This is a genomic window from Microbacterium sp. I2 (genome assembly GCF_051364985.1).
GTDB lineage: Bacteria > Actinomycetota > Actinomycetes > Actinomycetales > Microbacteriaceae > Microbacterium.
In genome coordinates, this window is sequence record NZ_JBLWIH010000019.1 from 115,344 (window position 1) to 342,089 (window position 226,746).

Sequence of the window (226,746 nt, forward strand, 5' to 3'; positions counted from 1 at the left end):
CAGGTCGTGGGCGACGGCGGCTGATCGACAGGATCGGATGCCGCGGGCGAGGGCGTCTGCTCGGCGGGATCGGATGCTGCGGGCGGAGGAGTCTGCGGGGCCGGCGGCTGCGGCGCGGGCGCCTGGCGTGCGGGTGCCTGCGGACCGGCGTACTGCGCCGGCGCCTGCTGCGCGTAGGGCGGCTGCGCGGCGTGGGCCGGCTGCGCCGGCCGTCCCGCGTATGCACCCTGCGCGGCATAGGCGCCCTGGGCCGGATACGCCGGCTGCCCCGGGTAGCCCTGCGGGCCGGGGAGTCCGCCGGGGTATCCCTGCTGCGACGGGTAGGCGCCTTGGGTGGGGTACGGCTGGCCGGGATATGCAGCGGGACCGGGGTACGCGCCGGCGGGCCATCCGCGGGGCGCCATGACCCGGCCGACGTGCTCGCGGTACGGGTCGTCGAGCGGGCCGGTTCCGGCATCCCGCTTCTCCACGTACGCGAGCAGATCGAGGTCGAGCCCCTCACGGCGCATGCGGCAGTCGATGTAGATGATGGCCGTCGCCGTGGATTGAACGACGATCGCGACCGACTGCAGCAGCAGCGTGAGCACCTGCGTGAGCAGACCCGTCGCGAGGATCGCGATGATGGCACTGGGCTCGGGATCGCCGGTCGGCGCGATCACGGTGGTCAGCCCCATCGAGAGGAACCCGAGCGGAATGCTGACGACCTGCGCGACCGCGCCGAAGATCACCGAGATCACCAGGATGATGCCGAGAGCGGGCCAGAACCGGCCACGCGTGAGCGCCCACGAGCGCTTGAGGGCCTGGAGGATCGTGGCGTGCTCGACGATGATCGTGGCCGGGGCGAGCAGCAGCTTGATCATGAGCCACCACGTCAGTGGGATGGCCGCGAGGATCAGCAGGATCGTGAGGACGATCGCCGCCGGCGGTGCGACGATCGCGATGCCGATCATGCCGAGGACGACGAGCACGATGACGGCGATGACCGCCAGGATCACGAGCACCGAGTAGCCGATGAGCCGCCATACGATCGGCTTGATCTGGCGCCACAGCTGACCGAGCGTGAGCTTCTCGGCGACGGCGGCGTGCGTCACCTCGACCACCACGATGCCCTGCACGATCACGCTGAGCGCACCGGCGGCCAGGCCCAGGACGATGCCGGTCACCGCGGTGAGGGCGATCGAGCCGGCGAGCACCGTCTCGTACTCGTCGGTCCCGGCTTGCAGGGTGTCCAGCCGCGAGAACGACGCGAACGACACGCCCAGGACGGCCGCGAGGACGACGAGATAGGCGAGGGTCTGCACGATCAGTGCGAACCCGAGCAGCACGCGCGGATTCTGGCGGAGCGCCGCGAACGAGCGGCCGAGGATCGTGCCGAACGTCAGCGGGTGAAGCGGGATGATGCCGGGGCGGGATGCCGGCGTCCAGGCCGGGTACGCGGTCACGGTCTTCCCCTCTCCGTCAGGCCCTCGTACGTCCGCGAAGCGGAGTCCAGGGCGGGCCGGACCCCTATCGTTTCACATCGGATGGATGCCCCGCCCCGGCTGTTCGGCCCGATCACGGCCTGTGCTCGGCCTGCGCTCAGGCGCCGTCGACTACTCTGTGGGGAGCGCATGGGGACGGCGCGTGCCGTGGCCCCGTGCCAGGACGTAAAGGAACGAACGCGCGCGATGACATCACGCATTCTGGTGGTCGACGACGACACCGCCCTCGCCGAGATGATCGGCATCGTGCTGCGCACCGAGGGATTCGAGCCCGTGTTCTGCTCGGACGGTATGCAGGCCGTCGACGCGTGGCGCGACGAGAAGCCCGATCTGATCCTGCTCGACCTCATGCTGCCCGGCATGGACGGCATCGAGATCTGCACGCGCATCCGCGCCGAGTCCGGCATCCCGATCATCATGCTCACTGCCCGAACCGACACCGCCGACGTGGTGAAGGGTCTGGAGTCCGGTGCCGACGACTACATCGTCAAGCCGTTCAACCCGAAGGAACTGGTGGCGCGCATCCGGACGCGGCTGCGGCCGTCGACGCCGCAGGGCAACGACACGCTGCGCATCGGCGACCTCACCGTGGACGTCGCCGCGCACGAGGTGCGTCGCGACGATTCCCCGATCGCGCTGACCCCGCTCGAGTTCGAGCTGCTCGTCGCCCTCGCCTCCAAGCCGCAGCAGGTGTTCTCGCGCGAGATGCTGCTCGAGCAGGTGTGGGGCTACCACTACAAGGCCGACACCCGCCTGGTGAACGTGCACGTGCAGCGGCTGCGGGCCAAGGTCGAGCAGGATCCGGACAATCCCCGGATCGTGACGACGGTGCGCGGCGTCGGGTACCGCGCCGGCGCCGTGGTGTGAGGATCCCGTGACAGCCCCGATCACGGGGGTCACGGCGACCCGGACGCCGCTGAAGGGCTGGCGGCTGTGGCGCGCATGGCCGGGCAACATCGCCACCCTGTGGCGGCGATCGCTGCGCTTCCGCACGCTGCTGGTGACCCTGGGATTGACGGCGCTCGCCGTCGCCGTCGCGTGCGTGTGGATGGCGCTGGCGATCCAGAACGACCTGTTCGGCTCGCGGCGGGATCAAGTGCTGGTCGATGCGGCCCAGGCGCGGTCATCGGCACAGGAGAGGCTGAACGCTGCAGTTCAGACCGACGGCGTGCAGCTGCAGAACGTCATGACGCTGGCATACTCCACCCTCAACAACGAGTCATCCAGCAGCCTCCTCGCGGCGTTGCGCATCGGCCCGCCGGTGCCCAACGCGCCCCAGGACTTCACGAGCTACGAGCCGATCGACGACGTCGTGAGCGATGCCTTGCGCGAGGCCGTGCGAGACAACCCGGACCGGCAGATCTGGCAGTCGGTGGCGCTGCCGACGGCAGCAGGCGGGACCACTCCCGGGATCATGGTCGGCCAGCAACTGTCGGTGCCCGGGGTCGCGTCGTACGAGCTGTACCTCGGCTACGACCTCGCCAACGCGCCGCAGACGCTCGGCTTCGTGCAGGGCACGCTGTGGGTGGTGGGAATCGGGCTGGTGCTGCTGATCGGCGGCGTCGCCTGGTTCGTGCTGCGCTCGCTGACGCTGCCGATCAGCGAGGCCGCCGACACCAGTGCCCAGCTCGCCGCCGGCGAGCTCGGCGTGCGTCTTCCCGTGCGCGGCGAGGATGAGCTCGCGACGCTCGGGCGCTCGTTCAACGCCATGGCCGACAGCATCGAGTCGCAGATCAAGGAACTCGCCGAGCTGTCGCTCGTGCAGCAGCGCTTCGTCTCGGACGTCTCCCACGAGCTGCGCACTCCCCTGACCACGATCCGGCTGGCGGCCGACATGATCAACGATCAGCGCGACGAGTTCGACCCCGCCACCGCGCGCGCGGCCGAACTGCTGAACAACCAGGTGCAGCGGTTCGAGCTGCTGCTCACCGACCTGCTCGAGATCAGCCGGTACGACGCGGGATCCGTGCAGCTCGACCGCGAGCCGACGAGCCTCGCCCACCTCGCGGAGGACGTCATCGGGTCGATGCAGCAGCTCGCCGACCAGCACGGCAGCGACGTGCGCCTGGTCGCGCCGGGGGGCTATTCGCCGGTCGACATGGACCCCCGCCGCGTCCGCCGGGTCGTTCGCAATCTGCTCGGAAACGCGATCGAGCACGGGGAGGGGCGCCCCATCGTCGTGACCGTCGACAGCAATCAGCAGGCGGTCGCGATCGGCGTGCGCGACTACGGTCTCGGCATGAAGCCCGAAGACGTGGAGCGCGTCTTCGATCGCTTCTGGCGTGCCGACCCGTCCCGCACGCGCACGATCGGCGGCACCGGCCTCGGGCTGTCGATCGCGCTCGGCGACGCCAAGCTCCACGGCGGCGAGCTGGCTGTATGGTCCGAGCCCGGGCGCGGCACGCACTTCGTGCTCACACTGCCCCGGCGCGGGGAGTCCGTGGCCGGAGCATCGCCGATCCCGGTGGACCCCGGTGACGACTCGATCGCGGCCGTGGAGGAACTGGGGCTGACCCAGCCGATCGAGCTGCCGCACGGAGGTGCGTCGTGAGCGCCGTGACGGCACGGCGCCGCGGCCTGGCGCTTCTTCTCGCGGTGTGCGCCGCGGCGCTGACCGCCTGCGCCGGCTTTCCCACGAGCGGCCCCATCCAGCCCGGAGTGGACCCCGACGACTTCGCGGACGAATCGCGGAACGTGGCGTTCCTTCCCAACCGGCCGCAGCCGGGGGCAACCCCCGCGCAGATCGTGGAAGGGTTCATCGACGCCGGCACGGGTCCCGGCGTCGGCGGAGACTGGGCGCGTGCGAGGGAGTTCCTCGCCCCCGAACTGCAGCACACGTGGCAGCCCGAGGCGAGTGTGACGGTCGACGTCTTCGCCGAGCGCACCTACACCGAGGACGAGGAGGGCGGGGTCACCTTCAGCCTGGACGCGGTCGCATCGGTCGATGACCGCGGAGAGTACGAGCGGGCTGAGGTCGCGGAGCGGACAATGCAGTTCAGTCTCGCCAAGCAGCCGGACGGCGAGTGGCGCATCACCGCCGCACCCGACGGCGTCGTTCTCGACCGCGAGCGGTTCCCGCGCGTGTTCCAGCGCTTCTCGGTGATGTACTTCGACCCGACGGGGGAGTACCTCGTGCCCGACGTGCGGTGGTTCCCCACCACCAATGCGCCCGCGAGAATCACGCTCGCACTGGTCAACCAGCCGCCGAGCGAGTGGCTGGTGGATTCCGTCACCTCCGCGTTCCCCGAGGATGTCACGGCTGTGCCGGCGGTCCCCGTCGAGGAGGGGGTGGCGCAGGTCGAGCTGTCGGAGCAGGCGCTCGGCGCCGACCAGCGGCAGCTCAACCGGATGCTCACCCAGCTCGAGGCGAGCCTCGCGCCCGCGGGCGTGCTCGACGTCGTGATGAGCGTCGGGGCGACCCCGATCCCGGCCGAGGCCGTGGTGACGCACTCGACGCGCGTGCCCGGTGCGCCGCTCGTGCTGACCGAGGCCGGCTTCGGCTTTCTCACCGGCGGTGAGGTCGACCCGGTCCCCGGGCTGTCTGAGGCCGTCGCGGCGGCGACGCCGGTGTCGGTGCAAGTGGCCCCCAACCGCGACTTCGCGGCGGCACGGCTGCAGAACGGCACGGTCGCCCGCCTCAGCGCCGAGGGCGCGGACTTCGTGGAGGTCGATCCACGGGCGGGCCTCATCGACCCCACGATCGACCCGTTCGACATCGTGTGGAGCGTGCCGCGCGAGCAGCCGGCGGCGCTGCGCGCCTACCTGCCTTCGGGCGACGCCGTCGACGTCGCCGATGCGTGGCCCGACGCCACCGCCATCAGCGCGATGTCGCTCTCACGGGACGGCACGCGCATCGCGGCGACGGTGACGGCCGGCGGACGCACCGCGCTGTGGGTCGCGGGCATCGTCCGAGACGACGGCATCCCCGTCCGTCTCGGTGCCCCGGTCGCGCTCGCGATCGTCGGCGGCCCCGCGCTCGGCGTGACATGGCTCGACGACCAGACCATCGGGGTACTGGCCATGGGCGAAGAGGACTCGATCGTGCTTGAGCAGGTGGTCGGCGGTCCGACGACCACGACGAACGCGCCCGCCGGGATGACGTCGATCGCCGGCGGCAGCGGCGTCTCGAGCCTGCGCCTGCGTGCGGCCGACGGCACACTGTACGTGCGGCGAGGCACCACGTGGCAGCCCACCGCGACCGGCGTCGTGGTGCTCGCCACGCAGCAGGGCGCTCCGCAGTAGGCCCGGGCCGCTTCCTCCCCAGTGGCGGTGGTGTCGCGGCTGTCCACCGAACCGGCGCCGCGGGTCCTGCGCGACGCGGGGCCGGGCCAGGGTGGCGTCATGATCGCCGACCTCTCCGATACGTTCCGCCGGGCGTGCGCCGAGGCGCTCGCCTTGCTTCTCCCCGTCGCGTGCGCGGGCTGTGACGAACCCGACGTCGCCCTGTGCGAGCGATGTGTCGTCGCACTCTCGCCCGAGCCGCACCGCCGCCTGATCGGCGCGGGCGAGGCCGCCTTCCCTGCGTGGAGCGGGCTGCGGTTCGAGGCGGTTCCGGCGCGCGTCATCCGGGCGCTCAAAGAAGACGGACGCACCGGACTGGCACGCGCGCTGGCTCCCGCTCTCCGCGCAGCGCTGGACGCGGCCGGCGGCGCCGGCGGGGCGACGCTGGTCGTCGTGCCGACGTCGCGGGCATCGTTCCGTCGACGCGGCTACCGCGTGCCCGATCTGATCGCGCGGCGGGCGGGCTTGCGGGTTCATCCGCTGCTCCGACAGACCCGCCGGGTGCACGATCAGCGGCTACTCGGCCGCGACGGACGGCGACGCAACGTCGAGGGAAGCATGCGGGCGATAGATGCCGCGGGCCGGCGTGTCATCGTCGTCGACGACGTCGTGACGACGGGCGCGAGCCTGGCCGAAGCCGTCCGCGCACTGCGCAACGGCGGTGCCGAGGTCGTCGCCGCGGTGACCGTCGCGGCGACCCCGCGCCGCGCAGCATAGACCGGTGAACCGCGATCTGCCGCATTCCAAACTCACAGGTGACAGAGTCCGAACGCGAGGCTACGGTGGGGCACACAAGGCGACTGATGGTCCGCCGTCCGCTTTCTCCCGATTGGGCCCGGTGGACCGGAACTAGGAGGTCAGGGATGGAAACCAGCATCGTCGGCGTGGGAGTAGGGATCACGGATCGCTTCCGCACTGTCGTCGAAGAGAAGGCCACCCGCATCGAGCACCTCGCGCCTCGAGCGCAACGCGTGGACGTGAAAGTCACGCATCGCGCGTATCACAACGGGCGCATGGAGGATGAGACGGTCGAGCTGACCGTCAACGGCCGAGGGCCGGTCGTCCGCGCGGAGGCGACGGACGGCGACAAGTTCACGGCTCTCGATCTCGCCGTCGACAAGCTGTGCGAACAGCTGCGTCGTGCGAAGGACAAGCGCGTCGACGCGCGCAACCACCCCCGAGGAGCGAAGTACGAGAAGGAGCGCGGCACGATCCAGGGCATCGAACTGCAGCCGGCTTCGGTCGAGATGCTCCACGCCGTCGCGACGGGCGAGATCCCGATCGTGAGCGGCAACGAAGCAGAAGAGGGCTACACGCCCGTCGTCATCCGGACCAAGGAGTTCGAGCCGGAATGGATGTCGGTCGAGGAGGCCGTCGACCGCATGGAGCTGGTCGGGCACGACTTCTTCCTGTTCATCGACGCGGCCACCGATCACCCGAGCGTCGTGTACCGGCGCAAGGGATGGGACTACGGCGTGATCTCGCTGGCGACGCAGGCTCAGCCCCAGGAGCTCGCCTCCTGAGCAGGCACTGACACACCTCGGGCGCGGCCGGTTCCGGCCGCGCCCGACGTGTGTGCGGCCGGCGTGAGGTCTCACGCCCGACGCGTAGCATCGGGGAGGCCGCCGCGCCGGGTCGCGGCATCCGCCCCTCTGCGCTCTCGGAAGGACCGCACGTGATCATCCGCAATGCCCGCCCCTGGGGCGCCGACGCCGTCGACATCGTCGTGGAAGGCGACCGCATCGCGGGTCTGCAGCCGCACGACGAGTCCGCCCCGCCGTGGCCGGGCGACGTCGAGGGGCGCGGGCGACTGCTGCTGCCCGCGTTCAGCGATGTGCACGTGCACCTGGACTCGTCGCGCATCGGCCTGCCGTTCCGCCCTCACAGTGCCATCGGCAAGGACGGTGGTGCGCCGGGGGTGTGGGGCATGATGCTCAACGACCGCGACAACTGGCGGGACACCGACGTGCCGCATGCCGAGATCGTGGCGGGCACCCTCGAGCGGATGATCGCGAACGGCACGACCCGGGTGCGCACCTACGCGCAGGTCGACGTGGACTGCCGGCTCGAGAAGTACGAGTCGGTCGTGGCGGCCAAGGAGCGCTTCGCGAACCAGGCCGATGTGCAGGTCATGATCTTTCCGCAGGCCGGCATCCTGCGCGAGCCGGGCACCGTCGACGTGCTCGAGGCCGCGCTGCGTGAGGGAGCCGACGTCATGGGGGGCATCGACCCCTGCCAGCTCGACCGCGATCCCGCGAAGCACCTCGATATCGTGTTCGGCCTCGCCGAGAAGTATCAGGTCGAGGTCGACATCCACCTGCACGAGCCCGGCGAGCTCGGCGTGTTCAGCACCGACCTCGTGCTCGAGCGCACCCGCGCGCTCGGCATGCAGGGCAGGGTCACGATCTCGCACGGATACGGGCTGGGCTCGGTGTCGGAGGCAGTGACGCGCCGGCTCATCGACGAGTTCGCCGAGCTCGACATCGCCATGGCGACGATCGCTCCCTCCACGAGCGGCCATCTGCCCCTCGTCGCGCTCGCCGAGGCCGGCGTGCGCGTCGGCCTCGGCGAAGACGGTCAGCGCGACTACTGGAGCCCGTACGGCAACTGCGACATGCTCGACCGCACGTGGCAGCTGGCCTTCGTCAACGGATTCCGCCGCGACGACCACATCGAGCTCGCGCTCGCCGTGGCCACGATGGGCGGCGCCTCGATCATGAGCCACTCGTCACCGCCGGTTGCGGGCGTCGGCGACCGGCCCGGCGTGGCGGTCGGCGACCGCGCCGACCTCGTCCTCGTGGACGGCGAGACCCCGACCAGCGCCGTCATGGACCGGGGCAGCGACCGCACGGTGCTCCACGACGGCCGCGTCGTCGCGGACAGGCTGCGCCTCGTGGGCCGCTGACCGGGGGCCGCTGACAGAGGCGAGCGAAGACGACGGATGCCGCGGACCTGCAGGTCCGCGGCATCCGTCGTTCTGCGGGTCAGTCCATGAAGCCGTCGAGCAGGCTGCCGATCACGAGGCCGCCCAGGATGCCGCCCATGAGATCGCCCCCGCCGCCGCGGCGGCCTCCGCCCCAGCCGGCCTGCTGCCCGTACCCGGGCCCGCCCCACTGGTCGGGCTGCGGACGGGCGGCATCGATGTCGCGCTGTGCCAGCTGCAGGCCTTCGCTCGCCAGGAACGCCGACCGGCGCGCCATCGCGAACGCCTGCTCACGGTGATCCTCGTCGATGATCGTCGCTGCAGCGGCCGAGGTGCCGAGGTAGCGGTCGAGGTCGGCGCGGACCCGCTCCGACTCGGCCAGGCGCGTGCGCGCGTCGGCGCCGATCCAGCCACGGTGGCCGGCGATCACATCGCGGGCCACGGCCAGCTGCCGGTCGGCGTCGTCGATCGCGTGACGCACGTGCTCCAACGGCGGGATGGGTCGCGCGGCGCGCTCACGCGCGGCGGCGATCGCGGCATCCAGCCCGGCATTCGCCTCGCGCAGGCGGGTGAGCTGCTCGAACGGGTCGGTGTTCACGCCCGCGGCGGGCAGCGCCGCGAGCGCGGCCTGCAGCTCGCCGATCGCCGTGCTCACGGCCGGGGTCTGCGGCTCGCGCAGGGCGACCACGAGATCGTCGCGCGAGTCCTCGACGATGGCGGCCAGCGTGGATTCGGCGCGCAGCGCCTCGACCTCGAACGTCTCGACGGCATCCAGCAGCGTCTCGGCCCGGCGCACCGACTCGGTCGCCGCCTCGAGCGCCATGTTCGCCTGCTCGCGCTGCCCGGCCTCGCGCCGGCGCTCGGCGACGCCGGCGCTGTGCTCGGCGAAACCCAGCAGCTGCTCGGCCTCGGACGGGTTCTGCACGACCTGCGACAGCGCGTGCGACGAATAGCGCGCGCTCAGGCGCTCGACGGTGGAGCGGGCATCGGGCACGCGCAGACGCAGACGCCCGGCATCCGCCCGCACTCTCGCGATGATCTCGGGAGCCCTGCGTGCGCGCTCGATCGGCTCCGCCAGGGCCGTCGTGCGGTCATCGAGCAGTTGCTCGGCCCATTCGCACAGCTGGGCGATGCGCGCGTTGCGCGTGCGCAGCTCTTCGGGGGTGTCGGGGATCTCGTCGTGATTCAGTTGGTGAAGGTGGAAGGCCTCCTGCAAATGCGTGCGCACTGCCTCGAGCGCCTCGCGCAGGTCCCTCGTCGCGTTCGGGCCGAGCTCGGCCTCGGCGAACGCGAGCTCGTCGGTGGTGAGCCGGATGCGCTCGTCGGCCGCGACGAGCGACTTCTGCGCCTGACGCGCGAGGTCCGCGTCCTGTGCGGTCAGCTCTTCCTGCTCACGTTTGCGCTTGCCCCAGAATCCGGCCATGGATCGATCCTACGGGCGTCGCTGGGAGCGAGCTGTCGGCTGTGGGTTCCGGTGCCCGACGTTCGCGCACAGCGTCCTGCCGTGGTGGTCGCGGCACGGTCCGGGGGTCAGTTGCTGCCGGTTCCTGGCCTCGTGCAGGCGCAGCCAGTTCCCGGCCCCGTCTGGGCGCAGCCGATTCCCGGCCCCGTCCGGGCGCAGAATCGGATCCGCAGGAGCGGATGGCGTGGATGACACGCCGCAATCCTTCAGTCGTTGCCGGCGTGTCGGCCTGGCGATCCGCAGGTGCGGATCCGATTCTGTGCGCGTGCGGGCGGCGCACCGCTCCCTGCGCGTTGGTGCGGATTGGCTCGTCTCGACGCCGGCGCCGGCGACGGATGCCTCAGCCGTCGTTGCGCTTGTGCCGGGGCTTGCGGGTGTCGCGGTCGCCGAAGCTGCGGTCTTCGTGCGGCGGCCGGCCACCGGCATCCGTTCGCCGCTGCGGGCGTCCGGTGTCGGGACGGATGTCGATCAGGCGACCCGAGATGCGCGTGTCGGACAGGCGCGCGATGGTGTCGCTCGAGAGGTTCGCGGGCAGTTCGACCAGCGAGAACTCGGGCTTGATGTCGATCGCGCCGAAGTCGTCGCGGCGCAGGCCGCCCTCGTTGGCGAGAGCTCCGACGATCTGGCGCGGCTCGACGCGGTGGCGGCGGCCCACCGCGATGCGGTACATCGCGAAGCCTTCGCGCGCCTGGCGGTCGCGTCGCTCGCCTCGCGGTGCGCCGGGTCCGCGGTCGTCGCGGCCGGCGCGATCGTCGCGCTCGCGAACCGGGCGCTCGCGGCGCTGCGGCTCGGGGTCGGGCTCGAGGAGGAGGGGCGTCTCGCCCTGCGCGACGATCGCGAGGGCGGCGGCGACGTCGACCTCGGGCACGTCGTGATTGCGGACATAGTGGGCGACGATGTCGCGGAACACCTCGATCTGCCCGGATTCGCCCAGGGCCGCCGAGATCCGATCGTCGAACCGTGCGAGGCGGGTCTCGTTGACCTCGTCGACGCTCGGCAGCTGCATCTGCGTCAGCTCCTGACGAGTGGCGCGCTCGATGGCGTTGACGAGGCCGCGCTCGCGGGGAGTCACGAAGCTGATCGCGTCGCCCGAGCGCCCGGCGCGGCCGGTGCGTCCGATGCGGTGCACGTACGACTCGGTGTCGGTCGGGATGTCGAAGTTCACCACGTGCGAGATGCGCTCGACGTCGAGGCCTCGAGCGGCGACATCCGTCGCCACGAGGATGTCGAGCTTGCCGGACTTCAGCTGGTTGACGGTCTTCTCGCGCTGCGGCTGCGCGATGTCGCCGTTGATCGCGGCGGCCGAGTACCCGCGGGCGCGCAGCTTCTCGGCGATCTCCTCGGTGACGATCTTGGTGCGGCCGAACACGATCATGCCGTCGAAGTTCTCGACCTCGAGGATGCGCGTGAGGGCGTCCATCTTCTGCTGCCACTGCACGATGAGGTAGCGCTGCGTGATCGTCGCCGACGTCGTCGTCTTGGTCTTGACAGTGATCTCTGCGGGGTCGTTGAGGTACTGCTGCGACATCCGGCGGATCGTCGCGGGCATCGTCGCCGAGAACAGGGCCACCTGCTTGGTGCTGGGCGTGTCGGCGAGGATCGTCTCGACGTCCTCGGCGAAGCCCATCTTGAGCATCTCGTCCGCCTCGTCGAGGACGAGGTACTTCAGCTCCGACAGGTCGAGCGTGCGCTTCTCGAGGTGGTCGATGATGCGGCCCGGCGTTCCCACGACGATGTGCACGCCGCGGCGGAGGGCCGAAAGCTGCACGCCGTAGCCCTGCCCGCCATAGACGGGGAGGACGTGGACGCCATTCAGATGCCCGGCGTACTTCTCGAACGCCTCGCACACCTGCAATGCGAGCTCGCGCGTGGGCGCGAGGATGAGCGCCTGCGGGGTCTTCTGCGACAGGTCGAGGCGGTCGATGATCGGCAGCGCGAACGCCGCGGTCTTGCCGGTGCCGGTCTGCGCGAGGCCGACGACATCGCGGCCGGCCAGCAGCGGCGGAATTGTCGCCGCCTGAATCGCGGAGGGGGTTTCGTACCCGATCTCACGCAGCGCCTTGAGGACCGGTTCGCCGAGGGCCAGGTCTGAGAATGTCATCGCCGCGGGCTCGACAGGAGCCTCTGCGTCGACGGAAGTATCCGTGGAAGTCACGCTTAAGGGTAGTGCGTACCGCCTGTGAGGCGACAGGATGCCTCGGGTCGCGCCATCCCATCGTTCCCGTGGCGCGGCCGCTCCTCGTTCACGCTGCTGGAACCGGCGGTCGCGCCCGATCTGGCGCACGCCCTCGTTCGCGCTGCCTGAACCGGCATCCGCTGCCGAACACTTCGATCGCGCATGCCGGTTCGGGCAGCGCGGCCGAGAGCGCCGTGGTCAGCGGGGGATGACGCTCTGCGCGGCGAGCTCGGTGATGTCGACCGGCTGCGTCGGCGGCAGGTGGATCGCGGCGGGATCGACAACGACCGGATCTACGGCGCGGATGCTGGGGCTCATGGCTCGTCCTCTCGAGGGGTGCATAGTGAAGGGCATTCACTATGTAGTGTCCGGCGGCGGGTGGGTCGTCTCACGTGATCGCGGTGCGGCGGGTGAGATCCGGATGCCGCGGCGGGACGAGCCACGACACCGCGGCGATCGCGAGGGGAAGGCCGACGGCGAGGCTCGCGATGAGCCACCACGGGATGTCCTCGACTCGCAGGTCGGTCTGGGACTGGATCGCGAATCCGATCGGCGGCAGGATGCCGGCCGCCGTCCCCGCGATCGTGCCGAACCCGGCGATGACGAGGCCCTGCCAGAATCCGATGCGGCGCCGCAGCCCCCGCGTGCCGCCGACTGCCGTCAGGGTGGCATCGTCCGGTCGTCGCTCGAACCGTGCCAGGCCGAGGGCGACGGCGCTCGCGCCGAGCACCAGCACGGCGACTGTGACGAGCACCGGAATCACCCACGCCGCATCGCTCGGCGGACCGGACTCGTACCGCGGCGCGAGCGCCCAGTCGGCGGTGCCCGCCATAGAGGCCTGCTCCATGAGCCTGTCGAGTTCAACGGTCTGCGGCGGCACCGCGAATGACGCGATGACGGACTCGGGCTGCGCCACGATTCCCAAGCCGGCCGCGGTCGCAGGCGAGATCGCGATCGAGATGGGCTGGCGGGGCAGGTCGACGACGACCGCTTCGATATCCGTCGTCCACAGCGGCTCGCTGACCTCAGGCATTCCCCAGTCGGCCGGACGTTTCGCAGGGTCCCAGATGTTGTCGGGGGCGCGGCCCTCGCTCGCGTCGCTGACCGGCCACGCGGCGACCTGGACGGCGCCGTCGGTGACGTAGCGGGGATCGGCGGCGAGAGCGGCGCCGTCGCGGTAGGCCGCGAGATCCGACGGCGACAGCGATATACCCAGGGCGGTCTCGAGGTCCCGAGGATCCACCACCGAAAGGGGATTCTGCGGACTCTGCCCCATGGTCGAGAAGCTGTTCTCGACCGACGGATCCAGGAGGTACCGGTCGGGCATCAGAGCCATCGCGAACTCCGCGTCGGCGCCGTTCTGCGAGTTGGCGGTGAACCACGCATTCGATTGCCGGCTGATCACGGCCGCGTCGCGTGCCCCGATGCCCTCTGCGAGCTCCACGGCGGCACGAGTGGCGAGCTCGGCATCGGCGGGCGGCACCGCGTCCATTCCGGGCGGCATCACGTCGATGGCGAGGCTTCCGAGCGGTGCCTGGTAGAACCACGTCCGCGCTGTGTCGGCCGTCTGCATCGAGGATTGACCGAGGGCGAAAACCCCGATGAACACCGTCGCCGCGATCGCCGCGAAGGCGGGAACGGGCCGCGAGGCGTTGGCCGCGGCATCCCGCGAGGCGATCCGCGCGGCGAGGCCGATCTTCGACAGCCCGCGTGATGTCCACCACAGCAGCCAGCCGCCCGAAACCAGCACGCCGATCTGCACCAGGATCGGCCCGATCACGATCCCGAACGGCGGGATCGCGCGCAGCGGGGAGTCAAGCGGGACATCCGGCATGGTGTGCAGCGCCGCAGCGGCCAGCCCCGAGCCCAGCGCGATCGCGGTGCCGGCCACGAGGAGCACCGAACCCCAGACGGGGCGGCTGGCGCGCGGGGCCTGCGGCCGCCGGGCGCCGCGCAGTGCGCTGATCGTGTCGGTGCGAGTCACCGTCCTGGCCGGCAGGAGAGCGGATGCCGTCCCCACCAGTACGGCGAAGACGAAGACTCCAGCCAGCACCGGCCACGGCACATGGAAACCCCAGTACTGTGTCGCACTGCCCGTGGTCGTGAGCCCCATGACGACGGCCCCGACGCCGATGCCGGCGGCGACGCCGAGCACGCCGCCGATCACACCGAGGGTCGTGCCCTGCAGCGCGATGGTGCGCGCCAGGTCGCGGGGTCTCGCCCCGACGCTCGCGGCGACCGCGAGCGAGCGCTGCTGTCGCCGGGCCGAGACCGCGAAGGCGGCTCCCGCGAGCATCACGGCCACGTAGGCGGCGAAGACGCCGGCGACGGCGAGCACCGTGAGCGTCATCCAGATCGAGCTCAGCCACACCTGGTGAGCGTTCGCGGCCTCAACGGTCGTCACGGTCGGCGGGTCGAGCACGACCTCGCGCGAATAGGCGACGATGCCCTCCTCATTGAGTTCTGCAACGTCGCTCCAGGCCAGGGAGAGCGTGGGCAGGTACCACCGCTGCTCGCCGGCGACGAGGGCCGCGTCGGCGAGGAACACCGCGGCAGCGGAGTCGGGGAGGGTCGCAGCATCCAGCGTGCCGACGACGGTGAACGTCTCCGGCCGTTCCGCGTCGGCGAGCGACAACTCGCCGCCGATCGCGATGCCGAGGCGCTCGAGGGCGGCCTCGGTCACCATCGCCTCGCCAGGTGCTGTAGCCCGGACGCCCTCCGCCAGGTCGAATCGGCCCTCGAATCGGGGATCCCAGGCAGGGCCACCCCACGCCTCGAGCCGGGCGGTGCCGCCGACCGTCTCGACGGTCGCTTCGCCGTGAGTCAGCTCGATCGCTTCCGTCCCGCGCGGGAGCGACCCCAGCGGATCTTCGAGCGGCGCGCCTTCCGGCATCTCCCAGGCGCCGTCCTCGCTGGCCGGGTAGCCGTTCCAGTCGGGCTGCGTGGGTGCTTGCCAGAATCCGGCATCGGGCACGCCCACGGGAGCGACCCAGGCCTGCATCGCGCCGAGCTCGACGGCGATCTGCTCGTCCGGTGTGCCGACGGAGCTCATCGCGTACACCGAGTACGCGCTCATCGCCGCGATCGGCAGGGCGATCAGCGCCACGACCAGGACGCTCGACCACTTCGCCCGCCACACCTGCCGGCGCGCCAGCCGCGCTGCGACGCGCCACCGGGACCATCCGCCGCCGCGCCGGCGTGCGGCATCCGTCGCCCTGTCGTCGGTTCCGGATGCCTCGACCGGCGCCTCCAAGACCTCGGTCACCGCGCAGCCCCGGGGATGTGCTCGCGCCCTGCCGTACCGTTCTCCTGACCGCCGGTGCGCGCGCCGCCACGCGTCCGCGGAATCTCGCGGGTCTTCTTGCCGACGAAACAAGACGTTCCGGAGAACGGTACGTGCAGCCGTGCCGAACGCGCGGTCATCGCGCGGCCAGCAGCGTGTCGGCGCCGTCGCGTCGCGATTCGTCGACGATCCGGCCGTCGCGCAGGAACACGATGCGGTCGGCGAAAGCCGCGTGGCGAGCCTCGTGCGTGACGAGGATGCCGGCGGCTCCGGCATCCACTCTCGCCCGCAGCATCTTCAGCACCATCTCGCCGGTCACCGAGTCAAGCGCGCCGGTCGGCTCGTCGGCGAGGATCAGCCTCCTGCCACCGACAACGGCGCGCGCAATCGCGACGCGCTGCTGCTGTCCGCCGGAGAGATCGTCGGGGTACGCCGCGGCCTTGTCGGCCAGCCCCACGGAGGCCAGAGCATCCCGGCCGGCCCGGCGGGCGACGCGGGCGCGGAACCCGTCGAGCTCGAGCGGGAGAGTGACGTTCTCGAGCGCGGTGAGCGTCGGGATCAGGTTGAAGTCCTGGAACACGAAGCCGAGCGAACGTCGCCGCAACCGGGCGAGCTGCTTGGCGTTCTGCTCACTGAGAAAGGAACCCTCGATCACGACCTCGCCCGTGGTCGGCGTCGCCAGGCCGCCCGCGATCGTGAGCAGAGTCGACTTGCCCGACCCGGACGGCCCCATGACGGCGACCAGCTCGCCCTGCCGCACGTCGAAGTCGACACCCGAGAGCGCCGAGACGGCGGTCTCGCCGTGACCGTACTGCTGCGTCACGCCGATGAGCCGCAGCACCGTGTCGGTCATGCGGATGCCTCGGCCTTCGCCGGGCGGCCGCGCTTGGGCTTGTCAGTCGAGAGCTCGAGGGCCATCGCGTGGTCGGGATGCAGCGCCAGCCGCTGCTCGGTGTGGTCGAGCCAGCGCACCTCGGCCTCGGCCGCGAAGATCATCGAATCGACGACCAGCGACCACGCGAGCTCCTCAGGACCGTCGGGGTTCGAGCCGGCGTACTTCGCGCGGTTGAGTTCCTGCAGTTGCGCGAGCGACGATCGGCGCTGGGTCTGGATGATCGCCGCGACATCCACGCCCGGCAGGGTCATCGCGATCGCGAGCTTGATCGCGAGTTCGTCTCGCGTGCCCTGCCCGCGCCGCACGGGGGAGTCCAGCCACGAGCGCATCTCGGCGGTGCCGGCATCCGTGATCTGCCAGTAGACGTGCCCGTGCTCGTCGACGTCGCGCTTCTCGACGAGACCGTCGCGCTCCAGGCGATCCAGGGTGTTGTAGATCTGGCCCACGTTCAGCGGCCAGGTCGACCCGGTGCGGCGATCGAACTCCGCGCGCAGCTGGTAGCCGTAGCACGGCCCCTGATCGAGGATCGCGAGCAGGCTCTGACGTACCGACATCCGGAACTCCTTCGGTGCATACCGAGTATGTAATTGCCGAGTATATACATACCGGGAAATCACCGGATGCCGCGCCGCGCCGCGGCGGGCCGGTTCAGTCGACCGGGGTCAATTCGTCGAGCGCGTCGGTCACGCCGGGCTTCGGGATGTTGCATCCATCGACCGGGTACGCGGGCCGGATCGCCCGGCCATCGGCGTCGACGAGCCAGACGTCGGGCACGATCACGCCGATCGCCGAGCACGGTCCTGGCCACTTCGGGTCGCTCGGCACCGCGAGCGCCGCCAGGAGCGGCGCGAGATCGCCTTCGAGTCGACGCGGCTCGACCGGCTCGGGCGACGGAGCCGGATCCGGCGCGGGCGGGGGAGCCTCCGCGAACTGCTCCGGGGTGATCAACTCCAGCGGCGGGTCGGGCGTGGGCGCGAGTTCGAGCACGGGGTCGCATACATAGACCGCGGCCGGCTCGAAGTCGGCCGGCACAGCACCCCAGCCGACATCCCACTCGGCGGAGCAATCCACCGCCGCAACCGCCTGCGACGGCGGCGTCACCGGCACGGCCTCCGGGTGCGAGGCGCAGGCCGTCACGCTGAGCGCGAACGCTGCGACCGACGCGACGCGCCAGGGCACCGGCATCCGGAGCTGCCGCCGTCCTGTCACCACTCCATGCTGTCCCCATCCAGCGCACGCCAAGGTCACGGGTGGATAACATAGGCACGTATGCCTGGGGCCATGCGTCCCGGCGGCACCGGCGCCGATCGCGCCACCCGACAGATGGAGACACTCCGTGGCCAACCCCCTCGAGAAACTGCTTCGCGCCGGTGAGGGTCGCATCCTCCGGCGGCTCCAGCAGGTCGTGAAGGCCGTGAACGCCCTCGAAGAGGACTACGAGCACCTGAGCGACGAAGAGCTCCGGGGCGAGACCGCCGAGCTGCGTGCCCGCTTCGAAGCGGGAGAGACGCTCGACCAGCTCATGCCGGAGGCGTTCGCCGCCGTGCGCGAGGCCGCCAAGCGGACGCTGGGCCAGCGCGCCTACGACGTGCAGCTCATGGGTGGCGCCGCCCTCCACCTCGGCAACATCGCCGAGATGAAGACCGGTGAAGGAAAGACGCTCACCGCCGCGTTCCCGGTCTACCTCAACGCCATCGCCGGCCAGGGTGTGCACGTCATCACGGTCAACGACTACCTGGCGTCGTATCAGTCCGAGCTCATGGGGCGCATCTACCGCGCGGTCGGCATGACGACCGGCACCATCGTCGCGGGCCAGACGCCCGAGGTGCGCCGCGAGCAGTACAACGCCGACATCACGTACGGCACGAACAACGAGTTCGGCTTCGACTACCTGCGCGACAACATGGCCTGGCGCAAGGAAGACCTCGTGCAGCGCGGGCACTACTTCGCCATCGTCGACGAGGTCGACTCGATCCTCATCGACGAGGCCCGCACACCGCTCATCATCTCGGGTCCGTCCTCCGGCGAGGCGAATCGCTGGTTCGTCGAGTTCGCCAAGATCGCCAAGACCCTCGAGGTGGGCGTCGACTACGAGGTCGACGAGAAGAAGCGCACCATCGGCGTGCTCGAGCCCGGCATCGAGAAGGTCGAGGACTACCTCGGCATCGACAACCTGTACGAGTCGGCGAACACCCCCCTCATCTCGTTCCTCAACAACTCGATCAAGGCGCTGGCGCTGTTCAAGCGCGACAGCGACTACGTCGTCATGAACGACGAGGTGATGATCGTCGACGAGCACACCGGCCGCATCCTGGTCGGACGCCGCTACAACGAGGGCATCCACCAGGCCATCGAGGCCAAGGAGGCCGTGCCGGTCAAGGCCGAGAACCAGACTCTGGCCACCGTCACGCTGCAGAACTACTTCCGCCTCTACGAGAAGCTCGCCGGTATGACCGGTACCGCCGAGACCGAGGCGGCAGAGTTCATGTCGACGTACAAGCTCGGTGTCGTGCCGATCCCGACGAACAAGCCGATGATCCGCAAGGACATGCCCGACCTCGTCTACAAGAACGAGCAGGCCAAGTTCGAACAGGTCGTCGAAGACATCGCCCGGCGGCACGAGTCGGGCCAGCCGGTGCTGGTGGGTACCGTCAGCGTCGAGAAGAGCGAATACCTCTCGCGGCTGCTGGCCAAGAAGGGCATCAAGCACGAGGTCCTCAATGCGAAGAACCACGCGCGTGAGGCCGAGATCGTCGCCCGCGCCGGGCGTCTGGGCGCGGTGACCGTCGCGACGAACATGGCCGGACGAGGCACCGACATCATGCTCGGCGGCAACGCCGAGTTCCTCGCGGTGCAGGAGATGAAGGCGAAGGGCCTCGACCCCGTCGAGACTCCCGAAGAGTACGAGGCCGCGTGGGACGCCGTCTACGAGGGCACGCGCGACAAGGTCGCCGAGGAGGCGACGAAGGTGGTCGAAGCCGGCGGTCTCTACGTACTCGGCACCGAGCGCCACGAGTCCCGCCGAATCGACAACCAGCTGCGCGGTCGCTCGGGCCGCCAGGGCGACCCCGGTGAGAGCCGTTTCTACCTGTCGCTGACCGACGACCTGATGAGGCTGTTCCAGTCGGGCGCCGCCGAGGCGATCCTGGCGCGGACGAACTTCCCCGACGACGTCGCGATCGAGTCCGGCATGGTCTCTCGTGCGATCAAGTCGGCCCAGAGCCAGGTCGAGGCGCGCAACGCCGAGATCCGCAAGAACGTCCTCAAGTACGATGACGTCCTCAACCGTCAGCGCGAGGCGATCTACTCGGATCGCCGGCACATCCTGCAGGGCGACGACATCGCCGGCCGCGTGCAGCACTTCATCGAGGACGCGATCAACGCCGTCATCGACGATCACACCGGCTCGGGTCACAGTGAGAACTGGGACTTCGACGCTCTGTGGACCGAGCTGAAGACCCTGTATCCGGTGGGTGTGACCATCGACGAGGTCGTGGCCGAGGCATCCGGCCGTCGCGGGGGCATCACGTCGGAGGGCCTCAAGCGCGAGATCCTGTCGGACGCCCGCATCGCATACGACAAGCGCGAAGAGACGCTCGGCACCGCCGCCACCCGTGAGCTCGAGCGCCGCGTCGTGCTGCAGGTGCTCGACCGTCGCTGGCGCGATCACCTCTACGAGATGGACTACCTCAAGGACGGCATCGGCCTGCGTGCCATGGCCCAGCGCGACCCGCTGATCGAGTACCAGCGCGAGGGCTACCAGATGTTCCAGGCGATGATGGGCCAGATCAAGGAGGAGTCGGTCGGCTACCTCTACAACCTCGAGGTCGAGGTGCGTCGCGCCGGCGAAGGCGAGGCCGCCCATGTCGAGGCGAAGGGTCTCGGGGTCGAGCAGGTCGAGGGTCAGCGTCTGCAGTACTCGGCGTCGAACGACGCCGGCGAGGTCGAGGTGCGCAACGACCGCGGCCAGGTGCAGCAGGCGGCGACCACGCGTCTGCGCCAGGCGGCTGCGGCCGCTGCGGCGACGCCCGCTCAGGCGCCGGCCCAGGCTGCTCCGGCGGCCGAGGCGCAGCGGGGGGCCTTCGGACAGCGGACGGATGCCGCGGCTCAGCCGCCGCAGCAGGCTCCGCAGAACCGGGCACAGCGTCGCGCCGCCGAGCAGCGCAAGAAGTAGCGCCGCGTCCGGCCACACCGAGATCAGGTGATTTCGCCGAGGTAGGACGATCTCGCGCGGAACGTCCTGCGCTGGCGAGATCACCTGATCTCGCGATAGACCGCCCGGGCCACGGGCGGTCGATTGGACCCGCTGCGGCGCGGATATCCTGAGGCGATGAGTCCACTCCGCTCTCTCGACCAGTCCAGCAAGCTCAAGAACGTTCTCTACGAGATCCGTGGGCAGGCACTGGCCGAGGCCGACAGGCTGGAGAACGAGGGGCACTCGATCCTCAAGCTGAACACCGGCAACCCAGCGGTGTTCGGGTTCGAGGCGCCGTTCCAGATCGTGCGTGACATGATCGAGGCGGTGCCGCACGCGCACGGCTACAGCGACAGCAAGGGAATCATGTCTGCGCGTCGCGCGGTCGTCTCCCGCTACGAGCAGGAGCCCGGGTTCCCGCAGTTCGATCCGGACGACGTCTATCTCGGCAACGGCGTGTCGGAGCTCATCACCATGACGATGCAGGCTCTCCTCGACGAGGGCGACGAGGTGCTGATCCCGGCACCGGACTACCCGCTGTGGACGGCGATGACGAGCCTCGCCGACGGCACGCCGGTGCACTATCGGTGCGACAGCGAGAACGGCTGGCAGCCCGACCTCGAAGACATCCGCGCCAAGATCACGCCGCGCACCAAGGCGATCGTCGTCATCAACCCCAACAACCCCACCGGCGCGGTGTACACGCGCGAGGTGCTGCAGGGCATCGTCGAGATCGCTCGTGAGCACTCGCTGCTGCTGCTCTCGGATGAGATCTACGACCGGATCCTGTACGACGACGCGCAGCACATTCCCCTGGCGACGCTCGCGCCGGATCTGCTGTGCCTGACGTTCAACGGCCTGTCGAAGACGTACCGGGTGGCCGGGTTCCGCTCGGGCTGGCTCGTGATCACCGGACCGAAGAAGCACGCCGCGGGGTTCCTCGAGGGCATCCAGCTCCTCGCGTCCACGCGGCTGTGCCCCAACGTCCCCGCGCAGCACGCTGTGCAGGCGGCGCTCTCGGGTGTGCAGTCGATCGAGGCGCTGGTGGCTCCGACCGGGCGACTTCACGAACAGCGGGATGCCGCGTGGGAGGGTCTCGAGCGGATCCCCGGCGTCACGTGCGTCAAGCCGCAGGGTGCGCTCTACGCGTTCCCGCGCCTGGATCCCGAGGTCTACGAGATCCGCGATGACGCCAAGCTCGTCTACGACTTCCTCGTGGCCGAGCACGTGCTGCTGGTGCAGGGGACCGGCTTCAACTGGCCGACGCCCGACCACCTCCGGATCGTCACCCTGCCCGAGGCGCGCGTGCTCTCGGAGGCCGTCGAACGGCTCGGGAACTTCCTGTCGTCGTACAGGCAGTGACGGCGCGAGTGCGGTCCAGGGGCGTTCGTCAACCCCTTCCGTGACAGCGGGGCTCGTTCATAGCCTCGCGGCATGGCCATTCAACTGAATCAGCCTGCGCTGCGCCACGCGCGGGCACTCATCCGCCAAGGCAAGGTCGTCCGCGACGAGCGTGACGACTGGTCGGAGGCCGCGCCGACGGCCGATGACGAGAACGCCTTCATCGACCGCGAGGGCTGGACGGAGTTCTCGCATTGGCATCTCGGCATCGATCGCCGCGAGAACCCCGAGACCAAGCAGGCGTACTCGTTTCCGATCGGGGATTTCCGGCGCGTGCATCGCGCGGGGGTCATCTCGGCCGAGAGCCGCGCGGGTCAATACGACCACTACGAGATCCGCGACGCGCTGAAGGCGCTCCTGCGCCTGATCGACGAAGACGACCAGAAGTGACGATCGGGCCGGCCACGACGCTGGGGTCGGCCCGTTCGCCTGCCTGCGCTCACGTCCCGCTCTAGAGCAGGGCGAGGGATGTCGCGCGCCAGCGCCCGTCCATGCCCTCCAGTCGCAGCGCCACCGCGCGGGTGCGCGCGGGCCCCTGCACGATGACGACGGCCTCGACCACGCCGTCGGCGGGCGAGGATTCGTGCACCGAGAGGATCGCGTGGGCGGGCCGCTTCGCCGGCATGCCACGCGCACTGCGCGCCCGGGTGGCGAGGTTGGAACGCGTCACGAGCTTGCGGTACGGATCCTCGGTGAGCCACCGCGCGAGCTGATCGACCTCACGCACGCCTGCCAGGACTTCGAGGACGCCCCTGGTGAGGTTGCGCAGGAAGGGCTCCGCATCGGGGAGCGCTGTGGACGGTGTGCGCTGCGGAGCGAAGAACTCGGAGAGTTCCGCGCCGCGCGGCGCAGGGGAGACGCGGACCGAGCCCGCGGGCGTCGTTGCCATGGGTGCCTATCTCGACAGTGGGGGATGTCTTGGAGACAGTAGAACATACGGCGAACTCCCAGGAAAACCCGCATCCCCGTTCCTGTGGATAACTCGGCGGCCGATCGGCGGGATTGCCCTAGCCTCGCTGAGTGCGCTGGGACCGGTTCTTCGACGACCTCGAGGATCAGCTCGCCTCCGAATGGGAGGCCGAGCGGGCTGCGCTCGACACCGAGGCAGAGCGACTGCGCCTCTCCCGGGTGGCGCTCACGGAGCGGCTGGCCCTGCTCGCCGGCGGCGGCGACGACGCAGCCGCGCCGGGCACCGTGTTCGAGTTCGCGGACGGCACGACGCTGCGCGCCGGGGTGACAGGGGTGGGCGCGGACTGGGCCGCGCTCGCGCCCGCCGAGGGGCGTGCCGGCGCCGTCCTCGTGCCGCTCGAGGCGATCGTTGCGATCGGGATGCCCCATGCCGACCTGCTGCGGACGGCCAGGCCGGCACCTGCCCGGCCGGCGCTCGCCGAGCGCCTCACGTTCGGATTCGTGCTGCGTGACCTCGTGCGACGACGCGCGGGCGTCGCTGTGCACCTCTCCTCGGGCAGGTCCTTCACCGGGACGATCGATCGTGCCGGCGTGGACCACTTCGACCTCGCGCTGCACGACCCCGGCGCCGCGCGTCGTGCCGAGGCGGTGTCGGGCTACCGGATCGTGCCGTTCGCTGCGGTCGCGTGGATCCGGGCCGATGAGGCGCCTGCTCTGCCCTGACGATCACGTCGGGGAGCTCTGTCGCGCGTCGTGGCGCGCCGCTCCGTTCGTCTGGCCGGGCGCGCTCAGTCCGGATTGCGGACCCGGCCGGTGCCCCACAGCTCGGGGAAGCTGGCGTTCTGCGACTGCCGCCACAGCGCCATGCGGCGTGCCTCCTCGGCCTGCTCGTCGAGGTACTCTGACACGCTCGCCCGGTCGATCCGCCAGCGGGCCGGTGCCCCGACGCGCATGCCGCGCAGACGCCCATCGTGGACCAGCGTCATCACCTCGTCGACCGACACGCCGAGCACCTCGCCCACCTGTGCGGGCGCGAGCAGACGCACGTCGGACGTCGGGTCTTCGGGCATGCCCCCATTATGGCGCGGTGCCCGTGGGCGGGGCCGGGTGCGCGAGGTGCTGTGGATAACGCCCGACGCTGTTCGGGCCGTTGGGCGACGATGGGAGGCATGACCGTGAGCGACCCCGTCCGCACTCCGCGCCGCGCCTTCTGGGGAGACGCGCGCTTCTTCCTCGGCATCCTGCTCATCGTCGCCTCCGTGGCCGGTGTCTGGCTGGTGGTCGCGGCGGCGCGCAACACGGTTCCGGTGTACGCGGCGACGCACACGATCGTGCCGGGCGAGCCCATCTCGGCTGACGACGTCCGGGTCGTCGATGTCGCGCTGGGACCGCTCGCCGACAACTACCTCACGCCCGACGACATCGGCGAGGCCGCGGTCGCGACGCGCACGATCGACGAAGGCGAACTCGTGCCGACGGCATCCGTCGGCGCCGCCGATTCCGCGCGCACCACCAGCGTGGTCGTGCGCAGCGCCGTCGATGTGCCGGCGTCGGTCGCCGCCGGAACCGTCGTGGAGGTGTGGTCGGCGCCACTCCTCGAGCAGGGCAGGTACGACGCCCCGCGCATCCTGGTCGCCGACGCGACGGTGGTCTCGGTCACGCGCGACGAGTCGATGATCGGCGGCGGATCGGCGGCGCTCGAGCTGGTGATCCCGCGGGCCGAAGTCGCGAGCACCCTCGCCGCGATGGCAGACGAGTCGGCTCTGTCGGTCGTGCCGACGGCGGGCGCCGGCTCGTGAAGGTCATCGTCGCGGTCGACGGCGACGCCGCCGGCACGATCTCCTCGGGGCTTCGCCGTGAGGGGGTCGACGTGATCGCGGAGTGCCCGGCTTCCGCCCTCGCGATGGCGGCGGAGGAACGGATGCTGGGCGCCGAGGCCGAGACGGTGCTGCGGGCGATCGCCGAGGCGGACGCGGTGGTCGTCGAGGTGTCTCGTGCCACCATGTCGCCCACCGTCGTGGCGATGTGCGACCGCGCCGGCACGCGGATCGTGCCGCTATGCGACGACGAGGCCGATCGCCGGCTGGCGGAGGCCTGCGGGCTCGAGGCTCCGCTCGCGCGCGATGCCGACCCGTGGCGTATCGCCGATGCCCTGGTGGCGGCACCGCGGCGCGAACCGGAGGCATCTGTCGCACGCCCGCAGCCCCGTGTGATCGTGGTGTGGGGGCCGGCGGGAGCGCCCGGTCGTTCGACCGTCGCAACCGAGCTCGCGGTCGAGCTCGCCCGGGGCGGCCGCCGTGTCGGACTGGTCGACGCCGACACGCATGCCCCTTCGATCGCGCTCACGCTGGGTCTGGCCGATGAGGGACCGGGGTTCGCCGCGGCATGCCGGCAGGCCGAGCTCGGAGGTCTCGACGCGCGGGAACTGACACGCATCGCGCTGCCGCTGGGCCGCACCGGCGTCGACGTGCTGACCGGGCTCAATCGGCCCTCGCGGTGGCCCGAGCTCAGTGAGCGCCGCGTGACGGCCGCCCTCGCCGCCTGCCGCGAGTGGGCCGACTACACGGTCGTCGACGTCGCTGCGCCGCTCGAGCGCGACGAGGAGATCATGAGCGACCTCGACGGACCGCGCCGCAACGCCGCGACCCTGGCAGCGCTGCGCGTCGCCGACCTCGTAGTCGCGGTGGCCGGAGCCGATCCGCTCGGCGTGGCGCGGTTCCTGCGCGCCCACGCCGATCTGCGGGCGACGGTGGGCGCGACGCCCGTCGCAGTCGTCGCCAACGGGCTGCGGCCGGGCGCGCTCGGAATCGACGCCCGCGGCCAGGTGCGCCGGACCCTCGACCGCTTCGGCGGCGTGGGGGAGGTGTGGTTCGTTCCGCAGGATCCGCGGTCGGCCGACGCCGCCCTGCTGGCTGCGCGACCGATCGCCGAGGTGGCGCCGCGGTCACCGCTGACCCTCGCCGTCCGCAGGTTCGCCGGAGAGGCCGTCGTCGCGCCGCCTGAGGCGTCGCCCGCAGCGCGCGGCGGCACGGCTCGCAGCATCCGCCCGGCGAAGCGCGCCGCGAGGCGGCGACCGTGGTCACGGCGTGGTGGCGGCGAACATGCGGACCACCACTCGGACTCCGACCCCACGCCCGTCGAGCGGTCGCGCGATGCGCGCGCCCTAGGCTAGGAACGTGTCGACCCTCAGCGATCTCGTCTACGCCCAGGGCCGTTCGAGCGAGGAAGACGTCGAATGGCTGCACCGACTCGCCGGTGACGGCCAGCTCCTGGCCGATCTGGCCTTCGCCGACATCGTGCTCTGGGTCCCGACCTCCGACGACGCCTTCGTCGCGGTCGCACACACGCGCCCGAGCGGAGCCGCAACGCTGTTCTACCGCGACATCGTGGGCGACCGCGTGCGCCCGCAGTGGCGCACGCAGGTGCGGGACGCGTTCCTGACCGCGAAGATCGTGGACTCGGCCTCGCCCGACTGGTTCGAAGAGACCCCGACGCGGGTGCGCGCCGTACCCGTGGTGCGAGGCCGCGGCGCGCAGGCCCAGACGATCGGCGTGCTGACCCGCCACACCAATCTGGGTGAGGCGCGCACGCCGTCGCGTCAGCAGATCACCTTCAACGACTGCGCCGACGACATCTTCGGGATGGTCGCCTCGGGCGAGTTCCCCGACCTGGCCGCTCCCACCTCTCCGCGTCGCGGCGCGCCACGCGCGTCGGACGGGCTGATCCGGCTGGACGTCGACGGCATCACGACCTTCGCGAGCCCCAACGCCCTCTCGGCGTTCAACCGGCTCGGCTTCGAGGACGAGCTCGAGGGAGAGTCGCTGGTCGAGGTCGTCACCCAGATCCTGCCGGCCAAGCGGCAGTTCGACGAATCGCTCCCGGTCGTCGTGACGGGGCGCGCGCCGTGGCGCACCGACCTGGAATCGCGCGGCGTCACGGTGTCGCTGCGCACGATCCCGCTGCGCGACAACGGCAGCCGGATCGGCGCGATCGTGCTGTGCCGCGACGTGACCGAGATCCGTCATCAGGAGCAGGAGCTCATCACCAAGGACGCGACGATCCGCGAGATCCACCACCGCGTGAAGAACAACCTGCAGACCGTCGCCTCGCTGCTGCGCATCCAGGCGCGCCGTTCGCACACCGAAGAGGCGCGCGAAGCGCTGACGCAGGCCATGCGACGCGTGTCGGCGATCGCCGTCGTGCACGACACGCTCTCGGAGGGGCTCGCGCAGAACGTGGACTTCGACGAGGTCTTCGCACGCGTCCTGAAGCTCGTCGCAGAGGTCGCGGCCGCCCCGAACACCCGGGCGCGCACGCACTCGACCGGCACCTTCGGCACTCTGCCCAGCGAGTACGCCACACCGCTCGCGCTCGCATTGACCGAACTGGTCACCAACGCCGTCGAGCACGGCCTGGCCGGTCAGGAGGGCGACGTCGAGATCATCGCGGACCGCTCCGACGATCGCCTCGAAGTGCGCGTGCGCGACACCGGCTCGGGCTTGCCCGAGGGTCAGGTCGGCCGCGGGCTGGGCACGCAGATCGTCCGCACGCTCATCCAGGGCGAGCTCGGCGGCACGATCGACTGGCACACGATCATGGGCAGCGGCACCGAGGTCACGATCGACATTCCGCTGCGCTACATCGAGCGAGCCAAGCAATGAAAGAAGCGGATGCCGGGAGCCCCGGCATCCGCTACTTTCTATGTCGTCGTTATGAAGCCCGTCGGGCCCGCGCGGCGCGGCGCTTGAGAGCGCGGCGCTCGTCCTCGGACAGACCACCCCACACGCCGGAGTCCTGTCCGGACTCGAGCGCGTACTGGAGGCAGATCTCGGTCACCGTGCAGCGCGCGCACACCGACTTGGCCTTCTCGATCTGGTCGACCGCCGGACCTGTGTTCCCTACGGGGAAGAACAGTTCGGGGTCGACGGTAAGGCAGGCGGCTTTGTCGCGCCAGTCCATGGTGATGCTCCTTGATGCAGTGGTGGGAGATGAGGGCCGGTTCGGGTCCGATACCCTGTGGGAAGTGCGAGACTTGCTCGCCCCACGTCGCTGTGGGAGCACACGGCTTCACCAATCGTCCCATAGCGGTTTACCTGAATCAAGGGTTGGCCGGCGGGTTCCTGTGGTACTTGCTGAGTGTTCTCTCCGTGGTATGGAGGATTCACACAAACCACCCCGCCGGGTGGGAAGGAGTCGACGGAGAATGCGGACAAACGTGTCCGGAAGGGTCGCCGCGGTCCTGGTCACCCTCGAGGGACTGGGCGTCCTCGCGCTCGCCGTCTGGCAGCTCGTCGCCCTCTTCTCGGGCGACACCGGGTCGATCGAGAGCGCGATCGCGCTGGTGGTCCTCACCGTCGTCGGGGCCGCGGCCGTGCTCGCCTTCGGCGTCGCGACATGGCGCGACCAGTCATGGGGCCGCTCCGGCGCGATCGTCACCCAGCTGCTGATCCTCGCCGTCGCACTCGGCGCGGCCACCGGCGCCTACGCCGACCCGGCGATCGCACTCGTGCTCGCCGTGCCGGCTGTCGTGGTGCTCGTCCTGCTGGTGCTCGCGGTCCGCGCGGCGGGCCGCGCCGCGCGCGGCGGCGGGTCGGTCTAGACGCCGACGAGCGTGCGGACGCGGGCGACGTGCCCCGTCGCCTTCACGTTGTACAGCGCCTGGTCGATGGTGCCGTCCTCGTCGATCACGAAGGTCGAGCGGATGACGCCCATCACAGTCTTGCCGTAGTTCATCTTCTCGCCCCACACGCCGTAGGCCTCGTGCACGGAGTGATCGGGGTCGCTCAGCAGGTCGTAGGTCAGCCCGTCGCGCTCGCGGAAGCGGCGGAGCTTCTCAGGCTCGTCGCGCGAGATCCCCAGCACGGTGTACCCCGCGGCCTGCAGCGGTGCGAGGCTGTCGCGGAAGTCGCACGCCTCGGTGGTGCAGCCGGGCGTCATTGCCTCGGGGTAGAAGAAGAGGATCACGCGTCGGCCGCGCAGGTCGCGCAGGCTCACGGACCGCTCGTCCTGATCGACGAGGGTGAAATCGGGGGCGGGGGAACCGGGTTCGAGGCGCGTCGTGGTCACCGGTCCAGCCTAGGCCGGTGACGGCCAGACGGCACGGCTCAGTGGCGGTCGGTGAAGGTCTCGAGCAGGCGCTGCAGCGACTCGAGACGCGCGGGGCCGCCCGGACCCAGCCGGCCCGCTTCGACCGCCTCGGTGATGGCGCAGTCCGGTGCATCGGCCCGATGGGTGCAACCACGCGGACAGTCTTCGGCGACCTCGGCGAGATCGGTGAAGGCGCGCAGGATGTTGGCGACGTCGACGTGCCCGAGGCCGAACGAGCGCACGCCCGGGGTGTCGATCACCCAGCCCTTGCCGTGCTCGCCGCTGTAGCGCAGCGAGACGGTGGAGCTCGATGTGTGCCGTCCGCGGCCCGTGACGACGTTGACGTGTCCGGTCGCGCGGTGCGCGTCGGGCACGAGCGCGTTCACGAGCGTCGACTTGCCGACACCGGAATGGCCGACGAACACGGTCGAATGGCCGGCGAGGGTCGCGCCGATGCGGTCGAGGGGCATCTCTTCGCGGCCGCTGGTGAACACCTCGAGATCCAGCCCCTCGAAGTGCGCCAGGAACTCGGAAGGATCGGCCAGATCCGTCTTGGTCACCACGAGCATGGGACGGATGCCGGCATCCAGCGCCGCGACCAGGTAGCGGTCGACGAGCCTCGGCCGGGGCTCGGGATCGGCAGCCGCCACGACGACCAGCATCTGGTCGGCGTTGGCCACCACCACCCGCTCGACCTGGTCGGTGTCGTCGGCGCTGCGCCGCAGCAGCGATGTGCGCTCCTCGATGCCGACGATGCGTGCCAGCGTCCCCTCCGCCGCGGAGGTGTCGCCCACCACGCGCGCACGGTCGCCCGTCACGATGGGCATCTTGCGCAGCTCGCGGGCCCGCGTGGCCAGCACGGTGCGTTCGGTCGGCAGGTCTTCGTCGACGAGGACGGTGTACCGGCCGCGGTCCACGCCGAGCACTCGAGCGATCTGGGCATCGGCGTGCGCCGGGCGGCGCTTGGTGCGAGGTTTGTTCGCCTTCGGGTTCGGCCGGACCCGCACATCCGCCTCGTCGAACTCGGGCTCGTCGTCGTCTTCGAGATCGTCGAGCCAGCTCACAGCATCCTCAAGACATCACCGGACGAGCCTCGTCACGAGGCGCGCATCGACTCCTCGGTCATCGCCCCGGGGGTGCCCTCGCCGGCCAGCATGCGCTGCCACATGTGCGGGAACTCGGGCATCGTCTTGGCCGTAGTGCCGATGTCGTCGACTTCGACGCCGGGCACGGCGAGGCCGATCAGTGCGCCGGTGGTGGCCATGCGGTGATCGTGGTGGGCGTGCCAGGTGCCGCCGTGGAGCGGCCGCGGAACGATCCGGATGCCGTCGGCGAGTTCGTCCGCCTCGCCGCCCAGGCCGCGCAGCTCGGCCACGAGTGCCGCGATGCGGTCGGTCTCGTGCCCGCGGATGTGTCCGATGCCGTGCAGCGTCGACGGGGCGTCGGCGAATGCCGCCAGCGCGAAGATCGTCGGGACAAGCTCGCCGGCGGCCGACAGGTCGAGGTCGATCCCCTGGATGCCGGCGCCCGCGGTGATCGTGAGCGAACCGCCGCGACGCACGGCGCGGGCACCCATCAGCGTGAGGATCTCGGTGAGCATCGCGCCCGGCTGGGTCGAGTGGGCAGGCCATCCCGGCACCGACACCGACCCGCCGGCGATCATGGCGGCGGCCAGGAACGGCGCCGCGTTGGAGAGGTCGGGCTCGATCGCGACATCCTTGCCGCGCACCGGGCCGGCGGGCACGATCCATTCGCCGGGGGCCGGTCGTTCGACGTGGACGCCGCGATGTGCGAGCGTCTCGACGGTCATGTCGATGTGCGGGATGCTCGGAAGCCGTGCGCCTTCGTGCACGAGGTGCAGTCCCACGTCGAAGCGGGGGGCTGCCAGCAGCAGACCCGAGACGAATTGGCTCGACGCGCTGGCGTCGATGGTCACCTCGCCGCCGCGGACGTGACCGTGCCCGCGCACGATGAAGGGCAGCGCCCAGTGGCCGCCGTCGTCGATGTCGACGCCGACGTCGCGCAGCGCCGTGATCATGGCGCCCATCGGGCGGTGCAGAGCGCTCTCGTGCGCGGTGAGGGTGACATCGCCGCGAGAGAACCCGCCCAGTCCCGCGACGAATCGCATGACGGTGCCCGCCTGCCCGCAGTCCACCTCGGTGTCGCCACGCAGGGGCCACACCGGGGTCACCTCGATATCGTCGCCGTACGCGCCCGATCCCGGCACCAGCTCGATGCCGACACCCAGGGCACGAAGGGCGTCGATCATGCGAGCGGAATCGTCCGAGTGCAGCGGCGCCGTCAGGCGGCTGGGTGTGTCGGCGAGCGACGCCAGGACGAGCTCACGGTTCGTCAGCGACTTCGACCCCGGCACGGTCACCGTGGCATGGATCGGCCCGTCTGCGACGGGGGCACGCCAGGGCTCGCGCCCGATCGGCGCGGAAGTGGGGGAATACCCGTCGGCTCTCATCGGGTTCTACCCTACTGAACCCGACCCACAGCGGCCGGGAAGCACCACACCGAACCATCACACGAGCGGAGCCGGATGTTCGCCACTCTCGATCGCCTCGACCTCGAAGGATCCCTGCGTCAGGTCACAGGGGTCCTGGAAGACGCCACCGTAGACTGGCGCGTGATGAGCGACTCGATCGACCACGCCCACGAGAGCGACCAGGCACTGGATCCGCGCACCCAGTTCGAAGAGCAGGCGCTGCCCTTCATGGATCAGCTCTACGCCGCGGCCATGCGCATGACGCGCAACCCCGCCGATGCGGCGGATCTCGTCCAGGAGACGTTCGTCAAGGCGTTCGCGTCGTGGAAGACGTTCACGCAGGGAACGAACCTCAAGGCGTGGCTCTACCGGATCCTCACGAACACCTACATCAACACCTACCGCAAGAAGCAGCGCGAGCCCTATCAGGGCACGATCGACGAGCTCGAAGACTGGCAGCTCGGCGGCGCGGAATCCACGACGGCCACGAGCACGCGCTCGGCCGAGGCTGAGGCGATCGACCACATGCCGGCTTCGGTCGTCAAGGACGCGCTCCAGTCCATCCCGGAGGACTTCCGGCTGGCGGTGTACCTCGCCGACGTCGAGGGCTTCGCCTACCAGGAGATCGCCGACATCATGAAGACCCCCATCGGCACGGTCATGAGCCGTCTGCACCGTGGCAGGCGAATGCTTCGTGAACTGCTGGCCGACTACGCAAGAGAGCGCGGCATCACCCCCGCCGCCACGAGGAGCACGAAATGAGTGATTGCGGCTGCGAGAAGGCGCGGCGCGACCTGGAGGAGTACCTGCGCCACGAGGTCTGCAAGACCGAGCACTCCGACATCGCGGAGCACTTGGAGAACTGCGCGGGTTGCCGCGACGAGGCGCTGGTGGCGCGTACCCTCACCGAGGTCGTCGCGCGTGCCTGCAAGGAGTCGGCCCCCGAAGAGCTGCGCGACCAGGTTCTCGCGAAGCTCCGGGCGGTGCAGGCCGCGCACTGAGCGGCCTCACAGCTGCGGGCTGAAGACGGTCAGCGCGCCTCGCGCGACATCGATCGTCAATGGCAGCGCGCCGATGGGATCTCCGTCGGCGTAAGCCGTCACGCCGGACGCCGACAGACGCGCCGATCGGGCTTTCCGCATCGTGACCTCGGGCACGCTCGCGTGCGTGCCGCGGTAGACCCGCGGCAGCAGGCGCAGCAGCCGCAGCCGTCCGGCCGGCCGCACCGTCACGACATCCAGCAAGCCGTCGGCCGGGTCGGCATCAGGGCAGATCGGGATGCCGCCGCCGTAGGTGCGACCGTTGCCGACCGTCGCCATCACGAGGTCGCCCGCGAACCGCTCGCTTGTGCCGTCCGCGAGCTCGAGGTCGAGCTCGTAGGGGATTCCGCGCAGAGTCACGAACTCGCGCAGGATCGCGATGTTGTACCGCGACCCGCCCCGCGGCCACCGCATCGCGTTCGCCCGGTCGTTGACCTTCGAGTCGAATCCGCTCGCGAGCACCGACCCGAAGAATGCGACCGAGCCGTCGGCACCGGTGACGCGTGCGAGGTCGACCCGGCGCGTCGCCCCGGCGGCGATGGCGTCGGCGGCCGCGACGACGTCGAGCTCGCGCAGGCCCAGCGTCGCGGCGAAGTCGTTGCCGGTCCCCACGGGGATGATGCCGAGCGGGATGCCGGTGCCCGCCAGCTGCTGGAGGGCGAGGTGGACGGTGCCATCGCCGCCCGCGACGGCCACCGCGTCGACGCCGACGTCGATGGCGGTGCGCAGCAGTGACGAGGACTCGGCCGCGCTGCCGCCGCTGACGATCGCGGTCTGAACGCCTCGCTCGCGCAGCCGCGCGGCGGCGCGCATGGCCGCGCCCGTGTGCGCGCCGGCGCGCGCAGCCGGGTTGGCCAGGAGAGCGACCTTCATGCGCTCGGCGGTGGCGGATCGCTCGACGTCCGGGCGGGCGCCGTGCCCCCGTCGGTGGGCACGCCGGAGCCTGGCGGCACCAGTGCCCCGGGGTTCATGATCCCGTGAGGATCCAGGGTGGCTTTCACCGCGCGGAGGATCTCGACGCCGAGGTCGCCGATCTCGGCTGCCAGGTACGGCCGGTGATCCCGGCCGACGGCGTGGTGGTGCGTGATCGTGGCCCGGGCGTCGCCGATGGCACGGGACGCGGCATCCTTCGCCCTTCTCCACTGGGTCTGCGGATCCTCGGCCAGCGCGGCGACCACCGTGAAGTAGAGCGATGCGCCCGCCGGGTACACGTGCGAGATGTGGCACAGCACGATCGGCTTGGTGCCGGCGGCGGTCAGGCTCTCGGTGAGCGCCGAGGTCACGGCATCCTTCACGTGGGGCAGGTTCGCCCACGTTGTCGCGGTCTCGAGCGTCTCGGCGAGTACGCCGATGTCCATGAGGGTGTCGCGCAGCGCCGGCGACGAGAACCGGCCGCGCTCCCACGACCGCGCGGGATCCTCGCCCCGCGGCTTCGCGCCGTGCGCGCGGAAGATCGCGTCGAGCGCGGTGCACACGGCTTCGGCCTCCGCAGCGCTCGAGCCGTCGACACTGGCGACGGCGAGGCATCCGCTCATGCGCGTGAGATGCCCGCCCATCACTGCGTTCACGCGCGTCTCGGTCTCATCGCTCAGGCGGAGGACGGAGGGGCGGCCCCCACGCTGCGTGGCCTCACGCAGAGCCGAGGCACCCGCGGTGAAGTCGGGGAAAGTCCATGCGCGGTACGCGGTGGCGACGGGAACAGGTCGGATGCGGACCGTGACCTCGGTCAGGACGCCGAGCGCCCCCTCCGAGCCGAGGAAGAGCTGGCGCAGATCCGGCCCGGCCGCACTCGCGGGGGAGCGGCCGAGCCTGAGCTCGCCCGCCGGTGCGGCGATGCGCAGGGCGTGGACGAGGTCGTCGAACCGGCCGTAGCCGCGCGAAGCCTGGCCGCTCGAACGGGTCGCAGCGTAACCGCCGAGCGAGGCGTACTCGAAGCTCTGCGGAAAGTGGCCGAGGGTGTAGCCGTGCACGGCGAGCAGCTCCTCGGCCTGCGGCCCTGTGGTGCCCGCGCCGAAGGTCGCGAGCAACGACGTCTCGTCGAGGTCCAGCAGGGCAGCCGTGCGCACGAGATCCAGCGCGACGACCGCGCGATGCGCGCCGCGTTCGGGTTCGACCCCGCCGACGACCGACGTGCCTCCGCCGAACGGCACGATGGCGATCCCGCGGTCGTCGCAGACTGCCAGGACGGCGGCGATCTCGTCGTGCCCGGCGGGCGAGACGATGCCATCGGGCGCGGATTGAGGATCGTCCAGGCGCCGGCGCAGCAGATCCGGCGTGCTCTTGCCACCGAGGTGGAGGGTGCGCTCCGCATCGTCGCGTGTCGCGTTCGCGGATCCGACCACTGCGGCGAAGGCGGCGAGGTCTTCGTCGGTGAGCCGCGAGGCCGTGAGCACCGGACGCGGGCGACGCGGGACCGGATGCGCCTTGCCGGGGATGAGCGTCGCGATCAGTGCCTTCGCGCCGGCGGGCAGGCGGGCGGGCTTCGTACCCCACGCATCCCACGCCGACCGCGGTCGCGGAGCCGGGACGGCGAGCGGGCGAGGCGGCGTCGCATCGGGTGGCGTCGTCGGCATCCGGCCAGTATCGCACCGCGCCGACCTGCGTCGCGCGGCTCGGCGGCGGCCTCGCGCGGTCGGAATCGGCGCCCGCGGTCGCTCCGGCGCGCGCAGGTGTCTCGCGCTGTCGGAATCTGCGTCCGCGGTCGCTCCGGCGCGCGCAGGTGTCTCGCGCGGTCGGAATCGGTGTGCACTGTCGTGGCGTTCGGGCGCGCACGCGGGTTTCGGCAGCGCGGATTCCGGGCAGGGCGTGCCGGCGTCGGTTGCCGCAGCCCCGGGGCGCGGCCCAGGCGCGCGCGTTGAGGCGTCGCAGGCGGCGGCTGCGCCATAGTGTGAGGGTGCAGACCCACATCATCGGCCGCACGCCGTTCTCGTCGGCGCTGACGGCCGCACGACGCGCGCGCGAGCTCGACGCACTCGCCGACGGCCCCGAAATCGACGTCCTCGTGATCGGCGGCGGCATCACCGGGGTGGGGATCGCGCTGGATGCTGCGAGCCGCGGCCTGCGTACGGTGCTGGTCGAACGGCATGATCTGGCCCAAGGCACGAGCCGCTTCAGCTCGAAGCTCGTCCATGGCGGGCTGCGCTATCTGGCCACGGGACAGTTCGGCATCGCCCACGAGAGCGCGAGTGAACGTCATGTGCTCATGACGCGGACGGCGCCCCACCTCACACGCCCGCTCGCGCAGGTCGTGCCGCTGTACGAGCCCGGCGGGGTCGGTCGCGGCGCGTACATCGGCCTCGGCTACGGGCTGGGCGACGGCCTGCGGCGGGTCGTCGGCACACCGGGCGCGATCCTTCACGGGCCGTCGGCGGTGGGGCGTGCCGAGACGCTGCGCCTCGTGCCGGCGGTGCGCGCCGACGGGTTGCGCGGCGCCGTGCGCGGCTGGGACGGCCAGCTCATCGACGACGCTCGACTGGTCGTCGCCGTCGCACGGACGGCGGTCGGATACGGGGCATCCGTCCTCACACGCGTCGAGGCGGTATCGGCGACCGGCGATGGAGCGCAGCTGCGTGACGGGGTGAGCGGACACACCCTCGCCGTGCGGGCACGCGCTGTGGTGAGCGCGACCGGGGTGTGGGCGGGGGAGCTCGCGCCCGATGTCGGCCTCCGCCCCAGCCGAGGCACGCACCTCGTCGTCGAGACCACTCGCCTGGGCGGCGCGGACGCGTCATTAGCCGTGCCCGTCGCCGGGTCGTCGAGCCGCTTCGTGTTCACGCTGCCCGCCGTGCACGGGCGCACCTACATCGGGCTGACCGACGTCCCCGCTGAGGGACCGGTGCCCGAGGTCGCTCAGGCCACGGATGCCGAGATCGACACCCTCCTCGACACCGTCAACGCGGTGCTCGCCGATCCGCTCGGCCGTGACGATGTGGTCGCGACGTTCGCCGGGCTGCGGCCGCTTCTGGCGGGCGTGGGCGACGACGCGACCAGCGACCTGTCACGCCGGCATGCCGTGATCGAGTCGGCATCCGGGCTGCTGAACGTCGTGGGCGGCAAGCTCACGACCTACCGGCGCATGGCCGAGGACGCCGTCGACGAGGTCATCCGCCGAGATCCCGGATTCCCCGCCCGGTCGTCGCGCACGCGCACGACGCCGCTGGTGGGTGCCTGGCCACGGAGCCGGCTCGCCGAGATCGCCGCGCCGGCGCGGTTCGTGCGCCGCTTCGGCGCCGAGGCGACGTTCGCGAGCGGCCTCCCGGAGGGTCCCGCTGCTGCCCGGGGCGTCACCGCGCAGGAGCTGCAGTGGGGGATCGAGGTGGAAGGCGCGCTGAGCATCGACGACCTGCTCGACCGGCGAACCCGCCTGGGCCTGGTCGAGGCAGACAGGACGGTGTCGACGGATGCCGCTGCCGCCGCCTTCGCCCGTGCCGGCGTGGAGCCGCTCGACGCCGGCTGACGCGGGGCGAGCCGCCCGGAATGGCAGGAATCCGCGCGAGGACGACGCCGCACGCGAGGCCGGCTGTCGCCGCCTCCCACGACACTGGGAGCATGGCCTCGCACACGGACGCACCCCGCGGCACCCTCGGCGTCGTCCAGGGCACCGCGCTGTACATCGCGTCCGTGCTGGGCACCGGGCTGCTCGTGCTGCCGGGGCTCGCGGCCGAGGTCGCCGGACCCGCCTCGATCGTCGCGGTGCTCGCCGTCATCGGCCTGTCGATCCCGCTCGCCGGCACGTTCGCGGTGCTCGCGGCGCGGTATCCCGATCCTGGCGGCGTCGCGAGCTACGTGCGTCGCGCGCTCGGCGGCACAGCGGCGCGGATGACGGGGTACTGGTTCCTGTTCGGAGTGTGCGCCGGCGCGCCCGTGGTGGCCGTGCTCGGCGGCGAGTATGTGGTCGCGGTGCTGGGCGTCGATCGCGCCCTGGTGCCGGTGCTCGCGCTCGCCATCCTGGTGCCGCCCTTCGCGATCAACGCGTTCGGCGTGCGCGTCGCCGGCTGGGTCCAGTTCGTGCTCACCGCGCTCCTGCTCACTGTCGTGGTGGGCGTCGTCGCGCTCGCGGCACCGGCGGTCGAGCCGCAGAACTTCACGCCGTTCCTGCCGAACGGCTGGATGGGCGTCGGCACCGCCATCAGCCTCTTCGTCTGGGCATTCGCCGGCTGGGAGGTCGGCACGCACATCTCGGGCGAGTTCCGTGATCCGCGTCGTGCCATCCCCATCGGCACCGCGATCGCGCTGGTCGTCACCGGCGTCTGCTATCTCGTGCTGCAGGTCGTGACCGTCGGTGCGCTCGGCGACGAAGCGGGCGGCGGCGCGGTGCCGCTGCTCGAGCTCGCCCGGCTCGGATCCCCCGGCTTCGGAGCCGCTGCGGTCGGCGCGATCGCCGCGATCGTGGCGCTCGGCGTGATGAACGCGTATCTGGCGGCGTTCGCGAAGCTCGGGGCATCCCTCGCCGCGAACCGAGATCTGCCGCGCTGGTTCGCCGCCGGCGCGGAGTCTGGTGGCGTACCGCGTCGAGCGCTGAGTCTCACCGGGGCGGTCGTCGTGGTGTACTTCGCACTCATGCTGTGGGCGGGCCTGGATCTGACGCCGTTCATCCTGGTGCACACCAGCAGCATGGTCGCGATCTACGCCGTCGGCATGGTGGCGGCGCTGCGACTGCTGCGCCGGGGTACGGCCGGCTGGTGGATGGCACTCGTCGCGACCGTTCTGTGCGCGGGCATGCTCGCCCTCGCGATCGGGTCGCTGCTGCCGGCCGCGATCCTCGCCGCCGCCGCCGTGACCGTGACGCTCGTGCGTCGCCGTCGCCGTGCGCGCACGGCCGCCGCGCTCTCCGCTGAGGTGAAGGCAGCGGAAGAAAGCACATCGTCCCTGGGCGCGACGCGCTCAGGGACGATGTGACGGCCGGCGTCGGCGCCGTTAGAGCGTCAGCGCCTTCTGGATGATCCCGGCCTGCTCGACCGCGTGGACCTTCGGAGACCCGGTGGCCGTCGAGGCGGCGGCCGGACGCGACACGCGCCGGATCGTGCGCCCGTTCAGGTGCTGCATGAGATCCAGCGCGATGAACGGCCAGGCGCCCTGGTTCTCGGGCTCGTCCTGCACCCACACCAGCTCGGCGTTCGGGTAGGCGTCGATGACGGCGTTGAGCTCTGCGACCGGCGCCGGGTAGAACTGCTCGAGGCGCACGAGGGCGATCTCGGGGTTCGGGTTCTTGTCGAGCTCGGCGCGCAGATCCCAGTGGATCTTGCCCGAGTGCAGGAGCACGCGCTTCACGCCCGACTTGTCGAGTCCGCGGTTGTCGTCGAGCACCGGCTCGAACTTGCCCGTCAGGAAGTCCTCGACCGGACTCGTCGCGCCGCGCAGACGCAGCATCGCCTTGGGCGTGAAGACCACGAGCGGGCGACGCGGGCGGGCGTAGGCCTGTCGGCGCAGCAAGTGGAAGTACGACGCGGGCGTCGATGGCCGGGCCACGGTCATGTTGTCCTGCGCGCACATCTGCAGGTATCGCTCGATGCGACCCGATGAGTGGTCGGGGCCCTGGCCCTCATAGCCGTGGGGGAGCAGCAGCACGACGCTCGACTGCTGGCCCCACTTCTGATCGGCCGACGAGATGAATTCGTCGATGACCGACTGGGCGCCATTGGCGAAGTCGCCGAACTGCGCCTCCCACAACACGAGGGCGTCAGCGCGCTCGACCGAGTAGCCGTACTCGAACGCCATCGCCGCGTACTCGCTCAGCAGCGAGTCGTAGACCCAGAAGCGCCCCTGGTCGTCGCTGAGGTTCGCCAGCGGGATCCACTCCTGGCCGTTCGCACGATCATGGAGCACCGAGTGGCGCTGCACGAACGTGCCGCGCCGGGAGTCCTGGCCGGCGAGACGCACATTGGTCTTCTCCAGCAGCAGCGAGCCGAACGCGAGCAGCTCGCCGAAGCCCCAGTCGATCGAGCCGTTGCGGCTCATGTCGAGGCGCTTCTCGAGCAGCTGCTGCAGCTTGTTGTGGACGGTGAAGCCGTCGGGCTTGTTCACGAACGTGTCGCCGATGAGGTTCACCACCTCACGCGAGACCCCGGTGCTCTCGGGCTCTCCGGCGGCGGGCTCTGCCGGGGCATCCGGCACCACCACGGGCGAGGAGCCGGTCTCGGCCGCGTGGGTCTCGGCGAACGCGATCTCGAGGCGGTACTGGAAGTCCTGCTTGGCCTTCTCGTACTCCTCCTCGGTGATGTCGCCGCGTCCCACCAGGGCCTCGGTGTAGAGGCGGCGGACCGAGCGCTTCGCCTCGATGAGGTTGGTCATGAGCGGCTGCGTCATCGACGGGTCGTCGCCCTCGTTGTGACCGCGGCGGCGGTAGCACACCAGGTCGATCACGACGTCGCGGTGGAACCGCTCGCGATACGCGAACGCGAGCTGAGCGACGCGGGTCACGGCCTCGGGGTCGTCGCCGTTCACGTGGAAGATGGGCGCCTGGATCGTCTTGGCGACATCGGTCGCGTACACCGAGGTGCGCGCGTCGACCGGCGTGGTGGTGAAGCCGACCTGGTTGTTGACGACGACGTGGATCGTGCCGCCGGTGCGGTAGCCGCGCAGCTGCGACATCTGCAGCGTCTCGACGACCACGCCCTGACCCGCGAACGCGGCGTCGCCGTGGACCAGGATGGGCAGCCACGAGAAGGTGCCGATCGGCTTGCGGTCCTGCTTGGCCCGCACGATGCCCTCGAGCACGCCGTCGACGGTCTCGAGGTGCGACGGGTTCGCGGCGAGGTAGACCGGCAGCTCCTGGCCGCCGTCGCCGTCGGCGACGAACGTGCCTTCGGTGCCCAGGTGGTACTTGACGTCGCCCGACCCGCTCTTGGAGCCGATCGCGACCGATCCCTCGAACTCGCGGAAGACCTGGCCGTAGGTCTTGCCGGCGATGTTGGTGAGCACGTTCAGGCGGCCGCGGTGCGCCATGCCGATCGCGGCACCGTCCAGGCCCGCCTCGGCCGCGCCCTGCAGGATCTCGTCGAGGAGGGGGATGAGCGACTCGCCGCCCTCGAGGCTGAAGCGCTTCTGCCCGACGTACTTCGTCTGCAGGAAGGTCTCGAACGCCTCGGCCTGGTTCAGCTTGTCGAGGATCCGCAGCTGCTCGTCGTGGCCGGGCTTCTGGTACTTGACCTCGACGTTCTGCTGGAACCATGCGCGCTGGCCCGGGTCCTGGATGTGCATGTACTCGATGCCGATGGTGCGGCAGTACGAGTCTCGGAGCACCCCGAGGATGTCGCGCAGCTTCATCTGACGCTTGCCGCCGAAGCCGTTCGTGACGAACTCGCGGTCGAGGTCCCAGAACGTCAGCCCGTGGCTCTCGATCTCGAGGTCGGGGTGCGTGCGCTGCATGTACTCGAGCGGGTCGGTGTCGGCCATCAGGTGGCCGCGCACGCGGAACGAGTTGATGAGCTCCTGCACGCGCGCCGTCTTGTCGACGCGCTCGGCGGTGTCGACGTTGATGTCGGCCGCCCAGTGGATGGGAGCGTACGGGATGCGCAGGGCGGAGAAGATGCTCTCGTAGAAGCCGCGCTGCCCGATGAGCAGCTCGTGCACCTTCTTGAGGAACTCGCCCGAGCCGGCGCCCTGGATCACGCGGTGGTCGTAGGTGCTCGTGAGCGTGATCGTCTTGCCGATCGCCAGCTCGTTGAGCGTCTTGTCGCTCGCGCCCTGGAACTCGGCCGGGTACTCGAGGGCACCGGCGCCGACGATGCAGCCCTGGCCCTTCATGAGGCGGGGCACCGAATGCACGGTGCCGATGCCGCCGGGGTTGGTCAGCGAGATCGTGGTGCCCTGGAAGTCAGCGGCCGTCAGCTTGTTGTTGCGCGCGCGGCTGATGAGGTCCTCGTACGTGGTGAGGTACTCGCCGAACGTCAGCTGGTCGGCCCGCTTGATACTCGGCACGAGCAGCGCGCGGGTGCCGTCGGGGCGGGGAAGATCGATCGCGATGCCCAGGTTCACGTGCGACGGCGCGACGACCGACGGCTTGCCGTCGACCTCGGCGTAGAAGACGTTCTGGCTCGGGAACTCCTTGAGCGCCTGGATGATCGCCCAGCCGATGAGGTGCGTGAAGCTCACCTTGCCGCCGCGCGTGCGGGACATGTGGTTGTTGATCACGATCCGGTTGTCGATCATGAGCTTCGCCGGGACGGTGCGCACGCTCGTGGCGGTCGGCACCGTGAGCGACTCGTCCATGTTCGCCGCCAGGGTCTTGGGCATGCCCTTGAGCACGGTGACCTTGTCTTCGGCGGCGCCCTCGGGGGACGAGGGCTGCGACTTGGGCGCCTGCGCCGGAATGGGCTGCGGAGACGCGGGGCGAGCCGTCGTCCGGGCGACCGGCTGCGTGCCGATCACGGGGATCGGCGCGGTGACGGGGCGGGGCTCGGCGGCCGCCGGCTGCGACGGCGGCGGTGCGGCCGTCGCGGGTGCCGGTGCGGTGGTCGCCGCAGGCGCCGCCGCTCCTTCTCCGTCGACCGGGTGGTAGGCCTCGAGCACCGGCCACCACGCCTTGTCGACGGAGTTCCGGTCGATCTTGAACTGTTCGTACAGCTCGTCGACGAGCCACTCGTTGGCTCCGAACTCTCCCTCGTTCGAAACCCCGACGCCCGTCACCTGGCTCGACACGCTGAATCGCCTGCTTTCATCGGTGAAGTTCTGGGTGTGCGCGGCGGGCTCCGAAGCCCGCGCACGCGCCTCTTAAGCGTAGCCCAGTCTGGGAGCACGATCCCGGCGGACGGGGGCCGGCGGCCTGAAAGAACGCTCATCGTTATCCGTACAGGAACTGTCACTACCCTTGGCAGTCATGGAGTTCTACGGCGCAGCGCCCGATGTCGACCTGACGTACTCGGACGTCTTCCTGGTTCCGCGCAGGTCGGCGGTCACCAGCCGCCTGGACGTCGACCTGTCTCCGGGGGACGGCACTGCCGCCACGATTCCTCTCGTCTCGGCGAACATGAACTCGGTCACCGGTGCGCGGCTGGCCGCGACGCTCGCGCGGCGCGGCGGGCTCGGCGTGCTTCCCCAGGACATGCCGCTGCAAGAGCTCGACGCCGCGATCCGGTGGGTCAAGGACCAGCCGGTCGCGTGGGACACGCCGCTCGTGCTGCCGCCCGAGGCGACGGTGGCCGACGCGGCACGCCTGCTTCCCGCATCCGACGGCCACGGCATCGTCGTCGCGGACGCGACCTCGGGCAGGGTAGACGCCGAGGGCATCCTCGGGGTCATCCCGGCGACGCGGCTGGCGACGGCCCTGCCCGATGCCCGGCTCGGCGATCTGGCCCGCGGGCGTTCGGCATCGGTCGACGCCGACGACATCGAGAGCGCGCGCCACGCGTTCGACGTGATCGTCGCCGCCGGGGCCGAGACGGTGTGCGTGCTGCAGCACGGGCACCTCGTCGGCACCCTGTCGCGCCGCAGCGCGCTGCGCTCCACGCTCTACACGCCCGCCGTCGACGCCTCCGGGCGACTCATCGTCGCCGCTGCGGTCGGGATCAACGGCGATGCCGCCGCGAAGGCCAAGGCGCTCGCCGCCGCCGGCGTGGACGTCCTCGTCGTCGACACCGCCCACGGTCATCAGGAGGGCATGCTGCGCGCGCTGCGGGAAGTGGCCGACCTCGATCTGGGCATCCCGATCGCGGCGGGCAACGTCGTCACCGCCGAGGGCGTGCACGACCTCGTGACCGCGGGCGCGACGATCCTCAAGGTCGGTGTCGGGCCGGGCGCGATGTGCACCACCCGCATGATGACCGCCGTCGGTCGCCCGCAGTTCTCCGCCGTGCTCGAGACCTCCGAGGCGGCCCGCATCATGGGTGCGCACGTGTGGGCCGACGGGGGCGTGCGCTACCCGCGCGACGTCGCCCTCGCGCTCGCGGCGGGAGCGGCATCCGTCATGGTCGGCTCCTGGTTCGCCGGCACGATCGAGGCGCCCGGCGAACTGCAGACCGACGAGGCCGGGCGCGTGTACAAGGAGTCGTGGGGCATGGCCTCGACCAAGGCCGTCCACGAGCGCTTCGGCCGCCTGGATCCGTACGAGCTGGCCCGCAAGGAGCTGTTCGCCGAGGGCATCTCGTCGTCGCGCATCTACCTCGACCCGCTGCGTCCGGGCCTCGAGGACCTGCTCGACATGATCACGTCGGGCGTGCGCTCGTCGTTCACCTACGCCGGTGCCGCGACCGTGGCCGAGTTCCACGACCGTGCCCGCGTGGGCCTGCAGTCCGCCGCCGGCTACGAAGAGGGCAAGGCGCTCCCCGTCAGCTGGTAGACGATCCCGGATGCCGCGGCCCGCGGCATCCGTCTGCGCTGGGCTTTCTCGCACCGCCGCTTCGTGCGTCGCTCGCAGATTCCCGCGCTGTTGCCGCCGCGCGTGGTTGCGGCCGCAGTTTCCTGTGGGGGCGCACCGGATCTGGTGCGCCCCCACAGAGGCGTGGAGCCCGAGCAGCACGACGGTGCAGTGTTCGGGCGCCGCGGCAGGGAAGTGGCGCCGCGGCAGGGAACGGTCGCCGCCATGGGGCAGGTGCAGCCGCGGCGGTGAATGGGCGGCACAGCCTCGTCCGGGCGACGGATGCCGGCTCCTCCACAGAGCGCGGGGCTGACGTCTTATCCACCGAACGACGTGATCCCGGGGCGGCACCGGCGCCGATGCGCGACCGTGAACGGGTGCAGCCCAGGAACGAGCCCGTCATCACCATTCATCGACGGCGAGACCGTGACGGTCGACCCACGAACGACCGCCGACTCGCGCGCGAGCTCGCGGCGGGCACATACGTGCGCGTGGCTCCGGGCTCGTTCGTCCCCGGCCCCGAGTGGCGTGCGCTCAGTCCGATCGACCGGCACTATGTGCGGGTGATCGAAGCGCTGGATCGCGCGCGCGGGCCGCTCGTGGTCGCGCATTTCGCGGCCGCGGCGGTGTGGGGCATCGACCTCATCGGTCGATGGCCGGACGAAGTCGACATCCTTGTGCCGCGGACCACTGGCGGCCGTTCGTCGGGTGCGTTCCGCCGTCGGACGACGACATTCGCCGATGCCGCTGTCGTCGACTGGCGCGGCCACGCCCTAACCACTCCTGCGCAGACCGCGCTCGACCTGGCGCGCGTCGGGACCTTCACCTCCGGCGTCATCGCGCTCGATCAGGCGCGGTGGGTCCGGCGAGAGGGCGGCCCGCTCGTGACGCTCGCCGAGCTGGAAGAGACCTTCGCGGGCGATCCGCGACGTGGGGCGACGCGCGTGCGCACGGCGCTCGACTTCTCGACCGACTTGTCGGACTCCGTGCGCGAGAGCGAGGGTCGGGTACTCATCGATCGGCTGGGCTTTCCGAAGCCCGTGCTCCAGCGGCGGTTCGAACTCCCGAGCGGCCGGGTGGCCGTCGTCGACTACTACTTCGAGGATGCCGACCATGCGGCCGAGTTCGACGGTACGGGAAAGTACCTCGATCCGGCGCTGCAGAAGGGACGAACACCCGAGGAGGTGCTCATCGCCGAGAAGGACCGCGGCGACGAACTCCGGCGCACGGTTCGAGCCTTCTCGCGATGGCGGACACCGGCGCACCGGGATCCGCGCAAGCTGTACGACATCCTCAGCGGTGCGGGGTTGCCGTCTCGCTTTGCGAGGCCGCCGGCCGGTCTGGTGTGGCGCTGACGTCAGACCCTGCGTGCGGGGCACCGGGGGTGGGTTCCGGATGCCTCGGCCGTGGCATCCGGAACGCCCGTCGTCTGTGGTGGTCCTGGCGTTGCGGCTGCAGATTCCTGCTGTGGCGCCTCAGCTCTGGCGCGCCGCAGCAGAGAACAGCAGCCGCAGGGGAACCACAGCGCCGCGTTGGTGGGCCATGACAGCGAACGCCCGCCGCAGCAGAAAGGCGCAGCCGCGAGGCGAGCCGCCGGGGACAGGGCGGGGCGTCGGGGAGCGCCGGGCCGCCGCAGCGGAGGGCGCCGGTCGAAGCGGACGCGCCGGTGGACGGAGGCCGGGGGCGAGGCGCAGGGTCCGGACCGGCCCGCGGATCGCCGCCTGGCCTGTCGTAGACTGTTCGGCACGATGGACGACCCTCCCAGTTGTAGACGCTCGCCCCACCGACCCGCCTCCCGATTGAACGGGGGTGATGCGTGATGGATTACGTCATGCTGGGCGTGGGGCTCCTGCTCACCATCGGCACCGGTCTGTTCGTCGCGAGCGAGTTCGCGCTCGTCAATCTGGACCGTGCTGACCTCGAGGCCCGCCAGGCGGCGGGCGAGACCCGGCTGGCGCTGACCATCAGCGCGCTGCGGATCACCTCGACCCATCTCTCGAGCGCGCAGCTCGGCATCACGCTGACGACGCTGCTCACCGGTTACACGATGGAGCCGGCGATCTCGAACCTGCTCGCGCCGGTGTTCGACGCATGGGGCATCCCGGAAGGCGTCTCGCGTCCGCTCGCCGCGGTGATCGGCGTGTCGATCGCGACGATCTTCTCGATGATCCTCGGCGAGCTCGTGCCCAAGAACTTCGCGCTCGCGATCCCACGGCAGACCGCCAAGCTGGTGATGCCGTTCCAGGTCGGGTTCACCACCGTTTTCCGGCCCGCGATCGTCGTGCTCAACGGGAGCGCGAACGGCGTGCTCCGTGCCATCGGCATCGAGCCGAAGGAGGAGCTGTCGGGCGCCCGCACGGCCGAGGAGCTCTCGAGCCTGGTGCGACGCTCGGCCAGCGCCGGCCTGCTCGAGGAGGACACGGCGTCGCTGCTCGATCGCAGCCTCACCTTCTCGCGTCTGACCGCGGCCGATGTCATGACGCCACGACCGAGCGTGCATGCGATCGCCGCCGACGACTCGGCCGAGGACGTCATCCAGCTCGCCCGGCGCACCGGCCACAGCCGCTTCCCCGTGTACGACGAATCGATGGACGACATCACCGGAGTCGTGCACCTGAAGGCCGCCGTGGGCGTGCCGCGCGACCGGCGCCGGGACGTGCCGGCCGCGGCGCTCGCCAACGAGCCGGTGCGCTTTCCCGAGGCGGTCCACCTGGACGTGCTCGTGTCGGAGCTGCGCGCACGCGGATATCAGATGGCCATCGTCGTCGACGAGTACGGCGGCACGGCGGGTGTCGTCACCCTCGAGGATCTCGTGGAAGAGATCGTCGGTGAGGTGCTCGACGAACACGACCGGCGCCGCGCGGGCATCGTGCGCGTCGAGGACACCGTCATCTTCCCCGGCGAACTTCGCCCGGACGAGCTGCTCGACCGCACCGGCATCCGCATTCCCGAAGGAGACGTGTACGACACCGTGGGCGGGTTCATCATGAGCGTGCTCGAGCGCATTCCCACGGCCGGCGACACGATCGAACTCGAAGACGGCTCGATCGAGGTGCAGCGCATGGACGGGCGCCGCGTGGAGCGGGTGCGTTTCGCCCCGAAGCCGATGCCGCACGCCGATCCCACGACGGAAGGCGGTGAGCGCCGATGAACGACTGGGCCGGAATCGCCTGGCTGGTGGTGCTGCTCATCGCCAACGCCTTCTTCGTCGGCGCCGAGTTCGCCGTCATCTCGGCCCGGCGCTCGCAGATCGAGCCGCTCGCCGAGCGTGGGTCGCGCTCGGCCAAGACCGCCCTGTACGCGATGGAGCACGCGACGCTGATGCTGGCCACCAGTCAGCTGGGCATCACGATCTGCTCGCTGCTGATCCTGAACGTGTCGGAGCCGGCGATCCACCACCTGCTCGCCGAGCCCCTTCACCTGACGGGACTCAGCGAGGGCGCCGTCGACACGATCGCGTTCCTCGTGGCGCTGCTGGTGGTGTCGTACCTGCACGTCGTGTTCGGCGAGATGGTTCCGAAGAACCTGGCGTTCTCGGTGCCGGACCGGGCCGTGCTGATGCTCGCGACGCCGCTGGTGTGGGTCTCGAAGCTCTTCCACCCGGTGATCGTGACCCTCAACTGGATCGCGAACCACGTCGTGCGGCTGTTCCGCGTCGAGCCGAAGGACGAGGCCTCCTCGACCTTCACTCTCGAGGAGGTCGCCACGATCGTGAATCAGTCCCGCATCGAAGGCGTGCTCACCGACACCGCCGGCACCGTCCGCGCGGCGGTCGAGTTCACCGACAAGAAGGCGAAGGACATCGCGGTGCCCCTCGCCCACCTGGTGACGCTGCCCGAGACGACCACGCCCGACGAGATCGAGCGCGCTGTGGCCAAGCACGGGTTCTCGCGGTACGTGATCGTCGACGACGCCGGCCTGCCCCTCGGGTACGTGCACCTCAAGGACATCCTGCGGGCGGCAGAGGGACCGGATGCTGCGACCGACGTCGCCCGTCAGATCCCGCCGAAGCGCATCCACCACATGGTTCCGGTGCTCGAGTCCACCGACCTCGAGGATGCACTCGCGCTGATGCGGCGGGCCGGACGCCATCTCGCGCAGGTGCGCGACGACTCCGGCGACATCACCGCGGTGCTGTTCCTCGAGGACATCATCGAGGAGCTGATCGGAGAGGTGCAGGACGCGACCCGCCGCCGCGGTTACTGATCCCGCCGGCGGCGTGCCGGCCGGGATTCGCGCTCGCGCTGCAGTCCGAAATCCGGCTCCGTGACATGACACGCGGGGCGGCGGCATCCGTCACCGGCGTGTCGTCGTGACCGAGCCGGATTTCGGGCAGTACCCGGGGCGGAATCGGGGTACGACGTGCGCCCGGGGCCTGGACCCGGGGCGTGGCCGGCGGCGCTCAGCGGCGACGGGCGCGGAGGTACTGCGGCGGCCAGTAGTCGATGTCGGCGCCGAGCTGGCCGGCGGCGCGGAGGCCGTAGTGCGGGTCGCGCAGCCATTCGCGCCCGGCCATCACGGCGTCGGCGTGGCCGTCGGCCAGCACGCGCTCGGCGTGCGCCGCGTCGTCGATCATGCCGACGGCGCTGACGGGAACGCCGGCTTCGGCGCGGATGCGCGCGGCAAGCTCGACCTGGTACCCGGGGCCGGTCGTCAGCCGCTGGTGCGCGACCAGGCCACCGCTGGAGATGTCGAAGAAGTCGACTCCGTGATCCGCGGACCAGCGCCCGACGGTCGCGGTCTGCTCGGCGTCCCAGCCGCCGTCGGCCCAGTCGGTGGCCGAGAAGCGTGTCAGGAGGGGCACGCCGGGCGCAGCATCCCGCACCGCGTCGATGACCCGCAGCAGCAGCCGCGCGCGGTTCTCGAGCGAACCGCCGTACTCGTCATCGCGCAGGTTCGACAGCGGCGACAGGAACTGATGCAGCAGGTAGCCGTGGGCCGCATGGATCTCGAGCACCTCGAAGCCGGCGTCGACCGCGCGGCGCGCGGCCGCGGCGAACGCCGCCACCACGCGGTCGATGCCCGCGAGATCGAGCGCGACGGGTTCGGCGTAGCCGTCGAACGCGATCGCCGACGGTGCGACCGTCGCCCAGCCTCCGTCGTCGGCCGGAACGGATCCGCGGGGTCCGGACAGCGGTGACCACGTCGAGGCCTTGCGGCCCGCGTGCGCCAGCTGGACCGCGGGCACCGCGCCGCGGCGGCGGATGCCGTCGACGATGGGCGTCCACGCATTCCGCTGGGCATCGTTCCACAGCCCGGTGTCATCCGGCGAGATGCGGCCCTCGGGCAGGACCGCCGTCGCCTCGGCGACGACCAGGCCCGCGCCGCCCGAGGCGAACTGCGTGAGGTGGGTGTGATGCCACTCCTGCGGGACGCCGTCCACAGCGCTGTACTGGCACATCGGCGAGACCCACAGACGATTGCGCACCGTGATGTCGCGCAGGGTCATGGGGGTGAAGAGTCGGCTCACGCGTGCGGCCTCCGCGGTTCGGGTCGGGATGCGGCGGTGTTCGCCACCAGTACTGTGAGGGCATGACGGGGTCCTGGACGATCCACGACGCGGCACGTGCCCTGCGGAGGCCAACGGCCGCCGACGACAAGTATTCCCGAGGGGTGCTGGGCATGCGCACCGGCTCAGAGGAGTACCCCGGCGCTGCCGTGCTCGGCGTCGAGGCCGCGTGGCGCACGGGCCTGGGGATGGTGCGCTACGTCGGCCCGCCGCGGCCGACCGCGCTCGTGCTCGCCCGGCGCCCCGAGACGGTGACGGCCGACGGCCGGGTACAGGCGTGGACCATTGGATCCGGCACCGCCCCCACGTCCCGCGACGGCGCCGAGTCCGACGCGCTGCGGGCCCTGCTGTCCGACACCGACCCGGTCGTGGTCGACGCCGGGGCGCTCGACCTCGCCGCCGGCGCGTCGGCTCCCCGCATCCTGACGCCTCACGGGCGCGAGCATGCCCGGCTTCGCTCGATGCTCGGGCTGCCACCCGCCGGGCACGACCGCGTCGCGGCGGCCCGCGACACCGCAGCGGCGACGGGCGCCGTCGTGCTGCTCAAGGGCGCATCCACGGTGGTGGCCGCACCGGACGGCTGGGCCACGGTCGTCGAGGTCGGCACGCCATGGCTGGCGTCCGCGGGAACGGGCGACGTCCTGGCCGGCGTCATCGGCGCACTCGTGGCAGGTGCGGTCGCCGACGGCCGCGCGGGCGATACCGCGTCGCTGGGGCGGGTCGCAGCATCGGGGGCCTTCCTGCACGCGCGCGCAGCCGCTCTCGCGTCAGAGAGGTTCGGGCCGGCCGGTGGCCCGATCACGGCGCTGGATGTCGCCGAGGCGCTGCCCCACGCCGCCGGCGAGCTGCTCGCACTGCCGGGCGACGCGGGCGGCGCGGCCTAGGATCGATAGCGTGTCGAGGCGAGGCTGGTTGTGGATCGCCTTCGTGGTCGTTCACGTCATCGTCGCGGCGCTGGGATTCGTCCTCCCGAACATCCCGATGGGGGACGTCTACCTCGTCTACGAACCGTGGGCCCGCGATGCGCTCGAGGGCCGCGGCATCCCCGGCATCTCGTACGAGTGGATCTACCCGCAGCTCGCCATCGTGCCGATGGTGCTCGCTCTCGGGCTGGAGTGGATCGCGGGATATGAGATCGCGTGGGCACTGGTCGTCACGCTGGCCGATGCGCTCGCGTTCGCGATGCTCGTCGGACGGGGCCGTTCGAACGGCCGCACGGTCGCCGCGGGCTTCTGGCTCGCCTTCATGCTGCTCCTCGGTCCGGTCGGGATGTACCGGCTCGACGGCGTCACCGTGCCGCTCGCGCTCGCCGGATGCCTGTGGCTGGCGGGGCGCCCGCTGGTCGCGTCGATCCTGCTGGCCGTCGCGACGTGGATGAAGGTGTGGCCGGCGGCGCTGCTGGCGGCCGCCGTCATCGCACTGCGTCGCCGGCTGGTCGTCGTCGGCGGAGCGCTCATCGTGACGGCGATGACGGCGGTCGCGGTGGTGGCCGCTGGAGGCGGCGGCCACCTGCTGGGCTTCGTCGCGGGTCAGACCGGACGCGGACTGCAGCTGGAGGCGCCGGTTTCGGCGATCTACTTGTGGCAGGCGGTCGCCGGGGTGCCCGGCGCGTTCGTGTACTACGACCGCGACATCCTGACCTTCCAGGTGACGGGATTCGCCGTCGATGCCGTGATCGCGGTGATGACACCGGTGCTGGCCGTCGTGGTGGTGGGCCTCGCTGCGCTCGGTGTCTTCCTGGCGTGGCGTGGCGCACGGTTCGCGACGCTGTTTCCGCCGCTCGCGCTGAGCCTCGTACTGGCCTTCATCGTGTTCAACAAGGTGGGATCCCCGCAGTTCCTGACGTGGCTCATCGCCCCCGTCGCGATCGGGCTCGTGCTCGACCGGCGCGGCTGGCTGCTCCCGGCGGCGGTGGCGCTCGTCGCCGCCTTTCTCACGCAGCTCGTCTATCCCGTGCTCTATGACCGGATCATCGTCGCCGACGCCCTCGGCGCGACGGTTCTGACCCTGCGCAACCTCGTCATGCTCGCGCTGTTCGCGTGGGCCGTCGTGCGGCTGGCTCGCGTCCCGCGCGGGACCCGCCTGCGTCCGAGCCCTCGCGGGGCGCAGCATCCGATCGTCCCCTGACCACACTCACAACCCGGAGGTTCTCATGCTCGTCGCCTTCTCCGTCGCTCCGAGCGGCACCGGAAACGCCGATGGATCCGTGCACGATGCCGTCGCTGCCGCCGTCCGGGTGGTGCGCGACAGCGGCCTGCCGCACCGCACCACCTCGATGTTCACCGAGATCGAGGGGGAGTGGGACGAGGTGTTCGACGTCGTCCGGCGCGCGACCGAGGCGGTGCAGCCGTACGGGTCCCGCGTCGGGCTCGTCCTCAAGGCCGACATCCGACCCGGCTACTCGGGCGAGCTCGACGGCAAGATCGACCGGCTCGAGGCCGCGATCGAGCGCCAGGACGACACCGACTGACAACTCGGCTTGTGCCCGGAGGGGCGGCTCGAATCGATTCGACAGGATGCCGCGCCTCCGGCTAGCATGACGCGGTGACCTCCTCGAACCTGACGAGGGGTGCGGCGACGTGGGCGCTCCTCTCCCTCGCCGTCGGAAGCTTCGGCATCGGCATGACCGAGTTCGTGGTGATGGGCCTGCTGCCGAACATCGCCGAGGACCTGACCCCGTCGCTGTGGGCGTCGAGCTCCGAGGATGCGATCGCCCAGGCAGGATGGCTGATCTCGCTCTACGCCCTCGGCGTCGTGGTGGGCGCGCCGACGATCGCGGGTTCGGTGGCCAAGTACCCGCGCCATCGCGTCATGATCGGACTGGCGCTCGCGCTCACGGTGTTCAACGCGCTGACCTTCCTCGCGCCGACGTTCGAGATGGTCGCGGCGTCCCGGTTCCTCGCCGGTCTGCCGCATGGCGCGTACTTCGGCATCGGCGCGCTGGTCGCGGCGGACGTGCTCGGGCCCGGCATGCGGGCGAAGGGCGTCGCCTTCGTGCTCACCGGCCTCACCGTCGCGAACGTGGTCGGCGTGCCGCTGGGCACCTACCTCGGCCAGCAGGTGGGCTGGCGTGCGGCCTTCATGGTGGTCGCGGCGATCTTCGCCGCCGCGACGATCCTGATCGCGATCTTCGTTCCCGAGCATCCGGGGGATCCGGGCCGCACGCTGCGCGCCGAGCTCAAGGTCTTCGGCATCCGGCAGGTGTGGCTCGCTCTCGGCGTGGGAGCGATCGGGTTCGGCGGCTTCTTCGCGGTGTACAGCTATGTCGCACCGATCGTCACCGAGGTCGCCGGCTCGCCGGAATGGGTCGTGCCCGTCGTGCTGGTGCTGATGGGCCTCGGCATGACGGCCGGCAACCTGGTCGGCGGTCATCTCGCCGACGTGAACCTCAAGCGCACGCTCATCGGGGGCCTCATCGGACTGGCGGTCGTGCTGGTACTGCTCGCTGTGACGGCGCAATGGATCTGGGCGCTCGGGTTCTTCGTCTTCGCGACCGGATTCGTCGCCTCGGTGCTGAGTCCCACCATCCAGACCCGCCTCATGGACGTCGCGGCAGACAACCAGTCCATCGCCGCGGCCCTCAACCACTCCGCGCTCAACATCGGCAACAGCCTGGGAGCCTTCCTCGGTGGACTCGTGATCGCTGCCGGCTGGGGCTTCGTCGCCCCGGCGTGGGTCGGTGTCGCCCTGGCACTCGGCGGTCTCGCCCTGGCGCTCACGAGCCTCGCGCTCGAGCGGCGCCGAGTTTCCGTTCCGGTGTAGCCGCGGCATCCGTCGCCTGCCCACCGGCCGAGCGGCCGACGCCGTGGTTAGAGTGGGCGGATGCTCCCCACCGACGCTCCGCGCGGTGTTCCCGCGGCCCCTCCACTCGCCGCCGGCGCGTCGAGCGAAGCCTCCGGCGGCGTGGGCCCACAGCCCACCCGCCCCGATCGTGCCGTGCGCGCGCTCGCCGACGTCGTCGGGGACTCGCGGCCACGTGTCGCCTCAGACGCGTCCGATCCGGCGATCCCCGTCGCCGCGACGGTCGTGCTGGTCCGTGACGGCGTGGACGGGATCGAGGTGCTGCTGATCGAGCGTCCCGATCGGGGCTCGTTCGCGGGCGCGTGGGTGTTCCCGGGCGGCAAGCTCGAGGGGGTCGATCGGCGCAACGCCGAGGAGGCGGAGGAAGACGCCGCTCGCCGGGCAGGCGTGCGCGAGACGTTCGAAGAGACCGGGCTCGTCGTCGACCACGCGGCACTCGTGACGCTGTCGTGCTGGGATCCGCCGCCCGGGCTCCCGCTGCGGATCCGCACGTGGTTCTTCCTCGCCGCGGCTCCGGGTGGGTCGCTCGCACTCTCGGCGGACGAAGCCGTCGCGGCCGAATGGATCCGTCCGGCCGAGGCGATCGCGCGGCATGGCCGCGGTGAGCTCACCCTCTACCCGCCGACATGGGTCACGCTGTACGAGCTGAGCGAGCACTCCGACGCCGCCTCGCTCGCGGATGCGGTGCGTCTCGCCGGCGTCCAGCGCTTCGAGACGGTCGCGCGCCGCGGTGGCGAGGGGCCGCTGCTGCTGTGGCAGGACGACGCCGAGTACGAACCGGATGCCGCGGCCGTGGCATCCGGTTCCCGCCATCGCCTCGAGATCGGTGCGCTGCCCTGGCGCTACGAGCGGCGCAGCTGAGGTCGGGACGGGGCCGATCCCGGCTTCCTAGGCCGCGCCGAGGTCGTTCAGCCGCTGACTCACGACCCACTCCACGAACTCATCCGGAAGCAGACGGGCCAGGGTGAACCGGATCGCCCCACCGGACGCGTCGTACGCGCTGAGCCGCTCGGCGTGCGTCCGGGTGAAGTCGGTGTCCATGACGTAGAGGCTCAGATGCTTCGCCGCGACGCCGAGCGACACGAGCGGCTTGCCGTTCACGCGGTAGGTGGGGATCCCGTATCCGAGCACTTCGGCCGCCTGCGGGGCGGTTCGGCTGATGATCGCGCGCAGTCGCTCGAACTCGACTCTCGTGTCGTCGGGCAGCGCCGCGAAGAATTCGTCCGGCGTCGACGCCTTCGCGGCGGTCATGCTGCCGCCTCCTCATGGGAGCGCGCGGAGGCGGCAGGTATGCCGCCGCGGACCTCGCGAATGAGATCCCATGCGATGACGGCCGGCCAGACCCAGATGATCGCACCACCCGCCAGCACCCAGCTGAAGTCCCCGAGAGGAAACGCGACGAAGCCCAGAAGGAGGTAGACGACGGGCGTGGCGATGCAGTACGCCATCCACCCCCAGCGCTTCATGCCGGCGAAGCGTCGGGCGAGCACGATGCACGCCGCGACGAGACTGACCGCGATCAAGGTAGGCGAGAGATTGTGCAGGGTGCCGATGACAGTCGGCTCGGGCATGCCGGCGGGCGCGCCGTCGGGGAATCCGAGCCCCGCGTCGGTCGGAAACAGCCCGCCCCAGATCAGTCCGGCCCCGAAGAGGCCGATGAGGACCGGCCCCCAGATTCGTCCGCGTCCCGGGAACAGCGCGCGACGGAATCCGGTGACGGAAGCCAGGATCAGCGCTCCGCTGAGGACGAAGGTGAGCGTCTGGATCCAGCCGAGGTCGCCCAGTGCCAGCATGCTCAGCGCATGGACGCGGGGATCGAAGCCGGCTCTCGTGAACGATTGCACGAGGACGGCCACGACGAACAGGGAGGACCCTGCGATGGCGCAGGCGAGCAGCCTGACGGTCGCGGCGGACCGGTGATCGATCGGGAGGGTGCTCATGAGGAGGCCCCTTCCTCGGCGAGCCAGATGGGCTGCCAGTCGGTCAGTTCGTGGAACCGCCGCAGCTCTGCGATCCCGCTGAGGACTCCCATCCACGATGCGTAGGGCGGCTCGCCCGGGTCGAACCCGCTCTGGGCGATCGTCAGACGCGTGTGCCCGCCGGAGCCCTCGAGCGTCCAGGTGGCGACCCCGGTGCCGGGGAAGTCGACCGACATGCTGCGGTCGGGATCCCACTCGACGATGCGGCCGGAGCCGAATCGGCCGCCTTGTCTCGGCTCGATCTCGATCGGGAAGCCGAACCATGCGCTCACCTTCTCGGAGGCGACGAGCGAGTCGAAGACGGCATCCGGGGGTGCGGCGATATCGACTTGTGCCCGGAGTTCAGCGTCGGTCAGGTCGGCGCGCGGAGTCGTGCTCCGCTCCTCCACGAGATCGACGAGATTGGCCAGAGCCAGCGCCCAGAAGGTCTGCAGCTGGCCGAGCGGTCGGACGTCGGCGGAATCGAAGCCTGCTTGGGCCACCGTGATCGCCGTCGCGAGGTCGTCGATCGGCCGAAGACTGATGGTGGTCACGCTCGGCACCTCCCCGAGGAGCCACTCGAAGCGCAGCGACGTGTCAGTGGCGCCGATGAGCGTCTGACGGGGTGCTTCGCCGCCGGGAACGTAGCGCCCCCAGAAGCGGTAGTGGTAGGGGAGTTCCACGTCGGCGTACTCCGAGAGCCATTCCACCATCGCGGCGGGCTGCGTCATGGCGTCGTAGACGTCGCCGAGAGGGGCCCCGGCACGGACGCTCATCGTGATGGGATCGCTCACGATCGACCTCCATTCATCGGATAGCAGGCGATCGCGACTTTGAACGCATCGCCGTCCTGGCCGCCGTAGCGGGTGAAGAGCTCTTTGAGCGAAGCCTCGAGCGCGGCGAGGAACTCCTCGCGCTGCTCGGGAAGCACCCGGATGTCACCCGAGATGCCGATGGAGGGCAGGCGTGCGGCCTCCGCGTCGAGAGTGGCGATGTCTCGCTGCACCTGCTCGGACAGGTCGAGCAGCCGAGCGAGATTCTGATCGTCGCCATGACGCGCGGAGTCCTCGAGGGTTCCGACCAGCGCGGGCGAGAGCCAGTACTTCCTGGCTTCGGCCTGGTAGACGCCCTCGGTCAGACCCCTGACCTTGCGTTCGGACACCAGGCGCACGAGTCCCGCGGCCTGCAGGCGCTTGACGTGGTAGTAGATGCGCTGCGGGGACTGGTCCAGACGCGCGGCCAGCTCGGTGCACGTGCTCGGCGTCGCCAGTTCTTTCAGCACGGTGAGACGGTGAGGCTTGAGCAGGGCCTCGGCCTGCTCGATGCGTTCGAGGTAGGCAACTTCTTTCATACAAGAGAGTTTTTATGTAAAGGAACATTTTGTCAATAGGCACCGAGGACACGCGTCACCGACGCCGTGGTCAGCGAAGCCGGACTCGCGTTGCTCGGCGGTTCAGCTCTCGAGCAGGCGCCGCACGTGTGCGCCCACGGCGTGCGTCTCGATGAGGAACCCGTCGTGACCGAAGTCGCTGGTCAGGACGACGGAGCGGTCCCCGTCGAGGGTGTCGCGGATGCCGCGCGCGATGCGGTGCTGTCCGTCGATGGGGAACAGCCGATCGCTGTCGATCCCCAACACCAACGCAGTGGCGGTCACCCGCGCGAGGGCGTCCTCGATGCCGCCGCGATCCCGGCCGACGTCGTGCGAGTTCATCGCCTCGACCAGCGTGATGTAGGAGTTGGCGTCGAAGCGTCGCGTGAACTTGTTGCCGTGGAAGTCCAGGTAGGACTCCACCGCGAACCGTCCGCCGTGGCCGAGCGGGCTCACCCCGGACTGCCACGTGCGCTGGAACCGCTGATTCAGTTCGGTCGGGGAGCGGTAGTTCAGCAGCGCCATGCGGCGCGCGAGAGCGAGGCCGCGCGTGGGGCCGTCGCCATCGGGCGCGTCGTAGTACTCGCCAGACAGGAAGCGCGGGTCGATGCGGATCGCCTCGATCTGCACCGAGTTCAGCGCGATCTGGTCGGCGGTGTTGACCGGGGGTGCCGAGAGGATGCCGACGCGTGCCACGCGCTCAGGCAGACCCACTGCCCACTCCAGCGCGTGCATCCCGCCCATGGAGCCGCCGACGACGGCCGCCCACACGTCGATGCCGAGCGCATCGGCCAGGCGCACCTGCGCGGAGACCTGATCGCGGATCGTGAGGTACGGGAACCGTGCGGCCCACTCGTAGCCGTCGGGAGCGATGGATGCCGGACCCGTGGACCCCTGGCATCCGCCGAGCATGTTCGGCGCGATCACGAACCACCGGTCGGTGTCGATCGGAGCGCCCGGTCCGACGATGTCGTCCCACCACCCGGAGGTCGGATGCCCCGGCCCCGCCGGGCCGCGCACGTGACTGTCGCCGGTCAGGGCGTGAAGAACCAGGACGGCGTTGTCGCGCGCGGCATTGAGCTCACCCCACGTCTCGTACGCCAGTCGGTAGCCCGGCAGCTCGCCGCCGCCCTCGGTGCGGAACGACCCGAACGCCGCGAACCTGCGATCGCCCGGCGGGTCGCCGTCCCGCCATGCGCCGGTGGCCGGCGGACGGCCCAGCAGCTGGCGGGCATCAGCCTCCGTGACCGGTGCGCTGGGCACGGTGTCTTCGGAGGTCTGCCAGTCCATCCGCCCATTCTCTCGTCTTCCCTCTGGAGAAAGGGGTCTGTTACGCGCAGCGGCGCGTCATGCGCGGAATGGCGCGGTCTCGTACACCGCGCCGTGCTGCCCCGCCAGCGCGATCGGCACGCCGTTGCGCGTCTGGACGAACCGCTGCGCGGAGTCGAGGTTCTCCGGCAGCTGTGCGTCGACGGCGGGGAGCGTGTGCACCGTCTCGTTCGACAGCCAGATCACGGCGCGTCCGATGGCGTCCCCGAGGCCGCGCATGATCGCGGCGAACCGCTCGCGCCCCGCGGCGTCGAGGTAGAGCAGCACCGCGCTGTGGAACACCACGAGCGTGGCGTCCGCCGGGGCGGTGGCCGCGGCATCCGTCACCGTCTCGAGGAGGTCGCCGCGGATGATCTCCGGAGGATCGGATGCCGCGACCGCCGCGGCCGCCCGCAGCCGGGCGACCCGGGCGTCGTGGTCGGGGCCGGGCCAGATCAGCGTCGCGAGCCAGTCGACGGCCTCGGAGTCCCGCACGTCGATGGGGGACAGATCGATCCCGCGGCGCCACGCCACATGCGGCATGCGCGAGGGCACTGATCCGTCGTCATCGACGCGGCAGTGCAGCCGGACCGGTGACACGCCCGCGACGGGCTCGATGCCGTGAACGCCGCTCGGCGCGTCGTAGGTGTAGCCGTAGCGATCGGGGTACAGGCAGAGCCCGGCGGCCGTGCCGACCTCGAGCAGGGCGACCGGTCCCTCGATGCGCGAGAGCTGCGGCAGGAACGTCGCGCAGCGGTTGGGCTCGTTCGTCTGCGTCGCCCGGGACGCGCCGATCTCGACGACCTCGTCCCAGTGGGCGTCGAGCCACTCCCGCCACTCCGCGAACGAGGCGAGCGGCGCGCCCGCCCACCGCGCGGCGGCGAACAGCAGATTCGGCTGCTGCTGGCGTCGCGGCAGCGTCGCGAGGAGCGCCGGCAGCTCGGGGTCGGCGCCGACGCCGATGGACCACTCCTCGTACAGCGGCGAGGTGCCGTGCGCCCAGCGGCGTCCGAAGTCGTCGTAGATCGCCGCGATGCGCGCGGCGTCGTCGTGTCCGGCCACGGCTTCACCCTATGCGCCGCCGCCGTGCGTGTCGTCGAGCCGGTCTATCATGCGTGGCATGGACGCCGTCGTCGAGTACCTGCTCACCGGAGACCCCGCGATCCGCTGGCAAGTGCTCCGGGCTCTCACCGATGCGTCGCCCGACGAGGTCGCGGCCGAAAGGGCGCGCGTGGCCACCGAGGGCTGGGGCGCGCGCCTGCTCGCCGAGCAAGCTGCCGACGGCCGGTGGGACGGCGGCACGTACCGTCCGGGGTGGGTGGACGAGTCGCGGCCGTTCTTCGACGCATGGACCGCGACGCACTTCTGCCTGCAGTCGCTCGCCGAGTTCGGCCTCGATCCCGCGTCCCCCGAGGCCCAGCGCGCGGTCGCGCTGGTGCGCGACAACGTGCGCTGGGAGAACAACGACGAGCTCTATTTCCAGGGCGAAACTGAGCCGTGCATCAACGGGATCGCGCTGACCACCGGCGCGTACTTCGGGCAGGACGCCGCCGCCATCGCGGCCACGATCCTCGCGACGCAGCACGACGACGGGGGCTGGAACTGCTGGGCAGAGGATGCCGCGGCGCCCGGCTCCTTCCACTCCACGATCTGCGCGATCGAAGGGCTGTGGGGGTGGGAGCGGCAGATCGGTAAGCAGGCCGAGTTGACCGCGGCCCGACTGCGGGGGGAGGAGTTCCTGCTCGAGCGTGGCCTGTTCCGGCGCAAGTCGACCGGCGTGATCCCCGACCTGCGGATCACGCTGACGTCGTCACCGGTGCGGTGGTTCTACGACATCCTGCGGGCGCTCGACTACTTCCGCCTGGCCCGCCCCGAGCGCGATGACCGGTGTGCCGAGGCCGTCGAGCTGCTGCGCTCGAAGCGCCTCGAGAATGGCCTGTTCCGCCTCGAGAACGATCACGCAGGCCCGACGCTGTTCTCGATGGACGGCGAGCACGAGGGCTATCCGAGCCGCTGGGTGACCTTGCGCGCGCTTCGCGTGCTGCGGTGGTGGGACGTCTGATCCGCAGCAGCGCCACGCAAGACCACGGATGCCGCAACCCTTTCGGGCTGCGGCATCCGTCGTGGAACGGTGCGGGATCAGGCGCGCGCGGCCTCCGAGACGCGTCGGGCGACTTCGAGCGCCTGCTCGAGGTCGGCCTTGAGGTCATCGATGTTCTCCAGGCCCACCGACAGGCGAACCAGACCGGGGGTCACGCCCGTGGTCAGCTGCTGCTCGGGGGTGAGCTGCGAGTGCGTCGTCGACGCGGGGTGGATGACGAGCGAGCGCACGTCGCCGATGTTAGCCAGGTGGCTGAACAGGTTGAGCGAGTTGACGAACTCGCGCCCGGCCTGGACGCCGCCCTTGAGCTCGAACGAGAGCACCGCGCCGACGCCCTTCGGGGCGTAGTTGTTGGCGGCGGCGTACCACGGCGACGTGGGCAGGCCGGAGTAGTTCACCGAAGCCACGTCGGGCTGGTTCTCGAGCCACTCCGCGATCTCCTGGGCGTTCTGCACGTGACGCTCGACGCGCAGCGACAGCGTCTCGATGCCCTGGATGAGCAGCCAGGCGCTGTTGGGCGAGATCGCCGCACCGAGGTCACGCAGCAGCTGCACGCGGGCCTTGATGATGTAGGCGAGGCCGTCGCCGACCGCGGCGGTGTACGACGCGCCGTGGTAGGACGGGTCGGGCTCGGTCAGGCCCGGGAACTTCTCGACGTTCTTCGACCACTCGAACTTGCCGCCGTCGACGATGACGCCGCCGATGGTGGTGCCGTGGCCGCCGAGGAACTTCGTCGCGGAGTGGATGACGATGTCTGCGCCGTGCTCGAACGGACGGATCAGGTACGGCGTCGCGATCGTGTTGTCGACGATGAGCGGCACGCCGTTCTCGTGTGCCACGTCGGCGATGCCGCGGATGTCGAGCACGTTGATCTTCGGGTTGCCGATGGTCTCGGCGAAGAAGAGCTTGGTGTTCGGGCGCACCGCGGCGCGCCACTCGTCGGCGTCGTCCTGGTTCTCGACGAAAGTGACCTCGATGCCGAGCTTCGCGAGCGTGTACTTGAACAGGTTGTACGTGCCGCCGTAGATCGAGCTGGACGCCACGAAGTGGTCGCCGGCCTCGGCGATGTTGAGGATCGCGAACGTGGACGCCGCCTGGCCGCTGGCCAGCAGGAGGGCGCCGGTGCCCCCCTCGAGCGCCGCGAGACGCTCTTCGACGACCGCCTGCGTCGGGTTCTGGATGCGCGTGTAGATGTTGCCGAACTCGGCCAGCGCGAACAGGTTCGCGGCGTGGTCGGCGTTGTCGAAGACGTACGACGTGGTCTGGTAGATCGGCGTCGCGCGAGCCTTCGTCACCGGATCGGGCTGGGCTCCCGAGTGGATCTGCTTGGTCTCGAAACGCCAGTTCTCGGGTGCGGACATGGCTTTCTCCTGCGGTCTCGGATGCCGGAGGCACCTGCCCCCAGCCGTGTTCGAGGTTACGGAGACCTCCGGGACCGTGCCAAGGGCGTGGACACGCGGCGTAACGTCGCAGTGGACGGGCTACCGTGGAGGCATGGCGACCAGACGTGCAGTGGTGACGGGAGCGAGCTCGGGAATCGGCGAATCCGTCGCCCGGGCACTGCGAACCTCGGGATGGGACGTCGTGGCCGTGGCGCGCCGCGCCGAGCGGCTCGCCGCACTTCAGGAAGAGACCGGGGCCGTGGCCTTCGCCGCCGACCTGACCTCGGATGCCGACATCCAGGCGCTCACCGCCTTCCTCGATGAGACCGGTCCGGTCCACGCGCTCGTTCACGTCGCCGGCGGCGCCCGCGGCGCGGACCGCGTGGAGGACGGCCGTGTCGAGGACTGGCAGTGGATGTTCGACGTGAACGTCCTCTCGGCGCAGCGCCTGGTGGCGGCCCTGCTGCCGCAGCTGCGCCAGGCGGCGGCATCCGACGGCCACGCCGACACGCTCTTCGTCACCTCGACGGCGGCACAGACCGCGTACGCCGGCGGCGCCGGGTACAACGCGGCCAAGGCGGGCGAGTCGATGCTCGCGCACGCGCTGCGTCTCGAGCTCAACGGCGAGCCCATCCGGGTCGTCGAGGTCGCGCCCGGCATGGTGCACACGCCCGAGTTCACCGTCAACCGGCTCGGCGGCGACACCGTCGCGGCCGAGCGCGTGTACGAAGGTGTTCAGGCGCCGCTGACCGCCGATGACGTGGCCGACGTCATCGCCTACGCCCTGAACGCCCCCGGGCACGTCAACCTCGACCTGATCACCATGCGCCCGGTGGCCCAGTCCGCCCAGCACCTGCTGGCGCGCGGTCCGCTGCGTCCTCGCGGCGTCGAGAGCCAGTGAGCCGAGAGACGCCCGACACGATGGCGAAGACGCTTCCGGAGCTGGCAGACGCGGGGCTGATCGATGCGGGCTGGGCCGCCGCGCTGGCACCCGTCGCGCCCGACATCGCCGCTCTCGGCGCCCGGCTCCGTGCCGAGGTCGCCGCCGGGCGGCGCTACCTTCCGGCCGGCGACCGCGTGCTGCGGGCGTTCCAGCGGCCGCTGGCCGACGTCAAGGTGCTGATCGTCGGGCAGGATCCGTACCCGACTCCCGGGCATCCGATCGGCCTCTCCTTCGCCGTGGACGCGCACGTGCGCCCGCTGCCGCGCAGCCTCGCCAATATCTACCAGGAGCTCGAAGCCGACCTCGGGATCGCGCGAGCACCGCACGGTGACCTGTCGGCGTGGAGCGATCAGGGCGTCATGCTGCTCAACCGCGTGCTGACCGTCGCGCCCGGCGCTCCGGCCTCCCATCGCGGCTGGGGCTGGGAGAAGGTCACCGAGCACGCGATCCGCACGCTGGTGGCGCGCGATCGGCCGCTCGTCGCGATCCTGTGGGGGAGGGATGCCGCGGGCCTGCGTCCGCTCCTGGGCTCGACACCGATCATCGAGTCGGCGCATCCGTCGCCGCTGTCGGCCAGTCGGGGGTTCTTCGGATCCCGGCCGTTCTCCCGTGCCAATGCGCTGCTCGCCGAGCAGGGCGCGGGGCCCGTCGCGTGGGAGCTGCCGAGTGTCGCGCCCGGACCGGATGGTCCCGCGATCGCTCCCGTCGGGCGGGTGCAGCCCGCGTAGGCTGACGGCATGCTCGAGGAGGAATACGACCGCGACCGGCGCTCGCTGCCCCGGCACCTGCGGCGGCAGCCAGAACCCGAGAAGCCGTTCGCCTTCTCGATCCGGCCGGTTCAAGACTCGGACATCCCCGACGTCCGCGAGATCTACAACCACTACGTCACCAACTCGGTCGTGACCTTCGACGAAGACACGTGGACGATCGCGCAGTGGCGCGAGAAGCGCGATCAGCTGCAGCGCCTGGGCCTGCCGTTCCTCGTGGCGCACTCGCCCGCCGGTCAGGTGCTCGGTTATGCGCTCGTGCAGCCGATGTCGAGCAAGTCGGCGTATCGGTACTCCGTCGAGAATTCCATCTACCTCGGCCAGGCGGCGACGGGGAAGGGGCTCGGCCGCGCACTGCTCGAAGCGCTCATCACGGCGTGCGAAGAGGCGGGCATCCGTCAGATCGTGGCCGTGATCAGCGACAAGGGCGCCGAAGGGTCGATCGCACTGCACGAGAAGCTCGGCTTCGTCGAGGTCGGCCGCATGGGACGGGTCGGATTCAAGTTCGGCCGCTGGCTCGGCACCATCTATCTGCAGAAGTCGCTCAAGCCGGCGAAGAAGTCCGGCCGATCGGGTCGCTGATCAGCGGTCGCGCGGTCGTGGGCCGTCGGCTTCGCGGTTCCACTCGCGCACCGCGTCGACGAGTTCGCGCCACGCGCCGGTGATGGCGTCGTCGGGCAGTTCAGCCTCCTTCGTGAAGGTGCCGGACCAGCTCGCGCGGATCCACCAGACGAAGCCGTCCGGCACCGGGTCGCGGTCGGCGACGACGGGCGACGGCGCCGCCGTGCGCCCGCTCGGGGTAGGGGTCGGCGCCTCGTCCCACGGGCAGCGGTCGATGAGAGAGATCCACTCGGATGCCTCGTCCGGCGGTGGCTGCGCCGTCCAGCGTCTCGTGATGCCCGCGAATCCGCCCGTGCGTGAGACGTCGACCTCGATCGGCGCGACCGGCTTCGGCTCGGGGGTCGCGCCTTCGCCTGCGTCGCCGCCGGGCGCACCGGCATCCGGTGCGCCGCCCTCAGCGGGGATCCTCTGATCGCTCCTCATCGCGCATCACGCCGACGCCCGTCCACCCGGCGCGGACGGCATCGACCTCCTCCGACTCCTCACCGTACTCCGACGCGGCCGCCGCCAGGGTGGCCTGTGCGAACGCGGTGAAGTCGGCCGTGGGCGACAGCGTGCCTGACGTCATCGTGCGGTACCAGATCAGTCCGGCACGCTCCCACGCGCGACCGCCGAGCGCGGTGGCGGTCAGGTAGAACGCGTGATTCGGGATGCCGGAGTTGATGTGCACGCCGCCGTTGTCGTCACGCGTCTCGACGTACGCGTCCATGTGGGCCGGCTGCGGGTCCTTGCCGAGAACGTCGTCATCGTAGGCCGTGCCCGGCGCCGAGAGTGAGCGCAGCGCCGAGCCCTGCACGGCATCGGTGAAGATCCCCTCGCCGATGAGCCACGACGCGTCGGACGTCGTCTGGCCGAGGTGATGCTGCTCGGCCAGGGCGCCGAAGACGTCGGCGATCGACTCGTTGACCGCGCCCGACTGCCCCTGATACTGCAGGCCGCCCTCGTCTTCGATGACCCCATGGGCGAGCTCGTGCGCGATCACGGTCAGCGACCCGGTGAAGCCGGAGAAGACCTCACCGTCGCCGTCGCCGAACACCATCCGCTCGCCGTTCCAGAACGCGTTGTCGTACTCGCGGCCGTAGTGCACCGTGGCCAGCAGCGTGCCGCCGACGCCGTCGAGGCTGTTGCGGCCGAAGGCATCCCACAAGAAGTCGAACGTCGCGCCCAGCCCGTCGAACGCCTCGTCGGCGGCCGCGTCACCCGTCGGCGGGTCGTCCTCGCCGCGCACGCGGACGCCCGGCAGCACCTCCAGCCGCTGCGCGTCGGACACCTCGCGATCGGGGGCAGGCGTTGCCTCGGCCACGAGGGTGCCGGGCTCTTCGATCGACAGCCGAAGCCGCGACCGTGTGGGCCGGTACTCACGCGGGGTCGCGAGGGTGGATCGCGCCGCCTCGGCTGCGCGCTGCCATCCCGGCTCCTGCACGGCGGCGATGCGGGCGAGGAGGTAAGGAGGGACGATCGCGGGGGCCATGCTCCGAACCTAGCGCCGGCTCCCGACGCGCAGGTTACGCGCCGGGGTCGATCACGGGGATCGAGGCGAGCAGCCGCCGAGTGTAGGAGACCTGGGGCTGCAGCAGCACCTTCTCGGTGGGACCCTCCTCGAGGATGCGGCCGTCCTTCATCACGACGACCTCGTCGCACAGGTTCTGCACGACGCCGATGTCGTGCGACACCATGAGCAGCGTGAGGCCGTCCCGGGCCCGCAGCCCGCCGAGCAGCTCGAGGATCTGCGCGCGCACCGTCACGTCGAGCGCCGACAGCGGCTCGTCGCCCACGAGCAGCCGCGGCCGGTGCACGATCGCCCGCGCGAGCGCGATCCGCTGCCGCTGCCCACCCGAGAACTCATGCGGGAACCGCTCGGTCATGCCGGCCTCGAGCCCGACGTCCTCGAGCACCTCTCGCACCCGCTCGCGCCGCCCGTCGCCACCTGGTTCGCCGTCGCCGCCGAGGCCCAGCGCCCACAGCGGCTCGCCGATGATGCGGCCGACGCTCATGCGAGGGTCGAGCGACGCGTAGGGGTCCTGGAACACGATGCCGGTCTGCCGTCGCAGCCAGTGCAGCGAACGCGCCGGCGCCGCCGCGTCCACCGCCCGCCCGTCGAACTCCACGGTGCCCTCGGTCGGCGAGTCGAGCGCGAGGAGCAGCCGGATCAGCGTCGACTTGCCCGACCCCGACTCGCCGATGACGCCGACGGCCGAGCCCTCGCGCACGTCGATGTCGGCATCCTCCAGCGCCGTCGTGTGGCTGCGGGGCTCGAAGAGCCGCGTCTTCGGCGCGGGATAGCGGCGGGTCAGCCCGCGCGCCCGCAGCAGGGGCGGCCGGCCCTCGGGGCTCACGACGCTCACGCTGCACCTCCGGGGCGCCAGAGCGTGGCGGTGGCATCGCGCAGCAGGCCTTGTGTGACGACGGATGCCGGAGCCGAGAGCAGCTGCGAGACGGGGGCGTCCTCGACCACGCGGCCGTGCTCGAGCACGACGCCGTGCGTGGCGATCTGCGACAGCACGGCCAGGTCGTGGGTGATGAACACGAGCGACATGCCGTCGTCCTCGACGAGGGAGAGCAGCAGCTCGAGGATCTCGGCCTGGATCGTCACGTCCAGCGCGGTGGTGGGCTCGTCGGCGATGAGCAGCCGCGGCCGGCACGCGAGAGCCATCGCGATCGCGACCCGCTGGCGCTGACCCCCTGAGAGCTGGTGCGGGTAGCGCCCGACGATGTGCTCGGGGTCGGGGAGGGCGACGCGGGTGGCCTCGGCGACGGCGCGGGCCGCGGCATCCCGTTTCGACAGTCCCTCGTGGATGCGGACCGACTCGGCGATCTGCCGGCCGACGGTGCGGATCGGGTTGAGTGCTGTTCGCGGCTCCTGGAACACGATGCCGATCTCATCTCCGCGCAGCTCGGCCAGCTCGCCGTCGGGCAGCCCGAGGATCTCGCGACCGTTCCAGCGGACGCTGCCCGTCGCCTCGGCGCCATCGGGCAGGAGCCCCAGGATCGCCAGAGCCGTCACCGACTTCCCCGAGCCCGACTCGCCGATGAGCCCCACGCGGGCGCCGTCGGGCACCGCGAACGAGATGCCGTCCACGACGCGCCGGCCGCCGATGTCGATGGTGAGGTCCTGCACCTCGAGGCTCACGAGACCACCTCCGGGATGTGCAGGCGAGCTCGCCGCGTCGCGAACGGGCTGCGCGAGAGCGTGGGGTCGGTGGCCTCGCGCAGGGCATCGCCGAGGAGGTTGAGCCCCAGCACCGTGAGGGTGATGGCCAGTCCCGGCCAGACCACCGAGAGCGGATGCACGGTGATGAACTGCTGCAGCTCGGCCAGCAGCAGCCCCCACGAAGGCTCCGTGACGGGGGCTCCGAAGCCGAGGTACGAGAGCCCTGCCTCGGCGAGCACCGCCACGGCCATGCTCCACGACAGCTGCACGATGAAGACCGGCGCGACGTTGGGAAGCAGATGGCGCACGAGGTTCTGCGCCGGCGTGAGACCCGAGGCGCGACCGGCCAGGACGAAGTCGCTGTGCAGCACGCGGCGCAGCTCGGGTCGCGTCACCCGCGCGATGTTGACGCCGAAGCCGATGCCGACCGACCAGATCACGACGCCGAGCGACCCGCCCCACACCGCCGAGATCATCATCGCGATGACGAGCACGGGGAAGGCGATGAGGATGTCGACGAGCACCGCGACCGATTCGCGCAGCCACCGCGCGGTGAGCGCGCCCAGGGCGGCGAGGGCAACGCCGAGGATCGTCGCGACGACACCCGAGCCCACCGCGACGAGCACCGTCGTGCGTGCTCCGGCCATGAGCAGGCTCAGGATGTCGCGCCCCGACGCGTCGGTGCCGAGAAGGTGCGGCCAGCCCGGCGGCGCCCAGCGGTTCGAGATCTCGACCTGCTGCGGATCGAACGGCGTCCACACGAGCGAGACGGCAGCGGTCGCGACCACGACGGCCACGACGATCAGCCCGAACCGCCCGGTGGACATGCCCCACAGTCGCCGCATCCACGCCCCGCGCGTGCGTCGGCGCGCGCCGGCGGCATCCGTCCCCACCGTCTGTGCCGATCCCTCCGGGCCGGTCATGCCGCTTCCCGCTGCCGGGGGTCGATGACGCGATGCACCAGGTCGACGACGAAGCCGACGATCAGCACGAACGCCGTCAGCGCGAGCAGTTCGCCCTGCACCTTCGGCAGGTCGCGCGCGCTCACGTCGGCGACGAGCATGCGGCCGATGCCGGGCAGCGAGAAGAGCTGCTCGATCACGACGGCACCGACGATGATGCCCGCGACCTGCAGGCCGAGCACCGTGATGATCGACAGTCCGACGACCGGCAGACCGTGCCGGATGAGAGCCGAGTCGCGCGTGAGGCCCTTCGCCGCGGCCGTGCGGACGAAGTCCTGCCCGACGGCCTGCAGCGTCGCACTGCGCACGAAGCGCAGCAGCATCGCGCCCTCGACGATCCCGATCGTCAGTGCCGGCAGCAGCAGCGATCGCAGCGCGGCCCACGGCTCCTGCCAGCCTGCGCGGGGGAACCCCTGGGCCGGCAGCCATCCGAGCCACACCGCGAACACGACGACGAGCATCATGCCCGCCCACACGACGGGCACTGCGGCGAGGGTCTGCGCCCCCACGCTCAGGGCCGTGCCGTCGGCGCGGCCGCGGCGCAGCGCCGAGAGCACCCCGAGCGGCACGCTGATCAGCACCGCGATGAGGAGGGAGAGGATGCCGAGGGGCACGGTCACCTCGGCCTTCTCGGCGAGCTCGTCCACCACGCGCGACCCGGTCAGCAGGGAGGTGCCGAGGTCTCCGCGCAGCACGCCGCCGATCCACTCGAAGTACTGCTCGGGAAGCGGACGATCCAGGCCGAGCCGCTCCCGGACCGCGGCGAGCTGTTCCGGCGTGCTGTTGACCCCGGCGATCAACTGGGCGATGTCGCCGGGGAGGACCCGGAGAGTCAGGAAGATCACCACGCTGGCGACGAACAGCCCGAGCAGAAGCAGGGCGAATCGGGTCAGCGTGTACCGGATCACCCGTTGCTCTTGGCGATCTCGGCGAGGTTCAGGCGCTCGTTCACGTTGATCGAGGGCATACCCGAGATGTTAGTGCCGACCGCGACGACCGAGGCGCCGTTGTACAGCCAGTCGGCCGCGGCGTCCTCCGACACCAGCTGCGCGGCCTCGGCGAGGAGGTCGGCGGCTTCGGACTCGTCGGTCGCTGCCAGTGACTGCGCGTACAGGTCCTGCACCTCGGGGTTGTCGTAGGTGAAGTAGTACTCCGGGTTCGCCCAGTTCTCGAAGTCGCGTGCTTCGGTGTGCAGCACGAAGCTCAGGTCGTAGTCCCGGTTGGTGTAGACGTCGTTGAGCCACGTCGGGAAGTCGACGGACTCGACCTCGAGTGTGATCCCGACCTCGTTGAGATCCGAGACGAGGATCTGCGGAATCGTCGTGGGGTAGAAGTTGGGGATCGTGAGGGTGAGCTCCAGATCCTCTTCGCCGGCCTCTTCGAGGAGCGCGCGTGCCGCCTCGGGGTCGTACGGGGCGACGTCGGCGAGATCCTCGTAACCCGGGTCGAGCTCGGGGATGGGCCCGTACTGGGTCTGCCCGGCGCCGAGCGCCTCGACGAACGCGTCGTGGTCGATGGCCTGGCGGATCGCCTGACGCACCCGCTGATCGGCGAGGGGGCCGGAGGTCTGGTTGAAGGCGAGGGTGCCCTTGTCGGTGGACTGGCCGAGCACGAGCGCGAAATCGCCGGTCTCTTCGACCTGCTCCTTCAGGGTCGCATCGAAGCCGGTCACCACGTCGATCTCGCCGGCCAGCGCCGCGTTGAGGGCTGCCTGGTTGTCGGGGATGTAGTCGAAGACCACCTCGGCCACGCCGGCGGTGTCGCCCCAATAGGCCTCGTTGCGGACGAAGACGATGCTGTCGCCCTCGCGCCAGTCGTCGAGCACGAACGGTCCGGTGCCGTTCGCGGCCGTCTGGTAGTCGACGGTGTCGCCCTCTTTCAGGATGATCCCGGCACGGCCGGTCAGGTTCCACAGCAGGCTCGAGTCGGGCTCCGCGAGGGTGAGGACGACGTCCTGGCCGTCGGCGGCGATCGTGGCGACGTTCGCCAGACGTGCGGAATCACGCCACTCCGGCGTGTTCTTCCGGGTGGTGAGCGACCACACCACGTCCTGCGGCGTCAGTGGCTGCCCGTCATGGAAGGTGACGCCCTCACGCACCGTGAACGTGTACGTCAGGCCGTCGGGGGAGACGGTCCAGTCGCTCGCGAGAGCCGGCACGATGTCCTGCTCGGGGGTGCGCGCGACGAGGCCCTGGTAGATGTTGTCGACCAGGATCTGGTCCAGCGCGGCACCGGCGGTCTGCCGGATGTCGAGGTTGCTGGGCTCGAGCACCAGCCGGATCGCGACCGACGCGTCGGGGTCCGGCTCGCCCGTCGCAGCGGGCGCACTCGGCTCGCTCCCGCCGCTGCAGGCGGTCAGGGCGAGGACGCCGGCGGCGAGCAGAGAGGTCGCGGCGAGAACGGTGCGACGGAGCATGGAGGTCCTTTCGAACGGATCCGGTGGACTGCGCAGGAACGGGCGCACACGATGGGGAATCGCCGTGGCCGGTGCGATAGTCCAGCCTAGGGATATCGCGACGGGGTGCGGGCCCGCGCTACGCAGAACGCAATAGAAGCGTTAGTCCGTGCTTGCGCGTGGGTCGGCGCGTTCCTGTCATGACCGGCCCCGCGCGGTCGCCAGGGTGCGCAGACGCTCGCCGAGCTCGAGGGGGATCTCCTCCTGCACGTTGTGTCCGGCCGGGACGGCGACGATGGACGCACCCGGCACACGTCGCGCGAACTCCTCGGCGTCGTCGTCCGTGACGTAGCCGCGCTCGCCGCGGATCAGGGTCGTGGGCGCGGTCACGGCGGCGAGGTCCTCCCAGCCCGTCTCGCCCAGGACGGCCGAGACCGCGTCGGACGGCGCGGGCGGTCCGGTCGGGGCGTGGGCACCGGCATCCGCCATCGCATTGGCCAGGCGAGCGAAGTGATGCTTCCATTCGACCCGGCCGTCGGGACGGATCCGGGAGTTGAAGAACACACCCCGTTCGGCCTTGCGTCGCGTGCCGCCGCCGAGGCCGAATGCGAGGGCGCGGTCGACGAGCTCGTCGCGGGACGCCCAGTCGACCGGACCGGCGAAGAAGTCGCGGATCTGCGACGGCCCGGCGTTGGAGTCGAGGCCGGGCGTGATGTCGATGACGACGAGCTCATGCACGAGATCCGGGCGCGACGCCGCCACCGCCGCGGCGGTCAGTCCGCCGAGCGACTGCCCGACGAGCACCTGCGGCGCCGAGGTCCAGGCATCCATCCCGGCGGCGATGTCGGGCGCCATCACGCGGCCGACATACGCGGCGTCGTCCCGCCACGACGAGTCGCCGTGGCCGGGCAGGTCGATCGCCAGCGCCGGCAGTCCGAGACCGAGGATCGTGGTGTCCCACGTGTGGGCGTTGAGGCCCGCGCCGTGCAGGAACGTCACCACAGGAGCCGCTTCCGGCGCATCAGCGGGCGTGTAGCGCAGAGCGCTCAGGGTCCGTCCGTCGGGGAGGTGCAGCGCCAGTCGCTCACCGTGCGGCACGGACCGGTCGATGCCGGCTTCGGATGCCTGATCGGGGAGGAAGGAGAACTCGTCGATGGGTTCGCTCACCCGCTCATTGTGCCGCACCTCCCGCACGACCCGGACCGGCGTCACCGTGGGTAGTCTGGCGCCATGACGGAAGAACACCGCGTGCATCTGTCGCGATCGGCGCCCCCGGCGTACAAGGCACTCGCGGCCGTGTCGAAGACCGTGGGCGAGCTCGCCGCTGCGAACGGCGTCGATGACCGGCTCAAAGAGATCGTGCAGATCCACACCTCGCAGCTCAACGGCTGCGCGTACTGCGTCCGTGTGCACGTCGAGCGGGCCACCGCGGCCGGCGTCACGCCGGACGTCCTCGCGCAGATCCCGGTCTGGCGCGATTCCGGCGTCTTCTCCGACCGCGAACGTGCGGGCCTGGAGCTTGCCGAGGCGTACGTCTACATCCACGACGAAGGGGTGTCCGACGAGGTGTACGACCACGTCGGCGGAGTGCTGAGCGAGCAGGAGTACGTCGCGCTCAGCTGGATCCTCGTCGCCATCAACTCGTTCAACCGCATCGCGATCGCCGGTCGGTACAGCGTGCCGCCGCGCGACGATCTCGCCGGCGAGGACCGCGACGCGGCATCGGGCGCCGCCTGGTGACCGACCTCTCCGGGCCGGGCGGTCCGCCGGGCGACCCGGTGGTCTCGGGCGCGGTCAACTTGCGCGACGTGGGCGGGCTGCCCGCGGGCCCAGCGGTCACGCGCCACGGTGTGCTGTACCGGTCGGGCAACCTCGCGCGGCTCGACGCCGACGGGACCCGCGCGCTCGCCGACTTGCGGCTTCGGCGCATCATCGACCTGCGCGCCGACGACGAGGTGCGGTACGAACCGAGCCGGATCGACGGCATCGAGGTCGTGACGCAGCGCGTGCCGCTCTTCCTCGGCTCGGTCGAATCGTTCTTCCGCGACGACATCAGCCTGGACGAGATGTATCGCCGGCTCATCGAGGACTCGTCGGCGGGCGTCGTCGAGGTCGTGCGGGGCATCCTCGCCGACCAGCCGGTCCTGGTCCACTGCACGGTGGGCAAGGACCGCACGGGCGTCACCGTCGCCCTCACCCTCGCTGCGGCCGGAGTCGACCCCGAAGCCGTCGTGGCGGACTATGCGCGCACCGAAGGGCTCCTGCCGCAGGCGCGGAATCGTCGCATCGTCGAGCTGCTCCGATCGATGCATCCGGAGGCGGTGCATCTCGAAGATCTCGCGACGAGGTCGCCGGCGCCGGTGATGCGCGCGCTCCTGGACGGCGTGGCCGACCGGTACGGATCGGCAGCGGACTATCTGCGCGCGCACGGTCTCGCCGACGACGAGCTTGTCGAGCTGCGACGCGTGCTGCTGCGCGAGCTGTGAACCGCGTCGGTCGTTCCGTTCTGTGACGCTGAGGTAAGGCAACCCTTCATTGCGGGTATAGTGGAACCGTCATGGCCCACATCACCGAGCACCAGAAGGTCGAGCACAGCGCATCCGCCTGTCGTTCGTCGCGTCACACGCGCGTGCAGCAGTTGATCACCGCCGACGAGACCTCGCTGGCCGAGCTCGAGGCGATGCTGGCGACGCTGCCCATCTGCTCGACGGGCCGGGTGTTCATCGAGATTCCGGATGCCTCGTGGCAGGGCGAGATCACCGCCCCCAGTCGCATGGTGGTGACGTGGCTCGACCGCTCGCTGCGCAGCGGTGCTCCCGGCACCGGCCGCGGCTGCGCGTCGGGTGAGGCGCTCTCGCGCGCAGTGACGGCGTGGGCCGACGAGATGCTGTGCACCGAGGACGATGAGACGCGGATCCACCTGCTGGGTGGTTTCCTCGGCACCGCCGACATCTTCGATCACCTCGTCGAGATGGGCATCCGACGGGACGCGATCCACGCACCCGAGCAGTACGGACTGACTGTCACGCACTGAGCCTCTGCGGCCCGCACGCCGGACCCGAGTCGATCCGCGGCTTCGACCGCCGCGATCGGTACAGTCATGCCCATGACGCAGTCCGCTGCCCTCTCGCCGAAGTCCGTCGTCGATCCCCGCGACCTGCGCATGCCGACGTGGGTCATCGTGTGGCTCACGATCTCGGCCGTCATCCAGACCTACGACGCCTGCTACGTCCTGCTCGGTCCGCTCTCGCACGCAGGCGGCCCGCTCGAGGCGCTGTGGCCAGGTCACGTGTTCTACGGCACCTTCGACCACCGGTACGGACAGTTCGACGCCTTCGGCAGCGCCCAGAGCTGGGCGAACCTCGTGGAGGTCGTCGTGATCGTGTGGGCGCTGCTGCACGCGAGGCGCTGGTCGGGCGTCGTGGTCGGCCTGATCGTGACCGTTGCGACGTTCTGGAAGACCGTCATCTACTTCCTCGTCGAGGCCTCCAGCGGCCTGGAGATGACCCGTCAGTCGCTGGAGCGCGGCGACATCACGGGGTTCCTCATGGTCGCGGTGCTGCCGAACCTGTTCTGGATCGTCTTCCCGCTCGCCGTCGTGATCGCTCTCGGCCGCCAGGTCCTGCGGGTGGGGCGCGCAATGCAGGATCAGACGGTGCCGCGAGGCACGTAATTGCCGTCCTCGAGGCCGGCCTCGATCTCGAAGCGATTGCGCAGGGGGTTGCGTCCCGCAAGCAGATAGAGCAGCGGCATGAGGAATCCGTAGCGCTGCCACTGCCGCTTGTGGACGGCTTCATGGCGCAGCAGCGCGCGTGAGATCCGCGCGTCGCCGGTGAGGAAGCATCCGCCGACGCAGACGCCGCCGCGTGGGAAGGTCCATTCCGGCATCCCTCGGAAGACCCACAGCCCTTCGCGCTTCTCGACGCGTCCGGTGCTCCACAGCGAACCCCACACCCACCCCACGGTGCAGCCGTACCAGTACCCGACGCGGCTGATCGGCGAGTCCAGGAAGAACGACGGGATCAGCCGGTCGAGTCGCCGGCCGCGGTCGACCCGCTGCTCGGCGACCGCGCGCCAGCCCGTCGGTGGCGCCGGGCGCGGACTCACGCCAGCGCCCCGACGACGCGCAGGATCGCACCGAGGTCGTCCGTGGCCGATGCTGAGGAGGCAGGGGAGTAGCCGGCCAGTGACGCGCCCGCGAGAGGCAGGACCGCCCGCAGCCGCCCGATCGCGGCCGTGAGTTCCGACACGGTGATGCCGAAGGGCTCGGGGTGCGCGTTGCCGGCGATCTCGGCGGGGTCCAGCGCGTCGATGTCGATGTGGATGTACACCGCGTCGGCACCGGTGGCGACCACGGCGGCGGCGAGGGCATCCGGGTCACGCAGCGCCTCGACGGTGAGCGCCGCGATGCCGAGGTTCGCGACCGCCTCGAGTTCGGCCTCGTCGTACGACCGCGCCGCGCCGATCACGACGCGGTCGGATGCCACGGTGCCCGTCTCGAGCAGCAGTCCGGAGTCGCCTTCACCGAGCACGGCGCGCAGCACCATGCCCGCGAACGCTCCGGAGGGGGAGGACTCGGGCGAGTTGAGGTCGGGGTGGGCGTCGATCCACACCACGGCGAGGCCTGGTGTGCGGCGCGCGGCGTGAGCGATCGGCGCGAGTGCGATGCCGCAGTCGCCGCCGATCGTGAGCACCGGCTCGTCGTGACCGTCCAGAGCGTCGGCGACGAGAGAGCGCACGCGCTGCAGCGCGCTGAGGCGGTGGATGCCGCTGCCGAGCCCTTCGCCGGCCTCCATCGGCACGTCGAGGATCGTCGTGGCCGACCGGGGCAGATCGCCGGCGATCGCCTGTGCCCCGTCGATCAGCTGCATCGCGCGCGACGAGGGACTGCCCTGCCACTGCGGCACCACCAGGTATCGCGTCATTCCCTCATCCTCCCGTACGCCGACCCGCCGCGGAACGCGTCGGGGCGCCGCGTCCGAAGACGCGACGCCCCGACGCTGTTCGCGCCCGGCTCAGTTGCCGATCGCCGCCTGCGGCGTGCCGCCGGTCTTCAGCGCGGCCAGCCGCGCCTCGACCTCGGTGAGCTCGCCCACGTCCTCGAGCTGGTTGAACTGCGCGTCCAGAGACGACGCCGCCAGCTCCTGCTTGCCGGTGGCCAGTGCCTCCTGCCGGCGAACCTTGTCCTCGAAGCGCCCGAGCTCGCTGGTCGGATCGAGTACGTCGATCGACCGGACGGCGTCGTGCACCTTGGTCTGCGCCTCGGCGACCTTGGAACGCGCGAGCAGCTCTGTCCGCTTGGACTTGAGCTGTTCGAGCTTCTGCTTCATGCCGTTGAGGCCGTCCTTGAGCTTGTCGACGACCTCGTTCTGCGCGGCGATGGTCGGCGCGATCGCCTTGGCCTCGTTCTCCTCGCTGATCTGGCGCTGCAGCGCGATCTTCGCGAGATTGTCGAACTTGTCGGCGTCGGTCGTGTTGCCGGCTGTCCGCAGCTCGTCGGCCTTGCGGCTGGCGGCGAGAGCCTTGCTGCCCCACTCGCTCGCCGCCTGGATGTCTTCCTGGTGGTCGCGCTCGAGCAGGCGCAGGTTGCCGATCGTCTCGGCGATCGCCGACTCGGCGTCGGCGATCGAGTTGGTGTAGTCGCGGACCAGCTGGTCGAGCATCTTCTGCGGGTCCTCGGCAGAGTCGAGGAGCGCATTGATGTTCGCCTTCATGAGGGTCGAGATGCGACCGAAGATGGACTGCTTCGCCATCGTATTTCCTTCCTTGTCGGACAGAGTCGTGGTGTTCGGGTTCAGGATGCCGCGGCCTGCGCGGCGGGATGGTCCGGGGCGTGTGCGCCTCGTCGTGCACGCAGGCTCAGAAGCGACCACCTCCACGTCGGGCGCGTGTGCCGCCGCCGCCGAAGCTGCCGGGACGGAAGCCGCCGCCACCGGACGAACCGCCGCCGAACATGCCGCCGAGGCCGCCCGATCCGCCGGACGAGCGTCCGCCGCCGAGCATGGAGTTCAAGACGATTCCGCCGAGCACGGCACCCAGCATGCCACCGCCGCCCGACGACTGGCCCCCGCCGAACATGCCGCCGCCCCCGGCGCCGCCGAACGCGCCGACATCGCCCTGGGCGAGCTGGATCGCGAGCCCGGCGAGCTGGTCGGCACGCTGCGCGTGCTGCATCGCCTGCTCGGGGTCGCCCTGCTGCATCGCCTGCGCGCGGGCCAGCGAGGCGCCGGCCTCGGCGAGCCGGGTCCGCGCCTCGGCGCCGACCGCGCCGCGCCGCGCCGTGATGTAGTCCTCCGCCGTCGACACCTGCGCCTGCGCCTGGAGGATGACCTGGCCGACCATCTGGCGTGCGCGCTGTGCTTTGGCCTCGGCATCCCGCACGCCCTGCGTGAGCGCGTCGATCTGCGTGTTCGCCGCCTCGAGGTTCTGCAGTGCGACGAGGGGTCGCTTCGCCGCGCCGGTGAGGTGCGCGCGAGCGGCTTCGAGCTGCTGCCGGGTCGCGGCGATGACGCCGGCGACGCGACCGTCGGGATCGGGGAGCGCGGATGCCGCGGCGATGTCGCTCTCGAGCTCGGCGACCAGCGCGGTAGCGCTGCGCTCGCCTTCGGCCAGGTCGGTCGCGAGCTTGTCGATCGCCTTCTCGAGCAGCTCGGCCTGGCCGACGGCCTCCTCGGCGGCGCGGATGCCGACGGCCGCCTGTCCTCCGTTGCCCGCGCCGATGGCGGTCTGCGCGGCAGCGAGTTGCTCGTCGGCGAAGGCGAGCCGCTGGCGAGCCTGTTCGGGGTTGTCGGCGACCGTGGCCAGTGCTTCGACTGCGTACGACGACTGCAGAGCCTGCAGGCGCCGCGCCGCCTCGTCGAGCGCCTCGCCCGCCTTGGCGCGCTCCTCGTGGACGCGTGCGAGCGCTTCGGGGGCGTTCTGCTCGAGCTTGCGCAGCTCGTCGAACGCGGCAGCCTTCTCATCGAGCAGGGCGTTGGCCGCCTCGCAGAGCGCGATGATCCGCTCGTTCCATGCGCGGGTGTCGGCTTCGGCATCCGGGGTCGCGTCGTCGAGCTGCTGCTTGAGCGAGAAGGCCTCGTCGAGGCTCTGCCGCGCGGTCGCGAGGGCGGTCTCGAACTCGGCGGTCGCCGCGTCGCCGAACTGCGCTCGGGCGAACCCCAGCTCCTGGGCGCTCGTCTTGAGAGCATCGTCGGTCTCGACCAGCAGCGAGGCTGCGCGCCGCTCCAGCTCTTCGATGCTCAGCAGCGGAGCGCCGGCAGGGCCGGCCGCGACGGACCCGGTCTTGCGCCGGCGCCGCAGGAACATCACGAGCAGCACGATGCCCACGATCACCACGACGACGACGAGCAGCCAGGTCAGCCACGAAGCACCGCCCGCGGCGCCGGGCTCATTCCCGCCCGACGCGCCACCTTCGGCGGCGGTGATGCCGTCCGCGGCCGCCGTCGCGGCGCCCAGCCAGTCGTCCTGCATGAGTGCCGGCTGGATCCGCTCCTGTTCGATGGCGCCGAGCTGCTCTTCGGTGAGCGGCCCGGCGGAGTCGCCGGAGAGGTAGTACTGCCGGCCCTCGGTGGCCACCGCGAGGAGATACTGCGTGACACCCAGGCCGTTGTCCTGGGCTGTCTGGTTCGCCCAGTCGGCGGAGCTCGCCGGATCGGTGAACTGGTCGACGTAGACGACCCACAGGTCCAGGCCGGTCTCGCTCTTCAGTCGTTCCAGGCGTCCCTGCGCCGCGGATTCCTCACCGGACGAGAGCACGCCCGCCTCATCGAGCACATAGCCGGATCCGAGCGCCACCGGGGGAGTCGCCACCGCGGCCGAACCGCCGAAGATCGTCGCCGCGACCGCCGCGACCGCCATCCACGCTGCAGCCCGTCGCCGTCGCATCGATCACCCCTCTGGGAAGCGGGTTCCCCTCCCGCGAGTCTATTCAGACGCGGTGATACGACGGTAGCCTGCGCGAGCCCCCGGGGATGTGTGTTCGCCGAGAACGTAGCTCCGCGCCCGGGTCTTGCGGTGAGGCGGGTCGCTGCGGGCATCTGTCGAACCGGGCCGGTAGGGTTTCCGATCCGGAGGACGACGATGAACGACCGCTATGGTGCCGATGTGCTCGCGACCGGATGGCAGGGCCATGGCCGGCGCGAACTGCGGCGGGTCGCGGCATCCCGCGATCTCGTCGTCGAGGTCGCCGACGACGGGTACTGCGGCGCCGTCGTAGGGGTGTCGTCGGGACTGGTCGAGCTCGAAGACCGTCATGGCCGGCGGCGCATGTTTCCGCTCGGTCCGGGCTTCCTGGTCGACGGCGGCGACGTCGTCCTCGTGGCACCGACCGCCGCGCCCGCGCAGACCGGACCGCGGCGCACGGCGTCAGGATCGTTCGCCGCCGCCGACACCCGTGCCCGCATCGCGCGGGCCAGTCGCATCCTCGTGGAAGGTCGGCACGACGCCGAGCTGGTCGAGCGCGTGTGGGGCGACGACCTGCGCGCCGAAGGCGTCGTCGTGGAGTACCTGCAGGGCATCGACCTGCTGGATATCGCGCTCGACGAGGAGCCGCCCTCGCGGCAGCGCCGGTACGGCGTGCTCGTCGATCACCTCGTGCCCAACTCCAAGGAATCCCGCATCGCCGACGCCGTCGCACGGGGCCCGCACGGCGCTCATGTGCTCATCGTCGGCCACCCGTGGATCGACGTCTGGCAGTGCGTCACGCCGCGCGCGGTCGGCATCGAGCGCTGGCCCGAGGTGCCTCGTGGCATCGAGTTCAAGGTCGGCGTGTGCCGCGCGCTCGGCTGGCCGGCGCGCGATCAGGCCGATCTCGCCCGCGCGTGGCAGCGCATCCTCGCATCGGTCAAGTCGTACCGCGACCTCGAGCCTGCCTTCCTCGGCCGCGTCGAGGAGCTCATCGACTTCGTGACCGAGCCCGTCTGACCCGCCGCGTAGCCTGGTGAGGTGACCGACCCCGCCCCGACCTCGCCCCAGCCTGGCCGCTTCCGCGAGCGGCCGGTGTCGTTCGTACGCAGGAGCGGACGGATGTCGGAGGCACAGGAGCGCGCGTGGGTCGAGCTCGCCCCGCGATACGTCATCGAGGCGCCGCGCGACTCCGCCGCCACCAGCATCCGGCCCGGCGCGATGATCGACCCCGCCGCGGTGTGGGGCCGTGAGGCACCGCTCGTCGTCGAGATCGGCTCGGGCCAGGGCCACGCCATCGTCCACGCGGCGACGTCGAATCCCGGGACGGACTTCCTCGCGATCGAGGTGTTCCGGGCGGGCCTCGCCCGTACCATGCTCGATGCCGAGCGGGCCGGAGCCGAGAACCTGCGCCTGGTCGAGGCGAACGCACCCGAGGTGCTGCAGCACCTGCTGCCCGAGGCATCCGTCGACGAGCTCTGGGTCTTCTTCCCCGATCCGTGGCACAAGAAGAAGCACACCAAGCGGCGCCTCGTGACGCCGGAGTTCGCCGCGATCGCGGCGAGAGCCCTCAAGGACGGCGGGATGCTGCGCCTGGCCACCGACTGGGAGGACTACGCGCTGCAGATGCGGGCCGTCATGGGCAGCGCGCCCGACTACGCTGAGGCTTTCGGCGGCGACTGGGCGCCGCGTTTCGACGGGCGGGTGCTCACCGCGTTCGAGCGCAAGGGCGCCCGTGTGGGTCGCGACATCCGCGACCTGTCGTATCGGCGCGCGGACCGCACATGAGCGGAGTCCCGGGGCCGGTGACGGGACCGGTGCCGATGCCGGAGCCCGCCGCGCCGCGGGACCGCTGGCGGTTCGTACGACCGCTCGCGCACCGCGACTTCCGCATGCTGTTCGGCGCGGTCGTGCTGTCGATCTTCGGCGCCGGCATGTGGGCCGTGGTGATGGTCTACACGGTGATCGACGCCGGTGGCGGCCCGGTCGAGCTGTCGGCCGTCGCCGCGGCGAACGCGGTGGGTCTGCTGCTGTGCGCGATTCCCGGCGGCATCGCGGCCGACCGTGTGCCGCGCCGCCTGCTGCTGCGGCTCGTCGAACTCGTGAACCTCCTCGCCATCACGTCCGTCGCCGTCGCGGGCGTGGTCGGGGCCGCGACGATTCCGCACCTCGTGATCGTCGCCTTCGTGCTGGGCGCCGGCGCCGGGTTCTTCTTCCCCGCTTACAGCGCGATCCTGCCGCGGATCCTGCCCCCCGCCCAGCTGCTGGCCGCCAACGGACTCGAGGGAGCGATCCGGCCCGCTTTGCAGCAGGCGGCCGGGCCGGCTGCGGCCGGCATGGTCGTGGCGGCAGTGTTGGCTCCGGCGCATGCGGCGTGGGGTGTCGTCGCCGCGCACGCCGTGGCGCTCGTCCTGCTGCTGTTCGTCCGTCCCGAGCCGCCGGTCGGTGCCGATGAGACGCATGCCGATGAGAAGCGTGCCGATGAGACGCATGCCGATGAGGCGCATGAGCCGCCCGAAGGAGTGCGGGGCGTGTTCCACGACCTGCGCGAAGCGGTCATCTTCACCGTCCGAACCCCGTGGCTGCTGTGGACGCTGCTGTTCGCGACCGGCTGGGTGCTCGTCTTCCTCGGGCCCGAGGAGGTGCTGCTGCCGTTCATCACCCGGGACCGGATCGGCGAAGACCCGCGCTGGTTCGGATTCCTGCTGGCGATCTACGGGATCGGGGGAGTGATCGGGTCGATCGTCGTGTCGTCCATGAGACTGCCCCGCCGCTACCTCACCGTCATGATCGGCGTGTGGGGCGTCAGCACGCTGCCGTTCGCCGTCGTCGGCATCACGCACGAGTACTGGCTGATGGCGCTGTGCCTGTTCCTCGTCGGCTTCGGCTTCAGCTACGGGAACGTGATCTGGGGAACCCTGCTCCAGCGCCGCGTGCCACGGCACATGCTGGGCCGCATCTCGAGCCTCGACTTCTTCGTCTCGCTCGCCCTCATGCCGCTGTCGATGGCTCTCGCGGGACCGCTCGCGGAGGTCGTGCCGATCGAGACGATCTTCATCGCCGCCGGAGTCATCCCGCTCTTCCTCGGCGCGATCGCCTATGTGGTCGCGCGAATGGCCAAGGATGAGATCGCACACCCGCTAGACCACTGATCCGAACGCCCACTGACCGAAAGCAGCGACACGCATGCCCGCACACCCCGCAGCCGCCCCGGTCCTGGCTCGCCCCGCATGGTCCTGGCGTCTGGCACCGGCCCTGCTCGTGTGCCTGGCCGCGCCCGCCTTCTTCGTGGCGCGCATCCCGTGGCTGGGCTGGTCGCTGCTGGCGGCAGGGTTGCTGGTCGCCCTGCTCCTCGAGCGCGGTGGCAGTGCCGGCGCCGAAGGCGTGGAGATTCCGGATGCCGCGGCCACCGGCATCCGCCATCCCTCGCTGGTGCGGGACCTGTCGCTGATCGCGATCGGCCTGCTCATCGTGAGCGCGATCCCGCTGGAGGCGCAGCTCGACAATCTCGCGTTCCTGCGGTTCGCCGTCGCCCTCGGGGGAGCGGTCGCGGTCCCCTACGTCATCTCTCGCTGGGTCTACCGCGACCACGCCATCCGGTTCCCGTGGCGCGGTGGCGGGCGCTGGACGACGTTCCAGTGGACGTGGCTGGTCGCCGTGCTCGTCCTCGGATGGCTGATCCTGCCGTTCTACTTCATCACGTCGGGCGTCTACCAGAACTGGCCGGTCGTCGACACTCCCGACCTCATCGCGCGGCTGTTCGTGGGGGTGGGCGCGGTCGGCATCTGGGATGAGCTGTTCTTCATCTGCACGTGCTTCGCGCTGCTGCGGCGGCACTTCCCGGACTGGCAGGCCAACGGCCTGCAGGCGATCGTGTTCGTGTCATTCCTGTGGGAGCTGGGGTACCGCGAGTGGGGGCCCCTGCTGACGATCCCGTTCGCACTGCTGCAGGGCTTCATCTTCTTCAAGACCCGCTCACTCGCCTACGTCGTCACGGTGCACCTGCTCTTCGACGCCGTCGTCTTCCTCGTGCTCGTCCACGCACACAACCCCGGGCTGCTCGACGGACTGTTCCTGGTGTGACCGCTGCCCAGGCCCTGCCCAGGGCACTCGGTTAGCCTGAAGAGCGGATCCCGACCGGATCCCCGGACGAGGGTTCAGTACCCGGTGAGCGACAAGACTGGCCAGGAGGCACAGTCATGTCGTGGATCATCCTCATCGTCTCGGGCGTCCTCGAGGCCGTCTGGGCGACCGCGCTCGGCAAGTCCGAGGGCTTCACCAAGCTCTGGCCGAGCGTCGTCTTCGGCGTCGCTCTGGTCGCCAGCATGGGCGGGCTCGCGTGGGCCATGCGCGACATCTCGACCGGCACCGCGTACGCGGTCTGGGTGGGCATCGGTGCGTCGCTCACGGTCGTCTACGCGATGATCAGCGGCGACGAGGATTTCTCGATCATCAAGACGCTGCTCATCCTCGGCCTCGTCGGCTGCATCGTGGGTCTCAAGCTCGTCAGCCACGACTGACAGAGGGGCGGATGCCGCACGGCATCCGCGCCGCTGTCCGCGTTCGCCACATGAGGCTTGCATGACGTTCGCGCCCGGGGTCTGGTGCTCGGGCGTGGGCTGTGGAAGCATCCCGCCCAGAGCCGACGCCAGAGGGGTCGTCGGCGGAGAGGGCACAACCATGCCGATCAGGAACAGGCGCACCCTGGCCATCGCTACCGCGGTGGCACTCGGTGCGAGCGTCGTACTCGCGACACCCGCCTACGCCGGACCGAACAACAACTCGGTCGACAAGATCACGAAGGCGGTGACGCTCGACGGGGTGATGGAGCACCTCGAGGCGTTCCAGGCCATCGCCGACGAGCACGGCGACCGTGCCTCGGGAAGGCCCGGGTATGCGGCATCCGTCGACTACGTCGTCGAGCAGCTCGAGGAGGCCGGGTACACGCCGGAGGTGCAGGAGTTCGAGTTCGAGTACTTCGACGAGAACAACGCGCTCATCCGCGTCTCGCCGAACCCGCGGACCTTCGTGGACGGTGAGGACTTCGTGCGCAACGAGTTCGACACCGGCAGCCCCGAGGGGACGGCGACCGCGCCGCTCGTGCCGGTCGACCTGCCCTCGCCCGACAACACCGGCGGCTGCACGGCCGCCGACTTCGCCGGATTCCCCGCAGGCTCGATCGCACTGATCCAGCGCGGCGGCTGCGGCTTCGCCGTCAAGGCTGTCAACGCCCAGGCGGCGGGTGCGGCCGGCGTCATCATCATGAACAACACCGGCGACGACAGCCTCGTGGGCATGATCGGCGACGCGACGGGCCTCACCATCCCCGCCGTCTTCGCGACCTACTCCGCCGGTGCCGACCTTGCCACCACGCCGGGGGCCACCGTCACGGTCACCGTCGACTACGACGCCGACATCCGCACGACGTACAACGTGTTCGCCGAGACAGCGGCCGGCGACGATTCCAACACCGTCATGGCCGGTGCGCACCTCGACAGCGTGCAGGACGGCGCCGGGATCAACGACAACGGCACCGGCAGCGCCGGTCTGCTCGAGACCGCGATCCAGATGCAGAAGGTCAAGCCGAACAACACCGTGCGCTTCGCGTGGTGGGGCGCCGAAGAGAGCGGCCTGCTCGGCTCGGAGCACTACGTGGCGAACCTGTCGGAAGAGCAGATCGCCGACCTCGCGCTGTACCTCAACTTCGACATGATCGGCTCGCCGAACTACATGTTCGGGATCTACGACGGCGACAACTCCGGTGGCACCGCCGAAGAGGGCTTCATCCCGGAGGGGTCGGCCCAGATCGAGGACGTCTTCGAGCAGTTCTACACGGGCCGCGGCGAGCCGTTCCAGGACAGTGAGTTCTCGGGTCGCAGCGACTACGGCCCCTTCATCGCCGTGGGCGTCCCCGCCGGCGGCCTGTTCACCGGCGCGGAGGTCAAGAAGTCCGTCGCCGAGGCCGAGCTGTACGGCGGCGTTGCCGGGGCGTCCTACGACCCGTGCTACCACGCTGCGTGCGACAACCTCACCGGCGAAGGGCAGGACGAGGCGCTGTACGCGCAGCTCGCCGAGGACTACGACCTGGTCGGCAACGTCAACACGTATGCGCTGGATGTGAATTCGGATGCCGTCGCCGCCGCGGTGCTGACGTTCGCGTTCGACACGTCCACGGTCAACGGGGTGTCGTCGCCGGGCAAGTCGCACGGCAACGCCAATGCGAACGCGATGAAGAACCGCTTCGCGGAGTGATGCGCGCCTCACGCTGATCGCCCGACGATCGCCCCGGTGTGACTGACCGGGGCGATCGTCGCGTGCGGTCAGATACCGGCGGCCGGATCGAGTGTCAACCCCGTCGCGGGTCGCGCGCCGAGGGCGCAGGCTGTAGGGACGGGGCCTCCGCACGCTTCGCGATGGCTCCTCGGCGGATGCCACGGACGCGAGGAGAAACGCATGGAATCGCTCTGGACGCAGACGGCGCCACGCGTCCCCGATGACCGGTCCGCGCCGCCGGCGCGCACCGAGACGCTCGTCGTCGGAGCGGGACTCACCGGTCTCGCGCTCGCGTGGATGCTGCACCGCGCGGGGCGGCGCGTCGCGGTCATCGAGGCGCGGTCGGTGGGGGCCGTCACGACGGGGAACACGACCGGCAAGCTCAGCCTGCTGCAGGGGCAGGTTCTCTCGGGCATCCGCGCGCACGCCGGCGATGACACGCTGCGGGCTTATGTCGAGTCCAATCGGGCCGCACAGAAGTGGGTGACCACCGAGTTCGAGGGCGTTCCCGGGGTGGTCGCGAACGAGACCGCGATCACCTACGCGGCGACGGAGCAGGGCGTCCAGACCCTGCGCCGTGAAGGTGACGCGTCGGTCGCAGCGGGGCTCGATGTGCAGTGGGTCGAGAACCCGTCGCCGGACGAGCTGGGCGTGCCGTTCGCGGTACGGGCAGCGCTGCGACTCGAGGGGCAGTATAAGCTGCATCCGCTCCTCCTGCTGGGCGCGTTGGCGAAGCGCCTGCGTGACGGTGGGGTGCCGATCATCACCGGATGCCGCATGACCGCCGTGGACGTCGAAGACCACGGCGTCGTCGCGCACACACGCCGGGGCGATGTTCGCTGCACGACGCTCGTGCTCGCCACCGGGGCATCCGTTCTCGATCGAGGGCTGCTGTTCGCCAAGCTCGTGCCTTCGCGATCGTTCGCCGCCGCCTACCGGCTGCCGACCGGGACGAAGGCTCCGTCGGGCATGCTCCTGTCGGTGGACGATCCGTCGCGCTCGCTGCGATGCGACACCGTTGACGGGGCGCCGATCCTCATCGCGGGCGGCGGCGCACACCCGACCGGGCGTGCCGAGAGCACCGGAACGCTGCTGGCCGAGCTCGACCACTGGGTCACGGGCAACTGGGTGGGGGCGATCCGACGCACGTGGTGGGCGGCGCAGGACTATCGCAGCGTCACCCATCTGCCGTTTGCGGGCGTGCTGCCACGCAGCGGGGGCCGCGTGTTCGCCGCGACCGGCTACGACAAGTGGGGGATGACCAACGCGGTGGCCTCGGCGCTGCGCATCGCCGGCCGGCTGCAGGGCGACCCGCCGGCCTGGGGCGTGGCACTGGATGAGCACCACGCGAGCCTGCTGGATGTCGGTGAGACCGTGCAGGCGAACGCCTCCGTCGGCGGGCATCTGGTCGCCGACTGGGTGCGCAGCGGCATCGGTGCCGCGCCGCCGGAACCGCCCGCCGAGGGGGCCGGACGCGTGGTGCGGCGTGGCATGTCGCCCGTTGCGGAGTCCACAGTGGGCGGGGTCACGCGTCGCCGATCCGCTGTGTGCACGCACCTCGGCGGCATCCTCACCTGGAACGATGCGGAGTGCAGCTGGGACTGTCCCCTGCACGGCTCGCGGTTCACTCCCGACGGAGAAGTGCTGGAGGGGCCCGCGGTCGACCGGCTCGCGGCCGCCGAGGAGTGATCCCGATGCGTTCGCAACGGCGAAGCGTCATGGCGGCGACCGTGCTCGCGCTGGCCGCACTCACGGGATGCGGCGTCACCGTGCCCGCCGACCCTGACGGCACGCTGGATCGCGTTCGGGGCGGCGAGCTGCGGGCCGGCGCTTCAGCGTCAGGGCAGCTGGTGACCGTGGATCAGGATCACGTCGACGGCTCGCTGGCGGAGCTGATCGAGGGTCTTGCGGATTCACTCGACGCGCGCGTGGAGTGGGTCGTCGGCAGTGAGGAGGAGCTGGTAGAGGGGCTCGAGAACGGCGAGCTCGACATCGCCGTGGGCGGCATGACGGACCGCTCGCCGTGGGTGGAGCGGGTCGGCGTCACGCGGGCGTACGCGTCGATACCTGGGGCTGGGGACCGTTCTGTGGTCATGCTCGTGCCGATGGGCGAGAACGCGTGGCTGGCGACGGTCGAGGGGTATCTGGACGACGAGGTCGGCCGATGAAGACGATGGGGCGCACCGACCTCCCGCACGAGCAGCAGCAGGCCCTGCGCCGCGCGGTCCATTGGGAGTGGTTCACGATCGCCTACACGGTCGTGACGATCGTGATCGTCGCGTTCGTGCTGGGCGGCTCGCAGGCGATGAAGACGGCGTGGGTCGAAGACATCCTGTCGCTCATCCCGCAGATCGCGTTCCTGACCGCGCTCCTGTTCATCCGGCGTCGGCCGTCCCGCGCGTTCCCGTTCGGACTGCACCGCGTCATGGGCGTCGGGCACCTCGTCGCGGGGGTCGCCCTCCTCGCCGTCGGAGGCAACCTGGCCTACGAGGCGATCAGCGGGCTCATCAGCGCCGACCACCCGTCGATCGGGACGGTCGTGCTGTTCGGGCAGACGGTGTGGCTCGGCTGGATCATGGTCGCGGTGATGAGCGTGATCGTGATCGGTCCGTTCTTCTACGGGCATGCCAAGGCCAAGCTCGCGCCGGTGCTGCACAACAAGCTGCTCTACGCGGATGCCGACATGGCGAAGGCCGACTGGCAGACCAATGCCGCCTCGATCGTCGGTGTGCTCGGGATCGGCGTCGGCTGGTGGTGGCTGGACGGTGCTGCGGCGCTGTTCATCTCGCTGGGCATCGTGTGGGACGGCTGGCGCAACGCGCGGACAGCGGTGCGCGACCTGATCGATCAGCGGGCGCGCACCGAGGACGACGCCGAACCGCACCCGCTCATCGATCGCATCGCGGACTGCGTGGACGGGATGCCGTGGGTCGGCGATTGCGCGGTGCGCATGCGCGATATGGGCCAGGTGTTCCACATCGAGGTGTTCGTGGTGCCGCGCCGGGACCGCGTGCGCGTGAGCGAGCTCGAAGACGCGCGGACCGCGATCGCGGCGCTGGACTGGAAGGTGCAGGACGTCGTGGTGATCCCGGTCGCGTCCCTGCCTGCCGAGGCGCAGACGCCCGCGGCCAGCGCGCGTTCGCAGGAGGCCTGAGTCGCGGCATCCGCTCTCTGCTCATCTCACGCGAGGAGATCGCGTTCGGGCACCCGCTCCTCGTGGTTCGTGGGCGCGGCAGGCTCGGGCACGACGTACAGGCCAGCGGGCGAGTTCGCGGTGTGGGCGAGCGCGTCGATCCATGCCGGATTGAGCCGCGGCATCCTGCTCCCGTAGTACTTGTACACGAGCGAGCAGCGAGGGTGCACCCATACCGTGGTGCGTCCGTCGCCGATGCTGGCATCGTCGCGCCAGGTGAAGTGGAACGGCTCTCCGCGGCGCAGTTTCGTTCCGATGACGAGCTGCAGGTGGGCGAGTGTCCGGTCGTCGAAGTCGACCTTCACCGTGGTGTCGTAGATCAGTTTGCCCATCCCGCGCCTCCCCGAGGCCGCCGGACGCCGGAAGCCGGGACCGCTAGAAAAGGGATCGCCCGGTGGGTCTCGTTCCTCATCATCCTCCCGTGCGTCCTTCGTCGCCAGGCCATCTCATTTCGCTTCCTCTGCAGTCACGTGGTGCGGGGTGCCGACGGGCTTGGACTCACTCGAGCCCCGCTGGCGCAGGAAGATCGAGAGCGCGATCATCGCCCCGACCGCCAGGAACTCCGACTGCCAGTTCTGCAGCGTCCGGTTCCAGAAGTCGGGGGTGCCGATGTACTCGATCCAGCCGATGGGCGGCTGGCCGTGATCGGCGTTCTCGGCGTTCATCACGACCGTGCCGGCGAGCGACTGTGCCAGCCACGACAGCACGAAGACCGTGCCCATGACCAGCAGCAGCGAGTTGGAGTAGACCAGCTGACGCATGCCACCCACCCGTGCCCACTCGGGGGAGTCCGGTTGCGCGTGCGCGCCCACGAACTGCTCCTGGTCGCTGCCCGGCCCCTCGTCACCCGGCTTCTTCGACTCCGGCGATCCACGCTGGACGAGCCAGATGGTCGCGGCGATGAAGAGGAAGAACTGCAGGAACTCGGACTGCCAGTTCTCGGCGACGTCGACGACGAACTCGGAGGACGTCACGAACGACCCGAAACCCTCGGCCGGCCGGCCGTGCTGCTGCAGCTTCTCGTTGTTCTCCAGCCAGCCCGCCACCGACTGCCCGCACAGGGCGATCACGAAGAGCGCGCCGAAGAGGATGCTGAGCGCATTGTCGCGAAGCGCACGCACGGCTCACCTCCCGCCCAGCGGAATCAGGATCATGTACGCGAGCCCGATCGCCAGCACTGCGATCCACGACCAGAAGACGACGGCCTCGCCACGGCGGCCGCCCTCTTCCTCCGGGGTGAAGTGCGTCATGATGATCTCCTCTCGGCGCGGCGAGGTCGCGCCACGCCTCATCTTCTGACGTCGGCCCACTTCTCGGCACGCCCTTGACACCGGCCGGACGGGCAGGCAAGTGGTGCCCGGTGGGCGGCGGGATCGGGCCCCTGGCGCAGGCTCAGCGACAGGTCGCGGCGAGGTCGGTCATCGCCTGCGACGGGTACCCGTACGCCTGCACGCCGTTCCCCTCTGCGGTGTGGCCCATGCTGATCGCCCACGCCGTCGCCCACTCCTCGTTCGCGTCGGGGTCCTGCGAGTCGAACAGCGCATGGCACTTCGAGGTGATGGAGTGCCCGACCTCGTGGGTGACCAGCGCCCGGGCATCGGCCGAGGGCCACCACTGCGCGACGGAGTGCGACAGGGTGATGGTCGACGATCCGCCTCGCGCGGAATCCCACGTCGCGGTGCCGCCGATCCCGGCGTCGCCTCCTGTGCCGGCGACGAACGGAGCCCAGTCGAAGTCCAGCAGCACGCCGCCCGAGATCGAGCGTGCGTATGCCTCGATCTCGAGCCGGGTGGCCAGCAACGGACCGGCCTTCTCGGCCAGTTCCTGCTGTGCGGACTCCTTCAGCGTGCCCGCTCGCGCGGCGTACACCGAGAACGCCACGGCGGCGTCGGAGTCGGCACGGGTCTGCTGCGCGACGTCGGCCGCAGCATCCCGGAAGTCCTGCACCGCACCGGTGCGGGCGGAGACGTTGGCTGCCTCCAACGCGGCAGATGCGGGTGGCGTCGACGCGAACAGAGTGGCGGCGGCTTCCGACACCGCATCGAGCGAGTCCTCGAGGGTGGATTCCGCTCCGGTCAGTTCGGCCGCGTCAGCGGCGGCGACGGTTGCGCGTCGGTCGAGATCGGATGCTCCGGCGAAGAGCTCCCACGTCCAGAACGGCTTGAGGGCGAAAGCGTCGTCGACCTCGTTCTCGAGGGCCGTGGACGCCCCGTGGCGCGCTTCCGAGGCCGTCGCGCCGATCTCGGCCAGCGCAGAGCGGGCCGCGGGATCGACCAGATCGTCGGCGGCCGATGCGACGATCTGCTCGGACGCGGTCAGCGTGGCATCGGCGATGCTCTCGGTGCCCTCCAGCGACCGCTGCGCCTGCCACTCGGCCTCGGCCGCGTCCGCCAGTTCGTTCGCCGCCGCGTCGAACCCGCGGTGTGCCGAGGTGTGCACGAAGGCGATTCCGACGGCGACGAGAACGACCAAGCCGATCCCGACGATCCAGCCGACAACAGCTGCCCGCCGCGGCCGCCGGGGCACAGCGTGCTCGTGGGCGATCGGCTGCGACAGGGGAGGGGTGGCCTCCTCGCCGGGGCGCGGCTCGGTCACAGCGGCACCCGACTGCTCCATGCCAGAACTCTAATTCTTAGAGACGGCGCCGAAGCACGAGATCTCACAGTCCCTAGGCTGAGAGCATGAAGGAACAGGCGGCAGATCCACGGGCCTGCCCGACGTGCAGTGACCCGCTGGTGTTCGAGATCCTCGACGACGAGCGGTTCCTGGTCGTCTGGTCGTGCGTGAACTGCGGCGTGATCCGCACCACCGAACCGGCGTAGCCCGAGTCTCTCCACGCTGAGGGATCAACGACCGCGAAACGGCCCCGAAGCCGGCCGTGGGTGGTGGATCCGTCCTCGTCGCCTATACTCCATCGGGTATCCCCCCGAACGTACGATGGCGTATTTCCCCCGATACGGCGTCGTATCCCCCCAAGCGCGGGCACCACCCGCCGTCCATCGGAGTGCTTGTGACTCGAGTGCAGCCGAACACGCCCACCAGCGGCGACGCCCCGACTCGCGCAGCCGCGAGAGCCGCGCAGCGGCGGAGGCGTTCGCTGATCCTCCTGGGTGTCATCGTGATGCTGGCCGTCGCGATCGCCGTCGTGCTCGTCGTCTTCTTCCTGCGCGGAGCCGCTGGTGAGCCGGAGTCGGAGTCCGCGCCGACGGGTGACTGTCTGCCATCCAGCCTTCGCATCACTGCCGACCCGGCGGTCGCGGGTGCGCTCGAGGCGATCGTCGCCGACCTGGCAGGATCTCGTTCCGACTGCCCCGACGTGACGATCCGGGCCGAGGACAGCTCGGTCACGGCTGCGGCGCTGGCTGCGGGGTCGGCGCCGGATTTCGACGTCTGGGTTCCCGACTCCGCGATGTGGCCCGCGCGGGCGACCAGTCAGGCTGAGCTTGCGGGCGTGCACACGGCGGATCTGGTCATCGGCGACGCGGTGGCCAGCACGCCTGTCGTCTTCGCGGCGACGGAGCCGACCGTGGCTGTCGTCGAGGCGGCGGGCTCGGGGTTCGCGAGCCTGGCGGGACGCGCGGTCGCGGCCGTGCTGCCCGACCCGGCGACAGTCGCCGCGAGCTCTGCCGCCCTGCTCGCGCTGCAGACGGCGGTCGCCGGAGATGCGCGTACGTTCACCGCGCTCGTACTGGGCCTTGACGCGGGCGTCGTCCCCACCACGGCCGACGCGCTCGCCGCGGCATCCGCTGCTCCGGCTCCCACGATCGCGGTGACGACCGAGCAGGCTGTCCTGGAGTTCGGCGCCGATGCGCAGACCCCGCTCGTGCCGATCCATCCCACCGACGTGAAGCCCGCGGTGAGTATGCCTTTCGTGACGCTCGCGGATGCCTCGGGCGAGACACTCGAGGCGGTCCAAGCCCTCACCACCGCCGTGGCAAGAGGGAGCGCCCACCTCGCCGAGTACGGACTCCGCGACGCGGCCGGCAACATGGCGGGCTCGACCGAGCTGGACACCGAGGGTGCGAGTGCGGCGCCTGACCCCGCCGACGGCGCCAACCAGGCCGAAGTGCTGCGCACGTGGCAGGTGCTCACCGCGCCGTCACGGATGCTGTCGCTCAACGACGTCTCAGGCTCCATGCTTCAGCCGGCGACAGCCGACATGCGGCGCATCGACCTCTTCGAACAGGCCGCTGTCCGCGCGGTCAACTCGCTGTCGGCCGACTCGTCCCTCGCCACGTGGGTGTTCTCGAGCCGGCGGATCGGCGGGCAGGACTGGCAGGAGATCGTCCCGTTCGGCCCGTTGAGCGACGCGGCCCACAAACAGCACACGATCGACACAGCGAACGGACTCGACAGCTTCGTCGGCGGCGGGACGGGACTCTACGACAGCGTGCTCGCCGCCGTGCAGTACATGCGCGACACCTACGTCCCGGGTCAGATCAATCTGGTCCTGCTCAACACCGATGGATACAACGAGGACGACGAGGGTCTGGACCTGCCGGGGCTGCTCGCGCAGCTGGAGACGCTGCGGGACCCGGCGAAACCCGTCGCCGTCATCGCGATCGGCTACGGGCCCGACACCGATCAGGCGGCTCTGGAGCAGATCGCCGCCGCCACCGACGGCGCCGCATACCAGGCGCTCCAGCCGACCGACATCGGCACGGTGCTGATCGACGCCGTCACGCAGCGCGGCTGCCGACCGAACTGCGGCTAGACAACGGATTGGTATCAGCGCGAAGCAGGACACCACACGCGAGCCAAGCGTTCAGGGGGCTAGCGCGCTGCACGCACAGCCGTATCCTGACGGCATGGGCGTCGTAGAGTTCGAATTGACACGCACGGTTCATGCTGACATCCAGGATGTCTTCGCCCGGTTGGCTGACATCGACGGGCACAACCAGTGGATGCCCAAGAGGGGAAGCATGCTTCGACGCACGCGGCAGACCTCCGCGGGGGCGCCGACGGTCGGAACCACTTACCTCGACGAGACGTCCGCTGGGCCCACCCCGGGAGAGATCGCAGAGTTCCAGCCGCCGCACAGGCTCGTCTACCACTGGTGGGACAAGTCCAAAGCAGGCAAGCTCAAGCTCGAGGGTTGGCCCGCCTATCGACTCGAGACGACCGACGGCGGTTCCACGCTGGTGCGTCACACGGCCACACTGCACACGCACGGGATGTACCGGCTGGCGACTCCCGTCCTTCGCCGGATCGCGATGAAGGAACGGGCGGTCACGCTCGATGCCCTTGCCGCGTCCTTCGAAGCGAGCGGCCCGTATACGCGCTGAGCGCAGGCTGGTGGCGGCTGTATCGGCACCCCTACGGCGAGACCTCCGTGATTCGCGCCGGCGCTGCCGCTTCACCGTGGGCGACGAGCGGAACGGCTCGAATTGGCCCGTCGCTCGCCAGCATCCGGCATGCTGGAGCCACTCGGCCGACCTGCCTACCAGATGGTGCCGCCACCGATCGAGATGCCGCCCCACGTGAGCGCGATGAAGATCGCGGCGAACACGACGGGGGCGATGCCCTTGCCGTTGCGCGCGAGTCCCTTGAGGAGGGCGATCACGGCGAGGACTGCGGCGACGATGGAGAGGCCGCCGCCGAGGATCAGCCCGATGAACAGGGGGATCGGCATGAGCACGAGGCCGGCGAGGGCGAACCAGAATGCGGCCCAGGCGGTCGGGTTGGAGCGGCGTTCGACAGAGGAAGACATGCGTCCAGTATCTCGTGTCGGCGGTCCCAGCTCGCGAAACGCTGCGGCGGCCGCCCGTCAACGTTCGGGCGTCCGATGCTCGGGCCGGGGGTTGAGCAGGCCGGGTTCACCCGGCGTACTGGTCGGTCGCGCGCGCGTTTCGGCGCGCTTGGCGACGTAGCGCCGCATCTTCTCCTCGGTCCCGCAGTCCTCCATCGAGCACCACCGACGGCTGCCGTTCCTGGTGGCATCGAGGAACACGAACCCGCAACCCGGGCACTCCTTGAGGCGACCGGCAGGGTGATCGCGAAGGAGGTCGACCGCGGAGGCGACCAGCTCGGACAGTGCGGCCCGAGGTGACCCGGGTTCCCAGGCCCACGAGAGATGGTCGCCGTCGAGGCCAGGGGTGGCCTGGCCGATCGCGTCGGCGTAGGCCGATCGGAGGGTGTGCAGGACGGTCGGGTCGATGTCGAGGTGCCGGGCGACGGTCACCAGGGCGATCCGGATCGCGGCTCGCACGTGGGTGGCCGTGCGGAGGAGGGTTCGCTCGTCGTTGGCAGACGTGCCGGCGGGAACGGAGGATGCCGCCGCCACGCCGGCATACCTGCACCAGGCGAGGAACTCTTCAACCGATCGCAGCACGTCGGTCGAGCGGTCGCCGCCGGAGACGATGTCGGTGTTGGCGAAGTCGAGCGCCACGTCGCCACCCACGGATCTCGGCCACCGCTCCGACATACTCGCCCCGTTCTGTTACCGGCAAGACCAGTTTAGGATGTCACAGGCCCCTGTTACCGTCTATCGAAAGATAGATAGAAACAGGAGGCGAGTGATGGATATCGGATTCGTCGCAGCGACGATGGCGAGGGCGAGAGCGGACGATGCGGGTCGGTACGACGGCTGTGTGATGTTCAGCGCACTGCCGGACGCTCCGGTCGTGGAGCATCGGCGGGGTGTCGTGCGATGGCTGCGCGATGGCACCGCCGCGTTGAGGGCACGAGGCCGCACGGATGAGGCGGATTGCCCACCTGATGCTGCCTGGGGTGCACCGGATACGAACGTTGTCGCAGTGTCGTCACGAGAAAGGGGCCGCAAGGGCTGAATGCCCCGCGACCCCTCTTCCCGACTGGTGCCCCCGACAGGAATCGAACCTGCGACCTTTGGTACCGGAAACCAACGCTCTATCCCCTGAGCTACGGAGGCGTGCCGATCGAGATTACCACCCCGAGCCGGGACGGATCGCCAGCTCAGGGCGCGATGAGCTCGTCGTCGAGAGGGGCGTCGGCCACGACATCCGCCGCCTGGGTCATGCCCCGCACGGCGTCGGCCACTCGGGTCGCGAGGTAGGCGTGACCCGCTGTGGAGGGATGGTCGCGGCCGATCGGACCGCTGTCGATGACAGCGGCGTAGTTGGCCGTCGTGATCCACTCCTCCTGGATGGGGGAGATGTACCACCAGCCGCGTCCGGTCGCCAGATCGCGCAGCTCGGCGTCGATCTGGCGTGTGGGCCCTTCGACCGGCAGCACCTGCGGGGCTGGCCCCAGCACCACGATGTCGGCATCGGGGAAGCGGGCCACGAGCTGGTCCCAGGCCGCGGTCACGGCATCCCGGTAACCATCCGGGTACAGGCGACGGTCGTTGATCGATCCCTCGATGACGATCAGGTCGGGGTCGAGTGCCGGGTCGAGCTGCGCGATGCGCTCGCCGTAGGCCGGACCGTCCAGGCCTGGCTTGAGGTAGCCGCTGCCGCGCACCCCGTCGACGAGGGTCTCGACGCCGAGCTCGTCGGCCAGGCGATACGCGAAGCCCAGCGTGGGCGAGAGCGCCGCTGACCCGTAGACCCATGAGTCGCCGAACACCAGCACGCGAGCCTCGTCGGGCAGGACGAGGGCGGCCGGCGCCGTGGCGGCGATGGGCGCCTCGACGCCACCGGCCGCGACCGGATCCGCCGTCGTTCCGGGGCGCAGGACCGCCACCACGCACACGGCGGCGACGGCGAGCGCGGCGCCCAGCAGGGGAAGCCACAGTCGCCGTCCGCGGAGGCGACCGGGCGCGTGCATGCATAGAGGGTAAGTCACGCCGGGCCGCCGCTCGGACACCGGGGGAGAAGGTGGGGAAACCGCCGGGCGATCCTGAGGGTTCGGCGTGCGAGGATACTTCGGTGCAACGCGTCGTGACCGCTGAGATGGACCTCGAATTGGGGGCATCCGTCGACCTCATCGTGCAGGTCGCGGCGGCCCAGGCGGTGCCGCTGTCGGGGGAGCAGCTCACGTTCACGCAGGGTGATCGCGTCTTCACGCCGACCGAGATCGTCGACCAGTCCGGCACGCGGCTGCACCGCCTGACCGGCGAGCCCGGACGTCTCGAGATCCGGTACGAAGCGACCGTCGACGGCCACGCCTCGGCCGGCCGCACGAGCGATCTCGAGGCGATCACCTACCTGCGTCCGAGCCGTTACTGCCAGTCCGACGAGGTGTTCTCGCAGGCGCGTCGCCAGTTCAAGGGACTGTCGGGCCACGAATTGATCGCGGCGGTGTCGGAGTTCGTGGCCACCAGCACCACCTATACCCCGGGTCTGAGTCAGGGGACCGACAGTGCGGTGACGACTCTGATGACGGGTCAGGGTGTCTGTCGCGACTACGCGCACGTCGTCATCGCGCTCCTGCGCGCGATGGACATGCCGGCCCGCTACACCGCCTGCTACGCGCCGGGCCTGCGCCCGATGGACTTCCACGCCGTCGCCGAGGCGTATCTGGACGGCGCCTGGTACGTCATCGACGCGACGCGGCTTTCGAACCGCCGGTCGCTCGTGCGCATCTCGACGGGGCGCGATGCCGCGGACTGCGCCTTCCTCAGCTACCACGGCGGCTACGTGGGGCTCGAGCGTCTGCGGGTGGACGCGTGGGTGGTTCCGGATGCCGCCTCCCCTGACGGTCTCGAGGCGTTCCCGTCCGCAGCGCTCGAGGTGTCGGATCCTGCTCTCGACGACGTGGAGACGCTGGTCCAGATTGCCTGATGCCCGATCGCATATCAGCGCTTGTTTATATCAGTGGATGCTGATATCAATGAAGCATGCACGCGCTCGACATCCTCGGCGATCCGGTCCGGCGGCGTCTCATCGAACTCCTGGCCCGCGGCGACCGCGCCTCGGGTGAGCTGACCGACGTCATCCGGGGCGAGTTCGGCATCAGCCAGCCGGCCGTCTCGAACCACCTGCGGGTGCTGCGCGACGCCGGGTTCGCCCATAGCAGGGCGGAGGGTTCCCGTCGGATCTACTCGCTCGCCGGCGAGCGGATGGCCGAGGCGCACGCGTGGCTCGACACCCAGCTGGGCTTCTGGACCAACCGTCTCGACGCACTCGACACCGAACTGCGCCGCGGCTTCAAGGAGGAACGATGAACACGGCAGACCCCTTCGTCCGCGCGCTGACCGGAGACGAGACCGAGCAGACCATCACGGTCTCGCGCGTGTACAGCGCGCCGGTCGCCGAGGTATGGCACGCCATGACCACGCCCGAGCGGATCGCCCGGTGGTACGGCACCATCGTCGGCGAGCCGCCGCGTCGCGCCGGCGACCGCTTCGAGGTCGATCTCGGCGGCGGAGTCGTGCGCCGTGCGGTGCTCGAGGACTGCGAAGCGCCCACGGCGATCGTGTACACGTGGTGGTCGGGTGACGACGATCCCGGCCTGGTCCGGATCCGGCTCGACGCGCTCCGGGACGCGGAAACCCGGGTCACGGTGCAGCACGACCGGCTCCGGCCGCACCGGATGCTGCAGTACGGCGCCGGCTGGGAGTCCAACCTCGTCTCGCTCGCGGCAGCGGTGGGTGCACCCGACGAAACGGACGTGCCCGGCGAACTGCGCGCCCAACGCTGGGATCTGCTGCGGTCGCATGCGCTTCGGATGCAGCTGCCGATCGCCGCACCGGTGGACGAGGTGTGGGCCGCATGGGCCGACGGCGACGCGCTCGCCTCCTGGTGGTGGACGCACTGGGACGACGTGTCGGTCGAGGCGGATGTGCGGGCGGGTGGACGCTACCGCATCGCGGCACCGAGTCACGGCATCTCGGTCGCGGGGGAGTACCTGCTCGTGGAACCGGGTTCGCGGCTCGCGTTCACCTGGGTCTGGACCGACGACGACGGGTCGACGCAGGACGAGGCGGTCGAGGTCCGGTTCCAGGCGACGGATGCCGGAACCACGCTCGAACTGCGCCACACCGGGCCATGGGGCGATGCGGCGCCCGCCGACTCGTACCGGCAGGGCTGGGACTTCGTCCTCGGGGTCCTCGCGCGCCGCCTGAGCGGAGAAAGCGTCGGCGGCCGCGAGAACTAGACTGGCGAGGTTATGAATCCCGATGCCCTCTCCGCCGCTCTGCTCGCCGTCGTCGCCCCGCTCGCCGAGGCGCGACGAGCCGGTTCGTCGGAAGGACTGACGGCCGCCGACCTGCCGCTCGAGCGCCCGAAGAACCGGGACCACGGCGACTGGGCCTCCAATGCCGCGCTCAAGCTCGCCAAGGCGGTCGGTGCCAACCCCCGGGAGTTCGCCGCGGAGATCGCCGACGGTCTGGCGAAGGTCGACGGCGTCGCCGAGGTCGAGGTGGCCGGGCCCGGCTTCATCAACATCCGCCTGGACGCCGCGGCGGCAGGGTCGCTGGCGAAGACGATCGTCGACGCGGGCGCCGCGTTCGGCACGAACGACTCCCAGCGCGGCAACACGATCAACCTGGAGTTCGTCAGCGCGAACCCCACCGGTCCGATGCACATCGGGCACACGCGGTGGGCGGCGCTCGGTGATTCGATGGCGCGCCTGCTGCAGGCCAGCGGTGCGACGCTCGTGCGCGAGTTCTACATCAACGACGCCGGGGCCCAGATGGAGCGGTTCGGTCGCTCCGTGCTGGCGGCCGCGAAGGGGGAGCCCACCCCCGACGACGGCTACGCGGGCGCCTACATCGAGGAGCTGGCCCGTCGCGTTCTCGCGTCGCGGCCCGATCTGCTCGAGCTCGCCGAGGCGGATCAGCTGACGACCGCTCGCGACCTCGCGTACGAGTTCCAGCTCGGGGAACTGCAGCACTCGCTGGAGAAGTTCAACGTCCACTTCGACGTGTGGTTCTCGGAGCGCACACTTCACGCCAAGCCGGCGGACGGCGGGCCGAGTCTCGTCGACGAGGCGGTCGACCGGCTCCGCGCCCAGGGTCACGTGTTCGACGAGGACGGCGCCGTCTGGGTGCGCACCACCGATTTCGGCGACGACCGTGACCGCGTCATCCGCCGCTCCAACGGCGAGTACACGTACTTCGCCGCCGATGCCGCGTACTACCTCAGCAAGAGCGACCGCGGCTTCGCGCACAAGATCTACCTGCTCGGCGCCGACCACCACGGCTACGTCCACCGGCTGAAGGCCCTCGCGGGCGCCGCCGGCGACGACCCCTCCAAGGACATCGAGGTGCTGATCGGCCAGCTGGTGTCGATCAACGGCGCACGGCTGAGCAAGCGGGCCGGCAACATCATCGAGCTCGACGACCTGCGCGAGTGGATCGGCACCGACGCTCTGCGGTACTCGCTCGCGCGGTATCCCGCCGACTCGCCGCTGACGCTCGACCCCGAGATCCTGCGCAAGCGCACCAACGACAATCCGGTCTTCTACGTACAGTACGCGCACGCACGTACCCACAACGTCTCGCGAAATGCCGAGGCATCCGGTGTCGACCGCTCCGGCTTCGCCCCCGAGCTGCTCACGCACGAGACCGAGTCGGCGCTGCTGGGCGCCCTCCAGGAGTTCCCGCGGATCGTCGCCTTCGCCGCCGAGATGCGCGAGCCGCACCGCGTGGCCCGCTACCTCGAAGAGCTCGCCGGCCTCTACCACCGGTGGTACGACAACTGCCGTGTGATCCCGCTGGGCGATGAGCCGGTCGAGCCGGTGCACCACACGCGCCGCTGGCTCAACGACGCCACCGGTCAGGTGCTGCGCAACGGTCTGACCCTGCTGGGCGTCGGCGCCCCCGAGCGGATGTGACCTGGTGAGCGCCGGCGACACGGAGCCGACCCTGCCGCTTCCGGACTGGGAGCACGCCGAGGCTCCCCGACGCCGCCGCTGGCCGTGGCTGGTCGCGCTCGGTGTCGTGATCGTGCTCCTCGTGGTCGCGTGGTTCGCGGCCGATGCCATCGCCCGACAGCTGGTCGTGAGCGTCGTCCGGGATCAGGTGCAGAGGCAGCTGGGCCTTCCTGCCGATCAGCAGATCGATGTCGAAATACCCGGCGCCGTCATCCCGCAGCTCATCGGCGGCACGCTGGGCGAGATCACGATCGCGTCGGACGACGTCGAGGTCGGCGGGCTCGCCGGCGACGTGACGGTGACGGCGCAGGGCGTGCCGATCCGCGGCGGCAGCATGAGCGGTGCGACCGCCACCGTCACACTCGATGAGGAACAGCTGCGCGGGCTGCTGTCCACGATCGAGGGCTTCCCCTCCGGAACCGTCGAGATCGAGCCGCCCGGCGTCTCGATGACGACGGATCTGCAGCTGTTCGGCGTCAGCATCCCGGTGGGCGCGTCACTCACCCCGACCGCCGTCGACGGCGACATCGTGCTCACGCCGACTTCGCTCCGCCTCGGCGGCGCCGAGGTCGACGCGGATGCCCTGCGGGACCAGTTCGGCGCCGTCGCCGACTCGGTGCTGCGGGACTGGACGGTGTGCATCGCGCAGTACCTGCCGGCGGGCGCGACGCTCGCCGACGTCGCCGTCGAGGGCGACACGCTCGTGGCCCGATTCGACATCGACGGGAACATCACCACCGATGCGGCACTGCGCGCCGAAGGCAGCTGCGACTGAGCCGGTCCGTGATGCGTCGGCGGCGGTCGGACGGTCTCGTGGCGTCACACGGACGGGGGCACGGATGCGGTGTGCCCTAGACTTCAAGCACTGCCCGGCGCGTGACCCTTCCGGCCGCGGCATCGCGCCGCACCCGGTATCCGGACGGCGACAGCGTCGAAGCTCCCATCGATTGGTCCCCCGTGTCCGCTGACCCGCATACCCGCTCCGTCGCTCCTGCGTGGCTGAGGCGCCCCGACGACGCGAACGAGCTCGTCTCAGCCGTCTGGCCGACCACTGCCGCCCGAGACGACGCCGGCGTCCTGCTTCTCGGCGGAATCCCCGCGACCGCGCTGCGCGAGCGATTCGGCACGCCGCTCTACGTCGTGGACGAGGACGAAGTGCGCGCAACCGCCCGCCGCACGCTCGATGCGTTCCGCGCCGCTGCAGCCCTTCACGGCGCGCAGGCGCGCGTGTACTACGCCGGCAAGGCGTTCCTGACGACCGAGGTCGTGCGATGGGTGACCGAGGAGGGCCTCGCCGTCGACGTGTGCACGGGTGGTGAGCTCGCGGTCGCGCTTGCCGCGGGCGCCGATCCGTCACGTCTCGGCTTCCACGGCAACAACAAGTCCGTCGCCGAGCTCGAGCGCGCGGTCGAGGTGGGCATCGGCTCGATCGTGATCGACAGCCCCATCGAGATCGAGCGGCTGGCCGCGATCGTCGAGCGGCGCGGCGCGAAGCAGTCGGTGCTCATCCGCGTCAACAGCGGCGTGCACGCCGAGACGCACGACTTCCTCGCGACGGCACACGAAGATCAGAAGTTCGGTTTCACCCTGACGGATGCCCCGGCCGCGGCCGCCCGCATCCGTGAACTGCCGGGACTCGAGCTCGTGGGCCTCCACTGCCACATCGGGTCGCAGATCTTCGGCACCGCCGGGTTCGAAGAGTCCGCCGCCCGCATCGTCGAGCTGCACGCCGAGCTGCTGCAGGGCGGCGAGCTGCCGGTGCTGAACCTCGGTGGCGGGTTCGGGATCGCGTACACGTCCGTCGATGACCCCACGCCGGTCGAGCAGCTGGCGGTGGGCATCGCCGACGCGGTCGCTCGCCAGTGCGAAGTGCGCGGCATCCCGATGCCGAATCTCGCCTTCGAACCAGGTCGCGCCATCGTCGGCCGCGCCGGCGTCACCCTCTACGAGGTGGGCACCACCAAGCCCGTCGCGCTCGACGGCGGCCTGACCCGCCTGTACGTGAGCGTCGACGGCGGCATGAGCGACAACGCGCGGCCCGCCCTGTACGGGGCGCAGTTCTCGGCGCGCATCGCCTCGCGTGCCGGCGAAGGCGACCCGGTGCTCGCGCGCGTGGTCGGCAAGCACTGCGAATCGGGCGACATCGTGGTGGATGCCGAGTACCTGCCGGGCGACGTCGCCCCGGGTGACCTGCTCGCGGTACCTGCGACCGGCGCCTACTGCTTCTCGCTCGCGAGCAACTACAACTTCGTCCCCCGCCCGCCCGTCGTGGCGCTGCGCGGGGGAGAGGCGCGCGTCATCGTGCGCGGCGAGACGGTCGACGACCTGCTCGCGCGTGACGCCGGACTCACCAGGACCCCCACGGAAGGGATCGACATGCCTGTACAGAGCGAGCGGAGCGAGCCGAAGTGACCGACTACCGACGTCTTCGCGTCGCACTGCTGGGAGCCGGCTCGGTCGGCTCGCAGGTCGCGGGGCTGCTGCGCCAGCACGCCGATGAACTCGCCGATCGTGCGGGCGCCCGTCTCGAGCTCGTGGGCATCGCGGTGCGCGACCTGGATGCCCCGCGCGATGTCGAGCTGCCGCGCGAGCTGCTGACGACGGATGCCGAGACGCTCATCGTCGGCGCCGACATCGTCATCGAGCTGATGGGTGGCATCGAGCCTGCTCGCACCTACGTGCTGCAGGCGATCAACTCCGGCGCCGACGTCGTCACGGGCAACAAGGCCCTGCTCGCGACCCACGGTCCCGAGATCTTCGACGCCGCCGATCAGGTGGGCGCCGAGGTCTACTACGAAGCGGCTGCGGCGGGAGCCATCCCGATCATCCGGCCGCTGCGCGACTCGCTCGCGGGCGACCGTGTGCAGCGCATCATGGCGATCGTCAACGGGACGACCAACTACATCCTCGACCGCATGGACACCGAAGGCGCCCAGTTCGCGGACGTCCTGGCCGACGCCCAGCGTCTCGGCTATGCCGAGGCCGACCCCACCGCCGACGTCGAAGGCTTCGACGCGGCGCAGAAGGCTGCCATCCTGGCGAGCCTCGCCTTCCACACGGCGGTGCCGCTGGATGCGGTCCACCGTGAGGGCATCACGTCGATCGACAAGTCCATGATGGACTCGGCACGGCACGCCGGGTACGTCATCAAGCTCCTCGCCGTGTGCGAGCGTCTCACCGGCCCCGAGGGCGAGTCCATCTCGGTGCGCGTGTACCCCACGCTCATCGATCGTGCGCACCCACTGGCGAGCGTCCACGGCGCGAACAACGCGGTCTTCGTGCAGGCAGAGGCAGCAGGCAACCTCATGTTCTACGGCGCCGGAGCCGGCGGCGTGCAGACCGCGTCGGCCGTGCTCGGAGACGTCGTCTCGGCCGCTCGCCGCCACATCGCGGGCGGCGTCGGCGTGGGCGAGTCCACGCTGGCGAACCTGCCGGTGGTGCCGGTCGGGCACGTCACGACGAGGTACCACATCACTCTCGAGGTCGACGACCAGCCGGGCGTGCTGGCGACGGTCGCCGGCATCCTCAGCGAGGGACGCGTCTCGATCGCGACGGTCGAGCAGACCGTCGTCGGCGACGGCGAGGCGGGCAGCGGCATCGCACGGCTCGTCATCGGAACACACAAGGCTTTGGAGCAGGACCTCAGCGAGACGGTCGACCGTCTCGCCGCGAGCGGCGTCGTCGAGCGCGTCGTCTCGGTCCTGCGTGTGGAAGGAGACTGACCGACATGGCAGCACACGTCTGGCGCGGAGTTCTGCGCGAATACGCCGACCGGCTGGGTGTCACCGACACCTCGACGGTGGTCACCCTCGGCGAGGGCGGCACGCCCCTGCTTCCCGCTCCCGCCCTTTCGCGGCGCACCGGCGCCGACGTCTGGGTGAAGTTCGAGGGGATGAACCCCACCGGCTCGTTCAAGGACCGCGGCATGACCGTCGCGGTCTCGCGCGCCATCGAACACGGCGCGAAGGCGGTCATCTGCGCGTCGACGGGCAACACCTCGGCCTCCGCGGCGGCATACGCCGCCCACGCCGGCATCACCGCGGCTGTGCTGGTGCCCGAGGGCAAGATCGCGATGGGCAAGCTCAGCCAGGCCGTCGCGCACAACGGGCGGCTCATCCAGATCCGCGGCAACTTCGACGACTGCCTCGAGATCGCGCGCGAGCTCGCCGACAACTACCCGGTGCACCTGGTCAATTCGGTCAACCCCGACCGCATCGACGGGCAGAAGACCGCGGCGTACGAGGTCGTCGAGCAGCTCGGCGACGCCCCCGACTTCCACTTCATCCCCGTCGGCAACGCGGGCAATTACACCGCGTACACGCGTGGATACCGCGAAGAGGCCGAGTCCGGCGTCTCGACCCGCGTCCCGCGCATGTTCGGCTTCCAGGCCGAGGGCTCCGCACCACTCGTGCGCGGCGAGATCGTGAAGAACCCCGAGACGGTCGCCAGCGCGATCCGCATCGGCAACCCCGCGTCGTGGGAGCTCGCTCTCGAAGCGCGCGAGGCCACTGACGGCTGGTTCGGCGCGATCGACGACGACCGGATCCTCGCCGCCCAGAAGCTTCTCTCGGGCGAGGTGGGCATCTTCGTCGAGCCCGCGTCGGCGATCAGCGTGGCCGGACTGCTCGATCGCGTGGAGCAGGGCGTGGTCCCCGCGGGCGCGCGCGTCGTGCTCACGGTCACCGGCCACGGCCTGAAGGACCCGCAGTGGGCCCTCCGCAACGCCGACGGCACCCAGGTCGCGCCCACCGTGGTCGACGCGTCGACGTCGGACGTGGCATCCGTTCTCGATCTCGCACCCGTCCAGGCCACCACGTGAACGCAGCCGTCTCTCCGGAGCCCGGGCGACGGGTCGTCGTCCGGGTCCCGGCGACGAGCGCGAATCTCGGCCCGGGCTTCGACACCCTGGGTCTGGCCCTGAGCGTCTACGACGAGCTGGACGTGACGGCGCTGCCCGAGGGCGAGCTCGAGATCACCGTGGAGGGCGAGGGCACCGAGGACGTGCCCCGCGACGCGTCCCACCTCGTGGTGCGCGCGATCGCGTTCGCCTACGAATCCGTGGGACGACGGATGCCGGGCCTCCGGCTCGTCGCCAGGAACGTCATCCCGCACGGCCGCGGCCTCGGCTCGTCGGGAGCGGCCGTCGTCTCGGGCCTCCTCGCGGCCAGGGGCCTGCTCGAGGGCGACGTCGAGTTCGGTCCCGATGCGCTGCTGCGCCTGGCCACCGAACTCGAGGGCCACCCCGACAACGTCGCTCCGGCGCTGTTCGGCGGCCTGACGATCGCGTGGGTCGACGACGGCGTGCCGCAGCACAAGAAGCTGCTGGTGCACCGCGGCGTGTCGCCGCTGGTGTTCGTGCCCGAGTTCACGATGTCGACAAAGCTCGCGCGCAGCCTTCAACCGCTGCACGTGCCTCGTGAGGACGCGGTGTTCAACGTCTCGCGCTCGGCCCTGCTCATCGCGGCGCTGACTCAGAGCCCGGAGCTTCTCCAGGCTGCGACTGAGGACAAGCTGCACCAGAACTACCGTGCGAGCGCCATGCCCGAGACCGATGCGCTGGTGCGCGCGCTGCGCGCCGACGGTTTCGCGGCCGTCGTCTCCGGCGCCGGCCCGAGCGTCCTCGTGCTGGCCGACGGACCCGGACGCCGCCTCGAGGCCGCAGCCCTCGCGAAGACCGTCACCGACACCCCGTGGGAGGGCCTCATGCTCGCCGTCGACTTCAAGGGTGGTACAGTGAGGGAGTACGCGGAGGGTTCCACGTAACACGTGAATCTGGCCTCCGTCGCAATTCTGCGAATCCACTGCACGACCCCCGAACCTGCCGAAGGTCTCTGAGCACCATCTCGGTCTCTCATGCCGTCGACAGGTATTCGACGGGCTGATCAGCCCGCCGATCACCGGGGAGAAGCTGCCGAGCAGCATGCGCCGTGCGATCGTGCACCATCGTTCGTTTCACAAGGGAGAACTCGTGGAGTCCATCTCCGAGATCCACACTGACGCCCAGGCCGACGAGCGCGCGGACGCGCCTGACGCCCAGACCGTCGAGACAACCGTCGCGTCGGAAGACGCCGGCGCCACTGCCGAGCAGGCCGCTCCGGCGGCCGAGGCCGAGGCGGCGCCTGCCGAAGACGCCGCGCCGGCCGAGGAGGCCGCGCCCGAGGCTCCGGCCGAGGAGGCCGCGCCCGCTGAGGACGCCGCTCCGGCCGCCGAGGCTCCGGCCGAGCCTGAGGCTCCGGCCGCCGAGGCCGCGCCGGTCGAGGCGCCCGCCCCGGTGAAGGCGCCGCGCAAGCGCGCCCCGCGCCGCGCCAAGAGCACGGATGCCGCGGCTGCCGCCGCACCCGCCGAGACGCCTGCCGAGGCACCTGCTGAGCCGGCCGCGGAGGTGGCCACGCCGGCCGCCGAGACCGCCGACGCGGCTCCCGCCGAGGCTGAGGCATCCGTCGACTCCATCGTCGAGGCGCCCGCCGAGACGGCGGAGAAGGCCGAGACCACCGAAGCGCCCGCTGAAGCCGCCGAAGCGCCCGCCGAGACGGGCGAGCAGCCCGCCGAGGGCGACGGCGCCGAGACGACCGGTCGCGGTCGTGGCCGCAGCCGCAGCCGCAGCCGCAACCGCGGACAGAACGGGGCCGCCCAGGGCGGTCAGGCCGGTCAGGGCGCTCAGAACCAGCAGTCGCAGGCGCCCGCGGTCGATGCGGCCAAGGCCGACGCCGCCGACGACGAGCAGCCGCAGGCCGGCGGCCGCAACCGTCAGCGCAACAAGCGTCGCGGCACCCAGACCGGTGACGAGTTCGACACCGAGATCGGCGAGGACGACGTCCTCATCCCGATCGCCGGCATCCTGGACGTGCTCGACAACTACGCGTTCGTGCGCACGACCGGCTACCTGCCCGGCCCCAGCGACGTCTACGTCTCGCTCGGCCAGGTCAAGAAGTACAACCTGCGCAAGGGCGACGCCGTCGTCGGTGCGATCAAGCAGCCGCGCGAGGGCGAGCAGTCCAGCCGCCAGAAGTACAACGCCCTGGTCAAGGTCGACGCGGTCAACGGCCTGTCGGTCGACGACGCCGCGACGCGTGTCGAGTTCGGCAAGCTGACGCCGCTCTACCCGCAGGAGCGCCTGCGCCTCGAGACCGCGCCCGAGAAGCTGACGCAGCGCATCATCGACCTCGTCGCCCCGATCGGCAAGGGCCAGCGCGGCCTCATCGTCGCGCCGCCCAAGGCCGGTAAGACGATCGTGCTGCAGCAGATCGCCAACGCGATCGCGACGAACAACCCCGAGGTGCACCTCATGGTCGTGCTCGTCGACGAGCGGCCCGAAGAGGTCACCGACATGCAGCGCACGGTCAAGGGCGAGGTCATCGCCTCGACGTTCGACCGTCCTGCCGAAGACCACACCACGGTCGCCGAGCTCGCCATCGAGCGCGCCAAGCGCCTGGTCGAGCTCGGCCGCGACGTCGTCGTGCTGCTCGACTCGATCACCCGCCTGGGCCGCGCCTACAACATCTCGGCTCCGACGTCGGGCCGCGTGCTGACCGGCGGTGTCGACGCCTCGGCGCTGTACCCGCCCAAGCGCTTCTTCGGCGCCGCGCGCAACATCGAGAACGGCGGATCGCTCACGATCCTCGCGACCGCGCTCGTCGAGACCGGCTCCAAGATGGACGACGTCATCTTCGAGGAGTTCAAGGGCACCGGCAACAGCGAGCTGCGGCTGAACCGCCAGCTCGCCGACAAGCGCATCTTCCCGGCGGTCGACGTCAACGCGTCCTCCACCCGCCGCGAAGAGATGCTGCTCTCGGCCGACGAGGTCAAGATCACCTGGAAGCTGCGCCGCGCGCTGGCCGGACTCGACCCCCAGCAGGCGCTCGAGGTCGTGCTCGGCAAGCTCAAGGAGACGCAGTCCAACGTCGAGTTCCTCGTGCAGATGCAGAAGTCGATCCCGGCTCCGACACGCGACGCTCACAGCGGCGGGCACAGCCACGCGCACGACAACAGCATCCGCTGAGCCGCGAGGCCAGTGAGCAGGGGAGCACCGTGTTCGACTCCGTGAAGGGGCTGATCGACGAGCACGCCGCGGTCCAGGCCGAGCTGTCCGACCCGGCGGTCCACGCCGACGCGGCGCGGGCCAAGAGGGTGAACCGGCGCTACGCCGAGCTGTCGCGCATCGTGAAGGCGCACGAGGACTGGGTCGCGGCATCCGCTGATCTCGATGCCGCGCGCGAGCTCGCCCGTGAAGACGACGCCTTCGCCGACGAGGTTCCCGTGCTGGAGCAGAAGCTCGCGGACGCTCAGGAGCGGCTGCGGCGTCTGCTGATCCCGCGCGACCCCGACGATGCCCGCGACGTGATCATGGAGATCAAGCAGGGCGAGGGCGGCGCCGAATCGGCGCTGTTCGCCGCCGACCTGCTTCGCATGTACCTGCAGTACGCCGCCTCGAAGGGGTGGAAGACCGAGCTGCTCGAGCGCAGCGAGTCCGACCTGGGCGGCTACAAAGAGGTCCAGGTGGCGATCAAGGGGTCCTCGTCCGACCCCGCACAGGGGGTGTGGGCGCACCTGAAGTACGAGGGCGGCGTGCACCGCGTGCAGCGCGTGCCCGCGACCGAGTCGCAGGGCCGCATCCACACCTCGACGACCGGCGTGCTGGTCTTCCCCGAGGTCGACGAGCCGGACGAGATCGAGATCAATCCCAGCGACCTCAAGATCGACGTGTTCCGCTCGTCGGGCCCGGGTGGGCAGTCGGTCAACACGACCGACTCGGCCGTGCGCATCACCCATCTCCCGACCGGCATCGTCGTGTCGATGCAGAACGAGAAGTCGCAGCTGCAGAACCGCGAGGCGGGGATGCGGGTGCTCCGCGCCCGGCTGCTCGCGCGCCAGCAGGAGGAGCGTGAGGCGGCGGCATCCGATGCCCGCCGGTCGCAGATCCGCGGCATGGACCGCTCCGAGCGCATCCGCACGTACAACTTCCCCGAGAACCGCATCGCCGACCATCGCACCGGCTACAAGGCGTACAACCTCGACCAGGTCATGGACGGCGCGCTCGGCCCCGTCGTCGACGCGGCGATCCAGGCCGACGAAGAGGCGCGCCTCGCCGCCCTCGGCACCGACGACTGACCCGTCTTCGGCCGGATCTGCACAGAATCGGAGATTCCGGCCGACGCGCCGGGATCGGATGCTGCGACGCGGTGTGTCGCGAGAACTCTCCGATTCTGTACACCGACCACTGACCGCGCGTCGGGGGAACGGGGCGCTAAAGTCGGCACGTGTTCGCGTTTCTGATCCGCGCCCTGACGTTCATCGTCTCGGCCGCGCTCGGCCTCATCCTCGCCGACCTCCTGCTCGAGGGCTTCCACATCGACTGGAGCGATTGGTGGGGCTTCGTGCTCGCGGTGCTGATCTTCGCGCTCATCCAGAGCGTCCTCGCGCCGCTCGTGTCGCGGTTCACGCGCCGCCACGCGCCGGCGCTGCTCGGCGGGATCGGCATCCTCTCGACGTTCGTCTCGATCGTGATCGTGGTGCTCATCCCGGGTGCCGGCATCAGCATCTCGCAGCCGCTGGCATGGATCGTCGCACCGCTCATCGTTTGGCTCGTCACGGCGGTGGCGACGTGGCTCGTGCCGCCGCTGTTCATCAAGGACGACCGGCGCGAAGAGCGCAGGGCATAGCCCAGCGGATGCCGCAGCACCCTCGTCGCATCCGCGTCGTCGGCATCTCGGGCTCGGGCAAGACGACGCTCGCAGCCGAGATCGCCCGGCGCGCAGGCCTGCCGCATCTCGAGCTCGACGCGGTGTTCTGGGACGCCGGCTGGCAGCTCCGCCGTCTCGATGAGGCGCACCGGATCATCGAGGAGTTCATCGCGACGAACCCCGACGGCTGGGTGATCGACGGCAACTGGACCTCGCGACTGGACGGCAGGCTCGATCCCGGGTCACGCGGTGGATCGGACCTGGTCGTGTGGCTGGACTATCCACGATCCATCGTGATGGCGAGGCTGGTGCGGCGCACGCTGCGGCGCGGGCTCCTTCGTGAGGAGCTCTGGCACGGCAATCGCGAGCGTCCCTCCACGTGGTTCGCTCGCGATCCCGAGAGGAACATCCTCCGCTGGGCGTGGGTACAGCACGCGGCGGTGCGTGAGCGGATGAAGGCGCACAGCCACGAGTGGCCTCTCGTGCGCATCCAGCGCCCGCGCGATCTCGACGCATGGCTGGCCGGTCTCGGCCGCGAGTGACCTGCCGACGGCTCACGCACCGAGGCGGGCCGCCACGTCGTGCTGGACCGCGCGTCCGAGCCCGGTGGGATGATGGACCTCATGCAGATCGGACGCGTTCCTCTCGTCGGCCGGCAGGCGGATGTGGGGGCGCTGCGCGACGAGATCGCGGCTGTCGGGCAGACGGGTCGCGCTGTCGTGGTCTCCGGCGACGCAGGAATGGGCAAGACCCGGCTGCTGCGCGACTTCACCGATGGGCTCGACGACGTCGTCGTCGTGCGTGGAGCGTGCGTCGACTCCGGATCCGGTCCTGCGCCCCTCACGGCAGTGACCGACCTGTTGCGCGACCTGGTCGACGCGCTGGGCGTCGAGACCGTCCGGCGCGCGGCGGGCGCGGGCACGGATGCCCTCGGCGTGCTCGTGCCGGCGCTCGGCGATGCGCCCGGCGACGCCGAGCGACTCGCCGACGTGGTGGTCGAGACGATCTCGGAGCTGGCTCGCTCGCATCGGCTCGCCGTCGTCATCGAGGACCTGCATTGGGCCGACGGTACGACGAGCGAGATCGCGTCGCGGCTCGTCCGCCGCGCCGCGGTGGATCCGCTGTTCGTGCTGCTGTCGTATCGCACCGATGACGTGGGGCGTGGCCATCCGCTCCGGCCGATCCTGGCCGAGCTCGACCGCGCACGGCTGCTGACGCATCGCCCGCTCTCGCGACTGAGCCCGGCCGATGTCGCGATTCTCGCCACGGCTGTGCACGACGGCCCCCTCGCCACCGACGTGCTGCTCGACATCGCGACGCGCAGCGACGGGATCCCGTTCTATGTCGAGGAGCTCGCCAGCTTCAGCGGCGAGCGGCTTCCCATGTCTCTGCGCGAGGTGCTGCTGCTTCGGTACGAGCGGCTGGATGCCGACGCTCGCCGTTTCGCACGCATCCTTGCGACGGGCGGGGTCGAGGTGACGCATCCGGTGCTGCGCGGCGTCTTCGACGGCGACGAGGCCGCGCTCGAGGAGGCAGTGCGCACCGCCGTGGACGCGCAGGTCGTGGTGATCCGCGACGACGCGTACGCGTTCCGCCATGCGCTGATGCAGGAGGCGGTGTATGCGGAGTTGCTGCCCACCGAGCGGACGCGGCTTCACACCGCCTATGCCGTCGCGCTCGAGGCATCGCCGCCGACGCCGCGCGTGCTGGCCGATATCGCGCACCACTGGCGCGCTGCTCACGTGCCCGATCGCGCGCTGGCGGCCGCGGTGGCGGCACAGCGGGCGGCAAGCCGTGCCTCCGCGTGGTCGACCGCGGCCGAAGCGGGGGAGCGGGCGCTCGAGCTGTGGAACGCCGTGCCTGATCCTGAGGGCGTGACCGGCATGCGGCGCGTGGACCTGCTGCGCCGCACCTCGGGCGCCCTCGTGTCGGCCAATCGCCAGGAGCGCGCTCTCGCCTTCGCGCAGGAGGCCGTTGCGTTGTGGCCGGAGGAAGACACGGTGGGTCGCGCGGCGATCCTGGCCGACCTCGCGACGAGCGAGCTTCAGGTCGGCGTGTCGGACGGAGTGGCGAGCATCGAGCAGGCCCTGGCCATCCTCGGTGACGACCCTGCCCACGATCTGCAGCGGGCAGGACTGCTGCTGAGCTCCGCGCGCGTGCACATGCTCAACGGCCGTCAGCGCGCCGGGATCGAGGTCGCAGAGCGGGCTCGCGAGACCGCTGAGCTGGCGGCCGCGGCAGGAGACCCGGACGCGGCCGAGATCGTGGTGCAGGCCATGCTCATCACGGCCACATGCCTTGTCACGGGCGGCGATCCCGCGGGCCTCGCGCTGTTCGAGGAGGCGCGCTCGCGCGCGACGGGGTTCGCGCGGCCGCTGATGAGGTATTACATCAACTATTCCAACGCGCTGATGCTGGTCGGTCGCTACGACGAGGCGATCGCGGTGGCGCGAGAGGGCCTGGACTACGGCAAGGCGCAGGTGGTCGACACCGGTCCGCTCGTGATGCTGGAGGCCAACGTGATCGAGGCGCTCATGTACTCGGGGCGGATGCGGCAGGCAGAGGAGCTCGGAAGCCGCATGCTGCCCATGATGGAGCCCGGGCTGTACTCGGCCTTCTTGCGCGAAAGACTGGTGTGCCTCGCGATCTGGCGCGGGCACATCGCGGATGCAGAGGCCGCGCTCGGAACCGCGCGCCGTGAGCTCGACATGTTCGGTGCGTACGAATTCCAGACGCGGTTCGGCATGACCTACGACCTCGGGCAGCTGGCCTTGGCGCGGGATGACCCGCACGCGGCGCTCGAGTGGGCCGGCACCGCGTGCTCGGCCACCAACGGCGGAGTGCTCGTCCTGCCGCTGACCGCCGTCGCGGCTCACGCGATCGCGTTGCTGCGTGAGACGGGGGAGGATGCCGACACCCGGCCGTTCCGCGCGGTGCTCGAGTCGTTCCGTGACTGGCCGGTGACCCGGCTGTGGAACGCCGTCTTCGCGGCCGAGCTCGGCGAGGGTGCGTGGCAGGAGGCGATCGACGCGGACGGCCCCGCCTACATTCGGGCGTACGCCCGAGTACGGCACGCCGAAGCACTGCTGGCGTCGGGCGACCGCTCTGCGGCGCGGGACGCGCTCGCCGCCGCAGCGTCCTTCGCCGATGACATCGGCGCGGACGGCCTCGCGGCCCGCGCGAGAGAGCTGTCGTCGAATGCCGGACTGGAGGGCGCAGCGCCGCAGTCGGTGCTGACCGCGCGCGAGGAGCAGGTGCTCGAACTCGTCGCCGAGGGACTCAGCAACAGCCAGATCGCCGAGCGGCTGTACATCAGCGTCAAGACCGTCTCGGTGCACGTCTCGGCGATCCTGCGCAAGCTCGACGTGCCGTCGCGCACGGCGGCCGCGGCCGTCTACCGCAGCACGGCCGCGTGACGCGGCATCCGTCCTGCCGCCGCGTCAGATGACGTAGTCGGGAGCCGTGAGCAGGGCGCGCGTCTCTTCGCCGATGCGGCGGGCGCGCGGCTTGGCGGGGACTCCGACGAGCACGCTGTCGGCCGGCGCGTCCTTGGTGACGACGGCATTCGCGCCGACGACCGAGCCCGCACCGATGGTGATCGGGCCGAGGATCTTCGCGCCCGCACCGACGGCGACGCCGTCTTCGAGGGTGGGATGCCGCTTTCCGCCTTCGCGCTGACGTCCGCCGAGCGTCACGCCGTGGTAGAGCATGACGTCATCGCCGACCTCGGCGGTCTCGCCGATCACGACGCCCATGCCGTGGTCGATGAAGAACCGGCGGCCGATCGTCGCCCCGGGGTGGATCTCGATGCCGGTGATCCAGCGCGTGATCTGCGAACCGGCCCGTGCGACGAAGCGGGCCCGCCGCGTCCACAGGGCGTGCCACACCCGGTGCGCCCAGATCGCGTGCAGGCCGGGATACAGGAGCGCGATCTCGAGCCCACCGCGGGCGGCGGGGTCGCGCAGCTTGGCGGCCGAGAGATCTTCGCGCACACGCGCGACGAATCCGATGCGTTCGGTCACTTCTTGTCGGCCTCCGGTTCGCGCAGGTGTTCGTACAGGGCCGTCGACAGGTAGCGCTCGCCCGAGTCGGGCACGATCACCACGATCCGCTGCCCGACCGCCTCGGGCCGTGCCGCGATCTGCAGCGCCGCCCATACGGCGGCGCCCGCCGACATTCCGCCGAGGATGCCTTCGCGGGTCGCGAGCTCGCGGGCGACGCGGATCGCGTCGTCGAACTCGACGTCGAAGATCTCGTCGACGACGGATCGGTCGAGCACGTCCGGCACGAAGTTCGGGCCGATGCCCTGGATGCGATGCCCACCGGCCCGGCCCTCGGTCAGCACGGGGGAGTCCTTGGGCTCGACGAGCACGATCCTGGCATCCGGATTCCGCTGCTTCAGCACCTGGCCCACTCCGGTGACGGTGCCGCCGGTGCCTGAACCTGCGACGAACCAGTCGACGCGGCCGTCGGTGTCGCGCCAGATCTCTTCGGCGGTGGTGCGGCGGTGGATCCTCGCGTTCGCCTCGTGCTCGAACTGACGCGCCAGCACGGCGCCCGGCGTCTCGGCGGCGATGCGCTTGGCCGTCTCGACGGCCTCGGTCATACCCTTGTACGGGTCGGTGAGCACGAGCTCGGCCCCGTACGCCTTGAGCAGGGTGCGGCGCTCCTTCGACATCGACGCCGGCATCGTGAGAATCACCTTGTAGCCGCGGGCCGCGCCGATCAGTGCGAGGGCGATGCCGGTGTTGCCGCTGGTCGACTCGACGATGGTGCCGCCCGGAGCGAGCTCGCCCGCCTCTTCGGCAGCTTCCACGAGGGCGTAGCCCAGACGATCCTTGACCGATGAGCCGGGGTTGTAGAACTCGAGCTTGGCCAGCACCTCCGCCCCGAGACCCTCGGTGAGCGCGTTGAGGCGCACCAGCGGGGTCTCACCGAACGCGGTGGTGATGTCGGAATGGATGCCGGGCACGGAGCGCTCCTCGGATCGGTCGGGTGAGACGACGACGGCGCGACGACGCCCGAGCGGGCCCGTCGCGCCGTCGTTGCGTGTCAATCCTCCCGCAGATCCTCGAAGAGCGCGGTCGACAGGTAGCGCTCGCCGGTGTCGGGGGCGACGACGACGATCTTCTTGCCGGCGTTCTCGGGCCGTGCGGCCAGCTGCAGCGCGGCCCACACGGCGGCGCCGCTGGAGATCCCGACGAGGATGCCCTCCTTGGCGGCGAGGTCGCGCGAGGTCGAGATGGCGTCCTCGAACTCGACGGTGACGACCTCGTCGAACACGTCGGTGTCGAGGATGGGCGGTACGAAGTTCGGTCCGATGCCCTGGATCTTCGCGGGGCCGGGGGTGCCGGTGGACAGCAGCGGCGAGGCCGACGGCTCGACGGCGACGACGCGGACGTCGGGCTTGCGCTCCTTGAGCACCTGGCCGACACCGGTGATGGTGCCCCCGGTGCCGACGCCGGCGACGAAGATGTCGACGTCGCCGTCGGTGTCTCGCCAGATCTCCTCGGCGGTGGTCTTGCGGTGGATCTCGCGGTTGGCCTCGTTCTCGAACTGCTTCGCGAGGATCGCGCCGGGCGTCTCGCCGGCGATGCGCTCGGCCTCGGCGACAGCGCCCTTCATGCCGCCGGCGGGGTCGGTCAGATGCAGCGTCGCGCCGAATGCCTTGAGCAAGACTCGACGCTCGACCGACATCGACGAGGGCATCGTCAGGATGACGTTGTAGCCGCGCGCCGCGCCGACGAGCGAGAGGGCGATGCCGGTGTTGCCGCTGGTCGCCTCGACGATGGTGCCACCGGGCTGGAGAGCGCCGGATGCCTCGGCGGCGTCGACGATGGCGATGCCGAGACGGTCCTTAACGCTGGATCCGGGGTTGTAGAACTCGAGCTTGGCGTACACCTCGGCGCCGGCGCCGTCGGTGACCCGATTCAGGCGGACCAGCGGTGTGTTGCCGAAAGCAGCAGTGATGTCGGGATGAATGCCGGGCATGTTCGAGCCTTTCGCGCGGGATCTGCGGATGCGGCACCAGCCTAGAGGGAGCACTTCGCTGTGAGTCGTTGTATGACATGGAGCCGGTGCGCCGCGGGCATAGGCTGGGTGGCCGACATGCCCTCTCCGGATCCCGCCCTCTCGCTTTCCGCTTCGCTCCAGCGCGCCGCCGAACGGCTCGCCGCGGCCGGCATTCCCGATCCCGCCGTCGACGTCGAGCTGCTCGCGGGCTTCGTGCTCGGCACCGGCCGCGGGGGAGTGCAGGCGGCCGCGCTGCGCGGCGCCGACATCACCGCCGATGATGCCCGGCGGCTCGAGGAGCTCGTGACGCGTCGTGCGACACGCGAACCGCTGCAGCACATCACGGGCCTGGCACCCTTCCGCCACCTCGAACTGCGGGTCGGACCGGGCGTCTTCGTGCCGCGGCCCGAGACCGAGATCGTCGCCCAGCTGGCCATCGACGCGCTGCGGGCAGCGGCATCCCCATCTCCCATCGCGGTCGATCTCGGCACCGGAAGCGGCGCGATCGCCCTCGCGATGGCCACCGAGGTTCCCCACGCGCGGGTGTTCGCCGCCGAGAACTCGGTCGACGCGTTCGTGTGGACCAAGGAGAACTTCGAGCGCGTCGGCGCCGGCAACGCGCAGCTCGCCTACATCGACCTCGCTCATGCGTTCCCCGAGCTGGACGGCACGGTCTCGGTCGTCGCGTCCAACCCTCCGTATGTTCCGGATGCCGCGATCCCGCGTGACCCGGAGGTGCGGTTCTACGACCCGCCGGCGGCGCTCTACGGCGGCGCGGACGGGCTGGACGTCGTCCGCGTGCTGAGCGAGGTGGGCCTGCGCCTGGCTCACCCCGGCGGGACGATCGTGATCGAGCACGGGGAGTGGCAGGGCGAAGAGATCCGCGCCATCCTCACCGCCGACGGCTGGCGTGCGGCATCGACGCACCCCGACCTGACGATGCGCGATCGCGCCACCACCGCTCTGCGCCCGTGACGCCCGCGGCCGACCCGGGGGGTCGCGTCGCCGCGCGCCGACGGCGGCGAAGCGGGGGAGCGCCCTGCTCCGGACTAAACTGGCGGCGATATGTCCCCGATCTTCGACTGCCGTGATGAGGCGCAGCTGCTCACCGGCATGCGCCAGGCGCGCCAGGCCATCGGCCGCGGCGAACTGGTCGTGATCCCCACCGACACCGTCTACGGCGTGGCCGCCGATGCCTTCGACGCAAAAGCGGTCGAGCGGCTGCTGGCGGCGAAGGGCCGAGGCCGACAGTCGCCCCCTCCGGTCCTGGTCGCCGGGATCACGACGCTGCGGGCACTCGTGGCCGACGTGCCCGAGCCTGTGGAGCGGCTCGTCGAGGCGTTCTGGCCGGGCGGGCTCACGATCGTCCTTCCCGCGCAGCCGTCGCTGTCATGGGATCTCGGTGACACCAACGGGACGGTGGCCGTGCGGATGCCCGAGCACCGGATCGCCCTCGAGCTCCTCGAAGAGACCGGACCCCTCGCCGTCTCGAGCGCGAACCTCACGGGCATGGCAGCGGGCATCACCGCCGAGGACGCGGAGGGGATGCTGAAGGACAGCGTCGCGGTGTACCTCAGCGACGGTCCGTCCAAGACCGGCGTCGCCTCGACGATCATCGACGCGACGAGCCTGGTGGGCGGCGCCGAGCCCCTCGTCCGCGTACTGAGAGAAGGAGCCGTCGACCGCGCCCGGCTGCGCGAGGTGCTCGGCGACCTGCTCGAGCCCGACCCCGTGCCCGAGTACGGCGACGAGGTCGCCGCCCCCGAGGTGCAGGGGCCTCCGCAACCGGAATCCGACGGCGCGTGAAGCAGTACGTCTTCACGATCCTGCTGACCGCCGCGGTCACCTTCGTCCTGTCGTGGGCGGTGTGGCGGCTGAGCCTGAAGTACAAGCTGTATCCGGGCATCCGCGAGCGCGACGTCCACAAGACCCCGACCCCGCGCCTGGGCGGGATCGCCATGTTCCTCGGTGTGGTGGCGGCGTTCGCGGTGTCGTCGCAGCATCCGTTCTTCGCCATCGTCTGGTCGCAGCCGCACGAGATCTACGCGCTGCTGGGCGCCACCGGCCTCATCGTGCTGGTGGGCGTCTTCGACGATCTGTGGGATCTGGACTGGACCATCAAGCTCGGCGCGCAGTTCCTCGCCGCCGGCGTGATCGCGTGGTTCGGCAAGCTGCAGATCTACACGCTGCCGCTGGGCGGAATGACCATCTTCTCCTCGTGGGCGAGCTTCGCCCTCACGGTGCTCTCGATCGTGGTCGTCATGAATGCCGTCAACTTCATCGACGGCCTCGACGGCCTCGTCGCGGGGGTGTGCCTCATCGCGAACGCGGTGTTCTTCGCGTACTCCTACATGGTGTTCCGCGACACCGGCGCCAGCAGCTACTTCAACCTCGCGTCCTTCATCGCGGCGGTGCTCATCGGCGCGTGCATCGGCTTCCTGCCGCTGAACTGGAGTCCGGCGAGACTGTTCATGGGGGATGCCGGGGCGTTGATGCTGGGCCTGCTCATGGCGTGCTCGGCCATCTCGATCACCGGCAACTTCGACCCGGCCATGATGGGCGACAACGACGAGTTCGGCCGTTCGCAGCTGCTCGGTGCCTTCATCCCGATCCTGCTGCCGGTCGTGGTGGTGCTGCTGCCGCTGCTCGACTTCGGCCTGGCCGTCGTGCGACGGATGAGCCGAGGCAAGTCGCCGTTCTCTCCCGACCGCAAGCACCTGCACCACCGCATGCTGGACATGGGTCACTCCGACCGCGATGCCGTGCTGATCTTCTACGCCTGGACCGCGCTGGTCAGCATCTCGGTGCTGCTGATGTACATCGGCACGACACTGGAGTGGCCCGGCGACTATCTGATCGGCGTCGCCTACGGCGTCGTGGGCGTCGCGGCGTGCCTGGTCGTGACCTTCCTGCCCTCGCGCCGTCCGCCGCAGCCCGCAGAGGCCGCCCCTGTGGCGGCGCCCTCACCCGAACCCTCGACGGAGAACGTCCGATGACCCCCAGCCCCGTCTCCAGCACACCGATCCTGCGCACCGTCCTGGTGTGGTCGGGCACCGTCACGGCGGTCCTCGCCGTCGTCGGGGCGGTCGTCGGCTACCTCGTCGCCGGGCCGACCGGCATGTGGAGCGCCCTGATCGGCGTGCTCGTGGCCGCGGTGTTCCTCGGCATCACCGGCGCCAGCATCCTGATCGCCAACCGCTGGTACGGCGATGCGCTGTACGTGCCGCTGTTCTTCGGGATCGTGCTGGGCGGCTGGATCCTCAAGTTCGTCGTCTTCATCGTCGCGCTGCTGCTGCTGCGCGACCAGCCGTGGATCGAGCCCACCGTCTTCTTCGTGGCCGTCGTGGTGAGCGTCTTGGCCTCGCTCGTGGTCGACGTGGTCGTGCTGCTGCGCATGCGCGTGCCTCACGTGAGCGATGTGGAGCTTCCGACGGATCCGGATGCCGGAGACCGTACCGACGACGGACCCGGCGCGGACCGCCCCGGACCCGCGGCGGATTCAGGGACCTCTCAAGTTTGATAGGCTGACTGAGCGCCCGCCCACTCGCTCTGCGAGTGCTTGCGGAGTGACGCTCACCGACCATCGTCGCAACGGTTCTTGACCGATGCCCCGAAGCTGGAGCCAGCGCTGACTACTCAAGCTGCGACCCTGATCGCCCCCTTTGCCGCCGACGCGCCCCCGGAGTTCCACGGGCCGTCGATCGACGAGTTCTTCCCTGAAGTGCTCTTCACACTGGCAGGGGTTCCCGTCACGCGGATCCACCTGATCCAGTTCCTCGCCACGGCGGCGATCGTCCTGATCTTCTGGCTCGGCACCCGCCGCATGAAGGTCGTCCCGGGCCGCTTCCAGAGCCTGGTCGAGATGGGCCTGGACTTCGTCCGGGTGAACATCGGCGAGGACCTGCTCGGCAAGAAGGACGCCCAGCGCTTCCTGCCGATCCTCACCACGATCTTCTTCATGGTGCTGTTCATGAACATCACGGGCATCATCCCGTTCCTGAACATCGCCGGCACCGCGATCGTCGCGGTTCCGCTGACTCTCGCCCTCGTGAGCTACGTCACGTTCATCTACGCCGGCATCAAGAAGAGCCCCAAGAACTTCTTCAAGAACTCGCTGTTCCCGTCAGGCGTGCCGTGGCCGATCTACATCATCGTCACGCCGATCGAGCTCATCTCGACGTTCATCATCCGGCCGGTCACGCTCACGCTCCGACTCCTGATGAACATGATGGTCGGGCACCTCCTGCTCGTGCTGTTCTTCGCGGCGACGCAGTTCTTCCTCATCGACATGGGCGGCTGGTGGTCGGCGCTGGCCGCCGGCTCGCTCGCGTTCGGCTTCGTCTTCACCCTGTTCGAAATCCTGGTGGCAGTCCTCCAGGCGTACGTCTTCGCTCTCCTCACCGCGGTCTACATCCAGCTCGCGGTCGCGGAAGAGCACTAAGCGGGTCGGCACTGTTCTGAACGGGCAGTGCCGCCCATAACCGAAAGGAAACACCCCCGTGGACGCAACTACGGTTCTCGCCGAGCTCAGTGGCAACGTCGCGACGATGGGCTACGGCCTCGCGGCGATCGGCCCGGCCATCGGCGTGGGCATCGTCGTCGGCAAGACGATCGAGGGCGTGGCCCGTCAGCCCGAACTCGCTGGCCGCCTGCAGGTGCTCATGTGGATCGGTATCGCCTTCACCGAGGCGCTCGCCTTCATCGGCATCGCGACCTACTTCATCTTCACCTCCTGATCGTCGACTTCCAGCCCTAAGGAGACAGGATGCTGAACGCTCTTGTCGCGTACGCGGCGGAGGAAGGGGCGGCCCACAACCCGCTCATCCCCGCCTGGTACGACATCATCTGGTCGTCGGTCTGCTTCATCGTCATCCTCTTCATCTTCTGGAAGGTCGCCCTTCCCCGGATGAAGAAGCTGCTCGACGAGCGCTCCGCCGCGATCGAAGGCAACATCGCCAAGGCCGACGAGGCCCAGCGCAAGGCCGAGGCCGCGCTCGAGGAGTACACCTCCCAGCTGGCCGAGGCCCGCAAGGAGGCCGGCGAGATCCGCGACGCCGCCCGCGAGGACGGCAAGAAGATCGTCGCCGAGGCCAAGGAGACGGCGACGGCCGAGGCCGCGCGCCTGACCGCGACCGCGCACTCGCAGATCGAAGCCGAGCGCCAGACAGCGCTCGTGTCGCTGCGCAGCGAGGTGGGCACGCTCGCCCTCGACCTGGCCGGCGGCGTGATCGGAGAGACCCTGTCGGACGACAAGAAGGCTCAGGCCGTCGTCGACCGGTTCCTCGCCGAGCTCGAGGCATCCGAGGGAGCCAAGGCGTAATGGGCAGCGCGACCACTCAGGCCCTCGCGGCGACGACGGCGGCGCTCGGCGCCGCGTCGGGCGTCGACCTCGACGTGGCCCGCGAGCTCTTCGCGGCGGCACGCGCCGTGGGCGACTCGTCGCAGCTGAGCGGCGCGCTCGCCGACTCCGCCGCGCCGGTTGCGGCGCGGCGCAAGGTCGTGGCCGATGTCTTCGGCCGGGCCGTGAAGCCCACGACGGCGTCGCTGCTGACGACCGCCGTCGAGCAGCGCTGGTCGTCGGCCGACGACCTCGTCGACGCCATCGAGGAGCTCGCGATCCGTGCCGCTGCCGTCGCGACACCGACGGCCGACCTGGATGAGGAGCTCTTCCGCTTCTCGCGCACGATCGCGGGCAATCCCGAGCTCGAGCTGGCGCTCGGCAGTCGCGTGGGCGACACCGCCGCCAAGCGTGCACTCGTCGAGACGCTTCTGTCGGGCCGCGCGAACGACGCCACGACGCTGATCGCGTCGGAGCTCGTCCAGCAGCCGCGCGAGCGTCGAATCCGTCAGCTGCTCTCCCGCGCGACGCGGATCGTCGCCGATCAGCGCGGCCGCAAGGTCGCGACGGTCTACTCGGCCTCGCCGATCAGCGACGCCCAGAGCACGCGGCTCGCTGCCGCGCTGTCGCAGCGCTACGGCGCCGCGGTGTCGCTCAACACCGTCGTCGATCCCACAGTGATCGGCGGCCTGCGCGTGCAGATCGCCGACGACGTCATCGACGCGAGCGTGTCCTCCCGACTGGCGGATGTCCGTCAGCGACTGGCCGGCTAGCACAGACTTCCCGTCCCACGGGCGGAGATTTCGGGGCCGCGGCCCCATGAACGAAGGAAAACAATGGCAGATCTCTCTATCAGCCCCGACGTCATCCGTGACGCGCTGAAGGACTTCGTCGCCGCGTACGAGCCCACCGGGGCAGCGGCGACCGAGGTCGGCACCGTCATCGACGCCGCCGACGGCATCGCCCACGTCGAGGGCCTGCCCGGCGTCATGGCGAACGAGCTCGTGACGTTCGAGGACGGCACGCTGGGCCTCGCGCAGAACCTCGACGAGCACGAGATCGGCGTCGTGGTGCTGGGCGAGTTCTCCGGCATCGAGGCCGGCCAGCCCGTGACCCGCACCGGCGAGGTGCTCTCGGTGCCGGTCGGCGACGGCTACCTCGGCCGCGTGGTCGACCCCCTCGGCAACCCGATCGACGGCCTCGGCCCGGTCGCGAGCGAGAGCCGTCGTGCGCTCGAGCTGCAGGCGCCCGGCGTCATGCAGCGCAAGAGCGTCCACGAGCCGCTGCAGACGGGCATCAAGGCCATCGACGCCATGATCCCGGTCGGCCGCGGCCAGCGCCAGCTGATCATCGGCGACCGCCAGACCGGCAAGACCGCGATCGCGATCGACACGATCATCAACCAGAAGGCGAACTGGGAGTCGGGCGACACCGAGAAGCAGGTCCGCTGCATCTACGTCGCCATCGGCCAGAAGGGCTCCACGATCGCGGCCGTCAAGGGCGCGCTCGAGGACGCCGGCGCGATGGAGTACACGACGATCGTCGCGGCCCCGGCATCCGACCCCGCCGGCTTCAAGTACCTCGCCCCGTACACCGGGTCGGCCATCGGCCAGCATTGGATGTACGGCGGCAAGCACGTCCTCATCATCTTCGACGACCTCACCAAGCAGGCCGAGGCCTACCGTGCGGTGTCGCTGCTGCTGCGCCGCCCGCCGGGCCGCGAGGCGTACCCCGGTGACGTCTTCTACCTGCACTCGCGTCTGCTCGAGCGCTGCGCGAAGCTCTCGGACGAGCTGGGTGCCGGCTCGATGACGGGCCTGCCGATCATCGAGACGAAGGCCAACGACGTCTCGGCGTACATCCCGACCAACGTGATCTCGATCACCGACGGCCAGATCTTCCTGCAGTCAGACCTCTTCAACGCCAACCAGCGCCCCGCCGTGGACGTCGGAATCTCGGTGTCGCGAGTCGGCGGTGACGCACAGGTCAAGTCGATCAAGAAGGTCTCCGGCACGCTCAAGCTCGAGCTGGCGCAGTACCGCTCTCTCGAGGCGTTCGCGATGTTCGCGAGCGACCTCGACCCGGCTTCACGTCGTCAGCTGGCTCGCGGTGCGCGCCTGACCGAGCTGCTCAAGCAGCCGCAGTACTCGCCGTACCCGGTGGAGGAGCAGGTCGTCTCGATCTGGGCCGGCACCAACGGCAAGCTCGATTCGATCGAGGTCGAGGACGTGCTCGCATTCGAGCGCGAGCTGCTGGACTACCTGCGCCGCAACACCACCATCCTCGACACGCTCCGCGACACCAATGTGCTGGACGACGACACCGCGGCGGAGCTGGCGAAGAAGACCGACGAGTTCACCCTCGAGTTCCAGGCCGGCAAGGGCCAGGCCATCGGCAAGCCCGGCCACGAAGAGGTCGCGGCAGCCGGGGTCGAGGACGTCAACCAGGAGAAGATCGTCAAGGGCCGCCGCTAAGGCGACCTCGGACAGGAATCATGGGCGCACAACTCCGGGTCTACAAGCAGAAGATCAGCACTGCTCAGACGACCAAGAAGATCACGAAGGCGATGGAGCTCATCGCGGCTTCGCGCATCCAGAAGGCGATGGCGCGTGTGCGCGCGTCGTCGCCCTTCGCGCGAGCCGTGACGCGAGCCGTCTCCGCCGTGTCGACGCACTCGAACGTCGAGCACCCGCTCACGAAGGAGCGCGAGGTCATCCGCCGCTCGGCGGTCGTGATCTTCGCGTCCGACCGTGGTCTGGCGGGAGCGTTCAACTCGCAGATCCTCCGTGAGGGTCTCGAGCTCGCTGAGCTCCTCCGCCAGCAGGGCAAGGAGCCGGTGTTCTACCTCATCGGCCGCCGCGCGGTCGGCTACTTCCAGTTCCGTCGCATGGCGGCCGCTGCGGAGTGGACCGGAGACACCGACACCCCGCATTTCCACACGGCCGAAGAGATCGCGGCGACCCTGCTCGACGCGTACGACCGCGGCGGGGAGGACGGCGGCGTCGACGAGATCAACCTCGTCTACAACCGCTTCGTCAGCATGATGACGCAGACGCCCGAGACGGTGCGTCTGCTTCCGCTCGAGGTCGTCGAAGCCGAGGAAGCCGCGACGGCCCAGGTGTACCCGCTGTACGAGTTCGAGCCGGATGCCGAGACGGTGCTGGACGCTCTCCTGCCGGTCTACATCCAGAGCCGCGTCTTCAACGCGCTCCTGCAGTCGTCGGCGGCGAAGCACGCGGCGACGCAGAAGGCGATGAAGTCGGCCAGCGACAACGCCGACAAGCTCATCACCGACTACACCCGCCTGCGCAACAACGCGCGCCAGGCCGAGATCACGCAGCAGATCGCCGAGATCGTCGGCGGCGCCGACGCGCTCGCGTCGGGCAAGTAATCGCTGCGTCAACAGACCACACGAAAGAGAAGAAGCCATGAGCCTCACCGCAGAGAAGACCGAGACCGCGGTCGTCGGCCGCGTCGCGCGCGTGACCGGTCCCGTCATCGACATCGAGTTCCCGCACGACTCGCTGCCCGAGATCTACAACGCGCTGAAGACGACCATCGTCATCGGCGGCGAGTCGAACGAGATCACCCTCGAGGTCGCACAGCACCTCGGCGACGACCTCGTCCGCGCGATCGCGCTCAAGCCGACGGACGGCGTCGTGCGGGGCCAGGAGGTGCGCGACACCGGCGGGCCGATCACGGTCCCCGTCGGCGACGTCACCAAGGGTCGCGTGTTCAACGTCACCGGCGACGTGCTCAACGCGGAGCCGGGCGAGACCATCGAGGTCACCGAGCGGTGGGGCATCCACCGTCAGGCGCCCAGCTTCGACCAGCTCGAGTCGAAGACGCAGATGTTCGAGACCGGCATCAAGGTCATCGACCTGCTCACGCCGTACGTGCTCGGCGGCAAGATCGGCCTCTTCGGCGGCGCCGGCGTCGGCAAGACCGTCCTCATCCAGGAGATGATCCAGCGCGTCGCGCAGGACCACGGTGGCGTGTCGGTGTTCGCCGGTGTCGGTGAGCGCACGCGTGAGGGCAACGACCTGATCCACGAGATGGAGGAGGCCGGCGTCTTCGACAAGACCGCCCTGGTCTTCGGCCAGATGGACGAGCCGCCGGGGACGCGTCTGCGCGTCGCCCTCTCGGCGTTGACGATGGCGGAGTACTTCCGCGACGTGCAGAAGCAGGACGTGCTGCTGTTCATCGACAACATCTTCCGCTTCACGCAGGCCGGTTCCGAGGTCTCCACGCTGCTGGGCCGCATGCCCTCCGCCGTGGGATACCAGCCGAACCTGGCCGACGAGATGGGCATCCTCCAGGAGCGCATCACCTCGACGCGCGGCCACTCGATCACCTCGCTGCAGGCGATCTACGTGCCGGCCGACGACTACACCGACCCGGCGCCGGCGACGACGTTCGCCCACCTCGACGCCACGACCGAGCTCTCACGTGAGATCGCGTCGAAGGGCCTGTACCCCGCCGTCGACCCGCTCACCTCGACCAGCCGCATCCTGGACCCGCGCTACATCGGCGAGGACCACTACCGCGTGGCCACCGCCGTGAAGCAGATCCTGCAGAAGAACAAGGAACTGCAGGAGATCATCGCGATCCTCGGTGTCGACGAGCTGTCGGAAGAAGACAAGATCGTCGTCTCGCGCGCGCGCCGCATCCAGCAGTTCCTGTCGCAGAACACCTACATGGCCAAGAAGTTCACCGGCGTCGAGGGCTCCACGGTCCCGATCAAGGAGACCATCGAGTCGTTCGACGCGATCGTCAAGGGCGACTTCGACCACGTCGCCGAGCAGGCCTTCTTCAACGTCGGCGGCATCGCCGACGTGGAGGAGCGCTGGGCGCAGATCCAGAAGGAGAACGGCTGACATGCCGCTCAAGGTGAGCCTCGTCTCCGCTGACGCGGAGGTCTGGTCGGGAGAGGCGTCGCTCGTCGTCGCCAAGACCGTCGAGGGCGAGATCGGCTTCATGACGGGCCATGAGCCCGTGCTGGCGATCCTCGCCGAGGGACAGGTGCGCATCACCGAGACCTCGGGCTCGAAGATCATCGCGAACGCCCAGGACGGCTTCCTCTCGATGGAGGGCGACGACCTCACGATCGTCGCGGGCAACGCAGCGCTGATCTCCTGACGCCGCCACTGCAGTCCGTCTCGGCCGGTCCCCTCGCGGGACCGGCCGAGACGTCTTTCCGGGAGCCGACGTGCTGATTCTCCTTCCCCCGTCCGAGACCAAGCGATCCGGTGGACGCACGAAGCCGCTGCAGACGGCGGCGCTCGCACTGCCTTGGCTCGCTCCGCTGCGCGAGGCGGTCGTCGATGCGCTCGTCGCGCTGTCGGCCGACGAGGACGAGGCCGCGCGCGTGCTCAAGCTCGGGGCCACGCAGCGGGGCGAGATCGCCGTCAACGCGGCGTTGCGTGAGGCGCCGACGATGTCAGCCATCGATCGCTACACCGGTGTGCTGTACGACGCGCTGGATGCGGCATCCCTCGACGCCTCCGCCCGGCGATGGCTCGCAACGCACGTCATGGTCCACTCTGCGCCCTTCGGCCCGGTGGGCGCGCTCGACGCGATTCCGGCCTACCGGCTCGGCGCTGCCGCCTCGCTGCCCGGATTGCCCCCACTGCGACGCGTGTGGGGCGACGCCGTGACGGAGGCGCTCCACGACCTCGCTCCCCGGTTCGTCCTGGATCTGCGCTCGGAGGCCTACGTCGCCCTGGGCGCGGTGCCGCCGTCCGTCGGCACGCGATACGTCCGCGTCGTCAGCGAGACCAGCGACGGCGCAGTGCGCGCGCTCAACCATTTCAACAAGCACGCCAAGGGCGCCCTCGTCCGCCGTCTCGCCGAGGATCGCCCGCGCATCGGGTCTGCGGGTGGATTCCGGCGATGGGCGGATGCTGCGGGCCTGCGTGTCCGCGACGGAGCGCGGGACGAGCTCGAACTCTTCGCCTGACGCGTCAGCGCTTGGTGTGCTGCGCGGTGCGCTCCGTGTTCTCGGCGATCGCGATGAGAGCCACGACTGCTTCGATCACGAACCTCAGCAGGATGATCGCCAGGAATGTCAGGACCGGCACGATCACGACCGTCGCGATGATCGCGGTGACGCCCGCCCCGACGTTGAACCACAGCAGCGAGATGCCGTTGAGGATGCCGCCCACGAAGTAGACGATGAAGCCGATCGCGATCGCGATCAGCCCGACGAAGTAGAAGACGCTGGCCAGCCGCCGCGTGATGAAGGTGCGGAACGACAGATCGAACAGGGCGGCGAAGAAGCCTCGCCCCACGTCGCCGGCATCGCCGCTCACGGTCGGGACGCCGGTGTCGTCGGGGTCGGCGGCAGAGTGGTGAGACGGACGCGACGTCGCCGCGCCCGTTGCGCGGGCGGCCTCCGCCGCGGACTGCTCCGGCAGCGGCGGGGGAGAGGCGGCGGGCGGGTTCTGATCGGACATGGAGGCTCCTTCGTCTGGCCGATGTGCTCAGGCTATCCAGCGGAGCGATGCGGTGGCCATCCCCCCCGACACGGAGCGAATGCTGACAGAAAGCTGTGAGCGTCGATAGCATGTGAGCCGCGGGGCAGGGGTCCCGCGGACGCCTGTGATGCGTTCGAATCGACTCTCTTGGAGGTCGCTCCATGTACAACGACTACGACGGGGTCGGCGGTCTGATCGCCTGGCTCGTCCTCGCCCCCATCATCTTCCTGTTCGCGATCGCCGGGTACGTCATCGGCTCCTGGTTCCTGATGAAGATCTTCGAGAAGGCGGGAGTGCAGGGCAAATGGCGGGCATGGGTTCCCGTCTACAACACCCTCATCTTCGTCAAGCTGGGTGACCTGAACCCGTGGTGGCTGCTGATCCTCTGGGGTGGCACGGCCGTGCTCGGCTGGGTGCCGGTGCTCGGGTGGCTGATCGGCCTCGCGGCCTTCATCTACTCGCTGCTGGCCGCATGGCGCGTCGGCCTGAAACTGCAGAAGGAAGCCGTCTGGCTGATCCTGTACTTCTTCCTCGCGATCGTGTGGCTGGGCATCAACGCCTTCGACCGCTCGCGCTGGAACACGGCCATCCCCGCCGCACCGTGGGCGGGCAACTTCCTGGCCGACAACACCGTGTGGTCGGGCGTTCCGAGCCAGGTTCCCAGCGGCGGCTACCCGGCCAACCCGGCCACCGCTCCCGGCTATCAGCCGCCCGCCGGGTACCAGCCCCCGGCCGGTTACCAGCCCCCGGCCGCACCGCCGTCGGGATATGCCGCACCGCCCGCTGCACCCACGCCGCCCGCCTCGACGCCGCCCGCGGCCGCGGAGCCTCCGGTGACCCGTCGGCCGGCATCGACCGAGCCGCCCGCGGCGCCGCCGGCGACCGACGCGCCGGCCAGCCCGGAGCCGCCGACGACCCCGCCGTCGCCGGACGCACCCGACGCACCCGACGCGCCGCGTCCGTAGCAGCACGAGTCGGCCCCTCACCGAATCCGGTGAGGGGCCGACCCATGCTCCGGACGCCCCACGCCGTCGCCGGCACGCCGTCGCGGCGGCTAACGTGGAACGTGTGACCGCCGCTGCCTCCGCTGACCCCGCCGACGCCGTCCCCTCCCGCCGGGTGGGCTCCTCCGGCCTCCTCGTCTCAGCGGTAGGGCTGGGCTGCAACAACTTCGGCCGTCCCGGCACCCGCACCGAGACCATCGAGGGCACCCGGGACGTCCTGGATGCCGCGATCGACGCGGGAGTGACCTTCCTCGACACCGCCGACATGTACGGCAGGGATCCCGGGCTGTCCGAGACCCTGATGGGCGAGGCGCTCAAGGGCCGCCGTGACCGGGTCACACTCGCCACGAAGTTCGGGCACTCCGGGCGCGACATGGGGTACCCGGTCGCCGGTGCGAAGGCATCCCGCACCTACGCGCGACGCGCGGTCGAGGCATCCCTGAGCCGCCTGCAGACCGACTGGATCGACCTGTACCAACTGCACACGCCCGACCCCCACACCCCGATCGAGGAGACTCTCGACGTGCTGGGAGACCTGGTGCGTGAAGGGAAGGTCCGCTACATCGGCCACTCGAACTTCTCGGGATGGCAGATCGCCGAAGCGCACCTCGTGGCGGCTCGGCGCGCGGGCATCCCCTTCGTGTCCGCGCAGAACCACTACAGCCTGCTCGCCCGAGCGGCCGAGCGCGAAGTGCTGCCGGCCGTCGAGCGGTTCGGCCTCGGATTCCTGCCGTACTTCCCGCTGCACAACGGGCTGCTCACCGGCAAGTTCACACGTGACCACGCGCCCGCCGACACCCGGATCATGCGTCAGCGGCAGCACGTGTGGCAGGAGGCGCCCTGGGATGCCCTGGACGAGTATCGCGCCTTCTGCGACGAGCGCGGCCTGACGATGCTCGAGGCGACGTTCGGCTGGCTGCTGTCTCGCCCCGCGCTCTCCAGCGTCATCGCGGGGGCCACGAGCCCCGAGCAGGTCAGGGCCAATGCGGCCGCCGCGACCGCCTGGTCGCCGACTGCGGACGACATCGCCGCGATCGATGCTCTCTTCCCGCTGCCGGACGATCCCGGCGCGCGCGTCTGACGGCGCGTCGCCCGTCACCGGCTTCGAAGCCGGTGGCGGTGAACCCACTAGTATGTGAGGACGCGGGGCCGACCGGCCCTGGAGCCGGCCGATGGGGAGGACAACGCGTGGTCGACGTCTCCACCCAGTCCCGGACGGTACCGGTCCCCGGCGGAGAGCTCGAGCTGTCATGGGCCGCGGCCACCGACACCGGACGTCGGCGTGAGGTCAACCAGGACGCCGTCTTCGCGGCGTTCCCGCTGTTCGTCGTCGCCGACGGAATGGGCGGCCACGTCGGCGGCGAGATCGCCAGCGCGAGCACCATCGAGCGACTGAGCGCTCTCGCCGACAGCGGCACGGTGACGCCCAAGACCATCGAGAAGGCCCTCGCCCGCGCGGTGAAAGACATCGCCGCCCATCCCGAGGCCACCGACGACGGCACCGGCACGACCGTCACGGGCGTGTTCCTCGACACCAGCGGGGATGCCCCGCACTGGGTCACGCTCAACATCGGCGACTCACGCGTGTACCTCGTGCGAGACGGTGCGATCGTGCAGATCACGACGGATCACTCCGTCGTGCAGGAGCTGGTGGCGGCCGGCCGCCTCAGTCCGGAAGAAGCCGAGAACCACCCGTACGGCAACGTCATCACGCGCGCCGTCGGGCCCAGCGAGGGCGTGACGCCCGACTACGTCCGGCTGGACGTGGCCGACGGCGACCGATTCGTGATCTGCTCGGACGGGTTGACGAAGGAGCTCACGGACTACGGCATCCGTCATTTCCTCGACGAGAACCCCGATCCCGCCGATGCCGTGACCGCGATGCTGGACGCCGCGCTCGAGAACGGCGGCCGCGACAACATCACCGTCATCGTGCTCGACGTCGGACACCCGCAGGGCGCCGGCCGCTCGGACGACTCCGAGCGCGGCCCGGACGACGACGCCGGTTCCTCCCCAGCCGACGACTGAACGTCGTTCTGCACAGATGCCGTGACCGGCGACCTCAGCGGTCAGCCTTCGCGGTGAACTGAGGTGTGCGCTCCTCTCTCGCCTCGCGGCCGTCGCCTCCGACGGCTCCCGCTCCGAGCTCCGACGCCGGCGTCTCCTCCGGCCTGGCTGACCTCGACGACGAGCCGCTGACGCTCCCGCCGGCCTGGACGCCGCCGCCCCGGCCACCGCTTCCTGTCGTCGCCGCGATCGTCCCGCTCGTGGGCGCCGTAGCCCTGTGGCTGGTGACCGGTTCGGTGCTGTCGTTGTGGCTGGCTCTCCTCGGTCCGCTCATCGCGGTGGCCACGATCGCCGATGGCCGCAGAGCGGCCCGCCGCGATCGGCGACGTGCGGCATCGGATGCCGCTGCGGCCCGCGAGCGCGTCTCGGCGGCGGTGGCTCGCCGTCACGAGATCGAGCGCAGAAGACTGTGGGCGCGGCATCCCGACGTGGCTCGCCTCGTGACGCGAGACGAGGCGATCTGGCGTGCGGGACCGGACGGGCTCGGCCTGGTGGCGGGCGCAGGCGAGATCGGGAGCGGGGTGCGTGTGGTCGGCGGTGAGGGAGACCCGGATGCTGCCGGCCTGCGTCGCGGTTCGGTCCGCCTGAGCGACAGCCCTGTCGTGATCCGTGCCGAAGAGGGTGCCGTCGTGGTGGGCACGGGTGCCGCGGCCGTCGCGGTGCATCGCGCCCTCGCTCTCCAGCTGTTTCTTGCCGTCCCGCCGGGCGAGTTGCGCATCGTGGGACCCACGCGGGGTTCGTCGAGCTGGGCCGACGCGCTGCCGCATCGCGCCGCCTCGCAGGGAGTGGCCGTCGCCCTGCCCGGTCCCGGTGAGCACGCTCCGGCGGAGGCGCAGGTGACGATCGCCCGGTGCGCCCCGGGCGACCCGCTCCCGCCGCGGTGCGGCTCTGTGATCACCGTTCGATCGCCGGATGCCGCGGTACTGGAACGCGACGGTGAAGCCGTGCCGCTGCGGGTCGAGGCCGTCAGTGAGCGGCAGGCGGCCGAGATCGCGGCGATGCTCGCGTCTCGCGCCGAGCGGAGCCTCGGGCTCGCTCGAGGAAGCCGGGCGCCTGTGCCGCTGTCGTCGATGCTCGCTGCGACGCCCGCGGGCGGACGCGACCGGCTTCCGGCGGTGGTGGGGATCGCCGGGGGTGAGCCGGTGATCATCGACCTCGTCGCCGACGGTCCGCATGCGGTCGTGATCGGTGTCACCGGCTCGGGCAAGAGCGAACTGCTCATCACGTGGATCCTCGCGCTGTGCGCGACGCGCAGCACCGACGAGGTGACCTTCCTGCTGGCCGACTTCAAGGGCGGCACCGCGTTCGACGAGCTCGCGGGCGTCCCTCATGTGACGGGCGTGATCACCGACCTCGACGGCGCCGGCGCGCGACGTGCGATCGAGAGCCTGCGGGCCGAGCTGCGGCGACGCGAGGCCACGATTGCGAGCGTCGGCGCCCGTGACATCCTCGATCCGCGGGTGGAATTGCCGCGGCTGGTGGTCGTGGTGGACGAGTTCGCGGCGCTGCTCGGCGATCACCCCGAGATGAGCGCCCTCTTCGCCGATGTCGCGGCGCGCGGACGGGCGCTGGGGATCCATCTCGTGATCGGCACGCAGCGCGCGGCCGGCGTGATCCGTGAGAATCTCCTCGCGAACTGTCCGCTGCGCGTGAGCCTTCGGGTGACGGACGCCGCTGACAGCCGCGCACTCCTGGGCAGCGACGATGCGGCCAGGCTGCCCGGCGGCGTGCAAGGCCGCGGCATCGCGCTCGTGCGTCGTGCCGGCGACTCGGCGCCGCAGCGGGTCTCGATCGCTCTGTCGGGTCCCGACGACGTCACGGCGGCGATCGCGCGCGCAGGAGATCGGGCACCGCGACGGCCCTGGCTCCCGGCGCTGCCGAACCTCCTGCATCTCACCGAGCTGTCGGACCGCGTGGAACCGGCGCGCGAGCACCGCGGCGGCCTGGCGGACGACCGCGGTGGGCGCTTGCTGCTAGCGCTGGCTGATGAGCCCGCGCTGCAGCGTCAGCGCGTCGTGTCGGTGAGCCCCGCGGACCGCGGTCTGCTCGTGCTCGGGGGAGCGGGGTCGGGAGTCACGAACGCGCTGGAGCTGTTGGCCGCGCAAGCGCCGCGCGGGGTCGTGCGCCTTCCGCACGACGCCGAGGGACTGTGGGACGCCGTCGCCGGGCTCGCCGAACGAATGCCGGAACCGGGCGGGGTGATCATCGTCGACGATCTGGACGCCCTCGCCACGCGGCTGCCCGCGGAGTACGCGCAGTTCGTCGTGGAACGCCTCGAGAGGATCGTGCGACGCGCAGGCGATGCCGGCGTCCTCGTGGCGGCAGGCGCCCACCGCCTCACCGGCGCAGTGTCGCGGATCGCCGACCTCGTGCCCCGGCGGCTGCTTCTGCCGTATGCGAACCGCACCGATCACGCCGCGGCCGGCGGAGATCCCGGACTCTTCGATCCCGACGCCCCCGCTGGCCGCGGACGGTGGGCGGGACTGACGGTGCAAGTGGCGATCGCAGCCCAGCAGCCGGTTGTCGCGACGAGCCGCCCAGCGCCGTGGCATCCGTCCGGCCCGCTCACCGGGTTCGTCGCCCGCCGCTCTCCCGCCGCGCGAGAGGCGCTCGCCGCCTGGGAGCAGCGGGGCGCCCGGCTGGTCGAGGTGGACCGGTACGCCGCCGACCCCGGAGTCGCCGAGGGGAGGACCGTGCTGGTCGGCGAGCCCGACGAGTGGCAGCGCCACTGGCGCCTGCTCGCCGACCTGCGCGGCGACCACGATCTCGTGGTCGACACGTCGTGCGCCTCGGAGCTGCGGGTGCTCATCGGCGTGCGCGAGCTCCCGCCCTACTGCGAGCCGGGGGCGGGGCGCGCCTGGCTCGTGTCGGCGGGTGCTCCGCCGGCACGCATCATCCTGCCCGCGGCTGAAGCGTGACGCCGTGCGTCAGGCCAGTGCGCGGGCGAGCGGCTCGAGGGTCAGCTCGTGCGCCGTCGCGACGCCGGCGTTCACCACACGGCCACCGACGATGTTCAGCCCGGCGGCGAGGGCCGGATCCGCCTCGAGAGCCGTCTTCCACCCCCGACGTGCGATCTGGCGGACATAGGGGAGCGTCGCGTTGGTCAGTGCCGAGGTCGACGTGTTCGGCACCGCCCCCGGCATGTTCGCGACGCAGTAGAAGATGCTGCCGTGCACCGGGAACGTCGGCTCGGCATGAGTGGTGGCGTGCGTGTCTTCGAAGCACCCGCCCTGATCGACGGCGATGTCGACCAGCACGGATCCGGGCCGCATGCGGCTGACCATCTCGTTGGTGACGAGCTTGGGCGCCTTCGCCCCGGGGATGAGCACCGATCCGATCACGAGGTCCGACGAGACCACCGCGCGGTCCAGGTCCAGCGGGTTCGAGGCCGCGGTCTTCACCCGCCCCTGGAAGTGGTCATCGAGGAAGCGCAGTCGCTGGATGTTGGTGTCGAAGATGGTGACGTCGGCGCCCATGCCCGCGGCGATGTACGCCGAGTTCGCGCCGGCGACACCGCCGCCGATGACAGTGACGGTCGCGGGGCGAGTGCCGGGGACCCCCGACATCAGCAGACCCAGCCCGCCCGCGGAGCGCATCAGCGTCGAGGCACCCACCATCGGCGCGAGACGGCCTGCGACCTCGCTCATCGGCGCAAGCAGAGGCAGCCCTCCGCCGGCGACCTGCACGGTCTCGTACGCGATCGCCGTGACGCCGTCGGCGAGGAGCCGGTCCGTCAGCGGACGGTCCGCGGCCAGGTGAAGGTAGGTGAACAGCACGAGGTCGTCGCGGAAGTAGCCGTACTCGCTGGCGATCGGCTCTTTGACCTTGAGCAGGAGCTCGGCCCGGGCCCACACGTCGGCGGCATCGTCGAGGAGGACGGCTCCGGCTGCCTCGTACTCCGAATCCGGCATCGCGGACCCCTCGCCGGCACCCCGCTGCACGATGACCTCGTGGCCTGCCCCGACCAGGTCATGCACGCCCGCGGGCGTGAGAGCGACCCGATACTCGTTGTTCTTCACCTCGGTGGGGACACTGATCCTCATCGTGTGATCCTTTCCGCTCCGCCGTTGGAGCGTCTCGGCTCCTCGTGGGAGCGCCTTCAGAAGGCGGGGCGGATGGCCCCGACATCCTTCCCGCCACCGGTGACGGCCAGCGGAAGCTTCGACATCGTGTCGGCGACATCGGCGGGTGCGAGTGCGCCATGACGCTCCAGCAGCTTCAGCGCCACCGCGGTCGCAGCGCGTCCGCTGCCGTCGAGCATCTTGAGGGCGACCGTCGTGCCGTCGGGCGCGACCATCACCATGACGCCTTCGGCGCCGCCCTTCGCGAAGACGCCGAGGCGCTCGATCGCGATGGTGTCGGGGCGGCCCGGGCCGTCTATGGCCCACGGGTTCGCGCGCACCGCGTCGACGAGGGCCCCGGCGCTGCGATGCAGGGCGAAGGGCGAGGTGGGCGACGAGTTGCCGATGCGGTGGATCGCCCGCGCGAGGCCGAAGAGGGTGACCGCATAGACCGGCGCGCCGCAGCCGTCCACCGCGGTGGCCGACGCCTTCTCGCCGATCAGGCGCTCGACCACGTCGCGGATGTGCGCCTGAAGCGGATGCTCCGGGTCGAGGTAACCTTCGATGTCCCAGCCGTTGACGACGCACGTCAGCAGCATCGTGGCGTGCTTGCCGGAGCAGTTCATGCGCACGCGCTCGGGCTGTCGCAGCTCCCGTACCAGTTCGTCGCGCGTCGCGGTGTCGCCCGGCCACGCGGGCGGGCATCCGAGCGCGTCCTCGCCGACACGGGCCGCCTCGAGGATCTCGCGCACGACGGCGACGTGGCGGTCGGTACCGGAGTGGCTGGCCGTCGACAGCGCGAGCCGCTCGCCGTCGAGCTGGGCGCCCGCCGAGATGCACGCGAGCGCCTGCAGAGGCTTGAGGCTCGAACGGGGGAGGATCAGCGCCGACGGGTCGCCGCGCTTCTCGGCGATCGTTCCGTCAGGGGCCAGCACGATCGCGATCCCGGCGTGCCGCGACTCGATGAACCCGCTGCGTTCGACGACGGCGAGTTCGACGGCATCGGCTGCGGCGAAGGTGTGCGGCACCCGCCAAGCCTACCGCCGGGGGCGAGGGCATCCCGCATGACAGACTGTGCTCCATGTGGGGTGAGCATCGATACTCCGTCCGGACGACATGGACCGGCGACCGCGGCACCGGCACCTCCGGCCCCCGCGATTACGACCGCGCGGTGACCATCGAGATCGACGGCAAGCCGGCGCTGCTGGCGTCGTCCGACAAGCCCTTCCGCGGCGACCCGGGCCGCTGGAACCCCGAGGACATGCTGGTGGCGGCGCTGAGCGAATGCCACCTGTTGTCGTACCTGCACGCGTGCGTCCAGGCGGGCGTGGTGGTCGTCGGCTACGAGGACGAGGCATCCGGTCTCATGGTCGAGGACGGCCGCGGCGGGGGCGCCTTCCGCGAGGTCGTGCTGCGACCGCGCGTGACCGTGGCGGACGCTTCGATGATCGAAGCCGCGCGCTCTGCTCACGCACAGGCGCACGCGTGGTGCTTCATCGCGAACTCGGTGAACTTTCCCGTGCGGCACGAGCCGACGGTCGTCGTCGCCACGGACGCGGTCAGCGGCGCTCGTGGGGGAGCACCTGCTTGATGCGCTCGATGGGGCTCTGCGCGGGCACCTCGTTGTAGGCGTTCGCGAGCTCCTGGCCTGACAGCGCGTGGATCGCCGACATGATCTCGTCGGTCGCCGCACGACGCGCGCGGCCGGACGTTGCGGGCCCGTGGTGGCCAAGATCGAGCGGCTCGCCGAACTTCACCGTCACTCGGTGGGTGAGCGAGGGCATCTTCGCGCCGACGGGCATGACGTCGTCGGTGCCGATGAGGCCCACCGGCACGACGGGGGCTCCGGTCTGCAATGCCAGGAATGACACGCCGGTACGGCCCTTGTACAGGCGCCCGTCGAGGGACCGGGTCCCCTCGGGGTAGAGCGCGACGGTGCTGCCCTGTTCGAGGAGCGCCCGCTGCTGCTCGAGGGCGTCGAGGGCGGCTTGCCCGGCACCGCGCTGGACCGGCACGGCGCCGATCGCGGTGAAGAACTGCTTCGAGAGCCAGCCGCCGAGACCGGGGCCGTCGAAGTAACTCGACTTGGCGAGGAAGTGCACCGGTCGCGGGGCGGCGACGGGGATCGCGATCGAGTCGATGAACGACAGATGGTTGCTCGCGAAGATCACCGGCCCCGACTTGGGAACGTTGCCGCGACCCTCGACATGTGGACGGTAGACCAGGCGAGCGAGCGGCGCGACGACGAATCGGCCGAGCGCGTACGTCGCTCCGATGCGCCGGACCGGACCCGTCTCGACTTCGGCGGCGGCCGCGTCGTCGGCTGCGTCGGGCACGAGGTCGGAAGTCACCCGTCGAGGGTACTCCCGATTCCATTCCGTCATCGGCATGGCCGGTTCTCAGCGCGGACAAAGGAAAGATGGGACAGGATGGAGATTCCGCATCCCACGACTCGAGGTTCTTCCGTGCGCACTCGCTCGCTTGCCGCCCTGTCCGTCGCCGCTCTGTCGGCTGTTCTGCTGGCAGGGTGCTCGACGCCGGCGGACCCGGATGCCGAGCCCACGCCGTCGGCGAGCGCCGCACTCGACCTGTGCGACGCCCAGGTCGCCTCAGGGGCGGCGACCGAGTCGGTCACCGTGGAGGGCGAGATCGGTCAGAAGTCGAGCGCGACGTTCACCGCACCGCTCGAGGTGACCGAGCTGCAGAGCACCGTCGTCTCCGAAGGCTCGGGCGACCCTGTCGCGTCTGGTGACCTCGTCACGTACGCGCTCAGCGCGTTCAGCGCCGACACCGGCGAAGAGCTCGCCTCGATGGGCTACGCCGACAGCCCGCTCCTGCCGCAGCAGATCTCGGCCGAGAGCCCGCTCGGCCAGATGTTCGGCTGTGCCACCCCCGGCACCCGCGTCGTGGCCGCATTCCCCGCCACCGAGCAGGGCGCGGGCGAGGTCTACATCATCGACCTGATCGATGTCGTGCCCACCGCCGCGACGGGCGAGGAGCAGGAGCCGGTCGACGGGATGCCGACGGTCGAGCTCGCGGACGACGGTCAGCCCAGCGTCACCCTGCCCGACGGAGACATGCCCACCGAATTCCAGAAGGCGACCCTGAAGAAGGGCGACGGCGCGGTCGTCGAGCCCGGGGACCAGGTGCTCGTGCAGTACCACGGCGTCTCGTGGAACACCGGCGAGGTGTTCGACGAGAGCTGGGGCGGCGCTCCGTTCCCGTTCACCGTGGGCAGCGGCGTCGTGCAGGGCTTCAGCGATGCCGTGACCGGCGAGACGGTGGGCTCCCAGATCATCGCCGTGCTGCCGCCGTCGGCGGCCTACGGCGAGGGCGAGATCAACGACGCCGACCTCAAGGGTCAGACGCTCGTGTTCGTCGTGGACATCATCGGCGCCGCTCCTGCCGCGCAGTGACGCCCCGCTAGGCTGAGCCGATGCGGCGCGTCCTGATCCTCGGCTCGACCGGTTCCATCGGAACGCAGGCGCTCGACGTCGTGCGGGCCCACCCCCGCAGGTTCGAGGTGGTGGGGCTCGCCGCCGGCTCGGACCGCGCGACGCTCGAAGAGCAGGCCGCGCAGTTCGGCGTCGAGCACACCGCGCTCGGCGCGGTCGAGGCAGAGCAGCTCGTCCGCGACATCGAGGCCGACGTGGTGCTCAACGGCATCACCGGATCGGTGGGGCTCGGGCCGACCCTCGCGGCGCTCGAGACGGGGCGCACGCTGGCCCTCGCCAACAAGGAGTCGCTCATCGTGGGCGGTGATCTGGTCACGGCGATCGCACGTCCTGGGCAGATCGTTCCCGTCGACTCGGAGCATTCCGCGCTCGCGCAGGCGCTGCGTTCTGGCGAACCCGAAGAGGTCCGCAGACTCGTGCTGACAGCATCCGGCGGTCCTTTCCGCGGCCGCAGCCGCGCGTCGCTCGTCGATGTCACGCCGTCCGAGGCTCTGGCGCACCCGACGTGGGACATGGGCCGGATGGTCACGACGAACTCGGCGACCCTCGTGAACAAGGGCCTGGAGGTCATCGAGGCGCATCTGCTGTTCGGGGTGCCGTACTCCGAGATCGACGTGGTCGTGCATCCGCAGTCGATCGTGCACTCGATGGTGGAGTTCGTCGACGGGTCGACGATCGCCCAGGCCTCGCCCCCCGACATGCGCCTGCCCATCTCACTGGGTCTGGACTGGCCCCACCGGGTGGCCGGTGTCGGCCGCCCCCTCGACTGGACGACGGCGACGTCATGGACGTTCGAGCCGCTGGACGACGACGCATTCCCGTCGGTCCGGCTGGCCAAGCGCGTGGGCCGCGCCGGCGGCACGTTCCCGGCTGTCTTCAACGCCGCGAACGAACAGGCGGTCGATGCGTTCCACGAGGGACGACTGAACTTCCTCGGGATCGTCGACACCGTCGAACGCGTCGTCGACGCGCACGAGGCGCCCGACGCGCTCACCCGCGAGGCGCTCGCCGAGGCGGAGTCCTGGGCGCGCCGCACCGCCGACAAGGCGATCGCCGCGCGCGACTGAGGCCCGGGCGTTTCGTCTCGCTCCTTCATCGAGCGAAGCGGGACGGACCGCCTCAGTCCGGCGGGTAGACCGGGCGGAGAGGGTCGGATGCCGGAGTCTCGTGCTCCGGGTAGGGCACCGGCCAATGCGGCTCGGGCACGGGCCAGCCCGCCGCGCGCAGGGCGCGGCGTGACAGCTCGCGCGCCGAGTACGGCGTGCGGACACCCCGGATGTCTCGGTAGTCCTGGTGGCCCGGGCCTGCCCACAGGATCGCGTCGCCGTCGCCCACGAGCGCAACGGCCTCGATGATCGCGCGCTCGGGCGGCGAGAACTCCAAGATCTCGGCATCCGGCTGCGCGCGCCGCGCACCCTCGATCAGGGTCGCGCGGATCGCGTCCGGATCCTCGAAACGGGGGTGGTGGTCGGTGATCACCAGGATGTCGCTGCCCTCCACGGCGGTCCGGCCCATGTCGTGGCGCTTCGTCGCATCACGGTCGCCGTCGGCGCCGAACAGCATGACGACCTTGCCGGGAGTGACACGGCGGACAGCCGACAGCGTCTTCTCGAAGGCATCGGGGGAGTGGCCGAAGTCGACGTAGACCGCAGGTCCGGACTCTCCCGAGACGAGCTCGGTGCGGCCGGGCAGGTACGCGTCGATCCGCTGCCCGTCGAGCGCACCGGCGATGCGCTCCCACGGGTAGCCGCCCTCGAGGATCATGACGATCGCGAGCCCTGCGTTGGCGGCCATGTGCCGGCCGATGACGGGGACGAGCGTCGTGAGCGTGCGGCCATCGCGTGCGGTGAGGCGGAACTCGGTGCCGGCCTGCCGCTCGTCGAGGATGTCGACGACCCAGTCGGCGCCGGCCGCGGCATCCGGATCCGACGCGAGTGCGGGCGTGCCGACCGTGACGGTCGGCACCTCACTGCGCGAGACGACCTCCCAGCCGGGCGCGGAATCGACGCAGACGACCGCGTGGCGGGCACGATCGGGGCGGAACAGGGGCAGCTTCGCCTCGAAGTACTCGCGCATGTCGGCGTAGTCGTCGAGGTGGTCGTGCGTGAGGTTGGTGAATCCGGCGACGTCGAACACGATGCCGTCCACCCGCCGGCGGCTGAGCGCCTGCGCACTCACCTCCACCGCGACCGCCTCGACGCCGCGCTCTCGCATGAGCGCCAGGAGCGCGTGCATCTCGTACGCCTCGGGGGTGGTCAGGCGCGAGACCACGACCTGGCCGGCGATGTGGCGCTCCGCTGTCGACGACAGCCCCGTCGTGGCGCCGAGCTGCCCGAGGATGCCCTCCAGCAGGTGCGACACACTTGTCTTGCCGTTGGTCCCGGTCGTGCCGAAGAGGATCGGCAGGCGATCGTCGCGGCCGGTGTTGTACACCCACGCCGACAGGTCGCCGAGAGCGCCCCGCGGGTCGTCGACCAGCACCACGGGAAGGCCGCTCGCGGCGGCGAGGTCGGCGCCGGCGGCATCCGTCACGATCGCGACCGCGCCCTTGGCGGCCGCGGCGACGGCGAACTCGGCGCCGTGGCGGTTGACGCCCTTCACCGCGACGAAGACGTCGCCCGGCCGCAGGTCCGCGGTCGCGAGCGTGATGCCCGTCAGGGTGACGCCCGACACATCGCCGCGTGTGCCCGTGGCGAAACGCGCCGCGAGATCAGCGAGGAGATGGGTGGGCGGCGCGTCCGGGCGGAGCACGGGGGGAAGGTTCGAGGGCGCGTCAGTCGGCATGGCGCATCCATCTTCTCATCCGCGCCCGAGCGGACGTGCCCCGTCCACAGGCACCGGCAGCTGTCGCCTCCCGCGATCTCGCAGGGCAGGACGATCGGGAGCCGATCGCCCTGCCCCGGCTTGATCAGCCGTCTCGTGACGTGTCAGCCTCGGCGTGCCCGGCCGCGGACGAGGACGACCACGAGGGCGGCGATGCCGGCGACCAGTCCGCCGGCGGCGAGCCAGCGCGCGACCGGATCGGCATCGTTCGCGGCCGAGTCCGTGGTCCCGGATGCCTGAGCCTCGGCGTCCGAGGCCTCGGCCTCGTCAGCCGCTGAGCCCGTGGTGTCGTGGCCGTGGCCGGCGGCCTCCTCGGCGACGGGGCCGACCTCGACGACGGGCGCCGGGGCATCGAGGTCATGCGGGTCCTGGCCCTCCTCGGCGATCTGCGTCCACGCCGTCTCGCCCGTCACGCAGGTCTGCGTCACCGGGAACGGGATGGCAGTGCCGGCCGCGGACTCGTCGAAGAGCACGTCCATCGAGACGGTCGCCTTGAGATGGTCCTCGACGGGAGTGCCGGCCGTGAAGACGACGCGGGTCGGCACGCCGTCCGCGCCGGCCTCGCGGGCGATCGTCCAGCCGCCCTGGACGATCGGGGTGACGTTGCCGACGCCCTCGGGGATGTCGATCGCCAGGGCAGTCGTGGGCGAGCCGTCGCAGCCGTGCGAGAACGAGAACGTGAGGGTCTCGGCGCCGCCCGCCGAGGCGGCACCGGGATCGACATGGACGTGCGCGGAGGCGGTGAGCGGCACGCCGACGGCGAGGGCGACGCCGGCCACCACGCCGATCACGAGACGACGGCTGCGGGGGCGACGGGCAGGGGAGGAGGTGGTGTTCATGCGGATTCTTTCGTCTTGAGTGCGCGGGGACGATCCGCCGCGCGGCGATGCGGAAACTCCGGGCGCGCATCCGAAGAGCTCGGGAGACGGCGCGGCCGGGTGGGTGCTCGGTGCGTGCGGTGCTCAGCGCACCGCGAAGACCGGCGAGGGCGGGCCGCGCCGCGACAGACCCGAGAGCACGACCCGCAGTCGGCGCTGCGGACGCACGAGGGTCGCGACCAGGCGCGGCACCGCGGGGCGCGGCGCGATCGCGCGGGCGCGGGCGAACAGGGAACGGATGCCGCGGCCCAGGGCTCGCAGCATCCGTTCGCCGAAGTACAGGGCGAGCGCGGTGGCGATCGCGGCGAGCAGGTGGCCGGCGGTCATCGGGCCGTCGGGAACGACGGCCGCCGCGGTGCCCGGCAGAGCGAGGTGGTGCGCGTGCGGGCCTGCCGTCGCGGCGGGATCGGCGCCCGCGGTGACGGCGAAGGCGACGTGGAGAAGCAACTGGCTCACGAGCACGGCGCTCGCGACGCGCCACGCCGACAGGCCACGCCCGATCAGGGCCGTCGCGAAGGGCGAGCCCAGGATCGCCACCGCCGCGACCAGCAGCGGTGCGGGAGCCCCGCCGCCCGCCAGCGTGTGCGCGGTCGCAGCCACCACAGTCGCGACGGCTGCCGCGGCAGTGCCGCGCAGGGCGCGCACATGGCGTGGGCTCACGGTTCCTCCTCGTCCGAGCCTACGGGAGCGCCCACGGGTCTCGATTTCGCGGCGGTTACAGCCGGCGAACCGGCGTCACACCCAACTCAAAGCCACACGCGGGTACCGTGTGCGTGTGGAAGCTCTTGCGTTCGTCATCGGCGTCGTGCTCATGGTCGTGGGCCTCGCCGTGTCGATCGCGCTGCACGAACTGGGCCATCTGTGGCCCGCGAAGAAGTTCGGGGTGCGTGTCGGCCAGTACATGATCGGGTTCGGCCCGACGCTCTGGTCGCGCCGCATCGGCGAGACCGAGTACGGCGTGAAGGCCATTCCCCTCGGCGGCTACATCTCGATGGCCGGCATGTATCCGCCCTCGCCGAAGGAGCGCGCGCGAGCGGCTGCGGCATCCGGATCCGCCGGCGCCGCGCGTTCCGGCCGCGCCGGCGGCGGCTTCTTCGCGACCATGGTGCAGGACGCCCGGGCCGCCAACGACGAGACGCTCCACGGCGACGACGACGAGCGCGTCTTCTATCGGCTGCCGGTGTTCAAGCGCGTGATCGTGATGCTCGGCGGGCCGATCATGAACTTCCTGTTCGCGATCGTGCTGTTCTCGATCCTGGTCACCGGCATCGGCATGCAGACGGCGACGACGACGGTGTCCTCGCTGTCGGAGTGCGTGCCCGCCACGACGACATCCGAGTGCACGGAATCGGACCCCGAAGCCCCCGCGGCCGCTGCGGGCATCGAACCGGGCGACACGATCCTGTCGGTCGACGGGCAGCCGGTGGGCGACTTCGCCGAGGCGACCGCGATCATCCAGGGCTCCTCGGGGAGTCCCATCACCCTCGTGGTCGAGCGTGACGGCGCCGAGCAGACGCTCACCGTGCGGCCCGCCACCACCCAGGCGTCCGTGACCGACGCGGATGGCACGACCACCACGCGCGACGTGGGTTTCGTCGGCATCAGCCCGACCGTCGAGTACGTGCGGCAGCCGATCTGGGGAGGCACGCAGGCGGCCGTCGAGCAGGTCGGCGCGGTCGCCGGCATCCTGTGGCAGCTTCCTGTCAAGGTCTGGGAGACCGGTGTCGACCTGGTGACCGGACAGGAGCGCGACCCGAACGGCCCGCTCAGCGTCGTGGGCGCCGGGCGGCTGTCGGGCGAAGTCGCCGCGGCCGATTCGCCGGTGCTCAACCGGGTCGCCGGCTTCCTGGGGCTGCTGGCATCGCTGAACATCGCGCTGTTCGTCTTCAACCTGATCCCGCTGCTTCCACTCGACGGCGGTCACGTCGCGGTGGCCCTGTGGGAGGGCATCAAGCGCGTGTGGGCGAAGCTGTTCCGCCGCCCGCCGCCGAAGCCCGTCGACGCGACGAAGCTCGTGCCGCTGACATTCGTCGTCGTGGTCGCCTTGATCGGGATGGGCGCCGTGCTGATCCTCGCCGACATCTTCAACCCGGTCTCGCTGTTCTGAGGGAACTTCTCGGCCGCTGTCGAAAACGGGGTTGTCCGTTCGCTGTGGGGATGAAACGGTTCCACTGACGAAAGGACCCCGCCGTGAAGTACGTCATCATGTTCACCTCGACGCCCGAGCTCGATGCCGCTGTTCCGCCCGAGCGCGCCCAGGACGTCTACTCCCGGATCTACGAGTGGTTCGGCGCGAATGCGCAGCAGATCGCCGATTCAGGCGCAGAACTGCAGCCGGTGACGACCGCGACGACAGTGCGGTCCGGCGGTGACGGCCCCGTCGTCGCCGACGGTCCCTTCTCGGAGGCGAAGGAGGTCATCGGCGGGTTCAGCATCATCGACGTGCCCGATCTCGATGCAGCGATCGCGCTCGTCAAGACGTGGCCGTCCCTCGAGCTTCCCGGCGTCGCGGTCGAGATCCGGCCGATGGTCGTGGACTACAGCCAGTTCGAGAAGTGAGTGGCGATGCCGCGGCCTCGGCCGACCGCGGCGGCGGGGCCGCGGCATCCGATCGCCTTCTCGCCACCGTCGTCCGCGAGGAGTCCGCGCGGATCACGGCAGCCCTGACGGCGTCGTTCCGCAGCTTCGACCTCGCGGAGGAGGCAGTCGCGCAGGCGGTCGAAGAGGCGCTGCGCGAGTGGCGGGTGCGCGGCATCCCGCCGAACCCGGCCGCGTGGCTCACGCAGGCGGCGCGCCACAACGCGCTTGACCGCCTTCGCCGTGAGCGGGTGTTCGAAGACAAGGTGCTCGAACGCACCGGCGCGCTGCTGGCGGCCACAGCGGCGGCGTCCGAGCCGGCCGGGGAACCGCCCGTTGCCGATGAACGCTTGGCGCTGTTGTTCGGATGCTGCCACCCCGCGCTCGCGCCCGACGCGCAGCTCGCGCTGACGCTGCGGGCCGTCTGCGGTCTCACGACCGCGCAGATCGCTCGGGCGACGTTCTCGACCCTCCCTGCGACCGGCCAGCGCATCTCACGCGCAAAGAGCAAGATCGCGCGCAGCGGCATCCCGCTGCGTGTGCCGGAGGGACCCGACGCGGCGTCGCGCCTGGACCTGGTCCTCACGATCGTGTCGGTCATGTACAGCGAGGCGCACTTCGTCGCAGGAGCCGATGCCGCGGCGGACCGCGACCTCGCCTACGACGCGCTGTGGCTCGCCCGCGTGATCGCCGCGGCGCTGCCACGCGAGGCGGAGGCGCTCGGTCTGCTCGCACTGCTGGAGTTCCATCGCGCACGCGAGTCGGCGCGCGCGGTGGACGGCGAGCTCGTGCTGCTCGCCGAGCAGGACCGGTCCCGGTGGGATGCGGCGCTCGTAGCCGACGCCAGGATCGTGCTCGAGAAGGCAGCCCGGCTGCGACGCCCCGGCCGCTGGCAGCTGCACGCCGCGATCGCGGCATGCCATGCCGATGCCGTCGATGCCGCGTCGACCGACTGGCTGCAGGTGCTGACGCTCTACGACATGCTGCTCGCCTACGACCGATCGCCGGTGGTGCTGCTCAACCGCGCCGTCGCTCTCGCGCGGATCGAGGGCGCTCAGGCGGCGTTGCGCGAAGCGGACGGACTGGAGCAGGACCTGTCTCGGTCGCACCTGTGGCATGCCGTGCGCGCGTCGCTGCTGCGCGACCTCGGGCGCGAGGACGAGGCGCTCGCCGCCGACCTGCGCGCCCTGGAGCTCACCGCCAATGAGGCCGAGCGGCGGCTGCTGGCGTCCCGCGTCGCGCGGTGATCGCGTCGCTCAGGCGCCGACGGGGGTCAGAGCGTGAGTGACGAGGCGCTCGAGCGTCGTCATGCCGTCGCGCGAGAGGATCGACTCGAGGTGGCCCTGCACCGACGCGTAGCCCGGACCGCGCAGCGCGTAGACGTCGCCCGTCTCGGCGTCGGCCGCGGTCTCGGTCTCACCCGCCCGCGTGTGCCCGGCGGGAACGCGCGCGGTGAAGGTGTTGTAGAAGCCGATGGAGGCCGGCGTCCCGAACAGGTCCACGGTCTTCTGCAGTCCCTGATGGGGGGCCGCGAGCGGTGCGAGGCCCAGTCCGAGGGAATGCGCCAGGATCTGGTGGCTGAGGCAGACCGCGAGCAGCGGCCGCCCGGATGACCGCCGGCGCCGCACCACCTCGCGCATGCGCTGCATGCGCGGGCTCGCAGGATCCCGGGGGTCGCCAGGGCCGGGCCCGCACACCAGCAGCTCGGCGGCGTCGATCTGCTCGTCCGTGACCTCGCTCCACGGGACGATCCGGGCGTCCAGTCCGAGGTGCCGCAGCTGATGGGCGAGCATCGTCGTGAAACGGTCTTCGGCGTCCACGACGATGGCCGAGCGTCCTGCGAACGGACCGGGCGTCCCGGAGCCCTGCGGGTTCAGCCAGAACTCCGCGAGGCGGGCGTTGCGCGAGGCGAGCAGCGCCGCGATCGCCGGATCATCCGCGAGGCGCCGCGGCTCGGGGGCCGGGGCGTCCTCGTCCACGGCGGCGGTGTCGACGACCGACGCGACTGCGGCGGCCTCGGCCGCGGCGTCGCGGGGCACGGCGCCGATCGCGCCGAGCACGCCCGCTGCCTTCCCGTGCGTTTCACCCACTTCGCCGTACGGGTCGGAGTGACGCACCAGGGTCGCTCCGACCGGAACGCGAAGGCGGCCGTTCTCCAGGTACGCCGTCCGGATGAGGATCGGGGCATCGAGGTCGTGCGTCGGCTCGCCGGCCGCATCGGCCGATTCCGGATGCCGCGGCGTGAACAGCGCCGCCACGCCCGAGTAGTAGCCGCGCGGGGTCTTCTCGTGACGCGTGATGACGGTGCACGCGTTCTGCATCGGCGAGCCGGTCACCGTCGGCGCGAACATCGTCTCGCGCAGGATCTCGCGCGGGTCGAGACGGCTGCGCCCGCGCAGCACGTACTCGGTGTGGGTGAGCCGCGACATCTCCTTCAGGTGCGGTCCGGTGATCCGTCCGCCGTCGGAGCACACCGCGCTCATCATCTTGAGCTCTTCGTCGACCACCATGAAGAGCTCTTCGGTCTCTTTGGTGGACTCGAGGAACTCCGACAGGGTCGCTGGGGTCGCACCGCCCTCCGGATGACGGAAGGTGCCCGAGATCGGGTTCATCGTCACGGTTCTGTACCCGGCATCCTCCGATGAGCCGCCGCGTGCGCTCACGTGGGCTTCGGGGCTCGCGCCGACCGCGACATGGCCGGGCGTGACGACCGCGAACGTCCAGTACGCGCCGCGCTCGTGCTCGAGGAGAGCCCGGAACCACGTCAGGGCGGCGGTCGCGGCATCCGTCGGCACCCCCGCCGTGAAGTCACGCCGGATCACGAAGTTCGCGCCCTCGCCGCGGCCGATCTCGTCGGCGATCACGCGACGCACGATGTCGGCGTACTCGTCGTCGGGGATGTCGAAGCCCGGCTCCTCGAGAGGAACGGGCGTCGTGGGCAGCTGAGCGAGAGCCTCGCCGCGGGGGATCCAGAATCGCTCGCCGACGATCAGGCAGCGCAGCGGAGCGCCGTCGTCGTGGCACTCGAACCCGCGTTCGCGCACTTGACGGAAGGGCACGAGCGCGAGGACCTCGCGGGCGGTTCCTTCGGCATCGGTGAGCGGGATATCGGCGAGCAGCTCGACGTCGACCACTTCGCCGGTGAGCACCTCGACGGTGGAACCGTCACGGGCGATGAGGGCGAACGGGATGCCGCTGTCGGCGATCTCGTGGAGCGAGGGGTGGGAGAGCCCGGTCATAGCAGTGGTTCTTTCGTCGTGGGGCGGTGTCCCCTACGAAAAGAAGACCGCCCTCGCGGGGCGGTCGGAGTCGCGCGAAACCCACCGCCTACGCGGTGAGCCACCAGGTGAGGTGTGCGGACATGCGCCGAACCTACCACAGCGCGTTCCGTGCGCGCCCGACCGTGTCGTCAGCGGGTGGCGCGCTCGAGCATCTCGGCGCCGTGGCGCCAGCCGACCGTCTCGTATCCGACCACCACGACGGCCGGGGCGCATGCGATCAGCAGGAGCGCCACGCCCATCGAGGCGCCGAGCGAGACGGCGACCACGCTCGCGGCGAGAGCGGCGACGGACCCGAGGTAGAGCCAGATGTGGAACGGATCGAACTGCATGACCGTGATGGCGTAGATGCCGAACAGGAACGTCTCGTAGACGAGGACGGGGATCGCGATGCTCAGCACCGCGAAAGTGGCGTCCACGTGGGCGTGCTCGGTGATCACGTTGGCCGCGACGTGGAGACCGGCGCCGACCGCGACGAGCGATCCGAACACGACGAGGTGCAGATACCCCCACGGGAATCCCCGCCAGCGATGGCGTTCGAGGACTCTCCCGAACGGGATGGAGAAGTAGTTCCACCACATTCCGAACGCCAGCGCCGTGCCGCCGAACGCGACGAGTGCCGCCTCGAGCGACCACCCGTCTTCCTCGATGACGGCGGAGATCGCGAGGATCGTGCCGAGGATGACCTCGCCCAGGGTGATGATCACGAGCAGGCCGTAGCGCTCCGCGATGTGGTGCGCGTGCCAGGGAGTAGGGCCGTAGCGCTTCTCGGCGAAGAACGGCCCCGCCATCTCGAACAGCGACAGCAGCGTGGTGAAGACGAGGGTGATGCCCAATGGCATGTTGAGGAAGATGAGGGCGATCCAGCCGACTTGGGCGATCGAGACGTTGACCGCGTAGGCGATGCAGGTTCTGCGACGCTTCTCGTCGTGCCGGGCAGCACGGATCCACAGCGCGATCGTGGCGATGCGCATCACGACGTACCCGGCGACCATGACGGTGTTGTCGAAGATGTGGCCTTCGTCGAGCGAGTGGAACACCGGAGGGATGCCGAGGGCGACGATGAGCACGCCGACCATGATCACCAGCGTCGCGATGCGGAAGAACGCGTCATCGGTGTCGTACGCCGACGCGAGCCACGAGTAGTTGATCCACGCCCACGTCACGGCGAATGTCGAGAACGCGATACCGGTCAGCGCCGTCGACACATGCCCCAGCTCCAGGTAGTGCGCGGCCTGCGATCCGATCTGGCTGAACGCGACGACGAACACCAGGTCGAACAGCAGCTCGAGGGGGGTCGCGGCGCGGTGCGCCTGCTGGGGGTCCCGTCCCGTCATCCGACCGAGGCGGTGGCTCAAGCTCATGGCGGGAAGATACACCGTGCGCGAGACCGTCGAGGGCGCGGCATCCGATCAGCCCATCGCCAGCCGGTGCACATGCACCGCGCGTAGGCTGGGGTCGTGCCAGCAGTGAACATCGGGATGCCCAAGGTCCCCGAAACGCTCGCCCCCCGCCGCAAGAGCCGCCAGATCAAGGTCGGAAAAGTGCTCGTCGGCGGGGATGCGCCGGTCAGCGTCCAGTCGATGACGACGACGCCGACGACGAACATCAACGCGACACTGCAGCAGATCGCCGAACTCACCGCCTCGGGCTGCGAGATCGTGCGCGTCGCCGTGCCGTCGCAGGACGACGCCGACGTTCTGCACATCATCGCCAAGAAGAGCCAGATCCCGGTGATCGCCGATATTCACTTCCAGCCGAAGTACGTCTTCCAGGCGATCGACGCCGGCTGCGCGGCCGTGCGGGTGAATCCCGGCAATATCCGACAGTTCGACGACAAGGTGGGCGAGATCGCCGCCGCCGCGAAGGCTGCCGGCGTGTCGCTGCGCATCGGCGTCAACGCCGGCTCGCTCGACCGGCGGCTGCTCGAGAAGTACGGCAAGGCGACCCCCGAAGCGCTCATGGAGAGTGCCGTCTGGGAGGCGTCGCTGTTCGAGGAGCACGACTTCCACGACTTCAAGATCTCGGTCAAGCACAACGACCCCGTCATCATGGTGAAGGCGTACCGACTGCTCGCCGAGCGGGGCGACTGGCCCCTGCACCTCGGGGTGACCGAGGCCGGGCCGGCGTTCCAGGGCACGATCAAGTCGGCGACGGCGTTCGGCATCCTGCTCTCCGAGGGCATCGGCGACACGATCCGCGTCTCGCTGTCGGCGCCGCCGGCCGAAGAGGTCAAGGTGGGGCACCAGATCCTGCAGTCGCTGAACCTGCGGGAGCGCAAGCTCGAGATCGTGTCGTGCCCCTCATGCGGTCGTGCGCAGGTCGACGTGTACTCACTGGCCGACAACGTCACCGAGGGCCTGAAGGACATGACGGTGCCGCTGCGCGTGGCCGTCATGGGCTGCGTCGTGAACGGTCCGGGCGAGGCCCGCGAGGCCGATCTCGGCGTCGCATCGGGCAACGGCAAGGGCCAGATCTTCGTGAAGGGTCAGGTCATCAAGACCGTGCCCGAGTCCGAGATCGTCGCGACCCTCATCGAAGAGGCGAACCGCATCGCCGACGAGATGGGTCCGGAGGCGTCTGTCGGCACCGCGCAGGTGGTCACGAGCTGAGTCCGGCGGGCCTTATATCGGCTCGAAGGACAGCGTTCCCGTGGCGATGGTGCTGGCGACCAGACGTACGCGCACCGGTTCTCCGGGCGTGCCGACGATGCCGTCGACGGATGCCTCCACCGCCGGCTCGGTGAGCTGGATGCGCGTGTGCGACGTGTTCTGCGCGAGAACGACCGCGTCGAACTCGTCGCCGACACGGCCCGCCAGGAGGGCTGCTTCGATCCGGTCGATCGTGGCCGACTCCAGGCGTCCCGCGAGCCCGGCGCTGGCCCCCATCGCCCGCGGCAGCTCTTCGAGCGAGTCGCGCACCCACTCGGGCACGTCCGACCCGCGCGAGGTCGACTCGCAGATGACGAGGCCCCATCGATCGACGAGCCGTCGCAGCGGGGCGGTCACGTGCGCGTACGGTGCGGCCAGCGCCGCCTGCATCGGCTGCTTCGGCGCGGAGCCGTCGAACGCCTCATAGCCCGCGCCGCGGAAGAGGGATGCCGCATCCTGCAGCACCGCGAGCGCCCGGGGGTCGCCGCGGTCGAGGGTGCGGAGGTATTCGCCGTAGTCGACGCCGCTCGGCCACGGCAGGCCGAGGAGCTCGGTCTGCCGGCGGAAGGCCGCCACCGCCTCTGGCGGAGACGGCGGCATGGTGCGGAGGATCCCGACGCCCGCGTCGAGCATGATGCGGGCGGCGGCCATGCCGGTCAGCAGTGACAGCTGGGCGTTCCAGTCCTCGACGGGCAGCGGCATCCGTCGTTCCAGGTCGTATCCGGTGTCGGTGAGCACGACCTCCTGGTCCGGGACGTTCAGCGATGCTCCGCCGCGTGCCGCCTCCTGCGCGAGGAGCGCCCGGCCGATGTCTGGCAGCGGCGCGAGGGCCGCCGGAGCGGTGCCTTCATCGAGCGCGCGCTGGGCCTCGTCGTACGTCCACTGCCGTCGCGACCGGATCAGCGCGCGGGTGAGCGCCGTCTCGCGCAGCGCGCCGTCGGCGTCGAGCATGAACTCCCACACGAAGGCGCGCCTCGTACGGTCGGGAAGGAGCGATCCGGCATCCTCCGAGATGACCGGCGGATGCAGCGGCACGCGGCCGTCGACCGCGTACAGCGTCTGCCCGCGCCGGCGGGCCTCGGTGTCGACAGCTCCGCCCGGCGCGACGAAGAACGGCACGTCGGCGATGGCATAGCGCACGATGAAGCCGCCATCCGTCGCGGTCAGGTGCATCGCCTGGTCGAGATCGGTCGAGCCTTCCGGGTCGATGGTGAGGAATTCGACCCCCGTCAGGTCGGCCAGCTCGCCGATCGGAGCCGCGGCGGCCGTGCGGGCTTCCGCCTCGACGTCGTCGGGGAACGCCGCCGCGATCCCCAACTCCTGACGGAGAGCCGCCAGCGCGACGGCGAGCTCGCTCTGTGCTGCCGAGGGGGAGAGTCGTGCCGTGCGACGCGCCATGCCCCGACCCTACCGAGGCGGGCCGGCGCCCGGATCCGCTACCGTCGGGAATCTCATGACCGACGCTCACACCCGCGCCCCGTTGTCCCGCCCGATCGTCGCGGGAATCGTCACCGCCCTCGTGGGCGTCACGAGTTCGTTCGCCGTCGTGCTCACGGGTCTCGACGCGGTGGGGGCGTCCAGCGCGCAGGCGGCGAGCGGCCTGCTGGTTCTCTGTCTCACGATGGGGGCGGCCGGAATGCTGCTGGCCTGGCGGTACCGGATGCCGATCACGGTCGCCTGGTCGACGCCCGGTGCCGCGGTGCTTGCGACCACGGGCGCGGTCGAGGGCGGCTGGCCCGCCGCCGTCGGCGCCTTCTTCGTGACGGCCGGCCTCATCCTGCTGACGGCTCTGTGGCCGCACCTCGGGCGCCTGATCGCACGGATCCCGCCTTCCATCGCGCAGGCCATGCTCGCGGGGGTTCTTCTGCCCCTGTGTCTTGCACCGGTGACCGGGCTCGTCGCCAACCCATGGGGCGTGGTCCCGGTGATCCTCACGTGGCTGGTGTTCGTCAGGTTCGCGCCGCGTTGGGCGGTGCCGCTGGCGTTCGTCGCGGCATCCGTCGTCGTCGGCGTGCACGTCGTGACCACGGGTGCGGCCATCGATCCTGCGGAACTGGTGCCCCGGCTCGAGTTCACGGCGCCTTCCCTCACCTTCGGCGCCGTCGCCGGCCTGGCGTTGCCGCTATTCCTGGTCACGATGGCGTCGCAGAACGTTCCCGGCGTGGCGATCATGCGCAGCTTCGGCTACGAGGTGCCGTGGCGGCCCGCGATGCTCGTCACCGGCATCGGCACGGCGCTCGGCGCCTCGGCGGGCGGCCACGCCATCAACCTCGCCGCGATCAGCGCGGCGCTCGCCGCAGCCCCGGACGCCGATCCCGACCCGAAGCGGCGATGGGTCGCGGGCGTGTCGACCGGCGCCAGCGGGATCGTGCTGGGCGGTTTGTCGGCCGCGCTCGTGGCGCTGGTCGTCGTGGCGCCGGATGCCGTCATTCCCGCCGTGGCCGGGATCGCGCTGTTCGGAGCCTTCGGGGGTGCGGTGCAGCAGGCCATCGACGACCCGGGCGAGCGTCTGCCGGCCGTGGTCACGTTCCTGGTCGCGGCGTCGGGGATCGCGATCGCCGGCGTGAGTGCCGCGTTCTGGGCTCTCGTGGCGGGCCTCGTCGTGCGCGAGGTGCTGCACGTCGGTCGCCGGTCGCGCTGAGACCTCGCCCGAGCGACTGCGCTCAGTGGAGGGCGCCTGCGGGGCTGCTCGCGTCGACCGTGACGTCGATGCTCGTCCGCACCGTGATCTCGAGGGCGCGGACGATGTCGGCGAGTGGAAGCGCGGCGGCTTCGTGCGACGGTGCGTGCTCGGCGGACCAGGGGACGTGGACGAATCCCGCGCGGGTTCCGGATGCCGCAGCCTCGAGCGCCGTGAAGAACACGTGGTTGCACACGAACGTGCCGGCTGAATGGGACACCTCGGCGGGGATTCCGGCGTCCGCGATTCGACGCGCGATCTCCTTCACGGGGAGCGTCGCGAAACGCGCGGCCGGTGCACCGGGGATGCTCGGCATATCGACCGGCTGCGCGCCGTCGTTGTCGGGGATGCGCGCGTCGAGGAGGTTGACGGCGATCCGCTCGACGCCGATCGCGGCCCTGCCGCCGGCGAGCCCGGTCGCGATGACGATCTCAGGACGATGTTCGGAGAGCAGTTCACGGAGGCAGGTCGCCGAACCCGCGAACGTGACCGGCAGCACGGCGGTCACGAGCGCGTCCGGGCCCGTCCATCGTTCGGCGACCGCGCGCACCGCCTCGCCGGACGGATTGACGTCGTCGTCGCCGAACGGCTCGAAGCCTGTGAGGAGCACGGTGGTCACCGGTCCAGGGTAGGCCGACGCGGTGGATGCGGCCTCTCCACAGAAACTGCGCGGTGGCGGGAACCGTCTGCGCGATCCCGGACACTACAAGGTATGAGCGATGACGACGCGGCCGCCTGGGCCCGTGTGCGCGCGGGCGACGAGTCTGCGCTGGGTGAGCTGTTCGACCGGCACGAGGCACGGCTGTTCCGCCACGCTCTGCGGCTGCTGAGCACGCGCGAGGACGCGAAGGATGCCGTCACCATCGCCTACTTCGAACTCTGGCGCAAGCGCGAGACGGTGCGGCTCGTCGACGGGTCGCCGTTGCCGTGGCTGCTCAACACCGTCTCGCACAGCGCCCGGAATCTGGAGCGCTCGGGCCGTCGCTATCGTGCGCTCCTCGCCCGTACGCCGGCGACGATCGACACGCTCGAGATCCGCGCCGCCGACGAGAGCGGCGTGCTGGCGGCGCTGCGGCGACTCCCCGCTCGTGAGCAGAGCGTCCTCGTGCTGACGGTGCTCGAGGGATACCCCGAACGGGCGGCAGCCGAGACGCTCGGCATTCCCGTCGGGACGGTGAAGTCCAGGCTGGCGCGGGCGAAGGCGAAGCTTCGGGACGAGATGACGGCGATCGAGGGGGCATGGGCATGAACGACCAACTGTCGCCGCGCGAGCACGCGGACATGCGCGACCTGGTGATGGCGGGCGCACAACGGATCCGGCCGGTCGGAAGGCACCGGATGCAGATCGTCGCGGGTGCGGCGGCGTTCGTGCTGATCGCCGGCATCGCCGGGGGAGCGGTCGCCACGGCGACCCTGCTCAGGTCCAACGCGAACCCCGCGCCGGTCGCCACACCGACTCGGAGCGAGTCGCCGGCGCCGTCTCCCTCCGCGACCCCGACGTCGGCGCCAACACCCACGACGGCGCCGCAACCCACCGTGTCAACCGGCGTGATGCCGTTCGGGGGCGACTGCGCCAACGTCCTCACCGATGATGAGGCGGCCGCCACCACCGGGATGCACATGATCCGGTCCGACTATCGGTGGCAGACCGGCGCCGACGCGGTGCTGGGTGGGATCGACTGCGTCTGGGTGACCGACGAGGTCTACCTCGCGGCCACCGTGCATGTCTTCGCCTATCCCGAGGCCGTGGTGCCTGCAGGGCTGGCATCGGGCCTGACGTCGGCGTGCCACGATGTCGACTTCGACACGTCACGGGTCGAGTGCTCGGTAGTCGGGGTCGTCGACGGGACGTGGCTGCTCGTCCGGGCCTCGGGTGCACGCGAGAGCGTGTCGCTCGCAGCCACCGAGGCTCTGCACTCCAGCGCATCGGTCAGGCTGGGCGACTATGCGGCGCCCGCCCCCGCGGAGCGGACGGAGGCATGGTGGACGCCGCCGGATTGCGCGACGATCGCGGCGGCAGTCGATCCTGCCGTCTACGGATACGAGCGCGTCGCGGCCACGACGGATCAGCCGATCGACTGGTACGCGCCCGACCGGCCCGAGGGGATCTCGTACCGAACCGGGGTGGCGTCCCTGTGCGCACTGCACTTCACGTCCGGTGCCGGAGAGAGCACCACCGGTGAAGTGGTCACCGTGAGCGCCGTGCCGGGCGGGGGCGTCTCGTTCCCGACCGCGCTCGCGGCGGAACAGTCGGTGCCCGTGACAGTCGAGGGCGCAGAGGACGCGGTGATCGCCCCGGGACTCGATCGGTACGAGGGTTCGGGGTCGGTGGTCGTGGCCACCGACGGCGTCAACGTGCTGATGGTGACGCCCGACTGGGTGCGCGAGACGGCGGATGCGGCCGGCCTGGCGGCGGCTCTGTTCGCGCTCATGCATCCCTAGCCGGGCCGGGCGCAGCATCCGGCCGCCCTAGACTTGACCCTCGTGGTCACACGTCTGTCGCACTTCTTCCTCCGCACACTCCGCGAAGACCCGGCCGACGCCGAGGTCTCGAGCCATCGGCTGCTCGTGCGCGCCGGCTACATCCGGCGCCAGGCGCCGGGCATCTTCGCGTGGTTGCCGCTGGGGCTGCGCGTCAAGGCGAAGGTCGAGGCCGTCATCCGCGACGAGATGGCCCGTGCCGGCGCCTACGAGGTGCACTTCCCGGCCTTGCTGCCGCGCGAGCCGTACGAGGCCAGCGGCCGCTGGGAGGAGTACGGCGACGCGCTGTTCCGCCTGCAGGACCGCAAGGGCGCCGACTACCTGCTGGCGCCGACCCACGAGGAGGTCTTCACCCTGCTGGTGAAGGACCTGTACTCGTCGTACAAGGACCTGCCGCTGACGATCTATCAGATCCAGGACAAGTACCGCGACGAGGCCCGGCCGCGCGCCGGCCTCCTGCGGGGCCGCGAGTTCACGATGAAGGACGCATACTCGTTCGACGCGTCAGACGCAGGGCTGGACGCCAGCTACCAGCTGCAGCGCGACGCCTACGAGCGCATCTTCGCGCGGCTCGGTCTCGAGTATGTGATCGTGCAGGCGGATGCCGGAGCCATGGGCGGCTCGCGATCCGAGGAGTTCCTGCACCCCACCCCCGTCGGGGAGGACACGTTCGTGCGTTCTGCCGGCGGCTACGCGGCGAACGTCGAGGCGTACACGACGGCTGTGCCCGAACCGCTCTCGTTCGACGGTCTCGGCGCGCCGGTGATCTTCGACTCGCCGAACACGCCGACGATCCAGACGCTCGTCGACCACGCCCAGGCGAACCTCGACGCTCCGGCTTCGGGGATCGCCGGACCGGCGACCGACGGGGCGACGGCATGGACAGCCGCGCACACGCTGAAGAACGTCGTGCTCGCGTTGACGCACCTCGACGGCACGCGCGAACTTGTCATCGTCGGGATTCCGGGAGACCGGGAGATCGACGACAAGCGGGCCGAGGTCGCCTTCGCGCCCGCCGCGGTCGAAGCGGCGACCGATCAGGACTTCGAGCGCCACCCCCTCCTCGTGAAGGGATACATCGGCCCGTGGTCCGAGACCGGGCCTGTCCTCGGCGAAGAGTCTGCGACCGGCATCCGATACCTGCTCGATCCGCGGGTGGTCGACGGCACCGCCTGGGTCACCGGGGCGAACATCGACGAGAAGCACGTCCACACGCTCGTGGCCGGACGTGACTTCACCGGCGACGGGTTCGTCGAGGTCTCGAACGTCCGGGAGGGCGACCCCGCCCCCGACGGTTCCGGCCCGGTGACGCTGGCGCGGGGCATGGAGATAGGCCACGTCTTCCAGCTCGGCCGCAAGTACGCCGACGCGCTCGGTCTGAAGGTCCTCGACGAGAACGGCAAGCTCGTCACCGTCACGATGGGCTCGTACGGCATCGGTGTGACCCGCATCCTCGCGATCATCGCCGAGCTCAACAACGACGACAAGGGCCTCATCTGGCCCGCTTCGGTGGCGCCGTTCGACGTGCACGTGGTCGCCACCGGTCGCGAGCCCGTCGTGTTCGACGTCTCGGAGCGGCTGTCGGCAGAGCTCGAGGCATCCGGCCTCGATGTGCTCTACGACGACCGCCCGAAGGTTTCGCCCGGGGTGAAGTTCGGAGACGCCGAGCTCGTCGGCGTGCCGCAGATCGTGATCGTCGGCCGCGGCGCGGCCGACGGGCAGGTGGAGCTGTGGGATCGCCGCACCGGTGACCGCGAGGTCGTGCCGGTGGCGGAGGTGGCGGCGCGGCTCGCCGCACGCTGACGACCTCCGCCGGGGCGGGATTCGGGCCCGAACGGCTCGTCGGCGTGCGACGCTGGAGGCATGCACGACGACGCCGCTGTGACACCCGAGGTGACCGACGACCTGCGCCGGGTGATCGCGGACGCCGGGATCACCGAGAACGTCGACCTGGTCGCCCGCATCCTCGTGACCGGCGTGGGGCTCGGGCTGGACAAGGCGAACCGGCTCGATCTGAAGATCACCACCGCCGCACTCACCGAGATGCGCGCCGCGTTCCGCCTGTTCGCGCCGTACGAGGACGTGCCCAAGGTCACGATCTTCGGCTCGGCGCGCACGCTGCCGGATCACCACGTGTACCGTGCCGCCGCCGAGGTGGCGCGCGCGCTCGCCGAGAGCGGGTGGATGGTGGTCACGGGCGCCGGGCCCGGCATCATGCAGGCGGCGGCCGAAGGCGCGGGACCGGATCGCTCGCTGGGCGTGTCGATCCGGCTGCCTTTCGAAGAGAAGCCCAACGCCGTCATCGCCGCCAACGCGCGCAACGTCGCGATGAAGTACTTCTTCACGCGCAAGCTGATGCTGGTGAAGGAGTCGCATGGCTTCGTGTGCGTCCCCGGCGGTTTCGGGACGCTGGACGAGCTGTTCGAGCTGCTCACGCTGCAGCAGACCGGTAAGGCGGAGCCCACTCCCATCGTGCTGCTGGACGAGCCCGGAGGCACATTCTGGCGCGGACTGCAGCGCTTCGTCGACGAGCAGCTGGTGGCGGGCCGTGTGATCTCGCCCGGTGACTTCGACCGGGTCCTGATCACGGACTCGGTGGATGCAGCGGCCCGTGAGATCACGGACTTCTGGCGCAACTACGACTCGCTGCGCTGGGTGGGGGACCGTCTGGTGCTGCGCCTGCGCGCAGAGCCGACCGACGCCGAGGTCGAGAGTCTCAACGATCGCTTCGGCGCCCACCTCATGACCGGGCGCATCGAGCGCCGCGGACCCCTGCGCCGTGAGCTCGAAGACGACGACCGCGTCGAGCTGCCGCGGCTGGTGCTGCGCCTGAATCAGGTGCGCGTGGGGGAGTTGCACCGCCTGATCCGCGCGATCAACGACCTCGACTCAGCACCCAAGGGGCCCGCGCGCGCCGCGTGACGCGGCATCCGTCTCCGCCTTCGGCGCCCTGGCGCTCCCGCAGGCGACACATGAGCGCGCTCTCATCGGCTGGTCTCGTGCTGTTCACCCGTGGTTCGCGAGCGCGTTCGCGGCCGCGAGGATGCTGACGGCCATCCGAACGTCAGGGAGGGCGTCCAACGTGAGCATCGTCGAGAATCCCCGCACATCGCTGCCGAGCCCGCGCACGTCGCTGCCCATGGCAGACCACGTCCGCGGCAAGCGCTCCGCGGTCACATGCCAGTACAAGTGCGCCAACGCGTGCCTCGGTCCCGAGTGCAACACGTCGTCCAACGCGCATTTCCGCGATGTCGCCTCGGCTGCCCTGTCGCGCCGCGCCCTGCTCGGCCTCGGTGCCGCCGGTGCCGTCGCGATCGCCGTCGGCGCCTTCCGCACCTCGGCGCCGACCTCGGCGCCCGCCGCGGCCGGCGTGACCGGCCCCGGTTCGGCGCTCGCACGACCCGGCACCGCGGGGCTGGCCTTCGAGCCGATCGCGCCCGTCGCGCGCACGGTGGACGCCTTCACAGTGCCCGCCGGCTACACGTGGAGCCCGCTGATCCGCTGGGGCGACCCGCTGTTCTCGAGCGCGCCGGCCTTCGACATCCTGGCGCAGACGCCCGAGGCGCAGGCGCTGCAGTTCGGCTACAACTGCGACTACCTCGACATCCTCGCCGATCCCAACGGCAAGCGGGGCGTCCTGGTCACGAACCACGAGTACGTGAACCCGGGCATCATGTTCCCGGCCACGAGCGACCCGGCCGAACTGCGTCGTCGCGGTGACATCTACAAGGCCGCACAGGGCCTGTCGGTGGTCGAGCTGGAGCGCCGGCGCACGGGGAAGCCCTGGGGCCACGTCGTCGACGGCCGACGCAACCGTCGCATCACGGTCGAGACCGTCTTCGAGCTGACCGGACCCGCCGCCGGCACCGACCTCGTGAAGACCGCTGACGACCCCGAGGGGCGCTGGGTGCGCGGAACGCTCGGCAACTGCGCGGGCGGCACCACCCCGTGGGGCACGATCCTCTCCGGCGAGGAGAACTTCAACGGCTACTTCGCGTGGGCGGCCGACACACCGGGTCAGAAGCGGTACCAGTCGTCCCCGTCGACGTCGACCTCGACGGGCTGGGAGACGTACGACCCCCGCTTCAACGCCCACGACCCCGCCTTCGTGAACGAGCCGAACCGCTTCGGCTACATCGTCGAGATCGATCCGGACGACCCCACGTCGACGCCGCGCAAGCACACCGCGATGGGCCGCATGAAGCACGAGGGTGCGAACGTCATCGTGGGTCACGACAAGCGCGTCGTGGCGTACATGGGCGACGACGAGCGCAACGACTACCTGTACAAGTTCGTCTCGAAGCACAAGATCTCGGGATCGCGCAAGAAGAACATGCGCCTGCTCGCCGAGGGCGACCTGTACGTGGCGAAGTTCACCGGCGACTCGCCGGCATCGGAGATCACGGGCACCGGCGCGCTTCCGTCGGACGGCCAGTTCGACGGAAGCGGCCAGTGGATCCCGCTGACGCAGAACGGCGTGTCAGTCGTGCCCGGGTTCACGACCGAGCAGGTGCTCGTCTTCACGCGGCTGGCGGCGGATGCCGTCGGCGCGACCAAGATGGACCGCCCCGAGGACGTCGAGCCCAACCCGAAGACCGGCAAGGTGTACGTCGCGCTGACCAACAACACGCAGCGCGGCACCGCCTCGCCGCTGGACGAGGCGAACCCGGTGACCGGCAACCGCTACGGGCACGTGATCGAACTCACCGAGACCGCGGGGCAGTCGGGCACGACCTTCGGCTGGAGCATCCTGTTGCTGTGCGGTGACCCCGCCACGAACGCGAACACGTACTTCGCCGGCTTCCCGTCGGAGCTCGTCTCGCCCATCTCGTGTCCCGACAACGTCGCGTTCGACTCCCAAGGCAACCTCTGGATCTCGACCGACGGTGCGCCGAGCACCATCGGCTACAACGACGCGCTGTACAAGGTGCCCCTCGAGGGCCCCGAGCGCGGCCACGTGCAGCAGTTCCTCGCCGTCCCGCGTGACGCGGAGACCTGCGGGCCTGTGATCCACGACCGCGAAGGCCTGGTCTTCGTCGCGGTGCAGCATCCGGGTGAGGAAGGAACCTTCGACGCGCCGACGTCGCTGTTCCCCGACTACGGATCGACGGCACCCGGAGCGGTGCCGAACGCGCCGCGCCCGTCGGTCGTGCAGGTCCACCGGGCCTGATCGGCCCGTCACACTCGCGGCGCCTGCGATCCTCCGGGGTCGCAGGCGCCGCAGTGGTTTCTCAGAGGCGCCGGAAGCGGGCGGACAGCACGAGGAACACTCCGTACGCGATCAGACCGACACCGATCGCCGCGCACACGGCCGGCCCGTAAGAGAGCGTCGTCAGCCCGTCGAGCGCGGCGTCGAGACCACCCGTGTCGTCCGCCTCGGTCTTCACGGATGCGACGACGAGCAGGACGCCGACGGTGACGAGCGCGACGCCTTTTGCGACGTAGCCCGCGACGGCGAGAGCGGTGACGGCGGTGCCGGCGCGCCCCTCGGGAAGTGCGAACCCCTCGAGGAACTTGCGACGGATGCCGATGATCCCGAACACGATGCCGCTCACGCCGATGCCCGCGCCGATCAGCCCGAGCACCCACGGGCCGCCCGGCACATCGAGAAGCCCGCGACTGGCGTCTTGAACGCTCTCGTCCGGATCGGGACGCGCGCCGATCGCGACAGCAGCCGCGATCGCGGCGAGGGCGAGGAAGACTGCGGCCTTGCCCCATTCGGTGACGCGTGCCCCCCACTTGCGCGGACGGCTGCCGCGCGGCACCAGGACGCCTTCCAGGATCTCCCACAATCCGAGGGCTGCCAGCGCGATCGCGGCGACCCACAGGACGACGAAGCCCAACGGCGCGCCGGCGATCGCGCGGAACGCGCCGGGCTGATCGGTCTCGCCGTCTCCTCCGAAGGCGACCACGACGGTGAAGACGCCGATCAGGATGTGCACGAGTCCGTCCGCGACGTAGCCACCGCGGGCGAGAGCCTCGAAGATCGTGCTTGCCTCGGCGCGGCGCGCCGCCGATCTCACCTCCGCGCGTGCCATGGGGTCAGCCTAGAGAGCGCGCGCAGGCACGCAGGAAGGACTTGCTTCTCAGCGCTCGCCGTGCAGGTGGTCGCGATGCTTCTCGCTCTGCCGTCGCTTGGTGGGCAGGTCGATCGGTCCGGTGACCGAGAGCTCGTCCTCCCACACGGCGATGCCCTCGAGATCCGGCATCCGATCTCGCGTGAAGACCGGGTCGCGCCCCTCGCGTCGTTGCTGCGTGTAGTCCTTGAGCAGCCGGAACGCGATGCCCGACAGCAGCGCGATCGCGATCAGGTTCGTGAGCGCCATGAGGCCCATCACGCCGTCCGCGAAGCTCCACACCAGGTCGGCGCCGACCACGGAGCCGGCAAGCACCGCGAGAACCACCAGGGTCCGGTAGCCGGCGAGGACTCCGCGATGCGGAGTGATGAACTCGATGTTGGACTCGCCGTAGTAGTAGTTGCCGAGGATGGACGAGAACGCCAGCAGGAAGATGATGACGCTGAGCGCGATGTTCGACCATTCGCCGAGCGTTCCGACCAGGGCGCCCTGGGTCAGCCCGATGCCTCGCGTCGCGGTGCTCAGGTCGGGGACGGACACGAGGATGATGAACGCCGTGATCGAGCACACCAGGAACGTGTCGAAGTAGACGCCCAGCGTCTGAACGAGCCCCTGCTTGACCGGGTGCGTGACCGCAGCGCTGGCTCCCGCGTTCGGGGCGGACCCGAGACCGGCCTCGTTCGAGAACATGCCGCGTCGCACGCCGGTCAGGACGATGTAGCCGAAAGCGGCTCCGACGACCTCGTTGAAGCCCCACGCCTGCGTGAAGATCTCGGCGAACACGGCCGGCAGCCGGTCGATGTGCAGGCCGACGACGATGAGGCCCAGCAGGAGGTAGGCCAACGCCATGAGCGGTACGAGCATCTGCGTCACCGAGGCGATGCGCCGCACGCCGCCGAAGACGACGAGCGCTGTGAGGAGCGCCACTGCGACACCGATCACCCACGGCAGCCACGCCGCCGACTCGGCACCCATGCTGGCGGTGACGGTCGCGGTGATCGTGTTGGCCTGCAGCGAGCTGAAGGCGAACGGGAAGCACACGATGAGGATCACTGCGAAGAGGATGCCCATCCATCGCGCTTTCAGGCCGCGCTCCATGTAGTACGCCGGCCCGCCGCGGAAGCCGTCGCTGTCACGCACCTTGAACAGCTGCGCCAGCGAGGACTCGATGAAGCTCGAGGCCCCGCCGACGAACGCCATGAGCCACATCCAGAAGACCGCCCCCGGACCGCCGAGTGCGATCGCCGTGCCGACGCCGGCGATGTTGCCGACACCCACGCGCGACGCGGCTGAGATCGTGAAGGCCTGGAACGCCGACACCGACTGGGGCGCGCCGTCGGCATCGCGCGGGGTCTTGTCGGTGAGGGTGCGGAACATCTCCGGGATCAGGCGGAACTGCACCACACCCGACCGCACGGTGAAGTAGATGCCCAACACCACGACGACCGGCAGGACGATCCACGTCCAGAGGTTGTCGCCCCACGTCACGAGCCATTCGTTCACAGCGTCCATCCGGCCAGTATGTCGGCGCCACCGTGTGGGCGGTAGCGGGCAGGCCGTTGAGGGGCGGGCGAGGGTGAGCGGGCCGGGGCCGCGATCCGAACGGCCCCGGCCGGAGGACTCAGCCGGCAGGGTAGGCCGCGAGCTTGGTCATCGTGACCGTCTCGCCCTCGACGACGCCGGTGGCGGCGACGCTCGCCGTGCCGGCGGGGACGGACGTCAGCCGCGAGTTGATCGACACGTTCGCGGACTTGCCCGGCGCCACCGCGAGGAAGGTCTTCGCGCCGTACGGGGTCTCGATGACGATGTCGACGGGGGCGGACTCGTTGTTCGTCGCGGCGACCGACACGTACTGCTTGCCCGCCAGAGTGCGGGTGGAAGCCGCGACTGCCACGGCGAGACGCTCGACCTCGAACTCGATGGCGACGGGCGTGCCGGCACGAGAGCCCAGGGCCTGAACGAGTTCGAACGAGTTCGCACCGCGCACGACACCGTCGGTGATCTCGAGCTGCCACGTCCCGTCTTCGGCCACGACGGTCGTGGCGTGCCCGGGAGCGGTGCGTACCTCGGCGCCGGGGAGGCCGGTGCCGGCGAAGATCACCGGCACGTCCGGTCCGATGGTGCCCTCGGGTGCCTGCGCGACGGTGAAACCGCTCAGATCGGCGCGCTGGGTCAGCCACTCGTCGGGCGTCGTCGGGCGGTCGATGATCCGCGTCTCGCCTACGCATCCGTGCCATCCGTTGCGGGCAGCGTTGTCGACCCAGTCGGCTCCGATGATCCACGGCATGTCCGCCATGCCCGCCTGGCCGGCGACGTTGTTCGCGTTGCGCAGGACAGGAGCCCCGTCGACGTACATCGTCGTGGTGCCGGCGGCCGCGTCGTTGACGATGGCCACATGTGACCACGTGTCCACCATGATCTCGCCCGACCAGTTCACCCGGTCACCCTGCGCGGCATCGGCGGGAAGGCTCGTGAACTGGAACTCGCGGAGGTTCGAGATGCCGAGAGCGGTCGGCGAGGCCGTCCAGTCCCACTGCGTGCGCGGGGCGCCCATCAGGGAGCGGTTGCCCGTGCGGGTGATGACCTTCGACCAACCGTTGGCCGCGGCATCCCAGTCGGCATCCATCTTGATGAAGGTCTCGATGGTGTAGCCCTGGGTGAGATCGGCGTTGTTGATTGCGGCGTCGGCCGCCGTCGTGAGATAGCTGAAGCGTGAACCCGACGAATTGTCGAAGCAGGCTGCTGCGCCGTCGGATGAGAACCCGTGCACGTCCGTGTTCTCGATGGTGACGTCCTCCCATGTGGCGCCGACGGCAGCCGTGTCCGCCGGATCGACGCGCGTGAGGTCGTTGTCGCCGACGATGTCCTCGATCACGGTGTCGGCGTCGACGGTGCCGTCGTGGCCGTTGAAACGCCAGTGGGCGAGGGTGCCGTCAACCTGCACGAAGTCGAGTTCGTTGCCCGGCAGCTCCGTCGAGATCGGGTCTGGACCCTCGAAGCCGTCGAGGAGGATCGACCGCACAGCGTTGCTCAGCGACGGCTCGTCGGGTGTGCCCGCCGTGAATCCGGGGTGGAAGCCCTGGAAGCGCTCGCTGAAGTCGAAGTCCAATGTGAAGCGCTGGTGCGGACCGTCCAGCAGCGGCTGATCGTAGCTGGTCAGCGTCTCCTGGGGTTTGAAGGTGACCCAGGGCGAGCCCGTCTCGAGCGAGATGGTGTCGTTGGTGAGGTCGAACTCCAGCAGGCCGAGATAGCCGTTCCCGCCCTCGTATGCCATCTGATAGTCCATCAGGATCTGGTGCACCGGGTGACCGAAGTCGTTCGTCTTGACCTGGCGGGTGGCCCCGTGGAAGTGACCGTTGAGCGTCAGGAAGATCTGGTCGTTGCCCTTGATGAGCGTGTCCCACATGCGCGTGCTGTCGCCGGTCTCGACCGGCGTCGTCTGGTCGGCGGCGACGCCGAGGAGGGCATGGTTGCTCAGGATCACCGGGACGGTCGGATGAGCGTCGAGCACGCGCTGTGCCCATTCGAGAGTCGCGTCGGACGGCCGCCACGACAGGGCGAGCGACATGAACTGCTGTCCTTCGGCCTCGAAGATGTGGAACTGGCTGAGGCCGGTGGCGTCGCTGCCCATGTAGGTCGACTGCGCCGCGGCGCGGGTCGCGCCGAACCACCGGTTGAACGGCTCGTTGACGGCGTTGAGCTCGTTGTCCCATTTGCTGCTGTCCAGCACGTCGTGGTTGCCGGGAAGGATCGAATAGGGGAGGGCGGCATCCTCCAGCGTCTTCATCGCGCGGTCTGCTGCCTCCCACTCGCGCTGCGTGCCGGCGCGGTCGACGATGTCGCCCAGGTGTGCGGTGAACGGGATGCGGAGGTCGTCAGCGTGCTCGGCGATCCATCGGGTCTGGACCGCGAAGGGATCGGTGCCATATCGCGGGACGAACTGGTCGGACGAGTATCGGGAGTAGAACTGCGTGTCGGGCAGCACCGCGAGGGTGAACCGCGACGCGAGGTCATCGACGGGTGCAGGATCGGCCGCGGCAGCCGCTGCGGTTGCGGGCATGGCCGCGAACGCGCCGGCCGCAAGGCCCGCGGTAGCGAAGAAGGCGGCGCTGCGACGCGCGAGGCGACGCATCGGACGGGTTGTGGACGAGACCACGGATACTCCGTTCAAGAGGGGAGGGGAGCGCGTCTTGCCGTCGGGATCTGGCGGACGCTCGGTCTCGACATTCGTCGGGGTCGGTAACGGAGAGGTTGCGCGCAGGGCATCGGCAGGTGGACTGCCGATCAACTGAATACGTGCGCCGCGCGGACGGCGGGTGACGCCCGCATCGGCGAGCGACCTATCATGGTGCGGATGATCCGTGAGGCCCGTCACCCCCGCGGGACCGGCTGGAGCATCGCGCCGCGTCTGGTCCATGGCGCGCCGCCGGCCGCGCTGGTGATCGTGGGCGCGCTGGCGCTGCTGGTGGGCCTGCTGATCGTCACGCGACCCCTTACATCACTGTTCCTGCTGACGGTGTACGTCGGCCTCAGCGCGATCTTCACGGGCGTCGCCCGGATGCTCGGCGCTCCGGAGTCGGCCGTGTGGTCCCGCGTCGGATTCGGCGCGCTGTGGATCGCGCTCGGCCTTGCCATCCTCGTAGGACTCGGGCGCACGCTCGAACTGCTGCCGCAGCTCATCGCGGTGCTGCTTCTTCTCGGCGGGCTGGCCTCGCTGTACGACGCGTTCACTCGCGGCCGGGTCAGTCAGCGCGTGCTGGCCGCCGCGTGGGGCGGTGCCCAGCTGGTCTTCGGCATCCTCGCGTTCTCGTGGCCGGATGTGACGGTGCTCGTCGTCGCGATCGTCTTCGGTGTGCGCACGATCGTCTTCGGCGCGACGCTGGTCGTGCGCGCGGTGCGCGCCTTTGTGGCGGGCCGGCGCGACGTGCCCGCGGACGTCGGCGCGCGGTCCGATGAGGACGGGCAGCGAACGGATGCCACGACCGGGGCGGCCGACCGAGGCCGCACACGGAGCGCCTGGGCGGCGGCTGGGCGGTACGGTGTCGCGGGTCTGCTCGTGGCGCTCGCGGCCGGCGGCTGGTGGGCGAGCTCGTGGCTGTCCGAGGGCGCACCCGTCGTGGACGCCTTCTACGATCCGCCGGCGGTGGTGCCCTACGAGCACGGGCGGCTGATCCGTGTCGGGGAGTTCGCGGGGCAGGAGCCGGTGGGTGCCCACGTCCACCGCATCCTGTACACCACGCGCGATGCGGTCGGCCAGCCGGCGGTCGCGAGCGCTCTGGTGATCGTCCCGGACGAGCGGCCGCCGGGGGCCCGCCCGGTGATCGCATGGAACCACGGCACGACCGGGGTGGCGCGTGGCTGCGCACCGAGTCTGCGCGACGCCTCCGCGACGAAGTGGGCGATCCCCGCGCTCGACGATGTCATCCGGCGCGGGTGGATCGTGGTCGCGTCGGACTACTCGGGGCAGGGGGCGCCCGGCGTGTTCCCCTATCTGATCGGCAGAGGGGAGGCCCGCTCGTCGCTGGACGCGGTGCTGGCTGCTCGAGAGCTGGACGATGTGACGCTGTCGACGCGCACCGTCGCGTGGGGTCATTCGCAGGGCGGTCATGCCGCGCTGTGGATGTCGCAGATCGTCGAGGACTACTCTCCTGAGCTCGACATGCTGGGCACCGCTGTGCTCGCACCGGCGGCGGATCCGCTCGCACTGGCGGACGAGCTCACCGAAGGCGATGCCGGCGTGCTGCTGTCGATCCTCATCTCGTGGGTGCTCGTACCGTACGCCGACACGTATGGCGACGTCGACCTCTCGCGCTACATCGCGCCCGGCGCGGAGGCGATCGTGCGTGAGATGACGCAGCGCTGTCCGTCCGAGCCGGGCGTGATGGTCTCCGTCGCCGCGGCGCTCGGGGTGGCAGAGGACCGGCCGCTGTACGTCGGCGATCTCACCGCGGGGCCGCTGGGCAGGCGCCTGGCCGACAACGTGCCGGTAGGGCCGTGGGGTCACCCGCTGTTGGTCGCGTGGGGCACCGAGGACGAGGTCATTCCGCCGCGGCTGCAGCAGGAGTTCGTCGATCGCCTGTGCGCGGAGGGAGAGCAGGTGCGCCGGCTGGCGTACCGCGGATACGACCATCTGGGAACGCTGCTGCCGGGGTCGAGCTTCCTGCCGGTTCTCGTCGACTGGACCGAGGCGAGGTTCACCCGTACCGACAGTCACGTGGACGACTGCGGTCGATGAATCCTGGCGCGCCCGCCCACGCATGCTTACCGGATTCACGCAGCCGGGCATCGGGTAACGTTGTAGGGTTCCGGCGCGCGTCGACGCACCGGTGAGAGCTGAATACGGAGGCCACTGTGGACATCGATCTCGGACTGCTTCGGACGGTCGAGCGTGAGAAGGAGATCCCGTTCGACGAGCTGGTGCGCATCATCGAGCAGGCGATCCTCACCGCGTATGCCAAGCACACGTCGCCGACCGGCGAACTGCCGGAAGGCGCCCGCTCGGAGCTCGATCGCAAGACCGGCCATGTCGCCGTCTTCATCCCGGTGCTCGACGAAGAGGGTGCCGTCATCGGCGAGGAGGAGAGCACTCCCGAGGACTTCGGCCGGATCGCCGCCTTCGCGGCGAAGCAGGTCATCAGCCAGCGCCTGCGCGACATCGCCGACGACGCCGTGCTGGGAGAGTTCCGCGGCAAGGAGGGCGACATCGTCGCCGGGATCGTGCAGCAGGGTCCCAACCCACGCATGGTGCACGTCGACCTCGGCACGGTCGAGGCGATCCTGCCCCCCGAGGAGCAGGTGCCCGGCGAGGACTACGCGCACGGCGCACGCCTGCGGGTGTACGTCACGAGTGTCTCGAAGGGAGCCAAGGGTCCCGCCATCACGGTGTCACGCACGCACCCGGGGCTCGTACGCAAGCTGTTCGCGCTCGAGGTGCCCGAGATCCCGGCCGGACTCGTCGAGATCGTCTCGCTCGCCCGCGAGGCCGGCCATCGCACCAAGATCGCCGTGAAGGCCAACGACCCGTCGATCAACGCCAAGGGCGCCTGCATCGGCGAGCTCGGTCGTCGCGTGCGTGCGGTCACCGAAGAGCTCGGCGGCGAGAAGATCGACATCGTGGACTACGACCCGGAGCTGGCGAAGTTCGTCGCGAACGCGCTGTCGCCGGCGAAGGTGACGTCGAGCTTCGTGCTCGATGTCTCAAGCAAGGCGGTCCGGGCGCTCGTTCCCGACTACCAGCTCTCGCTGGCGATCGGCAAAGAGGGGCAGAACGCCCGCCTGGCCGCCAAGCTCACCGGCGCCAAGATCGACATCCAGCCCGACAGCATTCTGGAATCCTGAGGCGCACGTCGGGCGGAGGGTCAGGGGCGCAGGCCTCGGGGTGTAGAATGGAACCTGTACGAACGTGCGTCGGATGCCGTACGCGTGCTCCCCGGTCCTCCCTTCTCAGGGTGGTCGCCATCGATTCGGTCCTCATTCCCGACGGCCGCGCTTCGATGCCCGGGCGGGGCGCGTGGGTGCACGAGACCAGCGAGTGCGTGGACACCGCCATCCGGCGCCGCGCCTTCGTGCGAGCATTGCGTGTGCCGGGTCCGCTCGACACGCAGACCATCGAACAGTACGTACAGCGAACCAAAGGCTGAATGGCTATGGGAACAAAGTGAACGGCTCGAAATGAGTCCCGTCCGCGACTAACGGTCTGCCCTGTCTGGGTGGACCCCAGACAGGAGAATTGTGGCTGCCAAACCACGCGTGCACGAGATCGCCTCTGAGCTCGGTGTCGACAGCAAAGTCGCACTCGAGAAGCTGAAGGCGCTGGGCGAATACGTCAAGAGCCCCTCGTCGACCATCGAGCCCCCCGTGGCTCGCAAGCTGCGCGCCGCCCTCGAGGCGGACGGCGCAGCGAAGCCGGCTGCCGACGCCAAGCCGGCTGCCGCCGCGGCCAAGCCGGCCGCGCGTCCCGGCCCGTCCAGGCCGTCTGCACCCGCAGCCAAGCCGGCGGCACCGGCGCCCGCAGCGCCCACGCCGGCAGCGCCGGCTCCCGCGGCGGCCCCGGCCGCCGCGGCTGCTGAGGCGCCCGCTCCGGCGACGCCCGCCGAAGCCGCAGCACCGTCTGCGCCCGCAGCACCCAAGCCCGGTGGCGCAGCTCCCGGGTCGCAGGCGCCGCGTCCGGGCGGCACGCCGCGTCCGGGTAACAACCCGTTCGCTTCGTCGCAGGGCATGGGCCAGCGTCCCGCCGGCCCCCGTCCGGGGAACAACCCCTTCGCCTCGGCGCAGGGCATGGGCCAGCGGCCGAGCCCTGGCAACATCCCGCGGCCCCAGGCTCCTCGCCCGGGTGCTCCTCGCCCCGGCGCTCCGCGCCAGGGCGGCGCGGGTCGTCCCGGTGGTGGCGGTCGCCCCGGCGCTCCGTTCCAGCAGCGTCCCGGCGGTCCCGGTCGTCCCGGCGGCGCCGGCGGTGCCGGTGGCTTCCAGCGTCCCGGTGGCGGACCGCCCGCGGGCGGCTTCGCAGGTCGTCCCGGTGGCGGCGGTGGTCGCGGTCGCGGCCCCGGCGGCGGTACCGCGGGTGCCTTCGGCAAGGGCGGCGGCAAGTCCAAGCAGCGCAAGTCGCGTCGTGCGAAGCGGCAGGAATTCGAGATGCGGTCGGCGCCCGTCGTCGGCGGCGTCAACGTCTCCAAGGGCAACGGCGAGATCATCCGCCTGCGTCGCGGCGCGTCCATCGCCGACTTCGCCGACAAGCTCGAGGCGCTGCGCGGCTACACCGTGCAGCCCGGCACGCTCGTGACCATCCTGTTCAACCTGGGCGAGATGGCGACCGCGACCGAGTCGCTGGACGAGGCCACCTTCGAGGTGCTCGGCGCAGAGCTCGGCTACAAGATCCAGATGGTCTCGCCCGAGGACGAGGACAAGGAGCTCCTCGAGGGCTTCGGTCTCGACCTCGAGGCCGAGTTGGAGGCGGAGAACGAGGAAGACCTCGAGATCCGTCCTCCCGTGGTCACCGTCATGGGCCACGTCGACCACGGCAAGACGCGACTGCTCGACGCCATCCGTCAGACCAACGTGGTCGCGGGCGAGGCCGGCGGCATCACGCAGCACATCGGTGCGTACCAGGTCTGGACCGAGCACGAGGGCATCGAGCGCGCGATCACCTTCATCGACACCCCGGGTCACGAGGCGTTCACCGCCATGCGTGCCCGTGGTGCGCAGGTGACCGACCTCGCCATCCTCGTGGTCGCCGCCGACGACGGCATCATGCCCCAGACGGTGGAGGCCCTCAATCACGCGCAGGCGGCCAACGTGCCGATCGTGGTCGCGGTGAACAAGGTCGACAAGCCGGACGCCAACCCGGCCAAGGTGCGCCAGCAGCTCACCGAATACGGGCTGGTCGCCGAGGAGTACGGCGGCGACGTCATGTTCGTCGATGTCTCGGCTCGTCAGGGCACCGGCATCCAGGAGCTCCTCGATGCCGTGCTGCTGACCGCGGACGCGGGGCTCGACCTCACGGCGAACCCGAACAAGGCCGCCCGTGGTGTCGCGATCGAAGCGAAGCTCGACAAGGGTCGCGGTTCGGTCGCCACGGTGCTCATCCAGTCCGGAACGCTGCGCGTCGGCGACGCGATCGTCGCAGGCACGGCATACGGCCGTGTGCGTGCGATGGCCGACGAGAACGGCGACGCGGTCGAAGAGGCCTACCCCTCGCGGCCCGTGCAGGTGCAGGGTCTCAACTCTGTGCCGCGCGCCGGCGACACGTTCATCGTGACCGAAGAGGACCGCACCGCCCGTCAGATCGCCGAGAAGCGCGAGGCCGCCGAGCGCAACGCCCAGCTGGCCAAGGCCCGCAAGCGCATCTCGCTCGAGGACTTCACCCGTGCTCTCGAAGAGGGCAAGGTCGAGTCGCTCAACCTCATCATCAAGGGTGACGTCTCCGGTGCCGTCGAGGCGCTCGAGGAATCGCTGCTCAAGATCGAGGTCGACGATTCCGTGCAGTTGCGGATCATCCACCGCGGCGTCGGCGCGATCACCGAGTCCGACATCAACCTCGCAACGATCGACAACGCGATCGTCATCGGCTTCAACGTCCGCCCCGACACGAAGGCGCGCGAGCGCGCCTCCCGCGAGGGCGTGGACGTCCGGTTCTACTCGGTCATCTACAACGCGATCGACGACGTGGAGCAGTCGCTGAAGGGCCTGCTCAAGCCGGAGTACGAAGAGGTCCAGTCGGGTGTGGCCGAGATCCGCGAGGTGTTCCGCTCCTCCAAGTTCGGAAACATCGCCGGTGTCATCGTCCGCTCGGGCACGATCACGCGCAACGCCAAGGCGCGCGTCATCCGCGACGGCGTGGTCCTCGCCGATGGTCTGGCCATCGAGTCGCTGCGCCGCTTCAAGGACGACGTCACCGAGGTGCGCACGGACTTCGAAGCCGGTATCGGCCTCGGCAAGTTCAACGACATCCAGGTCGGCGACGAGATCGAGACCACTGAGCTGGTCGAGAAGCCGCGAGGCTGATCGCATCCGGTGAGGGGTGCCGTGGGCTCGATCGGGCCGCGGTGCCCCTCACCCGTTGAAAGGAAGTGTCATGGCAGGCGAACGTCAGGCCCGCCTCGGCGACCGCATCCGCGTGGTCCTCGCCGAGCGCCTCGAGAAGGGGCTGCGCGATCCGCGCCTCGGATTCGTGACGATCACCGATGTACGGGTGACCGGCGACCTGCAGCACGCGTCGGTGTTCTACACCGTGCTCGGTTCGGACGAGGAGCGTGAAGCGTCGGCGCAAGCGCTGAAGTCGGCGACCGGGATGCTGCGCTCCGAGCTGGGCAAGCACCTGAACGTGCGGCTCACGCCGTCGCTGGAGTTCATTCCCGACGCGCTCCCCGATACGGCGGGGCACATCGCGGACTTGCTGCGCGAGGCGCGCGAGCGGGATGAGGCCGTGGCGGGAATCGCCGCCGCAGCGTCCTACGCGGGTGAAGCCGACCCCTACGTCAAGCCGCGAGAGGCCGACGAGGACGACGCCTGATCCGTCAGCGGACGCGCCCTGGTCGTTCGGCAGTGGCGACAGTCAGCCGGGCAGACGGAGCAGTCCGTCGGATGCCTCGGCCAGCCCGTCCGCGATGAGGGAGTCGATCGCTCGGTCGCGCTGACCGGCGTCAGGCCAGTCCGGCACGACCTCGGCCAACGGCACCGCGTGCGCGGCGGCATCCCTCAGGATCTTGAGGACCGCACCGCGCGCCTGCCGGTCGCTGCCTTCGTACCGTGCCTGCCGGCGGCGCGTGTCGCCCGTGTCGGGGTACCCGGCGGCGCGCCACGCGCACTGCGCGGCGACCGGACAGGCTTCGCATCGCGGGACGCGCGCGACGCACACCGTGGCGCCGAGCTCCATGGCGGCTGCGTTCACCACGGCGGCGGAACGGATGTCGTCGGGAAGAAGGGCCTCCATCGCGGCGAGGTCGTGCCGGGACGGCGGACCGGGCTGCGATCGGCCGTCGATCGCGCGTGCGAGCACGCGCCGGGTGTTCGTGTCGACCACGGGATGCCGGTCGCCGTACGCGAACGCTGCCACAGCCCTCGCGGTGTAGTCGCCGATGCCGGTGAGCGCCAGCAGGTGGTCGACGTCTCGGGGGACGACACCGTCGTGACGATCGCGGATCTCGACGGCCGCGCGATGCAGCCAGAGCGCCCGCCGCGGGTAGCCGAGGTTCGCCCATTGCCGCACCGCCTCGGCGGGGGCGTCCGCCGCCAGCGCCGTCGGCGTGGGCCAGCGGGTGAGCCAGCGCTCGAGATGGGGGATGACGCGGTTCACCGGCGTCTGCTGCAGCATGAACTCGCTGACGAGCACTCCCCACGCACCGAAGCCGGGCCGGCGCCACGGCAGGTCACGGGCATTGTCGCGGTACCACTCCGCGAGCGGGGTCGCGAGGTCGGGCATGCCTTCGAGCCTAAGCCGGTCGCCGTAGGCTGGAGGCATGCGCCTTCCCGTCACGCCCACGACCACGCTGTGGCGTGACCTCCGGGACGACGTGCGCCGCCACTACCCGGCCGGGCGCGTGATCGTCGCCGTCGACGGGATCGACGGCGCCGGAAAGACGGTCTTCGCCGACGGGCTCGCCGAGACCTTCGCCGAGACCGGCGCCGCGGTGTTCCGGGCGTCCATCGACGACTTCCACCGCCCTCGCTCGGAGAGATATGCACGAGGCCGCATGAGTCCCGAGGGCTTCTACCGTGACTCATTCGACTACCCGACGTTCCGGCGTGTGCTCGTGGATCCGTTCCGCGACGGTGCGCAGGCGGGCGCCGGCACGGGGTTCCAACTGACGGCATTCGACCTCGTCCGAGACGCGCGAGTCGAGTCGCAGTGGGTGACGGCGCCACGCGACGCGGTGCTCGTGGTCGACGGTGTGTTCCTGCACCGTGCCGAGCTGCGCGACCTGTGGGACTGGTCGGTGTGGCTGGAGGTGCCGTGGCCGGTGGCGTACGCCCGCATGGCACTGCGCGACGGCAGCGACCCTGATCCGGACGCGCCGTCGAATTCGCGCTACCGCCAGGGGCAGGAGATCTATCTCCGCGAAGCGCGTCCCTCCGAGGTGGCGTCGGCGATCGTCGACAACGCCGATCTGGCCCACCCTCGCCGTGTCTTCCGCGGGGTTCGCTGATGGTCGCACCCGGCATCCTGCTCGTCGACAAGCCCGGCGGCATGACCTCGCACGACGTGGTCGCACGAACCCGACGCGCCCTCGGCACACGCAAGATCGGGCACGCCGGCACGCTCGACCCGATGGCCACCGGCCTGCTCGTGCTGGGCGTCGAGGCCGCCACCCGGCTGCTGACGTTCGTGGTGGGCCTCGACAAGACCTATGAGGCGACCATCCGGCTCGGCGTCGCGACCGACACCGACGACGCCGAGGGCGAGATCGTCTCGACGACGGATGCCTCGTCGTTGACGTCCGTGGCGATCGCCGGCGGCATCTCCGCGCTGACCGGGCGCATCGCCCAGGTGCCGAGCACCTTCTCGGCGATCAAGGTCGACGGGCGCCGCGCGTATGACCTGGCGCGCTCCGGGCAGGCGGTGCAGCTGAAAGCTCGCGAGGTCACGGTGTCGCGATTCGACGTCGTGGCGCAGCGGGAGGTCAGCGGGGCGGCGTCGGGATACGTGGACCTCGATGTCGTCGTGGACTGCTCCAGCGGCACCTACATCCGATCGCTCGCGCGCGACCTCGGTGCAGGCCTGGGCGTCGGGGGTCACCTCACCGCCCTGCGCCGCACGCGCATCGGCCCGTTCGCCGTCGGCGACGCCGGTACGCTGGACGCCGTCGCCGACGCACCGATGATCTCGCCCGCGGACGCCGCGGCGTCGGTTCTCGGGCGCTTCGACGTCACGGCCGACGAGGCGCGGGATCTGCGGCATGGCAAGCGCCTGCCGGGTGCGGCCGCACGACTCCCGACGACGCCGATGGCGGCAGTGGGCCCCGACGGCGCACTGGTCGGGATCGTCGAGCGCAGGGGCGGCGATGTGAAGAGCGCGATGAACATGCCCGAGGAGGCATCCGCATGATCCTGTGGTTCACGATCGCACAGGTCGCCATCGCCGTCGCGGCCGGGCTGTTCTGCGTCATCGCCGGTCTCGCCGGTCGACGGCCGAGCGACTGGACCGTCGGCGCGCTCGCCCTCGTCGAGCTGCTCCTCGTCGCCCAGATCGTGGTCGCGATCATCGCGCCCCTGGCCGGAAACCCTCCCACGGGGAGCCCGCTGGAGTTCTGGGTGTACCTCGTGTCGGCCGCACTGCTGCCGCTGGCGGGCGTCGCGTGGGCGCTGCTCGAGCGCAGCCGCTGGAGCACGGTGATCATGGGCATCGCGGCGCTGTCGGTCGCCGTGATGGTGTGGCGCATGCAGGTCATCTGGACCGTGCAGGTCGCGTGAGCGCCGCCCAGCGGGACCGCCCATCCGCGCGGCGCCGGGGGAGCGGCATCCGAACTAAAATCGAGGGGATATGTCGACGCCGCCCCGCCCTCGCATGACCGGAATCGGCCGCGTGCTCGTGATCGTGTACGCGATCATGGCGCTCGCCGCCACCGGCCGGTCCTTCGTCCAGATCGTCCAGCGGTTCGACGAGGCTCCGCTGGCCTACACGCTGTCTGCGGTGTCGGCAGCCGTCTACATCGTTGCGACGCTCGCCCTGGTGTTCGCAGGCCGGCGCGGCTGGTACCTGGTCGCCTGGGTGGCGATCGTGTTCGAGCTCGTCGGGGTGCTGGTCGTCGGCACGCTGAGCCTCGCCGTCCCCGAGCTGTTCGCCCACGACTCAGTCTGGTCGTGGTTCGGGCGCGGCTACGTCTTCGTTCCGCTCGTGCTGCCGTTCCTCGGCCTGTGGTGGCTGGTGACGCATCGGCCCGCGGCATCCGTGCCCGTCACCGCGGCGGCGGAGGTGGGGTCGTGATCGTCTTCCGCGCCCCGGGCGACGTCCCGGCCGGGTTCGGCCCGTCAGTGGTCGCGATCGGCAAGTTCGACGGCGTGCACTCGGGTCATCGCGCGGTGATCGACCGCGCCCGCGTGGATGCTGCTGCCGCGGGAGCACGCGTGGTCGCGGTGACGTTCGACCGCAACCCGCTCGCCCTGCTGCGTCCCGAGATCTGCCCCGCCAGCCTGGTGGGGGCGGGCCAGAAGCTGCAGCTGCTGGCCGACACCGGCGTCGACGCGACCCTCATGCTCACGTTCGACCGCCAGCTGGCAGACCTCGGCGCCCGCGAGTTCGTCGAGCATGTGCTCGTCGGAGCGCTCGGGGTGCGGATCGTGCTCGTCGGCGCCGACTTCCGCTTCGGCCGCGGGGGAGCGGGCAATCCCGAACTGCTGCGCGAGCTCGGCGCCGAGTTCGGATTCGAGGTCGACGTGATCGAGGACGTGCGAGCGATCGACGAGGGACGCCGCGTGTCGTCCACATGGGTGCGCGAGCTGCTGACCGAGGGCGACGTCGCCGGTGCCGCGCGGCTCCTCGGCCGTCCCCACGCGGTGCGGGGCGAGGTCGTCCACGGTCTCAAGCGAGGGCGCGAGCTGGGCTTCCCCACCGCGAACCTCGCCGCCGACCTCGAGGGATTCGTCCCTGCGGAGGGCGTGTACGCCGGCTGGCTGATCGACGCCGGCACCGCGGGCGACGGCGCCCTGCAGCCCCGCAGCAGCGTGCGCTACCCGGCGGCGATCAGCGTGGGCACGAACCCCACCTTCGACGACATCGACGTGCCGCAGGTCGAGGCGTACGTGCTGGACGAGACGGATCTCGACCTGTACGGTCACGTCGTCGACGTCGAGTTCGTCGAGCGGATCCGTGGCATGGTCGCCTTCGAGGGTGTCGAGCCTCTCATCGCGCAGATGACCGACGACGTCGCACAGGTGCGGCGCGAGCTGTCCTGACCGGCCGCGCCGTAGACCCGCGCGCCCTTCGACGCCTACGATCGAGGCGTGAATCCGCTGGAACTCCTCGCCGCCGACGCCGCCGCCGCGAATCCCGTCAACCTCTGGGGCGCGCTCGGCTGTGCCGTCGCGTACTCGGCCTCGCTGCTGGCCACGCTCGATGCGTTCGCCGACCTTATCCTCTCGCGGGGTGACTCGCCTGCCGGGCGTCTCACTCCCGGGGTAGGCTTGAAGTTCGCATCCAAGCTGGCGGCCGCGGCGATCGCGGTCATCTCGGCGGCGATCGTCCTGGCCCTGGACGACAACTGGTTCGCCTTCTCGACACTGTCGATCGCGTTCGCGGTCGTCGTCGGGATCGGTGTCATCGTCCTGCTGCGGCACTCGAGGACGAGCGTCCCGCAACCCGCGCCGGCCAATACCACCGGGTGAGGCGTCCTCGCCCTCGCACGAGCCACACGACTGAGGGAGAACAATGAGCCGGACCGATCTGCAGACGCTGCCCGAGCGGGCCGTCGAGCTGCTCGGCGGCGAGCCCGACGACACCACCCTGCGGCGTTATCTGCACGGGCTGGCAGGCGTGGACGCCGTCGGCCTCGAGCAGCGGGCGGCGGGACTGGGCACCCGCTCGATCAAGACGACGTCCAAGGCGTGGGCGCTCGACAAGATCATCGAGCTCATCGACCTCACGACGCTCGAGGGCGCCGACACACCGGGCAAGGTGCGCTCGCTCGTCGCGAAGGCTTTGAATCCGGATGCCTCCGACCCGACGTGCCCGCGGGTCGCGGCCGTCTGCGTGTACGGCGACATGGTGCCGCACGCCGTGGCCGCGCTCGGTGCCGCCCACGGCGACCCCGACGAGGGCGGCGTCTCGGTCGCGGCCGTCGCCACGGCGTTCCCGAGCGGACGCGCGTCGCTGGACATCAAGCTCGCAGACACCGCGGAGGCCGTCGCGCACGGCGCGGACGAGATCGACATGGTGATCGACCGCGGGGCGTTCCTCGCGGGCCGCTACGGGCTGGTGTTCGACCAGATCGCCCGCGTGAAGCAGGCGTGCCGTCGTGAGGACGGCACGTACGCGTCGCTCAAGGTGATCATCGAGACCGGCGAGCTCAACACGTACGACAACGTCAAGCGCGCTTCGTGGCTGTCGATCCTCGCCGGGGGCGATTTCATCAAGACCTCCACCGGCAAGGTGTCGCCGGCGGCGACGCTCCCCGTCACGCTGCTGATGCTCGAGGTGGTGCGCGACTGGCATCGCGCGACGGGCGAGAGGGTCGGCGTCAAGCCTGCGGGCGGCATCCGCACCTCCAAGGACGCCATCAAGTACCTCGTGACCGTCGCCGAGACCGTGGGGGAGGAATGGCTGCAGCCGCACCTCTTCCGGTACGGGGCATCCAGTCTCCTCAACGACGTGCTGCTGCAGCGTCAGAAGTTGAAGACCGGGCACTACTCCGGCGCCGACTACGTCACGATTGATTGAGCCGCGTGCAGGCGACTGAGACAGACAAGGCAACTAGGACTGACATGAGTTTCCTCGAATACGCCCCGGCTCCCGAATCCCGGGCGATCCTCTCGCTCAAGCCCGAGTACGGCCTCTTCATCGACGGCGAGTTCCGGCCGGGAACGGGCGAGTCCTTCGCCACCATCTCGCCTGCCGACGAGAAGCATATCGCCACGATCGCTTCGGCGAGCGAGGCGGATGTCGATGTCGCCGTCGCCGCGGCGCGCCGTGCGTTCGACAAGACCTGGTCGAAGATGAGCGGGCGCGACCGGGGCAAGTACCTCTTCCGCATCGCGCGTCTGGTGCAAGAGCGAGCCCGTGAGCTGGCGGTGGCGGAGAGCCTCGACAACGGCAAGCCGATCAAGGAGAGTCGCGACGTCGACGTGCCGCTGGTCGCCGCGTGGTTCTTCTACTACGCAGGCTGGGCCGACAAGCTCGACTACGCGGGCCTCGGCGCCGACCCGAAGCCGCTCGGCGTCGCCGGGCAGGTGATCCCCTGGAACTTCCCGCTGCTCATGCTCGCGTGGAAGATCGCGCCGGCGCTCGCGGCGGGAAACACCGTCGTCATCAAGCCGGCTGAGACGACGCCCCTGTCGGCGCTCATCTTCGCCGAGATCCTGCAGCAGGCCGACCTGCCTCCGGGTGTCGTCAACATCGTCACCGGTGCCGGGTCGACGGGGGCGGCCATCGTGCGGCATCCCGATGTCGACAAGGTCGCCTTCACCGGCTCGACGGGCGTCGGTCGCGAGATCGCGAAATCCGTCGCCGGCACCGACAAGAAGCTGACGCTGGAGCTCGGCGGCAAGGCCGCGAACATCGTGTTCGAGGACGCTCCAATCGATCAGGCGATCGAAGGCATCGTCAACGGCATCTTCTTCAACCAGGGCCACGTGTGCTGCGCGGGCAGCCGACTGCTCGTGCAGGAGTCGATCCACGATGAGGTCGTCGACCGGCTCAAGAGCCGTCTGTCGACGTTGCGCCTGGGCGATCCCCTCGACAAGAACACCGACATCGGCGCCATCAATTCGCGTGAGCAGCTGGATCGCATCCGGGAGCTCAGCCGCATCGGCGAGGAAGAGGGCGCGGAGCGCTGGACCGCGGACTGCGTCATCCCCGACAACGGGTTCTGGTTCGCGCCGACGATCTTCACGAACGTGCAGGCCAGCCACCGTATCGCGCGCGACGAGATCTTCGGCCCGGTGCTGTCGGTGCTCACCTTCCGGACGCCGTCCGAGGCGATCGACAAGGCGAACAACACGCCGTACGGGCTTTCGGCGGGCATCTGGTCCGACAAGGGCTCCCGCATCCTAGCGGTCGCCGATCGGCTGCGCGCGGGCGTGGTCTGGGCGAACACGTTCAACCGCTTCGACCCGTCCTCGCCGTTCGGCGGGTACAAGGAATCCGGGTACGGCCGTGAGGGCGGCCGCCACGGACTGGCCGCCTACCTGAAGGGAGCGCGCGCATGAGCAAGCGACTCAGCGTTCCGAAGACGTACAAGCTCTTCATCGGCGGCGCCTTCCCGCGCAGCGAGTCCGGCCGCACCTACGAGGTCGTCTCGAACAAGGGCGTGTTCCTGGCCAATGCGGCGCTGGCCTCCCGCAAGGACGCGCGGGATGCCGTCGTCGCAGCTCGTGGCGCCGTCAAGGGCTGGTCGGGCGCCACCGCATACAACCGCGGTCAGGTGCTGTACCGGGTGGCCGAGCTGCTCGAGGGCCGCCGCGCGCAGTTCGTCGACGAGATCGTGCAGCAGACCGGAGCGTCGGCGTCGGCCGCGACGGCCGAGGTCGACGAGGCCATCGACCGCTGGGTCTGGTACGCCGGCTGGTGTGACAAGTTCGGGCAGGTGGCCGGCAACGGCAACCCCGTCGCGGGCCCGTACTTCAACATCTCGGTGCCCGAGCCGACCGGAGTCGTCGGTGTCATCGCCCCGCAGGACACGGCCCTCGTCGGGCTGGTCTCGGCCATCGCCCCGGCACTCGTGACGGGTAACTCGGTGGTCGTCGTCGCCGCGCAGCGTTACCCGCTGTCGGCGATCTCGCTCGCCGAAGTGCTGGCCACTTCGGACGTCCCCGGCGGTGTCGTCAACATGCTGACCGGTTCGCCCGCCGAGCTCGCGCCATGGCTGGCGTCGCACCCCGACGTGCACGCGCTCGACCTCGTCGGCGCCGGCGACCTCGACTGGGTCGATCTGCAGATCGCTGCCGCCGAGACGCTCACGCGCGTCCTTCCCCCTGAGAACGGGACGGATGCCGCGGCCCCGAGCCTGCAGCGCATCGCCGCCTTCACCGAGACCAAGACCGTCTGGCACACCAAGAGCCTGGTGTAGCCCCGGTCGTCGAGCGGGGCGTTCGCTTGTTCGCTATGCGAACATCTGGCGCAAGACGTCGAGGTCGCCCAAGTCGAGCGCCTGCGCGATCAGGTCTGCGTCGGCCTGGCGGGGGAACATCTCGCGCAGACCGTCGGCGAAGATCGTGCGCATGGCATCGACGTCGCCGGCGTGAGCGGCCCGGCTCATGGCCTGCAGCGCGAGCTGGTACGGGACCTGTTCGAACCCTCCCGGCGCGTCGGCTGGGGCGTAGTAGTCGACCCACGGGATCGAGCTGTCAGGAGCGAGCAGCAGCAGCTCGCCGGGTGCGATCATGTGCGTGTGGTTGAGGCCGCTGATGGCCAGCGGGTTCTCGATGCAGAACCGGTCGCCGATCGCATAGAGCGCGTCACCGGGCGCGACGGTGTACGTCTTGATCCGACCCTCGTCGTCGAGGCCTACGGTGCCAGCGGCGAGGTCCCGAGCGCCCATGTCGACGAGATCGCCGCTCAGACTCGCGCGCATGCTGCCCGCGTGGATCCATGCGCGCTCCGAACACGGGTCGGCGTCGACGACCGCCGCCGGTTCAGTGACCGCGAGTTCGGGCGTGGGGACGGCGGTCGGCTCCAGCGTCTCGGCGACGCCGCCCGCCCCCTGCGCCGCGCTGCGCACGGCCTGGCCGATGGAGGCGAACGCGGGGACGGCGAGGGCCACAAGGCCCGCCACGACCAGCCCTGACGTGGCGATGGTGATCTTGGCCGACAGTTTCATCAGGGCGAATGTACCGGGTGCGGGGTCGCCGGGACCAGCGCTTCTCGCTCGCCTGCTGAGAGTCGGATCCGCAGGTGCGGACCGGGCCCGTGACTCGCCGCGGCATCCGGCGACCGGGGTGCCGCGGCGAACACCCGCTGCGGCGGATCCGATTCCGTGTCCGAGAGTGGGAAGATGCCGGACCAGGAGGCGGCGGATGCCGGAGGTGGGCGGGCGGGTCAGGCCAGCTCGAGGCCGGCACCCCAATGGCCGGGCTCGGTCAGCTCGCCGTAGTGCACGTCGATGTCGCGCGGCGACACCGACGCGACGCACGCGAGGAGAGACAGCGTCGGGTAGCCGTGCGGGCGGTTGTCGCGGATGATCGCGCGGTCATCGGTGCTGCCCAGTCGGGCCGACCTCTCCAGGACGGCGACCCACGGCATCCACCATCGTTCGCCCTCGATCGGTTCGGCAGCGCGGAACTCGTCCAGCCACCGCGCGATCCGCGGCGTCGCGGGGTCATCGACGTCGTCGTGCGCGATCATGTGCGTGCCGGGCGCCAGGTCCACCGAGCGCAGGGCGGAGCCGTCCCAGGTGAGCACGCGCGCCCGCGGGCCGGCGACCTCGACGAGATTGAACCCGTGGGTCGCGGGCTCCCCGACGGGGGAGCGGCCGGCGACCGATTCGAGCACGATGCCGCCGCGGGATACCAGTTCGGACTCCGGGCCGGTCGACACGTCGGCGCGGTTGAGCAGCACGGCGAGTCGTCCGGTCTCGGGCTCCGCCGCCAGCCACGCGCCTCCGGCACGCACGTCTCGCACGCCGACGATCCCCGCGTGCGGCTCGGGCCACCACCGTCCGAGCGGGTTCCAGGGGCGGGCCGGGTCTTCGTCGCGGATCGCCAGCACGCACGTCGGCTGGTCGGCCGACGCCGGAACGCGGATGATGACGGTGCACATCTTTCAGCTCCTGCCTGTCGCGATCCGGTGTCGTGCCAAGATCGGAGGGTGTTCGTCGTTGTCGGAGTCACGGGCGGGATCGCCGCCTACAAGACGGTGCACCTCGTGCGCCTCCTGGTGAAGGAGGGTCATGAGGTCCACGTCGTCCCGACCGACGACGCCCTGCGGTTCGTCGGGCTTCCGACCTGGGAGTCGATCAGCCGCCACCCGGTGACCACCTCCGTCCACGACGACGTCGCACGCGTGCGGCACGTCGCGCTCGGCCAGTCGGCCGATCTCGTGATCGTGGCGCCAGCGACGGCGAACACCCTGGCGAAGATGACCGCGGGACTCGCCGACGACCTTCTCGGAACGACCCTACTCGCCACCACGGCACCGGTCGTCGTCGCGCCCGCGATGCATACCGAGATGTGGCGGCATCCCGCGACGGTGCACAACATCGCGACGCTGCGGGAGCGTGGTGTGATCCTGGTCGGCCCCGACGACGGCGAGCTGACCGGCGGAGACAGCGGACCGGGACGGATGTCGGAGCCTGAGGCGATCTTCGACGCGGCCCTGGCCGCATTGGGCGCCGGGCCGCGAGACCTCGAAGGTCTGCGGGTCGTCGTGACCGCGGGGGGCACGCGCGAGCCGATCGACCCGGTGCGATTCATCGGCAATCGGTCCAGCGGAAGGCAGGGCATCGCCGTGGCGCTCGCCGCGGCCGACCGGGGTGCCGACGTGCGCCTGATCGCCGCGCACGTCGACGACGGCGTGCTCGCCGAGGCCTCCGCTCGCGCCGGCATCTCCGTCGAGCGAGCCGGGACCGCCGTCGAGCTCGGGGAGCGGGTGGCCGGCGCCGCCGAGGCCGCGGACGTCGTCGTGATGGCGGCGGCGGTGGCGGACTATCGCGTGGCCGAGGTGTCGCCGCGCAAGCGCACGAAGGAGACGGCACCGGAGGGCGGCATCACGCTCGACCTCATCGAGAACGACGACCTGCTCGCGGGCCTGGTCGGCCGGCGGCGCGACGGGCAGACGGTCGTCGGGTTCGCGGCCGAGACCCCCGGCGACGGCGAGACGCTGCTCGAGCGCGGACGCCGCAAGGCGGCGCGCAAGCGGGCGGATCTTCTCGCGGTCAACGAGGTCGGCTGGTCGAGGGGGTTCGAATCCGACGACAACGCCCTGACGATCCTGGATGCCGCGGGCGACGTCGTCGCCACGCCGAACGGCACCAAACGGCACGTGGCGGACGCCCTGTGGGACGCCATCGTCGCGCTCCGGCAGAAAGAGTAACGAAAAGGTAACGGCGCATGTAGAGTGGTCGGCACCACGTCGACGAGGACGTGGTGCACGACCCGGAGGACATGCCCGATGCCCCACTCCGCGGTGTCCGATCGCGCCCGCGACAGGATCCACGCTCTGTTCATCGTCTGCGTTCTCGCGGCGGTCAGCATGGTGATCGCCGTGCTCGCTGCGGCGCCGTCTCGCGTCAGTGCGCGCGAGCTGCTGGGCGACCCACGGACTCCGGGCGAGGCCGCGTTCATCGCCAGCCACCGCGGCGGTGCCGCGACGGCGCCCGAGAACACGCTGCCCGCCATCGCCGCGGCTCTCGCGGGAGGGTTCGACTACGTCGAGGTCGATGTCGCGCTCACGTTCGACCGGCACCCCGTGCTCATGCACGACGCCACGGTCGATCGCACGACCGATGGCCACGGCCGCATCGCCGAGCTCACGCTCGCCGAAGTACGCGCCCTGGACGCAGGATCCTGGTTCGACTCGCGGTACGCGGGAACGCGCGTGCCCACGCTCGAGGAGTTCCTCGATGCGCTCGCTCCGTCCGGCGGACGCGCGATCGTCGAGTTGAAAGGGGAGTGGGATGCCGCGGCGGTCGGCTCCGCCGTGGCGGGCGTGACCGCGCGCGATCTCGAAGACCGCGTCGCGCTCGCCAGCTTCGATGCACGAACCCTGGCCCTCGCCGCCACCGCGTCGGATGTCGTGTCGCGCCTGCTGATCCTCAAGCACGTGCCCACCGATGTCGTCAGCGCGGTCGCGGAGGCCGGCGCGCGTGGCGTGGTCGTCAGCCGCAAAGCCGTGCTCGCGCGGCCCGAGATCGTCGACCAGTTGCACGCGGCCGATGCGCGCGTCGTCGTCTACACCCTCAACCGGGATGCCCACTGGGATGCCGTGACCGCGCTCGGCGTGGACGGCATCGTCACCGACGATCCGCACACGCTCTCGGAGTGGCAGCGGGCGTACGCCGGTTCGGACTGAGCCGCTCACCGGCCGCGTCGCCCGGGCCGTCATGACCTGGCACCGTAGGCTCGGAGCAAGTGTTGACGGAGGTGACATGCTTCGACGTGGCGAGGGGCTCGATGCTCGGGGTGCGGTGCGGCGCATCGTGGTGGCGGTCGTCGCCGCGACGGCGGTGACGATCGTGGCGACGGGATGTCAGCCGGAACCAGGTCAGACGCCGAAGCCCAGTTCCACCACGTCGCTCGAGGCTCCGACCCCCGGCCCGTCGGTGAGCCCGGTCGAGACCGAGCTGCCCGACGCAGGGCTCGCACTGCCGTCGTCGTGCGAGGAGATCTACTCCGCCGAGATGCTCGCCGAGCTGCAAGCCGCCAACCCGCCGCTGAACGACCCCGGCGTCACGATGCTGTCGAGCGAGAACGCGGAGCTGCTCGAGATCATCCACGGCGGCGCTCCCACGATCCGCTGCTCGTGGGGCGAGCCCAGCGAGTTCGGGCTGGCGACCAACGTGACCGTGATCGATCAGGCCCAGAGCGCCGCACTTGCCGAGGCGCTGCCGGCGGCCGGGTTCGGGTGCGAACCGCTCGGCGACGGCACGATCTGCCGTATCGAGCAGCGGGGCATCACGCTCGACGATGAGGAGTACACGCGCGGCGAGACCCACTACCTGGGCGATGGCGCGGTGGTCACCACCGCATGGATCAATTTCTCGCCCGACGGCTACACCGAGGACGTCGTCTCGACCCTCTGGGGCTGAGGCTCGTTCACTTGTTCGGCCTCGGTTTCTCCCGATCGAGGGTCATTCCCCTTAGAATGGGGCGAGGAAGACCGCTGACGACGTCGCAGCTCGCAGAAGCGAGTGCCCGCGGCCGTCGACGATCACTTCCGATCCCGCGTTCGTGACGGCGTGCGCGCCGCCCGCGGGAGCACGCACAACCATCGGTGTCATCATCCGATCATCGCCGGTCCCGATCCGGCACTCACGCTCAGGAGGAGCATGCCGACCACGGCACCCCAGACGGCGCAGCGTCGCCGCAAGACCTCGTCCGCGCGTCGCGACGACGAGGCTCCGGTCATCCCGATCCTCGCCCGCAAGGTGCGCGAGGTCGAGGCCAAGGCTCAGCGCGGCAAGCTCGGACCCACGAACCGCGTCAAGTTCCAGGTGATCGCCTTCCTGGTGCGCGAGGAGCGGGCCCGCGTGAAGGCGGACACCGAGCTGACCGATGCCGTGCGCGCGGAGCTGCTGAAGCGACTCGACGGCGTCGCCACGATCCTCGCCAAGACGGCAGCTCGCGACACGTCGCTGATCCAGCTGCTAGAGGTCGACCAGGCCGCGTCGCCCGTCGCGCGACGCATGCGGCGCGACTGGCTGCTGGAGTCCGGTGCGGAACTGCCGCCGGACGAGCTCATCATCACCGACGTCGCCCCGGTGTCGGTGCCCGTCGTTCCGGCGGCGCTCGCCGAACGGCAGGTCATTCCGCCGCAGGTCGAAGCGCGCCAGATGGCGCACCCGTTCCTCGCACCCGATCTGTCCGTCCGTGCGCCGAAGGAGACCCCGCGCCGGCGCCTGGACAGCTGGGAGCTCATGGGCCCCCTGTACAAGGCCTTCGAGACCGGCGCCGGCGGCGCCGCGGCTTCGATGGATCTCCCGGAGGTGCCCGAATTCGACCGGCTGTCGCCCAAGGGTCTCGAGGTCATGCCGCACCAGTCCCGCTTCCTCGAAGCGGTCCGCATGGGGCACCGGTCGTTCTTGCTGGCCGACGAACCGGGCCTGGGCAAGACCGCGGAGTCGGTGCTCGCGGCATCCGTCGCGAACGCGTACCCCCTGCTGGCCGTCGTCCCGAACGTCGTCAAGATGAACTGGGCGCGCGAGGTCGAGCGCTGGACGCCGCAGCGACGTGCGACCGTCATCCACGGGGACGGCGAGAACATCGACGCCTTCGCAGACGTGTTCATCGTCAATTACGAGATCCTCGATCGCCACCTCTCGTGGCTCAGCTCGCTCGGGCTGAAGGGCATGGTGGTCGACGAGGCGCACTTCATCAAGAACCTCACGTCGCAGCGCTCGCAGAACGTGCTGGCTCTGGCCACCCGCATCCGGGAACAGGTCAGCAACCCGCTCATGCTCGCCCTCACCGGCACGCCGCTCATCAACGACGTCGAGGACTTCGACGCGATCTGGCGCTTCCTGGGCTGGACCACCGGCGAGAAGCCCGGTCCGGTGCTGATGGAGAAGCTGGACGAGACCGGGCTCACGCCTGCCGACAAGGCGTTCTACCCCGAGGCGCGCAATGCCGTGATCTCGATGGGCATCGTGCGGCGCAAGAAGAAGGATGTCGCTGCCGACCTGCCCGACAAGCTCGTCGCCGACCTGCCCGTCGAACTGGACGACGAGTTCGGCCGTTCGATCCGCCAGGCCGAGCGCGAGCTCGGCGACCGCCTCGCCGCTCGCTACCGCCGCATCATCGAGGCGCGCGGCGACCGCGGGCTGGCCCCGGGCGAGGTGGATGCCGACATCGTGCGTCTCGTGGCACAGAACGAGCTCGAGGAGTCCAAGGCCGCCGGGACGGGCTCGGAGAACGTGTTCACCATGGTCCGCAAGATCGGTCAGGCCAAGGCCCTGCTCGCCGCGGACTACGCCGCCCAGCTGCAGCGTTCGGTCGGCAAGGTCGTGTTCTTCGCGAAGCACATCGACGTCATGGATGCTGCCGAGGCCCACTTCGCGGGTGTCGGGCTGAAGACCGTGTCGCTGCGCGGCGATCAGACCACGACCGCGCGGCAGCAGGCGATCGATGCGTTCAACAACGACCCCGATGTCGGGATCGCGGTGTGCTCGCTGACGGCGGCCGGCGTCGGCGTCAACATGCAGGCATCCTCCAACGTCGTGCTCGCCGAGCTGTCGTGGACGGCCGCCGAGCAGACGCAGGCGATCGACCGCGTGCACCGCATCGGCCAGGACGAGCCGGTCACAGCGTGGCGCATCATCGCGGCGCACACGATCGACACCAAGATCGCCGAGCTCATCGACTCCAAGCAGGGGCTCGCGCAGCGGGCGCTCGACGGCGAAGCCGTCGACCCGCAGTCGAGCGACTCGGTGCAGCTGTCCGCACTGATGCACCTCACACGGCAGGCGCTCGGCGCCGAGTAGACGCATCGCCTCGAGGGAGGACGCGCGCCGGCCCGGCGTGCGTCCTCCTCTCGGTTGCGGTGTGTGGCAGGCGGCGGCATCCGGCACTAATGTCGGGTGAGGCAGCGTCGCCGACTCTCTTCACCCGACAGCGAGGAACTTGAGCTATGAAGATCGGCATCCTGACGAGTGGCGGCGACTGCCCCGGACTGAACGCGGTCATCCGCGGCGTCGTGCTCAAGGGCACGACGACGTACGACCTCGAGTTCGTCGGCATCCGCGACGGCTGGCGGGGTGTCGTCGACGGCGACTTCTTTCCGCTGACCCGCCACGAGGTCAAGGGCCTGTCGAAGGTAGGCGGAACGATCCTCGGCACCAGTCGCACGAACCCGTACGAGGGCCCGCGCGGAGGTGCCGAGAACATCGCCAAGACGATGTACGGCCACCGGATCGACGGGATCATCGCGATCGGCGGAGAGGGCACCCTGGCGGCGGCCAACCGTCTCGCCAATGACGGCATCAACGTGCTGGGCGTGCCGAAGACGATCGACAACGACCTGCGCGCCACCGACTACTCGTTCGGCTTCGACACCGCCGTCAACATCGCGACCGACGCGATGGACCGCCTGCGCACCACCGGCGACTCGCATCAGCGCTGCATGGTCGCCGAGGTCATGGGCCGCCACGTCGGCTGGATCGCGCTGCACGCGGGCATGGCCGCCGGCGCCCACGCGATCTGCATCCCCGAGGTGCCGATGTCGATCGACGAGATCTGCGCGCAGGTCACCAAGGCGCACGACCGTGGCCGCGCCCCGCTCGTCGTGGTGTCGGAGGGCTTCACCCTCACGGGCATGGACGAGGCCTTCAGCGACAAGGGGCTCGACGCGTTCAACCGCCCGCGCCTGGGTGGCATCAGCGAGGTCCTCGCGCCCGAGATCGAGCGCATCACCGGCATCGAGACGCGCTCGACCGTGCTGGGTCACATCCAGCGCGGCGGCTCGCCGTCCGGCTTCGACCGCGTCCTCGCGACGCGGCTCGGACTGCATGCGGCCGACGCAGTCGTCGACGGCGCGTGGGGCCAGATGGTCGCGATGCGCGGCACCGACATCGTGCGCGTGCCTTTCGCCGAGGCGCTCGGCGAGCTCAACACCGTCCCCCTCTACCGCTACGAAGAAGCCGCCGCCCTCTTCGGCTGACACAGCCCGGCCGCGCATGCTCGCGCGGTCGGAACCGGCATTCGCGCCCGCGTGCGACGACCGCGGGTGCCGATTCCGGCAGCGCGAGTGAATCCGCTCCCGCGAGAACGACCGCGGATGCCGATTCCGGCAGCGCGAGTGAATCCGCTCCCGCGAGAACGACCGCGGGTGCCGATTCCGGCAGCGCGAGTGAATCCGCTCCCGCGAGAACGACCGCGGGTGCCGATTCCCGCAGCGCGAGCGAATCCGCTCCCGCGAGAACGACCGCGGGTGCCGATTCCCGCAGCGCGAGTGAATCCGCTCCCGCGAGAACGACCGCGGGTGCCGATTCCGGCAGCGCGAGTGAATCCGCTCCCGCGAGAACGACCGCGGGTGCCGATTCCGGCAGCGCGAGTGAATCCGCTCCCGCGAGAACGACCGCGGGTGCCGATTCCGGCAGCGCGAGTGAATCCGCTCCCGCGAGAACGACCGCGGGTGCCGATTCCGGCAGCGCGAGTGAATCCGCTCCCGCGAGAACGACCGCGGGTGCCGATTCCGGCAGCGCGAGTGAATCCGCTCCCGCGAGAACGACCGCGGGTGCCGATTCCGGCAGCGCGAGTGAATCCGCTCCCGCGAGAACGACCGCGGGTGCCGATTCCGGCAGCGCGAGTGAATCCGCTCCCGCGAGAACGACCGCGGGTGCCGATTCCGGCAGCGCGAGTGAATCCGCTCCCGCGAGAACGACCGCGGGTGCCGATTCCGGCAGCGCGAGTGAATCCGCTCCCGCGAGAACGACCGCGGGTGCCGATTCCGGCAGCGCGAGTGAATCCGCTCCCGCGAGAACGACCGCGGGTGCCGATTCCCGCAGCGCGAGTGAATCCGCTCCCGCGAGAACGACCGCGGGTGCCGATTCCCGCAGCGCGAGTGAATCCGCTCCCGCGAGAACGACCGCGGGTGCCGATTCCCGCAGCGCGAGTGAATCCGCTCCCGCGAGAACGACCGCGGGTGCCGATTCCCGCAGCGCGAGTGAGCGGATGCCGCGGCCCGCGGCATCCGCAGCGCCCAGAGCCCGCGCCGCTCCCGAGGAACAGGCAGGGGTCAGGCGTCGGCGACGCCGAGCACGTCGAGCAGCCACGCGAGCTCGAACGCGCGCTCGCGCCACGCGTTGTAGCGGCCGCTGACGCCACCGTGGCCGGCGACCATCTCGCACTTCAGCAGGGCGTCGGCGCCGACCTCGCGCAGCCGCGCGACCCACTTCGCCGGCTCGACGTAGAGCACGCGGGTGTCGTTGAGCGAGGTCACCGCGAGGATCTTCGGGTAGGCGGCATCCGTCCGCACGTTCTCGTACGGCGAGTACGACTTCATGTAGGCGTAGACGTCGGCGTTGTGCAGCGGGTCGCCCCACTCGTCCCACTCGATCACGGTGAGCGGCAGCGACGGGTCGAGGATCGTCGTGAGGGCGTCGACGAACGGCACGTCCGCCAGGACGCCGGCGAACAGCTCGGGGGCGAGGTTGGCGACGGCCCCCATCAGGAGCCCGCCGGCCGAGCCGCCTTCGGCGACCAGCTGCGACGGCGTGGTGTAACCGCCGTCGACCAGGTGCCGCGCGCTGTCGACGAAGTCGGTGAAGGTGTTGCGCTTGTTCAGCAACTTGCCGTCCTCGTACCACTGGCGCCCCATCTCGCCGCCGCCCCGGACGTGAGCGACGGCGAAGACGACGCCGCGGTCGAGCTCCGAGAGGCGGGCGACCGAGAACCCGGGTTCGATCGAGTGCTCGTACGACCCGTAGCCGTACAGGTGCAGCGGACGCGGCGCGTCCCCGATCTCGCCGAACGACCGCTTGTAGACGAGCGAGATCGGGATCTGCGTGCCGTCCTGCGCGGTCGCCCATACGCGTGATTGCGCGTAGTCCTCGGGCTCGTAGCCGCCGAGCACGGGCTGACGCTTGCGCAGGTGCAGCTCGCGCGTGTCCACATCCAGGTCGTACACCGTCCCAGGCGTCACGAACGAGCCGTAGCCCAGGCGCAGCAGCGGGGGAGCCCACTCGGGGTTGCCGCCCGACCCGACCGAGTACAGCGGCTCGTCGAACTCGATCTCGCTCACCTCGCCGGAGGCGTAGTCGAGCATGCCCAGACGCGCGAGACCGCCGCGGCGGTAGCCGAGCACGCCCCAATCGCGGAAGGTCGACACGCCGAGCAACCGCTCGCCGGCACGATGGGGGATCACGACGGCGCGTTCGCCGGCCGGATCGGATGCTGCGACCCGCACGAGCTCGAAGTCCAGGGCGCCGTCGTTGTGCAGGACGAAGAGCACGTCCTCGCCGTCCACGACGGCGTGGGCGCTCTCGTACTCGACGCCCTCGACGCGCGGCCACACCACGCGCGGCTCGGAGCGCAGATCCGAGGCATCCACGAGCCACTCCTCGGAGGTGATCGACGAACCCAGTCCGATCACGAGATAGCGGTCGCTGCGCGTGAATCCGGCGCCGACCCAGTAGCGCTCGTCGGGTTCGTGGAAGAGCTTGGCGTCGTCGCCGACCGAGGTGCCCAGCTCATGCCGCCAGACGGTGTCGGGGCGCCATGCGTCGTCGACGGTGGTGTAGACGATGAACCGGCCGTCGGGCGAGAACGTGGCGCCTGCGAAGGTCTCGGGGATCTCGTCGGGCAGCTGCTCGCCGGTGACGAGGTTGCGCACGCGCACCGTGTAGCGCTCGTCGCCCGCGACATCGACACCGTAGAGCATCAGCGTGCCGTCGCCCGTCACCTCGAAGCTGCCGAGCGAGAAGAACTCGTGCCCCTCCGCCTCGACGTTGCCGTCGAGCAGGACCTGCTCCCCGGGCACCTCGGCGTCGGGCGACAGCTCGGGAGGGGTCCAGTCGTCGGGCGACGCGAGCGGCGCGCGGCACTGGATGCCGTACTGCTTGCCTTCGACGGTGCGCCCGTAGTACCACCACTGGCCGCGTCGCGTGGGCACCGACAGGTCGGTCTCGAGCGTGCGGCCCTTGATCTCCTCGAAGATGCGCTCGCGCAGTTCAGAGAGGTGCGCGGTGCGCTCCTCGGTGTAGGCGTTCTCGGCCTCGAGGTGCGCGATGACGTCGGCGTCCTCCTTGGCGCGGAACCACTCGTAGCGGTCCTCGACCTCATCACCGTGGTGGGTGCGCGCGATCGGCCGGGCTTCGGCGATCGGTGCGGATGTACGGGCGGATGCTGCGGCAAGCGTGTCGTCGACGGTCACATGTCCACGCTAGTCGAGCCCCTCGCGCCCCGGCTCAGCGGACGGTGATGAGCAGACGCTGCCAGCCGGTCGAGCCGTCGGGCGCGATGGGCGCGCGCTCCTGGATCTGGACCGCCCCGTCGTTGTCGACCGCGCGCGCCGTGATGTAGTGCGTTCCCGGTGTCGCCTCCCACTTCAGCCGCCACTGCACCCACGTGTCGTCGTTGAGCGGCGCCGACAGCTCCGCCGGCTGCCACCCGCCGTCGTCGATCGAGACCTCGACCCGCTCGATGCCGATCGTCTGCGCCCACGCCATGCCGGCGATCGCGATCGCGCCGGCGTCGATGGGCGTGCCGGCCCGCGGGGTGTCGATGCGTGACGACATCTTGATGGGGGCCTCGGCGCTGTAGCCGCGAGGCGTCCAGTACGCCTCGTCCTGCTCGAACGTCGTCACCGTCAGCTGCGTGAGCCATTTGGTCGCCGACACGTAGCCGTAGAGGCCGGGCACCACCATGCGCACCGGGAATCCGTGGTCGAACGGGAGCGACTCGCCATTCATCGAGACGGCGAGGATGGCGTCGCGGCCGTCCTCGATGAGTGTCTCGAGCGGCGTACTGGCGGTGAAGCCGTCGACGCTGCGCGAGAGCACCATGTCGGCGCCGCGGGTCGGCTTCGCCGCTCGCAGCAGGTCGCGCACCGGCACGCCCGTCCAGATGGCGTTTCCGACGAGCCCGCCGCCCACCTCGTTCGACACGCACGTGAGGGTGATCGCGTACTCGTCGAGCCCACGGTCCAGCAACTCCTGAAAGGTGATCTCGAGCGGCTGCTCCACCATGCCGTCGATCGACAGCCGCCATGTCTGCGGGTCTATCGAGGGGACGCTCAGGGCGGTGTCGACGCGGTAGAAGTCGCGGTTCGGCGTGATGAGCGGCGCGAGACCGGGCACGTCGAGCTCCGCGCCCGCGGGAATCGACACCTTGGAGCGCGGGGCCGGCAGACGAAGCGCTTCACGGATGCCGGCGATCGAGCTCGTGGCGACCGACACCGCGCGTGATCCGACACCGACCACGACCGCCGCGGCGGCCGAGATCAGGGCGAGCGTGAGGAAGGCGCGACGGTTCGGCGCGACGGCGGATCCGGTGGCCACCGCGCCGGGGTCGGGGGAGGGCGCGGACGCGGCGTCACGCCAGGCGCGCAGTCGCCGTGCCAGGAGCCACAGCATCGCACCGCCGGCGGCAGCGCCGGCGAGAGGCGGAAGGAAGGCGAACGTGGTCGCTCCGGCCCGGGTGAGGATCGCGGCTGTCGCCAGCCCGGCGCCGACGGTCAGCAGCGCGACGCCCCACACAGGCTTGACCAGCTCGGCCACGCCCGCGATCGACGACGCCACCACGACGGCGAGGCCGAGGCCGGCCAGCAGCGCGATCTTGTCGTACTCGCCGAAGGTGCTGATGGCCAGCTCCTTGAGCGGCTGGGGCACGATGTCGATGACGAACGAGCCGACGGCCAGCAGCGGGCTGGCCTCGCGGGCGGTGAGGAGAGCCACGAGTTCGGCGGCGGCGAGGAGCACGGCCGCCGAGACCACGCCCGCACCTGCGGCGTACGACCAGAAGCGTGCCCCTGCTGTCCGCGTTCCCATGTGCCGCCCCTCCGTCGCCGACGCCGTTGCGCCCGATCGTTGTTCGCAGCCGTTCCGGAAGCGGATTGGAAGCTGTGACCATGCCGGTCGGACGGGGTTCACGCCGCAGCAGAGCGAGTTGAACCGCGGGACCGCCGATGTAGGATTCTTCTGGCCGGTTGCCGGTTCCTGAATCCTTGGTGAACTCTTCGTTCGTCGCGCCGATCCCGTCGGCACCCCCCTCCGCACCCTCACCGAAAGCGAACGGTGGAAACCGCAACCCTCATCACCGTCGTGCTGGTGATCGCACTGGCGCTGTTCTTCGACTTCACGAACGGCTTCCACGACACCGCCAACGCCATGGCGACGCCCATCGCCACCGGTGCACTCAAGCCCAAGACCGCGGTGCTGCTCGCGGCACTGCTCAACCTCGTCGGTGCATTCCTGTCGACGGAGGTGGCGAAGACCATCTCGGGCGGCATCATCTACGAGGATCAGATCTCGCAGTCGGTGTTCCCCGCGGTGATCCTCGCCGGCCTCATCGGCGCCATCACGTGGAACATGCTCACGTGGCTGCTCGGCCTGCCCTCGTCCTCGTCCCACGCTCTGTTCGGCGGACTGATCGGCGCGACCATCGTGGGCGTCAGCGTCACCGCGATCGACTTCGGCGTGGTCATGTCGAAGGTGATCCTGCCCGCGCTCATCGCGCCGTTGACGGCGGGGATCATCGCGTTCACGGTGACCAAGATCGCGTATGCCCTGACTCGCCGTTACGACGGCAAGCCCGACGGGCGCGACGGCTTCCGCGTCGGTCAGATCTTCACGTCGTCGCTCGTGGCGCTGGCGCACGGCACCAACGACGCGCAGAAGACGATGGGCATCATCACGCTCCTGCTGATCACGGTCGGCCTGCAGGACCACCCCGAGCCCGAATGGTGGGTCATCTTCGCGTGCGCGGTCACGATCGCGCTGGGCACCTACATGGGCGGCTGGCGCATCATCCGCACGCTCGGCAAGGGCCTGACCGACGTCAAGCCCGCACAGGGCTTCGCCGCCGAGAGCTCGACCGCCGCGACGATCCTCGCATCGAGTGCGCTGGGTTTCGCGCTGTCGACCACGCAGGTCGCGTCGGGCTCGGTCATCGGATCGGGCCTCGGACGACGTGGCTCGCAGGTGCGTTGGCGCACCGCGGGGCGCATCATGGTGGGCTGGGTCCTCACTCTGCCCGCTGCGGGAGCGGTCGGGGCTCTGGCCGCGTTCATCGTGACCTGGCTCGGCTTCTGGGGCATCATCATCGACGCGGTGCTCGCCGCGGCCGTGATCCTCGCGATCTTCCTGCGCTCGCGTCGCAACGAGGTCACCGCGTCCAATGCGATGAGCGAGGTGGCCGAATCCGGTCGCGCGGTGAAGGTCAAGCGCAATCCGCCGCCCACGCGCCGCCAGCGGGCCATCGCCCGCGAGGAGGCGCGCACGCGCGCGGCGGAGCAGACCGCCGCGAAGAAGGCGGCCAAGGCCGCCAAGGCTGCGGAGCGATCGTCGCGGCCGCCGAAGGACGGAGGCGCGCGATGATCGCCATCGACTGGTTCGCGTTCGTCCAGGTGTTCGTCGCCGCCCTCACCGCGGCCGTGCTGGTGGTCGGGTTCTACGCCCTGGGACTGCGCCTCCTCGTCCGCGCCGGACGACCGCCGGTGGTGGCCCCCGCGGAGTTCACCGACGCCATCACCGTCATCTCCGAGAAAGAGGCGCGCCGGGCCGAGAAGGCCGCGGCGAAGGCGGCCAAGCGCAACCCGCTCACCGACGGCCAGAAGCGTCTTGCCCTCGTGGGCGCGTACGGCTCGTTCAGCGTGTGCGCAGCCGCCGTCGTCGGCGGCATCCTGCTGATCGTCTTCAACCACTGAGAGAACGGATGCCGCGACCAGGCCCGCACCGCCGGCGCGAGCGTCGCGACCACGCCATAGGCTGTGCGCATGACCCCTGCGACGACAGTCCAACTCGGTCAGTATCCGCCCGCACGGCGGACCCTCCTGCACCTCAGTGACACGCACCTGCTCGCGGGCAATCGCCCGCTCGGCGGGCGCTTCGACACCGCGGCCAACCTCGCCCGCACGCTCGAGGCGGCCGAAGCCACCGGCATCCGTCCCCACGCCGTCGTCTTCACCGGCGACCTGACGGATCTCGGCGAGCCGGAGGCGTATGCAGCCCTGAGGGCGGTCGTCGAGCCGTTCGCCGACCGGCTCGGCGCGCCGATCGTGTGGATCGCCGGCAACCACGACGAGCGACCCGAGCTGCGGCGGAGCCTGCTCGATCTGGAGCCGACGCAGGAGCCCGTGACCGGTGTGTGGGACCTAGACGGACTGCGCCTGATCGCGCTCGACTCGACCGTCCCCGGATGGCATCACGGCGACCTGGACACGCGGCAGCTGGAGTGGCTGAGCGAGGTTCTGGCGATACCGGCTCCGCTGGGCACGATTCTGGCGCTTCACCACCCGCCGCTGCCCTCGCACGTGCCCCTGTTCGACATCCTCGAGCTGCGGGACCAGGGTCGCTTCGCCGAGACGATCGCCGGCACCGATGTGCGCGCGATCCTCGCGGGACACCTGCACTACTCGACGAGCGGGACCTTCGCGGGCGTGCCCGTGAGCGTCGCCGCCGCGAGCTGCTACACGATGAATCTCGCGCGGCCTGCCGTGGACGTCAACGGCATGGACGCCGGTCAGTCGTTCCACCTCGTGCACGTCTACGACGACACGATCACGCACGCGGTCGTGCCCGTGGTGGACGCTCCGACCGGCGACTACTTCTCGGCGGAATGGCTCGAGCGGATGTCGCGGCTGACGCCGGAAGAGAGGCTCGAGGCGTTCTCGCGCAAGCGACCCTGACGCGGCGCGCGGTTTCGCCGTGGCGTATGGCCGGGTGACCGGGTTGTACGCCGTGGACAACGGCGCCCCGGCCGTCCGCGGGTAGTCTCGAGGCATCCCTGCACACCGCTGTGATCGACCCACGAGGACTGCACACATGGCTCTGGACGCAATGATGCGAACCCGCACCGAGACCGACTCCCTGGGGTCGCTGGAGATCCCCGGCGAAGCGTACTGGGGCATCCACACCGCCCGCGCACTGGAGAACTTCCCGATCTCGAAGCGGCCGATCTCGGTCTACAAAGACCTCGTCAAGGCGCTCGCGATGGTCAAGCAGGCATCCGCACGGGCCAACAAGGAGATCGGCGTCCTCGACGCCGAAAAGGCCGACCTCATCGACCGCGCCGCGCAGTTGGTCATCGAGGGTCAGTACCACGACCAGTTCGTCGTGGGAGTGATCCAGGGCGGCGCCGGCACGTCGACCAACATGAACGCGAACGAGGTCATCACCAACATCGCGCTCGAGCTCGCCGGCCGCGAGAAGGGCGACTACGCCTTCCTCTCACCGATCGACGACACCAATCGCAGCCAGTCGACCAACGACGTCTACCCGACAGCGATCAAGGTCGGGCTGGGACTGGACCTGCTCACACTGCTGGATGAGCTCGACCTGCTGCGCAAGGCCTTCCTCGCCAAGGCCGTGGAGTTCCACGACGTGCTGAAGGTGGGCCGCACGCAGCTCCAGGATGCGGTGCCGATGACACTCGGCCAGGAGTTCCACGGCTTCGCCACGACGCTCGGCGAGGATCACAGCCGGCTCAAGGAGAACGCCTACCTGCTCTACGAGATCAACATGGGCGCCACGGCGATCGGCACCGGCATCACGACGCATCCCGGCTACGGTCAGGCGGTGCTCCGGCATCTGCGCGAGATCAGCGGGCTCGACCTGGACCTGGCCACCGACCTCGTGGAGTCCACGAGCGACACCGGCGCCTTCATGTCGTTCTCGTCGTCGCTCAAGCGCAACGCGATCAAGCTCTCGAAGATCTGCAACGACCTGCGACTGCTCTCGTCCGGTCCGCAGGCCGGCTTCGGCGAGATCAACCTGCCGGCACGCCAGGCCGGTTCCAGCATCATGCCCGGCAAGGTGAACCCGGTGATCCCCGAGGTCGTGAACCAGGTCGCCTTCGCGGTGGCAGGCGCCGATCTGACGGTGACCATGGCGGTCGAGGGCGGTCAGCTGCAGCTCAACGCGTTCGAGCCCGTCATCGCGCACTCGATCTTCCAGTCGATCACCTGGATGCGCCGCGGCATGCACACCCTGCGCGTCAACTGCGTCGAGGGCATCACCGCGAACCGCGAGCGGCTGGGCGGCATGGTGGGCTCGTCCGTCGGCGTGATCACCGCACTGACGCCGTTCATCGGCTATTCGGCCGCAGCAGCACTTGCCAAGACCGCGCTGCTGACGGGTCGGAGCGTCGCCGACCTCGTCGTCGAGGCCGGTCTGATGTCGCGCGAGGACGTCATGAAGCAGCTCTCGCCGGCGCGTCTGTCGGGGCTCGAGGCGATCACGGCGGCGATCCCGGTGATCCCGCCGGTCGCCGATCCGGCCGGCGAGGTCGGCGCCGATCCGCAGATCCCGTAGACCGGATCACGGCGCGGACGATTGCCCGCGGTCGCCGGTGCCGATACGGTCGTGCTCAGCCCCGCCATCGAGAGGAACCGACATGACCGATCCGCAGAACCCCGCTGAGCCCGCGCCTCCCGCGTCGGGCAGCGTCCCGCCGGCACCTCCGGCCTACGACGCCCAGCCCGCCTACGACGCCCCGCCGGCGGCAGCCCCGGCGGCGGCTCCCGCCGAATCGGGTTATCCCACCGCACCGCCGCCCGCGTACGGCGCTCCGGAGAACGCGCCCGTCCCGGGCAAGACGCTCGGCATCGTCGCGTTCATCGTGTCGTTCTTCGCGTCGCTCATCGGCCTGATCCTCGGCATCGTCGCGCTCGTGCAGAGCAAGAAGGCGGGGCACAAGAACGGCTGGGCGCTGGCCGCGATCATTCTCGGCTCGGTCTTCCTGGTGATCACGATCATCGTGGTGATCGCGCTGGTGAGCATCGCCGCCGCCGGCGCCGCGCAGATCGCCGAGTTCTGCGCGCAGGTCGGCACGGGAACGCACGAGACGACGTCCGGGCTCACGATCACGTGCCCGTGAGCTGAGCGTCACAACCCTTCGACGAGGGCGGATCCGCGACGCGGGTCCGCCCTCGTCGCGTTCAGTCCAGGATGCGGCAGTGGGTCGTGAGCGAGCCGATGCCGTCGATCCCGACAGTGACGGTGGACCGGTCTCGCAGGAACACCTGAGGGTCGCGTGAATAGCCCGCTCCACCGGGGCTCCCTGTCGAGATGAGCGTTCCCGGCAGAAGCGTCGCGGACTTCGAGAGGTGCGCGATCAGGGTCGAGACCGGACGCACCATCTGGGCCGTCGTGGCATCCTGCATCGTTCGCCCGTCGAGCACGGTCCAGATGTGGAGGTCCTGCGGGTCGGGGATCTCGTCCGCGGTGACCACGAAGGGACCCGTCGGCGTGAACCCGTCGAATGATTTGCAGCGCGACCACTGCGCCTCGGAGTACTGGATGTCGCGTGCCGTGATGTCGTTGACGACGGTGTAGCCCCACACGTGGTCCAGAGCGGTCTCGGGCGGGACGTCCTTCGCGGGGCTTCCGATGATCACTCCGAGCTCGGCCTCGTAATCGACGGACTCGCTGAGCGAGCGCGGCCAGATCGTGGTGTCGTCGTGGGCGGCCAGCGAGTTGGGCCACAGCACGAAGACGGTCGGGGTCGAGTCGGTCTTCAGCCCCAGCTCGCTGGAGTGGGCCGCGTAGTTCAATCCGATCGCGAGGATCACGGGAGGGGAGAGCACTGCGGACGCGTACCGCTGACCGGAGAGCGGATGCCTCGTCCCCGTCGCCGCGGTCTCTCGCACGCGCTCCAGCAAGTCGTCGCCGCCGGCGATCAGCTGTTCGAGCACCCGCGGCGCGCCGTCGAACAACTCGTCGACGAACACGGCCTCATCGCCGTCGACCAGGATGAGCCGCGTGGCGTCGGATCCGGGCGGGACGACGTGGGCGAAGCGCATCCTTCCAACCTACCTGGCCGCTTCCGGAGAGGCGGCGCGTCGGTTCTAGGCTGGGCGCATGACGCACGATCAGGGCCCCGCTCAGCCCCGGCCCTCGCTCACCCCGCCCGAATTCGCATCGGCGCTGTCGCAACCCCGGCACGCGGCTCCCGCCGTGATCGCGCCGCCGGCCACCTCACCCGCGCCGGTCCCGGTCGCCGGCGCCGCGCCGCGCCGCGGACGGACGGCCACGATCTGGATCGTCGGGCTGCTCGTGCTGGTGCTGGTCGCGCTCGTGGGGTACTTCCTGAACGCGATCGGGCCCGGAGCGTCCCTCGTGGGCATGCTGCTGGCGTTGCTGCCACTGGCGGGTGTGCTCTTCGCGGTGCGCCTGGTCGATCGGTGGGAACCCGAACCGCGCGGCCTGCTCGTCCTCGCCGTCGCGTGGGGAGCAGTCGCCGCGGTCGGGATCGCCCTTGGTGTCGACCTGCTCATCACGCTCGCGATCGGAGTCGACGCGTCGCCGCTGCGCGAGGCCTTCTCCGTCGTCGTGCAGGCGCCGATCGTCGAGGAGGTCGCCAAGGGGATCGGCGTCTTCCTCATCTTCGCCACCGCACGGCGGGCGTTCGACGGTCCTGTCGACGGCATCGTGTACGGCGCGCTCGTCGGTGCCGGCTTCGCGTTCACCGAGAACATCCAGTACTTCGCGCTGGCGTTCATCGAGGGCGGCGCTGCCGAGACGTCGGCGACCTTCTTCGTGCGCGGCATCCTGTCTCCGTTCGCGCACGTCATGTTCACGAGCGTGACCGGCTTCGCCCTCGGGCTCGCCGCACGTCGGGGGGTGTCGGCGGGTCAGGCTGTGGGTCCCTGGCTGCTGGGGCTGGCAGGGGCGATCGGGCTGCACGCCCTGTGGAACGGGTCCGCCCTGTTCGGCGACTTCTTCGTGCTGTACCTCACCCTGCAGATCCCGCTGTTCGCCGGCTTCATCCTCGGGGTGATCGCCCTGCGCCGCGAGGAATCGCGGCTGACCCGGCGGCGCCTCGGCGAATACGCCGCGGCCGGCTGGTTCACGCCGCAGGAGGTCGACATGCTGGCCACGTCGGCCGGACGCCGGACTGCGATGGCGTGGGCGCGCACCCTCCGCGGCGACCGCACGCCGCTCATGAAGGGGTTCATCGCCGACGCGACAGCGCTCGCGGCGACGCGGCAGCGGGCCCTCACCGGGCGGGATCCGCATGCCGCGTCGGAGGAGCGCGAACTGCTCTCGCGCACCGCCGCGACGCGCGCCGCGATGTTCGCTCCGTAGCCCTTGACACCGCTGAGGTGCCTCGGCATCCTGAAGTCAGACCAACTCAGCGCTCGGTTGACACGCAGGCATCGCCGCGGCACCGAGCGCTGAGTTCTGAAGCACGACGTCTCCGGTTTCCCTCTCGGCGAACTCGCCCCGTGCACTCGCGGCGAGCGTGCTTGGATGGTTCCATGACTGACGACCGAACCAAGCCCGAGATCGACGCACCCGCGGGCCCGGCGCCCGCCGACCTCGTCGTCCGCGACATCATCGTGGGCGAGGGCGCCGAGGCGAAGCCCGGCGACACCGTGACCGTTCACTACGTGGGCGTCGAGTACGAGACCGGCGAGGAGTTCGACTCGTCGTGGAACCGCGGCGAGAGCATCCAGTTCCCGCTCCGCGGCCTCATCCAGGGCTGGCAGGACGGCATCCCGGGCATGAAGGTCGGCGGACGCCGCGAGCTCGTGATCCCGCCGCACCTCGCCTACGGCCCCGCCGGCGGGCACTTCCTCGGCGGCAAGACCCTGATCTTCATCATCGACCTCATCGCGGTCGGCTGACCAGCGCCCACGTGAAAGGGACGGATGCCGTGAGTCACGGCATCCGTCCCTTCCGTCTTGTGTCGGTCGTCGACTCAGCCCGACACCGACACGGTTTCGCCGATCATGCTGTGCTGCTCGACCAGGTCGGCGTGGACATCGGCGACCGCACGCCGCGTGACCTTGCGGTTGCGGGTGCGCCCGTCGGTCGATGTGAACCGCTCGGCCGCCTCGTGGTCGGTGAGGTGGACCGGCTGGACGATCGTCCAGTCCAGCTCCGATCCGCGTAGCAGGCTCTCCTGCAGTTCGGAGTCGAAGATCTGCGGCTTGATCATGAGCGCGAACAGGGCGCGGTCGATGAGGCCGAGCAGGTCTCTGGTCGGGCCGACGCCGTAGGACGACTGCACGATGATGCGCCGCACGCCGGCGGCGCGGGCGGCACGGATGAGTTGGGCGGTGCCGCGGGAGCGCACGTCGTCCGGGGTTCCCTGCGCTCCGCGCAGCCGGACGCGGAGTGCCGGCTCGGAGATGCCCAGCGTGACAACCACCGCGTCGTGGCCGGGCAGGAGCCGGTCGAGGACGGCGCGGTCGGTGGCATCGCCGTCGACGCGCTCCAGGCCGGCGCGAGGCGAGAGCCGCGAGGCTCGCCGGGCCAGCGCGGTCACGCGGTGGCCGCGCTCGAGCAGGGCGTCGCACACGGCGCGGCCGGAGCCGCCGGTTGCTCCGATCACGAGGATGTTCATGGTGTCTCCATTCGTCGGGGAGGGGATGCCTCCGACTCTGGCATCGCCGTCTTGGATGTTCTATCGTCAGAGGTACGCATTTCTTGATCAATCGTCCAAGGAGCCCGAATGGCGACGCCGATGCCCTGGGACCGTGAGGATCCGCTCACCGAGGCGCTGTACCAGCTTCGGATGCGAGGAGCCTTCTACTCGTGGACGGAGGCCGCCGGCGAGGCGGCCGTGTCGATGCCGGAGTTCCCCGACACGCTGAGTTTCCATATCGTGGCGCGCGGCACCGCGTTCCTCGAGGTGGATGGCCAGGAGTCGCGGCGGCTCGACGCCGGCATGCTGGCTCTCGTGCCGCGGGGGATCGGGCATCGCGTCGCGACGCGCCCGGGCGCGCGAGTCCTCGGTCGCGCAGACCTGCTGCCCCAGACACTGCTGGGCGACGCGTTCTCGGTGCTGCGGCTCGGCGCTCCCGACGAGGAGGCGCAACTGGCGATGCTGTGCGGCGTCGTCGCCTTCGACTCGCCGGCGGTCAACGACATGCTCGCCGTGCTGCCCGCGGTCGTCCAGGTGGATTCGGCGCGGCATCCCGTGATGACTGCTCTCGTCCCATTGCTGGCGGGCGAGCTGCGCGACCCGCGGCCGGGGGGCGAGGCGGTCGCGACGCGCCTCGCCGACGTGCTCGTGGTCGAGACCGTCCGGGCGTGGCTCGCGGATGAGCCGGACGCCGCGACAGGCTGGCTCGCCGCCCTGCGCGATGCGCTCCTCGGCGCACCCCTGGCCGCCATCCATCGCGAACCGGGACGCGCCTGGACCCTCGCCGAGCTCGCACGTCGCGCCACGATGTCGCGGTCGGCGTTCGCGGCCCGGTTCACGGCGATGGTGGGGATGCCGCCGATGGCCTACGTCGTGGCAGCGCGCATGCGCGCGGCGCGGGCGATGCTCGCGAGCGGCGAGAGCGTCGCGACGGTCGCCGCCGTGCACGGGTACGGCTCGGAGGCGGCGTTCAGCCGCGCGTTCTCGCGCACCACCGGCGAGACCCCGGGTCGGGTCCGTCGCGCCGCGGCGGCTTGACGCGAGGTAGCCATCGTCTGAATTTTGCATTCACGGGAATAGATACCTCAAGCATCCGCGTTGGACCGGGGTAACGCTCGCCGCACACCGCGACGGACCCCGAGACGAAGGATGAGCATGACCGACACCGCCACCACGATCGACGTTCCCGGCTACAAGACGGGCACCTGGGTGCTCGACCCCGCGCACAGCGAGGTCTCGTTCAGCGTGCGCCACATGATGATCTCGAAGGTGCGCGGCACCTTCGGTCTCAAGAGCGCCACCCTGATCGCACCGGCGAACCCGCTCGAGGCGAAGGTCGAGGCCAGCGTCGATGTCACATCCGTCGACACGAAGGACGAGGGCCGCGACAACCACCTGCGCTCGGCCGACTTCTTCGACGCCGAGAACCACCCCACCATGGAGTTCCGCTCGACCGGCGTACGCGTGCAGGACGGCGACTTCCTGGTCGACGGCGACCTGACCATCCGCGGCGTGACCAAGCCCGTGACGTTCGACTTCGAGTTCGGCGGCTTCGGCGTCGACCCGTGGGGCAACTACAAGGCCGGCGCGACGGCGAAGGCGATCGTCAACCGCGAGGACTTCGGCCTGACGTGGAACGCTGCGCTCGAGACCGGCGGCGTGCTGGTCGGCAAGGACATCACGATCACGCTCGACCTGCAGGGTGCCCTGCAGCAGGACTGATCACCGGGGAGGGGACGGATGCCGTGGGCTCACGGCATCCGTCCCTTCATCGTTTCGGCCCCGGCGACCCGGACGCAGCCGGTCCTGTGCCAGCAGGATCCCGAGGAACACGACCAGCGCACCGGCCGGCTCGTTCCAGCTGATCGTCTCGCCGAGGATCAGCACCCCGAGGATCACCCCGACCACCGGCGTGATGTACGTCACGGTCGATGCGCGGGTCGGTCCCCACGCGCGCACAGTGTTCTGATTCCAGACGTACGCGATGCCCGTGCCGAGGCAGCCGAGCAGCACCAGACTGACGACGATCGGCGCGTCGAGCCGTACCGGCGTCAGCACGAGGAACGGGGTGAGCACCGCCATCACCGCGGCCGCCATCGCGATGTAGCCGAACGTGAACGCGATCGCCGACATCCCCGTGCTCGACACGAAGCGTCGCATGTACGCGAAGCTGAACCCGTAGCTGGCGGTCGCGCCGAGGATGGCGAGTTCCGCGACGAAGCTGCCGTCCAGTGCCACGCCCTGCCACGGCGCGATGATCACGACGACCCCGAGGATGCCGACGCCGATGCCGAGCACCTGCAGCGCCTTGAGCCGCTCGACCCGGAAGACGAGCCACGCCATGATCGCCGTCATGATCGGCGTCGTCGCGTTGAAGATGCTCGCGACGCCCGAGCTGACGTGCTGCTGAGCCCAGGAGAACAGCAGGAACGGGATGACGCAGAACGTCAGGCCGAGCACCAGCAGATGCGCCCACACGCGCACGCTGCGCGACAGGCGCTCGCGCCGCAGCAGCACCAGGGCGCCCAGCGTGAGCGCACCCAGGAGGATGCGCGTCCACGCGACCTGCGCGGGCGAGATTCCGGTGAGCGACACCTTCATGAACAGGAAGCTCGCGCCCCACACGACGCCGGCGAGCACGAACTGGATCGTGACCCAGCGCGCCGAGGGTGCGCGCGCGGCGCGGATCGCAGGTGGTGTCTCGGTCGTGGTCACGGGCCCACGGTACGCTCGCGGTCGGCAGCGCAGGCGGCTGGGCCGGTGCGACGTCCGAAATCCGCCGATGCGCGACCGTTCCGCTATGGCACCGGGTTCTCAGCGTCGTACGCGCGGAACCGCGGGCTGAACCGCACGAGCGTCGCCACGAGCGCGATGATGATGAAGCCGCCGAGGAGCGGCGGGAACCACAGCGCGGTCAGGGTCGCGAGCGTGCCGGCGTAGAGTGCGCCCAGACGCGGGCCCCCCGTGACCACCACGATGAAGATGCCCTGCAGCCTGCCGCGGATCGTATCGGGCACCGCAGCCTGCACCATCGTGTTGCGGAAGATGGAGCTGACGTTGTCGGCGGCGCCCGACACTGCCAGTGCGACGCAGGCGAGGCCGATGAGCACGACGTTCGGGGTGTCTGCGTCCACCTCGCCGGGGGAGAACCACCCGAGCATGGCCGACCCCAGAACGAGACCGAGGGCGGCGATCGCGCCGCCATAGACGAGGATCGCCCGCTCGATGCCCAGGCCCTGCCGCCGCACGGCCCCGACGCGACCCGAGAACAGGCTCGACGCGAACGCGCCCGCGGCCACCGACGCCGTGAGCAATCCCGTCGTGATGGGTCCGCCACCGAGCAGGACCGCGCCGATCGCCGGGAAGAGCGACAACGGCTGGCCGAACGTCATCGCGATGATGTCGAGGACGAACTGCAGCCGGATGTTGGAGGCGCGGCGCAGGAACCGCCACCCGTCGCGCAGCGACTCGAGGCCGGGCCGGACGATCTCGCCTTCGGGACGGAGCGTCGGGAGGGTCCACAGTCCGAGGAAGAGCGAGGTCATCAGCACCACGTCGAGCGTGTACGTCCACGCGTAGCCGGTGAGTGCCACCAGCACGCCGGCGAGCGCGGGCCCGGCCATCACCATGATGCCGAAGGTGATGCCGCCCAGCGCCGATGCCGCCGGCAGCAGCTCGCGGGGGAGCAGCCGTGGCACGATCGCCTGCCGTGTCGCGAGCACGATGGAGTTCGCCGCGGAGTTGACGATGCTGAGCGCGTACAGCCACCACACCGTCTCGAGCTGTGTCCAGGCCAGGACCGCCAGCAGCGCCGTCGAGCCGAACGTCACCGTCGCGGCGATGAGCGCCACCGTACGCCGGTCGAACGCGTCGGCGAGCATGCCGCCGTAGATGCCGGCGACGATCATGGGCACGAGCCCCGCGACCGCGATCATCGCCACCGCGAACGTCGAGCCGGTGAGGTCGTACATCTGCAGCATGATCGCGACGATCGTCAGCTGCCCGCCGAGCCCCGCGAGGGTGGAGCCGATCCACATGCGCGCGAACGCGGGGCTGGTGCGGAACGGCCGCAGGTCGATGAAGTGGCTGCGATGCTCGCCGGCCGCGCTCACCGGGCCGCCTCGGAAGTCTCCGTCAGCGGTCCGCGTCGGCTTCCGAGGGCGACGCGGACGGTGTACTGCACGGGTTCGAGCGTACCGGCGGCCGCGTGCCCGTACGCCGCGGGAGTCTGGTGGTCGAGCCGGGCGATGGGCTGGTAGACTCTTGAGGTTGCCGTTTGATCGGCCGCGGATAAAGAGAGCTCACGCATCAGGCGTCGGGCACCGCGCAACGACGAGAAAGGGGATCACTTTATGGCACTGGAAGCAGACGTCAAGAAGGCGATCATCGAAGAGTACGCGACGCACCCCGGTGACACCGGATCCCCCGAGGTGCAGGTCGCGATGCTGACGCAGCGCATCAAGGACCTGACCGAGCACCTCAAGGAGCACAAGCACGACCACCACTCGCGTCGTGGGCTGTTCCTGCTCGTGGGTCAGCGCCGTCGTCTGCTCGGCTACCTCCAGGACATCGACATCAACCGTTACCGGTCGCTGATCGAGCGTCTCGGACTGCGCCGCTAAGGCACATCGCGACTAGCGTTCAATCGCGCAAAACTTTCTTGGAGAGCCGCCCCACGGTGTGGGGCGGCTCTCGTCGTTTCCGTCATCCTCATCTCCGATGCCAAAACACCAGTCGGTGATGGGGACTCGCCGATGGGGATGCCTCGTCCCCGGCGTGTCGCGCGACGGACGAGTGTTTTCGCGCGATGTCGTCGCCGAGCACGAGCCGGGGCCGGGTCAGCGCGTGGCGAAACCGAGCGGCACGTGCGACACCGGGTCGAGACCCTTGAGCACATCGACTCCGCCCTCCACGGCGCCCTGGCCGCCGGCGTGCACATGGATGTCGGGCTCGCCGCCGTGCTCCTCGACCGTCACCGTGAGCGTCGGGGACGGCGCGAAGATCGTCACGTCGCTCATGTCGCCCACGCTATGCCGCAGGCCGCGCCGCGGGCACCCCCTTGCAACGGGCGGGAAGGCCGTGCAAGGAAGGGAACGGGATCAGGATGCCGCGGCCCGCGCGGCGACGAGATCGGCGTGGTGGATCGCCGCCACATCAGGGTGCGCGCGCAGCCGGGACTTGAGCGCGTTCTCGCCGTACAAGGCGTGGATGGGATTCGCGGGATCCTGCGTGACGCCGCGGGCATGGGCTGCGAGGTCGGCGGGCAGCTCGATGAGAGGCAGCCGCTTGTCAAGGGCGGGATTGAAGAAGAACGGCACAGAGATGCGGTCGTCGGGGTAGCGCGGCGAGATCACGCGGTGCTTCGTCGCGATGAGGTAGCCCCGCGTCGCGTACTCGAGAAGTTCGCCGATGTTCACGACGAATGCGCCGGGAACCGGCGGTGCATCCACCCATTCTCCGTCGCGCTCCACCTGCAGGCCGCCCTTCCCGGGCTCCACCCAGAGCAGCGTGAGAACGCCGGAATCCTTGTGCGCTCCGACACCTTGCTGCGGCGTGGGGTCCTCTTTGCCGGGATAGCGGACGATCTTGATGAGGGTCGACGGCTCGCCGAAGTGCTCGTCGAAGTACGTCTCGGGCGCGCCCAGCGAGAGCGCCCACGCGCGCAGCAGCCTGCGGGCGACACCCGAGAGATGGTCGTGCCATTCCGACACGACGTCGCGCAGCTCGGGCTGCGCCGCGGGCCACAGGTTGGGCCCGATCAGCCGCGCGAAGTCGGGTGCCGCAGGGTCGTCGACCGCCTCGCGCTCGGGCCCGACGTCGATCTGCTCACGCCAGTCCACCTTGCCCTGCGTGCGCTCGCCGCCGACGCGGGTGTAGCCGCGGAAGTGCGGGCTCTTGACGTTCTCGATGGCGAGCTTGTCGGCCTCGGGAAGAGCGAAGAAGTCCCGGGCCGCTCCGAGGAGGCGGGATTCGAGCGCCGGCGTGACCCCCGTGCCGGTGAGGTAGAAGAATCCGACGTCGTGGGTGGCCGCTCGCAGCTCGTCGCGGAAGCGCGCGGCGGCGTCGGGCCCCTGATCGAGCTGCGACAGGTCGAGGATCGGCAGGTTGAGGTCGGTCATGAGGTGAGAGTAGGCGGATGCCGCGGCATCCGCTCCTTTGTTGCACAGGGTTAAGCGGCTGTGCCCGGGACGAGATCCCGGGCACTGCCGCTGCGGCCGTCACGCGTCGGCGAAGAAGGCCCGGATGTCGCCGGCGAGGACCTCGGGGACTTCGAGCGCGGCGTAGTGACCGCCCCGCTCGAAGCGGCTCCAGTGCACGATGTGGGAGTTGTCGCGCTCGGCGAAGACCTTGATCGTCTGGAAGTCGTCGGCGAACACCGCGACGCCGGTGCGTGCCGTGCTCACGCGCGGTTCGGCTTCGGCGAGGGCGTTCTCGCGATACGCCCTCGACATCCCGGCCGACGCGTTGGCGAACCACGCGACGCTCACCTCGGTGAGGATGGCGTCCAGTGGCACCAGGCTGGTGCCGTTGCCGAACGAGTTGAACAGTTCGGAGTAGGCGAGCAGCCCGACGGGGGAGTCCGACAGGCCGGCCGCGATGGTCTGCGGCCGGGAGGCGTTCATCGTGTTGTAGCCGCCGACGGACTGGAACCACTGCATGTGCTCGAGCCCCGCGTAGTCCTGCGGCTCGAGCTTCTCGAACTCGGCGGGGTCGCCCGACGGGAACGAGAACAGCTGCAGCACGTGCAGTCCGAGGAAGCCGTCGGGGTCGAGCAGTCCGAGCTCGCGCGCGACCATGGCGCCGTTGTCGCTGCCGTGGATCCCGTAGGACTCGTAGCCGAGACGGCGCATGAGGGTGTCGTACGCGGCGGCGACGCGGGCCGTGGTCCAGCCGGCTTCGGTGACCGGCTGGCTGAAGCCGAAGCCGGGAGCGTCGGGGATGACCACGTCGAACGCGTCCTCTGCGCGGCCGCCGTGCGCGACCGGGTCCACGAGCGGGCCGATCACATCCAGGTAGTCCGCGAACGAGCCCGGATAGGTGTGGGCCAGCAGCAGCGGGGTGGCGTTCTGGTGAGGCGAGGTGACGTGGACGAAGTGGATCGTCTGTCCGTCGATCTCGGTGGTGAAGTGCGGGTGCTCGTTCATGCGGGCTTCGGCGGCGCGCCAGTCGAACCCGTCGCGCCACCGCGCGACGGCGTCGCGGAGGTAGGACGTCGGGGTGCCGGCCTCCCAGTCGTCGACGGGTGCCGGCTGGGGCAGGCGGGTACGAGCGAGGCGGGCTTGGAGGTCGTCCAGATCGGCCTGTGCGATCTCGACGCGGAAGGGGCGGATGGCGGTGGAGGCGGTTGCGTTGCTCATGACACTGACGTTACGGTCTATATAGGCACGTTTCCTTCCTGATATCGATCCGTGAGAGGTCTCACATGGCTGACACGTCGGCGCGAATGCTGGCGCTCCTGGGTCTGCTCCAGACGCGCGCGGACTGGACCGGCCCGGAGCTCGCCGGACGGCTCGGCGTCTCGGCGCGCACGATCCGCAACGACGTCGAGCGCCTCCGCTCCCTGGGGTATCCGGTCGATGCGACGCGGGGCCGCGCGGGCTCGTACCGGCTGGGCGCCGGCGGAAAGATGCCGCCGCTCCTGCTCGAGGACGATGAGGCGGTGGCGGTCGCGATCGGACTGCGTGTCGCGCCGGGGGTGATGGGGATCGCGGATGCCGGAGCCCGCGCACTCACGAAGCTGCTGCAGGTGCTGCCCGCGCGGCTTCGGGCGACCGTCGACGCCGTCGCCGCAACCGTGGACCGCGCGCCCGAGAACGTGGGCACCGACGCGCCGGATCCCGAAGTGGACTCCCGCACACTGGGGGCCGTCGCGCAGGCGGTGCGCGACGCCGAGTGGCTGCGCTTCGACTATCGCGGACAGCCGCGGCGCGTGGAGCCCTATCGTGTGCTCAGCTGGCAGCGCCGCTGGTATCTGGTCGCTCGCGACCCCGACGACGGGGAGTGGGAGACCTTCCGCCTCGACTGGGTCGAACCGCGCATGCCGACCCGGCGGTCCTTCGCGCCGGTGCCCGTCCCGGGCGGCGACTACACCGCCTTCGCGTTGCGCTCGATCGCCGCCAGCGGCTGGAAGGTGCACGCACGGCTGCGCATCGACGCGCCCGCCGATCGCGTGGTGGCCCGGATCAACCCCACGGTCGGGGTGGTGGAGGCCGTCGACGACCGGACCTCGGTCCTCGTCACCGGCGCCGACAGCCTCGAGACCATCGCGGCCTACATCGGCATGCTCGGCATGGACTTCACCGTCGACTCGCCGTCCGAGCTCGTGCCGCACCTGCTGCACCTGGCCGACGTGTACACGCGCGCGGCCGGAGGGTCGCGGACTCAGCCGTTCTGACGCGGGTCTGGCCGCGGCATCCGGTCTGGCTCGCGCGGTCGCCGCGAGCCCGTGGGATCGCTGCGACGACCCTCACGAGAGGCCAGCGTGCGATCGGCGAAGAGCCACGTCGGCCGTGGCTCGATGAGAGGCCGGAAGATGCGGCGCACCGGCTTGGTCGCAAGGCCCAGCGCGATGAGCACCGACAGCACGATCACCAGCGGCAGCCAGATCCAGGTGGGCTCGGCATGGCGCAGCAGCCCGTTCTCCCGGAACGGGTATAGGACGAACGAGTGCAGCAGGTAGACGTACATCGTGTACCGCCCGAAGTGCGTCCACCAGTGGCCGCCGCGCGGAATGAGGGCGAAGAAGGCCGCCGAGAGGACGAGCGCGACCGCCATCAGGGCAAGCCGCACGCCGCCGGCCCACCACTGCGTGCCGCCGATCGCGGCGTAGTTGTCGTCGTAGAAGAGCCATTCGCGCAGGTTCATCTCGCGCCATCCGTCGACGAAGAACCAGGCTGCCCACCCTGCGACCAGGAACAGGCCGAGACCGGCGGGGATCGCCCACCAGGGGCGCTGGTCGAGCAGCCTCAGGCGGTCGACGATGCGGTGCTCTCGCAGCCACCAGCCCAGCGCGAAGAAGGGCAGCAGACCGAGGGTGCGAGACAGCGAGAACGTCGAGTCGATGTTCGGCACGTAGCCGGCCCCGATCGAGATCGCGAGCGTCCAGACCAGCGGCCAGCGCAAGAGCGCGAGGTAGGGAAGCACGAGCCGGAAGATGCCCAGCGCCAGCAGGAACCACAGCGTCCACGACGGCTCGGTGAGATTCGCGGTCGCGCGGCCCTCGACGAGCCACTTCGTGAGGGTCCACAGGCCCTCGAAGATCACATAGGGCACCAGGATGTCGGTGATGACGCGAGCCATCTGCGTCTTCGTCGGCGACTCGGACTTGGAGAAGTACCCCGAGATGATCGCGAACGCCGGCATGTGGAACGCGTAGACGAGCAGATACAGGCCCAGCGCCACATCGGAGTCGTACGTCAGGCGCTGCACGGCGTGACCGAGTACGACCAGGACGATGCAGGCGAAGCGGGCGTTGTCCCAGAACGGCGTGCGTCGCCGCGCTCGCGGAACGGAACCGGTCGGTGGCGCCGCCGCTGGCGGAGCGCTGCTGGTCATCGTCACCCCCTCGCTCGGCGCAGACCAGACTAACCCGTCGCCCGAATCCGGCGATTCCGACTCCTGCTGCGCTCGGGGGCGCGCGCGGGACGATAGTCTCTTCGGCGCGATGACGACGATCGACGACGCGCTGGAGCGCGACCAGGCCATTCCCGACATCGACTGGCACGTCTTCCCGGCGGGCACCGAGCGGGACGCGTTCGCCGCACCCAGCGGCGCCCTGGCGCGCGTGCGCCTGGGCGATCCCGAAGCGCCGCGGGTCGTGCTGATGCCCGGTGTCGCCGGCTCGAAGGAGGACTTCGTGCTCCTCATGCCGGTGCTCGCGGCGGCGGGCTACCGCGTGGAGTCGTTCGACCTGGCCGGGCACTGGGAATCGGTCCAGGCCGGGCCGGCTCAGCTGGACCCGCCGCGGGAACGGTACGACTACCGGCTCTTCGTCGACGACCTCGTCGCGATCCTCGAGGACGGCACGCCGGCGCACGTGCTGGGCTACAGCTTCGCCGGGCTCGTGACCGAACTCGCGGTCGTGGAGCGCCCCGAGCTGTTCCGCAGCCTGACGCTGATGTCGGCACCCCCCGCCACGGGTCAGGTGTTCCGCGGCGTCAAGCACATCGGGCCCATTTCCGACATGTCGCCGCACCGGGCCGCGGGACTGATCCTGTGGGGCATCCGCTACAACCTCAACCGCACGCCACCGGGGCGCATCGCGTTCGTGCGCGAACGACTGGCAGTGACCGAGCGGGCATGCATCGACGACGTCGTCGGGCTCATGATGTCGATGCCCGACATCGCAGACGAGGTGGCGGCCGTCGATGTTCCGAAGCTCATCGCGGTCGGCGAGCAGGATCTGTGGCCGCAGGCGCAGCACGACGAGTACGCGGCGCGCATCGGGGCGCGCGTCGCGACGTATCCGACAGGTCACGCGCCGTGCGAGACCGCCCCGCACCAGCTGGCACGCGACATGCTGCGCCTTTTCGCCGACGCAAGCTAGCCCGGGCGCGTGCGGCGGCCGCGGAGTAGGGTGTCGGGATGCGATCGGCCATGAGTCCGAACGAGCCGCCGGCATGGTGGACCGGCGCGGTCGTCTATCAGATCTATCCGCGTTCGTTCCAGGATTCGGACGGCGACGGTGTGGGCGACCTGCGGGGCGTGCTGCAGCGCATCGACCATCTGGTCGAGCTCGGAGTGGACGTGGTGTGGTTCTCGCCCCTCTACCGCAGCCCGCAGGACGACAACGGCTACGACATCAGCGACTACCGCGACGTCGACCCGATCTTCGGCACCCTCGCCGACCTCGACCAGGTCGTCTCGGCGCTCCACGCGCGCGGCATCAAGGTCGTGATGGATCTCGTCGTCAACCACACCAGCGACGAGCACCCCTGGTTCATCGAGTCGCGGTCGTCGAAGGACAACCCCAAGCGCGACTGGTACTGGTGGCGGCCCCCACGCGAAGGCATGGTGCCCGGATCTCCCGGGGCCGAGTCGACCAACTGGGGGTCGTACTTCTCGGGGCCGGCCTGGGAGTTCGACCGCACCACCGGCGAGTATTACCTGCACCTCTTCAGTCGCAAGCAGCCGGACCTGAACTGGGAGAACCCCGAGGTGCGGACGGCGATCTACGACATGATGCGCTGGTGGCTCGACCGGGGCATCGACGGCTTCCGCATGGACGTCATCAACCTCATCTCGAAGACGGTCGGCGACGACGGGTCGCTCGCCGACGGGGTCGGGGACGGCCTCTACGGCGACAACCGCGCCCACACCGTGAACGGGCCGCGCCTGCACGAGTTCCTCCACGAGATGCATCGCGAGGTGTTCGAGGGAAGGCGGGATTCGCTGCTGCTCGTCGGCGAGACTCCGGGCGCGACGGTCGAGGACGGGCGGCTGTTCACCGATCCCGCACGCGGAGAGCTCGACATGGTGTTCACGTTCGAGCACATGCACCTCGATCACGGGCCCGGCGGCCGATTCGATCTGCGCCCGCTCGATCTGCGGGCGCTGAAGGCCACGATGGCGCGGTGGCAGGCGGGACTCTTCGACGCGGGGTGGAACGCGCTCTACTGGTGCAACCACGATCAGCCTCGCATCGTGTCGCGGTTCGGCGACGACGGCGCCTATCGCCGGGAGTCCGCCACCATGCTCGCCACCGTCCTGCATCTTCACCGCGGCACGCCGTACGTCTATCAGGGCGAAGAGCTCGGCATGACCGACGCGCATTTCGGCGAACTGACCGACTATCGCGACATCGAGTCGATCCGGTATGCGGCCGAGTCCCGCGCCCACGGGCGATTGACCGACGAACAGCTCGTCGAGGCGCTCGCAGCAGGGAGTCGCGACAACGCCCGCACGCCGGTGCAATGGGATGCCGGGCCCTCAGCCGGTTTCACGTCCGGTGAGCCCTGGATCGGGGTGAACCCCAACCACACGAGCGTCAACGCCGAGGCGGAGCGTGCGGATCCGGCATCCGTCTTCCACCACTACCGACGGCTCATCCAGCTCCGTCACGAGGACCGGGTGGTGCGCTTGGGCGACTTCGCCCTCGTGGAGCCCGACCATTCGCACGTGTACGCCTTCACACGCTCCGGCGACGGGCCGTCGCTCTTCGTCGCGGGCAACTTCTCTGGCGAGCCCCAGCAGGTGGGCGTCACGGGAATGGACGCCGCGCGAGCCGAGCTCGTGCTGGGAAACTACGCCGATCCGCCGGAGGTCGAGGACAGCACGGTCTGGCTGCGACCGTGGGAGGCCGTTGTGCTGCGCGCGGGGACCGACGGATGAAGGTGTAGCGTCAGGGGCCCGGGGACGCTCCTGCCCTGCGCACGGAACGAGGCCACCATGACCGCTGCTGCACCAACCCTCGGCGTCATCGGCACGTCGCGCAAACCCGATGAACGGCGCGTTCCGATCCACCCCGGCCACTTCGAGCGCCTCCCGCCTGACCTTCGTGACCGGATCATCGTGGAAGAGGCGTACGGCGCGCGGTTCGGCGTCTCCGACGACCAGATCCGCCCGCTCGTCGGACGCATCGCGTCGCGTGAAGACGTCATCGCGGCTTCCGACATCGTGCTGCTGCCCAAGCCACAGCTGGAGGATCTCCGCGATCTCCACGACGGCCAGGTGCTGTGGGGTTGGCCGCACCTCGTCCAGGACGAGCGGATGACCCAGCTGGCGATCGACAAGCGGCTGACGGTCATCGCCTTCGAGGCCATGAACCATTGGGGCGGCGACGGCACGTTCGGGCTGCATGTGTTCCACATCAACAACGAGCTCGCGGGCTACTGCTCGGTCCTGCACGCGCTGCAGCTGTGCGGTGCGACGGGCGACTACGGCCGACGTCTCACCGCGGTCGTCATCGGCTTCGGAGCGACCGCTCGCGGTGCCGTCACCGCACTCCGCGCGCACGGCGTCCACGATGTCCGCGTCCTCACCAATCGGCGGACGGCGTCGGTGGCCTCGCCCATCCACGCCGCGCACATCATCCAGTTCGACCACGACGACGAGCCGTACCTCAGCGAAGTGATCACCGACGAGGGCCGCGTGCCTCTCGCGCCCTTCCTCGCCGAAAGCGACATCGTCGTCAACTGCACCCTGCAGGACCCGAACCGCCCGCTCCTCTATCTGCGCGAAACCGATCTGGGCGCGTTCCGCCCCGGGAGCCTGATCGTCGACGTCTCGTGCGACGAGGGGATGGGGTTCGAGTGGGCACGGCCGACGTCGTTCGCAGACCCGATGTTCACCGTCGGCGGGACCATCGACTACTACGGCGTGGACCACAGTCCCTCCTACCTGTGGAATTCGGCCAGTTGGGAGATCAGTGAGGCCCTGCACTCCTTCATCCCGATCGTGATGGGCGGGCCCGCCGCGTGGGCCGGCAACGAGACGATCCGCCGCGCGACGGAGGTCTCCGACGGTCGCGTGCTCAACCCGGCGATCCTCGAGTTCCAGGGCCGCGATTCGGTCTTTCCGCACGAGATCGGAATATCCTGACCACAGCCGCGTTGCATGAGATACATTCACATGCATAGAAAACGCGAGGAGCGATCGTGAACGACAGCACACCTCAGATGCAGTTCGGCATCTTCTCGGTGAGCGACATCACCGAGGACCCGACAACCGGCACCACACCCAGCGAGGCGGACAAGATCCGTGCCGCCGTCACCGTGGCCAAGCACGCCGAGGAGGTCGGGCTCGACGTCTTCGCGCTGGGCGAGCACCACAACCCACCGTTCTGGTCGTCGTCGCCCACCACCACCCTCGCGTACATCGCCGCGCAGACAGAACGTCTGATCCTCTCGACGGCGACCACGCTCATCACCACGAACGACCCGGTGAAGATCGCCGAGGACTACGCGATGCTGCAGCACCTGTCGGACGGCCGCGTAGACCTGATGCTGGGGCGCGGCAACACCGGCCCGGTCTACCCGTGGTTCGGCAAGGACATCCGCCAGGGTCTGCCGCTCGCGATCGAGAGCTACAACCTGCTGCACCGGCTGTGGCGTGAGGACGTCGTGGACTGGGAGGGCAAGTTCCGCACGCCGCTGCAGGGCTTCACCTCGACTCCGCGTCCGCTCGACGGCGTCGCGCCCTTCGTGTGGCACGGCTCGATCCGAACCCCCGAGATCGCCGAGCAGGCCGCCTACTACGGTGACGGATTCTTCGCGAACAACATCTTCTGGCCCAAGGAGCACTACCAGCGGCTGATCACCCTCTACCGGCAGCGCTTCGCGCACTACGGGCACGGCACGCCCGAGCAGGCGATCGTCGGCCTCGGCGGCCAGGTGTTCATGCGCGCCAACTCGCAGGACGCCGTGCGCGAGTTCCGCCCGTACTTCGACAACGCGCCCGTCTACGGCCACGGCCCCTCGCTCGAGGACTTCAGCGAGATGACGCCGCTCACGGTCGGCTCGCCGCAGCAGGTCATCGACCGCTACGCCGGGATGCGCGAGACCTACGGCGACTACCAGCGTCAGCTGTTCCTCCTCGACCACGCGGGTCTGCCGCTGAAGACGGTGCTCGAGCAGCTCGACATCCTGGGTGGCGAAGTGGTGCCGGTGCTGCGCCGCGAGCTGCAGAAGAACCGCCCCGCGGAGGTTCCGGATGCCCCGACCCACGCGAGCCTCGTGAAGGCGGCGTACGGCGACCAGGCCCCGCGCCAGGCCGTTCCCGGCGCGAACCGCGGCGACAACCTCGTCGGCGAGAGTCCGTACCAGGACACTCCGGCCAAGGCCGGCGCCGCATTCGGCCTCGGAACCTCCGGCCGCTGAGCCGGCGAAACGAGACGAAGCCATGACATCTGTACCACGCCGCATCGCCGTGATCTCCGCCGGCCTGTCGAACCCGTCCTCGACGCGCATGCTCGCGGACCGGCTGGCCGCCGCGACCGCGAAGCATCTCGCAGAGCACGACGTCCAGACCGAGGTGGATGTGTTCGAGCTGCGCGACTACGCGCACGACATCACGAACAACCTCCTCACCGGGTTCGCTCCGCCCGCGCTCGAGTCGATGATCAACGCCGTGGTGTCGGCAGACGCCGTCATCGCGGTCACGCCGATCTTCTCGACGAGCTACTCCGGCCTGTTCAAGTCCTTCATCGACGTGCTCGACCCGGACGCCCTGACCGGCAAGCCCGTGCTGATCGGAGCGAACGCCGGCACCGCGCGACACTCGCTCGCCATCGACTACGCCATCCGCCCGCTGTTCGCCTATCTGCACGCTGAGCCGGTCGCCACGGGCGTCTTCGCCGCATCGAGCGACTGGGGCGCCACCGCCGACCAGGTCGCCCCGCTCGGCGAGCGGATCGAGCGGGGAGCCCGCGAACTCGCCGAGGCGATCGTGCGGCGGCAGCCGGTCGAGGACGCCGATCCCTACGATCCGGCGAACTACCTCGGCGAGGGCCGGTCGTTCGGTCACCTGCTCGGCGGTCTCGCGGGGGAGTAGGCCGGATCCGGCGGCTCAGCCCAACTGCACGTCCTCCGGGCTGCGGAGCGGCCGCCAGCCGCCCTCGCCGCGCACGGCGGGGGCGGTGAGCACATCGGCGGCCGTGAGCGGGCCGAGTTCGAGGCCTGCGAGGTCGGCGACCTCGGCGACCGGCACCTGGAACGTGCGGAAGGCGCCCAGTCGCGGCACGGCCAGCGCCCCCTGCCGAAGGTCGAGGAGCTCGGACTGATCCAGCATGAATCCGGCGGCCTCCAGCCGCGGCATCCGGTCGCCGGCGGCAGCCGTCCACGCGGCGACCTTGAAGAAGCGCCGCGGGATGGCCACGCCGCGATAGACCGGATCCTCGCTCGCGAGGATCGGCGCCGTGAAGACGCTGACCCGCTGCGCGGTCGCGTCGGCGTACTGGAGCACGTGGTCCTCGAGGCCGAGCCACAGCTCCTTGGACTGATTGAACGCAGCCGCCTGCGGCGCCGCGTTCGTGTAGAAGAAGGTGGCCTCGGTGGCTTCCCGCGCCTCGGCAGCGCCACCCCAGCCCGGGTCGCGCCGTCGCACGAGGTGCCCGCGATCGAGGTCGTTCGCGGCATAGAGCTCGGGCCCGGCCTGCTCTCCCACGGGCAGTCTGGTGTCGAGCCGCCATTCGCCGGTGCGTGGCACATCCCGCAGCGCAGCACCGTCGATGTTCACACCGGTGACGGCGGCGAGCGTGCGCGCCGGGTCGAGCAGCACGGTGAAGCGCGGGTAGGGCAGTTCGCGCACCGGACGATCCGCGACGGGCCGGGGGAGCGGAACCCGGATGCCGAGAAAGTCGTCGTCGTATCCCGCCGAGGTCATGTCCGCCACCACTCCATCCTGGCCGCCGCCGGTCATTCGGTCCGCCGTGTGCGCATGCGGCGCGCCAGCACCGCGTCCACGGTGAGCCCGATCCCGACCGCGAGAGCGACCGAGACGACGACGGCCACGACCGGTCCGCCGGGCACGATCGCCGCCACGGCCGCGCCGATGAATGCCTGGTAGAGCGCCCACGCGAGCGCCGCGAGTCCCGCCACCGCGAGGTACCGCGGCGCACGGATCCGGGTCGCGCCCGCGGTGAGGTTCACTGCGAGGCGCGCGAAGGGGATGAACCGCGCGGTGAAGAGCACCAGAGCCGAGCGACGCTCGAGCCGGGCCTGCGCCCACGCGAACGCCGACTGCACGCGGGCCGCCCGCATCCATCGCCAACGCTGCAGGCCGACGGTGCGTCCCACGAGATAGCAGGCGGCGTCGCCCAGCACCGCGGCCACCGTCGCGACCGCCACCACCCAGCCCAGCGGCGGTTCACCGCCCGACACGGCAAGAGCACCGAACGCGGTCACCGCGGCTTCGCCCGGCACCACCACGAGGAACGCGTCGCCGAGGACGAGCGCGAACAGCAGCGGGAGCGCCCACGGGCTCTGCGCCGTCTGTGTCAGCAGCTCGTCGATCACGCCTCCTTCCTAGCGGGCCAGGGTGAACGGCGACGGAACGGAGCCTCTCCGGTGACGCGGAGCGGTGCATCCGGTGAACTCTCGTCACCAGGGTCGTTTCGTGGCATCCGCTCGCCTGTCGGGCCGTCACGCTGGTCGCGTGAGAGTCGCACTGCTCGCCGAATCGTTCCTGCCCCACATGAACGGGGTGACAGGGTCGGTGCTCCACGTCCTGCGCCACCTCGCCGCCCAGGGCCACGAGACCCTGGTGATCGCGCCCCGCGCGGGCGAGTTCACCGCCGACCTGCACGGGGCGCGCACCGAACTGCTGCGCTCGGTGCCGCTGCCCTCGTATCCCGACGTGCGCGTCGTGTTCGCGCGGGCCGCTCGGCTCGCCGCGATCCTGCGCGAGTTCCGGCCCGACGTGGTCCACCTCGCCTCGCCGTTCGTGCTCGGCTGGCAGGGACTGGCCGCGGCCGACGCACTCCGGGTCCCCGCGGTCGCCGTCTACCAGACCGACGTCATCGCGTACGCGCAGAAGTACGGGATGCCGCAGGCATCCGCCCTCGTCGGGCGCCATGTATCGCGCCTGCACCGCCGCGCGACGCTCACGCTGGCGCCCTCGACGGCGTCGCTCCAGCAGCTGGAGGGGCTCGGCGTCGACCGGCTGCGCCGCTGGGGGCGTGGAGTCGACACCGAGCGCTTCGGCCCCGAGCGCCGCAGCGACGCGTGGCGGGCGCGTGTCGCACCGGGGCAGACCCTCGTCGGATACGTGGGACGCCTCGCGCCCGAGAAGCAGGTCGCGGATCTGGCTGCGCTGGCGGGCATCGAGGGCACGCGCCTCGTGGTCGTCGGGGACGGGCCCGCGCGGCCCGGGCTCGAAGCGGCTCTTCCCGAGGCGGTCTTCACCGGCCACCTGTCGGGCTCGGCGCTCGCCGAAGCCCTCGCGAGCTTCGATGTGTTCGTCCACCCGGGTGAGAGCGAGACCTTCGGTCAGACCATCCAGGAAGCTCTCGCCAGCGGGGTGCCGGTGGTCGCGACGGGCACCGGCGGCCCGCTCGACCTGGTGCGCTCCAGCGTCGACGGCTGGCTGTACCGTCCGGGCGACCTCCGTGACCTGCGCGCGCGGGTCGCCGACCTGGCCGGCGACGCCGGCAAGCGCCGGGCGTTCGGCGCCGCTGCCCGGGAATCGGTTCGCGACCGCACGTGGGACGCGGTCTGCCGTCGGCTGGTCGAGCACTACGAAGAGGCGCGGATGCTGCGGCCCATCGACGACGCCCTGGTGCAGCGCGGAGCGACCCGGCCCGCGATGCCTGCGACGGCCACCGGGCAGCCGCGACCCTGGAGCCGGTACGTGGCGCTCGGGGACTCGCTCACCGAGGGGCTCTGCGACGCCTCGCGTATGCCTTCCGGACAGTACCGGGGCTGGGCCGACCGCCTGGCGCAACTGCTCGCACACGCCCGCGACGAGCGGGAGCCGTTCCGGTATGCGAACCTCGCGGTCCGCAGCCGCCGGGTGGAGCACGTGCTGCACGAGCAGCTGCCTCGCGCACTCGCGCTGCGACCGGACCTCGTCTCGGTGCTGATCGGCGCGAACGACCTCGTGGGCCGGCGGGCCGACCCCATTCGACTGGCGGCGGCTCTCGAGGAGGGGGTTGGGGCGCTGCGCGCCGCCGGCATCGACGTGCTGCTCGTGACGCCGTTCCTTCCGCGGCGGCGCGCGGCCCGGATCTTCGCGCGCCGGTTCGCCGTCTACGCGTCCGAGCTGCGTCGCATCGCCGGCGCGACCGGAGCGATCCTGCTCGACCTCGATGCGCTGCCGGCGATCGGCGATCTCGAGCTGTGGGCCGACGACAAGGTGCACCTGCGTTCGCGAGGCCACCGGTTCCTGGCGTATCGCGCCGCCGAGGCACTCGGCGTGCCCGACGCCGAGGCGCTGGCGGGGCTGGACGCGGCACTGCACGCCGACGACGACCCGATGGCGGCGGGGTCGTGGCTGAGCCGTGACGCCTTGCCCTGGGTCTGGCGCCGCCTGCGCGGTCGCACGGCCGGCGACGGGCTGCTTCCCAAGCACGACGACTACGCCGAGATCGGCGGACGAGGCGACGTGCGGGAACGGTCCAGAGTCACCTGAGGTCGAACCGTCGGGCGGCGCAAGAGGCGCGGCTCATTCCGCCTTCCACCGATACTCCGACTCGGGCCGGCCACCGGTGCCGTACCGAGGCGAGCGGATGACGCGACCCGCCGTGGTCAGGTGCTCCAGGTACCGGCGCACCGCGACTCGCGACATCCCGAGTCGCTGCGCCGTCTCACCCGCCGAAACGGGGCCGTTGCTGCGAACGTCGTCCGAGACGAGGACGAGGGTCTCGGGCGCGAGGCCCTTGGGCAGCCGGACCGGCGTCGCCGGGCGCAATGCGCCGAGCAACGCGTCGATCTCGGCCTGCGTGGGCGCGCCCGCGGACTCGTCCGCCCTGCGGCGGAACTCGCGGTACTGCTCCAGCCGCTCGCGGAACACCGCGAAGGTGAACGGCTTGACCAGGTACTGGGCGACTCCGAGCGCGACCATGCCGCGCACCACCTCGGCATCGCGGACCCCGGTGATCGCGATCACATCGACCGTCGCGCCCCGGGCGCGCACGTGCCGCAGTACGTCCACCCCGGTGCCGTCGGGCATCGTGACGTCCAGCAGGACGAGGTCGATCCGGTCGGCGCCAGCGAGGAGTGCCTCGATCGCGGCCCGGGCCCCCGTGCATTCGCCCGCCAGCTCGAATCCCTCCAGCCGCGCGAGGTAATCACGGTGCAGCTCGAGCGTGAGCGCGTCGTCGTCGACCAGCAGGACGCGGATCACGGATGCCTCGCCGGCAGGGTCACGACGAAGGCGGTCGGATCCTGGCGCACATCGACGGTGCCGCCGGCGTCCGTCACGATCGACCGCACCAGCGCCAGCCCCACGCCACGGCCCTCCGTGCCCGCCGGCTTGGTCGAGAAGCCGTGGTCCCAGATCCGGTCCCGGATGTCGTCGGCGATGCCTGCGCCGCTGTCGGACACCTCGACGCGCAGCGCGGGGGAGCCGGGCACCCGAGCGAACACGACGCGCACCCAGCGTGGCGTTCCGCCGACGGCTGCGGCATCCATCGCATTGTCGATCAGGTTGCCGACCACCGAGACGGCGTCCATCGGCGGGAGCGAGCTGCGCGGTGCGGCCGGATCGATCTCGGCCGACCACTGGATCCCGCGCTCCCGCGCCTGTGCGGCCTTGCCGAGCAGCAGCGCGCCGACGGTCGGGTCGCCGTCGCGGCGAGCGGCGACCTGATCGACCAGCTCCTGGCTCTGCCGCGATGTCTCGGTGAGGATCTCGATCGCCTCACCCGTCCTGCCGAGCTCGAGGAGAGACACCGCCGTGTGCATGCGATTGCCGTGCTCATGCGTCTGGGCGCGCAGCGCCTCGCCGAGCGTGCGAACCGACTCGTACGAGGCGACGGCGTCGCGGATCGAGCCTGCGGGCAGATCGCCCGCGACCCGGCGGGTGGTGCGCCGGGCGAGCAGAGCACCAACGACGCCGGCGCCGAGCAAGGCCAGCGCGATCGACACGACGAACGGCAGTCGTGGCAGCAGCTGCGAAGAGATGCTGCCGAGGGTGAGCCCGACCGACACCCAGCCGACGAGGCGACCGTCGTCGTGCACCGGCGCGATGGTGCGCACCGAAGGGCCGAGAGTGCCGGTGAACTCCTCCGTGAGCACCGCCGGAGCCTCGGGGATCGTGCCGAGGTACTGCTTGCCGATCTCGGACGGCGACCGGTGCGTGACGCGGATGCCATCGGGGGTCATGATCGTCACGAAGTCGAGCGCGGTGACCTCCATCACGTCCGCCGCGACCGGCTGCAGTCGCTGCGAAGCATCCGGATCGCCGAGCGCTCCGGCGACCTCCGGCAGCGCTGCCAGCGATGTCGCGACGGAACGCGTGACCTCCTCGGCCTCGGAGCGCTCCGAACGCTGGGCATCAAGAACGAGGACGGTCGAAAGCACGGCCACCAGCAGCACCACCGATCCGGCGACCACGAGGAACACGCGCGAGGCCGCACTGCCCGGGCTCGTCCGCATCGACATGGCACTCCTCGTTGATGGCCGTGGCTCCATCCTCGACCCTCGAGCCGTCATCGGCGCCCTGAACGGCGGGACCAATACGACCACAAGTCGACCGCCCTGCGGCGGCGACGGACGCTGTCTTCACGTCGCACCCGCTCGTGCGACCCGGACAACGACTGTTCACCCCCTAGGAGGCGATGATGGCTCTCTCGACCCGGACGACTTCGTTCACACTTCCCGGCTTCAACTTCCGTCGCGGCAAGCGAGCATGGGACAAGCACACCTGGCTCTACCTCTCCGTGATCGCCGCCGTGGTTCTCGGTGCGGCCGTCGGCCTGATCTGGCCCGACGTCGGCGTCGCCCTCAAGCCGCTGGGCGAGGGCTTCGTCGCCCTGATCAAGATGATGATCGCCCCGATCATCTTCTGCACGATCGTGGTGGGTGTCGGGTCGATCGCCAAGGCCGCCACCGTCGGCAAGATCGGCGGTCTCGCGCTGCTGTACTTCATGGTCATGTCGACGTTCGCGCTGGCCATCGGTCTGTTCGTCGGCAACATGCTCCACCCGGGCGAGGGACTGGACATGGCCGGCTCGAGCTACGAGTCGACCGCGGAGGCCAAGACGACCCAGGAGTTCCTCCTCGGGATCATCCCGACGACCTTCTTCTCCGCCTTCACGGGCGAGAGCGTGCTGCAGGTGCTCTTCATCGCGCTGCTCGTGGGGTTCGCGCTCCAGCAGATGGGCGATCGCGGTGCGCCCGTCATGAACGCCGTCAAGCACCTGCAGGCGCTGGTGTTCCGCATCCTCGGCATGATCCTGTGGCTGGCACCGCTCGGCGCCTTCGGTGCCATTGCGGCCGTCGTGGGCAACACCGGGATCGCCGCGATCTGGGCGCTGGGCACCCTGATGGTCGCGTTCTATCTGACGTGCCTGATCTTCATCATCGGCGTCCTGGGCACCCTGCTGTGGGCGGTGACGCGGATCAACATCTTCGCTCTCGTGAAGTACCTCGCACGCGAGTACCTGCTGATCGTGGGCACCTCGTCGTCGGAGTCGGCTCTGCCTCGCCTCATCGCCAAGATGGAGCACCTCGGCGTCTCCAAGCCCGTCGTGGGCATCACCGTCCCGACCGGCTACTCGTTCAACCTCGACGGCACTGCGATCTACCTCACGATGGCCTCGCTGTTCATCGCGAGCGGCATGGGTGCCCCGATGTCGCTGGGCGAGCAGATCGGCCTGCTGGTGTTCATGATCGTCGCCTCCAAGGGTGCCGCGGGGGTCACCGGGGCGGGTCTTGCCACGCTCGCCGGAGGCTTGCAGGCCTACCGGCCCGACCTCGTCAACGGCGTCGGCGTCATCGTCGGCATCGACCGGTTCATGTCGGAGGGGAGAGCCGTCACCAACTTCACCGGCAATGCCGTCGCGACCGTGCTGATCGGCTCGTGGACGAAGGAGTTCGACGCGGCCCGGGCACGCAGCGTGCTGGCCGGGGACCTGCCGTTCGACGAGACGACGCTGGCCGGTGACGACCATGACGGCATGTCGCATGCGCCGGATGCCGTCGGGGTGCAGGGCCTCGAAGAGGCTGCGGTCGCCGAAGCAGGAGAGAAGGAGCGACGGGCACGCGAGCGTGCAGCGCTGCTCAGCCGCTGAGTCGCTCAGCCGCTGAGGACAGCTCGGGGCCCCGCCGCGCGGCGGGGCCCCGAGCTGCATGGGCGGTAGCGGGCCGTCAGCCCTCGGGGTCGATCTCGCCGGCCTCGATCGCGGCGTCCCGTTCATGCTCGATGACATCGTCGGCCTCGGCCTCGGCCTCGATGGACTCCATCGGGTCGAGCGTCGGAGGCGGAGTCTCGAACTCCACGTCGTCATCGAGCGGGACGTCGCGTTCGTCGTCCGGGATCCGCTCCCTGAAGTCGCTCATCGTGTCGCCCCGTCCCTACCCGCTCTTGCGCCGGAACTCGCGCTTGGTGACGGCCCCGTGGGTGCCGTGGATCCCCGAGTCCGCATCCAGGTGGGCCTCGCCCTCGCGGCGCTGGGCATTCTTCTTGTCGAGGGCTTCCTTGAACTTGCGCTTCATCTCGTCGGATGCCGCGCTCGCCGGCTTGTCGTCGGTGCTCATGCTCCAACCCTAGGTGCGGCATCCGACCGCCGCCAGGGATGCCGGGATTCAGGCTCCCGCTGATAAGCTGACTCGGGTTGCCCTCTGGGCATCCGCTCAATTCCATATGAGCAACGGAGCAGGCCGGCAGCTAGCTGGTCCCCTGTGGTGGATTCCTCGACGCGATGCGGCGGGTGGTCTTCTACTGGTGACCAGCGCTGGCGAATCCCGCGGACATGCCGCGCGCCGACATCTGCCTGTTCCTGCTCCTTCGCACAAGCTCGTGCGCGATACGCGCGTGCGAGCCTAAACAAAGAAGGAGAGACCTCTTGGAAGGTCCTGAAATCACCGCCGCCGAAGCCGTCCTCGACAACGGACGCTTCGGCACCCGCACCGTCCGGTTCGAAACCGGGCGACTCGCGCAGCAGGCACAGGGTGCCGTCGCCGCGTACCTCGACGAGGAGACGATGCTCCTCTCGGCCACCAGCGCGGGCAAGCACCCGCGCGAGGGCTTCGACTTCTTCCCGCTGACCGTCGACGTCGAAGAGCGCTCGTACGCCGCGGGCAAGATCCCCGGCTCGTTCTTCCGCCGCGAGGGCCGCCCCTCCACCGAGGCGATCCTGGTCTGCCGTCTCATCGACCGCCCGCTGCGCCCGTCGTTCGTCGAGGGCCTCCGCAACGAGGTGCAGATCGTCGTCACGGTGCTCTCGATCGCACCCGGCGAGTTCTACGACGCGCTCGCGATCAACGCGGCATCCCTGTCGACCCAGATCTCGGGGCTGCCCTTCTCGGGTCCGATCGCGGGCGTCCGTCTCGCGCTCATCCCGGGCCACGGCGAGAACGCCGACCAGTGGATCGCGTTCCCGACCGTCACCCAGCTCGAGGAGGCCGTCTTCGACCTCATCGTCGCCGGCCGCGTCATCACCGACGCCGACGGCAACGAGGATGTCGCGATCATGATGGTCGAGGCCGAAGCCACCGAGGGTTCGTGGAACCTCATCAAGGGCGGCGCCACCAAGCCGAACGAGCAGGTCGTGGCCGAGGGCCTCGAGGCCTCGAAGCCCTTCATCAAGCAGCTCGTCGCGGCGCAGAACGTCGTGGCGAACACCGCTGCGAAGGAGATCAAGGAGTTCCCGGTCTTCCTGCCCTACAGCCAGGAGACCTACGACTTCGTCGCGCACCGCGCCTACGACAAGCTCGTCCCGATCTACCAGATCGCCGACAAGCTGGCCCGCCAGAACGCCGACGACGAGCTGAAGGACGCCGTCAAGGCCGAGCTTCTCGCCGCCGTCGAGTCCGGTGAGCTGCCGGCCGTCGCGACGCTCGAGTTCTCCGCCGCCTACAAGTCGGTGACGAAGAAGATCGTGCGCGGTCGCATCCTCGCCGAGGGCGTTCGCATGGACGGTCGTGGCCTTGCCGACATCCGTCCGCTCGACGCCGAGGTGCAGGTCATCCCGCGCGTCCACGGATCGGCGATCTTCCAGCGCGGCGAGACCCAGATCCTGGGCGTCACCACGCTGAACATGCTCAAGATGGAGCAGCAGATCGACTCGCTGTCGCCTGTCACGCACAAGCGCTACATGCACCACTACAACTTCCCGCCCTACTCGACCGGTGAGACCGGCCGTGTGGGCAGCCCCAAGCGTCGCGAGATCGGGCACGGCTTCCTGGCCGAGCGCGCGCTCGTGCCGGTGCTGCCCAGCCGCGAGGAGTTCCCCTACGCGATCCGTCAGGTGTCCGAGGCTCTCGGCTCCAACGGCTCGACGTCGATGGGCTCGGTCTGCGCGTCCACGCTCTCGCTCCTCAACGCCGGCGTGCCGCTGCGCGCGCCGGTCGCGGGTATCGCGATGGGCCTGGTGTCGGACGAGGTCGACGGTCAGACGCGCTACGCCGCGCTGACCGACATCCTCGGCGCCGAGGACGCGCTCGGCGACATGGACTTCAAGGTCGCCGGCACGAGCGAGTTCGTCACCGCCATCCAG

Annotated in this window: 209 protein-coding genes, 1 tRNA gene and 1 riboswitch (2 of these 211 running past the window's edge); of the genes, 129 read left to right on the forward strand and 81 right to left on the reverse strand. The window is 70.4% G+C overall.

Features of this window, described 5'->3' with window-relative positions; translation table 11 throughout:
- Positions 1-1,442, reverse strand: partial view of a glycerophosphoryl diester phosphodiesterase membrane domain-containing protein gene (locus ACLKM7_RS14160; protein ID WP_436447803.1) — the 5' portion only. 55 nt of this gene lie to the left of the window's left edge; 1,442 of the gene's 1,497 nt are visible here — the first part of the coding sequence; the start codon lies at positions 1,440-1,442; the stop codon falls past the left edge of the window.
- 225 nt (positions 1,443-1,667) lie between these two features.
- On the opposite strand from ACLKM7_RS14160, the gene mtrA reads away from it, so the two are divergent.
- The 6 genes from mtrA to ACLKM7_RS14190 all read left to right on the forward strand — a co-directional run bounded on the left by mtrA (position 1,668) and on the right by ACLKM7_RS14190 (position 8,667).
- On the forward strand, positions 1,668-2,348 hold the full coding sequence (mtrA, locus tag ACLKM7_RS14165) for an MtrAB system response regulator MtrA (RefSeq protein WP_436447804.1): 681 nt from the start codon (positions 1,668-1,670) through the stop codon (positions 2,346-2,348).
- A gap of 7 nt (positions 2,349-2,355) precedes the next feature.
- Complete coding sequence (mtrB, locus tag ACLKM7_RS14170; protein ID WP_436447805.1) at positions 2,356-4,032, forward strand: MtrAB system histidine kinase MtrB; 1,677 nt, start codon at positions 2,356-2,358, stop codon at positions 4,030-4,032.
- The gene (locus ACLKM7_RS14175; protein ID WP_436447806.1) at positions 4,029-5,723 is read left to right on the forward strand and encodes a GerMN domain-containing protein; all 1,695 of its coding nucleotides are present in this window, start codon (positions 4,029-4,031) and stop codon (positions 5,721-5,723) included. The genes mtrB and ACLKM7_RS14175 overlap by 4 nt, the downstream gene beginning before the upstream one ends.
- A 99-nt stretch (positions 5,724-5,822) precedes the next feature.
- On the forward strand, positions 5,823-6,479 hold the full coding sequence (locus tag ACLKM7_RS14180) for a phosphoribosyltransferase family protein (protein ID WP_436447807.1): 657 nt from the start codon (positions 5,823-5,825) through the stop codon (positions 6,477-6,479).
- 146 nt (positions 6,480-6,625) lie between these two features.
- Complete coding sequence (gene hpf / locus ACLKM7_RS14185; RefSeq protein WP_436447808.1) at positions 6,626-7,285, forward strand: ribosome hibernation-promoting factor, HPF/YfiA family; 660 nt, start codon at positions 6,626-6,628, stop codon at positions 7,283-7,285.
- A 152-nt stretch (positions 7,286-7,437) separates the two neighbouring features.
- Positions 7,438-8,667 (forward strand): amidohydrolase family protein, encoded by a 1,230-nt coding sequence (locus tag ACLKM7_RS14190; RefSeq protein ID WP_436447809.1) that lies wholly within the window; start codon positions 7,438-7,440, stop codon positions 8,665-8,667.
- 79 nt (positions 8,668-8,746) lie between these two features.
- Here the strand turns inward: ACLKM7_RS14190 and ACLKM7_RS14195 are convergent, their stop codons facing one another.
- The 6 genes from ACLKM7_RS14195 to ACLKM7_RS14220 all read right to left on the reverse strand — a co-directional run bounded on the left by ACLKM7_RS14195 (position 8,747) and on the right by ACLKM7_RS14220 (position 17,710).
- Positions 8,747-10,108 carry a hypothetical protein gene (locus tag ACLKM7_RS14195; RefSeq protein WP_436447810.1) on the reverse strand — a complete coding sequence of 454 codons (1,362 nt, stop codon included), beginning with the start codon at positions 10,106-10,108 and terminating at the stop codon, positions 8,747-8,749.
- Between the two features lie 379 nt (positions 10,109-10,487).
- The gene (locus ACLKM7_RS14200; RefSeq protein ID WP_436448047.1) at positions 10,488-12,248 is read right to left on the reverse strand and encodes a DEAD/DEAH box helicase; all 1,761 of its coding nucleotides are present in this window, start codon (positions 12,246-12,248) and stop codon (positions 10,488-10,490) included.
- A gap of 463 nt (positions 12,249-12,711) precedes the next feature.
- Positions 12,712-15,588: an FtsX-like permease family protein gene (locus tag ACLKM7_RS14205; RefSeq protein WP_436447811.1), complete on the reverse strand. Its 2,877-nt coding sequence runs from the start codon at positions 15,586-15,588 to the stop codon at positions 12,712-12,714.
- Positions 15,589-15,742: 154 nt separating this feature from the next.
- Complete coding sequence (locus ACLKM7_RS14210) at positions 15,743-16,459, reverse strand: ABC transporter ATP-binding protein (protein ID WP_436447812.1); 717 nt, start codon at positions 16,457-16,459, stop codon at positions 15,743-15,745.
- Positions 16,456-17,055, reverse strand: a complete 600-nt coding sequence (locus ACLKM7_RS14215) for a PadR family transcriptional regulator (protein ID WP_436447813.1) — start codon at positions 17,053-17,055, stop codon at positions 16,456-16,458. Before ACLKM7_RS14215 ends, ACLKM7_RS14210 begins: the two co-directional genes overlap by 4 nt.
- 94 nt (positions 17,056-17,149) lie before the next feature.
- Positions 17,150-17,710 (reverse strand): hypothetical protein, encoded by a 561-nt coding sequence (locus ACLKM7_RS14220; RefSeq protein WP_436447814.1) that lies wholly within the window; start codon positions 17,708-17,710, stop codon positions 17,150-17,152.
- Positions 17,711-17,837: 127 nt separating this feature from the next.
- Between ACLKM7_RS14220 and secA the strand changes: the two genes are divergently transcribed.
- The 3 genes from secA (at position 17,838) to ACLKM7_RS14235 (ending at position 22,487) form a co-directional block, all read left to right on the forward strand.
- Positions 17,838-20,675 (forward strand): preprotein translocase subunit SecA, encoded by a 2,838-nt coding sequence (gene secA / locus ACLKM7_RS14225; protein WP_436447815.1) that lies wholly within the window; start codon positions 17,838-17,840, stop codon positions 20,673-20,675.
- A 156-nt stretch (positions 20,676-20,831) separates the two neighbouring features.
- Positions 20,832-22,058: a pyridoxal phosphate-dependent aminotransferase gene (locus tag ACLKM7_RS14230; RefSeq protein WP_436447816.1), complete on the forward strand. Its 1,227-nt coding sequence runs from the start codon at positions 20,832-20,834 to the stop codon at positions 22,056-22,058.
- Positions 22,059-22,130: 72 nt separating this feature from the next.
- Positions 22,131-22,487, forward strand: a complete 357-nt coding sequence (locus tag ACLKM7_RS14235; RefSeq protein WP_436447817.1) for a hypothetical protein — start codon at positions 22,131-22,133, stop codon at positions 22,485-22,487.
- A 61-nt stretch (positions 22,488-22,548) separates the two neighbouring features.
- Here ACLKM7_RS14235 and ACLKM7_RS14240 read toward each other — a convergent pair whose 3' ends face one another.
- Entirely contained in the window at positions 22,549-22,986 is a 438-nt protein-coding gene (locus tag ACLKM7_RS14240; RefSeq protein WP_436447818.1) for an Rv3235 family protein, read from the reverse strand.
- A gap of 131 nt (positions 22,987-23,117) precedes the next feature.
- Between ACLKM7_RS14240 and ACLKM7_RS14245 the strand changes: the two genes are divergently transcribed.
- Positions 23,118-23,729: a hypothetical protein gene (locus ACLKM7_RS14245; protein WP_436447819.1), complete on the forward strand. Its 612-nt coding sequence runs from the start codon at positions 23,118-23,120 to the stop codon at positions 23,727-23,729.
- A gap of 65 nt (positions 23,730-23,794) precedes the next feature.
- On the opposite strand, the gene ACLKM7_RS14250 is transcribed toward ACLKM7_RS14245, so the two are convergent.
- A complete protein-coding gene (locus ACLKM7_RS14250; protein ID WP_436447820.1) occupies positions 23,795-24,076 on the reverse strand; it encodes a helix-turn-helix domain-containing protein in 282 nt (93 codons plus the stop codon).
- Positions 24,077-24,175: 99 nt separating this feature from the next.
- Here ACLKM7_RS14250 and ACLKM7_RS14255 point away from each other — a divergent pair, with 99 nt between their 5' ends.
- Genes ACLKM7_RS14255 through ACLKM7_RS14265 form a run of 3 tightly spaced genes read left to right on the forward strand, consistent with a single transcriptional unit; the run spans position 24,176 to position 27,667 of the window.
- Entirely contained in the window at positions 24,176-24,805 is a 630-nt protein-coding gene (locus ACLKM7_RS14255) for an SAF domain-containing protein (protein WP_436447821.1), read from the forward strand.
- Complete coding sequence (locus ACLKM7_RS14260; RefSeq protein WP_436447822.1) at positions 24,802-26,178, forward strand: AAA family ATPase; 1,377 nt, start codon at positions 24,802-24,804, stop codon at positions 26,176-26,178. The genes ACLKM7_RS14255 and ACLKM7_RS14260 overlap by 4 nt, the downstream gene beginning before the upstream one ends.
- Before the next feature lie 4 nt (positions 26,179-26,182).
- Positions 26,183-27,667, forward strand: coding sequence for a sensor histidine kinase (locus ACLKM7_RS14265; protein ID WP_436447823.1), 1,485 nt, complete (start codon positions 26,183-26,185; stop codon positions 27,665-27,667).
- A gap of 49 nt (positions 27,668-27,716) precedes the next feature.
- Here ACLKM7_RS14265 and ACLKM7_RS14270 read toward each other — a convergent pair whose 3' ends face one another.
- Entirely contained in the window at positions 27,717-27,965 is a 249-nt protein-coding gene (locus tag ACLKM7_RS14270) for a WhiB family transcriptional regulator (RefSeq protein WP_019182239.1), read from the reverse strand.
- Positions 27,966-28,221: 256 nt separating this feature from the next.
- Between ACLKM7_RS14270 and ACLKM7_RS14275 the strand changes: the two genes are divergently transcribed.
- Positions 28,222-28,605, forward strand: coding sequence for a histidine kinase (locus tag ACLKM7_RS14275; protein WP_436447824.1), 384 nt, complete (start codon positions 28,222-28,224; stop codon positions 28,603-28,605).
- On the opposite strand, the gene bcp is transcribed toward ACLKM7_RS14275, so the two are convergent.
- The 3 genes from bcp to aroA are packed head-to-tail and all read right to left on the reverse strand — an operon-like array spanning position 28,602 to position 31,563.
- Positions 28,602-29,072, reverse strand: coding sequence for a thioredoxin-dependent thiol peroxidase (gene bcp, locus ACLKM7_RS14280; protein ID WP_436447825.1), 471 nt, complete (start codon positions 29,070-29,072; stop codon positions 28,602-28,604). The two genes, ACLKM7_RS14275 and bcp, sit on opposite strands and share 4 nt — an antisense overlap.
- Positions 29,073-29,110: 38 nt before the next feature.
- A complete protein-coding gene (gene rsgA / locus ACLKM7_RS14285) occupies positions 29,111-30,157 on the reverse strand; it encodes a ribosome small subunit-dependent GTPase A (protein WP_436447826.1) in 1,047 nt (348 codons plus the stop codon).
- 32 nt (positions 30,158-30,189) lie between these two features.
- Positions 30,190-31,563 (reverse strand): 3-phosphoshikimate 1-carboxyvinyltransferase, encoded by a 1,374-nt coding sequence (gene aroA, locus ACLKM7_RS14290; protein WP_436447827.1) that lies wholly within the window; start codon positions 31,561-31,563, stop codon positions 30,190-30,192.
- Between the two features lie 75 nt (positions 31,564-31,638).
- On the opposite strand from aroA, the gene ACLKM7_RS14295 reads away from it, so the two are divergent.
- Entirely contained in the window at positions 31,639-32,346 is a 708-nt protein-coding gene (locus tag ACLKM7_RS14295; RefSeq protein WP_436447828.1) for a sigma-70 family RNA polymerase sigma factor, read from the forward strand.
- Complete coding sequence (locus ACLKM7_RS14300; RefSeq protein ID WP_168912348.1) at positions 32,343-32,585, forward strand: zf-HC2 domain-containing protein; 243 nt, start codon at positions 32,343-32,345, stop codon at positions 32,583-32,585. Before ACLKM7_RS14295 ends, ACLKM7_RS14300 begins: the two co-directional genes overlap by 4 nt.
- A 6-nt stretch (positions 32,586-32,591) precedes the next feature.
- Here the strand turns inward: ACLKM7_RS14300 and ACLKM7_RS14305 are convergent, their stop codons facing one another.
- Together ACLKM7_RS14305 and ACLKM7_RS14310 are read right to left on the reverse strand one after the other, a co-directional pair.
- Positions 32,592-33,497: a diacylglycerol kinase gene (locus ACLKM7_RS14305; RefSeq protein ID WP_436447829.1), complete on the reverse strand. Its 906-nt coding sequence runs from the start codon at positions 33,495-33,497 to the stop codon at positions 32,592-32,594.
- Positions 33,494-35,197, reverse strand: a complete 1,704-nt coding sequence (locus tag ACLKM7_RS14310) for an FAD-binding oxidoreductase (RefSeq protein ID WP_436447830.1) — start codon at positions 35,195-35,197, stop codon at positions 33,494-33,496. The genes ACLKM7_RS14305 and ACLKM7_RS14310 overlap by 4 nt, the downstream gene beginning before the upstream one ends.
- A gap of 320 nt (positions 35,198-35,517) precedes the next feature.
- Here ACLKM7_RS14310 and ACLKM7_RS14315 point away from each other — a divergent pair, with 320 nt between their 5' ends.
- Positions 35,518-37,080, forward strand: coding sequence for a glycerol-3-phosphate dehydrogenase/oxidase (locus ACLKM7_RS14315; protein WP_436447831.1), 1,563 nt, complete (start codon positions 35,518-35,520; stop codon positions 37,078-37,080).
- Positions 37,081-37,172: 92 nt separating this feature from the next.
- Complete coding sequence (locus ACLKM7_RS14320; RefSeq protein WP_436447832.1) at positions 37,173-38,522, forward strand: APC family permease; 1,350 nt, start codon at positions 37,173-37,175, stop codon at positions 38,520-38,522.
- An 18-nt stretch (positions 38,523-38,540) separates the two neighbouring features.
- Here ACLKM7_RS14320 and ACLKM7_RS14325 read toward each other — a convergent pair whose 3' ends face one another.
- Entirely contained in the window at positions 38,541-42,263 is a 3,723-nt protein-coding gene (locus ACLKM7_RS14325; RefSeq protein ID WP_436447833.1) for a multifunctional oxoglutarate decarboxylase/oxoglutarate dehydrogenase thiamine pyrophosphate-binding subunit/dihydrolipoyllysine-residue succinyltransferase subunit, read from the reverse strand.
- 178 nt (positions 42,264-42,441) lie between these two features.
- Between ACLKM7_RS14325 and ACLKM7_RS14330 the strand changes: the two genes are divergently transcribed.
- From ACLKM7_RS14330 to ACLKM7_RS14345, 4 genes are all read left to right on the forward strand, one after another.
- On the forward strand, positions 42,442-43,899 hold the full coding sequence (locus ACLKM7_RS14330; protein ID WP_436447834.1) for a GuaB1 family IMP dehydrogenase-related protein: 1,458 nt from the start codon (positions 42,442-42,444) through the stop codon (positions 43,897-43,899).
- 395 nt (positions 43,900-44,294) lie between these two features.
- Positions 44,295-45,272, forward strand: a complete 978-nt coding sequence (locus ACLKM7_RS14335; protein ID WP_436447835.1) for a hypothetical protein — start codon at positions 44,295-44,297, stop codon at positions 45,270-45,272.
- A gap of 464 nt (positions 45,273-45,736) precedes the next feature.
- Entirely contained in the window at positions 45,737-47,068 is a 1,332-nt protein-coding gene (locus tag ACLKM7_RS14340) for a hemolysin family protein (protein WP_436447836.1), read from the forward strand.
- The gene (locus ACLKM7_RS14345; protein WP_436447837.1) at positions 47,065-48,123 is read left to right on the forward strand and encodes a hemolysin family protein; all 1,059 of its coding nucleotides are present in this window, start codon (positions 47,065-47,067) and stop codon (positions 48,121-48,123) included. The genes ACLKM7_RS14340 and ACLKM7_RS14345 overlap by 4 nt, the downstream gene beginning before the upstream one ends.
- A gap of 196 nt (positions 48,124-48,319) precedes the next feature.
- Here ACLKM7_RS14345 and ACLKM7_RS14350 read toward each other — a convergent pair whose 3' ends face one another.
- Positions 48,320-49,387, reverse strand: coding sequence for an NADH:flavin oxidoreductase/NADH oxidase (locus tag ACLKM7_RS14350; RefSeq protein ID WP_436447838.1), 1,068 nt, complete (start codon positions 49,385-49,387; stop codon positions 48,320-48,322).
- A 62-nt stretch (positions 49,388-49,449) separates the two neighbouring features.
- On the opposite strand from ACLKM7_RS14350, the gene ACLKM7_RS14355 reads away from it, so the two are divergent.
- From ACLKM7_RS14355 to ACLKM7_RS14375, 5 genes are all read left to right on the forward strand, one after another.
- A complete protein-coding gene (locus ACLKM7_RS14355) occupies positions 49,450-50,310 on the forward strand; it encodes an ADP-dependent NAD(P)H-hydrate dehydratase (protein ID WP_436447839.1) in 861 nt (286 codons plus the stop codon).
- 10 nt (positions 50,311-50,320) lie between these two features.
- Positions 50,321-51,553, forward strand: a complete 1,233-nt coding sequence (locus ACLKM7_RS14360; protein ID WP_436447840.1) for a hypothetical protein — start codon at positions 50,321-50,323, stop codon at positions 51,551-51,553.
- A 25-nt stretch (positions 51,554-51,578) separates the two neighbouring features.
- Entirely contained in the window at positions 51,579-51,896 is a 318-nt protein-coding gene (locus tag ACLKM7_RS14365; RefSeq protein WP_436447841.1) for a thiamine-binding protein, read from the forward strand.
- Positions 51,897-51,970: 74 nt separating this feature from the next.
- Positions 51,971-53,188, forward strand: coding sequence for an MFS transporter (locus ACLKM7_RS14370; protein WP_436447842.1), 1,218 nt, complete (start codon positions 51,971-51,973; stop codon positions 53,186-53,188).
- A 60-nt stretch (positions 53,189-53,248) separates the two neighbouring features.
- On the forward strand, positions 53,249-54,088 hold the full coding sequence (locus tag ACLKM7_RS14375) for an NUDIX hydrolase (RefSeq protein WP_436447843.1): 840 nt from the start codon (positions 53,249-53,251) through the stop codon (positions 54,086-54,088).
- A 27-nt stretch (positions 54,089-54,115) separates the two neighbouring features.
- Here the strand turns inward: ACLKM7_RS14375 and ACLKM7_RS14380 are convergent, their stop codons facing one another.
- The 6 genes from ACLKM7_RS14380 to ACLKM7_RS14405 all read right to left on the reverse strand — a co-directional run bounded on the left by ACLKM7_RS14380 (position 54,116) and on the right by ACLKM7_RS14405 (position 58,924).
- Positions 54,116-54,478: an iron chaperone gene (locus ACLKM7_RS14380; RefSeq protein WP_436447844.1), complete on the reverse strand. Its 363-nt coding sequence runs from the start codon at positions 54,476-54,478 to the stop codon at positions 54,116-54,118.
- The gene (locus ACLKM7_RS14385; RefSeq protein WP_436447845.1) at positions 54,475-55,167 is read right to left on the reverse strand and encodes a DUF998 domain-containing protein; all 693 of its coding nucleotides are present in this window, start codon (positions 55,165-55,167) and stop codon (positions 54,475-54,477) included. Before ACLKM7_RS14385 ends, ACLKM7_RS14380 begins: the two co-directional genes overlap by 4 nt.
- Positions 55,164-55,979 carry an SRPBCC family protein gene (locus ACLKM7_RS14390; protein WP_436447846.1) on the reverse strand — a complete coding sequence of 272 codons (816 nt, stop codon included), beginning with the start codon at positions 55,977-55,979 and terminating at the stop codon, positions 55,164-55,166. The genes ACLKM7_RS14385 and ACLKM7_RS14390 overlap by 4 nt, the downstream gene beginning before the upstream one ends.
- Positions 55,976-56,536, reverse strand: coding sequence for an ArsR/SmtB family transcription factor (locus ACLKM7_RS14395; RefSeq protein WP_436447847.1), 561 nt, complete (start codon positions 56,534-56,536; stop codon positions 55,976-55,978). The genes ACLKM7_RS14390 and ACLKM7_RS14395 overlap by 4 nt, the downstream gene beginning before the upstream one ends.
- Positions 56,537-56,638: 102 nt before the next feature.
- Positions 56,639-57,844: a homoserine O-acetyltransferase MetX gene (metX, locus tag ACLKM7_RS14400; protein ID WP_436447848.1), complete on the reverse strand. Its 1,206-nt coding sequence runs from the start codon at positions 57,842-57,844 to the stop codon at positions 56,639-56,641.
- Positions 57,845-57,901: 57 nt separating this feature from the next.
- Positions 57,902-58,924 (reverse strand): DUF2332 family protein, encoded by a 1,023-nt coding sequence (locus ACLKM7_RS14405; protein ID WP_436447849.1) that lies wholly within the window; start codon positions 58,922-58,924, stop codon positions 57,902-57,904.
- Between the two features lie 58 nt (positions 58,925-58,982).
- On the opposite strand from ACLKM7_RS14405, the gene ACLKM7_RS14410 reads away from it, so the two are divergent.
- A complete protein-coding gene (locus ACLKM7_RS14410) occupies positions 58,983-59,924 on the forward strand; it encodes a hypothetical protein (protein ID WP_436447850.1) in 942 nt (313 codons plus the stop codon).
- A 77-nt stretch (positions 59,925-60,001) separates the two neighbouring features.
- Here the strand turns inward: ACLKM7_RS14410 and ACLKM7_RS14415 are convergent, their stop codons facing one another.
- Positions 60,002-61,324: a bifunctional o-acetylhomoserine/o-acetylserine sulfhydrylase gene (locus tag ACLKM7_RS14415; protein WP_436447851.1), complete on the reverse strand. Its 1,323-nt coding sequence runs from the start codon at positions 61,322-61,324 to the stop codon at positions 60,002-60,004.
- A 133-nt stretch (positions 61,325-61,457) separates the two neighbouring features.
- Here ACLKM7_RS14415 and ACLKM7_RS14420 point away from each other — a divergent pair, with 133 nt between their 5' ends.
- Genes ACLKM7_RS14420 through ACLKM7_RS14430 form a run of 3 tightly spaced genes read left to right on the forward strand, consistent with a single transcriptional unit; the run spans position 61,458 to position 63,637 of the window.
- Entirely contained in the window at positions 61,458-62,246 is a 789-nt protein-coding gene (locus ACLKM7_RS14420) for an SDR family oxidoreductase (RefSeq protein WP_436447852.1), read from the forward strand.
- A gap of 20 nt (positions 62,247-62,266) precedes the next feature.
- Positions 62,267-63,016, forward strand: coding sequence for a uracil-DNA glycosylase (locus ACLKM7_RS14425; protein WP_436448048.1), 750 nt, complete (start codon positions 62,267-62,269; stop codon positions 63,014-63,016).
- Between the two features lie 9 nt (positions 63,017-63,025).
- Positions 63,026-63,637: an N-acetyltransferase family protein gene (locus ACLKM7_RS14430; protein ID WP_436447853.1), complete on the forward strand. Its 612-nt coding sequence runs from the start codon at positions 63,026-63,028 to the stop codon at positions 63,635-63,637.
- Here the strand turns inward: ACLKM7_RS14430 and ACLKM7_RS14435 are convergent, their stop codons facing one another.
- From ACLKM7_RS14435 to ACLKM7_RS14470, 8 genes are all read right to left on the reverse strand, one after another.
- Positions 63,638-64,099 (reverse strand): protealysin inhibitor emfourin, encoded by a 462-nt coding sequence (locus tag ACLKM7_RS14435; protein ID WP_436447854.1) that lies wholly within the window; start codon positions 64,097-64,099, stop codon positions 63,638-63,640. It abuts the gene before it with no gap.
- Positions 64,071-65,147 (reverse strand): M4 family metallopeptidase, encoded by a 1,077-nt coding sequence (locus tag ACLKM7_RS14440; protein WP_436447855.1) that lies wholly within the window; start codon positions 65,145-65,147, stop codon positions 64,071-64,073. The genes ACLKM7_RS14435 and ACLKM7_RS14440 overlap by 29 nt, the downstream gene beginning before the upstream one ends.
- A gap of 34 nt (positions 65,148-65,181) precedes the next feature.
- Positions 65,182-65,985, reverse strand: coding sequence for an ABC transporter ATP-binding protein (locus tag ACLKM7_RS14445; protein WP_436448049.1), 804 nt, complete (start codon positions 65,983-65,985; stop codon positions 65,182-65,184).
- 32 nt (positions 65,986-66,017) lie between these two features.
- A complete protein-coding gene (locus tag ACLKM7_RS14450; RefSeq protein ID WP_436447856.1) occupies positions 66,018-66,806 on the reverse strand; it encodes an ATP-binding cassette domain-containing protein in 789 nt (262 codons plus the stop codon).
- A complete protein-coding gene (locus tag ACLKM7_RS14455; RefSeq protein ID WP_436448050.1) occupies positions 66,803-67,672 on the reverse strand; it encodes an ABC transporter permease in 870 nt (289 codons plus the stop codon). The genes ACLKM7_RS14450 and ACLKM7_RS14455 overlap by 4 nt, the downstream gene beginning before the upstream one ends.
- 74 nt (positions 67,673-67,746) lie before the next feature.
- The gene (locus ACLKM7_RS14460; protein WP_436447857.1) at positions 67,747-68,697 is read right to left on the reverse strand and encodes an ABC transporter permease; all 951 of its coding nucleotides are present in this window, start codon (positions 68,695-68,697) and stop codon (positions 67,747-67,749) included.
- Entirely contained in the window at positions 68,694-70,205 is a 1,512-nt protein-coding gene (locus tag ACLKM7_RS14465) for an ABC transporter substrate-binding protein (protein WP_436447858.1), read from the reverse strand. The genes ACLKM7_RS14460 and ACLKM7_RS14465 overlap by 4 nt, the downstream gene beginning before the upstream one ends.
- A gap of 177 nt (positions 70,206-70,382) precedes the next feature.
- Positions 70,383-71,351 carry an alpha/beta fold hydrolase gene (locus ACLKM7_RS14470; protein WP_436447859.1) on the reverse strand — a complete coding sequence of 323 codons (969 nt, stop codon included), beginning with the start codon at positions 71,349-71,351 and terminating at the stop codon, positions 70,383-70,385.
- 63 nt (positions 71,352-71,414) lie between these two features.
- On the opposite strand from ACLKM7_RS14470, the gene ACLKM7_RS14475 reads away from it, so the two are divergent.
- From ACLKM7_RS14475 to ACLKM7_RS14490, 4 genes are all read left to right on the forward strand, one after another.
- The gene (locus tag ACLKM7_RS14475) at positions 71,415-71,924 is read left to right on the forward strand and encodes a carboxymuconolactone decarboxylase family protein (protein WP_436447860.1); all 510 of its coding nucleotides are present in this window, start codon (positions 71,415-71,417) and stop codon (positions 71,922-71,924) included.
- Positions 71,921-72,670 (forward strand): tyrosine-protein phosphatase, encoded by a 750-nt coding sequence (locus ACLKM7_RS14480; RefSeq protein ID WP_436447861.1) that lies wholly within the window; start codon positions 71,921-71,923, stop codon positions 72,668-72,670. Before ACLKM7_RS14475 ends, ACLKM7_RS14480 begins: the two co-directional genes overlap by 4 nt.
- A gap of 71 nt (positions 72,671-72,741) precedes the next feature.
- Positions 72,742-73,218, forward strand: a complete 477-nt coding sequence (locus ACLKM7_RS14485; protein ID WP_436447862.1) for an SIP domain-containing protein — start codon at positions 72,742-72,744, stop codon at positions 73,216-73,218.
- 72 nt (positions 73,219-73,290) lie between these two features.
- The gene (locus ACLKM7_RS14490; protein ID WP_436447863.1) at positions 73,291-73,857 is read left to right on the forward strand and encodes a hypothetical protein; all 567 of its coding nucleotides are present in this window, start codon (positions 73,291-73,293) and stop codon (positions 73,855-73,857) included.
- Here ACLKM7_RS14490 and ACLKM7_RS14495 read toward each other — a convergent pair.
- The 4 genes from ACLKM7_RS14495 to ACLKM7_RS14510 all read right to left on the reverse strand — a co-directional run bounded on the left by ACLKM7_RS14495 (position 73,833) and on the right by ACLKM7_RS14510 (position 78,068).
- The gene (locus ACLKM7_RS14495; protein ID WP_436447864.1) at positions 73,833-74,291 is read right to left on the reverse strand and encodes a Fe-S oxidoreductase; all 459 of its coding nucleotides are present in this window, start codon (positions 74,289-74,291) and stop codon (positions 73,833-73,835) included. The genes ACLKM7_RS14490 and ACLKM7_RS14495 overlap by 25 nt on opposite strands.
- Positions 74,288-75,109: an arginase family protein gene (locus ACLKM7_RS14500; RefSeq protein WP_436447865.1), complete on the reverse strand. Its 822-nt coding sequence runs from the start codon at positions 75,107-75,109 to the stop codon at positions 74,288-74,290. Before ACLKM7_RS14500 ends, ACLKM7_RS14495 begins: the two co-directional genes overlap by 4 nt.
- A gap of 90 nt (positions 75,110-75,199) precedes the next feature.
- On the reverse strand, positions 75,200-75,937 hold the full coding sequence (locus ACLKM7_RS14505) for a PspA/IM30 family protein (RefSeq protein WP_436447866.1): 738 nt from the start codon (positions 75,935-75,937) through the stop codon (positions 75,200-75,202).
- Positions 75,938-76,043: 106 nt separating this feature from the next.
- Positions 76,044-78,068, reverse strand: a complete 2,025-nt coding sequence (locus tag ACLKM7_RS14510; protein ID WP_436447867.1) for a TPM domain-containing protein — start codon at positions 78,066-78,068, stop codon at positions 76,044-76,046.
- A gap of 195 nt (positions 78,069-78,263) precedes the next feature.
- On the opposite strand from ACLKM7_RS14510, the gene ACLKM7_RS14515 reads away from it, so the two are divergent.
- The 9 genes from ACLKM7_RS14515 to ACLKM7_RS14555 all read left to right on the forward strand — a co-directional run bounded on the left by ACLKM7_RS14515 (position 78,264) and on the right by ACLKM7_RS14555 (position 87,513).
- Complete coding sequence (locus tag ACLKM7_RS14515) at positions 78,264-79,106, forward strand: DUF3097 domain-containing protein (protein WP_436447868.1); 843 nt, start codon at positions 78,264-78,266, stop codon at positions 79,104-79,106.
- Between the two features lie 21 nt (positions 79,107-79,127).
- Positions 79,128-79,874, forward strand: a complete 747-nt coding sequence (gene trmB, locus ACLKM7_RS14520; RefSeq protein WP_436447869.1) for a tRNA (guanosine(46)-N7)-methyltransferase TrmB — start codon at positions 79,128-79,130, stop codon at positions 79,872-79,874.
- Positions 79,875-79,909: 35 nt separating this feature from the next.
- On the forward strand, positions 79,910-81,238 hold the full coding sequence (locus tag ACLKM7_RS14525; protein ID WP_436448051.1) for an MFS transporter: 1,329 nt from the start codon (positions 79,910-79,912) through the stop codon (positions 81,236-81,238).
- Positions 81,239-81,272: 34 nt separating this feature from the next.
- Positions 81,273-82,169 (forward strand): CPBP family intramembrane glutamic endopeptidase, encoded by an 897-nt coding sequence (locus ACLKM7_RS14530; protein WP_436447870.1) that lies wholly within the window; start codon positions 81,273-81,275, stop codon positions 82,167-82,169.
- A gap of 41 nt (positions 82,170-82,210) precedes the next feature.
- Positions 82,211-82,275: riboswitch (guanidine-III (ykkC-III) riboswitch) on the forward strand.
- Positions 82,276-82,285: 10 nt separating this feature from the next.
- Positions 82,286-82,606 (forward strand): DMT family transporter, encoded by a 321-nt coding sequence (locus tag ACLKM7_RS14535; protein ID WP_436447871.1) that lies wholly within the window; start codon positions 82,286-82,288, stop codon positions 82,604-82,606.
- A 160-nt stretch (positions 82,607-82,766) separates the two neighbouring features.
- On the forward strand, positions 82,767-84,338 hold the full coding sequence (locus ACLKM7_RS14540) for a M20/M25/M40 family metallo-hydrolase (protein WP_436447872.1): 1,572 nt from the start codon (positions 82,767-82,769) through the stop codon (positions 84,336-84,338).
- A 201-nt stretch (positions 84,339-84,539) separates the two neighbouring features.
- The gene (locus tag ACLKM7_RS14545) at positions 84,540-86,048 is read left to right on the forward strand and encodes an FAD-dependent oxidoreductase (RefSeq protein ID WP_436447873.1); all 1,509 of its coding nucleotides are present in this window, start codon (positions 84,540-84,542) and stop codon (positions 86,046-86,048) included.
- A 5-nt stretch (positions 86,049-86,053) separates the two neighbouring features.
- A complete protein-coding gene (locus tag ACLKM7_RS14550; RefSeq protein ID WP_436447874.1) occupies positions 86,054-86,527 on the forward strand; it encodes a transporter substrate-binding domain-containing protein in 474 nt (157 codons plus the stop codon).
- Positions 86,524-87,513 (forward strand): cation diffusion facilitator family transporter, encoded by a 990-nt coding sequence (locus tag ACLKM7_RS14555; RefSeq protein ID WP_436447875.1) that lies wholly within the window; start codon positions 86,524-86,526, stop codon positions 87,511-87,513. Before ACLKM7_RS14550 ends, ACLKM7_RS14555 begins: the two co-directional genes overlap by 4 nt.
- 26 nt (positions 87,514-87,539) lie before the next feature.
- Here ACLKM7_RS14555 and ACLKM7_RS14560 read toward each other — a convergent pair whose 3' ends face one another.
- The 4 genes from ACLKM7_RS14560 to ACLKM7_RS14575 all read right to left on the reverse strand — a co-directional run bounded on the left by ACLKM7_RS14560 (position 87,540) and on the right by ACLKM7_RS14575 (position 90,168).
- Positions 87,540-87,884, reverse strand: coding sequence for a DUF7882 family protein (locus tag ACLKM7_RS14560; RefSeq protein WP_436447876.1), 345 nt, complete (start codon positions 87,882-87,884; stop codon positions 87,540-87,542).
- A 114-nt stretch (positions 87,885-87,998) separates the two neighbouring features.
- Positions 87,999-88,673 (reverse strand): DUF6766 family protein, encoded by a 675-nt coding sequence (locus tag ACLKM7_RS14565; RefSeq protein WP_436447877.1) that lies wholly within the window; start codon positions 88,671-88,673, stop codon positions 87,999-88,001.
- Positions 88,674-88,676: 3 nt separating this feature from the next.
- Entirely contained in the window at positions 88,677-88,802 is a 126-nt protein-coding gene (locus tag ACLKM7_RS14570) for a hypothetical protein (RefSeq protein WP_436447878.1), read from the reverse strand.
- A 142-nt stretch (positions 88,803-88,944) separates the two neighbouring features.
- Entirely contained in the window at positions 88,945-90,168 is a 1,224-nt protein-coding gene (locus ACLKM7_RS14575) for a hypothetical protein (protein WP_436447879.1), read from the reverse strand.
- 65 nt (positions 90,169-90,233) lie between these two features.
- Here ACLKM7_RS14575 and ACLKM7_RS14580 point away from each other — a divergent pair, with 65 nt between their 5' ends.
- The 3 genes from ACLKM7_RS14580 (at position 90,234) to ACLKM7_RS14590 (ending at position 92,837) form a co-directional block, all read left to right on the forward strand.
- Complete coding sequence (locus ACLKM7_RS14580; protein ID WP_436447880.1) at positions 90,234-90,374, forward strand: hypothetical protein; 141 nt, start codon at positions 90,234-90,236, stop codon at positions 90,372-90,374.
- A gap of 188 nt (positions 90,375-90,562) precedes the next feature.
- The gene (locus ACLKM7_RS14585; RefSeq protein ID WP_436447881.1) at positions 90,563-92,266 is read left to right on the forward strand and encodes a substrate-binding domain-containing protein; all 1,704 of its coding nucleotides are present in this window, start codon (positions 90,563-90,565) and stop codon (positions 92,264-92,266) included.
- Positions 92,267-92,360: 94 nt separating this feature from the next.
- Positions 92,361-92,837, forward strand: a complete 477-nt coding sequence (locus ACLKM7_RS14590; protein WP_436447882.1) for an SRPBCC family protein — start codon at positions 92,361-92,363, stop codon at positions 92,835-92,837.
- Positions 92,838-92,992: 155 nt separating this feature from the next.
- Here the strand turns inward: ACLKM7_RS14590 and ACLKM7_RS14595 are convergent, their stop codons facing one another.
- From ACLKM7_RS14595 to ACLKM7_RS14610, 4 genes are all read right to left on the reverse strand, one after another.
- Positions 92,993-93,262: a hypothetical protein gene (locus ACLKM7_RS14595; protein ID WP_436447883.1), complete on the reverse strand. Its 270-nt coding sequence runs from the start codon at positions 93,260-93,262 to the stop codon at positions 92,993-92,995.
- A gap of 57 nt (positions 93,263-93,319) precedes the next feature.
- Entirely contained in the window at positions 93,320-93,940 is a 621-nt protein-coding gene (locus ACLKM7_RS14600; protein WP_436447884.1) for a CGNR zinc finger domain-containing protein, read from the reverse strand.
- Between the two features lie 425 nt (positions 93,941-94,365).
- Positions 94,366-94,441, reverse strand: a tRNA-Arg gene (locus ACLKM7_RS14605).
- Between the two features lie 44 nt (positions 94,442-94,485).
- Positions 94,486-95,298, reverse strand: a complete 813-nt coding sequence (locus tag ACLKM7_RS14610) for an SGNH/GDSL hydrolase family protein (RefSeq protein ID WP_436447885.1) — start codon at positions 95,296-95,298, stop codon at positions 94,486-94,488.
- Positions 95,299-95,399: 101 nt separating this feature from the next.
- Between ACLKM7_RS14610 and ACLKM7_RS14615 the strand changes: the two genes are divergently transcribed.
- From ACLKM7_RS14615 to ACLKM7_RS14680, 14 genes are all read left to right on the forward strand, one after another.
- Positions 95,400-96,254, forward strand: coding sequence for a transglutaminase-like domain-containing protein (locus ACLKM7_RS14615; protein WP_436447886.1), 855 nt, complete (start codon positions 95,400-95,402; stop codon positions 96,252-96,254).
- Between the two features lie 56 nt (positions 96,255-96,310).
- Complete coding sequence (locus ACLKM7_RS14620) at positions 96,311-96,637, forward strand: ArsR/SmtB family transcription factor (protein ID WP_436447887.1); 327 nt, start codon at positions 96,311-96,313, stop codon at positions 96,635-96,637.
- Positions 96,634-97,569, forward strand: coding sequence for an SRPBCC family protein (locus tag ACLKM7_RS14625; RefSeq protein ID WP_436447888.1), 936 nt, complete (start codon positions 96,634-96,636; stop codon positions 97,567-97,569). Before ACLKM7_RS14620 ends, ACLKM7_RS14625 begins: the two co-directional genes overlap by 4 nt.
- Positions 97,570-97,581: 12 nt before the next feature.
- Entirely contained in the window at positions 97,582-99,249 is a 1,668-nt protein-coding gene (argS, locus tag ACLKM7_RS14630; protein WP_436447889.1) for an arginine--tRNA ligase, read from the forward strand.
- A 4-nt stretch (positions 99,250-99,253) separates the two neighbouring features.
- A complete protein-coding gene (locus tag ACLKM7_RS14635) occupies positions 99,254-100,063 on the forward strand; it encodes an LmeA family phospholipid-binding protein (protein ID WP_436447890.1) in 810 nt (269 codons plus the stop codon).
- Between the two features lie 182 nt (positions 100,064-100,245).
- The gene (gene lysA, locus ACLKM7_RS14640; RefSeq protein WP_436447891.1) at positions 100,246-101,700 is read left to right on the forward strand and encodes a diaminopimelate decarboxylase; all 1,455 of its coding nucleotides are present in this window, start codon (positions 100,246-100,248) and stop codon (positions 101,698-101,700) included.
- Positions 101,697-103,010: a homoserine dehydrogenase gene (locus ACLKM7_RS14645; protein ID WP_436447892.1), complete on the forward strand. Its 1,314-nt coding sequence runs from the start codon at positions 101,697-101,699 to the stop codon at positions 103,008-103,010. Before lysA ends, ACLKM7_RS14645 begins: the two co-directional genes overlap by 4 nt.
- 5 nt (positions 103,011-103,015) lie before the next feature.
- On the forward strand, positions 103,016-104,107 hold the full coding sequence (gene thrC, locus ACLKM7_RS14650; protein ID WP_436447893.1) for a threonine synthase: 1,092 nt from the start codon (positions 103,016-103,018) through the stop codon (positions 104,105-104,107).
- The gene (thrB, locus tag ACLKM7_RS14655; RefSeq protein WP_436447894.1) at positions 104,104-105,051 is read left to right on the forward strand and encodes a homoserine kinase; all 948 of its coding nucleotides are present in this window, start codon (positions 104,104-104,106) and stop codon (positions 105,049-105,051) included. Before thrC ends, thrB begins: the two co-directional genes overlap by 4 nt.
- Before the next feature lie 157 nt (positions 105,052-105,208).
- On the forward strand, positions 105,209-107,287 hold the full coding sequence (gene rho / locus ACLKM7_RS14660; RefSeq protein ID WP_436447895.1) for a transcription termination factor Rho: 2,079 nt from the start codon (positions 105,209-105,211) through the stop codon (positions 107,285-107,287).
- 29 nt (positions 107,288-107,316) lie between these two features.
- The gene (gene prfA / locus ACLKM7_RS14665) at positions 107,317-108,396 is read left to right on the forward strand and encodes a peptide chain release factor 1 (RefSeq protein WP_436447896.1); all 1,080 of its coding nucleotides are present in this window, start codon (positions 107,317-107,319) and stop codon (positions 108,394-108,396) included.
- Positions 108,397-108,545: 149 nt separating this feature from the next.
- Positions 108,546-108,947 (forward strand): hypothetical protein, encoded by a 402-nt coding sequence (locus ACLKM7_RS14670; RefSeq protein WP_436447897.1) that lies wholly within the window; start codon positions 108,546-108,548, stop codon positions 108,945-108,947.
- An 8-nt stretch (positions 108,948-108,955) separates the two neighbouring features.
- Positions 108,956-109,510, forward strand: coding sequence for a toxin (locus tag ACLKM7_RS14675; RefSeq protein ID WP_436447898.1), 555 nt, complete (start codon positions 108,956-108,958; stop codon positions 109,508-109,510).
- An 81-nt stretch (positions 109,511-109,591) separates the two neighbouring features.
- Complete coding sequence (locus ACLKM7_RS14680) at positions 109,592-112,384, forward strand: helix-turn-helix transcriptional regulator (protein WP_436447899.1); 2,793 nt, start codon at positions 109,592-109,594, stop codon at positions 112,382-112,384.
- 24 nt (positions 112,385-112,408) lie between these two features.
- On the opposite strand, the gene epsC is transcribed toward ACLKM7_RS14680, so the two are convergent.
- From epsC to cysK (ACLKM7_RS14695), 3 genes are all read right to left on the reverse strand, one after another.
- The gene (gene epsC, locus ACLKM7_RS14685) at positions 112,409-112,978 is read right to left on the reverse strand and encodes a serine O-acetyltransferase EpsC (RefSeq protein ID WP_436448052.1); all 570 of its coding nucleotides are present in this window, start codon (positions 112,976-112,978) and stop codon (positions 112,409-112,411) included.
- A gap of 8 nt (positions 112,979-112,986) precedes the next feature.
- Positions 112,987-113,940: a cysteine synthase A gene (gene cysK / locus ACLKM7_RS14690; protein WP_436448053.1), complete on the reverse strand. Its 954-nt coding sequence runs from the start codon at positions 113,938-113,940 to the stop codon at positions 112,987-112,989.
- Between the two features lie 80 nt (positions 113,941-114,020).
- Positions 114,021-114,959, reverse strand: coding sequence for a cysteine synthase A (gene cysK, locus ACLKM7_RS14695; RefSeq protein ID WP_436447900.1), 939 nt, complete (start codon positions 114,957-114,959; stop codon positions 114,021-114,023).
- A gap of 117 nt (positions 114,960-115,076) precedes the next feature.
- On the opposite strand from cysK (ACLKM7_RS14695), the gene prmC reads away from it, so the two are divergent.
- From prmC to ACLKM7_RS14760, 13 genes are all read left to right on the forward strand, one after another.
- Positions 115,077-115,955, forward strand: coding sequence for a peptide chain release factor N(5)-glutamine methyltransferase (prmC, locus tag ACLKM7_RS14700; protein WP_436447901.1), 879 nt, complete (start codon positions 115,077-115,079; stop codon positions 115,953-115,955).
- A 90-nt stretch (positions 115,956-116,045) separates the two neighbouring features.
- Positions 116,046-116,786 carry an L-threonylcarbamoyladenylate synthase gene (locus ACLKM7_RS14705; RefSeq protein WP_436447902.1) on the forward strand — a complete coding sequence of 247 codons (741 nt, stop codon included), beginning with the start codon at positions 116,046-116,048 and terminating at the stop codon, positions 116,784-116,786.
- Positions 116,783-117,976 carry an MraY family glycosyltransferase gene (locus ACLKM7_RS14710; protein WP_436447903.1) on the forward strand — a complete coding sequence of 398 codons (1,194 nt, stop codon included), beginning with the start codon at positions 116,783-116,785 and terminating at the stop codon, positions 117,974-117,976. The genes ACLKM7_RS14705 and ACLKM7_RS14710 overlap by 4 nt, the downstream gene beginning before the upstream one ends.
- Positions 117,973-118,500: a hypothetical protein gene (locus ACLKM7_RS14715; protein WP_436447904.1), complete on the forward strand. Its 528-nt coding sequence runs from the start codon at positions 117,973-117,975 to the stop codon at positions 118,498-118,500. The genes ACLKM7_RS14710 and ACLKM7_RS14715 overlap by 4 nt, the downstream gene beginning before the upstream one ends.
- A gap of 78 nt (positions 118,501-118,578) precedes the next feature.
- Entirely contained in the window at positions 118,579-119,421 is an 843-nt protein-coding gene (gene atpB / locus ACLKM7_RS14720) for a F0F1 ATP synthase subunit A (protein WP_436447905.1), read from the forward strand.
- 58 nt (positions 119,422-119,479) lie between these two features.
- Positions 119,480-119,716 (forward strand): ATP synthase F0 subunit C, encoded by a 237-nt coding sequence (gene atpE, locus ACLKM7_RS14725; protein ID WP_019181238.1) that lies wholly within the window; start codon positions 119,480-119,482, stop codon positions 119,714-119,716.
- Positions 119,717-119,745: 29 nt separating this feature from the next.
- A complete protein-coding gene (locus ACLKM7_RS14730) occupies positions 119,746-120,300 on the forward strand; it encodes a F0F1 ATP synthase subunit B (RefSeq protein WP_436447906.1) in 555 nt (184 codons plus the stop codon).
- Entirely contained in the window at positions 120,300-121,091 is a 792-nt protein-coding gene (locus ACLKM7_RS14735; protein ID WP_436447907.1) for a F0F1 ATP synthase subunit delta, read from the forward strand. Before ACLKM7_RS14730 ends, ACLKM7_RS14735 begins: the two co-directional genes overlap by 1 nt.
- A 63-nt stretch (positions 121,092-121,154) precedes the next feature.
- Positions 121,155-122,792 carry a F0F1 ATP synthase subunit alpha gene (gene atpA / locus ACLKM7_RS14740; RefSeq protein ID WP_436447908.1) on the forward strand — a complete coding sequence of 546 codons (1,638 nt, stop codon included), beginning with the start codon at positions 121,155-121,157 and terminating at the stop codon, positions 122,790-122,792.
- Between the two features lie 20 nt (positions 122,793-122,812).
- The gene (locus tag ACLKM7_RS14745; protein ID WP_436447909.1) at positions 122,813-123,709 is read left to right on the forward strand and encodes a F0F1 ATP synthase subunit gamma; all 897 of its coding nucleotides are present in this window, start codon (positions 122,813-122,815) and stop codon (positions 123,707-123,709) included.
- A gap of 37 nt (positions 123,710-123,746) precedes the next feature.
- Positions 123,747-125,195, forward strand: a complete 1,449-nt coding sequence (atpD, locus tag ACLKM7_RS14750; protein ID WP_436447910.1) for a F0F1 ATP synthase subunit beta — start codon at positions 123,747-123,749, stop codon at positions 125,193-125,195.
- A 1-nt stretch (position 125,196) separates the two neighbouring features.
- Entirely contained in the window at positions 125,197-125,457 is a 261-nt protein-coding gene (locus ACLKM7_RS14755) for a F0F1 ATP synthase subunit epsilon (protein WP_168912272.1), read from the forward strand.
- Positions 125,458-125,527: 70 nt separating this feature from the next.
- Positions 125,528-126,277 (forward strand): YaaA family protein, encoded by a 750-nt coding sequence (locus ACLKM7_RS14760; protein ID WP_436447911.1) that lies wholly within the window; start codon positions 125,528-125,530, stop codon positions 126,275-126,277.
- Between the two features lie 4 nt (positions 126,278-126,281).
- Here the strand turns inward: ACLKM7_RS14760 and ACLKM7_RS14765 are convergent, their stop codons facing one another.
- Entirely contained in the window at positions 126,282-126,773 is a 492-nt protein-coding gene (locus ACLKM7_RS14765; protein WP_436447912.1) for a DUF4282 domain-containing protein, read from the reverse strand.
- A 182-nt stretch (positions 126,774-126,955) separates the two neighbouring features.
- On the opposite strand from ACLKM7_RS14765, the gene ACLKM7_RS14770 reads away from it, so the two are divergent.
- The 4 genes from ACLKM7_RS14770 (at position 126,956) to ACLKM7_RS14785 (ending at position 132,783) form a co-directional block, all read left to right on the forward strand.
- On the forward strand, positions 126,956-127,759 hold the full coding sequence (locus ACLKM7_RS14770; RefSeq protein WP_436447913.1) for a large exoprotein: 804 nt from the start codon (positions 126,956-126,958) through the stop codon (positions 127,757-127,759).
- Between the two features lie 103 nt (positions 127,760-127,862).
- Complete coding sequence (locus tag ACLKM7_RS14775; protein WP_436447914.1) at positions 127,863-128,879, forward strand: aldo/keto reductase; 1,017 nt, start codon at positions 127,863-127,865, stop codon at positions 128,877-128,879.
- A 107-nt stretch (positions 128,880-128,986) separates the two neighbouring features.
- The gene (locus ACLKM7_RS14780; RefSeq protein WP_436447915.1) at positions 128,987-129,826 is read left to right on the forward strand and encodes a PP2C family protein-serine/threonine phosphatase; all 840 of its coding nucleotides are present in this window, start codon (positions 128,987-128,989) and stop codon (positions 129,824-129,826) included.
- 65 nt (positions 129,827-129,891) lie between these two features.
- Entirely contained in the window at positions 129,892-132,783 is a 2,892-nt protein-coding gene (locus ACLKM7_RS14785; RefSeq protein WP_436447916.1) for an FtsK/SpoIIIE domain-containing protein, read from the forward strand.
- 9 nt (positions 132,784-132,792) lie between these two features.
- On the opposite strand, the gene ald is transcribed toward ACLKM7_RS14785, so the two are convergent.
- Positions 132,793-133,908: an alanine dehydrogenase gene (gene ald, locus ACLKM7_RS14790; RefSeq protein WP_436447917.1), complete on the reverse strand. Its 1,116-nt coding sequence runs from the start codon at positions 133,906-133,908 to the stop codon at positions 132,793-132,795.
- Positions 133,909-133,964: 56 nt separating this feature from the next.
- A complete protein-coding gene (locus ACLKM7_RS14795) occupies positions 133,965-134,954 on the reverse strand; it encodes an asparaginase (protein WP_436447918.1) in 990 nt (329 codons plus the stop codon).
- A gap of 53 nt (positions 134,955-135,007) precedes the next feature.
- Here ACLKM7_RS14795 and ACLKM7_RS14800 point away from each other — a divergent pair, with 53 nt between their 5' ends.
- On the forward strand, positions 135,008-135,517 hold the full coding sequence (locus ACLKM7_RS14800) for an OsmC family protein (RefSeq protein ID WP_436447919.1): 510 nt from the start codon (positions 135,008-135,010) through the stop codon (positions 135,515-135,517).
- On the opposite strand, the gene ACLKM7_RS14805 is transcribed toward ACLKM7_RS14800, so the two are convergent.
- Entirely contained in the window at positions 135,486-136,277 is a 792-nt protein-coding gene (locus ACLKM7_RS14805; RefSeq protein WP_436447920.1) for a lysophospholipid acyltransferase family protein, read from the reverse strand. The genes ACLKM7_RS14800 and ACLKM7_RS14805 overlap by 32 nt on opposite strands.
- A 114-nt stretch (positions 136,278-136,391) precedes the next feature.
- Between ACLKM7_RS14805 and ACLKM7_RS14810 the strand changes: the two genes are divergently transcribed.
- Together ACLKM7_RS14810 and dxr are read left to right on the forward strand one after the other, a co-directional pair.
- On the forward strand, positions 136,392-137,342 hold the full coding sequence (locus ACLKM7_RS14810; protein ID WP_436447921.1) for an FKBP-type peptidyl-prolyl cis-trans isomerase: 951 nt from the start codon (positions 136,392-136,394) through the stop codon (positions 137,340-137,342).
- 20 nt (positions 137,343-137,362) lie between these two features.
- Positions 137,363-138,448: a 1-deoxy-D-xylulose-5-phosphate reductoisomerase gene (gene dxr, locus ACLKM7_RS14815; RefSeq protein WP_436447922.1), complete on the forward strand. Its 1,086-nt coding sequence runs from the start codon at positions 137,363-137,365 to the stop codon at positions 138,446-138,448.
- Positions 138,449-138,500: 52 nt separating this feature from the next.
- Here dxr and ACLKM7_RS14820 read toward each other — a convergent pair whose 3' ends face one another.
- The 3 genes from ACLKM7_RS14820 to ACLKM7_RS14830 form a co-directional block, all read right to left on the reverse strand.
- A complete protein-coding gene (locus tag ACLKM7_RS14820) occupies positions 138,501-140,165 on the reverse strand; it encodes a Mur ligase family protein (protein ID WP_436447923.1) in 1,665 nt (554 codons plus the stop codon).
- A gap of 143 nt (positions 140,166-140,308) precedes the next feature.
- Positions 140,309-141,043: a YcnI family copper-binding membrane protein gene (locus tag ACLKM7_RS14825; protein ID WP_436447924.1), complete on the reverse strand. Its 735-nt coding sequence runs from the start codon at positions 141,041-141,043 to the stop codon at positions 140,309-140,311.
- A gap of 123 nt (positions 141,044-141,166) precedes the next feature.
- Positions 141,167-141,742: a hypothetical protein gene (locus ACLKM7_RS14830; RefSeq protein WP_436447925.1), complete on the reverse strand. Its 576-nt coding sequence runs from the start codon at positions 141,740-141,742 to the stop codon at positions 141,167-141,169.
- A gap of 115 nt (positions 141,743-141,857) precedes the next feature.
- Between ACLKM7_RS14830 and ACLKM7_RS14835 the strand changes: the two genes are divergently transcribed.
- The 3 genes from ACLKM7_RS14835 (at position 141,858) to ACLKM7_RS14845 (ending at position 144,906) form a co-directional block, all read left to right on the forward strand.
- Positions 141,858-143,189, forward strand: a complete 1,332-nt coding sequence (locus ACLKM7_RS14835; RefSeq protein ID WP_436447926.1) for a M50 family metallopeptidase — start codon at positions 141,858-141,860, stop codon at positions 143,187-143,189.
- A gap of 83 nt (positions 143,190-143,272) precedes the next feature.
- The gene (locus ACLKM7_RS14840) at positions 143,273-143,641 is read left to right on the forward strand and encodes a YciI family protein (RefSeq protein ID WP_436447927.1); all 369 of its coding nucleotides are present in this window, start codon (positions 143,273-143,275) and stop codon (positions 143,639-143,641) included.
- Positions 143,638-144,906 carry an RNA polymerase sigma factor gene (locus ACLKM7_RS14845; protein WP_436447928.1) on the forward strand — a complete coding sequence of 423 codons (1,269 nt, stop codon included), beginning with the start codon at positions 143,638-143,640 and terminating at the stop codon, positions 144,904-144,906. The genes ACLKM7_RS14840 and ACLKM7_RS14845 overlap by 4 nt, the downstream gene beginning before the upstream one ends.
- Positions 144,907-144,915: 9 nt before the next feature.
- On the opposite strand, the gene ACLKM7_RS14850 is transcribed toward ACLKM7_RS14845, so the two are convergent.
- Both ACLKM7_RS14850 and ACLKM7_RS14855 read right to left on the reverse strand, forming a co-directional pair.
- Positions 144,916-146,898 carry an anthranilate synthase family protein gene (locus tag ACLKM7_RS14850; protein ID WP_436447929.1) on the reverse strand — a complete coding sequence of 661 codons (1,983 nt, stop codon included), beginning with the start codon at positions 146,896-146,898 and terminating at the stop codon, positions 144,916-144,918.
- Positions 146,899-147,068: 170 nt separating this feature from the next.
- A complete protein-coding gene (locus ACLKM7_RS14855; protein ID WP_436447930.1) occupies positions 147,069-148,301 on the reverse strand; it encodes a low temperature requirement protein A in 1,233 nt (410 codons plus the stop codon).
- 96 nt (positions 148,302-148,397) lie between these two features.
- Here ACLKM7_RS14855 and ispG point away from each other — a divergent pair, with 96 nt between their 5' ends.
- Positions 148,398-149,549 carry a flavodoxin-dependent (E)-4-hydroxy-3-methylbut-2-enyl-diphosphate synthase gene (ispG, locus tag ACLKM7_RS14860; RefSeq protein WP_436447931.1) on the forward strand — a complete coding sequence of 384 codons (1,152 nt, stop codon included), beginning with the start codon at positions 148,398-148,400 and terminating at the stop codon, positions 149,547-149,549.
- A 12-nt stretch (positions 149,550-149,561) separates the two neighbouring features.
- Here ispG and ACLKM7_RS14865 read toward each other — a convergent pair whose 3' ends face one another.
- The gene (locus ACLKM7_RS14865) at positions 149,562-150,986 is read right to left on the reverse strand and encodes an RNB domain-containing ribonuclease (protein WP_436447932.1); all 1,425 of its coding nucleotides are present in this window, start codon (positions 150,984-150,986) and stop codon (positions 149,562-149,564) included.
- 55 nt (positions 150,987-151,041) lie between these two features.
- Here ACLKM7_RS14865 and ACLKM7_RS14870 point away from each other — a divergent pair, with 55 nt between their 5' ends.
- Positions 151,042-152,229, forward strand: a complete 1,188-nt coding sequence (locus ACLKM7_RS14870; RefSeq protein WP_436447933.1) for a benzoate/H(+) symporter BenE family transporter — start codon at positions 151,042-151,044, stop codon at positions 152,227-152,229.
- 22 nt (positions 152,230-152,251) lie between these two features.
- Here ACLKM7_RS14870 and pcp read toward each other — a convergent pair whose 3' ends face one another.
- Positions 152,252-152,887 carry a pyroglutamyl-peptidase I gene (pcp, locus tag ACLKM7_RS14875; RefSeq protein WP_436447934.1) on the reverse strand — a complete coding sequence of 212 codons (636 nt, stop codon included), beginning with the start codon at positions 152,885-152,887 and terminating at the stop codon, positions 152,252-152,254.
- Between the two features lie 93 nt (positions 152,888-152,980).
- On the opposite strand from pcp, the gene ACLKM7_RS14880 reads away from it, so the two are divergent.
- The 5 genes from ACLKM7_RS14880 (at position 152,981) to ACLKM7_RS14900 (ending at position 159,919) form a co-directional block, all read left to right on the forward strand.
- The gene (locus ACLKM7_RS14880; protein ID WP_436447935.1) at positions 152,981-153,517 is read left to right on the forward strand and encodes an RNA polymerase sigma factor; all 537 of its coding nucleotides are present in this window, start codon (positions 152,981-152,983) and stop codon (positions 153,515-153,517) included.
- Positions 153,514-154,710 (forward strand): hypothetical protein, encoded by a 1,197-nt coding sequence (locus ACLKM7_RS14885; RefSeq protein ID WP_436447936.1) that lies wholly within the window; start codon positions 153,514-153,516, stop codon positions 154,708-154,710. The genes ACLKM7_RS14880 and ACLKM7_RS14885 overlap by 4 nt, the downstream gene beginning before the upstream one ends.
- 42 nt (positions 154,711-154,752) lie before the next feature.
- On the forward strand, positions 154,753-156,552 hold the full coding sequence (locus tag ACLKM7_RS14890; RefSeq protein WP_436447937.1) for a proline--tRNA ligase: 1,800 nt from the start codon (positions 154,753-154,755) through the stop codon (positions 156,550-156,552).
- A gap of 60 nt (positions 156,553-156,612) precedes the next feature.
- Positions 156,613-157,671 (forward strand): TIGR00730 family Rossman fold protein, encoded by a 1,059-nt coding sequence (locus ACLKM7_RS14895; protein WP_436447938.1) that lies wholly within the window; start codon positions 156,613-156,615, stop codon positions 157,669-157,671.
- 217 nt (positions 157,672-157,888) lie between these two features.
- The gene (locus ACLKM7_RS14900; RefSeq protein WP_436448054.1) at positions 157,889-159,919 is read left to right on the forward strand and encodes a PhoX family protein; all 2,031 of its coding nucleotides are present in this window, start codon (positions 157,889-157,891) and stop codon (positions 159,917-159,919) included.
- Positions 159,920-159,980: 61 nt separating this feature from the next.
- Here the strand turns inward: ACLKM7_RS14900 and ACLKM7_RS14905 are convergent, their stop codons facing one another.
- The 3 genes from ACLKM7_RS14905 to ACLKM7_RS14915 all read right to left on the reverse strand — a co-directional run bounded on the left by ACLKM7_RS14905 (position 159,981) and on the right by ACLKM7_RS14915 (position 164,982).
- Positions 159,981-160,787: a DUF1206 domain-containing protein gene (locus ACLKM7_RS14905; RefSeq protein WP_436447939.1), complete on the reverse strand. Its 807-nt coding sequence runs from the start codon at positions 160,785-160,787 to the stop codon at positions 159,981-159,983.
- 48 nt (positions 160,788-160,835) lie between these two features.
- Positions 160,836-162,338: an alanine/glycine:cation symporter family protein gene (locus ACLKM7_RS14910; RefSeq protein ID WP_436447940.1), complete on the reverse strand. Its 1,503-nt coding sequence runs from the start codon at positions 162,336-162,338 to the stop codon at positions 160,836-160,838.
- A 109-nt stretch (positions 162,339-162,447) separates the two neighbouring features.
- Entirely contained in the window at positions 162,448-164,982 is a 2,535-nt protein-coding gene (locus ACLKM7_RS14915) for a LamG-like jellyroll fold domain-containing protein (protein WP_436447941.1), read from the reverse strand.
- A gap of 189 nt (positions 164,983-165,171) precedes the next feature.
- On the opposite strand from ACLKM7_RS14915, the gene ACLKM7_RS14920 reads away from it, so the two are divergent.
- From ACLKM7_RS14920 to rbfA, 5 genes are all read left to right on the forward strand, one after another.
- Positions 165,172-167,061, forward strand: coding sequence for a lipase family protein (locus tag ACLKM7_RS14920; protein WP_436447942.1), 1,890 nt, complete (start codon positions 165,172-165,174; stop codon positions 167,059-167,061).
- Positions 167,062-167,177: 116 nt separating this feature from the next.
- A complete protein-coding gene (nusA, locus tag ACLKM7_RS14925; RefSeq protein ID WP_436447943.1) occupies positions 167,178-168,164 on the forward strand; it encodes a transcription termination factor NusA in 987 nt (328 codons plus the stop codon).
- Between the two features lie 47 nt (positions 168,165-168,211).
- Positions 168,212-168,466, forward strand: coding sequence for a YlxR family protein (locus ACLKM7_RS14930; protein WP_436447944.1), 255 nt, complete (start codon positions 168,212-168,214; stop codon positions 168,464-168,466).
- A gap of 91 nt (positions 168,467-168,557) precedes the next feature.
- A complete protein-coding gene (gene infB, locus ACLKM7_RS14935; protein WP_436447945.1) occupies positions 168,558-171,326 on the forward strand; it encodes a translation initiation factor IF-2 in 2,769 nt (922 codons plus the stop codon).
- Positions 171,327-171,396: 70 nt separating this feature from the next.
- Complete coding sequence (gene rbfA / locus ACLKM7_RS14940; protein ID WP_436447946.1) at positions 171,397-171,834, forward strand: 30S ribosome-binding factor RbfA; 438 nt, start codon at positions 171,397-171,399, stop codon at positions 171,832-171,834.
- A gap of 42 nt (positions 171,835-171,876) precedes the next feature.
- Here rbfA and ACLKM7_RS14945 read toward each other — a convergent pair whose 3' ends face one another.
- Positions 171,877-172,743: an A/G-specific adenine glycosylase gene (locus tag ACLKM7_RS14945; protein WP_436447947.1), complete on the reverse strand. Its 867-nt coding sequence runs from the start codon at positions 172,741-172,743 to the stop codon at positions 171,877-171,879.
- Positions 172,744-172,780: 37 nt separating this feature from the next.
- Between ACLKM7_RS14945 and ACLKM7_RS14950 the strand changes: the two genes are divergently transcribed.
- The 9 genes from ACLKM7_RS14950 (at position 172,781) to ACLKM7_RS14990 (ending at position 180,040) form a co-directional block, all read left to right on the forward strand.
- Positions 172,781-173,467, forward strand: coding sequence for a uridine kinase (locus ACLKM7_RS14950; protein WP_436447948.1), 687 nt, complete (start codon positions 172,781-172,783; stop codon positions 173,465-173,467).
- Complete coding sequence (gene truB, locus ACLKM7_RS14955; protein WP_436447949.1) at positions 173,467-174,366, forward strand: tRNA pseudouridine(55) synthase TruB; 900 nt, start codon at positions 173,467-173,469, stop codon at positions 174,364-174,366. Before ACLKM7_RS14950 ends, truB begins: the two co-directional genes overlap by 1 nt.
- The gene (locus ACLKM7_RS14960; protein ID WP_436447950.1) at positions 174,363-174,731 is read left to right on the forward strand and encodes a hypothetical protein; all 369 of its coding nucleotides are present in this window, start codon (positions 174,363-174,365) and stop codon (positions 174,729-174,731) included. Before truB ends, ACLKM7_RS14960 begins: the two co-directional genes overlap by 4 nt.
- Before the next feature lie 70 nt (positions 174,732-174,801).
- Positions 174,802-175,245 carry a hypothetical protein gene (locus tag ACLKM7_RS14965; RefSeq protein ID WP_436447951.1) on the forward strand — a complete coding sequence of 148 codons (444 nt, stop codon included), beginning with the start codon at positions 174,802-174,804 and terminating at the stop codon, positions 175,243-175,245.
- Positions 175,242-176,213 carry a bifunctional riboflavin kinase/FAD synthetase gene (locus ACLKM7_RS14970; protein ID WP_436447952.1) on the forward strand — a complete coding sequence of 324 codons (972 nt, stop codon included), beginning with the start codon at positions 175,242-175,244 and terminating at the stop codon, positions 176,211-176,213. Before ACLKM7_RS14965 ends, ACLKM7_RS14970 begins: the two co-directional genes overlap by 4 nt.
- 48 nt (positions 176,214-176,261) lie before the next feature.
- The gene (locus tag ACLKM7_RS14975) at positions 176,262-176,642 is read left to right on the forward strand and encodes a hypothetical protein (protein WP_436447953.1); all 381 of its coding nucleotides are present in this window, start codon (positions 176,262-176,264) and stop codon (positions 176,640-176,642) included.
- A gap of 43 nt (positions 176,643-176,685) precedes the next feature.
- On the forward strand, positions 176,686-177,693 hold the full coding sequence (gene deoC, locus ACLKM7_RS14980; protein ID WP_436447954.1) for a deoxyribose-phosphate aldolase: 1,008 nt from the start codon (positions 176,686-176,688) through the stop codon (positions 177,691-177,693).
- A gap of 44 nt (positions 177,694-177,737) precedes the next feature.
- Positions 177,738-179,180 carry an aldehyde dehydrogenase family protein gene (locus tag ACLKM7_RS14985; protein WP_436447955.1) on the forward strand — a complete coding sequence of 481 codons (1,443 nt, stop codon included), beginning with the start codon at positions 177,738-177,740 and terminating at the stop codon, positions 179,178-179,180.
- On the forward strand, positions 179,177-180,040 hold the full coding sequence (locus tag ACLKM7_RS14990) for an aldehyde dehydrogenase family protein (RefSeq protein WP_436447956.1): 864 nt from the start codon (positions 179,177-179,179) through the stop codon (positions 180,038-180,040). Before ACLKM7_RS14985 ends, ACLKM7_RS14990 begins: the two co-directional genes overlap by 4 nt.
- Positions 180,041-180,073: 33 nt before the next feature.
- Here ACLKM7_RS14990 and ACLKM7_RS14995 read toward each other — a convergent pair whose 3' ends face one another.
- Positions 180,074-180,790, reverse strand: a complete 717-nt coding sequence (locus ACLKM7_RS14995) for a hypothetical protein (RefSeq protein WP_436447957.1) — start codon at positions 180,788-180,790, stop codon at positions 180,074-180,076.
- Positions 180,791-181,008: 218 nt separating this feature from the next.
- Positions 181,009-181,728: an NRDE family protein gene (locus ACLKM7_RS15000; RefSeq protein ID WP_436447958.1), complete on the reverse strand. Its 720-nt coding sequence runs from the start codon at positions 181,726-181,728 to the stop codon at positions 181,009-181,011.
- A gap of 48 nt (positions 181,729-181,776) precedes the next feature.
- Here ACLKM7_RS15000 and coaBC point away from each other — a divergent pair, with 48 nt between their 5' ends.
- The 5 genes from coaBC to ACLKM7_RS15025 all read left to right on the forward strand — a co-directional run bounded on the left by coaBC (position 181,777) and on the right by ACLKM7_RS15025 (position 188,280).
- Complete coding sequence (coaBC, locus tag ACLKM7_RS15005; protein WP_436447959.1) at positions 181,777-183,000, forward strand: bifunctional phosphopantothenoylcysteine decarboxylase/phosphopantothenate--cysteine ligase CoaBC; 1,224 nt, start codon at positions 181,777-181,779, stop codon at positions 182,998-183,000.
- Between the two features lie 78 nt (positions 183,001-183,078).
- Positions 183,079-183,978, forward strand: a complete 900-nt coding sequence (locus ACLKM7_RS15010; protein ID WP_436447960.1) for a glycerophosphodiester phosphodiesterase — start codon at positions 183,079-183,081, stop codon at positions 183,976-183,978.
- Positions 183,979-184,054: 76 nt separating this feature from the next.
- A complete protein-coding gene (locus ACLKM7_RS15015) occupies positions 184,055-184,714 on the forward strand; it encodes a hypothetical protein (protein ID WP_436447961.1) in 660 nt (219 codons plus the stop codon).
- A 240-nt stretch (positions 184,715-184,954) separates the two neighbouring features.
- Positions 184,955-187,105: a DEAD/DEAH box helicase gene (locus ACLKM7_RS15020; RefSeq protein ID WP_436447962.1), complete on the forward strand. Its 2,151-nt coding sequence runs from the start codon at positions 184,955-184,957 to the stop codon at positions 187,103-187,105.
- Between the two features lie 146 nt (positions 187,106-187,251).
- Complete coding sequence (locus ACLKM7_RS15025; protein ID WP_168912222.1) at positions 187,252-188,280, forward strand: ATP-dependent 6-phosphofructokinase; 1,029 nt, start codon at positions 187,252-187,254, stop codon at positions 188,278-188,280.
- On the opposite strand, the gene ACLKM7_RS15030 is transcribed toward ACLKM7_RS15025, so the two are convergent.
- The 3 genes from ACLKM7_RS15030 to ACLKM7_RS15040 are packed head-to-tail and all read right to left on the reverse strand — an operon-like array spanning position 188,228 to position 193,108.
- Positions 188,228-189,394, reverse strand: a complete 1,167-nt coding sequence (locus ACLKM7_RS15030; RefSeq protein WP_436447963.1) for a hypothetical protein — start codon at positions 189,392-189,394, stop codon at positions 188,228-188,230. The genes ACLKM7_RS15025 and ACLKM7_RS15030 overlap by 53 nt on opposite strands.
- The gene (locus ACLKM7_RS15035; RefSeq protein ID WP_436447964.1) at positions 189,358-191,493 is read right to left on the reverse strand and encodes a S9 family peptidase; all 2,136 of its coding nucleotides are present in this window, start codon (positions 191,491-191,493) and stop codon (positions 189,358-189,360) included. Before ACLKM7_RS15035 ends, ACLKM7_RS15030 begins: the two co-directional genes overlap by 37 nt.
- Positions 191,494-191,527: 34 nt before the next feature.
- Positions 191,528-193,108, reverse strand: coding sequence for a molybdopterin-dependent oxidoreductase (locus tag ACLKM7_RS15040; RefSeq protein WP_436447965.1), 1,581 nt, complete (start codon positions 193,106-193,108; stop codon positions 191,528-191,530).
- A 246-nt stretch (positions 193,109-193,354) separates the two neighbouring features.
- On the opposite strand from ACLKM7_RS15040, the gene ACLKM7_RS15045 reads away from it, so the two are divergent.
- The 5 genes from ACLKM7_RS15045 to ACLKM7_RS15065 all read left to right on the forward strand — a co-directional run bounded on the left by ACLKM7_RS15045 (position 193,355) and on the right by ACLKM7_RS15065 (position 198,155).
- On the forward strand, positions 193,355-194,656 hold the full coding sequence (locus ACLKM7_RS15045) for an anion permease (protein WP_436447966.1): 1,302 nt from the start codon (positions 193,355-193,357) through the stop codon (positions 194,654-194,656).
- Positions 194,653-194,985, forward strand: a complete 333-nt coding sequence (locus tag ACLKM7_RS15050) for a peptidase (RefSeq protein WP_436447967.1) — start codon at positions 194,653-194,655, stop codon at positions 194,983-194,985. The genes ACLKM7_RS15045 and ACLKM7_RS15050 overlap by 4 nt, the downstream gene beginning before the upstream one ends.
- Positions 194,986-195,054: 69 nt before the next feature.
- Positions 195,055-195,966 carry a phosphodiesterase gene (locus ACLKM7_RS15055; protein ID WP_436447968.1) on the forward strand — a complete coding sequence of 304 codons (912 nt, stop codon included), beginning with the start codon at positions 195,055-195,057 and terminating at the stop codon, positions 195,964-195,966.
- Between the two features lie 136 nt (positions 195,967-196,102).
- Positions 196,103-197,590 (forward strand): aspartate ammonia-lyase, encoded by a 1,488-nt coding sequence (locus ACLKM7_RS15060; protein WP_436447969.1) that lies wholly within the window; start codon positions 196,103-196,105, stop codon positions 197,588-197,590.
- Between the two features lie 82 nt (positions 197,591-197,672).
- Complete coding sequence (locus ACLKM7_RS15065) at positions 197,673-198,155, forward strand: DUF4190 domain-containing protein (protein ID WP_436447970.1); 483 nt, start codon at positions 197,673-197,675, stop codon at positions 198,153-198,155.
- Between the two features lie 61 nt (positions 198,156-198,216).
- Here ACLKM7_RS15065 and ACLKM7_RS15070 read toward each other — a convergent pair whose 3' ends face one another.
- The gene (locus ACLKM7_RS15070; protein ID WP_436447971.1) at positions 198,217-199,080 is read right to left on the reverse strand and encodes a fumarylacetoacetate hydrolase family protein; all 864 of its coding nucleotides are present in this window, start codon (positions 199,078-199,080) and stop codon (positions 198,217-198,219) included.
- Between the two features lie 58 nt (positions 199,081-199,138).
- Between ACLKM7_RS15070 and ACLKM7_RS15075 the strand changes: the two genes are divergently transcribed.
- Both ACLKM7_RS15075 and ACLKM7_RS15080 read left to right on the forward strand, forming a co-directional pair.
- Entirely contained in the window at positions 199,139-200,365 is a 1,227-nt protein-coding gene (locus ACLKM7_RS15075) for a PrsW family intramembrane metalloprotease (protein ID WP_436447972.1), read from the forward strand.
- A gap of 173 nt (positions 200,366-200,538) precedes the next feature.
- The gene (locus tag ACLKM7_RS15080; protein ID WP_168912212.1) at positions 200,539-200,907 is read left to right on the forward strand and encodes an FKBP-type peptidyl-prolyl cis-trans isomerase; all 369 of its coding nucleotides are present in this window, start codon (positions 200,539-200,541) and stop codon (positions 200,905-200,907) included.
- A gap of 74 nt (positions 200,908-200,981) precedes the next feature.
- On the opposite strand, the gene ACLKM7_RS15085 is transcribed toward ACLKM7_RS15080, so the two are convergent.
- A complete protein-coding gene (locus tag ACLKM7_RS15085; protein WP_436447973.1) occupies positions 200,982-201,629 on the reverse strand; it encodes an NAD(P)-dependent oxidoreductase in 648 nt (215 codons plus the stop codon).
- Positions 201,630-201,737: 108 nt separating this feature from the next.
- On the opposite strand from ACLKM7_RS15085, the gene ACLKM7_RS15090 reads away from it, so the two are divergent.
- Complete coding sequence (locus ACLKM7_RS15090) at positions 201,738-202,688, forward strand: AraC family transcriptional regulator (protein ID WP_436447974.1); 951 nt, start codon at positions 201,738-201,740, stop codon at positions 202,686-202,688.
- Between the two features lie 117 nt (positions 202,689-202,805).
- Complete coding sequence (locus tag ACLKM7_RS15095) at positions 202,806-203,372, forward strand: YceI family protein (RefSeq protein WP_436447975.1); 567 nt, start codon at positions 202,806-202,808, stop codon at positions 203,370-203,372.
- Here the strand turns inward: ACLKM7_RS15095 and ACLKM7_RS15100 are convergent, their stop codons facing one another.
- Positions 203,373-204,365: a DMT family transporter gene (locus ACLKM7_RS15100; RefSeq protein ID WP_436447976.1), complete on the reverse strand. Its 993-nt coding sequence runs from the start codon at positions 204,363-204,365 to the stop codon at positions 203,373-203,375.
- 83 nt (positions 204,366-204,448) lie between these two features.
- Positions 204,449-205,762 carry an MFS transporter gene (locus ACLKM7_RS15105; RefSeq protein WP_436447977.1) on the reverse strand — a complete coding sequence of 438 codons (1,314 nt, stop codon included), beginning with the start codon at positions 205,760-205,762 and terminating at the stop codon, positions 204,449-204,451.
- Positions 205,763-206,002: 240 nt separating this feature from the next.
- Between ACLKM7_RS15105 and rpsO the strand changes: the two genes are divergently transcribed.
- Positions 206,003-206,272 (forward strand): 30S ribosomal protein S15, encoded by a 270-nt coding sequence (gene rpsO, locus ACLKM7_RS15110; protein WP_005048780.1) that lies wholly within the window; start codon positions 206,003-206,005, stop codon positions 206,270-206,272.
- A 216-nt stretch (positions 206,273-206,488) separates the two neighbouring features.
- Here rpsO and ACLKM7_RS15115 read toward each other — a convergent pair whose 3' ends face one another.
- The 3 genes from ACLKM7_RS15115 to ACLKM7_RS15125 form a co-directional block, all read right to left on the reverse strand.
- Positions 206,489-206,668 carry a hypothetical protein gene (locus ACLKM7_RS15115; protein WP_436447978.1) on the reverse strand — a complete coding sequence of 60 codons (180 nt, stop codon included), beginning with the start codon at positions 206,666-206,668 and terminating at the stop codon, positions 206,489-206,491.
- An 81-nt stretch (positions 206,669-206,749) separates the two neighbouring features.
- A complete protein-coding gene (locus ACLKM7_RS15120) occupies positions 206,750-207,769 on the reverse strand; it encodes an isopenicillin N synthase family dioxygenase (RefSeq protein WP_436447979.1) in 1,020 nt (339 codons plus the stop codon).
- A 99-nt stretch (positions 207,770-207,868) separates the two neighbouring features.
- Positions 207,869-209,008, reverse strand: coding sequence for an epoxide hydrolase family protein (locus tag ACLKM7_RS15125; protein WP_436447980.1), 1,140 nt, complete (start codon positions 209,006-209,008; stop codon positions 207,869-207,871).
- 65 nt (positions 209,009-209,073) lie between these two features.
- Between ACLKM7_RS15125 and ACLKM7_RS15130 the strand changes: the two genes are divergently transcribed.
- Positions 209,074-210,045, forward strand: a complete 972-nt coding sequence (locus ACLKM7_RS15130; RefSeq protein ID WP_436447981.1) for a helix-turn-helix transcriptional regulator — start codon at positions 209,074-209,076, stop codon at positions 210,043-210,045.
- On the opposite strand, the gene ACLKM7_RS15135 is transcribed toward ACLKM7_RS15130, so the two are convergent.
- Positions 210,033-211,205, reverse strand: a complete 1,173-nt coding sequence (locus ACLKM7_RS15135) for an acyltransferase family protein (protein WP_436447982.1) — start codon at positions 211,203-211,205, stop codon at positions 210,033-210,035. The two genes, ACLKM7_RS15130 and ACLKM7_RS15135, sit on opposite strands and share 13 nt — an antisense overlap.
- Positions 211,206-211,314: 109 nt before the next feature.
- Between ACLKM7_RS15135 and ACLKM7_RS15140 the strand changes: the two genes are divergently transcribed.
- The 5 genes from ACLKM7_RS15140 (at position 211,315) to ACLKM7_RS15160 (ending at position 217,139) form a co-directional block, all read left to right on the forward strand.
- Complete coding sequence (locus ACLKM7_RS15140) at positions 211,315-212,196, forward strand: alpha/beta fold hydrolase (RefSeq protein WP_436447983.1); 882 nt, start codon at positions 211,315-211,317, stop codon at positions 212,194-212,196.
- A gap of 50 nt (positions 212,197-212,246) precedes the next feature.
- On the forward strand, positions 212,247-213,980 hold the full coding sequence (locus tag ACLKM7_RS15145) for a glycoside hydrolase family 13 protein (protein ID WP_436447984.1): 1,734 nt from the start codon (positions 212,247-212,249) through the stop codon (positions 213,978-213,980).
- A 57-nt stretch (positions 213,981-214,037) separates the two neighbouring features.
- Complete coding sequence (locus ACLKM7_RS15150) at positions 214,038-215,189, forward strand: N(5)-(carboxyethyl)ornithine synthase (RefSeq protein ID WP_436447985.1); 1,152 nt, start codon at positions 214,038-214,040, stop codon at positions 215,187-215,189.
- A 77-nt stretch (positions 215,190-215,266) separates the two neighbouring features.
- Positions 215,267-216,466 carry an LLM class flavin-dependent oxidoreductase gene (locus tag ACLKM7_RS15155; RefSeq protein WP_436448055.1) on the forward strand — a complete coding sequence of 400 codons (1,200 nt, stop codon included), beginning with the start codon at positions 215,267-215,269 and terminating at the stop codon, positions 216,464-216,466.
- A gap of 22 nt (positions 216,467-216,488) precedes the next feature.
- Positions 216,489-217,139: an FMN reductase gene (locus tag ACLKM7_RS15160; protein ID WP_436447986.1), complete on the forward strand. Its 651-nt coding sequence runs from the start codon at positions 216,489-216,491 to the stop codon at positions 217,137-217,139.
- 15 nt (positions 217,140-217,154) lie between these two features.
- Here ACLKM7_RS15160 and ACLKM7_RS15165 read toward each other — a convergent pair whose 3' ends face one another.
- Together ACLKM7_RS15165 and ACLKM7_RS15170 are read right to left on the reverse strand one after the other, a co-directional pair.
- The gene (locus ACLKM7_RS15165) at positions 217,155-217,970 is read right to left on the reverse strand and encodes a DNA/RNA non-specific endonuclease (protein WP_436448056.1); all 816 of its coding nucleotides are present in this window, start codon (positions 217,968-217,970) and stop codon (positions 217,155-217,157) included.
- Positions 217,971-218,002: 32 nt separating this feature from the next.
- Positions 218,003-218,602: a DedA family protein gene (locus tag ACLKM7_RS15170; protein ID WP_436447987.1), complete on the reverse strand. Its 600-nt coding sequence runs from the start codon at positions 218,600-218,602 to the stop codon at positions 218,003-218,005.
- A 139-nt stretch (positions 218,603-218,741) separates the two neighbouring features.
- Here ACLKM7_RS15170 and ACLKM7_RS15175 point away from each other — a divergent pair, with 139 nt between their 5' ends.
- Positions 218,742-220,715: a glycosyltransferase gene (locus ACLKM7_RS15175; RefSeq protein ID WP_436447988.1), complete on the forward strand. Its 1,974-nt coding sequence runs from the start codon at positions 218,742-218,744 to the stop codon at positions 220,713-220,715.
- 33 nt (positions 220,716-220,748) lie between these two features.
- Here ACLKM7_RS15175 and ACLKM7_RS15180 read toward each other — a convergent pair whose 3' ends face one another.
- Both ACLKM7_RS15180 and ACLKM7_RS15185 read right to left on the reverse strand, forming a co-directional pair.
- Positions 220,749-221,429 (reverse strand): response regulator, encoded by a 681-nt coding sequence (locus ACLKM7_RS15180; RefSeq protein WP_436447989.1) that lies wholly within the window; start codon positions 221,427-221,429, stop codon positions 220,749-220,751.
- The gene (locus tag ACLKM7_RS15185) at positions 221,426-222,688 is read right to left on the reverse strand and encodes a sensor histidine kinase (protein WP_436447990.1); all 1,263 of its coding nucleotides are present in this window, start codon (positions 222,686-222,688) and stop codon (positions 221,426-221,428) included. Before ACLKM7_RS15185 ends, ACLKM7_RS15180 begins: the two co-directional genes overlap by 4 nt.
- A gap of 179 nt (positions 222,689-222,867) precedes the next feature.
- Here ACLKM7_RS15185 and ACLKM7_RS15190 point away from each other — a divergent pair, with 179 nt between their 5' ends.
- Positions 222,868-224,319, forward strand: coding sequence for a cation:dicarboxylate symporter family transporter (locus tag ACLKM7_RS15190; RefSeq protein WP_436447991.1), 1,452 nt, complete (start codon positions 222,868-222,870; stop codon positions 224,317-224,319).
- A gap of 76 nt (positions 224,320-224,395) precedes the next feature.
- Here the strand turns inward: ACLKM7_RS15190 and ACLKM7_RS15195 are convergent, their stop codons facing one another.
- The gene (locus tag ACLKM7_RS15195; RefSeq protein ID WP_436447992.1) at positions 224,396-224,587 is read right to left on the reverse strand and encodes a hypothetical protein; all 192 of its coding nucleotides are present in this window, start codon (positions 224,585-224,587) and stop codon (positions 224,396-224,398) included.
- Positions 224,588-224,602: 15 nt separating this feature from the next.
- The gene (locus tag ACLKM7_RS15200) at positions 224,603-224,785 is read right to left on the reverse strand and encodes a DUF5302 domain-containing protein (RefSeq protein ID WP_168912191.1); all 183 of its coding nucleotides are present in this window, start codon (positions 224,783-224,785) and stop codon (positions 224,603-224,605) included.
- 308 nt (positions 224,786-225,093) lie between these two features.
- On the opposite strand from ACLKM7_RS15200, the gene ACLKM7_RS15205 reads away from it, so the two are divergent.
- A protein-coding gene (locus tag ACLKM7_RS15205) for a polyribonucleotide nucleotidyltransferase (protein ID WP_436447993.1) crosses the window boundary here: on the forward strand, positions 225,094-226,746 show its 5' portion. The gene runs 639 nt beyond the window's last position; the window shows 1,653 of its 2,292 coding nt (coding positions 1-1,653); the start codon lies at positions 225,094-225,096; its stop codon lies off the right edge, out of view.

What these genes read in the sequence shown, in the direction of transcription:
- ACLKM7_RS14330 (WP_436447834.1), top strand. Translation starts at nt 42,442, where the DNA reads ATGGAGTTCTACGGCGCAGCGCCCGATGTCGACCTGACGTACTCGGAC.
- ACLKM7_RS14510 (WP_436447867.1), bottom strand. Translation starts at nt 78,068, where the DNA reads ATGCGACGGCGACGGGCTGCAGCGTGGATGGCGGTCGCGGCGGTCGCG.
- ACLKM7_RS15070 (WP_436447971.1), bottom strand. Translation starts at nt 199,080, where the DNA reads ATGCGCTTCGCCCACGTCGTCCCGCCCGGATCCGACGCCACGCGGCTC.
- ACLKM7_RS14500 (WP_436447865.1), bottom strand. Translation starts at nt 75,109, where the DNA reads ATGACGCGATACCTGGTGGTGCCGCAGTGGCAGGGCAGTCCCTCGTCG.
- argS (WP_436447889.1), top strand. Translation starts at nt 97,582, where the DNA reads ATGAATCCCGATGCCCTCTCCGCCGCTCTGCTCGCCGTCGTCGCCCCG.
- ACLKM7_RS14885 (WP_436447936.1), top strand. Translation starts at nt 153,514, where the DNA reads ATGAACGACCAACTGTCGCCGCGCGAGCACGCGGACATGCGCGACCTG.
- ACLKM7_RS14340 (WP_436447836.1), top strand. Translation starts at nt 45,737, where the DNA reads ATGGATTACGTCATGCTGGGCGTGGGGCTCCTGCTCACCATCGGCACC.
- ACLKM7_RS14375 (WP_436447843.1), top strand. Translation starts at nt 53,249, where the DNA reads ATGCTCCCCACCGACGCTCCGCGCGGTGTTCCCGCGGCCCCTCCACTC.
- ACLKM7_RS14410 (WP_436447850.1), top strand. Translation starts at nt 58,983, where the DNA reads ATGGACGCCGTCGTCGAGTACCTGCTCACCGGAGACCCCGCGATCCGC.
- ACLKM7_RS14440 (WP_436447855.1), bottom strand. Translation starts at nt 65,147, where the DNA reads ATGGCCCCCGCGATCGTCCCTCCTTACCTCCTCGCCCGCATCGCCGCC.
- ACLKM7_RS14415 (WP_436447851.1), bottom strand. Translation starts at nt 61,324, where the DNA reads ATGTCCGCACCCGAGAACTGGCGTTTCGAGACCAAGCAGATCCACTCG.
- atpA (WP_436447908.1), top strand. Translation starts at nt 121,155, where the DNA reads ATGGCAGATCTCTCTATCAGCCCCGACGTCATCCGTGACGCGCTGAAG.
- ACLKM7_RS14305 (WP_436447829.1), bottom strand. Translation starts at nt 33,497, where the DNA reads ATGAAGGTCGCTCTCCTGGCCAACCCGGCTGCGCGCGCCGGCGCGCAC.
- rbfA (WP_436447946.1), top strand. Translation starts at nt 171,397, where the DNA reads ATGGCAGGCGAACGTCAGGCCCGCCTCGGCGACCGCATCCGCGTGGTC.
- ACLKM7_RS14320 (WP_436447832.1), top strand. Translation starts at nt 37,173, where the DNA reads ATGGCCTCGCACACGGACGCACCCCGCGGCACCCTCGGCGTCGTCCAG.
- ACLKM7_RS14570 (WP_436447878.1), bottom strand. Translation starts at nt 88,802, where the DNA reads ATGACGCACTTCACCCCGGAGGAAGAGGGCGGCCGCCGTGGCGAGGCC.
- ACLKM7_RS14385 (WP_436447845.1), bottom strand. Translation starts at nt 55,167, where the DNA reads ATGAGCACCCTCCCGATCGATCACCGGTCCGCCGCGACCGTCAGGCTG.
- ACLKM7_RS14820 (WP_436447923.1), bottom strand. Translation starts at nt 140,165, where the DNA reads ATGCCGACTGACGCGCCCTCGAACCTTCCCCCCGTGCTCCGCCCGGAC.
- atpD (WP_436447910.1), top strand. Translation starts at nt 123,747, where the DNA reads ATGAGCCTCACCGCAGAGAAGACCGAGACCGCGGTCGTCGGCCGCGTC.
- ACLKM7_RS14295 (WP_436447828.1), top strand. Translation starts at nt 31,639, where the DNA reads ATGTTCGCCACTCTCGATCGCCTCGACCTCGAAGGATCCCTGCGTCAG.
- ACLKM7_RS14755 (WP_168912272.1), top strand. Translation starts at nt 125,197, where the DNA reads ATGCCGCTCAAGGTGAGCCTCGTCTCCGCTGACGCGGAGGTCTGGTCG.
- thrC (WP_436447893.1), top strand. Translation starts at nt 103,016, where the DNA reads ATGGCAGCACACGTCTGGCGCGGAGTTCTGCGCGAATACGCCGACCGG.
- ACLKM7_RS14560 (WP_436447876.1), bottom strand. Translation starts at nt 87,884, where the DNA reads ATGGGCAAACTGATCTACGACACCACGGTGAAGGTCGACTTCGACGAC.
- ACLKM7_RS14180 (WP_436447807.1), top strand. Translation starts at nt 5,823, where the DNA reads ATGATCGCCGACCTCTCCGATACGTTCCGCCGGGCGTGCGCCGAGGCG.
- ACLKM7_RS15165 (WP_436448056.1), bottom strand. Translation starts at nt 217,970, where the DNA reads ATGACCTCGGCGGGATACGACGACGACTTTCTCGGCATCCGGGTTCCG.
- ACLKM7_RS14590 (WP_436447882.1), top strand. Translation starts at nt 92,361, where the DNA reads ATGGGCGTCGTAGAGTTCGAATTGACACGCACGGTTCATGCTGACATC.
- ACLKM7_RS15190 (WP_436447991.1), top strand. Translation starts at nt 222,868, where the DNA reads ATGGCTCTCTCGACCCGGACGACTTCGTTCACACTTCCCGGCTTCAAC.
- ACLKM7_RS14765 (WP_436447912.1), bottom strand. Translation starts at nt 126,773, where the DNA reads ATGTCCGATCAGAACCCGCCCGCCGCCTCTCCCCCGCCGCTGCCGGAG.
- ACLKM7_RS14900 (WP_436448054.1), top strand. Translation starts at nt 157,889, where the DNA reads ATGGCAGACCACGTCCGCGGCAAGCGCTCCGCGGTCACATGCCAGTAC.
- dxr (WP_436447922.1), top strand. Translation starts at nt 137,363, where the DNA reads ATGCGGCGCGTCCTGATCCTCGGCTCGACCGGTTCCATCGGAACGCAG.
- ACLKM7_RS14455 (WP_436448050.1), bottom strand. Translation starts at nt 67,672, where the DNA reads ATGCGGCGACTGTGGGGCATGTCCACCGGGCGGTTCGGGCTGATCGTC.
- cysK (WP_436447900.1), bottom strand. Translation starts at nt 114,959, where the DNA reads ATGCCCGGCATTCATCCCGACATCACTGCTGCTTTCGGCAACACACCG.
- ACLKM7_RS14310 (WP_436447830.1), bottom strand. Translation starts at nt 35,197, where the DNA reads ATGCCGACGACGCCACCCGATGCGACGCCGCCTCGCCCGCTCGCCGTC.
- ACLKM7_RS14990 (WP_436447956.1), top strand. Translation starts at nt 179,177, where the DNA reads ATGAGCAAGCGACTCAGCGTTCCGAAGACGTACAAGCTCTTCATCGGC.
- ACLKM7_RS14620 (WP_436447887.1), top strand. Translation starts at nt 96,311, where the DNA reads ATGCACGCGCTCGACATCCTCGGCGATCCGGTCCGGCGGCGTCTCATC.
- ACLKM7_RS14270 (WP_019182239.1), bottom strand. Translation starts at nt 27,965, where the DNA reads ATGGACTGGCGCGACAAAGCCGCCTGCCTTACCGTCGACCCCGAACTG.
- ACLKM7_RS15025 (WP_168912222.1), top strand. Translation starts at nt 187,252, where the DNA reads ATGAAGATCGGCATCCTGACGAGTGGCGGCGACTGCCCCGGACTGAAC.
- ACLKM7_RS14920 (WP_436447942.1), top strand. Translation starts at nt 165,172, where the DNA reads ATGGTGCGGATGATCCGTGAGGCCCGTCACCCCCGCGGGACCGGCTGG.
- ACLKM7_RS15055 (WP_436447968.1), top strand. Translation starts at nt 195,055, where the DNA reads ATGACCCCTGCGACGACAGTCCAACTCGGTCAGTATCCGCCCGCACGG.
- ACLKM7_RS14200 (WP_436448047.1), bottom strand. Translation starts at nt 12,248, where the DNA reads ATGACATTCTCAGACCTGGCCCTCGGCGAACCGGTCCTCAAGGCGCTG.
- ACLKM7_RS15160 (WP_436447986.1), top strand. Translation starts at nt 216,489, where the DNA reads ATGACATCTGTACCACGCCGCATCGCCGTGATCTCCGCCGGCCTGTCG.
- ACLKM7_RS14850 (WP_436447929.1), bottom strand. Translation starts at nt 146,898, where the DNA reads ATGACCGGGCTCTCCCACCCCTCGCTCCACGAGATCGCCGACAGCGGC.
- ACLKM7_RS14230 (WP_436447816.1), top strand. Translation starts at nt 20,832, where the DNA reads ATGAGTCCACTCCGCTCTCTCGACCAGTCCAGCAAGCTCAAGAACGTT.
- ACLKM7_RS14515 (WP_436447868.1), top strand. Translation starts at nt 78,264, where the DNA reads ATGAACGACCGCTATGGTGCCGATGTGCTCGCGACCGGATGGCAGGGC.
- ACLKM7_RS14380 (WP_436447844.1), bottom strand. Translation starts at nt 54,478, where the DNA reads ATGACCGCCGCGAAGGCGTCGACGCCGGACGAATTCTTCGCGGCGCTG.
- ACLKM7_RS14705 (WP_436447902.1), top strand. Translation starts at nt 116,046, where the DNA reads ATGTCCCCGATCTTCGACTGCCGTGATGAGGCGCAGCTGCTCACCGGC.
- ACLKM7_RS14300 (WP_168912348.1), top strand. Translation starts at nt 32,343, where the DNA reads ATGAGTGATTGCGGCTGCGAGAAGGCGCGGCGCGACCTGGAGGAGTAC.
- ACLKM7_RS14595 (WP_436447883.1), bottom strand. Translation starts at nt 93,262, where the DNA reads ATGTCTTCCTCTGTCGAACGCCGCTCCAACCCGACCGCCTGGGCCGCA.
- ACLKM7_RS14960 (WP_436447950.1), top strand. Translation starts at nt 174,363, where the DNA reads ATGATCCTGTGGTTCACGATCGCACAGGTCGCCATCGCCGTCGCGGCC.
- ald (WP_436447917.1), bottom strand. Translation starts at nt 133,908, where the DNA reads ATGAGGATCAGTGTCCCCACCGAGGTGAAGAACAACGAGTATCGGGTC.
- ACLKM7_RS15130 (WP_436447981.1), top strand. Translation starts at nt 209,074, where the DNA reads ATGGCTGACACGTCGGCGCGAATGCTGGCGCTCCTGGGTCTGCTCCAG.
- ACLKM7_RS14535 (WP_436447871.1), top strand. Translation starts at nt 82,286, where the DNA reads ATGTCGTGGATCATCCTCATCGTCTCGGGCGTCCTCGAGGCCGTCTGG.
- ACLKM7_RS14465 (WP_436447858.1), bottom strand. Translation starts at nt 70,205, where the DNA reads ATGCTCCGTCGCACCGTTCTCGCCGCGACCTCTCTGCTCGCCGCCGGC.
- ACLKM7_RS14475 (WP_436447860.1), top strand. Translation starts at nt 71,415, where the DNA reads ATGACGGAAGAACACCGCGTGCATCTGTCGCGATCGGCGCCCCCGGCG.
- rho (WP_436447895.1), top strand. Translation starts at nt 105,209, where the DNA reads ATGCGCCGTGCGATCGTGCACCATCGTTCGTTTCACAAGGGAGAACTC.
- ACLKM7_RS14930 (WP_436447944.1), top strand. Translation starts at nt 168,212, where the DNA reads ATGGAACCTGTACGAACGTGCGTCGGATGCCGTACGCGTGCTCCCCGG.
- ACLKM7_RS15065 (WP_436447970.1), top strand. Translation starts at nt 197,673, where the DNA reads ATGACCGATCCGCAGAACCCCGCTGAGCCCGCGCCTCCCGCGTCGGGC.
- ACLKM7_RS14545 (WP_436447873.1), top strand. Translation starts at nt 84,540, where the DNA reads ATGGAATCGCTCTGGACGCAGACGGCGCCACGCGTCCCCGATGACCGG.
- ACLKM7_RS15075 (WP_436447972.1), top strand. Translation starts at nt 199,139, where the DNA reads ATGACGCACGATCAGGGCCCCGCTCAGCCCCGGCCCTCGCTCACCCCG.
- ACLKM7_RS15000 (WP_436447958.1), bottom strand. Translation starts at nt 181,728, where the DNA reads ATGTGCACCGTCATCATCCGCGTTCCGGCGTCGGCCGACCAGCCGACG.
- metX (WP_436447848.1), bottom strand. Translation starts at nt 57,844, where the DNA reads ATGGACTGGCAGACCTCCGAAGACACCGTGCCCAGCGCACCGGTCACG.
- ACLKM7_RS14555 (WP_436447875.1), top strand. Translation starts at nt 86,524, where the DNA reads ATGAAGACGATGGGGCGCACCGACCTCCCGCACGAGCAGCAGCAGGCC.
- ACLKM7_RS14505 (WP_436447866.1), bottom strand. Translation starts at nt 75,937, where the DNA reads ATGGCGAAGCAGTCCATCTTCGGTCGCATCTCGACCCTCATGAAGGCG.
- aroA (WP_436447827.1), bottom strand. Translation starts at nt 31,563, where the DNA reads ATGAGAGCCGACGGGTATTCCCCCACTTCCGCGCCGATCGGGCGCGAG.
- ACLKM7_RS15015 (WP_436447961.1), top strand. Translation starts at nt 184,055, where the DNA reads ATGCTTCGACGTGGCGAGGGGCTCGATGCTCGGGGTGCGGTGCGGCGC.
- ACLKM7_RS15145 (WP_436447984.1), top strand. Translation starts at nt 212,247, where the DNA reads ATGAGTCCGAACGAGCCGCCGGCATGGTGGACCGGCGCGGTCGTCTAT.
- ACLKM7_RS14945 (WP_436447947.1), bottom strand. Translation starts at nt 172,743, where the DNA reads ATGCCCGACCTCGCGACCCCGCTCGCGGAGTGGTACCGCGACAATGCC.
- ACLKM7_RS15140 (WP_436447983.1), top strand. Translation starts at nt 211,315, where the DNA reads ATGACGACGATCGACGACGCGCTGGAGCGCGACCAGGCCATTCCCGAC.
- ACLKM7_RS15195 (WP_436447992.1), bottom strand. Translation starts at nt 224,587, where the DNA reads ATGAGCGACTTCAGGGAGCGGATCCCGGACGACGAACGCGACGTCCCG.
- ACLKM7_RS15050 (WP_436447967.1), top strand. Translation starts at nt 194,653, where the DNA reads ATGATCGCCATCGACTGGTTCGCGTTCGTCCAGGTGTTCGTCGCCGCC.
- ACLKM7_RS14675 (WP_436447898.1), top strand. Translation starts at nt 108,956, where the DNA reads ATGCCGCAGCACCCTCGTCGCATCCGCGTCGTCGGCATCTCGGGCTCG.
- ACLKM7_RS15095 (WP_436447975.1), top strand. Translation starts at nt 202,806, where the DNA reads ATGACCGACACCGCCACCACGATCGACGTTCCCGGCTACAAGACGGGC.
- ACLKM7_RS15010 (WP_436447960.1), top strand. Translation starts at nt 183,079, where the DNA reads ATGCCCCACTCCGCGGTGTCCGATCGCGCCCGCGACAGGATCCACGCT.
- rpsO (WP_005048780.1), top strand. Translation starts at nt 206,003, where the DNA reads ATGGCACTGGAAGCAGACGTCAAGAAGGCGATCATCGAAGAGTACGCG.
- ACLKM7_RS14870 (WP_436447933.1), top strand. Translation starts at nt 151,042, where the DNA reads ATGACCGACGCTCACACCCGCGCCCCGTTGTCCCGCCCGATCGTCGCG.
- ACLKM7_RS14485 (WP_436447862.1), top strand. Translation starts at nt 72,742, where the DNA reads ATGGCCCACATCACCGAGCACCAGAAGGTCGAGCACAGCGCATCCGCC.
- ACLKM7_RS15150 (WP_436447985.1), top strand. Translation starts at nt 214,038, where the DNA reads ATGACCGCTGCTGCACCAACCCTCGGCGTCATCGGCACGTCGCGCAAA.
- ACLKM7_RS14950 (WP_436447948.1), top strand. Translation starts at nt 172,781, where the DNA reads ATGCGCCTTCCCGTCACGCCCACGACCACGCTGTGGCGTGACCTCCGG.
- ACLKM7_RS14995 (WP_436447957.1), bottom strand. Translation starts at nt 180,790, where the DNA reads ATGAAACTGTCGGCCAAGATCACCATCGCCACGTCAGGGCTGGTCGTG.
- ACLKM7_RS14355 (WP_436447839.1), top strand. Translation starts at nt 49,450, where the DNA reads ATGACGGGGTCCTGGACGATCCACGACGCGGCACGTGCCCTGCGGAGG.
- ACLKM7_RS14965 (WP_436447951.1), top strand. Translation starts at nt 174,802, where the DNA reads ATGTCGACGCCGCCCCGCCCTCGCATGACCGGAATCGGCCGCGTGCTC.
- ACLKM7_RS15040 (WP_436447965.1), bottom strand. Translation starts at nt 193,108, where the DNA reads ATGGGAACGCGGACAGCAGGGGCACGCTTCTGGTCGTACGCCGCAGGT.
- ACLKM7_RS15185 (WP_436447990.1), bottom strand. Translation starts at nt 222,688, where the DNA reads ATGTCGATGCGGACGAGCCCGGGCAGTGCGGCCTCGCGCGTGTTCCTC.
- ACLKM7_RS14745 (WP_436447909.1), top strand. Translation starts at nt 122,813, where the DNA reads ATGGGCGCACAACTCCGGGTCTACAAGCAGAAGATCAGCACTGCTCAG.
- ACLKM7_RS14825 (WP_436447924.1), bottom strand. Translation starts at nt 141,043, where the DNA reads ATGAACACCACCTCCTCCCCTGCCCGTCGCCCCCGCAGCCGTCGTCTC.
- ACLKM7_RS14855 (WP_436447930.1), bottom strand. Translation starts at nt 148,301, where the DNA reads ATGAGCTTGAGCCACCGCCTCGGTCGGATGACGGGACGGGACCCCCAG.
- ACLKM7_RS14365 (WP_436447841.1), top strand. Translation starts at nt 51,579, where the DNA reads ATGCTCGTCGCCTTCTCCGTCGCTCCGAGCGGCACCGGAAACGCCGAT.
- ACLKM7_RS14580 (WP_436447880.1), top strand. Translation starts at nt 90,234, where the DNA reads ATGAAGGAACAGGCGGCAGATCCACGGGCCTGCCCGACGTGCAGTGAC.
- ACLKM7_RS14625 (WP_436447888.1), top strand. Translation starts at nt 96,634, where the DNA reads ATGAACACGGCAGACCCCTTCGTCCGCGCGCTGACCGGAGACGAGACC.
- ACLKM7_RS14910 (WP_436447940.1), bottom strand. Translation starts at nt 162,338, where the DNA reads ATGGACGCTGTGAACGAATGGCTCGTGACGTGGGGCGACAACCTCTGG.
- ACLKM7_RS15135 (WP_436447982.1), bottom strand. Translation starts at nt 211,205, where the DNA reads ATGACCAGCAGCGCTCCGCCAGCGGCGGCGCCACCGACCGGTTCCGTT.
- ACLKM7_RS14255 (WP_436447821.1), top strand. Translation starts at nt 24,176, where the DNA reads ATGACCGTGAGCGACCCCGTCCGCACTCCGCGCCGCGCCTTCTGGGGA.
- hpf (WP_436447808.1), top strand. Translation starts at nt 6,626, where the DNA reads ATGGAAACCAGCATCGTCGGCGTGGGAGTAGGGATCACGGATCGCTTC.
- ACLKM7_RS14430 (WP_436447853.1), top strand. Translation starts at nt 63,026, where the DNA reads ATGCTCGAGGAGGAATACGACCGCGACCGGCGCTCGCTGCCCCGGCAC.
- ACLKM7_RS14800 (WP_436447919.1), top strand. Translation starts at nt 135,008, where the DNA reads ATGTGGGGTGAGCATCGATACTCCGTCCGGACGACATGGACCGGCGAC.
- ACLKM7_RS14345 (WP_436447837.1), top strand. Translation starts at nt 47,065, where the DNA reads ATGAACGACTGGGCCGGAATCGCCTGGCTGGTGGTGCTGCTCATCGCC.
- ACLKM7_RS14895 (WP_436447938.1), top strand. Translation starts at nt 156,613, where the DNA reads ATGCACGACGACGCCGCTGTGACACCCGAGGTGACCGACGACCTGCGC.
- ACLKM7_RS15080 (WP_168912212.1), top strand. Translation starts at nt 200,539, where the DNA reads ATGACTGACGACCGAACCAAGCCCGAGATCGACGCACCCGCGGGCCCG.
- ACLKM7_RS14420 (WP_436447852.1), top strand. Translation starts at nt 61,458, where the DNA reads ATGGCGACCAGACGTGCAGTGGTGACGGGAGCGAGCTCGGGAATCGGC.
- mtrA (WP_436447804.1), top strand. Translation starts at nt 1,668, where the DNA reads ATGACATCACGCATTCTGGTGGTCGACGACGACACCGCCCTCGCCGAG.
- ACLKM7_RS15200 (WP_168912191.1), bottom strand. Translation starts at nt 224,785, where the DNA reads ATGAGCACCGACGACAAGCCGGCGAGCGCGGCATCCGACGAGATGAAG.
- ACLKM7_RS15125 (WP_436447980.1), bottom strand. Translation starts at nt 209,008, where the DNA reads ATGAGCAACGCAACCGCCTCCACCGCCATCCGCCCCTTCCGCGTCGAG.
- ACLKM7_RS14610 (WP_436447885.1), bottom strand. Translation starts at nt 95,298, where the DNA reads ATGCACGCGCCCGGTCGCCTCCGCGGACGGCGACTGTGGCTTCCCCTG.
- ACLKM7_RS14770 (WP_436447913.1), top strand. Translation starts at nt 126,956, where the DNA reads ATGTACAACGACTACGACGGGGTCGGCGGTCTGATCGCCTGGCTCGTC.
- ACLKM7_RS14490 (WP_436447863.1), top strand. Translation starts at nt 73,291, where the DNA reads ATGACGCAGTCCGCTGCCCTCTCGCCGAAGTCCGTCGTCGATCCCCGC.
- ACLKM7_RS14540 (WP_436447872.1), top strand. Translation starts at nt 82,767, where the DNA reads ATGCCGATCAGGAACAGGCGCACCCTGGCCATCGCTACCGCGGTGGCA.
- ACLKM7_RS14250 (WP_436447820.1), bottom strand. Translation starts at nt 24,076, where the DNA reads ATGCCCGAAGACCCGACGTCCGACGTGCGTCTGCTCGCGCCCGCACAG.
- ACLKM7_RS14240 (WP_436447818.1), bottom strand. Translation starts at nt 22,986, where the DNA reads ATGGCAACGACGCCCGCGGGCTCGGTCCGCGTCTCCCCTGCGCCGCGC.
- truB (WP_436447949.1), top strand. Translation starts at nt 173,467, where the DNA reads ATGGTCGCACCCGGCATCCTGCTCGTCGACAAGCCCGGCGGCATGACC.
- ACLKM7_RS14210 (WP_436447812.1), bottom strand. Translation starts at nt 16,459, where the DNA reads ATGACCGACACGGTGCTGCGGCTCATCGGCGTGACGCAGCAGTACGGT.
- ACLKM7_RS14730 (WP_436447906.1), top strand. Translation starts at nt 119,746, where the DNA reads ATGCTGAACGCTCTTGTCGCGTACGCGGCGGAGGAAGGGGCGGCCCAC.
- prmC (WP_436447901.1), top strand. Translation starts at nt 115,077, where the DNA reads ATGCCCTCTCCGGATCCCGCCCTCTCGCTTTCCGCTTCGCTCCAGCGC.
- ACLKM7_RS14525 (WP_436448051.1), top strand. Translation starts at nt 79,910, where the DNA reads ATGCCGGAGCCCGCCGCGCCGCGGGACCGCTGGCGGTTCGTACGACCG.
- ACLKM7_RS14680 (WP_436447899.1), top strand. Translation starts at nt 109,592, where the DNA reads ATGCAGATCGGACGCGTTCCTCTCGTCGGCCGGCAGGCGGATGTGGGG.
- ACLKM7_RS15155 (WP_436448055.1), top strand. Translation starts at nt 215,267, where the DNA reads ATGCAGTTCGGCATCTTCTCGGTGAGCGACATCACCGAGGACCCGACA.
- ACLKM7_RS15090 (WP_436447974.1), top strand. Translation starts at nt 201,738, where the DNA reads ATGGCGACGCCGATGCCCTGGGACCGTGAGGATCCGCTCACCGAGGCG.
- ACLKM7_RS14865 (WP_436447932.1), bottom strand. Translation starts at nt 150,986, where the DNA reads ATGGCGCGTCGCACGGCACGACTCTCCCCCTCGGCAGCACAGAGCGAG.
- deoC (WP_436447954.1), top strand. Translation starts at nt 176,686, where the DNA reads ATGAGCCGGACCGATCTGCAGACGCTGCCCGAGCGGGCCGTCGAGCTG.
- ACLKM7_RS14550 (WP_436447874.1), top strand. Translation starts at nt 86,054, where the DNA reads ATGCGTTCGCAACGGCGAAGCGTCATGGCGGCGACCGTGCTCGCGCTG.
- ACLKM7_RS15115 (WP_436447978.1), bottom strand. Translation starts at nt 206,668, where the DNA reads ATGAGCGACGTGACGATCTTCGCGCCGTCCCCGACGCTCACGGTGACG.
- ACLKM7_RS14215 (WP_436447813.1), bottom strand. Translation starts at nt 17,055, where the DNA reads ATGTCGGTACGTCAGAGCCTGCTCGCGATCCTCGATCAGGGGCCGTGC.
- ACLKM7_RS14530 (WP_436447870.1), top strand. Translation starts at nt 81,273, where the DNA reads ATGCCCGCACACCCCGCAGCCGCCCCGGTCCTGGCTCGCCCCGCATGG.
- ACLKM7_RS15085 (WP_436447973.1), bottom strand. Translation starts at nt 201,629, where the DNA reads ATGAACATCCTCGTGATCGGAGCAACCGGCGGCTCCGGCCGCGCCGTG.
- ACLKM7_RS14425 (WP_436448048.1), top strand. Translation starts at nt 62,267, where the DNA reads ATGGCGAAGACGCTTCCGGAGCTGGCAGACGCGGGGCTGATCGATGCG.
- ACLKM7_RS14985 (WP_436447955.1), top strand. Translation starts at nt 177,738, where the DNA reads ATGAGTTTCCTCGAATACGCCCCGGCTCCCGAATCCCGGGCGATCCTC.
- ACLKM7_RS15020 (WP_436447962.1), top strand. Translation starts at nt 184,955, where the DNA reads ATGCCGACCACGGCACCCCAGACGGCGCAGCGTCGCCGCAAGACCTCG.
- ACLKM7_RS14880 (WP_436447935.1), top strand. Translation starts at nt 152,981, where the DNA reads ATGAGCGATGACGACGCGGCCGCCTGGGCCCGTGTGCGCGCGGGCGAC.
- ACLKM7_RS14575 (WP_436447879.1), bottom strand. Translation starts at nt 90,168, where the DNA reads ATGGAGCAGTCGGGTGCCGCTGTGACCGAGCCGCGCCCCGGCGAGGAG.
- ACLKM7_RS14395 (WP_436447847.1), bottom strand. Translation starts at nt 56,536, where the DNA reads ATGAAAGAAGTTGCCTACCTCGAACGCATCGAGCAGGCCGAGGCCCTG.
- ACLKM7_RS14715 (WP_436447904.1), top strand. Translation starts at nt 117,973, where the DNA reads ATGACCCCCAGCCCCGTCTCCAGCACACCGATCCTGCGCACCGTCCTG.
- ACLKM7_RS15120 (WP_436447979.1), bottom strand. Translation starts at nt 207,769, where the DNA reads ATGACCGACCTCAACCTGCCGATCCTCGACCTGTCGCAGCTCGATCAG.
- ACLKM7_RS14195 (WP_436447810.1), bottom strand. Translation starts at nt 10,108, where the DNA reads ATGGCCGGATTCTGGGGCAAGCGCAAACGTGAGCAGGAAGAGCTGACC.
- ACLKM7_RS14905 (WP_436447939.1), bottom strand. Translation starts at nt 160,787, where the DNA reads ATGGCACGCGCGGAGGTGAGATCGGCGGCGCGCCGCGCCGAGGCAAGC.
- ACLKM7_RS14735 (WP_436447907.1), top strand. Translation starts at nt 120,300, where the DNA reads ATGGGCAGCGCGACCACTCAGGCCCTCGCGGCGACGACGGCGGCGCTC.
- ACLKM7_RS14235 (WP_436447817.1), top strand. Translation starts at nt 22,131, where the DNA reads ATGGCCATTCAACTGAATCAGCCTGCGCTGCGCCACGCGCGGGCACTC.
- ACLKM7_RS14435 (WP_436447854.1), bottom strand. Translation starts at nt 64,099, where the DNA reads ATGAGGAGCGATCAGAGGATCCCCGCTGAGGGCGGCGCACCGGATGCC.
- ACLKM7_RS15060 (WP_436447969.1), top strand. Translation starts at nt 196,103, where the DNA reads ATGGCTCTGGACGCAATGATGCGAACCCGCACCGAGACCGACTCCCTG.